General features: G+C 66.9%; 151 protein-coding genes, 2 tRNA genes and 2 pseudogenes. 84 read left to right on the top strand and 71 right to left on the bottom strand.

What is annotated here, in order from left to right:
- From HWY37_RS30255 to HWY37_RS30230, 6 genes are all read right to left on the bottom strand, one after another.
- A partial coding sequence (locus HWY37_RS30255; RefSeq protein ID WP_176090513.1) for a retention module-containing protein occupies nt 1-2904 on the bottom strand: 2904 nt, incomplete at its 3' end.
- Between the two features lie 84 nt (nt 2905-2988).
- Complete coding sequence (locus tag HWY37_RS30250) at nt 2989-3645, bottom strand: helix-turn-helix transcriptional regulator (protein ID WP_175209421.1); 657 nt, start codon at nt 3643-3645, stop codon at nt 2989-2991.
- A 19-nt stretch (nt 3646-3664) separates the two neighbouring features.
- On the bottom strand, nt 3665-5086 hold the full coding sequence (locus HWY37_RS30245) for an HlyD family type I secretion periplasmic adaptor subunit (protein ID WP_175209422.1): 1422 nt from the start codon (nt 5084-5086) through the stop codon (nt 3665-3667).
- A 7-nt stretch (nt 5087-5093) separates the two neighbouring features.
- Nucleotides 5094-7259 (bottom strand): type I secretion system permease/ATPase, encoded by a 2166-nt coding sequence (locus HWY37_RS30240; RefSeq protein WP_420872171.1) that lies wholly within the window; start codon nt 7257-7259, stop codon nt 5094-5096.
- Complete coding sequence (locus tag HWY37_RS30235) at nt 7243-7455, bottom strand: hypothetical protein (RefSeq protein WP_175209424.1); 213 nt, start codon at nt 7453-7455, stop codon at nt 7243-7245. Before HWY37_RS30235 ends, HWY37_RS30240 begins: the two co-directional genes overlap by 17 nt.
- Nucleotides 7456-7478: 23 nt before the next feature.
- Nucleotides 7479-8972 carry a TolC family outer membrane protein gene (locus HWY37_RS30230; RefSeq protein WP_175209425.1) on the bottom strand — a complete coding sequence of 498 codons (1494 nt, stop codon included), beginning with the start codon at nt 8970-8972 and terminating at the stop codon, nt 7479-7481.
- Between the two features lie 549 nt (nt 8973-9521).
- Between HWY37_RS30230 and leuC the strand changes: the two genes are divergently transcribed.
- From leuC to HWY37_RS30180, 10 genes and pseudogenes are all read left to right on the top strand, one after another.
- On the top strand, nt 9522-10925 hold the full coding sequence (leuC, locus tag HWY37_RS30225; RefSeq protein ID WP_175209426.1) for a 3-isopropylmalate dehydratase large subunit: 1404 nt from the start codon (nt 9522-9524) through the stop codon (nt 10923-10925).
- A gap of 25 nt (nt 10926-10950) precedes the next feature.
- Nucleotides 10951-11601 carry a 3-isopropylmalate dehydratase small subunit gene (gene leuD, locus HWY37_RS30220; RefSeq protein ID WP_175209427.1) on the top strand — a complete coding sequence of 217 codons (651 nt, stop codon included), beginning with the start codon at nt 10951-10953 and terminating at the stop codon, nt 11599-11601.
- Between the two features lie 35 nt (nt 11602-11636).
- Entirely contained in the window at nt 11637-12713 is a 1077-nt protein-coding gene (gene leuB / locus HWY37_RS30215) for a 3-isopropylmalate dehydrogenase (RefSeq protein ID WP_175209428.1), read from the top strand.
- Between the two features lie 247 nt (nt 12714-12960).
- Entirely contained in the window at nt 12961-14091 is a 1131-nt protein-coding gene (gene asd / locus HWY37_RS30210; protein WP_176090512.1) for an aspartate-semialdehyde dehydrogenase, read from the top strand.
- Nucleotides 14092-14348: 257 nt separating this feature from the next.
- Nucleotides 14349-16217 (top strand): FimV/HubP family polar landmark protein, encoded by a 1869-nt coding sequence (locus tag HWY37_RS30205; RefSeq protein WP_176090511.1) that lies wholly within the window; start codon nt 14349-14351, stop codon nt 16215-16217.
- A gap of 3 nt (nt 16218-16220) precedes the next feature.
- Nucleotides 16221-17030: a tRNA pseudouridine(38-40) synthase TruA gene (truA, locus tag HWY37_RS30200; protein WP_176090510.1), complete on the top strand. Its 810-nt coding sequence runs from the start codon at nt 16221-16223 to the stop codon at nt 17028-17030.
- Nucleotides 17031-17082: 52 nt separating this feature from the next.
- Entirely contained in the window at nt 17083-18318 is a 1236-nt protein-coding gene (locus tag HWY37_RS30195) for a TRAP transporter substrate-binding protein (RefSeq protein WP_176090509.1), read from the top strand.
- Between the two features lie 56 nt (nt 18319-18374).
- Nucleotides 18375-19049 (top strand): annotated as a pseudogene (locus HWY37_RS30190) (phosphoribosylanthranilate isomerase); the annotation flags it as partial.
- Between the two features lie 213 nt (nt 19050-19262).
- A tRNA-Val gene (locus HWY37_RS30185) sits at nt 19263-19339 on the top strand.
- 532 nt (nt 19340-19871) lie between these two features.
- Nucleotides 19872-21467: a sensor domain-containing diguanylate cyclase gene (locus HWY37_RS30180; RefSeq protein ID WP_175209434.1), complete on the top strand. Its 1596-nt coding sequence runs from the start codon at nt 19872-19874 to the stop codon at nt 21465-21467.
- Nucleotide 21468: 1 nt separating this feature from the next.
- Here the strand turns inward: HWY37_RS30180 and HWY37_RS30175 are convergent, their stop codons facing one another.
- On the bottom strand, nt 21469-22107 hold the full coding sequence (locus HWY37_RS30175) for a LysE family translocator (protein WP_175209435.1): 639 nt from the start codon (nt 22105-22107) through the stop codon (nt 21469-21471).
- A 111-nt stretch (nt 22108-22218) separates the two neighbouring features.
- On the bottom strand, nt 22219-23715 hold the full coding sequence (locus tag HWY37_RS30170; RefSeq protein ID WP_175209436.1) for a methyl-accepting chemotaxis protein: 1497 nt from the start codon (nt 23713-23715) through the stop codon (nt 22219-22221).
- A gap of 209 nt (nt 23716-23924) precedes the next feature.
- Between HWY37_RS30170 and HWY37_RS30165 the strand changes: the two genes are divergently transcribed.
- On the top strand, nt 23925-24323 hold the full coding sequence (locus tag HWY37_RS30165; RefSeq protein WP_176090508.1) for a YbaN family protein: 399 nt from the start codon (nt 23925-23927) through the stop codon (nt 24321-24323).
- Between the two features lie 16 nt (nt 24324-24339).
- Here the strand turns inward: HWY37_RS30165 and HWY37_RS30160 are convergent, their stop codons facing one another.
- Genes HWY37_RS30160 through HWY37_RS30145 form a run of 4 tightly spaced genes read right to left on the bottom strand, consistent with a single transcriptional unit; the run spans nt 24340 to nt 29089 of the window.
- Nucleotides 24340-26121 (bottom strand): IlvD/Edd family dehydratase, encoded by a 1782-nt coding sequence (locus tag HWY37_RS30160; RefSeq protein ID WP_175209438.1) that lies wholly within the window; start codon nt 26119-26121, stop codon nt 24340-24342.
- 58 nt (nt 26122-26179) lie between these two features.
- Complete coding sequence (locus HWY37_RS30155) at nt 26180-27196, bottom strand: TRAP transporter substrate-binding protein (protein WP_176090507.1); 1017 nt, start codon at nt 27194-27196, stop codon at nt 26180-26182.
- Between the two features lie 29 nt (nt 27197-27225).
- Nucleotides 27226-28506: a TRAP transporter large permease gene (locus tag HWY37_RS30150; protein WP_175209440.1), complete on the bottom strand. Its 1281-nt coding sequence runs from the start codon at nt 28504-28506 to the stop codon at nt 27226-27228.
- Nucleotides 28507-28546: 40 nt separating this feature from the next.
- Entirely contained in the window at nt 28547-29089 is a 543-nt protein-coding gene (locus tag HWY37_RS30145; protein WP_175209441.1) for a TRAP transporter small permease, read from the bottom strand.
- 130 nt (nt 29090-29219) lie between these two features.
- Between HWY37_RS30145 and gntR the strand changes: the two genes are divergently transcribed.
- Nucleotides 29220-30245 carry an HTH-type transcriptional regulator GntR gene (gene gntR, locus HWY37_RS30140; protein ID WP_175209442.1) on the top strand — a complete coding sequence of 342 codons (1026 nt, stop codon included), beginning with the start codon at nt 29220-29222 and terminating at the stop codon, nt 30243-30245.
- A gap of 9 nt (nt 30246-30254) precedes the next feature.
- Here the strand turns inward: gntR and HWY37_RS30135 are convergent, their stop codons facing one another.
- The 9 genes from HWY37_RS30135 to HWY37_RS30095 form a co-directional block, all read right to left on the bottom strand.
- Nucleotides 30255-31142 carry a DMT family transporter gene (locus tag HWY37_RS30135; RefSeq protein WP_175209443.1) on the bottom strand — a complete coding sequence of 296 codons (888 nt, stop codon included), beginning with the start codon at nt 31140-31142 and terminating at the stop codon, nt 30255-30257.
- Nucleotides 31143-31154: 12 nt separating this feature from the next.
- Nucleotides 31155-32219 (bottom strand): histone deacetylase family protein, encoded by a 1065-nt coding sequence (locus HWY37_RS30130; protein ID WP_175209444.1) that lies wholly within the window; start codon nt 32217-32219, stop codon nt 31155-31157.
- Nucleotides 32220-32236: 17 nt separating this feature from the next.
- Nucleotides 32237-32527 carry a cupin domain-containing protein gene (locus HWY37_RS30125; protein ID WP_175209445.1) on the bottom strand — a complete coding sequence of 97 codons (291 nt, stop codon included), beginning with the start codon at nt 32525-32527 and terminating at the stop codon, nt 32237-32239.
- A 38-nt stretch (nt 32528-32565) separates the two neighbouring features.
- Nucleotides 32566-34197, bottom strand: a complete 1632-nt coding sequence (locus tag HWY37_RS30120; protein ID WP_176090506.1) for an ABC transporter ATP-binding protein — start codon at nt 34195-34197, stop codon at nt 32566-32568.
- Between the two features lie 9 nt (nt 34198-34206).
- Entirely contained in the window at nt 34207-35046 is an 840-nt protein-coding gene (locus HWY37_RS30115) for an ABC transporter permease (RefSeq protein ID WP_176090505.1), read from the bottom strand.
- Nucleotides 35043-36050, bottom strand: a complete 1008-nt coding sequence (locus HWY37_RS30110) for an ABC transporter permease (RefSeq protein ID WP_176090504.1) — start codon at nt 36048-36050, stop codon at nt 35043-35045. The genes HWY37_RS30115 and HWY37_RS30110 overlap by 4 nt, the downstream gene beginning before the upstream one ends.
- A 99-nt stretch (nt 36051-36149) precedes the next feature.
- Nucleotides 36150-37724: an ABC transporter substrate-binding protein gene (locus tag HWY37_RS30105; RefSeq protein ID WP_176090503.1), complete on the bottom strand. Its 1575-nt coding sequence runs from the start codon at nt 37722-37724 to the stop codon at nt 36150-36152.
- 140 nt (nt 37725-37864) lie between these two features.
- Nucleotides 37865-38599, bottom strand: coding sequence for a FadR/GntR family transcriptional regulator (locus tag HWY37_RS30100; protein ID WP_175209450.1), 735 nt, complete (start codon nt 38597-38599; stop codon nt 37865-37867).
- Between the two features lie 472 nt (nt 38600-39071).
- Nucleotides 39072-39338 carry a hypothetical protein gene (locus HWY37_RS30095; RefSeq protein WP_175209451.1) on the bottom strand — a complete coding sequence of 89 codons (267 nt, stop codon included), beginning with the start codon at nt 39336-39338 and terminating at the stop codon, nt 39072-39074.
- A 146-nt stretch (nt 39339-39484) separates the two neighbouring features.
- Here HWY37_RS30095 and hemN point away from each other — a divergent pair, with 146 nt between their 5' ends.
- The gene (hemN, locus tag HWY37_RS30090) at nt 39485-40912 is read left to right on the top strand and encodes an oxygen-independent coproporphyrinogen III oxidase (RefSeq protein ID WP_176090502.1); all 1428 of its coding nucleotides are present in this window, start codon (nt 39485-39487) and stop codon (nt 40910-40912) included.
- Between the two features lie 20 nt (nt 40913-40932).
- On the opposite strand, the gene HWY37_RS30085 is transcribed toward hemN, so the two are convergent.
- Nucleotides 40933-41673 carry a response regulator transcription factor gene (locus HWY37_RS30085; RefSeq protein WP_175209453.1) on the bottom strand — a complete coding sequence of 247 codons (741 nt, stop codon included), beginning with the start codon at nt 41671-41673 and terminating at the stop codon, nt 40933-40935.
- 557 nt (nt 41674-42230) lie between these two features.
- On the opposite strand from HWY37_RS30085, the gene thrS reads away from it, so the two are divergent.
- The 6 genes from thrS (at nt 42231) to ptsP (ending at nt 48499) form a co-directional block, all read left to right on the top strand.
- Entirely contained in the window at nt 42231-44183 is a 1953-nt protein-coding gene (gene thrS, locus HWY37_RS30080) for a threonine--tRNA ligase (RefSeq protein WP_175209454.1), read from the top strand.
- 20 nt (nt 44184-44203) lie between these two features.
- Complete coding sequence (gene infC, locus HWY37_RS30075; RefSeq protein WP_175209462.1) at nt 44204-44755, top strand: translation initiation factor IF-3; 552 nt, start codon at nt 44204-44206, stop codon at nt 44753-44755.
- A gap of 154 nt (nt 44756-44909) precedes the next feature.
- Nucleotides 44910-45887 carry a glutathione synthase gene (gshB, locus tag HWY37_RS30070; protein ID WP_176090501.1) on the top strand — a complete coding sequence of 326 codons (978 nt, stop codon included), beginning with the start codon at nt 44910-44912 and terminating at the stop codon, nt 45885-45887.
- 18 nt (nt 45888-45905) lie between these two features.
- Nucleotides 45906-46307: a PTS sugar transporter subunit IIA gene (locus HWY37_RS30065; protein WP_175209456.1), complete on the top strand. Its 402-nt coding sequence runs from the start codon at nt 45906-45908 to the stop codon at nt 46305-46307.
- A 109-nt stretch (nt 46308-46416) separates the two neighbouring features.
- Nucleotides 46417-46686, top strand: a complete 270-nt coding sequence (locus HWY37_RS30060) for an HPr family phosphocarrier protein (protein WP_175209457.1) — start codon at nt 46417-46419, stop codon at nt 46684-46686.
- 103 nt (nt 46687-46789) lie between these two features.
- Nucleotides 46790-48499, top strand: a complete 1710-nt coding sequence (ptsP, locus tag HWY37_RS30055; protein ID WP_175209463.1) for a phosphoenolpyruvate--protein phosphotransferase — start codon at nt 46790-46792, stop codon at nt 48497-48499.
- Nucleotides 48500-48599: 100 nt separating this feature from the next.
- On the opposite strand, the gene amt is transcribed toward ptsP, so the two are convergent.
- Together amt and HWY37_RS30045 are read right to left on the bottom strand one after the other, a co-directional pair.
- Nucleotides 48600-49838: an ammonium transporter gene (amt, locus tag HWY37_RS30050; protein WP_175209458.1), complete on the bottom strand. Its 1239-nt coding sequence runs from the start codon at nt 49836-49838 to the stop codon at nt 48600-48602.
- A gap of 28 nt (nt 49839-49866) precedes the next feature.
- Entirely contained in the window at nt 49867-50205 is a 339-nt protein-coding gene (locus tag HWY37_RS30045) for a P-II family nitrogen regulator (protein WP_175209459.1), read from the bottom strand.
- Nucleotides 50206-50746: 541 nt separating this feature from the next.
- Here HWY37_RS30045 and HWY37_RS30040 point away from each other — a divergent pair.
- From HWY37_RS30040 to HWY37_RS29985, 12 genes are all read left to right on the top strand, one after another.
- A complete protein-coding gene (locus tag HWY37_RS30040; RefSeq protein WP_176090500.1) occupies nt 50747-51160 on the top strand; it encodes a DUF5339 family protein in 414 nt (137 codons plus the stop codon).
- A 180-nt stretch (nt 51161-51340) separates the two neighbouring features.
- The gene (locus tag HWY37_RS30035; RefSeq protein WP_175209461.1) at nt 51341-51592 is read left to right on the top strand and encodes an accessory factor UbiK family protein; all 252 of its coding nucleotides are present in this window, start codon (nt 51341-51343) and stop codon (nt 51590-51592) included.
- Nucleotides 51593-51754: 162 nt separating this feature from the next.
- Nucleotides 51755-53284, top strand: a complete 1530-nt coding sequence (locus HWY37_RS30030; protein WP_176090499.1) for a YifB family Mg chelatase-like AAA ATPase — start codon at nt 51755-51757, stop codon at nt 53282-53284.
- A gap of 377 nt (nt 53285-53661) precedes the next feature.
- The gene (gene rpmI / locus HWY37_RS30025) at nt 53662-53859 is read left to right on the top strand and encodes a 50S ribosomal protein L35 (RefSeq protein ID WP_006218740.1); all 198 of its coding nucleotides are present in this window, start codon (nt 53662-53664) and stop codon (nt 53857-53859) included.
- A 17-nt stretch (nt 53860-53876) separates the two neighbouring features.
- The gene (rplT, locus tag HWY37_RS30020) at nt 53877-54236 is read left to right on the top strand and encodes a 50S ribosomal protein L20 (protein ID WP_006218741.1); all 360 of its coding nucleotides are present in this window, start codon (nt 53877-53879) and stop codon (nt 54234-54236) included.
- 74 nt (nt 54237-54310) lie between these two features.
- Entirely contained in the window at nt 54311-55333 is a 1023-nt protein-coding gene (pheS, locus tag HWY37_RS30015; protein ID WP_175207177.1) for a phenylalanine--tRNA ligase subunit alpha, read from the top strand.
- A gap of 13 nt (nt 55334-55346) precedes the next feature.
- Nucleotides 55347-57764, top strand: coding sequence for a phenylalanine--tRNA ligase subunit beta (gene pheT, locus HWY37_RS30010; RefSeq protein WP_175207178.1), 2418 nt, complete (start codon nt 55347-55349; stop codon nt 57762-57764).
- A gap of 3 nt (nt 57765-57767) precedes the next feature.
- Nucleotides 57768-58112 (top strand): integration host factor subunit alpha, encoded by a 345-nt coding sequence (locus HWY37_RS30005; RefSeq protein ID WP_175207179.1) that lies wholly within the window; start codon nt 57768-57770, stop codon nt 58110-58112.
- Between the two features lie 57 nt (nt 58113-58169).
- Nucleotides 58170-58601: a MerR family transcriptional regulator gene (locus HWY37_RS30000; RefSeq protein ID WP_176090498.1), complete on the top strand. Its 432-nt coding sequence runs from the start codon at nt 58170-58172 to the stop codon at nt 58599-58601.
- A 219-nt stretch (nt 58602-58820) separates the two neighbouring features.
- Nucleotides 58821-58897 (top strand) — tRNA-Pro (locus HWY37_RS29995).
- A 263-nt stretch (nt 58898-59160) separates the two neighbouring features.
- Nucleotides 59161-59619 carry a hypothetical protein gene (locus HWY37_RS29990; RefSeq protein ID WP_176090497.1) on the top strand — a complete coding sequence of 153 codons (459 nt, stop codon included), beginning with the start codon at nt 59161-59163 and terminating at the stop codon, nt 59617-59619.
- Nucleotides 59620-59720: 101 nt separating this feature from the next.
- Nucleotides 59721-60992, top strand: a complete 1272-nt coding sequence (locus HWY37_RS29985) for a rhomboid family intramembrane serine protease (protein ID WP_176090496.1) — start codon at nt 59721-59723, stop codon at nt 60990-60992.
- A 5-nt stretch (nt 60993-60997) separates the two neighbouring features.
- Here the strand turns inward: HWY37_RS29985 and HWY37_RS29980 are convergent, their stop codons facing one another.
- Nucleotides 60998-61864, bottom strand: a complete 867-nt coding sequence (locus HWY37_RS29980) for a spermidine synthase (RefSeq protein WP_176090495.1) — start codon at nt 61862-61864, stop codon at nt 60998-61000.
- A 248-nt stretch (nt 61865-62112) separates the two neighbouring features.
- On the opposite strand from HWY37_RS29980, the gene HWY37_RS29975 reads away from it, so the two are divergent.
- From HWY37_RS29975 to HWY37_RS29960, 4 genes are all read left to right on the top strand, one after another.
- Nucleotides 62113-63051: an SMP-30/gluconolactonase/LRE family protein gene (locus HWY37_RS29975; RefSeq protein WP_176090494.1), complete on the top strand. Its 939-nt coding sequence runs from the start codon at nt 62113-62115 to the stop codon at nt 63049-63051.
- A gap of 39 nt (nt 63052-63090) precedes the next feature.
- Nucleotides 63091-64017 carry a 3-hydroxyacyl-CoA dehydrogenase family protein gene (locus tag HWY37_RS29970; RefSeq protein WP_176090493.1) on the top strand — a complete coding sequence of 309 codons (927 nt, stop codon included), beginning with the start codon at nt 63091-63093 and terminating at the stop codon, nt 64015-64017.
- A gap of 159 nt (nt 64018-64176) precedes the next feature.
- Nucleotides 64177-65187: a Bug family tripartite tricarboxylate transporter substrate binding protein gene (locus tag HWY37_RS29965; protein WP_175207247.1), complete on the top strand. Its 1011-nt coding sequence runs from the start codon at nt 64177-64179 to the stop codon at nt 65185-65187.
- Between the two features lie 20 nt (nt 65188-65207).
- On the top strand, nt 65208-66944 hold the full coding sequence (locus HWY37_RS29960; protein ID WP_176090492.1) for an IlvD/Edd family dehydratase: 1737 nt from the start codon (nt 65208-65210) through the stop codon (nt 66942-66944).
- A 2-nt stretch (nt 66945-66946) separates the two neighbouring features.
- On the opposite strand, the gene HWY37_RS29955 is transcribed toward HWY37_RS29960, so the two are convergent.
- Complete coding sequence (locus HWY37_RS29955) at nt 66947-67840, bottom strand: LysR family transcriptional regulator (protein ID WP_175207249.1); 894 nt, start codon at nt 67838-67840, stop codon at nt 66947-66949.
- Between the two features lie 56 nt (nt 67841-67896).
- Here HWY37_RS29955 and HWY37_RS29950 point away from each other — a divergent pair, with 56 nt between their 5' ends.
- The gene (locus tag HWY37_RS29950; protein ID WP_343061108.1) at nt 67897-68880 is read left to right on the top strand and encodes a 2-hydroxyacid dehydrogenase; all 984 of its coding nucleotides are present in this window, start codon (nt 67897-67899) and stop codon (nt 68878-68880) included.
- 12 nt (nt 68881-68892) lie between these two features.
- On the opposite strand, the gene HWY37_RS29945 is transcribed toward HWY37_RS29950, so the two are convergent.
- Together HWY37_RS29945 and HWY37_RS29940 are read right to left on the bottom strand one after the other, a co-directional pair.
- Nucleotides 68893-69531, bottom strand: coding sequence for a hypothetical protein (locus HWY37_RS29945; protein WP_176090491.1), 639 nt, complete (start codon nt 69529-69531; stop codon nt 68893-68895).
- A 77-nt stretch (nt 69532-69608) separates the two neighbouring features.
- Nucleotides 69609-69980: a hypothetical protein gene (locus HWY37_RS29940; RefSeq protein ID WP_175207252.1), complete on the bottom strand. Its 372-nt coding sequence runs from the start codon at nt 69978-69980 to the stop codon at nt 69609-69611.
- A gap of 178 nt (nt 69981-70158) precedes the next feature.
- Between HWY37_RS29940 and HWY37_RS29935 the strand changes: the two genes are divergently transcribed.
- On the top strand, nt 70159-71058 hold the full coding sequence (locus HWY37_RS29935; RefSeq protein ID WP_176090490.1) for a PhzF family phenazine biosynthesis protein: 900 nt from the start codon (nt 70159-70161) through the stop codon (nt 71056-71058).
- 265 nt (nt 71059-71323) lie between these two features.
- Entirely contained in the window at nt 71324-71758 is a 435-nt protein-coding gene (locus HWY37_RS29930; RefSeq protein WP_175207254.1) for a GNAT family acetyltransferase, read from the top strand.
- A gap of 31 nt (nt 71759-71789) precedes the next feature.
- On the opposite strand, the gene HWY37_RS29925 is transcribed toward HWY37_RS29930, so the two are convergent.
- Complete coding sequence (locus HWY37_RS29925) at nt 71790-72743, bottom strand: M14 family metallopeptidase (protein ID WP_175207255.1); 954 nt, start codon at nt 72741-72743, stop codon at nt 71790-71792.
- A gap of 11 nt (nt 72744-72754) precedes the next feature.
- On the bottom strand, nt 72755-73753 hold the full coding sequence (locus tag HWY37_RS29920; protein ID WP_176090489.1) for a Bug family tripartite tricarboxylate transporter substrate binding protein: 999 nt from the start codon (nt 73751-73753) through the stop codon (nt 72755-72757).
- A gap of 118 nt (nt 73754-73871) precedes the next feature.
- Here HWY37_RS29920 and HWY37_RS29915 point away from each other — a divergent pair, with 118 nt between their 5' ends.
- The 3 genes from HWY37_RS29915 (at nt 73872) to HWY37_RS29905 (ending at nt 75920) form a co-directional block, all read left to right on the top strand.
- Entirely contained in the window at nt 73872-74738 is an 867-nt protein-coding gene (locus HWY37_RS29915) for a MurR/RpiR family transcriptional regulator (protein ID WP_176090488.1), read from the top strand.
- Between the two features lie 127 nt (nt 74739-74865).
- On the top strand, nt 74866-75195 hold the full coding sequence (locus HWY37_RS29910) for a hypothetical protein (RefSeq protein ID WP_246302444.1): 330 nt from the start codon (nt 74866-74868) through the stop codon (nt 75193-75195).
- Nucleotides 75196-75326: 131 nt separating this feature from the next.
- Nucleotides 75327-75920, top strand: a complete 594-nt coding sequence (locus HWY37_RS29905; RefSeq protein ID WP_175207258.1) for a BPSL1445 family SYLF domain-containing lipoprotein — start codon at nt 75327-75329, stop codon at nt 75918-75920.
- 87 nt (nt 75921-76007) lie between these two features.
- On the opposite strand, the gene HWY37_RS29900 is transcribed toward HWY37_RS29905, so the two are convergent.
- A complete protein-coding gene (locus HWY37_RS29900) occupies nt 76008-76241 on the bottom strand; it encodes a hypothetical protein (protein WP_176090487.1) in 234 nt (77 codons plus the stop codon).
- Between the two features lie 121 nt (nt 76242-76362).
- Nucleotides 76363-76833 (bottom strand): Lrp/AsnC family transcriptional regulator, encoded by a 471-nt coding sequence (locus HWY37_RS29895; protein ID WP_006226939.1) that lies wholly within the window; start codon nt 76831-76833, stop codon nt 76363-76365.
- Between the two features lie 160 nt (nt 76834-76993).
- Between HWY37_RS29895 and HWY37_RS29890 the strand changes: the two genes are divergently transcribed.
- The 6 genes from HWY37_RS29890 (at nt 76994) to HWY37_RS29865 (ending at nt 81150) form a co-directional block, all read left to right on the top strand.
- Nucleotides 76994-77905, top strand: a complete 912-nt coding sequence (locus HWY37_RS29890) for a DMT family transporter (RefSeq protein ID WP_176090486.1) — start codon at nt 76994-76996, stop codon at nt 77903-77905.
- Nucleotides 77906-78003: 98 nt separating this feature from the next.
- The gene (locus HWY37_RS29885; protein WP_175207261.1) at nt 78004-78750 is read left to right on the top strand and encodes a sulfite exporter TauE/SafE family protein; all 747 of its coding nucleotides are present in this window, start codon (nt 78004-78006) and stop codon (nt 78748-78750) included.
- A 37-nt stretch (nt 78751-78787) separates the two neighbouring features.
- Entirely contained in the window at nt 78788-79012 is a 225-nt protein-coding gene (locus tag HWY37_RS29880) for a hypothetical protein (protein WP_175207262.1), read from the top strand.
- A gap of 352 nt (nt 79013-79364) precedes the next feature.
- Complete coding sequence (locus HWY37_RS29875) at nt 79365-79577, top strand: hypothetical protein (RefSeq protein WP_008159938.1); 213 nt, start codon at nt 79365-79367, stop codon at nt 79575-79577.
- A gap of 147 nt (nt 79578-79724) precedes the next feature.
- A complete protein-coding gene (locus tag HWY37_RS29870; RefSeq protein WP_176090485.1) occupies nt 79725-80831 on the top strand; it encodes an AGE family epimerase/isomerase in 1107 nt (368 codons plus the stop codon).
- A 103-nt stretch (nt 80832-80934) separates the two neighbouring features.
- Nucleotides 80935-81150 (top strand): hypothetical protein, encoded by a 216-nt coding sequence (locus HWY37_RS29865; protein ID WP_042792993.1) that lies wholly within the window; start codon nt 80935-80937, stop codon nt 81148-81150.
- Between the two features lie 126 nt (nt 81151-81276).
- On the opposite strand, the gene HWY37_RS29860 is transcribed toward HWY37_RS29865, so the two are convergent.
- Nucleotides 81277-82209: a LysR substrate-binding domain-containing protein gene (locus HWY37_RS29860; protein WP_176090484.1), complete on the bottom strand. Its 933-nt coding sequence runs from the start codon at nt 82207-82209 to the stop codon at nt 81277-81279.
- A 112-nt stretch (nt 82210-82321) separates the two neighbouring features.
- Between HWY37_RS29860 and HWY37_RS29855 the strand changes: the two genes are divergently transcribed.
- From HWY37_RS29855 to HWY37_RS29845, 3 genes are all read left to right on the top strand, one after another.
- Nucleotides 82322-83311, top strand: coding sequence for a Bug family tripartite tricarboxylate transporter substrate binding protein (locus HWY37_RS29855; protein ID WP_176090483.1), 990 nt, complete (start codon nt 82322-82324; stop codon nt 83309-83311).
- Nucleotides 83312-83313: 2 nt separating this feature from the next.
- Nucleotides 83314-84183: an N-formylglutamate amidohydrolase gene (locus tag HWY37_RS29850; RefSeq protein WP_176090482.1), complete on the top strand. Its 870-nt coding sequence runs from the start codon at nt 83314-83316 to the stop codon at nt 84181-84183.
- Between the two features lie 72 nt (nt 84184-84255).
- Complete coding sequence (locus HWY37_RS29845) at nt 84256-84585, top strand: hypothetical protein (RefSeq protein WP_176090481.1); 330 nt, start codon at nt 84256-84258, stop codon at nt 84583-84585.
- 12 nt (nt 84586-84597) lie between these two features.
- Here the strand turns inward: HWY37_RS29845 and HWY37_RS29840 are convergent, their stop codons facing one another.
- Nucleotides 84598-85440, bottom strand: coding sequence for a LysR family transcriptional regulator (locus HWY37_RS29840; protein ID WP_175207268.1), 843 nt, complete (start codon nt 85438-85440; stop codon nt 84598-84600).
- A 147-nt stretch (nt 85441-85587) separates the two neighbouring features.
- On the opposite strand from HWY37_RS29840, the gene HWY37_RS29835 reads away from it, so the two are divergent.
- The gene (locus HWY37_RS29835) at nt 85588-86571 is read left to right on the top strand and encodes a bile acid:sodium symporter family protein (protein WP_175207269.1); all 984 of its coding nucleotides are present in this window, start codon (nt 85588-85590) and stop codon (nt 86569-86571) included.
- An 81-nt stretch (nt 86572-86652) separates the two neighbouring features.
- Here HWY37_RS29835 and HWY37_RS29830 read toward each other — a convergent pair whose 3' ends face one another.
- Together HWY37_RS29830 and HWY37_RS29825 are read right to left on the bottom strand one after the other, a co-directional pair.
- The gene (locus HWY37_RS29830; RefSeq protein ID WP_175207270.1) at nt 86653-87051 is read right to left on the bottom strand and encodes a Rieske (2Fe-2S) protein; all 399 of its coding nucleotides are present in this window, start codon (nt 87049-87051) and stop codon (nt 86653-86655) included.
- A gap of 52 nt (nt 87052-87103) precedes the next feature.
- A complete protein-coding gene (locus HWY37_RS29825) occupies nt 87104-88909 on the bottom strand; it encodes an ABCB family ABC transporter ATP-binding protein/permease (protein ID WP_176090480.1) in 1806 nt (601 codons plus the stop codon).
- Between the two features lie 340 nt (nt 88910-89249).
- Here HWY37_RS29825 and HWY37_RS29820 point away from each other — a divergent pair, with 340 nt between their 5' ends.
- Nucleotides 89250-90077, top strand: a complete 828-nt coding sequence (locus HWY37_RS29820; RefSeq protein ID WP_175207272.1) for an aldo/keto reductase — start codon at nt 89250-89252, stop codon at nt 90075-90077.
- 18 nt (nt 90078-90095) lie between these two features.
- On the opposite strand, the gene HWY37_RS29815 is transcribed toward HWY37_RS29820, so the two are convergent.
- Nucleotides 90096-90281, bottom strand: a complete 186-nt coding sequence (locus HWY37_RS29815) for a hypothetical protein (protein ID WP_175207273.1) — start codon at nt 90279-90281, stop codon at nt 90096-90098.
- Nucleotides 90278-91453, bottom strand: coding sequence for a PepSY-associated TM helix domain-containing protein (locus tag HWY37_RS29810; protein WP_176090479.1), 1176 nt, complete (start codon nt 91451-91453; stop codon nt 90278-90280). The genes HWY37_RS29815 and HWY37_RS29810 overlap by 4 nt, the downstream gene beginning before the upstream one ends.
- A 191-nt stretch (nt 91454-91644) precedes the next feature.
- On the opposite strand from HWY37_RS29810, the gene HWY37_RS29805 reads away from it, so the two are divergent.
- Nucleotides 91645-92358, top strand: coding sequence for a metallophosphoesterase (locus tag HWY37_RS29805; RefSeq protein WP_176090478.1), 714 nt, complete (start codon nt 91645-91647; stop codon nt 92356-92358).
- 80 nt (nt 92359-92438) lie between these two features.
- On the opposite strand, the gene HWY37_RS29800 is transcribed toward HWY37_RS29805, so the two are convergent.
- Both HWY37_RS29800 and HWY37_RS29795 read right to left on the bottom strand, forming a co-directional pair.
- Nucleotides 92439-95033: a penicillin-binding protein 1A gene (locus HWY37_RS29800; protein WP_176090477.1), complete on the bottom strand. Its 2595-nt coding sequence runs from the start codon at nt 95031-95033 to the stop codon at nt 92439-92441.
- Between the two features lie 216 nt (nt 95034-95249).
- Nucleotides 95250-96050: pseudogene (locus tag HWY37_RS29795) on the bottom strand (AraC family transcriptional regulator).
- A 164-nt stretch (nt 96051-96214) separates the two neighbouring features.
- Here HWY37_RS29795 and HWY37_RS29790 point away from each other — a divergent pair.
- The gene (locus HWY37_RS29790) at nt 96215-97459 is read left to right on the top strand and encodes an MFS transporter (protein ID WP_176090476.1); all 1245 of its coding nucleotides are present in this window, start codon (nt 96215-96217) and stop codon (nt 97457-97459) included.
- 56 nt (nt 97460-97515) lie between these two features.
- Here HWY37_RS29790 and pgaD read toward each other — a convergent pair whose 3' ends face one another.
- Genes pgaD through pgaA form a run of 4 tightly spaced genes read right to left on the bottom strand, consistent with a single transcriptional unit; the run spans nt 97516 to nt 103822 of the window.
- On the bottom strand, nt 97516-97962 hold the full coding sequence (pgaD, locus tag HWY37_RS29785; protein ID WP_175207279.1) for a poly-beta-1,6-N-acetyl-D-glucosamine biosynthesis protein PgaD: 447 nt from the start codon (nt 97960-97962) through the stop codon (nt 97516-97518).
- Nucleotides 97959-99299, bottom strand: a complete 1341-nt coding sequence (pgaC, locus tag HWY37_RS29780; RefSeq protein ID WP_176090475.1) for a poly-beta-1,6-N-acetyl-D-glucosamine synthase — start codon at nt 99297-99299, stop codon at nt 97959-97961. Before pgaC ends, pgaD begins: the two co-directional genes overlap by 4 nt.
- Nucleotides 99296-101329 carry a poly-beta-1,6-N-acetyl-D-glucosamine N-deacetylase PgaB gene (gene pgaB / locus HWY37_RS29775; protein ID WP_176090474.1) on the bottom strand — a complete coding sequence of 678 codons (2034 nt, stop codon included), beginning with the start codon at nt 101327-101329 and terminating at the stop codon, nt 99296-99298. The genes pgaC and pgaB overlap by 4 nt, the downstream gene beginning before the upstream one ends.
- Nucleotides 101330-101350: 21 nt before the next feature.
- Nucleotides 101351-103822 (bottom strand): poly-beta-1,6 N-acetyl-D-glucosamine export porin PgaA, encoded by a 2472-nt coding sequence (gene pgaA / locus HWY37_RS29770; RefSeq protein ID WP_176090473.1) that lies wholly within the window; start codon nt 103820-103822, stop codon nt 101351-101353.
- A 548-nt stretch (nt 103823-104370) separates the two neighbouring features.
- Between pgaA and HWY37_RS29765 the strand changes: the two genes are divergently transcribed.
- On the top strand, nt 104371-105582 hold the full coding sequence (locus HWY37_RS29765) for a GGDEF domain-containing protein (RefSeq protein WP_176090472.1): 1212 nt from the start codon (nt 104371-104373) through the stop codon (nt 105580-105582).
- Here the strand turns inward: HWY37_RS29765 and HWY37_RS29760 are convergent.
- The 3 genes from HWY37_RS29760 to HWY37_RS29750 form a co-directional block, all read right to left on the bottom strand.
- Entirely contained in the window at nt 105572-107488 is a 1917-nt protein-coding gene (locus HWY37_RS29760) for a S9 family peptidase (protein ID WP_175207284.1), read from the bottom strand. The two genes, HWY37_RS29765 and HWY37_RS29760, sit on opposite strands and share 11 nt — an antisense overlap.
- A gap of 106 nt (nt 107489-107594) precedes the next feature.
- Nucleotides 107595-108560, bottom strand: coding sequence for a Bug family tripartite tricarboxylate transporter substrate binding protein (locus HWY37_RS29755; RefSeq protein WP_176090471.1), 966 nt, complete (start codon nt 108558-108560; stop codon nt 107595-107597).
- Between the two features lie 26 nt (nt 108561-108586).
- Nucleotides 108587-110659 (bottom strand): metallophosphoesterase, encoded by a 2073-nt coding sequence (locus HWY37_RS29750; RefSeq protein WP_176090470.1) that lies wholly within the window; start codon nt 110657-110659, stop codon nt 108587-108589.
- 108 nt (nt 110660-110767) lie between these two features.
- Here HWY37_RS29750 and HWY37_RS29745 point away from each other — a divergent pair, with 108 nt between their 5' ends.
- Both HWY37_RS29745 and HWY37_RS29740 read left to right on the top strand, forming a co-directional pair.
- Nucleotides 110768-111583 carry an IclR family transcriptional regulator gene (locus HWY37_RS29745; protein WP_176090469.1) on the top strand — a complete coding sequence of 272 codons (816 nt, stop codon included), beginning with the start codon at nt 110768-110770 and terminating at the stop codon, nt 111581-111583.
- A gap of 67 nt (nt 111584-111650) precedes the next feature.
- The gene (locus HWY37_RS29740) at nt 111651-112106 is read left to right on the top strand and encodes a BPTD_2524 family lipoprotein (RefSeq protein ID WP_175207288.1); all 456 of its coding nucleotides are present in this window, start codon (nt 111651-111653) and stop codon (nt 112104-112106) included.
- A gap of 32 nt (nt 112107-112138) precedes the next feature.
- Here HWY37_RS29740 and HWY37_RS29735 read toward each other — a convergent pair whose 3' ends face one another.
- Complete coding sequence (locus HWY37_RS29735; RefSeq protein WP_175207289.1) at nt 112139-112561, bottom strand: PaaI family thioesterase; 423 nt, start codon at nt 112559-112561, stop codon at nt 112139-112141.
- 105 nt (nt 112562-112666) lie between these two features.
- Between HWY37_RS29735 and dinB the strand changes: the two genes are divergently transcribed.
- Nucleotides 112667-113746, top strand: coding sequence for a DNA polymerase IV (gene dinB / locus HWY37_RS29730; protein ID WP_175207290.1), 1080 nt, complete (start codon nt 112667-112669; stop codon nt 113744-113746).
- A 162-nt stretch (nt 113747-113908) separates the two neighbouring features.
- Here the strand turns inward: dinB and HWY37_RS29725 are convergent, their stop codons facing one another.
- Nucleotides 113909-114370 (bottom strand): GatB/YqeY domain-containing protein, encoded by a 462-nt coding sequence (locus HWY37_RS29725; protein ID WP_176090468.1) that lies wholly within the window; start codon nt 114368-114370, stop codon nt 113909-113911.
- Nucleotides 114371-114523: 153 nt separating this feature from the next.
- On the opposite strand from HWY37_RS29725, the gene hmpA reads away from it, so the two are divergent.
- From hmpA to HWY37_RS29695, 6 genes are all read left to right on the top strand, one after another.
- Nucleotides 114524-115741: an NO-inducible flavohemoprotein gene (hmpA, locus tag HWY37_RS29720; protein ID WP_176090467.1), complete on the top strand. Its 1218-nt coding sequence runs from the start codon at nt 114524-114526 to the stop codon at nt 115739-115741.
- A 62-nt stretch (nt 115742-115803) separates the two neighbouring features.
- Nucleotides 115804-116241 (top strand): Rrf2 family transcriptional regulator, encoded by a 438-nt coding sequence (locus HWY37_RS29715; RefSeq protein WP_176090466.1) that lies wholly within the window; start codon nt 115804-115806, stop codon nt 116239-116241.
- A gap of 106 nt (nt 116242-116347) precedes the next feature.
- The gene (locus HWY37_RS29710) at nt 116348-117598 is read left to right on the top strand and encodes a D-amino acid dehydrogenase (RefSeq protein ID WP_176090465.1); all 1251 of its coding nucleotides are present in this window, start codon (nt 116348-116350) and stop codon (nt 117596-117598) included.
- 144 nt (nt 117599-117742) lie between these two features.
- On the top strand, nt 117743-118645 hold the full coding sequence (locus HWY37_RS29705) for a DMT family transporter (protein ID WP_176090464.1): 903 nt from the start codon (nt 117743-117745) through the stop codon (nt 118643-118645).
- An 86-nt stretch (nt 118646-118731) separates the two neighbouring features.
- A complete protein-coding gene (locus HWY37_RS29700) occupies nt 118732-119691 on the top strand; it encodes a proline dehydrogenase family protein (RefSeq protein WP_176090463.1) in 960 nt (319 codons plus the stop codon).
- 41 nt (nt 119692-119732) lie between these two features.
- Nucleotides 119733-120569 (top strand): helix-turn-helix transcriptional regulator, encoded by an 837-nt coding sequence (locus tag HWY37_RS29695; protein ID WP_176090462.1) that lies wholly within the window; start codon nt 119733-119735, stop codon nt 120567-120569.
- On the opposite strand, the gene HWY37_RS29690 is transcribed toward HWY37_RS29695, so the two are convergent.
- Nucleotides 120485-121159 (bottom strand): flavodoxin family protein, encoded by a 675-nt coding sequence (locus HWY37_RS29690; protein ID WP_176090461.1) that lies wholly within the window; start codon nt 121157-121159, stop codon nt 120485-120487. The two genes, HWY37_RS29695 and HWY37_RS29690, sit on opposite strands and share 85 nt — an antisense overlap.
- A gap of 129 nt (nt 121160-121288) precedes the next feature.
- On the opposite strand from HWY37_RS29690, the gene HWY37_RS29685 reads away from it, so the two are divergent.
- The 4 genes from HWY37_RS29685 (at nt 121289) to HWY37_RS29670 (ending at nt 124972) form a co-directional block, all read left to right on the top strand.
- Nucleotides 121289-122179, top strand: coding sequence for a LysR substrate-binding domain-containing protein (locus HWY37_RS29685; protein WP_176090460.1), 891 nt, complete (start codon nt 121289-121291; stop codon nt 122177-122179).
- 118 nt (nt 122180-122297) lie between these two features.
- Nucleotides 122298-123185, top strand: a complete 888-nt coding sequence (locus HWY37_RS29680; protein ID WP_425485056.1) for a LysR family transcriptional regulator — start codon at nt 122298-122300, stop codon at nt 123183-123185.
- 161 nt (nt 123186-123346) lie between these two features.
- A complete protein-coding gene (locus tag HWY37_RS29675; RefSeq protein ID WP_176090458.1) occupies nt 123347-123985 on the top strand; it encodes a glutathione S-transferase family protein in 639 nt (212 codons plus the stop codon).
- 21 nt (nt 123986-124006) lie between these two features.
- Nucleotides 124007-124972 carry a pyridoxamine 5'-phosphate oxidase family protein gene (locus HWY37_RS29670; RefSeq protein WP_176090457.1) on the top strand — a complete coding sequence of 322 codons (966 nt, stop codon included), beginning with the start codon at nt 124007-124009 and terminating at the stop codon, nt 124970-124972.
- Nucleotides 124973-124984: 12 nt separating this feature from the next.
- Here the strand turns inward: HWY37_RS29670 and HWY37_RS29665 are convergent, their stop codons facing one another.
- The gene (locus HWY37_RS29665) at nt 124985-125440 is read right to left on the bottom strand and encodes a winged helix-turn-helix transcriptional regulator (protein WP_176090456.1); all 456 of its coding nucleotides are present in this window, start codon (nt 125438-125440) and stop codon (nt 124985-124987) included.
- Nucleotides 125441-125549: 109 nt separating this feature from the next.
- Here HWY37_RS29665 and HWY37_RS29660 point away from each other — a divergent pair, with 109 nt between their 5' ends.
- Complete coding sequence (locus HWY37_RS29660; protein WP_176090455.1) at nt 125550-126773, top strand: MFS transporter; 1224 nt, start codon at nt 125550-125552, stop codon at nt 126771-126773.
- An 812-nt stretch (nt 126774-127585) separates the two neighbouring features.
- On the opposite strand, the gene HWY37_RS29655 is transcribed toward HWY37_RS29660, so the two are convergent.
- Together HWY37_RS29655 and HWY37_RS29650 are read right to left on the bottom strand one after the other, a co-directional pair.
- Entirely contained in the window at nt 127586-129355 is a 1770-nt protein-coding gene (locus tag HWY37_RS29655; RefSeq protein ID WP_176090454.1) for an acyl-CoA dehydrogenase, read from the bottom strand.
- 39 nt (nt 129356-129394) lie between these two features.
- Complete coding sequence (locus HWY37_RS29650) at nt 129395-131053, bottom strand: acyl-CoA synthetase (RefSeq protein ID WP_175210256.1); 1659 nt, start codon at nt 131051-131053, stop codon at nt 129395-129397.
- Nucleotides 131054-131215: 162 nt separating this feature from the next.
- Between HWY37_RS29650 and HWY37_RS29645 the strand changes: the two genes are divergently transcribed.
- Nucleotides 131216-131926: a Crp/Fnr family transcriptional regulator gene (locus tag HWY37_RS29645; protein ID WP_176090453.1), complete on the top strand. Its 711-nt coding sequence runs from the start codon at nt 131216-131218 to the stop codon at nt 131924-131926.
- Nucleotides 131927-131995: 69 nt separating this feature from the next.
- Here HWY37_RS29645 and HWY37_RS29640 read toward each other — a convergent pair whose 3' ends face one another.
- Nucleotides 131996-132700 carry an aspartate/glutamate racemase family protein gene (locus HWY37_RS29640; protein WP_176090452.1) on the bottom strand — a complete coding sequence of 235 codons (705 nt, stop codon included), beginning with the start codon at nt 132698-132700 and terminating at the stop codon, nt 131996-131998.
- The gene (locus HWY37_RS29635; protein ID WP_175210262.1) at nt 132697-133155 is read right to left on the bottom strand and encodes a MarR family winged helix-turn-helix transcriptional regulator; all 459 of its coding nucleotides are present in this window, start codon (nt 133153-133155) and stop codon (nt 132697-132699) included. The genes HWY37_RS29640 and HWY37_RS29635 overlap by 4 nt, the downstream gene beginning before the upstream one ends.
- A gap of 239 nt (nt 133156-133394) precedes the next feature.
- On the opposite strand from HWY37_RS29635, the gene HWY37_RS29630 reads away from it, so the two are divergent.
- Both HWY37_RS29630 and HWY37_RS29625 read left to right on the top strand, forming a co-directional pair.
- Nucleotides 133395-135680 carry a nitric-oxide reductase large subunit gene (locus HWY37_RS29630; protein ID WP_175210264.1) on the top strand — a complete coding sequence of 762 codons (2286 nt, stop codon included), beginning with the start codon at nt 133395-133397 and terminating at the stop codon, nt 135678-135680.
- Between the two features lie 155 nt (nt 135681-135835).
- Nucleotides 135836-136660, top strand: coding sequence for a formylglycine-generating enzyme family protein (locus HWY37_RS29625; RefSeq protein WP_175210273.1), 825 nt, complete (start codon nt 135836-135838; stop codon nt 136658-136660).
- 13 nt (nt 136661-136673) lie between these two features.
- Here HWY37_RS29625 and HWY37_RS29620 read toward each other — a convergent pair whose 3' ends face one another.
- Nucleotides 136674-137501 (bottom strand): Crp/Fnr family transcriptional regulator, encoded by an 828-nt coding sequence (locus HWY37_RS29620; protein ID WP_175210275.1) that lies wholly within the window; start codon nt 137499-137501, stop codon nt 136674-136676.
- Nucleotides 137502-137657: 156 nt separating this feature from the next.
- On the opposite strand from HWY37_RS29620, the gene nirK reads away from it, so the two are divergent.
- The 3 genes from nirK (at nt 137658) to aceE (ending at nt 141904) form a co-directional block, all read left to right on the top strand.
- Complete coding sequence (gene nirK / locus HWY37_RS29615) at nt 137658-138740, top strand: copper-containing nitrite reductase (RefSeq protein WP_176090451.1); 1083 nt, start codon at nt 137658-137660, stop codon at nt 138738-138740.
- Nucleotides 138741-138753: 13 nt separating this feature from the next.
- Entirely contained in the window at nt 138754-139080 is a 327-nt protein-coding gene (locus tag HWY37_RS29610) for a c-type cytochrome (RefSeq protein WP_175210279.1), read from the top strand.
- A 160-nt stretch (nt 139081-139240) separates the two neighbouring features.
- Nucleotides 139241-141904: a pyruvate dehydrogenase (acetyl-transferring), homodimeric type gene (gene aceE / locus HWY37_RS29605; protein WP_176090450.1), complete on the top strand. Its 2664-nt coding sequence runs from the start codon at nt 139241-139243 to the stop codon at nt 141902-141904.
- Nucleotides 141905-141973: 69 nt separating this feature from the next.
- Here aceE and HWY37_RS29600 read toward each other — a convergent pair whose 3' ends face one another.
- Complete coding sequence (locus tag HWY37_RS29600) at nt 141974-142594, bottom strand: LysE family translocator (protein WP_175210283.1); 621 nt, start codon at nt 142592-142594, stop codon at nt 141974-141976.
- 171 nt (nt 142595-142765) lie between these two features.
- Here HWY37_RS29600 and gorA point away from each other — a divergent pair, with 171 nt between their 5' ends.
- Nucleotides 142766-144124, top strand: coding sequence for a glutathione-disulfide reductase (gene gorA / locus HWY37_RS29595; RefSeq protein WP_175210285.1), 1359 nt, complete (start codon nt 142766-142768; stop codon nt 144122-144124).
- Nucleotides 144125-144134: 10 nt separating this feature from the next.
- Here gorA and HWY37_RS29590 read toward each other — a convergent pair whose 3' ends face one another.
- Nucleotides 144135-144953: a DUF72 domain-containing protein gene (locus HWY37_RS29590; RefSeq protein WP_176090449.1), complete on the bottom strand. Its 819-nt coding sequence runs from the start codon at nt 144951-144953 to the stop codon at nt 144135-144137.
- Between the two features lie 152 nt (nt 144954-145105).
- On the opposite strand from HWY37_RS29590, the gene HWY37_RS29585 reads away from it, so the two are divergent.
- Entirely contained in the window at nt 145106-145738 is a 633-nt protein-coding gene (locus tag HWY37_RS29585; RefSeq protein WP_175210289.1) for a LysE family translocator, read from the top strand.
- Nucleotides 145738-146034: a hypothetical protein gene (locus HWY37_RS29580; protein WP_176090448.1), complete on the top strand. Its 297-nt coding sequence runs from the start codon at nt 145738-145740 to the stop codon at nt 146032-146034. Before HWY37_RS29585 ends, HWY37_RS29580 begins: the two co-directional genes overlap by 1 nt.
- Before the next feature lie 646 nt (nt 146035-146680).
- On the opposite strand, the gene pdxR is transcribed toward HWY37_RS29580, so the two are convergent.
- Entirely contained in the window at nt 146681-148150 is a 1470-nt protein-coding gene (gene pdxR / locus HWY37_RS29575; protein ID WP_176090447.1) for a MocR-like pyridoxine biosynthesis transcription factor PdxR, read from the bottom strand.
- 126 nt (nt 148151-148276) lie between these two features.
- On the opposite strand from pdxR, the gene HWY37_RS29570 reads away from it, so the two are divergent.
- Nucleotides 148277-149005 carry a GNAT family N-acetyltransferase gene (locus tag HWY37_RS29570; protein ID WP_176090446.1) on the top strand — a complete coding sequence of 243 codons (729 nt, stop codon included), beginning with the start codon at nt 148277-148279 and terminating at the stop codon, nt 149003-149005.
- Nucleotides 148996-149889: a DMT family transporter gene (locus HWY37_RS29565; protein WP_176090445.1), complete on the top strand. Its 894-nt coding sequence runs from the start codon at nt 148996-148998 to the stop codon at nt 149887-149889. Before HWY37_RS29570 ends, HWY37_RS29565 begins: the two co-directional genes overlap by 10 nt.
- A 16-nt stretch (nt 149890-149905) precedes the next feature.
- Here the strand turns inward: HWY37_RS29565 and HWY37_RS29560 are convergent, their stop codons facing one another.
- The 4 genes from HWY37_RS29560 to HWY37_RS29545 all read right to left on the bottom strand — a co-directional run bounded on the left by HWY37_RS29560 (nt 149906) and on the right by HWY37_RS29545 (nt 153428).
- Entirely contained in the window at nt 149906-150844 is a 939-nt protein-coding gene (locus HWY37_RS29560; RefSeq protein WP_176090444.1) for a DMT family transporter, read from the bottom strand.
- Entirely contained in the window at nt 150841-151176 is a 336-nt protein-coding gene (locus HWY37_RS29555) for a thioredoxin family protein (RefSeq protein WP_042793046.1), read from the bottom strand. The genes HWY37_RS29560 and HWY37_RS29555 overlap by 4 nt, the downstream gene beginning before the upstream one ends.
- Nucleotides 151177-151284: 108 nt before the next feature.
- On the bottom strand, nt 151285-152562 hold the full coding sequence (locus tag HWY37_RS29550; protein ID WP_176090443.1) for a Zn-dependent hydrolase: 1278 nt from the start codon (nt 152560-152562) through the stop codon (nt 151285-151287).
- Nucleotides 152563-152633: 71 nt separating this feature from the next.
- Entirely contained in the window at nt 152634-153428 is a 795-nt protein-coding gene (locus tag HWY37_RS29545) for an enoyl-CoA hydratase/isomerase family protein (RefSeq protein ID WP_176090442.1), read from the bottom strand.
- A 139-nt stretch (nt 153429-153567) separates the two neighbouring features.
- Here HWY37_RS29545 and HWY37_RS29540 point away from each other — a divergent pair, with 139 nt between their 5' ends.
- The gene (locus HWY37_RS29540; RefSeq protein ID WP_175211377.1) at nt 153568-154479 is read left to right on the top strand and encodes an SDR family oxidoreductase; all 912 of its coding nucleotides are present in this window, start codon (nt 153568-153570) and stop codon (nt 154477-154479) included.
- Here the strand turns inward: HWY37_RS29540 and HWY37_RS29535 are convergent.
- Nucleotides 154443-155168, bottom strand: a complete 726-nt coding sequence (locus tag HWY37_RS29535) for a TetR/AcrR family transcriptional regulator (protein WP_175211378.1) — start codon at nt 155166-155168, stop codon at nt 154443-154445. The genes HWY37_RS29540 and HWY37_RS29535 overlap by 37 nt on opposite strands.
- 123 nt (nt 155169-155291) lie before the next feature.
- On the opposite strand from HWY37_RS29535, the gene HWY37_RS29530 reads away from it, so the two are divergent.
- The 3 genes from HWY37_RS29530 (at nt 155292) to HWY37_RS29520 (ending at nt 159715) form a co-directional block, all read left to right on the top strand.
- On the top strand, nt 155292-156914 hold the full coding sequence (locus HWY37_RS29530) for an acyl-CoA synthetase (protein ID WP_176090441.1): 1623 nt from the start codon (nt 155292-155294) through the stop codon (nt 156912-156914).
- A 147-nt stretch (nt 156915-157061) separates the two neighbouring features.
- On the top strand, nt 157062-158918 hold the full coding sequence (locus HWY37_RS29525) for a phosphoenolpyruvate carboxykinase (GTP) (protein ID WP_175211380.1): 1857 nt from the start codon (nt 157062-157064) through the stop codon (nt 158916-158918).
- A gap of 167 nt (nt 158919-159085) precedes the next feature.
- Nucleotides 159086-159715, top strand: a complete 630-nt coding sequence (locus HWY37_RS29520; protein ID WP_175211381.1) for a class I SAM-dependent DNA methyltransferase — start codon at nt 159086-159088, stop codon at nt 159713-159715.
- Between the two features lie 46 nt (nt 159716-159761).
- Here the strand turns inward: HWY37_RS29520 and HWY37_RS29515 are convergent, their stop codons facing one another.
- The 7 genes from HWY37_RS29515 to HWY37_RS29485 all read right to left on the bottom strand — a co-directional run.
- On the bottom strand, nt 159762-160259 hold the full coding sequence (locus tag HWY37_RS29515) for an ureidoglycolate lyase (protein WP_175211382.1): 498 nt from the start codon (nt 160257-160259) through the stop codon (nt 159762-159764).
- Entirely contained in the window at nt 160259-160993 is a 735-nt protein-coding gene (locus HWY37_RS29510) for an ABC transporter ATP-binding protein (RefSeq protein ID WP_175211383.1), read from the bottom strand. The genes HWY37_RS29515 and HWY37_RS29510 overlap by 1 nt, the downstream gene beginning before the upstream one ends.
- Nucleotides 160986-161723, bottom strand: coding sequence for an ABC transporter ATP-binding protein (locus tag HWY37_RS29505; RefSeq protein ID WP_175211384.1), 738 nt, complete (start codon nt 161721-161723; stop codon nt 160986-160988). The genes HWY37_RS29510 and HWY37_RS29505 overlap by 8 nt, the downstream gene beginning before the upstream one ends.
- The gene (locus tag HWY37_RS29500; protein ID WP_175211385.1) at nt 161723-162703 is read right to left on the bottom strand and encodes a branched-chain amino acid ABC transporter permease; all 981 of its coding nucleotides are present in this window, start codon (nt 162701-162703) and stop codon (nt 161723-161725) included. The genes HWY37_RS29505 and HWY37_RS29500 overlap by 1 nt, the downstream gene beginning before the upstream one ends.
- A 2-nt stretch (nt 162704-162705) precedes the next feature.
- Complete coding sequence (locus HWY37_RS29495; protein ID WP_176090440.1) at nt 162706-163596, bottom strand: branched-chain amino acid ABC transporter permease; 891 nt, start codon at nt 163594-163596, stop codon at nt 162706-162708.
- Between the two features lie 226 nt (nt 163597-163822).
- Nucleotides 163823-165031 carry an ABC transporter substrate-binding protein gene (locus tag HWY37_RS29490; protein WP_176090439.1) on the bottom strand — a complete coding sequence of 403 codons (1209 nt, stop codon included), beginning with the start codon at nt 165029-165031 and terminating at the stop codon, nt 163823-163825.
- Nucleotides 165032-165290: 259 nt separating this feature from the next.
- Nucleotides 165291-166643: amidase (locus HWY37_RS29485; RefSeq protein ID WP_176090438.1), on the bottom strand; the 1353-nt coding region annotated here is incomplete at its 5' end.

The following is a 166643-nucleotide window of genomic DNA, read 5'->3' as shown; positions in this document are numbered from 1 at the left end:
GACGTCCTGGAACTGCTTGGAGATGTCGACCGGGGTGATGGTGTCGCTGTCGTTGCTGTTCTGGTTGTCCAGCGTGACGCCCGGGGTCAGGATCGGGGCGTCGTTGGTGCCAGTGACGGTGACCGTCAGGGTGGCGGTGTCGGTCGCGCCTTGCGCGTCGGTCACGGTGTAGGTGATCGACGTGGTCGCCGTTTGGCCTGAGCCCAGATACTGGAAGGCAGTGCCCGGGTTGAAGGTGTAGGTGCCGTCGGCGTTGAGCGTGAAGGTGCCGCCGTGCGTGCCGGCGACCTGCTGGCCCACGCCAGCCGCGTTGCCATTGACTTCGGAGACGCGGATGGCGTCGCCGTCCGGGTCGGAGTCGTTGCCCAGCACGCCTTCGGTACGGTGGTCGACCACCAGCGTATTGTCTTGCGTGGTGGCGCCGTCATCATCGGTTGCGACCGGAGCCGGGTTGCCGACCGTCCAGACGAAAGTCTGCGAAACGGTCGCGCCCGACTTGTCGGTGGCGGTCACGGTGATGAGGTATTCGCCCTTGACGCCCGTGTTGGTGTGGTCGGACGCCCAGTTGGCGAACTGGCCGGTGAAGGTGCCGGTGGTCGGGTCGAACTTCAGGCCGCCGGGCACGTGGTCCACCGAGTAGACCAGGGTGTCGCCGTCGTCGATGTCGCTGAAGAAGCCGGACAGGTTGTAGTTGACGACATCCCCATCCATGTTGTCCTGGTTCTGCAGGGCAACCGCGGTGGGCGCGTCATTGGTGCCGGTGATTTCGACCGTCAGCGTGGCGGTGCTGGTGCCGCCTTCACCGTCCGAAACAGTGTAGGTAATCGAGCTGGTAGCCGTCTGGCCCGCGGCCAGGTGTTGGAAGGCGCTGCCTGGTTCGAACGAATAGGTGCCGTCGGCGTTCAGCGTGAACGTGCCGCCGCCGGTGCCGGCTATCGGTTTGCCCACGTCGCCAGCAACGCCGTTGACCTGCGAAACCGAGAGCGTATCACCGTCGGGGTCGTGGTCGTTGGCCAGGACGCCTGCGTTCGGGTCGGTGACATGAAGAGCGGTGTCTTCATCGGTGGCGCCGGAGTCATTGGCGGCGGTCGGCGCGGGATTGGTGACATCCCACGAGAATTCCTGCGAAACCGTAGCGCCGCTCTTGTCGGTGGCGGTGATGGTGACTGTGTAGACGCCGTCATTGCCGCCTTGCGAGGCGGAGTGGTCCAGGGTGCCGGAAATGATGCCGGTGACCGGGTCGAGGGTCAGGCCGGGCGGCAGGCCGGTGGCGGTGTAGGTCAGGACATCGCCGTTGTCGACGTCGGTGAATTGGCGCGAGATGTCGACCGGGGTGATGGCCTGGCCGTCGGCGCCGCTCTGGTTGTCCAGGATGACGTCGGGGGTCAGGATCGGGGCGTCGTTGGTGCCCGTGACCGTGACGGTCAGCGTGGCGGAGCTGGTGCCGCCTTCGCCGTCCGAAACGGTGTAGGTGATCGAGCTGGTGGCCGTTTGGCCCGCGCCCAGGTGTTGGAAGGCATTGCCCGGGTTGAACGTGTAGGAGCCGTCGGCGTTCACGGTGAACGTGCCGCCGTTGCTGCCGGTGATTGCCGAGCCGACGTTGCCGGTTGCGCCATTGACCTGCGAGACGGTCAGCTTGTCGCCGTCCGGGTCGGTGTCGTTGGCCAGCACGCCATTCTGGGCGCTGACATTGAGAGAGGTCTTCTCGTCCGTGGCGCCGGTGTCGTTGGCCGCGGTGGGCGCGGGGTTGCTGACGTCCCAGTTGAATTCCTGCGAGGTCGTTGCGCCGGACGGGTCGGTCGCGGTGACGGTAACCGTGTAGACGCCGTTATTGCCGCCCTGCGAGGCCGAGTGGTCGATGTTGCCGGTGATGATGCCGGTGTTCGGGTCGATGGTCAGGCCGGGAGGCAGGCCGGTGGCGGTATAGGTCAGCTTGTCGCTGGTGTCCGGATCCGAGAAATGGCTGGAAACGTTGTAGTTGACGCCGGTCTGGGCGTCGATGCCCGAGGTGTCGGAGATGCTGGTGGAGACCGGGCCGTCGTTGGTGCCGGTGACGGTGACGACCACGGTCGCCGTGGAGGTGGCGCCACTCGGATCCGTGATGGTGTACGAAATGGTGCTGGTGGCCGTTTCGCCGACGCCCAGGTGGACAAACTCCTTGCCCGGCGTGAACACGTAGCTGCCGTCGGGCAGGACCGTGAAGGTGCCGCCGTTGCTGCCGTTGACCGTGACGCCGGCCGGGGTCATCGGACGGCCGCTGACGGACGCGATCGCCAGCGGGTCGCCGTCGGGATCGGAGTCATTGAGGAGCAGATTGCCGCGCACCTGGCTGTTCTGGTCGCCGCTGGCCGTGTCGTCAAGCGCGCTGGGCGCATTGTTGACGGTGACCGGGGTGGTCGTGGTGTCGTCGCCGCCGCCAGCGCCAGTGCCGGACACGCGCGGCAGGATGTCTTCGCCGCGCGACGGGTTCGGATAGGCCAGGTCCAGAGGGGTCGTGGTTTCAAGAATGCGGGCCAGGCGGACAAAGCTGCTGCCGCCGGCATCGCCGCCGCCGCCGACGACGGCCGCAGTGGGATCCAGCTCGTCGAACGGGTCGCGGCCATCGCGCAGGGCGGCCAGCAGGCGGTCGGAGTCGGGCCCGCTGGGAGGAGCTACCGCGGCTTCGGACGGGTCGGCCAGGGTGCCGGTGACGTCGCCGGTGACGGCGACCTCGCGGCCTTCGCCGATGACGATCGGCATGCCGTTCTCGACCTGAAGGGAAACCGTGGCGCCCGAGGCAGTGACGACGTCGCTGCCGGCGGGGACCTTGCTGCCTTGATGCAGTTCAGTCAGGGAGCCGTCGCTATTGCGTATCCACGCGCGACCGGAGATTTCATTGACGACTGCGGGAGAGGTGTTGGCCATGTTGGTTCCGTTTCAGGGAGTTATCCAAGATGGCCAGATACTAGATTGCGCCGCCGGCGCGGGATATTGTCCTCAAGGACAGTATCAGGAAGTAATTTTGATTTTGGCGTCGGCGGGAGCGGAAATGCCGTGCACGAGCAGGGCGAGTTGCAGGCGGTCGGTGACCCCCAGCTTTTCGAAGACGGCGGACAGATGGGCCTTGACCGTGCGTTCGGTAATGCCCAACGCTTCGGCGATCTGCGCGTTGGCTTCGCCGCTGGAGGCGTAGCGGGCGACGGTGATCTCGCGGTCGGTCAGGACGCCGCCATCCCAGGGCTGCGCGTCCTGGGCGCGTTCGGCGACCAGTTTGAGCAGCCGCGACACCAGGGAGCGGCCCATCCAGATGCCGCCGGAGGAGACCACTTCCAGGGCCTGCGACAGCGCGGCCGCCGTGGCATAGCCATGGCAGTATCCGTGAGCGCCGGCGCCCAGCACCCGGGTGCCTTGTTCGTCATTCGGACTGGGGCTGGCGACAACCATCTGCATGTCGGCCAGGGTCGCGGCCCAGATGGGGTCCTGCCAGGACGGCAGCCGCGGCAGGTCTGCATCGAGTACCGCCAGCTTGCGGCCCTGCTCGCGCCAGCGCTGCAGGTCGGCCAGGCTGCGCCCGCGCGCGGCAAGCCAGCGCGCCGGGTCCAGGCCGCGCCAATGCTGCCACAACAGGTCGTCGTGCGTAATCAACAGGACAGGAACGGGTTTCATAAAGCCTTGCAGCCCTCCTTTATCGTTCGGTAAAGGCATTCGCCTTGGCGCGCAGTATGGGCTTGAGCAGGTACTGCAGCACCGTGCGCTTGCCAGTCAGGATATGAACCTCCGCCACCATCCCGGGGATGATGGGCAACAGTTTGTCGCCTACGGTGCTGCGGTCCGTGCGGACCCGCACCACATAGTAGGAATTGCCTTTTTCGTCGGTCACGGTGTCCGCGCCGATCTGTTCCACCTTGCCTTCCAGCCCGCCGTAGATGGCGAAGTCGTAGGCCGTGAATTTCACTTCCGCCTTCTGGTCGGCGTGCAGGAAGCCGATGTCGCGCGGCTGGATGCGGACTTCGAGCAGCAGCGTGTCGTCCTTGGGCACGATCTCGATGATGTCCTTGCCCGGCTGCACCACGCCGCCGACGGTGTTGTTGAACAGCGTCTTGACGGTGCCGCGCACGGGCGCGCGGACCTCGGCCAGCTTCACACGGTCGGCCAGCGCCAGCTTGCCCTGGCGCAGGGTCGCCAGCTTGGTGTTGGTTTCCGAGAGTTCGCTGCGGGCCTGGTTGCGGATGTTCAGCTCGGCTTCCTGGAGCTTGCTCTCGGCTTCCTTGATGGAGGCCTGGAAGCGGTCGATCTGGGCTTCGGCGCCTTTCTGTTCGCCGCAATAGCGGGCCACGTCTCGCTGCAGGCGCAGCAGGTCGACCTCGGACACGGCGCCGCTCTTGAGCAGCGGACGGGTCACCTGCAGCTCGCGCGAGGTCAGGCTGCAGCTGGCCGCAGCCTGGTCGCGCTTGGCGATGGTTTCGCGCAGGTCTTCCTGGCGTTGCTTGAGCTGTTCGCGGGCGACGTTGACCGTGGCGTTCAATTCGGTGGTACGCGCCTGCCAGGCATTGCGTTCCATTTCCGCCAGGCCCGGGGCCTGCGACAGCACTTCTTCCGGCGCGACGAAGGGCTCGCCGGTGGCCAGCGCCTGCAGGCGGGCCGCCTTGGCGAGCAGGGACAGATATTCGGCGTTGTTTTCGCCCAGGGAGGAGGCGAAGCGGGTGGAGTCGATCTTCAGCAGGACTTCACCGGCTTCGACTTCCTGTCCCGGCCGCACCAGGATTTCCTCCACGATGCCGCCGTCCAGGCTCTGGATGATCTGCACCTGCCGCGACGGCACGACCTTGCCTTCGCCCCGCACGACTTCGTCGATGCTGCCGGTGCCCGCCCAGAAGAGCAGTCCGCCGACGGCCAGCAGGCTGACCCACAGCAGGATGCGCGAGCCGCGCGCCTGGGATTCGTGTATGACCCATTCGGCGTTGCCGACGTAGTCGGAGCGCTGCTGCGGCTTGCCCTTTTCGGCGCCGTCGAGCAGGCGGTCGAAGAAGAATACGAAGACGCCGCGCAGCTTGCGCCACAGGGTTCCAAACAGGCCGTGCCTGGTTTCGCCGGGATTGTTCAGCATGCTTTTCTCAGCTTCCGCGTCCGACGCGTCCTTGACGCAGTGCTTCGACCACTTGTTCCTTGGGACCGTCGGCCACGATGTGGCCGTTGTCGATCACGATCAGCCGGTCGACCAGGTCGAGCAGGGCGGTGCGGTGCGTGACCAGCAGAATGGTCTTGGTGGCGCTGGCTTCTCCCAGGCGCTTGCGCAGCTGCGCTTCGCTTTGGTGGTCCATGTTGCTGCTGGGTTCGTCCAGCAGCAGGATGGGCGGATCGTTGATCAGGGCGCGGGCTACCGCCACCGACTGGCGTTGCCCGCCTGACAGCGATTCGCCGCGCTCGCCGATCACCATGTCGAACCCGTCAGGGTGGAGATTGGCGAAATCGGTGACGCCGGCCATGTTGGCGGCAGCCAGGATGCTGGCATCGTCGGCGTAGGGCGCGCCCATCGCCAGGTTGTGCTTCAGGCTGCCATAGAACAGCAGCGGATCCTGGGGCACGTGGCCGATGGCGCGGCGCACGTCGGCCGGATCGATCTGGCGCACGTCGACGCCATCCAGCAGGACGGCGCCTTCGGTGGGCTGATACAGCGCCAGCGCCAGCTTTTCCAGCGTGGTCTTGCCAGAGCCGATGCGGCCGATGATGCCGACCTTTTCGCCGGGCTTCAGCTTGAACGACACCTTTTTCAGCACGGGTTGGCTGCTGCCGGGGTAGGCGAAAGTCACATCGCGGAATTCGATGCCGCCATGGAAGACAGGGCGATGCAGGAACTCGGCTTCGGCCGGCCGTTCGACCGGCAGCTTCATGTAGTTGTCGATCGAGCCCAGCGAGGTGCGCGCGTTCTGGTACTGCATCAGCAGGCCGGCGACCTGTCCGAGAGGGGCCAGGCAGCGGCCCGCGATCATGGACGCGGCAATGATGCCGCCCATGGAAATGGCGGATTCCTGCGCCTGGTAGACGCCGATGACCACGACCGAGATCGACACCAGCTGCTGGATGGCCTGCACGAAGCCGACCGTCGACGACGAGATCAGCTTCAGCTTGCCGCCGGTCATGGCGATGTATTCGGTGGCGCGTTCCCAGTTGCGCTGGATCGACCCCTGGGCGTTGAGGGTCTTGACGGATTCCAGGCCGGTCAGCGCTTCGACCAGGGTCGCGTTGCGTTGCGATGCCGCCTGGAACGAAGCCATCGTCAGCGATTCCATGCGAGCCTGCGCGGCAAGCGACGCCAGCAGGATCAGCACGATCGCGACCAGCGGCGGCAGGATCATCCAGGGCGAGATCCAGGCCAGGGCCAGCAGGAAAAGAACGATGAAGGGCAGGTCGACCAATGTGGTGATGGTGGCCGACGCGATGAAGTCGCGGATGGATTCGAACGAGCGCAGGTTGGCGGCGAAGGATCCCACCGAAACCGGCCGGCCTTCGAGGCGCAGGTCCAGCACGCGTTCCATGATCTGCGCCGACAGGCGCACGTCGACCCGCTTGCTGGCGCTGTCCACCACGTGGGACCGCGCAGTGCTGAGGATCGTGTTGAAGATCACGACCAGGGTAATGCCGATGGCCAGCACCCAGAGCGTTTCGATCGCGTTGTTCGGCACGACGCGGTCATACACGTTCATGGTGAACAGCGGCATCGCCATTGCGAAGAGATTGATCAGCAGGGCGGCGATCAGCGCATCGCGGTACAGGCGCCGGTTTTCCATGATGGCGGCCCAGAACCAATGGCGCTCGCGCACCTTGGCGACTTCGGGCGCGCGCGCGTCGAAGCGGAACTGCGGGCGCACGAAGCACACCAGCCCGGTGTACTGCGCCGACAGCTCCGCGGCGCTCATGTCCATCGAGCTGCCGCCGAGTTCGGGGTGACTGACAACGTAGGTGTCGCCGTCCTTCTTCAGCAGCAGGCAGGCGCGTTCGCCGTTGAGCAGCAGGATCGCGGGCAGCAGGTCCTGCGAGATGCTGTCCAGCGAGCGCTTGACCACGCGCGCGGACAGTTGCGCGCGAGCGGCGGCTCGCGGCAGCAGGGCCGGGGTCAGCCTGTGTTCTTCCAGCGGCAAGCCTGCGGACAGCGCCTGGGCCGTTGCGGTTACGCCATGCAGCCGGGTGATTTCAACCAGGCAGTCCAGCAGCGGATCGTCGTGCGCGGCGCGCGCATCCGCGCGCCACTCCCGGGCCGCCATTTCAGATAACTTGTCCATCTTCGTCATCCAGCAGGTCCAGGTGTTCAGAGAGGCGCGCGCGCTGCTGCTTGCGCTGGGTCAGCTTTTGTTGAGCCTGTATAGGCAGGTCGGTCATACGCAAGGTGCCATTGGCTATCAGCGCGTCGATCAAGTCTTCCAGGACGCGGACAAAGTCCGCGTCCAGTTGTGAGAAGTCGTTGCCCTGGTTCTTCATCTGGTCTCCTTGCGTTTCGGCACCTAGGGTTTGGCCTTGGGCGAGTTTACCGGGATGAACGTGGGCGGCAGATTGCCTTCGTTGTATTGCACGCGCACGGGCGCCAGGCGGGCCGAGTCGGGGACCGTCGAATTGCACAGCTTGATCACTTCGTCGGAGACTTCCAGCTTGCCGTTTTCCTCGGGCATTTCGTTGCGCGCGGGCTGCAGCGACAGCGCCGGCAGCAGCGCGTGCGACAGGGCCAGCCAGCGGTATTGCGCGAGTTGCAGGTCATACAGCGCGTTGGTCAGGGCGCGGCGCGATTCGAACAATTCGTTTTCGGTGTCCAGCAGGTCCAGCAGCGAACGCTGGCCGATCTGGAACTGCTGGCGATAGGCTTCGCGCACCTTGGTGGTGGCGACTTCGTGGTCGCGCAGGAACGGCAGCTTCTGGCTCAGGCTGGCGACGTTGTTCCAGGCCACGGCCAGGTCCTGCTGCACGTTGCGGCAGGTGTAGTCGCGGATGTCGCGCGCGGCATAGGACTGCGCGGAGGTCTGGCGCACGCGGGCGGAATCGGAGCCGCCGCGGTACAGGTTGTAGCTCATGACGACCTGGACGCTGGAGCTCTGGATGTCGCGGTTCTGCGGCGTGGGGTCGTTCTGGTCGCGACCGGTGGACGCGACGAACTCGAACTTGGGCGAGAACGCGCCCTTGGACGAGGCGACGCCGGCTTGCGCGGCCTGCAGGCCAGCCTGCTTGGACAGGAAGCTGGGGTTGCGGCGCAGCGATTCGTTGAAGTCGGCCGGCTTGGCGGGCAGCTTGCTGGTGATATCCGGCGTCGGCTGCATCGATTCGGGAGGCAGGGCGCCCGTGACGCGCTGGAAGCGCTGCTGCACGTCCAGCAGGTTGGCGGTCTCGGTCATCAGGTTGGTCTGGGCCAGCGCCAGGCGCCCGCCGGCCTGTTCCAGGTCGACGCGGCGGCCCACGCCGGAATCGGCGCGTTCGCCAATCTGCTTGAGCGTTTCTTCGTGCAGGGAGTAATTCTGGCGGGCCAGCAATTCCATGTCGCGATAGCGCTGCAGGTCGATGTAGGCCTGCACGGCGGAAAGGGCCGTGTTGTCGCTGGTTGCCAACAGGTCATAGAAACGGGCCAGCTTGTCGAAGCCTGCTTGCTTGACGTCGTTGCTCGTGCGGAAGCCGTCGAAAATCAGCTGGCGCAGCTCGACGCTATAGCCAGGGCGGCTCCAGCTCTGCGAACCCACGCCGGGCACATTGTTGCGGTACTCGCGACCCACATAGCCTTGCGCGTTGATTTGCGGGAAGAACGCTCCGCGGGCAACAGCCTGGCCTTCCAGCGAAGCCTGGAAGTCATGGTATTTCGCCTGGATTTCCGGGTTGCTGAGCAAGGTCTGTTCGACGATCTGGTTCAGCGTAACCCCAGGTTGTCCGGCGGCGGGAGCCGCTGACTGTGCAAATGCCGCAGGAACGAATGCCAGGGCAAGAACCGAAGTCGTGCTTTTGAGCAAAAACGAAGCCATAGTGATTATTCGCGAGTCGAGTTAGGAATTTGTGGCCGCCATATTGTGTGGAAATGTCAGATTTGACGAGTCAATATTTGTTAATTCTTGACGAAGTTTTCTGACCGGCAGTTGAAGGTTCTTCGCGCATCATCTTTCAATTAGCTTTAATTTTGACTAATTTCGCTTTATTTTGGAACTTCGGTCCAGTTTAATGCTAGATAAATGCGGTTTATTACGGTTTATTTCTAATATCTGGCGGATATGCCGAGCGGTGATTATATCGGTTTGCTAATTTTGTATCCGTTTTAAATACCTGAATTTGTATCTGTAACTGTTTTCCAACGGTTTGATAAACGGCAAATGTCGGACGACGCGAACCTGGTTACGGCTTCTCGGGGGCATGATTAGCAGTCCAACATGGTAGTGCTAGTACTGGTATATAAGGTGCGGTTGTACTAGGTTGAGACCCTGTGCATAATTCGCTCATGCCGCAGTGGCCGGCGTGGGGAAGACTCTTTGCAATCCTCGCGCGGCACGAGCCGGATTGTCTTTTTGCAGAGCGCATCCATGGCCCAAACTCTTTACGACAAACTCTGGGACGCCCACGTCGTCCACCAGGAATCAGACGGCACCTGTCTGCTCTATATCGACCGCCATCTGGTGCATGAAGTCACCAGCCCGCAGGCGTTCGAAGGCCTGGCGATCGCCGGCCGCAAGCCGTGGCGCACGGGCGCCAACCTGGCGGTCGCCGACCACAACGTGCCGACGCTTAACCGCGCCCAGGGCATCGACGATCCGATTTCCCGCCTGCAGGTGGATACGCTGGACGCCAACTGCGACAAGTACGGCATCACGGAATTCCGCATGAATGACCTGCGCCAGGGCATCGTGCACGTGATCGGCCCGGAACAGGGCGCGACCTTACCCGGCATGACCGTGGTTTGCGGCGACTCGCACACCAGCACGCACGGCGCGCTGGGCGCGCTGGCCTTCGGCATCGGCACCTCCGAAGTCGAGCACGTGCTGGCGACCCAGACGCTGCTCATGAAGAAAGCCAAGAGCATGCTGATCAAGGTCGACGGCGAATTGCCCTTCGGCTGTACCGCCAAGGACGTCGTCCTGCACATCATCGGCATCATCGGCACGGCCGGCGGCACGGGCTACGCCATCGAGTTCGCCGGCAGCACGATCCGCGCCTTGTCGGTGGAGGGCCGCATGACGGTCTGCAACATGGCCATCGAAGCCGGCGCCCGCTCGGGCATGGTGGCGGTGGATGACAAGACCATCGAATACTTCCGCGGTCGTCCCTTCGCGCCCACGGGCGTGCTGTGGGACCAGGCGGTCGGCTACTGGCGCACCCTGCGCACCGACGAGGGCGCCAAGTTCGACGCGGTGGTGGAAGTCAATGCCCGCGACATCAAGCCGCAAGTCACCTGGGGCACGTCGCCGGAAATGGTGTTGCCGGTGGATTCCCGCGTGCCGGACCCGGATCGCGAAAAGGATGACGTGCGCCGCAGCGGCATGGAGCGCGCCCTGCAGTACATGGGCTTGAAGCCCAATACGCCGCTGACCGACATCCGCGTGGACCGCGTGTTCATCGGCTCGTGCACCAATTCGCGCATTGAAGACCTGCGCGCGGCCGCCGCCGTGGCGCGCGGCAAGCATGTGGCGTCCAACGTGCGCCAGGCCATGGTGGTGCCGGGTTCGGGCCTGGTCAAGCAGCAGGCCGAGCGCGAAGGACTGGACAAGATCTTCATCGAGGCTGGCTTTGAATGGCGCGAGCCGGGCTGTTCCATGTGCCTGGCCATGAACGCCGACCGCCTCGAACCCGGCGAGCGCTGCGCGTCCACCTCGAACCGCAACTTCGAGGGCCGGCAAGGGCAGGGCGGCCGCACGCACCTGGTCAGCCCGGCCATGGCCGCAGCCGCCGCCGTCGCCGGCCATTTCGTCGACGTCCGCACCTTCCGTTAAGCGTCACGCACCGAGTACCGACATCATGCAAGCATTTACCACTCACGAAGGCCTGGTGGCTCCGCTCGATCGCGAAAACGTCGACACGGACCTCATCATCCCCAAGCAATTCCTCAAGTCCATCAAGCGCACCGGCTTCGGCCCGAACCTGTTCGACGAGCTGCGCTATCTGGACCACGGCGAACCCGGCATGGACAACAGCAAGCGTCCGTTGAATCCGGATTTCGTGCTGAACCAGCCGCGCTACCAGGGCGCCTCGGTGCTGCTGGCGCGCAAGAACTTCGGCTGCGGCTCCAGCCGCGAACACGCGCCCTGGGCGCTGACGCAGTTCGGTTTCCGCGCCATCATCGCCCCGTCCTACGCCGACATCTTCTTCAACAACAGCTTCAAGAACGGCCTGCTGCCCATCGTCCTGTCCGAGCTGGAAGTGGCGCGCCTGTTCGACGAAGTGAAGGCCTTCCCGGGCTACAAGCTGCGCGTCGATCTCGACCGCCAGGTAGTGGTGGCGGCTGACGGGCGCGAGATGGGCTTCGACATCGAACCCTTCCGCAAGTACTGTCTGATCAACGGCTTTGACGATATCGGGCTGACCCTGCGCCAGTCGGACAAGATCCGCGCCTTCGAGGCCGAGCGCCTGGCCCGCCATCCGTGGCTGGAAAGCCGTCCCATCGCCTGACGCCACCCTTCTTCTGATTACAGGATCGTTTTTGTATGACTCACAACATCGCAGTCTTGCCGGGTGACGGCATCGGCCCGGAAATCGTCGAACAGGCCGTGCGCGTCCTGAAGGCGCTGGACGTTTCCTTCGACATCAAGGAAGCGCCGGTGGGCGGCGCCGCCTTCGATGCCTTCGAGCATCCGCTGCCGCCGGCCACGCTGAAGCTGGCCAAGGAGTCGGACGCCGTGCTGTTCGGCGCCGTGGGCGACTGGAAGTACGACAGCCTGCCGCGCGAGTTCCGTCCCGAACAGGCCATCCTGGGCCTGCGCAAGGCGCTCGGACTGTTCGCCAACCTGCGTCCGGCCATTCTGTATCCGGAACTGGCCAGCGCTTCGTCGTTGAAACCGGAGATCGTGTCCGGCCTGGATATCCTGATCATCCGCGAACTGACTGGCGACATCTATTTCGGCACGCCGCGCGGCGTGCGTTCGTCGCCCGACGGTGCCTTTGCCGGCGAGCGCGAAGGCTACGACACCATGCGCTACGCGGAATCCGAAGTGCGCCGCATCGCGCGCATCGGTTTCGAATCGGCCCGCAAGCGCAACAAGAAGCTGTGCAGCGTGGACAAGGCCAACGTGCTGGAGACCTCGCAGTTCTGGCGCGACATCGTCATCGAAGTGGCGCGTGAGTACCCGGACGTGGAGCTGTCGCACATGTATGTCGACAACGCCGCCATGCAGCTGGTGCGCAACCCGCGCCAATTCGATGTCATCGTGACCGGCAACCTGTTCGGCGACATCCTGTCCGACGAAGCGGCCATGCTGACCGGCTCCATCGGCATGCTGCCCTCGGCTTCGCTGAACGCCGGCGGGCAGGGCCTGTACGAGCCCAGCCACGGCTCCGCGCCCGATATCGCCGGCCAGGGCATCGCCAATCCGCTGGCGACCATCCTGTCTGCCGCCATGCTGCTGCGCTATTCGCTGAACCTGGCGCCGCAGGCTGATCGCATCGAGGCCGCCGTGCGCCGTGTGCTGGCCGACGGCCTGCGCACGGCCGATATCTTCGAGCCGGGCACGACCAAGGTCGGCACGGCTCAGATGGGCGATGCGGTGCTGAAGGCCTTGGCCTGATCCATTCCGGACCCGGCTGCCAGGCGCGTGTGCGCGGGCGGCCTGACTGGAAAGCGCAAGGGGCGGTCCGGGCGGACCGCCCCTTGTTTTGCTGTTGTCGCGGCGCCTCGAAAGCGCCTCGCGCTCATTGCGGCCCCTATTATTTCTAGCTGCGCCGCAACATCCGGCCGTGCATTCTGATAAATTGTTGAATTGCACGGCTTTTTCCCCTGGACCCTTGTCTCCACACCTTTAAAGAGCGATTGAAATGAATCAAGCAGTAGGCCTTGTCGGCTGGCGCGGTATGGTCGGCTCGGTGCTCATGCAACGCATGCGCGACGAGAACGACTTCGCACTGATCGAACCGGTGTTTTTCTCCACCAGCAACGCTGGCGGCGCCGCGCCCACTTGGGCCACTGGCGCAGGTCCGCTGCAAGACGCCTACAACATTGACGCTCTGAAAAAACTGCCGATCATCGTGACGGCGCAAGGCGGCGACTACACCTCCGAGGTCTACCCGAAGCTGCGCGGCGCGGGCTGGAACGGCATCTGGATCGATGCCGCCAGCACCCTGCGCATGGCCGATGACGCCATCATCGTGCTGGATCCGGTCAACCGCCCGGTCATCGACGCAGCGCTCAAGCGCGGCGTGCGCAATTTCATCGGCGGCAATTGCACCGTCAGCTGCATGCTGATGGGCCTGGCCGGCCTGTTCAACAACGACCTGGTCGAATGGATGACCTCCATGACCTACCAGGCTGCTTCCGGCGGCGGCGCGCAGCACATGCGCGAACTGCTGACCCAGTTCGGCGAGATCAACGGGTCGGTCAAGTCGCTGCTGGACGACCCCGCGTCGGCCATTCTGGAAATCGACCGCGGCGTGCTGGCCAAGCAGAAGGATCCGGCGTTGCCCCACGAGCACTTCGGCGTGCCGCTGGGCGGCAACCTGATTCCCTGGATCGACAAGGATCTGGGCGACGGCATGTCCAAGGAAGAGTGGAAGGGCGAAGTCGAAACCAACAAGATCCTGGGCCGCGGCGCCGCCTTCGGCACGCCCGCCACGCCGATCGACGGGCTGTGCGTGCGCATTGGCGCAATGCGCTGCCACAGCCAGGCGCTGACCATCAAGCTCAAGCGCGATGTGCCGCTGGACGAGATCGAAGCGCTGATCGCCGAAGGCACGCAGTGGGCCAAGGTCGTGCCCAACACCAAGGAAGCCACGGTGTCCGCGCTGACTCCGGTCGCCGTCACCGGCACGCTGGACATCCCGGTGGGCCGCCTGCGCAAGCTGTCGATGGGGTCGCAGTACCTGGGCGCCTTCACCGTGGGCGACCAGCTGCTGTGGGGCGCCGCCGAGCCGCTGCGCCGCATGCTGCGCATCGCGCTGGCCGAAGCCTGACGCCGTTGCGGGCGGCGCATGGCGCCGCCTGATTACGCGTGCAGGGCACTCAAGGGCACCTCAGGGTGCCCTTGCCGTTTGCGCAGCGTCTGGGGCATGTCGGCGGACAGGCCCGCCAGCAAACGCGGCCGGGCCTTTCAGGTTTGTGAAATGCGCATGATCCATTACACTTTTCCCGTGAATTGATGCCTGTTCTCACCTATATGGCGTGAGCCGGCTCCAGCCCGCAAGTCGACTACAAGACGGAATTCCAGCTTATGACCCAGCGTTCGCGCCAAGTGAAGCATGCCCGCCGTTTAAAAGCCCTGCAGTGGGCGATTGCGCTGGCGATTGGCACAAGCGTGTGTAGCACCGCCATGGCCATGCGCGTGGGACATTCGCGGGTGGTGTCGGTGCCGGGCGCGCCGTTGCAGGCGGTGGTGGGATTGCAGGAGCTGACGCCCGACGAGATTGCCACGCTGAAAGTCTCGGTGGCCGATGAGGCTTCCTGGCAACGCGCAGGCTTGAAGCCGCCCGTGCCCTTGGCCAGCATGGTGGTCCGGATCGAGGACGGCATGGACGCGACGCGCAAGAACCTGCGCGTGCGGGCCACTCAGCCCCCGACCAGCGGCGCGGTGGACCTGTTGCTCGACATCAGTTCCAGCTCGGGCCAGCGCCAGGTGCAGGTCAGCATCCTGGTGCCGCTGCGCGGCACCAGCGCGGACGTGACGCCGGCCGCGGTCGGCACGCCGGCCCGCTCGGCCGCGACGCGATCGGTCAACGTGAAGTCTGGCGACAATCTTTTCGCCATCGCCCAGCGCAATGCGGTGCCCAATGCCTCGGTCTACCAGATGCTGGTGGCCTTGTGGCGCGCCAACCCCGAAGCGTTCATCCAGAACAACATGAATCTGGTGAAGGCCGGGCAGAAACTGGTGATACCCGATGCGGCCACCGTGCGCGCCGTGGATCCGGCCGAGGCGCGCCGTATCTTCAACGAGCATGCCGAGGCGTTCGCGAAGTACCGCGCGCGCATCGGGGCGGCTGCCGGAGCGAACCCGTCCGTGGTCCAGGGCCAGGGCGGCGCTTCGGGCAGCGTCGCGCCTCCCGCCGACGCCGGCGTGGCGAGCGCTTCGCAGCCGCAGGACCGCGTGCGCTTGTCCTCCGGGGAGTCGGGCGGCGCGTCGGCGCAGGCCGAAGCGCAGGCGGATGCCCGCACGTCGACCGAGCGCGCCATGGCGGACGTCGAAGGGCGCGTGAACCAGCTGCAAAGTAACGTCGATGATTTGAACAAGGCAGTGGCCCAGCAGGGCGCTGCGGGTGGCGCTGGAGCCGCTTCGGGTGCCGGCGGATCGTCGGGCGCCACGGGCGCTGCCGGTGCTGCTGGTGCGACGGGCCCATCGGGTGCGGCAGGTAGCGCTGGCGGTGCAGCGGGCGGTGCTGGGGCAACAGGCGCTGCGGGCGCGACTGGTGGCGCAGGCGCAACCGGTGCCGCTGGGGCCGCAGGTGAGAAAGGCGCTGCCGGTGGTTCGGGCGCAACTGGCGCCACGGGGACCGCCGGATCTGCGGGAGCAACAGGCGGAGCCGGGGCTGCCGGCGCAGCAGGTGCCGCTGGCGGGACCGGTGCGGCGGGCACGCAAGGTGCCGCAGGTGCTACCGGCGCGTCTGGTGCTGCCGGTACTCCGGGAGCTTCGGGGACTCCGGGCGCCGCGGGTGCTCCGGGAGTTTCTGGCACTTCGGGAGCTTCAGGTACTCCGGGCACGCCTGGTGCTGCAGGCACTCCTGGTACGTCGAACGCGACAGGCGCCGCTGCCGGGACTTCCAGCACCACGCCCGCGGCCAGCACGTCGTCGTCTGACCAGACCGCTGGAACGCCGCCGAACAAGGACGCCACGTCGGACATGCCCGCATGGCTGGCCGACAATCTGCTCGTCATCGTCACCGCCGTGTTGGCGCTGATCGCATTTGCCATCGCATGGCTGCTGCGCCGCGCCGGCGCCCGGCGCGGGGACGACGATGAGGAGACCTACGAATTCAACGAGCCAGCGCTGGATACGGCAGCGCTGAACCGCAAGCTCGGCAGCATCAACCTCGACCTGGACGAACCGCCCACGGACGAACCGCGCCGTGTCAGCGGGCCACGGGTTTGATACATGTCTAGAGTTGCATTGGGGCTGGCGTATGACGGCTCCGCCTGGCAGGGTTGGCAGACACAGCCGCATCGGCAGACGGTGCAGGACACGCTGGAAGCCGCCCTGGGCAGTTTTTGTGGTGTTGCAGGACCGGTGCCGACCATATGCGCTGGACGCACGGATACTGGCGTGCACGGAGCGATGCAGGTGGTCCATCTGGATACCGGGCTGGACCGGAGGATGGAATCCTGGGTGCGCGGCGTGAATGCCTTTCTTCCGCCCAGCATTTCGGTCCAGTGGGCGCAACCGGTGTCGGACGAGTTCCATGCGCGGTTTTCGGCGCGCGCCCGGACTTACGTCTATCTGCTGTGGCGCGGCCGGGTGCGGCCCGCGTTGTGGGCGGGCCGGGCGGGCTGGTGTTTCCAGCCGCTGGATGTCGATGCCATGCGGACGGCCGCAAGCGCCTTGCTGGGCGAGCACGACTTCTCCAGCTTCCGCTCTTCGCAATGCCAGGCCAAGCATCCGGTGCGCCATCTGTACCGGCTGGACATCGACGAGCGCGGGCCGTTCCTGGTTTTCACATTGAAGGCCAATGCGTTCCTGCACCATATGGTGCGCAATATCATGGGCGCGCTGTTGCAGATCGGGCAGGGCAGGGAAACCGTGGACTGGATGGCGCAGTTGCTGTCCTGGCGCGACCGCAAGCGCGGCGCGCCGACGTTCGCGCCCGATGGGCTCTACCTGTCCGCCATCGATTATCCGGAAGCGTTCGGACTGGACGAGCTCGACGGAGGATCGCTGTTGCTGTCGCCGTTCACTCAAACCTATTAAGGAAACCGCCGGCCACGGCGATGTCTTCCTGCATTCGATGGAGGCTCTTGCCATGCAACGCCGCGCGTTTTTGAAGCAGACTGCCCTGGGCGGCGCCGTCTTGGTCGCGCCGGCTTTCGCGCAGGAAACGCCGGCAGTCGGGCAGGGCGGCGAACCTGCGGTTCCGCCAGAGACGCCCGTTGCGCCACTCGAGGCACCCGCTGCCGTCCCGCCGTCGCCCGCCGTCGCCCCGGAGCAGCCCGCTGCGGCGCCCGAAGCGCCGGCGGTGGTGACTGCGCCTCCCAAGATCGCATGGCGCCTCGCCTCCAGCTTTCCCAACGAATCTCCCACCTTGTTCGCGGGCGCGGAAGACGTGGCGCGCTACGTCAATGAGGTGACCGACGGACGTTTCAGCATCGAGATCTTTCCGGCCGGCGACCTGGTGCAGCCGGGCCAGGTGCTGGAGGCCGTGCAGCATCGTGTCGTCGATTGCGGCCATACCGCGTCGACTCGCTACTTCGACATCGATCCCGCGCTGTGCTTCGACGCCGGCGTGCCGTTCGGATTGAACACGCGGCAGATGAACGCGTGGATGACCCAGGGCGAAGGCTTGGCGCTCACGCGGGTGCTGTTCGACAAATACAACATCCTGAACTTTCCCTGCGGCTACACCGGCGCGCAGATGGGCGGCTGGTTCCGCGGCGAAATCAAGACCGTCGACGACTTGCGCGGCCTGAAGGTGAAGGCCGGCGGCTTTGCCCGCCATGTGCTGGCGCGGATGGGCGCGACGCCCGTGGAGGTGCCGGTGGCCGAAACCTATGCCGCGCTGGAGCAGGGCACCGTCGACGCCGTCGCGTGGATAGGGCCATATGACGATGAAAACCTGGCGCTCTACAAAGTGGCCAGGAACTACTATTTCCCGGGCTGGTGGGCCGGAACCTTGCAGTTGTCCTTGTACGTGAACCAGGACGCGCATGACGAACTGCCCAAGCCGTACCAGTCCGCGCTGGCGCTGGCGTGCCGCATGGCCACGGGCAACATGATCGCCAAGTACGATGCCGGGAATCCGGATGCGTTGCGTCGTCTCGTGTCCCGCGGCGCGCAGTTGAAGGCGTTTCCCAAGCCGGTCCTGCAGGCGAGCTACGAGGCCTCGCTTGCCGCATATAACGAGATGAGCGCCAAGGATCCAATGTTCCAGAAACTCTACGAGAGCATGGCGGCGTTCCGCGACAAGGAGACCCCGTGGTTCCGCCTGGCCGAAGGCAGCTTCGACAACCTTGTCGCGACCCTGGGCCAGCCCGCCGGCTAGCGGAGCCGGCACGGCGGATATACTGACTCGATACGCCGCGCAGGGCGGCGAAGCAAGCGAAGAATTCCATGCGCACACGCATCAAGATCTGTGGTTTGACCCGTGAACAGGACATCGAGGCCGCGGTCGCAGCTGGCGTGGATGCGATCGGGTTCGTGTTCTACGCGAAGAGCAAGCGTTGCCTGACACCCATGCGCGCCGCGCAGTTGCGGCGCGCGGTGCCGGCTTTTGTCGACGTGGTGGCTCTGTTCGTGAATCCGGAGCATGAGGAAGTGCAGGCCGTGCTGGATCAGGTAGGACCGGAGTTGCTGCAGTTCCATGGCGATGAAACGCCGCAGGACTGTGCGCGCTACGGCCATCGCTTCCTGCGCGCGTTCCGGGCTGGGGCGCCGGGGCTGGAAACCGCGGAAAACCTGGCTTCCACCTGCCGCGCCTACGGCGAAGCCGCAGGCTGGCTGTTCGACAGCTATAGCGCAGGCTATGGTGGCAGCGGCCACGGATTCGACTACGCCTTGCTCGACGAGGTAAGGGCCGACCCGATGTCGCGCCCCTTGATCCTGTCCGGCGGCTTGAACGCCGAAAACGTCGGCCAGGCGGTGCAGTTGATCCGGCCCTGGGCGGTCGATGTGAGCAGCGGCGTCGAGCTTGAGCAAGGAATTAAAAGTTCTGATAGAATCTCGTTCTTCGTTGCTGCAGCGCAAGCGGCAGACGCGAAACAGAAGGGAAATTAGTAGTGCAGTGCAGGCGGTTTGAAGTTGTGCGGCAAAGCTGAAAAGCTGCGCACGGGACGCTTCAAAGCGCATTGCGCAAGAAAGCTTGATGGCAGGTGCGAAGGTAAGTGTCGCAACCAGGCCGCAAACTTCAAGGCGCAATAAATAATGCAAAAAATCTTCCAAGACGATTTGCATAGTTTAAAAAAGCACTATATAATTCTTCTTCTTTGCAGGCGGTTAGCTCAGCTGGTTAGAGCGCCACGTTGACATCGTGGAGGTCGTTGGTTCGATTCCAATACCGCCTACCAAATTCCTGCAAAGTGCTGTCAAGCACGGCAAAAAGAAAACCGCCAAGTCGATGACTTGGCGGTTTTTTTTATTTGTTTTCTTCCCGACGTCTTGCTCATCATTTTTGTGGCGTGGCCGTGGGTATGAAAATCCAGGCAGACGGGTTTGCGGCAAGCAAATCACCGCATATTCCTCGCTACGCCATTTTCTGACGCGGAAAAAACCAAGATCGCTTGCGGATAAAGCCGGCCAGTGAATGATGGCACCTGCCACCGAGGCATATCCGGATTGGCTGCCTCAAGCCGGGCTGATAACAACTACATAGTCAAGCTTGGTAAAGCTCCTGCGGCAAGCGGCCAGAAGTATGTTGAAATAAAACGCACCGAAAGGACACGTAGCAGTTCACATTCGTGGCAGTTCACACGTAGCAGTTCACACTTTACGTGGCGGAATCCGTTCAGCCACATTCCGTTGACCAGCCGGCCTGCCTCAAATCGATAAATGGTCGGGCCGACGATTGCCAAAGGAAGTTGATTTGGACCAGGGGGCGGTGTGAACAGCGAACCACCACGGCAAGACAGCCGCGGACGGCGGGAACGATCCGTCGTGCGCCGCGTGACGCTTGGGCTTGTGGTGGCGTGGATTGCGTCGGTGGCGGTTCTTGCGCGCTGGATGTCTCAGGAGATCGAGGCATCGCGGCTCGATAGCCTGACCGCCAGCGCTGAATATGAGTCCAGAATCACCGCGCGCGTCATGGACCGGTTGTTCACGGAAATGATCAGCGTCGCGAACATGGTGGCGCGCCAGGGCCAGGTGATCGAACTGGCTACACGATACCGTACTGATCCCCCCGGCGCGGCCGAGCTGACGCGAGAGCAGCGGGCCGCCCTGTTTACGCGCGATCCCTTGGTGCGCCGGGTGGGCGACTTCATGAATGCACTGGCTGGCGATCTGCAATATGCGCGCATTTATATGAACAATATGTCGGACGATACGGTGACCGCGAGCAATTGGGCGGAACCGGACAGCATTGTCGGCATGATTTACTCGGGCCGGGCGTATCTGACGGATGCATTGCGCAATGGCAATGGCAGTTACTTCGGTATTGCGCGGCTGAATAAGAGCCCATCCTATTTTGTCGCGAGCCGTATCGAAGATACAAATGACGTGCCGCAGGGCTCGGTGACCGTAAAGTTCGATGCGCCCGACGTCGCGCTTTACCTGGCTGGCCGGCATATTGCATTGATCGTGAATCGCCAGGGCAGGGTAACCACGACCTCGTCCGCGCCTTTCATGCTGCGCAACATTGCGGCGTTATTGCCCCCTGGCCTGGCACTGCCGTCCGACGGCGATGAGGATCCGGGAGAACCCATTGAAATACAAGCAATTTCCGGGGCTCAACATGCCGATCAATGGCTGATTGATGGCAAACCGTATTTGGCGAGGTTTCAGCCGCTGGCGAATACCCAATACCAACTGATTACGCTGGCTTCGCTCGATTATCTGGCGCCCATGCGCACGCGGCACATCTGGGCGGCGGCGCTGGTGGCGATGTTCGGCTTGGTCCTGATCCTGCTGTCCAGCCGGATGGCCGGGCAAATGGTGAGGCGCAGGCAGGATGAACGGCATGCCGCCAACCACGATGCGCTTACCGGTTTGCCTAACCGGCGGGCAGTCATGGCCGAACTTGACCGGTACTTCTCTCTGGCGAAACGGACGCAGCGCTCAGTGCTGGTGGCGTTCATTGATCTGGACGGGTTCAAGACGATCAACGATACCTATGGCCACGACATTGGCGACCAATTCCTGATCGAGATCGGGCGGCGCCTGTCGGCGGGCCTTCGTACCGGGGACACTTTGGGCCGCTGGGGAGGCGATGAGTTTGTCGTAGTCGGGCTGGGCGCGAGGCCGGGATCCGATACTGGCAATGCCGTCGAATTAATGCGGGAGCGGTTGGCCCCGTTGCTCAACGGCACCTATACCTTCGAGGGTTGCAGTTTCCACTACACGGGCGCAAGCTTTGGCATCGTGAGCGCGGATCCTTCGGTCAGCACGTTGCCCGTCGTGCTCAAGGAGGCCGATCAGTTGATGTACGTGGACAAACAGGCACGGCGGGAAATGCAGATGGCCAGCGCCTTATCGGACTGACTCAAAGCCCGCTCTTGGGCGCATTAAGAATGAGCCGCAAGCCCAACGCCGAAATAACCCCCGCAGCCGCCCGATCTATCCATTTCTTCGCCCGCAGATAAACCTCGCGCGGGCCCTTGGTGGAAAAACACAGCGCCACGATCGCATACCAGCCGAATTCGACCAGAAATACCAGCGGCGGCAGCGCGAAATAGGTCCATGCCGGCGGATGCTGGGGCAAGAGCGCGGCGAAGATGCTGCCATACCAGATGGCGGTCTTGGGATTGCTCAATTGGGTAGTGAGACCGATCCAGAAGGAACGGCGTCCATTGCGCGAGACCGGCGCGCCGCTGCCGGGCATGGCAAAAGGTTGCCTGGCGTTGCGCCAGATACCGGCAGCCACGTAAAGCAGGTAGGCGCCGCCGGCGATTTTCAGCGCGACGTACAGCCATTCCACGCTTTGCAACAGCGAATACAGGCCCGCCAGCGCCAGGCCGGCGAACAGCATGCCGCCGGCGCCCATGCCGAAGGCCGAGGCCAGGCCGTCCCAGCGGGACTGGCCAATGGCCTTGCGCGCGACGATGATGAAACTGGGGCCCGGCAGCATGGCTCCGAGCCACAGCGCGCCAAGGATTGCGAGTATGGAGGCAAAGGGAGTCATGATGGCAGTGGGGCAGGAGCCGTAGGAGGCTCTGATTCTTCCACGAAAGCGGGGCCCTGCAAAGGACGGCGGAACGCATGCCTGCGGCGGGCGTTCCGCGCGCTTTCCGGGTCAGCCGGCCGCCAGCGCCAGCGGCGTGGCGCGCCCTTGAGGCGGCAGCCGCGATGAGGCCGGCGTTTCCGCCTGCTGTCCGTCCTGCAGGCGAAACACGCCCACGGCTTGCAGCAGTTCGGCCGCCTGCGATTGCAGGGCCGCCGAGGCGTCGGCGGCCTGGGCCACCCGGGCCGCGTTCTGCCGGGTCAGTTCGTCCATCTGGGTCACGGCCTGGTTGACCTCGTCGATGTCCGTGCTCTGGGCCCGGCCCGCATCGCCGATCTGGCCGACGATGGCGGCAACGCGTTCGATGCTGGCCACCACTTCGCGGATCACGCCGGCGGCATGGTCGGCCTGGCGGAAACCGTTGCTGGTTTTTTCCAGCGAGCCGTCGATCAGGGTGCGGATCTCGCGCGCGGCGCTGGCGCTGCGTTGCGCCAGGGCGCGGACTTCGGTGGCGACGACCGCGAAGCCGCGTCCGCTTTCGCCTGCGCGGGCCGCTTCCACCGCCGCGTTCAAGGCGAGGATATTGGTCTGGAACGCGATGCTGTCGATCAAGCCGGTGATCTCGGAGATCTTGTTGGCTTCCTGCTGGATCTCTCCCATCACGGTCGCGACGCCCGCGACCGCGGCGCTGCCCGTGTCTACGATGCGCCGCGCTTCGTCGCTCAGCTGCTGGGCCTGCAAGGCATTGCTGGCGTTGTCGTGGACATTGGCGGCCAGGTCGCGCATCGACGCCACGGTGCGTTCCAGGGAGTCGGCCTGGGTGCGGGTGCGTTCCTCGAGTTGCTGGTTGTCCTGCATGATGTCGCGCGAGGCCGCCGACAGGGCGGTGGCGGTGTTCCTGACGCCGCTCAGGGTCCGGTGCACGGCGTCCATGGTGGCCTTGAAGCTGCGGCCCAGGCTGCTTTCCATGCTCATGCCGCCGAAGCGCAGGTCGAACACGCCCGCCTCGCGGCCGATGTGCGCGCTCAGGCGGGCCAATTCCTCGGCCGCCACTGCCGCCCGTTCCATCTTCCAGGCCAGCCAGCCCAGCGCGGCGGCTTGCACCACGACGTAGGCCGCGTGCAGCAGCACCATGGGCAGGCTGGGCTCCGAGAAGCAGATCGTCCCGTAACCCCATTGCTGCAGAAAATTGAAGGACAGGTGATGCAGCGCGATGACCACGGCCGCGCACAGGATGGTGCGCCAGTCGCGGTACGCCAGCAGCAGCGACAGCAGCACGAAGATGCCGAAATGGATTTCGGCCATGCCGGACATCAGGTGAATATGGAGCGCGGCCAGCACCATCAGGCCACAGGCCACGGCCAGGCGCGTGCTCAGCTTGCCGGGGCGCCACAGTATCAGCAAAGTGGGGATGCCCGCGCCCAGCAGGCCGACTTCGATGGCGGCGTTCCAGCGGCCGTATTGGGGCGCCAGGCCCAGGCCGACGGCGAACAGCAGCCAGAGCAGGGGCAGCATTGCCCGGTCGGTGCGGCGGTACGAGTCTTCCAGTAAATCGCTTGCGTTGCGCATGGCATGTCCTCGCGACGGGAAGCGCGGAGCCCCCGCGCACGCTCGATTTTTATTCAATAATTCCAGTTTGTGAATATATATTCCAAACTATTTTTCAGTGTTTCATCGAGGCGACGCCGGCTAAATGGCGTTTGCCGGCGCGCGTCCGGCAAGAGGCGCCGCCCTGCGTTTGTCGCGACCGGAATCCCTGGGATATCCTGCTGCCCATCATGATGAGAGTACTGTGGCTCTGCCTGGGTTGCCTGATGCTGGCGTTGGGCGTGATCGGCGCGTTTCTGCCTGTCATGCCTACGACCATATTCCTGATCCTGGCCGTGGCCTGCTTTTCGCGGTCGTCGCCGCGGCTGGAAAAATGGCTGCTGGACAGCCCGACCTACGGCCCCTCGCTGCGCGCCTGGCGGGACCAGGGCGCCGTGTCGCGCAAGGGCAAGACTTATGCCTGCCTGGGCATGGCCGCCGGATATGTGCTGTTCTGGTGGGGCGCGCATCCGTCCTGGAAGCTGGCCGCCGCAGTCGCCGTCTTTTTCCTGGCCAGCGCCGCCTACGTGGTCACGCGGCCAGCCCCGCTGGGGCCGCAAGCCGAGAGCGGCGCGCAACCGCCGCCATAAGCGGCCGCGCGGGCGTTCAATGCGAATGCCGGGGATCGCCGCGCGTTTCCACCACCTTCAGGTACAAGGTCGCGGGTTCCAGGCAGCCCCCGGTCGAAAGCTGGCCGACCAGCTGCCGGTACAACTCCTGCCAGGGCGTTTGCGCTTCAGGCGTCTGGTATGGAGGATCCTGCCTGCGCCGTTCCATTTCGGCCTCGTCCACCAGTGCGATGACCGAGCGCTGGTTCAGGTCGATGCGGATGCGGTCGTTGGTGCGCAGCAACGCCAGGCCGCCGCCGACCGCGGCCTCGGGCGACATGTTCAGGATCGACGGGCTGGCCGAGGTGCCGCTCTGGCGGCCGTCGCCCAGGCAGGGCAGGGAATCGATGCCGCGCTTGAGCAGGTGCGAGGGCGGGGCCATGTTGACCACTTCAGCGCTGCCCGGATAGCCGACGGTGCCGGCGCCGCGGATCACCAGGATGCAGTGCTCGTCGATGTTCAACGCGGGGTCTTCGATGCGCGCGTGGTAGTCCTCGGGACCGTCGAACACGATGGCGCGCGCCTCGAAGGCGTTCTCCGAACCAGGTTCCGACAGATAGGCGCGGCGGAAGGCTTCGCCCACGACCGACATCTTGATGATGGCGCTGTCGAAGAAGTTGCCCGACAGGACGATGAAGCCCGCGCGATGCTTGAGCGGCGCGGCGCAGCTGCGGATGACGTCGGCGTTGTGGGTCTTGGCCGCGGCCGCGATCTCGCCGATGGTCTTGCCGGACACGGTGGCGCAGCTGGTGTGCAGGCGGCCGGCGGCGGCCAGCTCGTGCAGCACGGCCGGCACACCGCCGGCCCGGTGGAAGCCTTCGCCCAGGTGCTCGCCCGCAGGCACGCAGTTGACCAGCAGGGGCACGTCCTCGCCCAGCCGCTGCCAGTCGTCCAGGCTCAGGTCGATGCCGGCGTGGCGCGCCATGGCGATGAGATGCGGCGGGCAGTTGCTGGAGGCGCCCAGCGCCGACGCCACGACGATCGCGTTCTCGAAGGCCTGCCGCGTCAGGATGTGTGACGGCCTCAGGTCCTCGCGCACCATGTCGCAGATGCGCAGGCCCGTGGCGTAGGCCATCTGTCCGCGTTCGCGGTAGGGCGCGGGGATGCTGGCGCAGGTGGGCAGCGACATGCCCAGCGCTTCGGCCAGCGAGTTCATGGACAGCGCGGTGCCCATGGTGTTGCAGTGTCCGACGGACGGGGACGAGGCGGTGGCCAGGGTCATGAAGCCTTCGTAGTCCAGCTTGCCCGCGGCCATCAGGTTGCGCGCATGCCAGATGACGGTGCCGGAGCCGACCCGCTGGCCGTCGTGCCAGCCGTCCAGCATCGGTCCGCCGGACAGCACGATGGCGGGGATGTCGACGGTGGCCGCGGCCATGAGGCAGGCCGGCGTGGTCTTGTCGCAACCGGTGGTCAGCACCACGCCGTCCAGCGGATAGCCGTGCAGGATCTCCACCAGGCCCAGGTAGGCCAGGTTGCGGTCCAGCGCGGCAGTCGGCCGCCGGCCCTGTTCGGCCAGCGGATGCACGGGAAACTCCATCGGGATGCCGCCCGCGTCGCGGATGCCGGCCTTGATCCGCTCGGCCAGCGCCAGGTGATGGCGGTTGCACGGCGCCAGGTCGCTGCCGGTCTGGGCGATGCCGATGATCGGCCGCCCCGATTGCAGTTCCTGGCGCGTCAGGCCGTAGTTGAGATAACGCTCCACGTAGATGGCCGTCATGTCGGCATGAGCCGGATCATCGAACCATTTCTGGCTGCGTAGCTTGCGGGGAGTCTGGGACATGGGATTCTCGTTTACAGCGGTTGCATGGCGGCCCGGCTCGCGTCCGGGCCGCTGAGGCCTAGTTGCGCGCCTTCAGGATTTCGTCGTTGAGCTGTTTGACCAGCTCGGGGCCCAGTTCCTGGGTGTACTTGTCGACCACCGGCTGCACCTTCTGGCGCATGCGCGCCACCTCTTCGGGCGAGACGGTGTTGATCTTCATGCCGGCTTTCTCCAGCGTGGCCATGGCCTTCTGCGAGTCGGCGCGGCTGTCCTGGCGTTCAAAGTCGCGCGACGAGGCGGCCGCCTGGCGGATCAGCTTCTGCTCTTCCGGCGACAGGGTGTCCCACCATTTCTTGGATGCCAGCACCACCCACGGCGTATAGACGTGGCGGGTGATGGTCAGGAAGGGCTGGACCTCGTAGAACTTGCTGCTCTGGATGGTGGTGATGGGGTTTTCCTGGCCGTCCACGGTGCGAGTTTCCAAGGCCGTGAACAGCTCCGAGAACGGCATGGGCACGGCGTTGGCGCCCAGCGTGTTGAACACGCCCAGCGCGATCTGGTTCTGCATCACGCGCAGCTTGATGCCTTGCAGGTCTTCCGCGCGCGCGATGGGGCGCTTGGAATTGGTCATGTTGCGAAAGCCGTTTTCCCAATAGACCAGGCCGATGATGCCCTTGGCTTCCAGCTTCTTGAGCATGTCCTGGCCCACCGGGCCGTCCAGCACGGCGTCCGCTTCCTTCTCGCTGTTGAACAGGAAGGGCAGGTCGAACACGCCGAACTCCTTGACCATGCCGGCCAGCGGCGCGGTGGAGCCCACCATCATTTCCTGCACGCCGCCGGCCAGGGCGCTCTGCATCTGTTCGTCCGAGCCCAGGTTGGCCGAACCGAAGGTCTTCATCCTGAGCTTGCCGCCGCTGATCTTTTCCAGCTCCTGCGCCAGGTGGCGCGCGGCGCGGCCCTGCACGCTTTCCTCGTTCAGGCCGTAGCCGAAACGGATCAGGCGCGGTTTGACGTCGGCGGCCGAGGCGACGCCGGCGATGGCGCAGGACAGCGTCGTCGCCAGGACGAGAATGCGGGTCTTGAATCGGGTCATCATGGTGCTCCTCCTTGGGTTTTTCTATTGCTTCAATGCATCCAGCTTGCGGGGACGGTGATCAGCTCGGGGAAGATCACCAGCAGGACCAGCAGCAGCGTGTAGGCGGCGACATAGCGCCACACGCCCCTGATGATGGTTTCCATATTGATGCGGGCGACGCCGCAGACCACGTTGAGCACGGTGCCCACGGGCGGAGTCAGCAGGCCGACGCAGCCCACCATGACGAACATCACGCCGAAATAGACGGGGTCGATGCCGGCCTTGGTGACCACCGGCATCAGCACCGGCGCCAGGATCAGGATGGTGGGCGTCAGGTCCATCACTGTGCCCACCAGCGTCAGCAGGACCAGCAGGGCGAACATCAGCAGCTTGGGCTGGTCCAGCACGGGTTCGAGCAGCGCGATCAGGTCCTGCGGCATGTCGGCCAGGGTGATCATGTAGGACGAGACCATGGCGGCGGCCACCAGGAACATGACGATGGCGGTGGTGCTGGCCGCGTTGATGAAGAGCGGCGCCAGGTCGCGCACGCTGATCTCGCGGTAGACGAACAGGCTGACCAGCAACGCGTAGACCGCGGCCACCACGGCCGCCTCGGTCGGCGTGAAGATGCCGCCGCGCAGCCCGCCGATGATGATGACCGGCAGCATCAGGGCCCACAGGGATTCGCGCAGCGCTTTCCAGCGCTTGCTCCAGGGCTCGCGCGGCGAGGGCTTGATGCTGCCGTGCTTGCGCGCCACCCAGGTCCACACCGCGACCAGCGTCAGGCCCATCAGCAGGCCCGGCGCTATGCCCGCGAAGAACAGCTTGGTGATCGACACGTTGGTGGCGACGCCGAAGATGATGAACGAGATCGATGGCGGGATGATGGGCGCGATGATGCCGCCCGCGGCGATCAGTCCCGAGGCCTGGCCCGCGTCGTAGCCTTTTTCGCGCAGCATGGGTATGAGCAGGGAGCCCAGCGCGGCGGCGTCGGCCACGGCCGAGCCGGACAGCGCGGCCAGCAGCACGCTGGCGAAGATGGCGACGTAGCCCAGGCCGCCCTGGATGTGCCCCACGAACATGGTGGCCAGGTTGACGATGCGGCGCGAGATGCCGCCGGCGTTCATCAGTTCGCCGGCCAGCATGAAGAGCGGCACCGCCATGAGAGTAAAGCTGTTGGCGCCCGACAGCATGTTCTGCGCCAGGATCTGGGTATCGAAAAAGTCCAGTTGGAACATCATGGCGATCGCGCTGAGCAGCAGCGCGAAGGCGATGGGCATGCCCAGGGCGATCAGCCCCAGCAGCACGAGCAGGAATACGGTCAGGATCATCGTGAGGTCCGGGCGGAAAGGGGGATTGGAGGCGGAGCCGTCAGACCAGCGGGTCTTCGGGGCTGGATTCCGCCGGCAAGGGCCCGCCCGCAAGGACGCGCACCAGATCGATCAAGGTCAGGATTCCCATGGCGGCCGCGGCATACAGCGCAGCCGCGTTGAACACGGCCAGGGACATGCCGGTGACGGGGAGCACGGTGTCCAGACCGATGATGGTCTGGGTCCAGCTGCCTTCGGCCATCAGCCACAGCACCCACAGGATGAGCAGCTGGCAGAACACATGGGAGACGCGGCGGGCGGCCGGGCCAAAGCGTTCGACCAGCATGGTGACGCCGATGTGCTGGTGCGAGCGCAGCGCGATCACCGAGCCCAGGAAGATCATCCAGACGAACGCCAGGCGGGAGATCTCGTCGGAGACGTTGATGCCGGAATTGAACAGGTAGCGCAGCGTGACGTTGCCGAAAAGCAGCACCACCATGACCGCCAGACAGGTCACCATCAGCCAGGTCTGTAGCGCGAAGCACCAATCGGCGGCGCGGGCCAGCGGCGAACCGCCGGGCCGCCGCGGCGGGGAAGCTTGCATGTTTGTCTCCTATCCGTTTCCCGGATTTTTAGGTTTATGCTGCGATGAATGTTAGCGCTAACATTTTGCGTTTGGCAACCCCCTGTTTTTTGCGTCAGACTACGCGCTAACCAATCGATGCCGAGGGCAAATGTCCATCCGTAAACCCCGCAGTTCGCGCGCCGGCCGCGTCACCATGCAGGAGGTCGCGCGCCGCGTGGGCGTGAGCGCGATCACGGTATCGCGCGCGCTGCGCACGCCGGACAAGGTGGCGGAGGAACTGCGCCAGCGCATCGCGCGGGTGTGCCAGGAACTGGGCTATGTGCCCAACCATGCGGCCAGCGTGCTGGCGTCGGCGCGCTCGCAGACCATCGTGGCGCTGATCCCGTCGCTCAGCAACGTGGTGTTCGTCGACATCATCGCGGGGATCAAGGAAGAGCTGGACCGTCACGGCTATCACATGCTGATCGGCGTCACCGGCTATTCGCCGGATGAGGAAGAGGCCTTGCTGCGCAAGTACATGCAGCACGCGCCGGACGGGCTGATCCTGACCGGCATTGACCACAATCCGGGCGTCTGGGAGCTGCTGGATGCGCAGCGCATTCCCACCGTGCATACGATCGAGACGCTGGACGGCGGCGAGCACATGAGCGTGGGCTTTTCGCAGTTCGACTCCGGCTACGCGGCGGGCCGCCACCTGGTGGAGCGCGGCTACCGGCGCATCGGCGTCGTCGGCGCGCAGCTGGATCCGCGTTCGCTGCGCCGTTGCGAAGGCTGCCGCCAGGCCCTGCGGGACGCGGGCCTGTATGACCCGGCCCTGGAGATCATGACGCCTGAGAAGTCATCCATCAGCCTGGGCGCAAGCTTGCTGGAAGACCTGCGCGCCGCGCATCCCGACTGCGACGCGGTGTTCTTCTGCAACGACGACCTGGCCCAGGGCGCGGTGTTCCAGTGCGGGCGGCTGGGGGTGCCTGTGCCTGAAAAGATGGCCATCGTCGGTTTCCACGACGTGGCGGGCACCGCCTGGACCACGCCGCCCCTGTCGACGATCGCCACGCCGCGCTACCAGATCGGCGTGTCGGCGGCCCGCTTGCTGATGCGCCATCTGTCGGGCCAGCCCGTGGAGGAACGCCACGTGGACCTGGGCTTCAAGCTGGTGCAGCGTGAAACCAGCTGAACGCCGGGCTCAGGCCCGGCGCAGCGCCAGGAACACGCCCGAGGCGATGATCAGCGCCATGCCCGCCAGGGCCAGGCCGTCCGGCGGGCGCTGGAACCATAGGGTGCTGAACACCACGGCCAGCAACAGCTGGAAGTAATTGAGCGGGGCCAGCGTTGCCGCGGACACGCGCTGGAACGCCGAGATCAGGAAAATCTGCGCCAGCCCGCTGCAGGCGCCCAGGCCGACGATGAAGAGCGTATCGGCCAGGTCCGGCCAGGGATCCGGCAGGAAGAATGGCGCCGGCAGTCCCGTCACGATCAGGCAGATGAAGGCGGTGTAGGCATACTGGACCGGCCCCGGCACCTTGCCCGAGAGCTTGCGCGTCAGAACCTGGAACACGGCGTAGCTGACCGCCGACACTGCCATCAACAGGGTGCCCAACCAGGGCAGGTTGGAGCCGGGCCGCACGATCAGCAGCATGCCGCCGAAACCGGCGGCCACCGCCGTCCATTGCGCGGGCCGCACCCGTTCCCCCAGCAGCCAGGGCGACAACGCCACCATGATCAGGGGCGAGGTGAAGTAGATGGCCGTGGCTTCCGACAGCGGCATCCAGATCAGCGCGGTCATGAAGCAGGTGCCCACGGTCGCCAGCAGCAGGCCGCGCAGCACCAGCAGAGGCTTCTCGGGCGCGTCGCGCAGCCGCGGGCCGCCGCGGTGCCGCCACAGCAGGACCACCGCAAGCACGGCCACCGCCGAATAGCGCATGATGTTCAGGAAGGGCGCGGGGTAGCGCGCCAGCATGTGCTTGGACCCCGCGTCGAAGGTGGCAAAGACCGCCAACGCCGCAAAGAACAGCAGGATGCCGGTCTGGCGCGAGGCGGCCGCGGAGGGCAAGGCGATAGGGATGGAGCTCATGTCGGCGCCGGCTCAAGCCGCTGCCCGGGCCGCGCCCTCAAGGAATGCGTCCAGCGCCGGGCCGATGGCTTCAACCATGTAGCCGCCTTCCTGCACGATCACGGTGGGCAGGCCCAGGCTGGCGACGCGCGCGCCGATGTCGCGATAGGCGTCGATGTCGAGCTTGAGCACGCTGATGGGATCGTCCTTGTAGGTGTCGAAGCCCAGGGCCAGCACCAGGGCTTGCGGCGCGTAGCCGGTCAGGGCCGTGAGCGCGGCGTCCAGCGCCCGCAGGAACTCGTCGTTACCCGAGCCGTGCGGCAGCGGCAGGTTGAGGTTGCAGCCTTCGCCCGCGCCGTGCCCGCGTTCGTGGGCGTAGCCGGTATAGAAGGGGTAGTAGCCGGCCGGATCCGCATGCAGGGACAGCGTCATGACGTCGGCGCGCTGGTAGAAGATGTTCTGCGTGCCGTCGCCATGGTGCGCGTCCACGTCCAGCACCGCTACCTTGGACCAGGTCTGCAGCAGCCGGCTGGCGGCGGCCGCGCTGCTGTTCAGGTAGCAGAAGCCGCCCGCGCGGTCGCGGTGGGCGTGGTGGCCGGACGGCCGGCACAGGGCGTAGGCCATGCCCGCCGTGTTGGCGACGTGGTCCGCGGCGGCCACCGCGCTGTGGGTGGACCGCAGCGCCGAACGCCAGGTCTGCGGCCCGATGGGACAGGACAGGTCGCTCAGGTAGTAGCCCGTCTGGGCCACGATGGAGGGCGATGGGCAGGGGCCGCGGCCGGTCAGTTCGACCCGGCCGTTGTAGTAGGGGGAAAGATTGGGCAGCACTTCCGGGCCGGGATCCGCGGTCGGCGATTTCAGGGCCTGCCAGCGCGTGTAGGCGGTTTCCAGGTAGTCCAGGTAGTCCTGGCTGTGGATGTCCACCAGCGGCTTGCGGCCGTAGTCGGCCGGCGCTTCGACCTTGATGCCGCGCGCGGCCAGCGCCCCTTGCAGGCTTTCCGCGCGCGACGGCAGATCGGTCGGGGCGCTGATGCGTCCCAGCCGCATGAATTGCCGCGGCGAATGCAGCAGCTGTTCCTCGGAGAAAAACGCCTTCATGGCTGCCCTCGCTGGCGTCAAGCGCGCTTGAGTTCGATTTCGACGAACACGAATTCGGTATCGCTGGGGTTGATCACGTTGTGCTCCACGCCGACGGGGCGGTAGTAGGCGACGCCGGTGGTGAGCTGGCTGGTGATCTCGCCGTCGGGGGTGTCCAGCAACAGCGGGCCGGTGGTCTGCGGCACGACCACGTAGTTCATGCCGTGGCGGTGCCAGCCCGTTTCGCCTCCGGGCGGAAAACGCCATTCGGTGACGGTGACCATGTCGTTGTCGATCTGCACGGTCGGTATGGCGGCGGGGCGTTGCATGGTTTTCTCCTTGATTGATATGGATATTCTTGTGCGCTTCAGGCCGCTTGCGCCTTGGTCGGGTCCCAATGCTGGCCGGGGACCGCGGCGATCAACTGCCGCGTATAGGCGTGTTGCGGGTTGTCGAAGATCTGCGCGGGCGAGCCGTACTCGACCACCTTGCCGCGATGCATGACCAGCACGGAATTGCAGATCTGGGCCGCCACGCGCAAATCGTGGGTAATGAAGACCAGCGCAATCTTCAGCCGTTGCTGCAAATCATGCAAGAGCTGCAGGACCTGGGCCTGGACCGACACGTCCAGCGCCGACACCGATTCGTCGGCCACCAGCACCTTGGGTTCCAACGCCAGCGCGCGCGCGATGCCGATGCGCTGGCGCTGGCCGCCCGAGAACTGGTTGGGATAGCGGTCGAAGGCGGACGGGTCCAGCCCGACCAGCGACAGCAGTTCCCGCACCCGGGCCTCGGCCTGGGCCCGCGGCACGCCGTTGGCGACGGGGCCGTCGCTGATGATGCGGCCCACGGTATGACGCGGATTGAGCGACGCGAAAGGATCCTGGAAGATCATCTGGATGTCGTGGCGCAGGGGGCGGAAGCGCGATTCCGGCATGGCGGCGATATCCTGGCCGTTGAAGATCAGTTGGCCGCCGTTGATGCCGACCAGCTTGAGCAGGCACTTGCCGATGGTGGATTTGCCGGAGCCCGACTCGCCCACGATGCCCAGGGTTTCGCCGCGCCGCACGCTGAAGCTGACGCCGTCCACGGCGCGCACTTCGCGCTTGCCGCCCAGCCAGCCGCGCCCGACCACATAGGTCTTCCTTAGATCCCGCACGTCCAGCACCGGCGCGTCGTCGGCGGCAGGCGCGCGCTCTTCGCCGCGGCGGTGCGGCACGGCGGCGATCAGGCGTTGCGTGTAGGGGTGGCGGGGGCGGTTCAGCACCTCGTCGGCCGGTCCTTGCTCCACCAGGATGCCTTTTTCCATGACGGCGACCCGGTGGGCGATTTCGGCCACCACGCCGAAGTCATGGGTGACGAACATCACGCCCATGCCTTTCTCTTTCTGGATGCGGGCGATCAGCGCCAGGATCTGCGCCTGGGTGGTGACGTCCAGCGCCGTGGTGGGTTCGTCGGCGATCAGCAGCGCGGGTTCGAGCGCCAGGGCCATGGCGATCATCACGCGCTGGCGCTGGCCGCCGGACAGCCGGAACGGGTAGACGTGGTAGAGCGTTGCGGGATCCGGCAGGCCCACGAAAGCCAGCAGTTCCAGCACGCGCGCCAGGCGCTGGGCGCCGGGATAGGCGTTGTGCACGCGCATGACTTCGCTGATCTGCTCGCCCACCGTCATCAGCGGATTCAGCGCCGACAGCGGTTCTTGGAAGATCATCGCCATGTCCTTGCCGCGCATGGCTTGCAGGGCGGCTTCGTCCTGACGCAGCAGGTCCTGGCCGCGGAACAGGATGCGGCCCTGCTGCGGCGTCAGGTAGTCGGGTAGCAGGCCCATGATGGCGTTGGCGCTCATGGACTTGCCCGAGCCCGATTCGCCGACGATGCAGAGGATCTCGCCTGCGCGGATCTCGTAGGACACGTCTTGCACGGCATAGGGGCGATCGCCGCCCTTGGGCAGGGCGATGCTCAGGTTCTGGATGGACAGCAAAGGCGTGGATGGTTGCATGTCGTCCTCCTATTCGCCGCGCTTGCGCAGCTGCGGGTTGAGGGCGTCGTTCAGGCCTTCGCCGATCAGGTTGATGGCCAGCACGGTCAGCAGGATGGCCACGCCGGGCCAGACGCTCATCCACCAGGCTTCGCGGATCATGGTGCGCGCCGCGCCGATCATGAAGCCCCAGCTCATCAGGTTGCGGTCGCCCAGCCCCAGGAAGGACAGCGACGATTCCGTCAGAATGGCGGTGGCGACCATGAAGGACGCCGACACGATGATGGGCGACATGGCGTTGGGCAGGATCTGGGTGCTGACGATGCGGGCCGGCGTCTGCCCGATGACGATGGCGGCCTGCACGAATTCGCGCTGCTTGAGCGTCATGAACTCGGACCGCACCAGCCGCGCGGCCGGCGGCCACGACACCACCGCGATGGCGCCCATGATGGAGTAGACGGAGGGGCTCAGGATGGCCACCAGCACCACCGCCATCGCCAGTTGCGGGATGGTCTGGAAGAACTCGGTGAAACGCATCAGGGCGTCGTCCACCCGGCCGCCGCAGTAGCCGGCCACCGAGCCGACCACGATGCCGAAGACCAGCGCCACCGTGGTCGACAGCAGGCCCACCATCAGCGAGACCCGGGCGCCCCAGACCAGCCCGGCCGTGATGTCACGGCCCAGCATGTCGGTGCCGAAGGGGTAGTCGGCATTGGTGAAGGGCGGAATCAGCGGGTCGGCCACCATCATCCAGGGAGATTCCTCGTACAGCAGCGGCGCGGCCAGGGCGACGACGACCACGATCAGCATGATGGCCAGTCCGGCCACCGCTCCGTAGTTGCGCATGTAGCGGCGGGCAAATGATTTCATGCGGCGGCTCCTTGCTGGCCACCCGCGCCGATGCGCGGATCGATCAGGCGGTACAACACGTCGGTCAGCAGGTTGAACACCACCACCATGATGGATGTGACCAGGAAGATGCCCAGCAGCAGCTGGTAGTCGCGCTGCAGCAAGGCGTCGAACATCAGCCGGCCTATGCCGGGCCAGGCGAACACGGTTTCGGTCAGCACGGCGCCGCCGGCCATCTGGCCCAGCTGGATGCCGGCGAAGGTGATGACCGGCAGCAGCGCATTGCGCAGCACGTGGGCGCGGATCACGCGGCTGGGGCTCACGCCCTTGGCGCGCGCCGTCTTCACGAAGTCCATGCCTATCACCTCCAGCATGGACGCGCGGGTCAGCCGCACATACACCGCCATGAAGAAGCAGCCCAGCGTCACGGTGGGCAGGACCAGGTGCTGGGCGATGTCGGCCGCGCGCGCCCAGCCGCTGAGGCTGGCGCCCACGGTCTCCATGCCGAAGGCGGGCAGCCAGCCCAGTACCACCGAGAACAGCAGGATGCCCATCAGCGACAGCCAGAACAGCGGCGTGGCATAGAGCACCAGGGCGCCGGTCATGACCGAGCTGTCGATCCAGCGGCGCTTGTTGCGGTAGCGGGCCTTGGCCGCCACCACGCCGAGGAAGACGCCCAGCACGATGGAGAACACGAAGGCGCAGGACATCAGCAGGAAGGTGGCGGGCAGGCGTTCCAGGATCAGGTCCAGCACCGGCACGTGGTTGCGGTAGGAGAAGCCCAGGTCCAGCTGGACCACGCCCTTCAGGTACAGCAGCAGCTGGGTCATGATGGGCTTGTCCAGGCCGAAGGCCACGCGCAGCTGTTCGACGTAGGCGGCGTCGCCCGCGCCGGCCTGGCCCGCCAGCACGGCCGCGGGGTCGCCGGGCGCCAGGCGGATCAGGAAGAAATTGATGATCACCACGCCCAGCACGACCACCAGGGCCTTGCCGATGCGCGAGACGAGGAAAGACAGGAATTTCATGCTCGGGGTCCTTTCAGGTCGGGCGCGGTCCGCCATGCGCGGCCGCCGTCCGGCCGGGATCCGCCGCCGCGCAGGGTCCGCGCGGCGGCGTCCTGCCGCTTACTTCTCGATGTACACGTCGTCGAAGCTCTCGTTCAGGCCGATGGCGGTCTTCACCAGGTTCTTCACGTTGCCGCGGTAAAGCGTGGGGAACTCCATGTCGACCAGGTAACCGTTGGCGATCTCATTGACCAGAGTGGTCTGCAACTTGCTGTAGATCTCCTGGCGCTTGGCGGGGTCCACCTCGGAAGCGGCGGCCTCCCATTGCTTGTCGGTCTCGGGGTTGCTGTAGCCCTGCACGTTGGCGAAAGGCGAACCCTTGACGATGTTCGACGAGACATAGAGCCGCTGCACGCCCAGCGCGGGATCGCCGTACTGGTAGGTGAAGGTGGTCGTCATGTCGAAGTCCCAGTTGCCGGTGCGGCTGGCCCAGCCGCCCGCGTCGGTGGCTTCCAGGTTGACCTTGAAGCCCAGCTGCTCCAGCGCTTGTTTGGTGTATTCGCCCAGGCGGTCCCAGGTCGAGCCGTAGGGGAAGCTCAGCTGGCGGATGGTGTAGTCCTCGGGCTTGATGCCCGATTCCTTGATCAACGCGCGCGCCTTCTTCATGTCGAACGCCAGTGGCGGCATGTTCTTGTCGTAGAACATCTCGGTGGTGACGAAGGGGCTGGTGGACACCTTGCCCAGGCCGAAGAAGATGTTGTTGACCACCATGTTGCGGTTGATGGCCGCCATGACGGCCTGGCGCACCTTCAGGTTGTCGAAGGGCGGCTTGCGCATGTTGAAGATCAGGTAGGCCTGGGGCGAGAACATTTCCCAGCCGGCCGTGGTGTATTCGACCTTGGGCAGGGCGCGCAGGCGCTTGATGTCGACGTTGTCCACGTCGCCGCCGCGCAGCACGTCCACGCTGCCACGCTCGAAGGCCACCGCGCGCGAGGCCGAATCGGGGATGACGTTGAACACCAGCTCGTCCAGATAGGGCTTGCCGGGTTTCCAGTAGTCGGGGTTGCGGGTCAGCTTGATGTATTCGCCGCGCTTCCATTCCTTGAACATGAACGGGCCGGTGCCGACCGGCTTCTGGTTGGCGGGGTTGGTCATGTAGTCGGTGCCCGCATAGATGTGCTTGGGCATCATGGGCGCGAAGCCCGGCTCGAACATGAGCATGAAGGCGGGGAAGGGCGTCTTCAGCTTGATGACCACCGTCTTGGCATCCGGCGCCTGCACGGATTCCACGAACTTGTTCAGGATCACGCGGGCGCGGGCATGGGTCTTGGGTAGCATCTCCGCCAGCGAGAACACCACGTCCTCGGAGGTGAAGGGCTTGCCGTCATGCCATTTGACGTTGTCCTGCAGGTGGAAGGTGTAGCTCAGGCCGTCGGCCGAGGCGTCCCAGGATTTCGCCAGGCCGGGTTGCGGCTTCAGGTCGGTGGAGTAGGTCAGCAGGCTTTCGTAGATCTTGCCGGCGACGAATTGCGTCGGGCCCTGCTGGTTGATGGCCGTGACGATCACCGGCGGTTCGGGCTGGACGATCATGTTCAGCGTTCCGCCCTTGGTCTGGGCCAGGGCTTGCGTGGCAGGCAGCGCGGCCGCGAGGACCAGGGCGCCGATGCTGAGGGAGAACCATTTCTTCGATTTCACTGCGAGCCTCCGGGCTGGAAAGGGTCTGACAGGTGTCCGCGTCGCGGATGCGGTGCTCTGGCAAGCAATCCTCATGCCACCTGTGTTTTCAGGGGTACTGCGAGTGGAGCCGCTACAACAATGCTTCGTACAAGTGCTCTTCAGCGCGCCGCGCACCATTGCGGCGCACCGTTGTCGTCTCCAAAGTCCTCCCGCAGGCGTGCCAGGATGCCCAGCAGATGGGCATGCATCGCATGCCGCGCGCGGATCGGATCGCGCGCCTGGATGGCGGTCAGGATGCGCTGATGCTCGGCATGGGCGATGGCCCAGACCTTGGTGTCGACGAAGTAATCCTCCATGCGGCTGTACACGGGGCTCGTCTGCGTCAACTCCCACAGATGTGCCACCGACGCCGCCACCGCGGCGTTGCCGCAAGCGGCAGCGATGGCGTTGTGGAATTCGCGGTCGTGGCGGCCGGGAGAATTGCCCAGCGACATGCCTTCATGGGCGTCGCGGATGGCTGCGATCTGCGCCGGCGAGCCGTGCTGCGCGGCCATGCCGGCGCATTCGGGTTCGATCAGCATGCGCGCCTCGAGCAGGTCGAAGGGGCCGATGCCGTCCTGTCCCGGTGCGGGGTAGGCGGCGGGGGCGGCGGTTTCCCGGGCGGCGGTGACGAACACGCCGGTGCCCACGCGCACCTCGACATAGCCCTCGATTTCCAGCGCGATCAGGGCTTCGCGGATCGACGCGCGGCTGACCTGCAGTTGTTCGGCCAGCTCCCGCTCGGAGGGCAAGCGTCCGCCGCGGGGGAATTCTCCGGCCCGGATCCGGCCGGCGATCTGGTCGGCGATGACGCGGTACAGGCGGGTGACGGCGGCGGCTTGGAAGGTGTTCATCGATGGATGAGGCGAGAACTCGGGGCCAAGTGGTCAGGCCACCAATATAGGCATCCCATCGTTGAATATGAAGGGGAATTTGCTATTTCAAGGGAAAACGATCACAGGGATTCCACCTCTTTCTAGGAGGTGGTCAGGCCAGCTAGGAAAGGCTTGTGGAGGTCGCGGCAGCTACTGACCTGGTTGGCGTGGCCGGCAGCGCGGTTGCTGGGCTGGACGGTCTGGACGACTCGTGCCGCCGGTGCTGGCCGTCCGTCAGTCCCGTAAGTCACTGGTGCAGACGGACAGGGAGGCAGCGTCGCCATGGTCCCTGGCGACCGGTGGCCTGGTGGCGGCTTGCGGCGCATAGGAGCTGGGCGTGAAGACGCCGGGACCGGGATTCGCCCCGGTCGGGAAGGACCTTCCAAACTTGTACTGGCGGGTGACGCCGCCAGATTCGGCCTGCGGCGAAATGCCGTGGGGCGGGATGGCGCTACTGCGCCTCGTCGTCAGGTTCGGGCGTCTGCGTGAAGGCGCGGACCAGGCGCGCGATGCCGTCCAGTTCGTCGTGCGCGCCCACCACCCATTCCGGTTTTTCGAAAGGACTGTCCGAGGGCGCGTTGTCCATGTTTGCCTTCAGGTCGTCGAGCAGCTCCAGCGCCATGTCGGTGGCCTGGGGGCTGCTGCGGGTGGAAAGGGCGATGGCGATCGCCAGTGCCTGGCGCATGGCGAGCAGGCGGCCGTCCAGTTCAGTGCCCATGGTGGTTTCCTTGTTGTGCATCTTGGATATGCGCATTTTACGGGGACGCGGCTGCCGTGGCGTCCACTGCGGGGCACGGGCGGGAAGAGGCCCGGGTTTGCGCAAGATCAAGCCATGGTGGCCGGCACAGGCGAATAATTCCAGGTATGCAAGCCGCCCTACGCCCATCACAGACCGAATCCCAGGCGCATGCCGCCAGCCCCTTGTTTCCGCCGCAATTGCTGGCGAGACTGGACAAGAATGGACCCCGCTATACCTCGTATCCCACGGCCGACCGGTATCACGGCGGCTTTGGCGAACAAGACTACCGCCAGGCCCTGCAGCAGCGCCGCGCGGGGGCCCCAGCCGAGCCTTTGTCGCTGTACGTGCACATTCCCTTCTGCGAGTCGGTCTGCTACTACTGCGCCTGTAACAAGGTGGTGACTCGCCACCATGACCGCGCCGCCCGCTATCTGGACGCCCTGGCTGCCGAGATCGAGTTGCATGTGCGGGAACTGGGCGAGGGCGTGCCCGTGTCGCAGCTGCATTTCGGCGGCGGCACGCCGACCTTCCTGTCCGACGAGGAACTGTCCCGCCTGATGGCGAATCTGCGCCGCGCGTTCCGCTTCGAAGCCGACGCGGAAATCTCCATCGAGGTGGATCCGCGCACGGCGACGCCGGAACGGCTGGCCTACATGCGGGAGCTGGGCTTCAACCGCCTGAGCTTCGGTGTCCAGGATTTCGACCCGCGGGTGCAGGCGGCCGTGCACCGCCAGCAGTCCTTTGAGGATGTGCGGGCGCTGATGCAGAGCGCCCGCGCGCTGGGCTACGCGTCGGTCAACATGGACCTGATCTATGGGCTGCCGCTGCAGACGACGGAGTCCTTTGCCCGCACGATCGAACAGGTCATCTCGCTGCGGCCCGACCGCATCGCGCTTTATGCCTACGCCCATTTGCCCACGCGCTTCAAGCCGCAACGCCGCATCAACGAAGCGGACCTGCCCGATAGGGAAACCCGGGTCGGCCTGCTCAGCGCGGCCATCGACGGTTTCTTGAAGCAGGGCTATGCCTATATAGGCATGGACCATTTCGCGCTGGAAACCGATGCGCTGGCGATCGCCAAGCGGCGCGGCGAGCTGCATCGCAATTTCCAGGGCTACAGCACGCAGCCGGACCGCGATCTGGTGGCCCTGGGGGTATCGGCCATAGGCCGCATCGGCAGTACTTACAGCCAGAATGCCAAGGTGCTGGATGAGTACTACGCGGCGATCGAGGCCGGACGCTTTGCCGTGGAAAGAGGGCTTGCGCTGAGCGCGGATGACCTGGTCCGGCGCGAGGTCATCATGGACATCATGTGCCAGGGCCGCGTGGATTTTGGCCGGATCGAGGCGCGCCACGGACTGCGCTTTGCCGACCACTTCGACCGCGAACTGCTGCAAATGGCCAACCTGGCCGAATTGGGCCTGGTCAATCTGCGACCTGGCGAACTGCAGGTGACCGGCCTGGGCTGGTACTTCGTGCGGGCCGTCGCCATGGCGTTCGACGGCTACCTGCACGCGCCGGGCAGCGCCGCCAGCTATTCCCGGATCATCTGAGGCAGTGCCGGGGCCGCGGTTCATTCGGCGAACTTCTCGCGCAGATAGAGCGCCAGCGACAGGTCGTCGGACAGCTGCAGCTTGCGCATAGCGCGGCGCTTGTGCGTGCTGATGGTCTTCTTGCTGCGCATCAGCCGCGCCGAAATCTGCGTGACGGACAGGCCCTGGCTGATGTGCCGCAATATCTCCACTTCCGAGGTGGTCAGCGCCGAGTGCGGATGCGTGGGTTGTTGAGGGCGGATCTTGCCGTCCTGCACCATGAGGAAATCATCCTTGCCTGCCAGGACGCCCCGGATCATCTCCGGCAGCAGGACCATGCCGCATTCCTTGGAGAAATAGCCATTCGCGCCGGCGCGAAAGGCGGCGTACTGGGTTTCCTGGCGGTTGCCCGCCGAAAACGTGATGAGCGCCATTCCCGGGTGGTAGCGGCGCAGGCGTCGCAGATAGTTCACGCCGTCCCAGGGTTCCAACGGCAGATAGAAATCGACGAGCGCGACCTCGCAGGGCGAATGGGACAGTTTTTCCAGTAGGGAGCGCGCCGAGGTTTCCCGATGCACGACCCGGAAGCCGGGCCGGCTTTCCAGGTAGGCACCCACGCCAACGGCCACCACGGGGTGGTCGTCCAGGATGGCTACCTTGATGAGGGGAGGCGGCCGGGACAGGAGCAGGTGCCGGCGCGTGCCCGGGCGGTCGCCGGACTCGGAGGGCGCGATGTTGCGGGGAGGGGGCGCCTTGATGTTGGGCGCTGAGACAGATTTCATCGATGCTCCACAAGCAGGATGGGGGAACGCCGGCGGTCGGATGCGCAGGTCGCGTGTTTCCTCAATTTGCGAAGGCAGATTACGTTTTCACGTGGCGGGCCGGACGTGAAACGTGCCAATATCAGACTGTTGCACCATCGCCCTGTCATATAAGCGAGAAGCAGGCCGGGAAATATCCCGGTTTTAGGCCGTGATGACGCTCCGGGTTTGAGCCAGCCGCCCGGAGCCTCACTTTGGGTTGTGGCGCTTTTGCCACGGAAAAGGCGTAAGTAGTGCTACAATCGTGGACGATAAGCGCAGCTTCTGATGCGTTGCTTTTGATCCATGCCGCTTCGGCGCGCGCCGACAGGTCCAGAAACCATGTTTTTCCCGCTGGCACGAACTACGACCCGGAACTTTCGCCCTATGTCGCGTTAATTTTTCGTGCGTCGGGTTTCACCGTGTCAGGTCAGCGGTAGGACTCAGCAAGACAATCCAGGAAACGCGGCTCCAAGGCCGCGTTTTTCGTTTCCGCATTTTGTTTTTTCGTTCCAAGAACCCCCCAGGAAGCACTCCCGATGGTACAGATCACATTGCCCGATGGTTCGCAGCGCCAATATCCGGGGCCGGTAACGGTTGCCGAAGTGGCGCAATCGATCGGTACGGGCCTGGCGAAGGCCGCCTTGGGCGGCCGCGTGACGTTTGAGGGCTCGGATTCCAAGCTGGTCGACACCAGCTTCCGCATCGAGGACGACGCTCGCCTGGCGATCGTGACCGCCAAGGACGCCGACGGCCTGGACCTGATCCGCCACTCCACGGCGCACTTGCTGGCCTATGCCGTCAAGGAGCTGTTTCCGGACGCGCAGGTCACCATCGGTCCCGTGATCGACAACGGCTTTTACTACGACTTCTCGTACAAGCGCCCGTTCACGCCCGAAGACCTGGCCGCCATCGAGAAAAAGATGGCCGAGCTGGCCAAGAAGGACGAAATCGTCACGCGCGAGGAATGGTCGCGCGACGACGCCGTCGAATTCTTCAAGGGCATCGGCGAAAAGTACAAGGCCGAGATCATTGCCTCGATTCCGTCGAACGAGCCGCTCAGCCTGTACCGCGAAGGCGACTTCATCGACCTGTGCCGCGGCCCCCACGTGCCGTCCACGGGCAAGCTGAAGGTCTTCAAGCTGATGAAGGTGGCCGGCGCCTACTGGCGCGGCGACAGCAAGAACGAGATGCTCCAGCGCATCTACGGCACTGCCTGGGCGACCAAGGAAGAGCAGGAAGCCTATCTGCATATGCTGGAAGAGGCCGAACGCCGCGACCACCGCAAGATCGGCCGCGAGCTGGACCTGTTCCATTTCCAGGACGAGGCCCCGGGCCTGATCTTCTGGCACCCCAAGGGTTGGGCGCTGTGGCAGCAGGTGGAGCAGTACATGCGCTCCGTCTACCGCGACAACGGCTACCAGGAAGTGAAGGCGCCGCAGATTCTCGATATTTCGCTCTGGAAAAAGACGGGCCACTGGGACAACTACCGTGAAAACATGTTCACGACGGAGTCCGAGAACCGCGTCTACGGACTGAAGCCGATGAACTGCCCGGGCCACGTGCAGATCTTCAACGCCGGCCTGCATTCCTATCGCGAGCTGCCCCTGCGCTACGGCGAATTCGGCCAATGCCACCGCAACGAGCCTTCGGGTTCGCTGCACGGCATGATGCGCGTGCGCGGCTTCACGCAGGACGACGGCCACATTTTCTGTACCGAGGAACAGCTCCAGGACGAGTGCGCCGACTTTACGGCGCTGCTGCAGAAGGTCTACCGCGACTTCGGCTTCACGGAAGTGCTGTACAAGGTCGCGACGCGTCCCGAGAAGCGCATCGGCACGGACGAAGTCTGGGATACGGCCGAGGCCGCCCTGATGGAAAGCCTGCGCCGCACGGGTTGCGAATTCGAGATCTCGCCGGGAGAGGGCGCTTTCTACGGTCCCAAGGTGGAATACACCTTGAAGGACGCCATCGGCCGCCACTGGCAGTGCGGCACGATCCAGGTCGACTTTTCCATGCCCGTGCGCCTGGGCGCCGAGTACGTGGATCAGAACGACCAGCGCCGCCCGCCGGTCATGCTGCACCGTGCGATCCTCGGTTCGCTGGAGCGTTTCATCGGCATGCTGATCGAAAACCACGCTGGCGCGATGCCTCCTTGGCTCGCTCCGGTGCAGGCCGTCGTATGCTGCATTTCCGAACCTTCGGCCGATTATGCGGCTGAAATCACGCAAAGCCTGAAAAAACAAGGCTTTAGAGTAGAGTCCGATTTGCGCGGTGAAAAAATCACTCGTAAAATTCGGGAGCACAGCCTGCAAAAGGTGCCGTATATCCTCGTCGTCGGCGACAAGGAAAAGCAAAACGGCACCGTAGCCGTACGCGGACTGGGCGGATTGGACCTCGGAGCCATCGCATACGACGAATTCGTCGCGCGCTTGTCCGAGGACGTTTCCACCCGTCGCGACGTCGTTCATCCTGATAGCAGCGCTGCTTAACATTTCTAGGAGCTTTCAACATCGCCACTGAAAAAGCCAATCGCATCAACGGTGAAATCCGCGTCCCCGAGGTGCGCCTGATAGGTCTGGACGGAGAACAGCTCGGCATCGTCAAGATTGCCGACGCCTTCCGTCTTTCCGAGCAAAGCGACGTGGATCTGGTGGAAATCGCGCCGAACGCCGAACCGCCGGTCTGCCGTTTGATGGACTACGGCAAATTCAAGTACCAGGAGCAGAAGCGCCAAGCCGAAGCTCGTTCCAAGCAGAAGGTCATCCAGGTCAAGGAAGTCAAATTCCGTCCGGCCACCGACGAGGGCGACTACCAGGTCAAGCTGCGCAACCTGCGCCGCTTCCTCGAAGAAGGCGACAAGGCCAAGGTGACGCTGCGTTTCCGTGGCCGCGAAATGGCCCACCAGGAACTTGGTATGCGGGTGCTTGAACGTGTGCGCGACGATCTGGTGGAACTTGCCCAGGTCGAAGCCATGCCGAAGCTCGAAGGCCGTCAGATGGTCATGGTGCTGGCGCCGAAGAAGAAGGCTGTGCCCGCGGGCAAGCCTGAATCGGCGGCCTGAGCTCCTGCCGCGGCCTCCCCAGGGAGGCTGCGCCGCTCTTCCGACCCGCCGCTCGCCGTTGCGCCGGCGGGTTCGCTTATTGGGCGGCTCTGCGCTACGATGTCATAAAGCCGCCTTCCCGCCAGGGAAGGCGGCGTCCGTTCAGGGTGTCGCGATGCATGTTTTGTTCGTTTTGGATCCCTTGCCGCTGCTCAAGGCGTACAAGGACAGTTCTGTCGCCATGATGCGCGCCCTGGTGGCGCGCGGTCACACGCTCAGCGTGGCCATGCAGGGCGATCTCTATATCGAGGCGGGCACGGTCAAGGCCACCGCCACGCCCATCGAACTGGTCGCGGATGCAGATCTGCACGGCCACGACTGGTGGCGCGAGTCTTCCGCCCAGGATCTGCCGCTGGCGGATTTTGGAGCGGTGGTCATGCGCAAGGATCCGCCGTTCGACATGGAATACGTGTATTCCACGCATTTGCTCGAATACGCCGAGACACAGGGCGCGCGCGTGTTCAACGGCGGCGCGGCGATCCGCAACCACCCCGAAAAGCTGGCCATCACCGAGATCAGCGAGTTCACCGCGCCCACGCTGGTGACCCGCAGCATGGCTCGCCTGAAGGCATTCCACGATGCGCATCACGACGTCATCGTGAAGCCGCTGGACGGCATGGGCGGCACGGGCGTGTTCCGCCTGCAGCCCAAGGATCCCAACCTCAACGCCATCCTGGAAACGCTGACGGACAATGGCGCGCGCACCATCATGGCGCAGCGCTACATTCCCGACATCGTCAAGGGCGACAAGCGCATCCTGCTGATCGGCGGCGTGCCGGTGCCGTATTCCCTGGCCCGCATTCCGCTGGCCGGCGAAACGCGCGGCAACCTGGCGGCCGGCGGCCGCGGCGTGGCGCAGGAACTGTCCGCGCGCGACCGCGAGATCGCCGAGGCGGTGGCGCCCAAGTTCGCCGCCCGCGGCCTGCTGCTGGTCGGCCTGGACGTCATCGGCGACTACGTCACGGAAGTCAACGTCACCAGCCCCACCTGTTTCGTGGAAATCGCGGAGCAGACCGGCTTCGACGTGGCGGGCATGTTCGTCCAGGCGCTGGAAAAGGCGGTGGCGACCTCCGCCACCGCTGCCGCCGCCTGACCTGCCAGGATCCCCGCCATGACCACAGGTATTGTCATCGTCGTGCACGCGCCCCTGGGCGCGGCGATACGCGATTGCGCCAGCCACGTCATGGGCAACCTTGACGGCATGCTGGCCATCCACGACATCCTGCCTGAAGACCGGCCGGACGACCTGGCCCCGCTTGTCCTCAAGGACATCCTCGAACAGGATCACGGCGCGGGCGTGCTGGTGCTGACCGACCTGATCGGCGCCACCCCCGCCAATATCTCCAAGCGCGCCGTCTCCGATGCCCAGGCCCAGGGCATCCAATGCTGCGTGCTGGCAGGATTGAATACCCCCATGCTGCTGCGGGCCCTGACCTATCGCAATCTGCCATTGGCTGAAACCCGTGAAAAGGCGCTGGCTGGCGGGCTGCAGGGTGTCTTGCGTGTAGACTGACGGGCAGAGGTTTGCCCTATCATGTCGGCTATCGTTTCAGGTCGATGGACGGTTCGACGTTTTGCTGCAATCAACACTGCGGCGTTAAGCCGCGGTCACCACATTTCCTATGCCTAATACAGACATCGTCATCAGCAATAAACTGGGCTTGCATGCCCGGGCGGCTGCCAAGCTGACGCAGCTGGCAAGCAAGTTTTCCAGCGAGATCTTCATCTCGCGCGGCGCGCAGCGCGTGAACGCCAAGAGCATCATGGGCGTCATGATGCTGGCGGCCGGGCTGGGCGTGACGGTAAAGCTGGAGGCCTCGGGCAACGATGCCGAGCAGGCCCTTTCTGAAATTCAATCATTGTTCGATAGCAAATTCGGTGAGCAGGAATAGAATTTCTTCCGAATCCGCCGGCCTGAGCGCTGCTCGGGCCGGCTCGTCTACGACCCTCAATGACGCACACAACGGGGCTGGCTCTGCCAGCCCCGTTGTGTGTCTGTACGGCAAAGGCGTCGCCAAAGGATATGCCATCGGACGCGCCGTGGTCATGGGCGCGGCGGCGCTGGAAGTCGCGCACTACCGCATTTCGGCCGAGGACGTGCCCGCCGAAAGCAGCCGGCTGACCGACGCCCTGGCTTCCGCACAGCAGGAACTGCTGCAACTGGCCGATACCTTGCCGGCCGATGCGCCGCGCGAGCTTGGCGCCATGCTCAACGTGCATAGTCTGCTGCTGGGCGATCCGCTGCTGGCCGAACAGACCCTGGCTCTCATCGCCGAACGCCACTACAACGCCGAATGGGCTCTGACGACGCAAGGCCAGATCCTGGGGCAGCAGTTCGACGCCATGGAAGACGAGTACCTGCGCGAGCGCGGCGCCGACGTGCGCCAGGTGATCGAGCGCGTGCTGCACGTCCTGGCCGGCACCTCGGCGATCCTGCCTGACATGTCCCACATGGGCGGCGACGAAGCGCTGGTGGTCGTGGCGCACGACATCTCGCCCGCCGACATGCTGCGCCTGCGCGGCGGCCGTTTTGCTGCTTTCGTGACGGACCTGGGCGGCCCGACCTCGCATACCGCCATCGTGGCGCGCAGCATGGGCGTGCCCGCCGTCGTGGCCATGGGCAACGTGCGTGAACTGGTGCGCGACGGCGACATGCTGATCATCGACGGCGCGGCCGGCGCGGTGATCGTGAACCCGTCCGAACGCATCCTCGCGGAATACCGCGGCCGCCAGTCGGCCTATGCCGACGAGCGGGCCGAACTGAGCCTGCTGCGCGACGAACCCTCGGTCACCCTGGACGGCATCGACATCGTCCTGCATGCCAACATCGAACTACCGGAAGAGGCCGCGCTGGCGCTCGCTTCAGGCGCGCATGGCATCGGCCTGTTCCGCAGCGAATTCCTCTTCATGGGGCGTCCGGACCTGCCAGGCGAGGAAGAGCAGTACGAAGCCTATTCCTCCGTGGTGAAGGTGATGGCCGGCAGGCCCGTCACGATCCGCACGCTGGACATCGGCTCGGACAAGACGCTGGACGGAGAGGCCACGGTGGCCACCAATCCGGCCCTGGGGCAACGTGCCATCCGCTATTGCCTGGCGCGTCCCGAGATGTTCGCGACGCAATTGCGCGCCATCCTGCGGGCCTCGGCCCATGGCCCGGTGCGCCTGCTGATCCCGATGATCGCCCACATGCACGAGGTGGTGGCGACCAAGGCGGCCATCGAGGCCGCCCGCCGCGAGCTCGATGCCCGCGGCCAGGCCTACGCGCCCCACATGGAGGTCGGCGCCATGGTCGAGGTGCCAGCCATCGCCATCGCCATCGAACCCTTCGCGCAGGCGCTGGATTTCCTGTCTATCGGCACCAACGATCTGATCCAGTACACGCTGGCAATCGACCGCGGCGACCACGACGTGGCGTCCCTGTACGATCCGTTGCATCCTGCGGTGCTGCGCCTGGTCGCGCACACGATCAACGCGGGCGAGCGTGCCGGCAAGCCGGTAGCCGTGTGCGGGGAAATGGCGGGGGATTCGCGCATGACCCGCTTGCTGCTGGGGCTGGGCCTGACCGAATTCTCCATGCACCCGCAGCAGCTGCTGGACGTGAAGCGCGAAGTCCGTCGCGCCCACTCCAACGCCTTGCGCGTGAAGGTGGCCAGCGCCCTGAACCGGGCCTTGCCGGTGGACCTGGATACGCTGGGCCTGGCCTGACGCGCTGCGCCAGGGCATGAAAAAGGCGCCGGGGTGAAAACCCCGGCGCCTCTTTTTGCGTCCAGGCCCGCCGCCATGCGGCGGGCCGAAGCTGCTTGCCTTAGCTGTGATAGGCCGATTCGCCGTGGCTGGTGACGTCCAGGCCTTCGCGCTCCTGGTCTTCCGGCACGCGCATGCCGCACAGGGCGTTGGCGATCTTGTAGGCGATCCACGCCACTACGCCGGACCAGACGATGGTCAGCAGCACGCCTTCCAACTGGACCCAAAGCTGATGGCCGATCATGCCGGGCTCGGCCAAGCCGGGGCCGCCGAGGATCTGCGCATTGAACACGCCGGTCAGCAGGGCGCCGACGATGCCGCCCACGCCGTGGACGCCGAATACGTCCAGCGCGTCATCGGCGCGCAGCAGCCGCTTCAGGCCGTTCACGCCCCAGACGCAGACGATGCCGGCGATCACGCCGATGACCAGTGCGCCCACCGGGCCTACAAGGCCGGCGGCCGGGGTGATGCCGACCAGGCCGGCGACGGCGCCCGACGCGGCGCCCAGCATCGAGGGCTTGCCCTTGATGGCCCATTCCGTGAACAGCCAGGACAGTACGGCGCCCGCGGTCGCGATCATCGTGTTGAAGAAGGCCAGGGTGGCGTTTTCATTGGCGGCCAGTGCGGAGCCGGCGTTGAACCCGAACCAGCCCACCCACAGCAGCGCGGCGCCGACGAAGGTCATCGGCAGGTTGTGCGGCTGCATGGCTTCGCGGCCATAGCCCACGCGCTTGCCCACCACGTAGGCGCCCACCAGGCCAGCCACGCCGGCATTGATGTGCACCACGGTGCCGCCGGCGAAGTCCAGCGCGCCCTTGGCGTTGAGCAGGCCCGGCGCCGTTTCGGACGCGAACCAGACCATGTGGGCGATCGGTACATAGGCGAACGTGAACCAGATCACCGTGAACACCAGCACGCCGGAGAAGCGGGCGCGCTCGGCGAAGCTGCCGACGATCAGCGCGCACGTGATACCGGCGAACGTGGCCTGGAACGAGGCGAACAGCAGCTCGGTCAGCGAGTTCGACATGGCGTACTTGCCGTCGGCTGGCGTGAACATGCCGGAGAAGAAGGCGCGAGACAGGCCGCCGAAGAAGGCGTTGCCCTCGGTGAATGCGAGGGAATAGCCATAGATGAACCAGAGCACCAGGCCCAGCACAAACGTGCACAGCACTTGCAGCAGCACCGACAGCACATTCTTGCTGCGCACCAGGCCGCCATAGAACATTGCCAGGCCAGGCACGGCCATCATCAATACAAGCAGGGTAGAGACGAGCAACCAGGAGATATCCGCTTTATCCATTTTCAGGCTCCATTGAGTCTTTATTTATTTACAGCGCGGCTTCGCCGGCTTCACCCGTCCTGATGCGGATCACTTGTTCCAGCGGGGCGGCGAAGATCTTGCCGTCGCCGATCTTGCCCGTGCGGGCAGCCAGTTCGATCGCTTCGATGACCTGGTCGACCAGGTGGTCGGGCACGGCGGCCTCGACTCGCAGCTTGGGCAGGAAATCGACGGCGTATTCGGCGCCGCGATAGAGCTCGGTATGGCCTTTCTGGCGGCCAAAGCCTTTTACTTCGGTAACGGTCAGGCCCTGGACGCCGATTCCGGATAGAGCCACCCGCACTTCGTCGAGCTTGAAGGGCTTGATGATGGCGATGATGAGTTTCATGGCATTTCCTCTCATGGTTGCACGTTGGCTCCCGGTATCAAGCAAATTCCATGCCATGCCGTGAACCGCCCGCCAGGCTTCACGAGAGCCCGCAAGTTGTGCCTGTATGCACCGATATGGTGCTTCATGCACTGGTAGATGGCTTCAATGTGGTGCGTGCTGCAGGCTTGTGAGGCGTGCAACCAAATATGTTTCCCGTCCGATATTTGTAGCAAAGTGATGCCGATTTTGTTGCGGTTTATGTTGGCATATCAGCCAATCTGATGGGATCGAGCAGAAGCGGCGGCAGCCCGCTCAGCGTTGCTGGCCGCGCTTCCGGGGACAAATGAGGGTGTGGGCGGAGCGCCGCCGGCTGGCGCGGGAAGGGGCGAGGCGGGGTGGGGCGCGTGATACGGCGGTTTACATGCGCTGGCTTGTTGGCAAGTGCCGGCTGCAGAAGAATCGATACCAGTTCAAGCCTGTCCGCGAACAGGCCAGGGGGCAGGCGGAGTTCCGATGTCGAGGATCTCCCGATGGAAAGCAGGTACGGGAAGGGGATGTCATGAAGCACCACCGCAAGGCTTTCTGTATTTTGGCCCTGGCCGCGTCGCTCGCCGCTTTGGCCGGTTGCAACAAAAGCGAAGACAAGGCCGCCGCGCCGGCCGCCTCCACCCCTGCGCCAGCCGCTCCCGCTCCGGTAACGCCGGCGCCATCTTCGACCCCGCCATCCTCCGCCGCTCCGGCGGCGGGCGCCACCGCGTCCGTACCGGCCGAGTGCGAGGCCTATCTGGCCAAGGTCAATGCCTGCATGGACAAATTGGGTAGCGCCAATCCGGCCGCGGCTGCGATCAAGGAGCAGCTCGACGCCGCCAGGGCGCAATGGGGGGCGATCAGCGACAAGACTCAGTTGGCGGCGCAATGCAAGCAGTCGTCGGATTCGTTCGCGCAGTCGGCAAGCCAGATGGGTTGCCCGTAACGATGTTGGTAGGGGGTTGCCGCCATGGCAGCCCGGTTTTCTCCTGTGCTTTGAAGGGCGGTCACCGCATGCGGCCCGCCCTCTTTTTTTGCGCGGAGGCGACCCTTTTTTTTTCTTCGCCTCAGGAAACGGCGGTTCGAGGAACTACACTTGAACCATCAAGAACAAAGTGAGGCCGTCATGAACAATCGCACCCAGTGGATGGAAGACATCCAGAAGAACATCTCCGATCTGATCGCGCGCAGTCCGGCCGCGGATGTGGAACGCAATGTGCGCGCGATGATGACGCAGGCATTCTCGAAGCTCGATCTCGTGACGCGCGAAGAATTCGACGTCCAGGCCGATCTGCTGGCGCGCACTCGCGCCCGCGTGGACCAACTGGCCGCGCAGGTGCAGCAGCTGGAAACGCGGCTGTCCGCGCTGGAAAAGTAAGTCTGCCGCCGGCCGCGTGGCGGCTGGCAGGGTTTTTCCGGTAACGGCCGCCAGCAGCGGCCGTTTTTCATTGCGCGCGGGGGATGGTTTTGTCACGGACGCCGCCGCATCGCTCTCCCGTTTGGGGATACTGGCGGATCCTGCTCATTCCTGGAGACCGCCTTGACGCTAGCCGTTCTAGCCAGCCGCGCCCTGTGCGGCCTGGATGCCCATGCGGTACGCGTGGAGACCCATCTGGGGCCGGGGCTGCCCAGCTTCAATGTGGTCGGCCTGCCGGATACCGAGGTGCGCGAAAGCCGCGAACGGGTGCGCGCGGCCATACTCAACAGCGGCTTCGACTTTCCGTCCGGCCGCATCACCGTCAATCTCTCGCCCGCGGACATTCCCAAGGAGTCCGGACGTTTCGATTTGCCCATTGCCCTGGGCCTGCTGCTGGCGTCCGGCCAGCTGGCCGCGCCAACCGATGGCCGCGATCCCGAGTCCCCGTTGCGGGATCCGACCCTGGCGGACCTGGTGCTGGCGGGCGAGCTGTCCTTGACCGGGGCGCTGGTGCCGGTCGCCGCTCCGCTGGTGATCGCGCTGAGCGTGGCGCGGGAGGAACCTGGCGCCACGCTCATCCTGCCCGCGGGCAGCGCTGAGCAGGCCGCCTGGGTGCCGGGGCTGCGGGTGCTGTCGGCGCGCAGCCTGGCCGACGTGGCTGCGCACGCCGCGGGCGCCTGCCTGCTGCCTGGCGCCGTGCCCAGGCCCTGGCCTGAGGCCGCGCCGGCGCCTTGCCTGTCGGACGTGCGGGGCCAGCCTGGAGCCCGGCGGGCGCTGGAGGTTGCCGCGGCCGGTGGGCACAGCCTGTTGATGGTCGGGCCGCCCGGCGCGGGCAAGAGCATGCTGGCGACGCGGCTGCCGGGCCTGTTGCCGCCGCTGGAACGGGGCCAGGCCCTGGAAGTCGCCGCCGTGGCCGCGCTGGCGGGCCTGTCCGATGAGCCCGCCGGCCAGCCGCCGTTCCGGGCGCCGCACCATTCGGCCACGGCTGCCGCCCTGGTGGGGGGCGGCAGCCGTCCCCGTCCGGGCGAGATCAGCCTGGCGCATCATGGCGTGCTCTTTCTGGACGAGCTGCCGGAATTCAGCAGGCGCACGCTGGAGGCCCTGCGCGAACCGCTGGAGACGGGCAGGGTGGTCATCGCCCGCGCCTTGCGGTCAGCGCAGTTTCCCGCCCGTTTCCAGCTGGTGGCGGCCATGAATCCTTGCCCTTGCGGCTGGCGCGGACATCCTGGACGGACTTGCGGCTGCACGCCGGATCAGGTGGCGCGCTACGCGGGCAAGATATCGGGGCCCTTGCTGGACCGCATCGACCTGCATGTGGCCCTGCCGCCATCCGACCCCGAATGGATGGGCAAGCCGCCGGGCGAGCCCTCCGGGCCGGTGCGGGAGCGTGTGGCGCGCTGCCGCCTGCGTCAGTTGGCCCGGCAGGGCAAGCCGAACGCGGCACTGGCGGGCGCTGAACTCGACGAGCACTGCCGACTGGACGGCGAGGCCCAGGCCCTGCTGTTGCAGGCCATGCGCCGCCTGGCCGGTTCGGCGCGCGCCATGCATCGGGCCCTGCGGGTGGCGCGTACGATCGCTGACCTGGAAGGGGAGGATGCCCTGGCGGCCCGGCACGTCGCCCAGGCCGTGCAGTACCGGCGGCCGGGTGCATGAGGGCCGGATCGCGTGATCTCGTGGCGCCGGCCCTGGGCGCGTTACGCCGGCCGACTCGACAAAATCAGGGAAATCACCATATAATCAAAGGCTTTCCCGGATCTGGGTTGTCTTTTTGGCCAACCCGGGGCCGTAGCCGGTGCCCGACAGGGCGCACAGCGCGGCACATGAACCGGGGAAAAACTGCCGGGCATCTGTGTGGGAGCAATCCCTGCAATGCTTGTGAGCAAGTAGTCAGTAGTACCCCCAGCAGTACCCCCAGAAGTGGCAACAGGTACATCAAGTTTTGCCGCCATGGAAGGCTTCATCGGCCGTCCATGCGTCAAGCACCTGACGTCATGTAAATCAACAATGAGTGTTTAGTTTAGGGAATCAACATGCCCAAGATGAAAACCAAGAAAAGCGCCTCCAAGCGCTTTAAGGTTCGCGGCAGCGGCTCCATCAAGCGCGGTCAGGCGTTCAAGCGCCACATTCTGACCAAGAAGACCACCAAGGCCAAGCGTCAACTGCGCGGCTCGACGGCGGTCCATGAATCCAACGTGGCCTCCGTCAAGGCCATGATGCCTTTCGCTTGATCTAAGGGAGATCTACTATGCCTCGCGTCAAACGCGGCGTAACCGCCCGCGCACGTCACAAAAAAGTCATTGCCGCCGCCAAGGGTTACCGTGGCCGCCGCGGTAATGTGTTCCGTATTGCCAAGCAAGCAGTCATGCGCGCTGGCCAATACGCCTACCGCGACCGTCGTAACAAGAAGCGCACGTTCCGTGCCCTGTGGATCACGCGTATCAACGCCGCTGTCCGCGAACACGGCGTCAGCTACAGCGTGTTCATCGCTGGTCTGAAGAAGGCTTCGATCGAACTCGACCGCAAGGTCCTGGCCGACCTGGCCGTGCGCGACAAGGCTGGCTTTGCCGCCATCGTGCAGCAAGCCAAGGCTGCCTTGGCTGCCTGATCGCGCTTAACTCATCGCGCATCGCTGCAAACGGGGCTGTAATGGCCCCGTTTGCGTTTTGAAGGCTGGATTTCATGACTCTAATGGTTGACGACCTGGTCTCCCAGGCGCAAGAACGTTTCGCCGCGGCTACCGATGCCGCCGCGCTGGAAAACGCAAAGGCTCGGTTCCTGGGCAAGGAAGGCGCGCTGACAGTGCTGCTGAAAGCGCTGGGCAAGCTCGATCCCGAGCAGAAGCGCGAGATGGGCGCCCGGATCAATCAGGCCAAGCAAAAGGTCGAAGAGCTCCTGAACGCACGCCGCGCCGCGCTGGCGCAGGCTGAACTGGATGCCCGTCTGGCATCCGAAACCATAGACGTCACCCTCCCGGGCCGCGGTCGCGCGCCGGGCGGCATCCATCCGGTGATCCGGACCTGGGAACGCGTGGAAGAGATCTTCCGTTCCATAGGCTTCGACGTGGCCGACGGCCCCGAAGTGGAAAACGACTGGACCAATTTCACCGCTTTGAACAACCCGCTGGACCATCCGGCGCGTTCCATGCAGGACACGTTCTACGTCGACATGAACGATGCCGACGGTCTGCCGCTGCTGCTGCGCACGCACACCAGCCCCATGCAGGTGCGCTATGCCCGCATGCACAAGCCGCCCATCAAGGTTATTGCGCCGGGCCGCACCTATCGCGTCGACAGCGACGCCACGCACTCGCCCATGTTCCACCAGGTGGAAGGGCTCTGGATCGCCGAGGACATTTCGTTCGCCGACCTGAAGGGCGTGTACACCGATTTCCTGCGCTGCTTCTTTGAAACCGACGACCTGGCCGTGCGTTTCCGCCCGTCGTTCTTCCCGTTCACGGAACCGTCCGCCGAAATCGACATGATGTTCACCTCGGGTCCGAACCGCGGCCGCTGGCTGGAGATTTCCGGCTCGGGCCAGGTGCATCCGCAAGTGGTGCGCAACTTCGGTCTCGACCCCGAACGCTACATCGGTTTTGCCTTCGGTTCCGGACTCGAGCGCCTGACCATGTTGCGCTACGGCGTCAACGATCTGCGCCAGTTCTACGAAGGCGATTTGCGCTTCCTGCGCCAGTTCAACGAATAACAGACGGCTGATCATGCAATTTCCCGAATCCTGGCTGCGTACGCTGGTCAATCCCGCGATCGCCACCGAAGAACTCGCGCACCGGCTCACCATGGCCGGCCTGGAAGTCGAAGACACCGTGCCCGCCGCGCCTGCCTTTAGCGGCGTGGTCGTGGGCCACATCGTCGAGATCGCGCCGCACCCCGATGCCGACAAGCTGCGCGTCTGCAAAGTGGACGACGGCTCCGGCGAGCTGCTGCAGATCGTGTGCGGTGCGCCTAATGCCGCTGCCGGCCTGAAGGTGCCGCTGGCGCGCGTCGGCGCCGAACTGCCTGGCGGCATGAAGATCGGCGTGGCCAAGATGCGCGGCGTGCAGTCGTCGGGCATGCTGTGCTCGGCCCGCGAACTGGGCCTGTCGCAAGACCACGCAGGCCTCTTGGAGCTGCCGGCCGACATGACGCCGGGCCAGTCGATCCGCGAAGCGCTGGACCTGGACGACACGCTCTTCACGCTGAAGATGACGCCCAACCGCGCCGACTGCCTGTCGATTCTGGGCGTGGCTCGCGAAGTCGCCGCCCTGACCGGTGCACCCCTGTCGGTGCCCACCGCCGTCGCCGTGCCCGTCACGCTGGACGAGCGCCTGCCCGTCAAGGTCGAAGCGCCCGACCTGTGCGGCCGTTTCGGCGGCCGCGTGATCCGCGGCGTCAACGCCCGCGCAGCGACGCCTGAATGGATGAGGACGCGCCTGGAACGCGCCGGCCAACGCTCGGTGTCGGCGCTGGTCGATATCTCCAACTACGTCATGCTCGAACTGGGCCGTCCGTCGCACGTGTTCGACCTGGACAAGATCCGTGGCGACCTCAGCGTGCGCTGGGCCCGCGAAGGCGAGACGCTCGAACTGCTGAACGGCCAGACCGTCGCGCTGGACCCGAAGGTCGGCGTGGTCGTTGCTGGCGATCAGGTGGAAAGCCTGGCCGGCATCATGGGCGGCGAAGCCACCTCGGTCACGCTCGACACCCGCAACATCTACCTGGAAGCCGCGTTCTGGTGGCCGCAGTCACTGGCCGGCCGCGCGCGCCGCTACAAGTTCAGCTCGGAAGCCAGCCACCGCGGCGAGCGTGGCGTGGACTACGCCACCATCCCCGAGCACATTGAATTCATCACGCGCCTGATCGTCGACATCTGCGGCGGCGAAGCCGGCCCGCTGGATGACCAGATCGTCAACCTGCCCAAGCGCGAACCCGTGCGCATGCGCCTGGCGCGTTGCCACCGCGTGCTGGGCGTGCCGGTCACGCAAGCCGAGGTCGCCAAGATCTTCGGCAGCCTGGGCCTGGATTTCAAGGTCGAAGGCGACGACTTCATCGTCACGCCGCCGTCCTACCGCTTCGACCTGGAACTTGAAGAAGACCTGATCGAGGAAGTGGCCCGCATCTACGGTTTCGAGAACATTCCCGCTGTGCCGCCGATGGCGCGCGCCAAAATGTTCTCGCAGCCCGAGATCCGCCGCGGCGCCCACGCGTTGCGTCGTCTGGCCGCGGCGCAGGACTACCAGGAAGTCGTGAACTACAGCTTCGTCGAAGCGGACTGGGAACGCGACTATGCTGGCAACGAAACGCCTGTGCGTTTGGTCAATCCCATCGCCAGCCATCTGTCGGTCATGCGTTCCAGCCTGATCGGCAGCCTGGTCGCCAACATCCGCCACAACGCCAACCGCAAGCAGTCGCGCGTGCGCGTGTTCGAACTGGGCCGCGTGTTCCTGCGCGACGCGTCCGCCCAGGACGGTCCGCTGGAAGTGGCAGGCGTGCGCCAGCCCATGAAGTTGGCGGGCGCTGCCTGGGGGCCTGCCGCGGAAGAGCAGTGGGGCGTCGCGACGCGCCAGGTGGACTTCTATGACGTGAAGATGGATGTCGAGGCGCTGTTCGGCGCGCGCGGCAGCCGCCTGCGTTTCGAAGCCGCCGCGCATCCCGCGCTGCACCCGGGCCGCAGCGCCCGCATCGAACTGGACGGCAAGCAGGTCGGCTGGATCGGCGAACTGCATCCGCGTTGGGCTCAGCAGGCGGACCTGGCGCATGCGCCGGTGGTGTTCGAACTGGACGTCGCTGTCCTCTCCGAAGGCGAGCTGCCGCAAGTGCGCGAGCTGTCGCGCCAGCCCGTGGTGGTGCGCGACCTGGCGCTGTGGGTCGATGCCCATGTGTCGGTGCAGTCCATGCTCGATACCGTCGCCGCGGCCGTCAAGGCGGACCCGCAGCTGTCGGTGGTGCAGGACGCGCGCCTGTTCGACGTGTGGCGCGAGAAGGCCCAGGGCAGCGAGCCCGTCACCGAGAAAAGCCTTGCTTTCCGTTTCTGGCTACAGGACACTGAGGTCACGCTGGACGAGGCCAGGGTGGCGGATTGCCTGGCGCGTATCAAGGAAGCCTTGGTGGCTGCGCATGGCGCGCGCCAACGCGCTTGAACCATGGGGAACAGTATGCTTGCTGCCGAGCCGCGCACTTTGACCAAGGCCGAGCTGGCCGAACTGCTCTTTGAGCGGGTCGGCCTGAACAAGCGCGAAGCCAAGGACATCGTCGATACCTTCTTCGAGGAAATCCGCGACGCCCTGGCGCGCGGAGACTCCGTCAAGCTCTCGGGCTTCGGCAACTTCCAGGTGCGCGACAAGCCGCCGCGCCCTGGCCGCAACCCCAAGACCGGCGAAACCATTCCCATCGCTGCGCGCCGCGTGGTCACCTTCCACGCGAGCCAGAAACTCAAGAGCGTGGTGGAGCAGGCGGCGCCCGCTGAATCCGACGACGCCGAGGAGTGATACGCTTTGTCGGCAATTGTTATCGGCACCTGACGCATCGCGGCATAAAATCCCCTTATGACACGTACCGAATCCACCGTTACCCTACCGCCCATTCCCGCCAAGCGTTACTTCACCATCGGTGAAGTCAGCGACCTGTGTGGCGTCAAGCCTCATGTGTTGCGGTATTGGGAACAGGAATTCACGCAGCTCAAGCCGGTAAAGCGGCGCGGCAATCGCCGCTATTACCAGCATCATGAAGTGCTGCTGATCCGTCGCATCCGTTCCCTGCTGTATGAACAAGGCTTCACGATCAGCGGCGCGCGCAATCGCCTGGGCGATGCGCGCGAAGTGCCGCACGATCAGGACGCGGCAGTGCGCCTGTCGGGCGCAGAGATGCAATCCTTGCGCAACGAGCTCGGCAACGTTTCGACGATGCTGGCCGAAGCGCTGGGCACCGCGGCGAACACCGCTGGCGCAAGCGCCGGCGCTGCCAGCCCGTCGGTCTGAACGCGGCGCATCGTCTTTCCCTTTCTGTTCGAACGCAGTACCTGCAATGCGCGGCGCAAGCCGCGCGTTGCATTGAGCAGTACCTCGCGCCGCGCGCATCGATGCGCATGCGGTTGATGCAATCGATGAACGCAGCGCGAAAATTTTTTTGAGTATTCAGCACTTTTTTTGCACGAATGCGTGCAAACAATTTTTTGTTCTGCTATACTCTTTTTCTTTCGGGGCGTAGCGCAGCCTGGTAGCGCACTTGCATGGGGTGCAAGGGGTCGCGAGTTCGAATCCCGCCGTCCCGACCAGTAGTTCCAAAGGCCGTCAGTGAGAAATCACTGACGGCCTTTTCATTTTCCGGTGCTGAGTCGACGTGTGCGCGGTTGCCTGGCGACGGCATGTCGAAGGGCTTATGCGTAGTGTTGTCGGCCTTGGCCGCGTTCTGGCGCTGATCGTTGCCGTGACCGAATGAAGCCGCAACGTCTGGCGCGTGGATGGTATAAGTGCTCGGCATCGCAAGCGCGCAAGAGAGAAGCGGCGCGCTTGATTGTCGTTGACGGACTCCAAGCATATGAAAACCACGAGAACTCTTGCGCTGAGCCTTCTGTTGGCGTTTCAGGCCGCAGATGCGATGGCCCAAACGGAAGCGGACGCGTCGCTTGTGCGCGTGCTTGATGCGGGGCGCTGGACCGAGGGTTCGGCCAAAGGCACTTATCGCATCGTCGTGGAGGAGGTCGGCTTCGAGCACGTCAGCTGCCGCGTGCGGATCCAATGGCTGGCTTCCTCGGCTGCGGGCCGCAACGGGAAGCTGGTGGCGGAGCAGGCCTTTGCCGAAGTCTCGTCGGGATTCTGGAGCTGCGGGACCAGCAAGCAGAGCATTACGGTGTCAGCAGGAAACGTGCTGCAGGTGCAAGCCACGCACGCTTATTCCGGAGAGCCCTGCACGTTCACCGCGAAGCTGGGGACGCCGGGTCAATATCAATACAAGGCTTGCAGCAGCCGGAAGCCTGCATCAAAGACAGTGGACTGAGCGATGCCGGGCCCGCGCATCGAGGCGGGCTCGCAGAGCGTCCCTGCAGCGCTGCGCGAGGCTGGTTAAGATAAAGCCCATTTCATTGATCCGCCATCCTGATGCCTTCATTCCAACGCACGTCGCTCATCGGAAGAATCGCCGCCAGCAAGATCACGCTCTTGTTGATCCTCTCAAATATCGCGGTGTACCTCGTGATCGCCTATCTCGATTCGCGAGCGTTCGAGAGCCTGAGCCAGACTTCCTTCCTGATCGACTGGGGCGGCAATGTGCCTGCCTTGACCTTGTCGGGCGAGTACTGGCGCCTGTTCACCAGCATGTTCCTGCACATCGGCTGGCTGCACCTGGCGATCAACATGCTGGCGCTCTGGTCGTTGGGGCTGATACTGGAAGCCCGCATGCGCCCCTTGGTGTTCCTGGGCGTGTACCTGTTGTCGGGCCTGTGCGGCAGCCTGGTCACGGCGCTGTGGCATCGCGACGAGTTCTTCCTGAGCTGCGGCGCGTCGGGCGCGATCCTGGGCATCTTCGGCGCGGCAGTCGTCTATGGCTTGTATGACCGGAGCAAGGGGCGTCCGCACGTGCCGCCGGGCAATCTGCTGTTGAGCCTGGTGCTGACGTTTGGCGCGGGCTTCGCCTTCGATGTCGATAACGCCGCGCACCTGGGCGGCTTGCTGGCGGGCGCGCTGCTGGCGGGTATCGCGCTGTACGCTGAAAGGCTGCGGCCTCTGGCGGCGGCTGTGCTGCTGGGCATGACGGGCGCGGCCGGCGCCGCGGCGCTTGCCGCGGTGGCTCTCGCTCACCATGACTTGAACATGCAATCGCAGCTTACGGTCGCGCGGTTTGAGCGCACGTTGGGGAACATGGGACTGCTGGGATCGGGCCGGGAATTGTGGAAGGCGTCGACGATCGACGAGTGCATCCAGGATGCGCTGACGGATGCCGCGTCCAAGGGATCGCAAGAGCCGGACCTGCGGCATTGCGCGAAGTCCGGCGACCGCGACCTGGCCTTGCTTGGGACATTCATGCCACCGCGCTATCAGCTCTGCCGCGCCCAGGCCGCCGACTTGCGGAAATTCTTCCCGGGCGCCGCGGCGCAACAGGCCTTGACCGCGGCGGACCAGTACTGCGCGATCCAGTCGCAGCTCTATGCGGCAATCTTCCAGGGAGGTTCCGCCCAGCTCGACGTGGACAAGGCGCGCGAGGCGCGTCTGACGATGCGGTTCCTGCTGGACCAGCAGAGGCAGTACCGGACGGATTCGAAAGCGCTGCAAGCGCAGGCGGCGGCGATGCAGGGCATGCTGCGGCAGGTGGGCGAACTGCCCGCGGCAATCGTGGCGCGCTCAGGCTGCCCGTACTGGAGTTGCGAGCGCTAGCGCGTTCAGTCCCGCAGCAGCGGCGTCTGGCTGTTGATTGCGCCCATGCGGGCAAACCTGTCCAAGGCTTCCCGCATATCGACTCCCAAAGGCCCGAGGCGCGCGTCGAAGGCCCGGGCGTTGCGGGATAGCTGCTCGGCATCGGGCAGCTCGCCGTTGATCGCCATGATGACCCGGTTCCCCGTGCGCAGATTGAAGAACTCGCCGAATACGGCGGCATAGGTTGCCGACTCGCGCTCGTAAAGCTGGCTGTTGGTGAAGGTGTTGGCCACGGCCACGCCGCCCGGCGCGAGGATGCCGCGCACGTGCTGCAGGAACTCCAGCGTCATCAGGTGTTCGGGTATGTAGTCGACATCGAACGCGTCCAGCATCACCATGTCGTATCGCTGGCCGTCGCGGTGGGCGCGTTCGATATAGGCGCGGCCATCCTCCACGAAGAGGCGTTGCCTGGGCCCTTCCCGGTAGCCAAAGTAGCGCGAGGCGACGCGGCCCACGGCGGGATCGATCTCCACGGTATCGATCACCGTATCGGGCAAGAGCGCAGCCAGGGTCTTTTGCAGCGTTGCGCCTCCCAATCCGACGATCAGGATGTTCTTCGGCTGCGGCTTGATGTAGAGCGACGTCAGCATCATGCGGGTGTATGAGAACACCAGCCGTTCGGGATGGTCCAGGTTCATGCAGGTCTGGCGGCCGACGTCTTGCATGGAGTTGAAGTTCATGCAGCGCTCGCCGTTTTCCTCGAACACGAGCAGCTTGCCGAATTGCGAGTCTTCGCTGTGCATCAGCCTGGCGGCGCCGGTGTCCCGCAGCAGGAGGAACGCGGCGGCGGCAAGGACAAACACGAGGATGGAGCGGATCGCGATACGAAGCATATAGCGGCAGACCACAAGCAAAGGACGCGTCATCGTATCTTGACTTGATGGCGGTCGCGTCGGACCTCGGCGCAGACTGCGGCCGTGGCTGGCGGGAGAACCCGCCATGGAGCGGGGTGGGTCAATAATCGTTTTTTTTGAAAATCTCGTTCAATATATTTTATTTCCTTAAATAGTTGGCTCTCCTTAGAATTTCGGGCGAAACGGAACGCGAAGATTTCCGTCCTGAAAATCCGAGGAGACCCTCCATGTTCTACGACCCCGTTCCCAAGATCCAGGCGAGCGTATTCGCGCGGCTGCCCGATGAACTGAAATGGCAGGGCCAGGACCTGAACGAGTGGGTGGCCAGCCAGCCTTACGGCAATCCCCCGCGTTCGCTGCTGGAAGGACCGTCCTTCGGACCGGACGGCCTCCTGTATTGCGTGGACGTGGTCAACGGCCGCATCCTGCGCGTCGATGCGAAGGGCGAGTTCGAACCGCTGGTCCAGTACGACGGCTGGCCCAACGGGCTCAAGTTCCACCGCGACGGCCGCATCTTCGTTGCCGACTACAAGCACGGCATCATGCAGTTCGACCTGGAACGCCGCGAGGTGCGCCCCGTGCTCGAACGCTACAACATCGAACGCTTCAAGGGCGTGAACGACCTGTTCTTCTCGGAGGCCGGCGATCTCTACTTCACCGACCAGGGCATGACCGGCTGGCAGGATCCGACCGGACGCCTGTTCCGCCTGCGGCCCGACGGGCGGCTGGATTGCCTGCTCGACTGCATCCCCAGTCCCAACGGCCTGGTGATGGACCTGGACGAACACGCAATGTATGTCGCGGCGACGCGGGCCAACGCCATCTGGAAGGTGCCCTTGCTGCGCAACGGGCAGGTCGGCAAGGTCGGCACGTTCATCCAGATGTCGGGCGGCGGCGGTCCCGACGGGCTGGCGCTGGACGCACGTGGAGGCCTCTGCATTGCCCACGTGGGCCTGGGCGCCGTCTGGTGCATGGACGCCCTGGGCCAGCCGGTCGCCCGCATCCAGTCTCCCGAAGGGTTGCACACCACCAATCTGGCCTTTGGCGGGCCGGCGGGCCGCACGCTTTACATCACCGAGTCCAGTTCCGCGAGCATCCTGCGCGTCGAGCTCGACGTGGCGGGCAAGCCCATGTATCTGCCGGCGCCGGCGGCGCAGGCTCTCTGAACCCGGAATTCTCCAACCACCAAGAAAGGATCAGACAAGATGGATCAGGCAATCGTATTGGGCGCGGGCACCATGGGGGCCGATGTCGCCGCCGGCTTTCACGCGGCGGGATGGCGCGTGTGGCTGGTGGAGCCCGATGCCGCCGCGCGCGCCGCGGCCACGCAGCGCGTGAACGCCTCCAGCGAAATGATCGGCGGTCAGGCTGACGCCGGCCGCATCGTCACCAGCGCAACCATGGAGGAAATCGATTGGAGCGACACGCGCATCGTGGTCGAGTGCGTGCCGGAGCTGCTGGAAACCAAGCGCGCGGTCTTTGTCCGCCTTGAGCAGCTGGCGCCAGCGTCCATTCCGCTGACCAGCAATTCGTCGAGCTTCCCCATCAGCGCGATAGGCGCAGGGCTGCAGACTCGCGAGCGCATGGTCGGCCTGCACTACTTCATGCCGGCCCACCTGGTGCCGGCGGTGGAAGTGGTGCGCGGCGAGGCGACCGACGAAGCCGTGGCGCAAGAAGTCAGCCGCATCATGCGCGACACCGGCAAGAAGCCGGTGCAGGTCAAGCGCGACGTGCCGGGCTTCCTGGCCAACCGCATCCAGCATGCGCTCATGCGCGAGGCGATCGCGCTGGTCGAGGAGGGGTTCGCCTCGGCCGAGGACGTGGACACGGCCGTGCGCTACGGCTTCGGATTCCGCTATATCGCGGCCGGCCCGCTGCTGCAGAAGGACCTGGCCGGCATCGACATCCATTGCGCGGCGGCGGCCACCATGTATCCGCACCTGCGCACCGATGAAACGCCGAGCCGGCTCATGCTGGATCTGGTGGAGCAGGGCAACATCGGCGTCAAGTCGCCTGCGCTCAAGGGCTTCTACCAATGGACGCCGGACCAGGTCGCCAAGGAGCAGCGGCGCTACCAGATCGCCCTGGGCAAGGCCATGCAGATCCTCAAGGACGAGGAAGCGGCGGGCTGAGTTTCCACGCGCCGCGGGGCGTATTTCCCTCGCCGGAACGCCTCGCGGCACGCATGGATTTTTTTGACTGAACATAAAATTTTTTCTCTTTCCGCGGGCGAGAGTTTGCGAACATGCGTCGATAGCTTCCAAGCCATAAGAACCCATCGGGAGACGCATATGTTCTGTAGACGCGCAGCACAGAAGCACGTTCATTCCACCCTGGCCGCCCTCATCGCGGCGGCCGCGTTCGCCATTCCCGGCCTCGCGCATTCGCAAGCGGCCGACAACTATCCCAGCAAGCCCATCCGGCTGATCATTCCGTACCCGCCGGGAGGCGCGACCGACGTCATCGGCCGCATCGTGGGCCAACGGCTGAGCGAGCAGATCGGCGGCCAGGTCGTCATCGAGAACCGGGGCGGGGCCGGGGGCAACATCGGCGCGGCCGAAGTCGCGCGCGCGCAGCCGGACGGCTATACGCTGCTGATGGGGGCGTTGACCTCGCACTCGGTCATGGCGACGCTGGAGAAGGACACCATCCCGTACGACCTGCGCAAGGATTTCGCGCCGGCGGGCGTGGTCGGCTTCGTGCCGCTGGTGGCGGTGGTCAATCCCAAGCTGCCGATCAAGTCGCTGGCGGATCTGGTGAGCTACGCGAAGGCAAATCCAGGAAAACTCAATTTCGCGTCGTCGGGCGCCGGCGCTCCGCAGCGCATGGCGATGGAGCTGTTCAAGCAGATCGCAGGCGTCAACATCGTGCACGTGGCCTATCGCGGCAGCGGTCCGGCCATGACCGACCTGGTCGGCGGACAGGTGGAAACCATGACGGAGACGGTGCCCGCCGCGATTTCGTTCATCAAATCCGGGCAGCTGCGTCCGTTGGCCGTGCTGACGCCGCAACGGGTGTCGATGCTGCCGGACATCCCCACCGCCGAAGAGCAGGGCTTCAGCGGCTTCAACGTCAGTTCGCTCTTCGGGGTGATGGCGCCGGCGGGTACCCCCGCGCCCATCGTCGCCAAGATCAACAAGGCCTTGACGACGGCGCTTGCCAAGGACGACGCCAAGGCTCAGCTGCTGCAGCAAGGCGTCTACGCCGACGCGCTCGACGTGGAAGCATCCAAGGCGCGGCTGAACGCTGAAATCGAGCAGTGGGCCAAGGTCATCCGCGACGGCGGCATCACTGCAAACTAACTGGAAGCGGCTTGAACAAGATGAGCAAGAAAACCACCGGACCCTCGCAGGACGAAGCCAGCGGCCTGCGCAAGGGCCTGACCAGCTACGGCGACAGCGGATTCTCGCTGTTCCTGAGAAAGGCCTTCATCAAGGGCGCAGGCTACACGGATGGCGCGCTGGACCGTCCCGTGATCGGCATCGCCAACACGGGCAGCGCCTACAACCCTTGCCACGGCAATGCGCCGCAGCTGCTGGAGGCCGTCAAGCGCGGCATCATGTTCGCCGGTGGACTGCCGATGGATTTTCCGACCATCTCCATCCACGAGAGCTTCTCGTATCCCACCAGCATGTACCTGCGCAACCTCATGTCCATGGACACCGAGGAGCTGATACGCGCGCAGCCCATGGACGCCGTGGTGCTGATAGGCGGATGCGACAAGACGGTTCCGGCCCAGCTCATGGGCGCCGCGTCCGCGGACATTCCGGCGATCCAGCTGGTGACGGGATCGATGCTGACGGGCTCGCACCGTTCCGAGCGGGTAGGCGCGTGCACGGACTGCCGCAGATACTGGGGCAAGTTCCGGGCCGGGGAGATCGACGGCGAGGAGATCGCCGACGTCAACAACCAGCTGGTGGCCAGCGTGGGCACCTGTTCGGTCATGGGCACGGCCAGCACCATGGCCTGCATTGCCGAAGCGCTGGGCATGACGGTGCCTGGCGGCGCGACGCCGCCGGCGGTCACGGCCGACCGGATGCGCATCGCCGAACTCACGGGCGCGCAGGCGGTCGAGATTGCCAGGCAGCGCCTGTCCGTCTCGAAGATCCTCACTGCGGACGCTTTCGAGAACGCCATGCGCGTCCTGCTGGCCATCGGCGGTTCCACCAACGGCATCATCCACCTTACCGCCATCGCCGGCCGGCTCGGTCTGGACCTGGATCTGCAGGCGCTGGACCGCATGGGGCGCGAGACGCCCGTGCTGGTGGACCTCAAGCCGTCCGGCCAGCACTACATGGAGGACTTCCACAAGGCGGGCGGCATGGCCACGCTGCTGCGAGAACTCAAGCCCTTGCTGAAGCTCGACGCGCTGACCGTGACGGGCAAGACGCTGGGCGAGGAAATCGAGCGCGCGGGGCCGGGATTCGCGCAGAGCGTGGTCAGGACGCGGCAGAACCCGATCTATCCGCAGGGCGGCATCGCCGTGCTGTCCGGCAATCTGGCTCCCGAGGGCGCCATCATCAAGCAGTCGTCCGCCGACGCCGGGCTGATGGAGCATGAAGGGCGCGCCGTGGTGTTCGAGAATGCCGAGGATCTGGCCGGCCGCATCGACGCGCCCGACCTGGACGTCACGCCGCAGGACATCCTGGTCCTGAAGAACATCGGGCCCAAGGGCGCGCCGGGCATGCCGGAGGCGGGCTATATCCCCATCCCGAAAAAACTGGCGGCGCAGGGCGTGAAGGACATCATCCGGATCTCGGATGGCCGCATGAGCGGCACCGCCTTCGGCACCATCGTGCTGCACGTCACGCCGGAAGCGGCCATAGGCGGCCCGCTGGCCTATGTCAGGAACGGCGACCGCATACGCCTGAGCGTAAGCCGGCGCGAGATCGCGTTGCTGGTCCCGGACGAAGAGCTTGAACGCCGCCGCCGCGAGCAGCCGGTCACGCCGCCCACGGCCGAGCGCGGCTACAAGAAGCTCTTCCTGGATACCGTGACCCAGGCCGACAAGGGCGTCGATTTCGATTTCCTGCGCGCAGCGCCGGGCAAATCGAAGTAGGGCTACTCGTCTGCCTGGCGCGCTTGCGCGCCGCCGAAGATGGCCTTGGCGTCCTGGGATATGGACGCGGCCATCTTGGCGTGGTGGCCGCGCGTGTTCCAGATCAGGCCGTTCCTGCGCACGGGCGCGCGGTTGGGCAGCGGGATGCGCGCCACGTCCAGCGACTTCCACATGGAGGACCAGTCCGGAATCAGCGCGACGCCCAGCCCTTCGTGCACCAGCGCGACGATGGCGAGCAGGCCGTCTATCTCCAGGCGCTGCTTGGGCCAGATCTGGTGGTCGCGCAGGTAGCGGTCGGCCAGCTGGCCGCCGTAGATGTTCCGGTCATAGCGTATGAAAGGTTGTGTCGACAGCAGGGTATGGGCGTCCATGTCCGCCAGATGGGCCGGAGCCACCACCACCAGGGGCTCTTCCATGAACGGCTGCCAGAGACAGCTCTTGGGCACGGCAAACTGGGGTTCCACCACGATGGCGGCATCGAGCTCGCCGCTGACCACCTTGCCGCACAGGTCTATGGACCCGCCTGGGGTGACGAACACCGAGGCGTCCGGATGCCGGCGGTACAGGGACTTGAGTATGGGCGGCAGGACGTTGGTCAGCGCCGAGACAAAGCAGCCGACGCGGAATTCGCCGGGCTGGTCGCCGTCGATGGCCATCGCGCGCAGATCGCGCAGGTTCCGGATGGCCGCCTTGGTGCCCTCCAGTATCCGCATGCCGCTCTCGGTGGGCCGCACGGAACGTCCCGAGCGCTTCACCAGCGCCACGCCCAGGTCCATTTCCAGCGCCTTGATGCGCGCGGCAATGGCGGCCGAGGTCAGGTCCAGCTTGCGCGCCGCTTCGGCGTACGAACCCGCCTCGACGACCGCGACGAAACTCTGCATGCACTTGATGTCCATGATGCGATGGGCGTTTGCTCTGAATTCCCAATGTTATAGCCCTGAGGCGCAAATCCATGAAGATGAATGAAACGGCCGTGGCTGGCCAAGAACCGGCGGAACAGCCCGTAGGTGGCGAGTTTCCGAAGCTGCTGAAGATCGGGGTTTTTCCCGCCTCGGTGGAAGCGCAGTTCCGTTCGCTGTTCACGTTGCTCGATGAGGATGATCTGCGCAACGATCCCGCTCAGGTGGCCTCGGTCGCGGGCATCGTCACGCGTTCGAACTACCGGATTCCGGCCGAACTCATCGACCGCCTGCCGGGCTTGCGCATCATCACGACCAACGGGGTGGGCTACGACGGGATCGCGCTGGATCACGCGCGGCAAAAGAACATCGTCGTGACCAACACCCCCGACGTGTTGAACAAGGCCGTGGCCGAACTGGCGGTGGGGATGCTGCTTGCCTTGTTGCGCAAGCTGCCCGAGGCCGATGGCTTCGTGCGCGCAGGCGCCTGGGAAGAATCCCCATTTCCTTTGGGGACGAGTCTCGCGGGCAAGAGGGTGGGAATCGTCGGCCTCGGACGTATTGGCAAGGAGATCGCGCAGCGCCTGGTCCCGTTCGAGGTGGACCTCAGCTACTTCGGCCGCGCCCGCCAGGCGGTGCCGTGGCGGCATTTCGATTCCTTGCCGGCCATGGCGCGCCACGTCGACGTGCTTGTCCTGTCATGCCCCGGCGGCGCGGCCACGCGCCATATCGTCGACGCCACCGTATTGCAGGAGCTGGGTCCGGACGGCGTCATCGTCAACGTCGCCCGCGGCTCGGTCGTCAACGAGTCGGACCTGTGCCACGCGCTGGCCAACGGCATCATCCAGGGAGCGGCGCTCGACGTGTTCGAGAGCGAGCCGCTGGGCCCGAGCCCGCTGCGCCAGCTGCCGAACGTGATTCTGGCGCCGCATATTGGCAGCGCTACGCACGAGACGCGGCGTCAGATGGCGGAGCTGGCGATCCGGAATCTGGTGTCGTTCTTCAGGACGGGAAGGGCGGTTACGCCGGTGGCGTAGACCGGCTGGCAGCTAGAACCACACCGTCGCGATCAGCAACGCGCAGCCCGCCGTGGCGGTGGCGGCCATGGTGGCGGCCAGGCGCAGCGCGATTTTCCGTTCACGGCGGCCGACGTTGGGGTTGCCGTCGTTGGCCGAGCGCAATTGTTCCCAGGTCGATGCGGAGCGCGCTTCGCGGCTTTGCGCGGCCGAGGCGGCATTGGCGGTGGCGCGGGAAATGTTGGTGAGCCTGAGCGCGGGATAAGCCAGGAGCAGTCCGGCCAGGAACAGGCCGCAGGCGCTGGCCGCTCCCACCGTGAAGGCCGAGCTGTCGCGTGCGGCGAACAGGATGATCGAGGCGGCGAGGCCGATGAAATTCAATCCAGCCAAGGCTTTCAGCGCCTGGACGCCCCAGGCGCCCGTGGCTTCCTCGGTGAAGTCGCCGACCGAGCGCCAGTAGGCGGCATCATTGGAGGCGGCTTGGAAGAAGAAGGCGAGATCCCGCAGCAGCGCGTCGCCTTGCCTGTTCTGGGGGCTGTTGTCCCGATGCCATTGAAGAGCGAACTTCCTGCTGCGATCGGCGTCCGCGTGATGGGCGCGAGCCCAGTTTTCCGCCAGGTTTACCGCCGCTTCGACAGTGAGTCCTTCCGCAAGCCTTGCACTGTTTTTCATCTTTTCATCCCCATATATGGGACATTGTACTAGGCATGATGCGGTGGCGCGTTGACCGGAGACAGGCTGGACGCAAGTCAGGGCAGGGCGTTGCCGCGCTTGGGCGCAGGCCGGGAAAAACACACTTCCAGCAGGCTGTTGCTGCGCAATTTGATGATGACGTCCGCCTGTTGTCCGCGCGGGGTGCTGGCGGAAAACAGCGTCATCGCAATGGCGCCGATCCAACTCGGCAGCAACATGGTCAGGTCCCAGCGGCTGGGGCCGGCGTTATAGGGTTGCTTGCGCACCAGAGTGGTCAAGCCCAGCGCGTGGCAGTGCGACTGAATGGCTGCCACGGCGCTGTCGAGGTCGACGATGTTCTCCAGGAAGAAGCGTTCCCGGGCCGGCACGAGCCGCGCCAGTTGGTCCGGCGGCAGCCGGTCCTGGAAGTATGTGCGCACTGTGGACATGATGTTCCCTCTGGGCCGTGGGACGCCGCGAGCCGGTCGCGGATCCTGGCGCCTAGTCTACCCGGCTTCGTCAGCTGTTATGGCCTGAATTGGCCCGCACTGTGACTGGCGGATCGGATGCAGGACCCGCACACTTCCCGGGTCGCCGCGCATTCCGCGCGGTTCGAGAGGAAGTTCCATGCGCTACCGCTACGTCACCGCCGATGTGTTCACCAGCCAGCCCTATTGTGGCAATCCTTTGGCGGTCGTGTTCGATGCCCAGGGCCTGAGCACGGCGCAGATGCAGCGCATCGCGCGCGAGTTCAATTATTCCGAGACCAGCTTTGTGCTGCCGCCTCGGGATCCCGTCCACACCGCCCAAGTGCGCATCTTCACGCCGGACCGCGAAGTGCCGTTTGCCGGCCATCCAAACGTGGGCACGGCCGTGGCGCTGGCGCGCGAGATGGCCGCGTCGGGGCGGCAGGCGCCCGATGCCTTCGTGTTCGAAGAGGAGGCGGGATTGGTCCGGATTGCGCTGCGGAAAGGCGCGCAGGACGTGGACGGAGCGGAGCTGCAGGCGCCGCAACCTTTGTCGCGCGCGGGTGTGGCGCCGGCAGCTGCGGTGGCGCGAGCCTTGAGGCTGGACCCGGCGGACATCGACATGACGGAACATGAGCCGCAAGTGGTGTCGGTGGGCCTGGAGTTCCTGGTCGTGCAACTGGCGAGCCGCGAGGCCTTGCGCCGGGCCGTGCCCGACCCCGCGGGCTACGCGGCCTTGCTGCCGCTGGATGGCGCAAAGTCCATCTATGCCTATACCACCGACACCGGAGGCGGCGCGGATATCCAGGCCCGCATGTTTACCGGACGCATGACCGAGGATCCCGCCACGGGCAGCGCGACGGCCGCCGCCACGGCGTTGCGGGCGGTCCTGCGAGGCCAGGGCGCATTGCGCCTGCGGGTCGAGCAGGGCGTGGACATGGGGCGCGCCAGCGTGCTGCTGGCCCACGCCGAACCGTGTGCGGATGGCGTGTGGGCGGGGGTGGCGGGCCAAGCCGTGGTGGTCATGGAGGGCACCCTGGCAGCGCCGGAAATCGATTGAATGGAAGGTCCGTGGCTTGTCCATGCTGCGGGGCCTCGTGTATGCTTGCCCGCATGAACGCAGCCCATTTCGCGCCGATGTCCGGCGCAGCCTATCGACGAATCACTCGACGTCTACGTTGAGTGGCCAGTCACGTTCGGGCGTTGATCCATCGGCGCCATTCCCTGAAAGCCACGATACTCCTCGTGGCTTTTCTGTTTTCTGGCTGGTCCCGCTGTCGAGGCGTATTGCAAGGCTTTCGTTGCCCTCCTTGAAGGAACGAAGCATGAGTGTCCAAGCCCTCGCCATCCGGCCCTACCATTCGACCGACGAAGCCGCGATCATCCAGTTGTGGCGCGACTGCGGCCTGACCCGCCCGTGGAACGACCCGCGCAAGGACATTGCGCGCAAGCTCACGGTGCAGTCGGACCTGTTCCTGGTGGGAGTAGCGGACGGGGAAATCGTCGCGACGCTGATGGGCGGCTATGACGGCCATCGCGCATGGATCAACTATCTGGCGGTATCGCCCGCGCATCAGCGCCGCGGCCATGCGACGACGCTGATGCGCGCCGTCGAGCGCAAGCTGCTGGAAATGGGCTGCCCCAAGATCAACCTGCTGATACGGTCGGGCAATGCCGCGGTGCAGGGCTTCTATGAAAGCCTGGGCTTCCAGCAAGACGAAGTCATCAGCATGGGCAAGCGCCTGATCCCGGATCTTTGAGGGAGCCCGGACCGGCGCTTGCGCGGCGTCGTCAGATTGCGACGGTCAGGTACACCGCTTCGCGGCCCACGATGGGCATGCGCGTGGGCATGAAGATGGTGCAGTCGTCGCAGGGCGAGCGGATTTCCTCGGTGCCGTTCATGGCGATCAATTCATTCTTGGCGAACGTTTCGAAGCCGATGACCGGCCGGGTGAAGGCGAAGTCCTCGGACTTCACCATGTGCACCTGGAGCAGGCGGTAGCGCCGCGGCACGGGCGGCGGCGCCATGCCGGCGGGCGCGTCGATCAGGCCCGTGTGCACCAGGAAGCGCAGCGTGACGTCGGTAGCCAGGTCGGCGGCCGACTGCGCGAAGTGCTGGCCGCATTCGACCACCAGCGAGCCGCCGCTGTCGGAGTCCGGGTCGCCGTGGCGGCCGTAGCCCATGACGCCCGTGCCCGGAAAGAGCTCGGGCGGCATCACCAGATGCACCTGCGGCGCGCCCACGGCGCTGGCCAGCGCGGTGTTGCGGTCCAATTCGTTGTAGACCCAGAAAGGCTGCACCGGCGCGCGCGTGGAGTGGATGTCCAGCACGAAGTCGGCGGCGTCGAGCACGGGGCGCATTTCGCGCGCGCGGCGCAGTTCCGGGCTGTCTTCCGGGCCGTCCAGCATGGCGGCCGACCAGATGCGGTTCAGGTTGTGGACCAGCTGGCGGTTTTCGTAGGGGTTCTCGATGTCGAAGGCTTCATAGGCTTCGACGTGCGCGAAACTGACGGTGAGCGTGCCGATCTTGGGCCGCACGCCGGTGTCCAGCAGATGGGTCGCGGCCACCATGCCGCAGATTTCGTTGCCGTGCGTGATGGCGTTGATCAGCACGTGCGGGCCGGGGCGGCCCGACTCGAAACGGTGCACGTAGGGAATGCCGACGTTGCCCTCGCGGTAGGCGGAGAGGTCGCGCGGCAGGACTTCCAGCGGCGCGGTGTCGGGTTCGAAAGCGGGGTTTTTCATGGGATTCTGGCCTATTCAGGACGGATGCCGGCACGGTCGATCAGGTCTTTGTACAACGCCAGGCGCTCGGACATCATGGCGGTGAACTGTTGCGGCGTCTGCTCTTCGGGCGGCAGCGCGCCGGCCTTTTCCAGGGACTGCGGCATGCCGTCATCCTTGGCGGCGGCGCGCACGGCGGCCAGCAGCTTCTGGACGATGTCGGGCGGCGTGCCGGCGGGCGCGGCCAGACCGATCCACGACATGGAATTGAGCACGGGATAGCCCAGTTCCTCGAAGGTCGGCACGTCGGGCAGGGAGTCCAGCCGCTTGGGCGCGGCGACTGCCAGCGCGCGCATCTTGCCGACCTGGATGTGGGGCAGGAAGGGCGCCAGGTTGTCCAGGGAGAACTGCGCCTGGTTGGAGAGCAGGGCATTGATCAGCGGAGCGCCGCCGCGGTAGGGCACGTGCACCGCCTGCAGCTGCAAGGTGTTCTTGAACAGCTCGGCGTTGAGCTGGCCCATGCTGCCGATGCCGGCGGTGGCGTAGTGCAGTTCATCGGGGCGCGCCTTCAGCAGGGCGACGAACTCCGCGAAATTGCGGGCGGGCACGGCGGCATTGGTCACCAGCACATTGGGCGTGCGCGACAGCTGCGAAATCGAAATGAAGTCCTTGATCGGGTCATAGCCGATGTCGCCGCGCATCAGCGGATTGGCCAGATGCGAGCTTTGCGAGGAAGCGACCAGCGTGTAGCCGTCAGGCGTGGCGCGCGCGACGCGCTTGCTGCCGATGGCGCCGCCCGCGCCGTCGCGGTTCTCGATGATGACGCTCGTGCCCAGCGCCTTGCCCAGCGCGTCCGCATAAAGCCGGCCGATCAGGTCGACGGAGCCGCCGGCGGGGAAGGGAACGACCAGCGTGATGGGGCGAGACGGATAGGCGTTGGCGCGCGCTGCCAGCGGCAGCAGGGACGCGCCCAGGCCGGCCAGGAGCAGGCTGCGGCGGGCCAGGGACGGACCCTGGGGGTGATGCTTCATGGAATTCTCTTGTGGTGACGGCGGGTTTGCTCTAATTTGCAATGAATATTGCAGACAGCAATATAAGATGCAATGCACATTGTGAAATTTGGGGTTATCACCTAGGACCTGTGCAAGGATGAACCTGAACCAACGGATCGCCGGCTACGGCCGCAAGCTCAGCAAGTCGGAACGGCTGCTGGTCGAGGAAATGCAGGCGCGCTATCCACAAAGCCTGCTGGAATCGGCGACGGCGCTGGCCAGGCAAGTTGGCACCAGCGCATCTACCGTGGTGCGCCTGCTGGCCAAGCTGGGTTATGAGAGCTATGCGCAGGCCCAGATGGAGGCCCGCTCCGAAGTGACGGCGCGCCTGGCCTCGCCCGGCGAACGCGCGGACGCGGTGAGCGCCGACAAGCCGTCGCCGCGAGCCTGCCTGCACAACGCTTTGCTGCATGACCAGCACAACCTGAAGGAGACCTATGCGTCGATCGACGTGGCCGCCTTCGAGGCGGCGGTGCGGCTGTTGACGCAGCGCAAGGGGCGGGTACACGTGCTCGGGCTACGACAGGCCGCGCCGCTGGCCAGCCATGTGGCGCTCTACCTGAATCTGTGCCTGCCGTCGGTCAAGCCCATGGTCGCGACAGGCCCCTTGTTCCTGGAAGACCAGTTGCTCTGGGTCGACGAGGCCGACGTGCTGCTTGTGTTTACGTTCAGGCGCTATTCAGTCGCGGCCGCGAACGCGGTGAGGTACTTCCGGCAGCGTGGCGGCCAGGTGATCCTGATCACGGATTCCGCTTCGGCGCCTGCCGCCGCCTCGGCACACCACGTGCTGGTGGCACGCAGCTCCAGCGCTTCGCCCTTCGATTCCTACACGGCCGCATTCTCCGTCTGCAATGCCTTGCTAGCGGCCGTGGCGCAGCGCCGCAAGCAGGCCTTGGCGGCGGCGCTCGAGCGCGGCGAGGGCTTGTGGGACGCGCAATGGATACGCCCGGCGGACGAACAATAGCCTTTGCTCAGCGCTTCGTTCCGTTGCGCGGCCCGGGTGCGCGGGCTACGGAAATGGACCGATTCGAGCCCATTTTCGCGGGCTGCAAGATGCGTTCGCACTACCTGCTCTAGTACGTCATAACTTCTTGAAAACATTGCTTTTCAAGCGGATTTATTTTTGGCATATTGCGGCCGGAAAGAGCTATTTCAGGAGCAAAGGCATGGGCGCGTGGCCGCAGCGTCATATCGATGGTTTCCAGGTGGAGTGCCAGGTCGTCGACCTGGACGCCGGCGTGCTGGCGATAGAGGTGATGGTGCAGCGCGCGACTGGCGCGGACTTCCAGCGGCGCTGGCCGCTGCCGCGCTTCGTGACCTTTGCCGACGCGGGAATTGCGCGCCGACATGCGGAGCTCGTGCTGTCGGGCATCGTGGCGGTGGACGAGTCCACGGGCGAGCCGCGCTATGGTATTTTGTAGAGGCGGGTGCCGCCAGTAATGGGATGTTCGGGCCGCAGGCAGGTTTTGTTTCCTTTCGCACAATCGTGTGCCTTGCGCTGGCGGATTTGCCCGGTACATTGGTAGAAGGTGACAACAAAAAGGAGAGTTCCATGTTTGATACTTTTCCTGTCTTGCGTCGCGTTGGCCTGGCTGCCGCGGCAATCGGTGTGGCTGGCCTGTTGTTCACGGGCTGCACCACCACCAGTCCCAAATCCTCCGCAACCGCCACTGAACAGCGCCAGTCGCTGAACAGCGCGGCCGATGCCACGCTAGGCAAGCTCTACCAAGCCTCGCCCCAGTCCAAGGAACTGGTGGCGCGCGCGCGTGGCGTGCTGATTTTTCCGGATGTGCTGAGCGGCAGCTTCATCATCGGTGCTGAGCACGGCAAGGGCGTGCTGCGAGTTGGCGGCGCCACCGCCGGGTACTACAGCACCACGGCGGGCTCGATCGGCTTCCAGGCCGGCGCGCAATCCAAGGCGATGGTCCTGCTGTTCATGACGGATGATGCGCTGAACAAGTTCCGCGCCAGCAGCGGCTGGACCGTGGGCGCCGATGCGACGGTCGCGGTGGTCAACGTTGGCGCGAACGGACGTGTCGATACCAACACGGCGCAGCAACCCATCGTCGGCTTCGTGATGAACAACGGCGGCCTGATGGCGGGCGTATCGCTGGAAGGCACCAAGATCTCGAAGCTGGATCTTTGATCGCTTGCGCAAAGCAGAACGCCGCGGAGGAATCCGCGGCGTTTTTGTTTTTGAGCGGCGCGCAAGGCGCGCCGCGGCGCATGGGGTTCAGCCGATCAGGGAGTCGCCGTTGTTGCGCACGGCGCTTTCGCGCTGCATCTCGGCGGCTTCGATGACGGGGTCCAGGCCGCGCCAGCGCTTGATGCGGCCGCGGTCCTGCTCGGGCTCCCAGCCCAGCAGGCCGTAGCGCGTGATTTCGATTTCACCCGTGTCGAATTCCACTTCGAAATAGCCCTGACGATCGGGTAGCGTGCCGCCGGGGAACCAGTCGGTTTCAGGCATGGTGTTCTCCTTGCTAGGCGATGGGAGGGATGCCGGCGCGCGCTCGTGGCCCGCGCGGCGCTTTCATTGTGGGCTGAGGCCGGAGATCCCGCAAGTTGCCATCGCGGCGGCCGGCGCCGTTTCAGGCCAGGGGGACGGCGGTGGTGTAGAGCACCTGCTTCAGCGCGAAGCTGGAACGGATGCTGGCCACGCCCGGAATGCGGGTGATGTGTTCGACGATCAGCCTTTCCAGGGCATCGACATCGGGCACGAGGGCGCGGATCAGGTAGTCCGCATCGCCGGACATCAGATAGCACTCCATGATTTCGGGCAGCACGGCGATCTCGCGCTCGAATACGTCCAGCGCGGCCTTGCGCTGCTTGTCCAGCGAGATCTGGATGAACACATTGACCTTCAGGCCCAGCTTGCGCGCGTTCAGCAGCGTGACGCGGCGGTCTATCAATCCCTCGGTTTCAAGGCGCCGGACGCGGGCCAGGCAGGGCGAGGCCGACAGGTTCACGCGTGCGGCGAGCTCCACATTGGTCAGCCGCGCATCGCGTTGGAGTTCGTTGAGGATACGGATGTCGGTGGCATCCAGGTTGATTTCCGGCATAAGTCACCTGGTTATGGTTCGAAGGCAGTTCAGATGTGCCGAGTATGACTGCTAATGCGTAATAATGCGGTGAAATATGCTGGGGTTTACCCTATAGACTATTCCGCTCTTTGGCAATTTGGCCAGAAAGCAGAATATTCAAGCGGTAGATTGGGTAGTAATGAGTCAGCAGAGCACATTGGGCAGGTTTTTGCCGCTGGTCGGCGCGGTAGCCATCTGGGGCGGGAACTGGCCCATCATGAAACTGGGGCTGACTCACATGAGCCCGCTGTGGCTGGCCGCCAGCCGGTTCGGTTCGGCCGCGCTGATCAGCGCGCTGGTGCTGGGCATGCTGGGCCGCCTGCGCCTGCCCACGCGGCAGGAAATGCCGCTGGTGGCGGGCGTGGCGCTGCTGCAGATGGGCGCGTTCACTGCGCTGGCCCTTTGGGCGTTGCAGTATGTGGCGCCCGGACGTGCGTCCGTGATCGCATACGCCACTTCCATCTGGGTTATTCCGCTGTCCTCGCTGATCCTGAAGGAGCGCCTGTCGCTGGCGCAATGGCTGGCCACGGCGTTGAGCTACGCGGGCATCGTCGTCATCGTGGCGCCCGCGTTCAGCCCCTGGCAGGCGCACACGGTGATCGGACTGGCGATGCTGCTGGGCGCGTCGTTCGCGTGGGCCTGCAACATCATCCAGCTGCGCGGCAACCGCCATATCCGCCTGGGCGCGGACATGATTCCATGGCAAACCGCCATCGCCGCGGTGCCGCTGGCCGCGCTGGCATGGCTGCGCGATGGCGCGCCCGTGTTCCTGGCGGAGCCGCAGGCCTGGCCCGTGATCCTGTACACCGGTCCGTTGGCCACGGCGCTGACCTTCATCGTGGTGCTGGGCATGACGCAGAAGATGCCGCCGGTGGCGACCTCGATTGCGATGCTCTGCGTGCCGGTGATCGGCCTGATCGTGTCGTCGCTGGTCTTCCGGGAACGGATCTCGGCTGATCTGGCGCTGGGCCTGGCCCTGATCGCCGCGAGCGTCGCGGCCTCGGCGCTCGCGACCCGCCTGAAGCGGCCGCTGGCATTGCGTCCGTTGTAGCGCGCGGGCTGGCGCGCCGGGACGGAGCAGGGCGCGGCGCGTTCTAGAATGTCGTGCGCCGGGAGTCATCCGGCATCTCTTGCGGGCGTGCGGCGGATATGGATTCCTTATATGTGCTGGTCGCGGCGGGCGCCATGGCCGCCGGTTTCGTGCAGGGCCTGTCGGGCTTCGGCTTCGGCATGGTGGCCATGTCGTTCTGGGCCTGGACGATAGACCCGAAGCTGGCTGCCGCCATGGTGGTGTTCGGCTCGCTGACCGGCCAGTTGCTGGCGGCGTTCACGGTGCGCCGGGGATTCGCCACGGCGCAGCTGCTGCCGTTCATCGCGGGCGGATTGCTGGGCATACCGCTGGGAGTCAAGCTGCTGCCGTATCTGGATCCGCTGCTGTTCAAGGCGCTGATCGGCGGACTGCTGGCGATCTGGTGTCCGGTCATGCTGTTCGCGGCACGCTTGCCGCGCATCACCGCGGGCGGCAGATTCGCCGATGGCGTGGCGGGCGCGATGGGCGGGGTCATGGGCGGCATCGGCGGATTCACCGGCGTCATTCCCACGCTGTGGTGCACCCTGCGCCGTTTCGACCGCGACGTGCAGCGCGCGGTGATCCAGAACTTCAATCTGTCCATGCTGATCGTGACAATGGCGAGCTATGTATATACCGGCGTCGTCACCCGCGACATGCTGCCGCTGTTCGCGGTGATCGTGCCCGCGATGCTGGTGCCCACCTTATGGGGCACGCGGGTGTACGTGGGCATCAGCGACGTGGCGTTCCGCCGCATCGTGCTGGGCCTGCTGACCGCGTCGGGCGTGGCGCTGCTGGCGTCGTCGCTGCCCAGGCTGTTGGCCTAGCCCATGCTATCGTTGGGTATTCAAGAGAGAACACCGCATGGCATTGCATCGTTTCGAGAAAGGTGAACTGGGTCATTGGCTGCGCATCGTGGCCGACAACTGCGAGCCCGGCGCCACCCAGACTGAAGTGCCCGCGCATGTGGCGCAGGCGCTGGAGACGCTGCGTTGCATCGAGGCCGGCGCCGACGGCCGTTGGCTCATCACCGACAAGGGCAAGCTTTCGCTGCGCATGGAAGAGCCTGGCGCCATCCATCTGAGATAGGCGCATTCGCGCAACTCGCGGCAGTTGCGGATCCGACAATGTCGACAAGCGAACGGGAGCGGAGCCGCACCCCGCGTTTGGCCGCGTCTTGATCGTTTTGCCTGCGATATTCCCCCACATTTTGCGAATGTTTTCGCAGTATTTCTCAGCTTCGCGACTATTCGTGTCTGACTACGGGAATTTCCTGAGACAGAATGCGCGCTTTGACTGCTTTTCCGCATATCGCGGTCATCGAGTCACCAGTAAGATGAACTTGCGTGACGTTTGCAGGTCTATTCATTTGCGCGGGATTTCTGCTCCCGCAACGTCACGCGTGGTTCACGCGTTTAAGTAACCGACTGGGAGGTAGCACATGCAGCATCGTGACCAGGAAGTACTGATCGACGTTTCCACAGCGGCCATGGATACCGGCGGATATGGCGTATTGCTGACGGTTACGGCCGAGGGCGGCACCGAAGTGGATGCCGCGTTTTCCCACTTGGGCAACTGCGCTTCGTTGGACGAAGCACGTGATCGCGCGGAAGTATTCGCGCAAAACTGGGTAGAGGAAAACATCTTCCGATAGGGCGCTGGCCCTGGACGGAGCTGATTGGCGGGACCGGTCTGTGTGAGCATGACGCTTCGGAGCATACTCAAGGAATTGCGGCGAAAATTTCGGTTATCGTTGCTGCTCCAAAATCTGGAGCCCTTAGCGGGTATGCGCCGTTCCAAGATGACTGCCGCACAGACCAACTCTTCTCTCGCGGAACTCATCCGCGCATTTCGCGACCATTACGATTCCATCGTCCTGCCCATGTGGATGGGGCAGGGCTTCAATGGCGCGCTGGGTCTGCCTTTTGAATCGCTGGATTCCGCCACCGGAGCGCCGCTGCCTGCCGAGCGCTACCGCGCGATGGCCTGCGCGCGCCAGCTCTATGTGTTCTCGGAAGCTCCGGGCGCCGCTGCGGGCGCGCATGCTGGCGTGCTGTTCGAGTCGCTGCGGCGCGTGTTCCGCGACGAGGCCAGCGGCGGCTGGCGCTATAGCGTGGACGCCGCCGCGCGCCCGCTGGACGAAACCCAGGACCTGTACACCCACGCGTTCATCGTGCTGGCTTGCGCCGCCTATTTCCGCCGCAGCCGCAACGCGGATGCGCGCAAGCTCATGCTGGCCACGTCCTCGACCATCGAGGCGCGCTTCAAAACGGCGGATTCGCTGTATCACGCGGCGCTCAGCCCAGACCTGAGCCAGCCGTTGCGCGCGCCCGCGCAGAATCCCATGATGCATCTGACCGAGGCCTACCTGGCCGCCGCGCAGGTCGCGGAGCCGGCGCTATATGCGCAGCGTCTGCGCAGCCTGGCCCAGGGCATCAGCCACTTCTTCGTGCACGCGCCCACGCAGTGCATTTCGGAAGAACGCCAGGGGGGGGCGGGCAACCGGCTGGAACCCGGACATCAGTTCGAATGGCTGTCGCTGGTGCATGGTTCGGCGGAAGTCTTCGACGGCCTGGAATTGGCGGAATCGCTACCGCGCGCCGTGCAGTGGTCACGGCGGCATGGCGTGGACGAGGGCGGCGTGATCGCGTCCCTGAGCGAGGCGGGCGCCGTCATCGACGACACGCGCCGGATCTGGGCGCAGACCGAATACCTGCGGGTGCTGGCGGTGCTGGGCGACCTGCCCGCGCTGGAGTCCGGCCTGGCCGCATTCCGGAACCGTTTCCTGCACGCGGGCGGCTGGTTCGAATGCCTGGACGCGGGCGCAGCGGTGGTGCGCAAGGACATGCCGTCGACCTCGCCGTACCACCTGGCGACCTGCCTGGCGGCCTTGCCGACTGTTGTTTAATTGTGGCGTTAACAATTATTTTTGGATTTATCGTCATAGAACGATAGAAAAGTATTGGTGGAATCCCTTACAATTTAGTAACTATGTTTGTAGGGAAGCACCAATGAGCGTTATGTGCCTGGCTTGCCAACGCATTAACCCCGGGCTTGCTGGCGTCGCGCCGCATGCTCATCTGGGTCACCAGGGATTCACCAATCCGACGCAGAAAGGCCGCGAAGAAAGCCGCGAAGACCACTTCCGTTGCCTGAATTGCGGCGCAAAGTGGCTGCGCGAGACCGACAAGTGGGGCGTGGACCTGGGCTTCAAGCTCGCACCCTGAGCCTCCCAGGCCGCGCCGACGGCGTGGTGCAGCACCCGTAACGGGCTCCCGATCAGGAGCCCGTTTTCATTTTGTAGTGTTTTTCCGGCCGATTCCCGCAACCGCCTGTATCCGCGCGCCCGGGATTCAGGCCGGGTTGGCGGCCAGCACGTCGGGATCCTGTCCGGCGGTTTCCAGCAGCCACTGGCGGAAGCAGGCCAGAGCGTAATGGTCGCGGCGCTGGGCCGGGGAGCACAGGTGGTAGCCGCGGGCAATGCGGACGGGCAGGTCGGGAAAAGGCGCCGCGACGCGTCCGGCCTGCAGGTCGTCGTGGACCAGGCAGCGTTGCAGCACGGCGATGCCCATGTCGGCCATGACGGCCCGCACCAGGATGGAAACCTGGTCGAATCCATTGGACAGCTGGGCGGCCGGGCGCGGCACGCCAGCCGCGGCCAGCCATTGCGCCCAGTTGTCCATTCCGTTCGAGTGATAGAGCAGCGGTTCGCCCAGCAGGCCGGCCGGGGTGTCCCAGAGACCCTGGGCGCGCCGCGTCGCCAGTCGGCCAGGGTGGCAGATCACGACCATCTCGCGCCCGATCACGTAGTCCACCTGCCAGCCCGGCCATTGCTCGGGCATGCCGGACAGAATGCTGGCGTCGGGCGTCGCGCCCGAGAAATCCTCGTTGCGGCGATAGGCGGCGAAGCCCAGCTGGATGTCGGGATGACGCGCGTGGAAGTCGGGCAGGCGCGGCACCAGCCAGGCGCTGGCCAGCGTCGGGACGGTGGACAGTGTCAGGCGCAGGCGGCGGTCGTCGGCGCGCAATCCGGCGCTGAGCGTTTCGATCGCCTGCAGCGGCGCCTGCGCGCCCTCGTATAGACGGCGGCCGGTCTCGGTCAGGGTCAGCCCGTGGGCATTGCGATACATCAGCGGCTGGCCGAAATGCGCTTCCAGGCGCGAGATGGCGCGGCTGACGGCCCCTTGGGTCACGCACAGGATGTCGGCGGCGCGGGTGAAGCTGCCCAGGCGCGCCGCCGTGACGAAGGCATGCAGCTCGGACATGGAGGGCGAGTGCAGTCGCATCTAGCATGATCAACGGTAATGAACGCGTGCAATATAGTCGTTTGAAAGGGGATCGTAAAGTTCGGACACTGGCGGCCTTGTCGACTGACCTTCAACTTTCGGAGCCATCCCCATGTCCCGCCGCCTTCTGGGCCGGTCCGCGCGCTGCGCGCTCGCCGGCATGTTCGCCACGCTGACCTTTGCCGGCATCGCCCAAGCCGCCGACTACCCCGTCCGTCCCATCAAGCTGGTGGTGCCGTTTGCCGCCGGCGGTTCGACCGACATCGTGGCGCGCCTGGTGGCGGAGTACGCCGGCCGCGACCTGAAGCAGACCATCGTGGTCGAGAACAAGGCCGGCGCCGGCGGTTCGCTGGGCATGGAACAGGTGGCGCGCGCCACGCCGGATGGCTACACCCTGGGCATGGCCACGATGAGCACCCACGGCTCGAACCCGGCCGTGTTCCGCAAGATGAACTACGACCCGGTGAAGGACTTCGTGCCGGTGGCCAATGTGGTGGCCGTGCCCAGCATCTTTGCCATCAACCCCAATATCCCCGCCAAGAACATGGCCGAATTCGTGGCCCTGGCGAAGCAGCAGCCGGAACGCTACAGCTTCGCCTCGCCGGGCGTGGGTTCGCTGGGCCACGTGAACATCGAGAACTTCATGATGCTGTCCGGCATCAAGCTGCTGCACGTGCCGTACCGCGGCGCGGGCCCGGCGCTCAATGACGTGATGGGCGGACAGGTGGACGCGATCACCGACAACCTGTCCTCGACCTTGCCGCAGGTGCTGGGCGGCAAGCTGCGCGCGCTGGCGGTGCTGGGCTCGGAACGCTCGCCGCTCCTGCCCGAGGTGCCGACCTACATCGAACTGGGCTACCCCGACATGGGCACGGGCGGCTGGTTCGGCCTGGTGGCGCCGGCTGGCACGCCGCCCGCCGTGGTCGAACGCCTGAACAAGGCAGTGCGCGCCGCGCAGGAGGATCCGGAGTTCCGCAAGAAGGCCGAGGAGGTGGGTGGTACTCTGGTGCGCACCACTCCCCAGGAATTCCAGGTGCAGATCGAGCAAGCCCTGGCCCGCTACGCCAAGGTTGCCAAGACTGCGAACATCCAGGCTGACTGACGATGACCCACGCCGACTTCAACGCTGTTTCCGTACACGAGCCCACGGGCCTGGCCCTGCCGCTGGTTTGCGATTCGCCGCATAGCGGCGAGCGCTACCCCGACGATTTCGGCGCCGCGGCGACCCTGGCGCAGTTGCGCCAGGGCGAGGACACGCACGTGGACGCGTTGTGGTCGGCTGCGCCCGCCCTGGGCGCCACGCTGATCGCCGCCAATTTTCCGCGCGTCTACATCGACCCCAACCGCACGCTGCAGGATCTGGATCCCGAGCTGCTGGCGCAGCCCTGGCCCGAACCGCTGGACCCGGGCGAGAAGACCCGCCTGGGCAAGGGCCTGATCTGGCGCAGGATGGACCGGGCCACGCCGATCTACGATCGCAAGCTGACGCTGGCCGAAGTGCGCCATCGCATCGAGGCGTATTACCAGCCCTACCATGCGGCCCTGTCGCAGGCGATCCAGCAGGTGCGCGAGCGCTTTGGCGCGGTCTGGCACCTGAACCTGCATTCCATGTCCAACGACGCCTATGAGCGCCTGGGCCGCAAGAGCGAGCATCCGCTGGCGGACTTCGTGCTGGGCGACCGCGACGGCACGACCTGTGAACCCGAGTTCATCGCCCTGATCGAAACGGCGCTGCGCGGCAAGGGCTATACCGTCGCTCGCAACGACCCCTACAAGGGCGTGCAGCTGATCGCGCAGATCGGCCAGCCGGCCCTGAACCGCCATAGCCTGCAGGTGGAAATCCGCCGTCCGCTGTACATGGACGAGGCCACGCGCGAACGCAACGCGGGCTTCGCGCCGCTGCAGGCCGACCTGTCCGACGTGCTGCGCCAGGTGACGGCGTACGTGCGAGTGCGCCAGGCCGCGCTGGCTTAAGTTTTCTGGCGGCGGGCCGTAGTCGGTAATAAGAAATCGCGCCTTTCTTGGGCGCGGCCACACGGAACCGCAATGGCTGAGAAGATCATCAACGGATTTTCGGTGCTCGCGTACGCGACCCAACCCGAGGGGCGCGTGCCGCCGCGCGCTTTCATCGAAACGCGGCGGCTGCCGAAGAAAAAGACCCAGGCCGAGCGCGACGCCGAGGCCGCGGCCCAGGCGGACGCGCCGCCCCAGGCGCCGGAAGAGGCCAAGGAAGACGAGCCGGACAGCCAGGCCTTCGAGATCTTCATCAGCCGGCGCTTCCGCAGCACGGTGGAAGCCATGTCGGCCGCGCGCAACGCGCTGGACCGCATCAAGCAGGTCGACGAAGACGGCGTGCCGGACCACCTGCCCGAGTAGCGCGTTCCGCGCTCAGGTCAGCGTGCTGCGCATCAGGATCTCCGTCAGCGCGCGGGTGGGCTTGTTGGGCGCGGGCGCCGAGATCACGATGAATTCCACCTGCGGCAGCGCGGGCAGATGCGCGGCGCCCGCCGGCGCGGCCAGCCCGGCGGTGGACAGGTGCGAGGGTTGCACCGTGATGCCCAGGCCCGCGCGCGCGGCCGCCTGGCAGCCCGCGTAACTGGTGCTGGTGCAGACGATCTGCCAGCTGCGGCCGGCGCGCGCCAGCGCATCCAGCGCCAGGCCGCGCGTGACGCTGGGTTCGCGCAGCAGGATCAGTGGCAGCGGCTCGCCGGGCGCCACGCGCAGGCCCTCCTTGGCCTGCCACAGCAGGGCTTCCTTGTGCAGGGTCTGGCCGCGGCGGTCGCCCTTGCGGCGCTTGCCTATCATGACGTCCAGGCCGTTGTCGTCGAGCAGCTTGTAGAGCTCGCTGGTGACGCCGATGGTCAGGTCCAGCTCCACCTCGGGATGCGCCAGCCGGAAGGCGGCGAGCACGTCGGGCAGGGGGCCCATCGCCAGGTCGTCGGAAGTGCCCAGGCGCACCCGTCCGCGCAGGCGGGGCGCGTCGAACAGGCGCTCGGCCCGTTCATGGGCGTCCAGGATGATCTGCGCGTGCACCAGCAGGCTGCGGCCGTCGCTGGTAAGCGCCAGCGAGTGCGTGTCGCGCTGGAACAGGCGGCGGTTCAGCGCCAGCTCCAGCTGGCGGATGTGCTCGCTGACCGTGGGCTGGGCCAGGCCCAGTCGCCGGGCGGTCTCGGTGAAGCTGGGAGCGGCCGCGGCGGCGGCGAAGGTCTTGAGCCACAAGGGATTGAGCATGGCGGCCTGGTAATAGGAAAGTCCGATGACAGTTAAAGTACCTAGCGGTCTTCACGATGGCAAGGGGCGCGCCTATAGTTTTCGGCATGCCTTAGGGAAACCCGGGAGCCTGCGCAAGGCTTCCATTCTTGTGTACACGCCCCCGCCATGCGCCGCTTCCTGCCCGACCAATTCACGCTGATCCTGATCGCCACGGTGGTCTTCGCCAGTTTCTTCCCCGCCGTGGGCAAGGGCGCGGCGTTCATGACCGTGGCCAGCAACATCGCCATTTCGCTGCTGTTCTTCCTGCACGGCGCCCGCCTTTCCACCGACGCGATCGTGGCCGGCGTGAAGGACGTGCGCCTGCATGCGCTGATCCTGGCCTGCACCTTCCTGCTCTTTCCCGCGCTGGGCCTGGGGCTGCGGGCGCTGTTTCCCGGCCTCCTGACGCCGTCGCTGTGGCTGGGCGTGCTGTTCGTCTGCACGCTGTCTTCCACCGTGCAGTCGTCGATCGCCTTCACCTCCATGGCGCGCGGCAATGTGCCGGGGGCGATCTGCGCCGCCACCGCGTCCAACCTGCTGGGCACCGTGCTGACGCCGCTGCTGGTGGCGGTGCTGCTGCACCGTCAGGGCGGCGGGCATGGCTTGGCCGACGCCGGCCGCATCCTGCTGCAACTGTTGCTGCCGTTCGCGGTGGGCAGCCTGCTGCGGCCCTGGATCGGCGCCTGGGCGCAACGCAACAGCCGCACCCTGTCCAAGGTGGACCGCAGTTCGATCCTGCTGGCCGTCTATACCGCGTTCAGCGAGGCGGTGGCGCAGGGCATCTGGCACGCCTTCCCGCCGCTGGACCTGGCCACCATGGTGCTGGTCAACGGTCTGTTGCTGGGTGCGGTGCTGCTGATCACGACCTGGGGCAGCCGCAAGCTGGGACTGTCCAAGGAGAACGAGATCACGCTGGTGTTCTGCGGCTCGAAGAAGTCGCTGGCCTCGGGCATTCCGCTGGCCACGGTGCTGTTCGGCACCTCGCAGATGGGCGTGGTGGTGCTGCCGCTGATGATCTTCCACCAGATGCAGCTGATGGTCTGCGCCGTGCTGGCCCGCCGCTACGCGGAAAGGCAGCTGGCTGCGGAAGTGGCGGTGGCCGGCGCCTAGCGCGGCCACCAGCCTGATGCCCGCGCGGATCGGGGCAGGGTGTGGGGCTGGACTGGGCCAGCGAAGCCAGCGCCTCCCGAATCAGGCCTGGCCGGCGTCCGCGTCCGCCAGCGGACGGATCTTGCCGGCGGGCTGCCAGTAGACGGCGCCGTCGCGTTCCTCGACCGCCAGCGCGGTCAGGCGGCCGTTCTTGCAGGGGCCGCCCACGCACAGGCCGGTGTCCGGCTGGTAGGTCGCGCCGTGGCGCGCGCACATGATCAGGTCGCCGGCCCGGGTGAAGAAGCTGCCTTCCCAGTCCAGTTCCACGCCCACGTGGGCGCAGCGGTTGAGATAGCCGTGCACGCGGTCCTGGTAGCGCACGAAGAAGGCCGTGGTCCGGCCTGCGGCGTCGGACACGGGGATTTTCACGCCCAGGCCGCCGTTGGCGAGCTCGGCCGACGCGCAGACGCGAATGGCGGGGGCGGGGTTCTGATCCTGCATGGGAGGCCTGGAATGCAAAAGGGTGCGATGTTCGGGCAGGGCGCCGGGCTTGTCAATCCGGCGCGCCGGCCTGGGCGCCTTCCTGCTGCCGCGCCCACATGCCGGCATAGACGCCGCCATGCGCCAGCAGCTGCGGATGGCGGCCGCGTTCGATGATGCGGCCATCGGCCAGCACGATGATCTCGTCCGCGTCGGCCACGGTGGACAGGCGGTGGGCGATGATCAGGGTGCTGCGGCCCTGGCTGACTTCGCGCAGATTGGTTTGGATTTCGCGTTCCGTATGGGTGTCCAGCGCGCTGGTGGCCTCGTCGAACAGGAAGATGGCCGGGTCCTTCAGGATGGTGCGGGCGATCGCCACGCGCTGTTTTTCGCCGCCGGACAGTTTCAGCCCGCGTTCGCCCACCATGGTCTGGTAGCCGTCGGGCATGGCCATGATCAGGTCGTGGATGTGCGCCAGGCGCGCCGCGGCCTGGATTTCGCCGTCCGTGGCGCCCGGGCGTCCGTAGCCGATGTTGTAGAGGATGGTGTCGTTGAACAGCACCGTGTCCTGCGGCACGACGCCGATCGCGGCCCGCAGGCTGGCCTGGGTGACATTGCGCACGTCCTGGCCGTCGATCAGGATCGCGCCGCCGTCCGCGTCGTAGAAGCGGAACAGCAGGCGCGCGATCGTCGATTTGCCCGCGCCGGAGGTGCCGACCACGGCCACGGTCCGGCCGGCCGGGATGGTGAAGCTGACGCCCTTCAGGATGGGCCGGCGCGGATCGTAGCCGAAATGCACGTCGCGGAATTCCACCTCGCCGCCCGCCACGCGCAGGGGTTGGGCGTCCGGGCTGTCGGCCACTTCGCGGTCCTGGCCCAGCAGTTCGAACATGCGTTCCATGTCGATGATGGCCTGCTTGATTTCGCGGTAGACGAAGCCGAAGAAGCTCAGCGGCTGGTACAGCTGCAGCAGGTAGGTGTTGACCAGCACGAAGTCCCCCAGCGTGTAGCGGCCCTCGGCGATGCCGGTGGCGGCCATCCACATGACCAGGGTGAGGCCCACCGAGATGATGGCGGCCTGGCCGATGTTGAGGATCGACAGGCTGACCTGGCTGCGAACGGCGGCGCGCTCGTAGCGGGTCAGCGACGCGTCGTAGCGGCGCGCCTCGTGCTCCTCGTTGCCGAAGTACTTGACTGTCTCGTAGTTCAGCAGGCTCTCGATGGCCTTAGTGTTGGCCTCGGAGTCGGTCTCGTTCATCTGGCGCCGGAACTTGGCGCGCCACTCCGTGACGAGCAGCGTGTACGCCATGTACAGCGTGACGGTGGCGCCGGTGGCCAGCGCCAGCCAGATGTCGAACATCTTCCAGAGCACGATGCAGACCAGCCCGATCTCGAAGAAGGTCGGCAGGATGCTGAAGAGCAGGAACGACAGCAGCGTCTGGATGCCCTTGGTGCCGCGTTCGATGGCGCGGTTCAGGCCGCCGGTCTGGCGCGTCAGGTGAAAGCGCAGCGCCAGCGCGTGCAGGTGGCGGAAGACCTGCAGGCCCACCGCGCGGATGGCGTGCTGGCCGACCCGCGCGAAGATGGCGTCGCGCAGCTCCGAGAACAGCAGCGATAGCACCCGGGCCGTGCCGTAGGCCAGGATCAGGCCCAGCGGCACCGTGACGGCGCCGGGCGAGCCCTGGCCCAGTTCGTCGATGGCCTGTTTGTACAGCAGGGGAACGTAGACCGTGGCGCCCTTGGCCGCGAACAGGCACAGCAGGGCTGCGACCACGCGGACCTTCAGGCCGGTTTCGCCGGGGGGCCAGAGATAGGGAAACAGGGTCCGCAGGGTGGAGAAACCGCCGCGGGGCTTGGACCGCGTTTCAGGAGCATTCATGGTCAGGGCCGGGTGGGTTATGCATGGCCGGCAGGCCGTCGGAAGCGCATTATCGGATACAGCCGGTATTGTCCGCCGAAGGGCCCTGGCAGGGGCGGATTGCCTGCTTCGTGGAAGGACATTCAAGCAATACGCGGCCTTGGAGGTAATATCGGCCTCATGACCCCTGGGATGCGTGGACCTCTCCCGGGGGTTTTCAATCCGGCATGGCGTTACGGGCGCAGCCTGGCGGGCCCGTTTTTTACTGTCCAACCAAGGATCGAGCCTGGCTGCCCCTTGGTTGCGCGACCCGGCGCATATTCGCCGCGCGGACGTCGCGTTGCAAGCTACGGAGGGTCTTATGGCGAAAGTACCCGCAGTGAAGTTGAACGACGGCGGCAAGATCCCGCAGCTGGGCCTGGGCGTCTGGCAGGTGCCGGACGATCAGGCGGCCGCCAGTGTGAAAGAGGCGTTGGCGGCGGGCTACCGCTCGGTGGACACCGCCGCCATCTACGGCAACGAGGCTGGCGTCGGCGCGGGCCTGCGAGCGGCCGGCGTGGCGCGCAAGGACCTGTACATCACGACCAAGCTCTGGAACGACCGGCACGGCTACGACGACGCCCACAAGGCCATGGACGAAAGCCTGGAGAAGCTGGGCCTGGCATATGTGGACCTCTACCTGATCCACTGGCCCGTCGCGGGCAGCGCCAAGTTCCTGGACGCCTGGAAGGCCATGATCGAAATGAAGGAAGACGGCCGCGCGCGCTCCATCGGGGTGTCCAACTTCACCCAGGCCAACCTGGAGCAACTGATCGACGCGTCGGGCGTGACGCCTGCGGTCAACCAGATCGAGCTGCATCCCGGCTTCACCCAGCGCGCGCTGAGGGCCTTCCATGCCAAGCATGGCATTGCCACGGAATCGTGGAGCCCGCTGGCCCAGGGCGGCGTCGCCAAGGAAAAGGTCATCGTGGATCTGGCGCGGAAATACGGTAAATCGCCCGCCCAGGTGACCTTGCGCTGGCATCTGCAGAGCGATCTGATCGTGATCCCGAAGTCGGTGACGCCGGCCCGCATCCGCGAGAACATCGACGTCTTCGACTTTGAACTGTCAGCGGCGGACATGGCCGCCATCGACGGCATCAAGGAAGGCGCGCGCCTGGGGCCGGACCCGGAAAAGTTCGGCAAATAAGGCGCTGCACGCCGCGCGCTACGGCTTCAGCGGGAACAGCCAGTAGCGCGCGATGACGCCCAGCAGGATGGCCAGGGCCGTCCAGGACGCCCAGTGCCAGGCGCCGGTGCCGAGCAGGGCGGCCATCAGGCCGAACACGCTGAGTACTCCCAGCAGCAGCGGGGCGCCCCAGACAAACATGAAACCGCGGGTCGTCTTGCTCATGCGGGAGTCCTTTTCGGAAGGGCGGCTGCCTCGTGCTTGCGCACCAGCTCGGCGATGCGCGCCTCGGTGGCGCGGCGCCGGGCGAGCCAGAGATAGAGGCCGCTGATCAGGACAATGATGGTGATGACGTCCAGCAGCGCCCAGATGATCTTCAGCGGCATGCCGGCGTAGTCGCCGAAATGCAGCGGACGGGACAGTTCCAGCGCGGTCAGGTACCAGGGCATCCGGGCCACGGTGGTCAGGTCGCCGGTCTTGGCGTCCACCAGGACTGGCGTGTTCAGGCGCGAGGTCAGCGGCGAGTCGCCCCGCATCCAGACGATGTAATGGTGGGGGCTGCCGAAGGCGTTGCCGGGGAAGGCGATGAACGAGACCTCGCTGTCGGGCATGGCCTTGCGGGCCGTGTCGGCGGCGCCCTGGGCAGAGGCCAGTTGGGTGGGCACGTCCTGGCCCTTGTAGGGCTCCAGGATGCGCACCAGTTCGGTGGACTGCCACAGGCGGAACAGCGGCGTGGACAGCTCGTTGATGACGCCGGTGACGCCCACCACGAAGGCCCAGACCAGCGTCACGATGCCCAGCAGGTTGTGCAGGTCCAGCCATTTCAGGCGGGTGGAGCGGGCGACGCGCACGGTGCCGAATTCCAGCTTCTTCATGAAAGGGCCGTAGAGCACCACGCCGGACACGATCGCGACGCAGAACAGCAGCCCCATGAAGCCCAGGAACAGTTCGCCGGGCAGGCCCGCGAACAGGTCCACGTGCAGCGCCAGCATGATGCCCATGAAGGAAAACTTGTCCTGCGTGTAGAGCGGGCCGTCCAGCAGCACGTCGCCGGTGCGCCCGTCCATGCGCACGGCGTGGCCGGACACCAGGGCGTCGCCGGGTTTCTTCGCCATGCCCACGTAGACCTGCGGCTCGTCAGGGTCGAAGAACAGGTAGTCGACGACTTCCTCCGGGTACATGGCCCGGGCGCCGGTGACCAGCTGATCCATGTTGGCGCGCGGCGTCGAGGCGGGCACGTCCGACAGCGGCTTGGCGTCGTCGAGCCAGTGCTCGATTTCGTGGTGGAACACCAGCGGCAGGCCGGTAAGGCAGATGATGAGCAGGAAGATCGTGCAGACCAGGCTGGTCCACTTGTGGACCAGGTACCAGGTTTTGATGGTGGACGCGGCAGTCATGGGGAGGGCGGTGGCGGTTGACGCGGCCCTTGCAGGCACGGGTTGGGGCAAAGCTGAATATTATCGCGAATAATTTCGATTCGCGTCATCAAATTTTTGACCTCGGTAGCGCCGGGGATGAAAGCTGGGGTGGGGGTAAAGCGGGTTAAAAAGAGGGATCAAGCATCAACCAGAGTCAGTTCCGGATCATCATGGAGCAGCGTTTTCTGAAGGTTCCGCGCAATGAGCTAGGCCGCGATTTCGCGGTGGGCGACCTGCATGGACATTTTTCCCGCCTGCAGGCGAGCCTGGACCAGTTGGGCTTCGATCCTTCCAGGGACCGCCTGTTTTCCGTGGGGGACCTGGTCGACAGGGGCCCGGAAAACGAGGCCGTGCTCGACTGGCTGGAGCGGCCCTGGTTCTACGCGGTCCAGGGCAATCACGAGGATTACGCCATCCGCCACGTGCGCACGGGCCGGGTGGACGTGGACAATTGGCGCGGCTATGGCGGCGGCTGGTTCCTGGACCTGCCCGCGGAGCGCCAGAAGGTCTATGCGGAAGCCTTCGCCCAATTGCCCATCGCCATCGAGGTCGAGACCCGGGACGGGGCCGTGGGGCTGCTGCATGCCGATTGCCCGGTGCTGTTCTGGCCGCGGCTGGAATCCGCGCTGCAGGACCGCTACCAGCGCACCAGCGCCGCCTGCCAGTGGTCGCGCGACCGCCTGCGGCAGATGGACCGCACCGGCATCCGCGGGGTGCGGGCGGTGGTGGCCGGGCATACGCCGGTCGCCGCGCCGCTGCTGCTGGGCAACGTCTACCACATCGATACCGAGGGCTGGAAAGCCGGCTACTTCACTTTCCTGGACCTGGAGTCCCTGCAGGCCTGGCCGCGCGAGGTCGTGACCGAACTCGCGGAGCTGGAATAGGGGAAAGGGCGCCTGGTTGGGAGGCGAAGCAGGAGTAAGGGAAAGGGCGCCTGGCCTCCCCGGCCAGGCGCAAAGCGGGACTAGAGCGGGCGCGCGGCCAGGGCGCCGACGCCGCTGACGGCGCTGGCGCGGGCGGGCGCATCGCCTTCCACGCGCGGTACCGGAATGGGCGGGATCGCCGGCGGGTTGGCGGCGGGCGTGCCGCCGGCGGACGGCACAGGCACGGGCAGCGCCACGGGCGGCTGGACGGAGCCGTCCTGCGGCACGGCGCCACCGGGCTGTTGCAGAGGCTTCACCGAGGTATCCACGCCGTCGGTCGAGCGATTGTTGTTCAGGAAATCGGTCAGCGCGTCGCCCGAGGACAGGTCCAGCGAGGCCACGGCCTGGCCCGGCGGGAATTCCGAGAAATAGTATTCGCCGTTGTCCACGATCAGGCCGTCCGGCCGCGGCGCGGGCTTGGCTTCGGGGATGCCCTTGAGCGCAGGCTGCATGTAGTCCAGCCAGGTGCTCAGGGCCAGGCCGCTGCCGAATTCGTTGGTGCCCAGCGACTTGGGCTGGTCGAAGCCCATCCAGACGGTGGTCGCCAGACTGGGCGTGAAGCCCGAGAACCAGACGTCCACGGCATCGTTGGTGGTGCCGGTCTTGCCGCCGATATCGTTGCGCTTGAGCACCTGGTGCGCGCGCGCGGCGGTGCCGCTGACCGTGACGCCGCGCAGGATGTCGTCCATGACCCAGGCGGTGCGGGGATCGATGGCGCGCGCCTGCTCGTCGCCCGCGACGACCGGCTGCGCCTGCATCAGCACCTTGCCGGAACGGTCGGTGACGCGGTCCACCAGATAGGGCGTGACGCGGTAGCCGCCGTTGGCGAACACGCTGTAGCCGTTGACCACCTGCAGCGGCGTGGCGCCGCCCGCGCCCAGCGCCAGCGGCAGCACGGCCGGCCAGCGCGACTTGTCGAAGCCGAAGCGGGTCAGGTAGTCCTGGGCGTACTGCGGCGAGATGGCCTGCAGGATGCGGATCGACACCATGTTCTTCGAACGCATGAGGCCCTGGCGCAGGGTCAGCATGGGCTCGTACTTGTTGCCGTCGTTCTTGGGCTGCCAAGCCTTGGAGCCGGTCTGCTCGGCGGTCAGCATGAAGGGCTGGTCCGAGATCTGCGTGGCCGGCGTCAGGCCGCGCTCCAGCGCCGCGGCGTAGACGAAGGGCTTGATGTTGGAGCCGGGCTGGCGCCAGGCCTGCGTCACGCGGTTGAAGCCGCCGCGGTTGTAGTCGAAGCCGCCGACCATGGCGCGGATGGCGCCGTCCTGGGGCACCATCGAGACCAGCGCGGCTTGCAGGGCCGGCATGTTGATGATTTCCCAGCCGTCGCCGTTCTTGTGGATGTACACCACCGAACCGCGGCGCAGGCGCTGGCTGTCGCTGGCCTTGGGATTCAAGGCGCGGGCCACGACCGCCAGCGCCTTCTTGTCGGAGATGGTGATGATGTCGCGCGCGCTGCGGGCCAGCGTCACTTCGGTGGGGCTGGCGGCCAGCACCACGGCGGTCAGCAGGTCTTCGCTGTCCGGCGTTTTTTCCTGCACGCCGTCCAGGATCTCGTCCAGCGCGGTCGCGTCCTTCTCGACGCCGTCGGGCAGTTCGATCTGGTCTTCCGGCCCGGGGTAGACGGCGCGGCGGGTGTAGTCCATGACGCCGTCGCGCACGGCGCGATAGGCGGCTTCCTGGTCCTTGGAATCGATGGTGGTGTAGACGTCGATGCCCTTGGAGTAGGTCTCTTCCTGGAACACGCCGTACATCAGCTGGCGGGCCAGTTCGGCCGGATAGTCGCCATGGATGGCGAAGCCGCGCGCGCTGGAACCGTCCGCCCCGCGGATGGTCAGGCGCTGCTTGAGAGCTTCATCGGCCTGCTCGGGAGTCAGATAGCCCAGCGTCTTCATGCGGCCCAGCACGTAGTGCTGGCGGATTTCGGCGCGCGGGAAATTGGTGATGGGATTGAAGCGCGACGGCGCCTTGGGGATACCGGCGAGCATGGCGGCTTCCGCCGGCGTGACGTCGGCCAGGGGCTTGCCCAGGTAGGTGCGCGAGGCGGCGGCGAACCCATAGGCACGGTGGCCCAGGTAGATCTGGTTCATGTAGAGCTCCAGGATCTGGTCCTTGGTGAGCTCGGATTCGATCTTGAAGGTCAGCAGCAGCTCGTAGAACTTGCGCGAATAGGTCTTTTCCGACGACAGGTAGAAGTTGCGCGCCACTTGCATGGTGATCGTGCTGCCGCCCTGGCTCTTGGAGCCCTTGACGACGTTGGTCAGCACCGCGCGCGCCACGCCCATCCAGTCCACGCCGCCGTGGCTGTAGAAGCGGTCGTCCTCGGCCGCCAGCACCGCCTGCCGCATCACGGGCGGGATTTCGTCGAAGCGCAGCACGTTGCGGTGCTCTTCGCCGTATTCGCCGATCAGGACCTTGTCCGCCGTGTAGATGCGCAGCGGCACCCGCGGCCGGTAGTCGGTCATGGCGTGCAGGTCGGGCAGGCTGGGCCAGGCCAGGGCCAGCGCAAGGCCGAGCAGGACGGCGCCGCACACGGCGGCGCCGGCGGCGGCCACGCCGGCCTTGACCAGGATTCGTTTCCAGGGGAAGCCCGGTTTGCCGCCCGGGTTGGCGGAGGATTGCTGGGGGGTGCTCATTGCTGGCGATTCTAGGGCAGAACGCTATAGACCGCCCGTGGAGCAATAAGGTTTCGGTAACCAAACTTGCCCGGGGGGCGGAGGCAGCGCGGACGCCGGGAAAATACAGGGACAGGTTCTAGCATACGCCGGGCGCGGGTTTGTTGCGGCAGCGCAGCGCGGGGGCGCCCTGAAATGTATTGCGCGCCGTGACAAACGGCAAGTCCGGTTGCAGAGTCAGTGGGCGGTCAGGTAGCGCTGGGGAGGCACGCCCAGGGCGCGGTGGAACATGGCCGAGAAGGCGCTGGCGCTGCGATAGCCCAGATCCGAGGCGATGCGCGCGACCGGCACGCCCTGCGACAGCCGGCACACCGCGTCCGCCAGCCGAACCTGCTGCACCCATTGCCGGTAGTTCAGCCCCAGCTCCGCCTGGAACAGCCGGATCAGCGTGCGGGCGCTGGCGCCGACCTCGTCGCCCCAGTCCTCGATGCCGCGCTGCAGCCCGGGATCGTCCAGGATAGCCGTGCAGATGGTCTGCAGGCGGCGGTCGCGCGGTCAGGGAATCTGCAGCGGCGCGACGCGGGCGGCGGCCAGCTCGGACAGCAGCAGGGCGGCGATCTGCTCGGCCCGGCCGCCGAGCGGGTAGTCGATGGGTTCGGCGGTCAGCGCCAGGATCAGTTCGCGCAGCAGGCCACTCACTTCCACCACCTGGCATTGCGGCCAGTAGTCGCGGGCCGCCTGGGCCTGCAGGTAGAGCGAGCGCATCGACACGGCGCCCACCATGTCCACGCCATGCGGCACGCCCGCCGGCACCCACAGCGCGCGCAGCGGCGGCAGGGCCCACAGGCCGCTGGGCGTGGTGACGCGCATGACGCCTTCGACCGCGTACACCAGTTGCGCGCGCGGATGGGAATGGGTGCCGGTCCGGGAGCCCGCCGGAAACTCCTTGGCCATGGCCGTCACCGCGCGCGGGCGGTCCTGGTAGTCCTGCGCGTCGATGCTGCGGGCGGGGTCGGGCAAAGGCAGTCGGGCGGGCATGCTTGTCACTTCCGGCTTAAGGATGAGGAGGGCGTCTCAAGCGCCATGCTTCTATTTTGTCACTTTGGCGATGGAAATTGGCAGATCGGTCCCGGCCCGGATTCCTACACTGTCCACAGCTCCCGGCGCGGTGCCGGGTCCGTCCATTTCCGCGTCCGCCATCCATGACTTCCGCCCAGAACCCAGCCGCCGGCATCGCCGACGCGAACCCGGCTCCACCCGCCGCCGCCTCCTCGGATCCGTCCACCGCCTTCAAGGTGCTGGGCGCGATCAGCGTGGCGCACCTGATGAACGACATGATCCAGTCGATCCTGCTGGCCATCTATCCCATGCTGCGGGAGTCGTTCAGCCTGTCGTTCGCGCAGATCGGCCTGATCACGCTGGTGTACCAGCTGGCGGCCTCGTTGCTGCAACCGTTCATCGGCTTCTACACGGACCGCAACCCCAAGCCGTACTCGCTGCCGGTGGGCATGGGCTTCACCCTGGTGGGCCTGCTGATCCTGTCGATGGCGCCGTCCTTCGGTTGGCTGCTGGTGGCCGCCGTGCTGGTGGGCACGGGTTCGTCGGTGTTCCACCCCGAATCATCGCGCGTGGCGCGCATGGCGTCCGGCGGGCGCCACGGCCTGGCGCAGTCGCTGTTCCAGGTGGGCGGCAACGTCGGCTCGGCCCTGGGGCCGCTGTTGGCCGCGTTGTTCATCATTCCGCACGGCCAGCGCAGCGTGGCGTGGTTTTCGCTGGCGGCGCTGTTCGGCATCGTGGTGCTGACCGGCATCGGCCGCTGGTACAGCGCAAACCGCGTCCGCCTCAAGCCGCGCGCGCGGCGCGAGGGGGCCGGCAACGGGCTGTCGCGCAACCAGGTGCTGGGCGCGCTGGCGGTGCTGGGCGTGCTGGTGTTCTCCAAGTATTTCTACCTGGCCAGCCTGAACAGCTACTTCACGTTCTACCTGATCGACAAGTTCGCGCTGTCGGTGCGCGAGGCCCAGCTCTACCTGTTCCTGTTCCTGGCCGCCGTGGCGGTGGGCACGGTGGTGGGCGGTCCGATAGGCGACCGAGTCGGACGCAAGATCGTCATCTGGGTGTCGATCCTGGGCGTGGCGCCGTTCACGCTGCTGCTGCCCTACGCCAACCTGCTCTGGACCGGCGTGCTGGTGGTGATCATCGGCATGGTGCTGGCCTCCGCATTCTCGGCCATCGTGGTCTATGCGCAGGAGCTGGTGCCGGGCAAGGTGGGGATGATTGCCGGGCTGTTCTTCGGCTTCGCCTTCGGCATGGGCGGCGTGGGCGCCGCTGCGCTCGGCAAGCTGGCGGACGCCACCAGCATCGGCTACGTGTACCAGGTCTGCGCCTACCTGCCCCTGCTGGGCGTGGTGGCTATCCTGCTGCCGAACGTGGAGAAGGCGCGCCGCTGAGCGCGGCGCCAGGCCGGCGACCCCACGCGGGTCCCGGCCTTTCCGCCCTGCGGGCGTCAGCCCGCCTGCACCGCGCTCAGCAGCGGGCGGCCCATCTCGATGCCGGTGATTTCACCGGCCGCGCCGTGATGGATGACGCAGGTGCGGGCCGATCTCACCTGCGCCAGCTGCGCCGGCGTGATCGCGAAGCTCGCCGCCACGCGGCGGTCGCCCACTGGCTTGATCGGCTTGCGGCGGTCCTTGCCGCCGAAGCGGCGGTGGTTGTAGATAGCCCAGGCCACCAGCACGCCGGCGTTGACCAGCGCCAGCAGGGCGTAGCCCCACAGCGTGTGCACGGTGGGCAGGAACACGGGTAGCAGCGAGGCTTCCGGCCCGCCCGCCGCGGCGCGCAGGATGGCCAGGATGCCCGCGCCAAACAGGTAGACGAAGGCGAACCAGCCGATGGCGGTCAGGATGAGGTCGAACAGATAGCCTGCGCGGGAACGTTGCGTGGTGATGATCATGACGATGCCTCCGGCGATTTGATGCCCCGGTCCGGGCTGGTCCAGCGCGCGCGCCGGGCCTGCTTGCGGAGCATGACCTTGGGGAAGCTGACCAGGGTGGTGAACAGGCTCACCATCCAGAAGGCCAGCGGATACCAGATGACCCAGTACAAGGCGCGCGCCAGGCCCGGCTCGTAGCGGCGGTCGATCAGGATGCTGACGACGAATTGCAGCAGGCAGACCACCGCCAGCATCATGCCGGTGAAGGCCGGCGGCATCAGGCTGGCGATCTGCATGTTGTTGGGCAGGGCGACGACCTGGCTGATCGCCCAGAGCAGCACCGACACGCCGAAGGCGAAGGCCCAGGCGGTGGACAGGCAGAACTCCGCCATCAGCGGCCACAGCCGGCGGTGGCGCCAGATCCAGATCGAACGCAGGTTCTTCAGGAAGACTTCGGCGCCCCCCTGGGCCCAGCGCAGGCGCTGCTTCCACAGCCCGCGCAGGGTTTCGGGCATCAGGATCCAGCACAGGCCGCGCGGCTCGTAGAAGATCGACCAGTGGTCGCGCTGCAGCTTCCAGCTGATGTCGATGTCCTCGGTGATCATGTCCAGGCTCCAGTAGCCCACGCGGTCCAGCGCCACGCGCCGGAACGCGGCGACGACGCCGGACACCGTGAACACCTGGCCGTAGACGCGCTGGGTGCGCTTGATCAGGCCGATGATGGAAGAGAACTCGCCGACCTGGATCCGTCCGATCATGGTGGAGCGGGTGCGGATGCGCGGGTTGCCGGTAACGGCGCCCACGCGCGGGTTGTCGATCAGCGGAGCCACCAGGTAGGCGGCCGCGTTCGGATCCAGCATCGCGTCGCCGTCGATGCAGACCAGGTACTCGCTGCGCGCCGCCATGGCGCCCATGCGCAGCGCCATGGCCTTGCCCTGGTTCTGCGCCAGGTGCACCACGCGCAGCCGCGGATGGGCGGCGGCCATGCGGTCCAGCATGTCGGCGGTGCCGTCGCTGGAGCCGTCGTTGATGGCGATGACCTCGATATGCGGATAGTTCTGGCCCAGCGCGGCCAGCAGGGTCTCTTCGCCGTTGTCGGCCTCGTTGTAGCAGGGCACCAGGATGGATACCAGCGGATTGCCGGCCAGGACCGGCGGCTGGCTGTCCTTGCCCCATTTCCAGTGCCGTTCCCAATGCCACCAGAAATAGATGCCGCCGGCCATCCACATGCCGGACATGAACAGGGGGTAGAAGAACACGAAGCCCAGGAGCGCCTCGCCAGTCAGCATCAGGGTGAAGCCGAAGGGCGCGCCAAGCACCGCGCAGAGAATCAGCAGGGCAATCAGTCGGTCTATCATTTGATCGGGTACCAGGCTTCGGAGATGGCGGGCCGGATGCCTTGCAACCGGGGCTGGTCTTGCGAGAAATCGTCGGGGTAGTAGCCGAAGCTGCGCGAGCCGCGCAGTTGCAGCCGCTTCATCCAGCCGGCCAGCACGGCGGTGTCGACGGGCGTGACCTCTGGGCGGCCGGGGCCGGTGCGCCAGTCGCGGGCCTGCAGTTCGAAGACGGTCTTGTCCAGCGCCCCGGGGCGCTTGGCGACGGCGTCGACCAGCCTGTCCAGCCAGGCGTTTTCGCGGCCGGCCGGCACGTTCTCCATCAGCGGCATCGCCATCGGCGCGGTCCAGTCATAGGCGCCGAGGAAGTCGTCCAGGTTCTGCGCGAACCAGGTCTCGCTGCCGGGATTCAGGATCGGCTCGGCAAAGATGTTGCGGGCCGTCTTGATCTGCGGGCCGCGCACCGCCCGCACCCGCTGCGTGAGTTCGGCGGTGAAGTCCACCAGGGCGCGGCTCTTGTAGCGGGTCCAGCGCTGCAGGGTGTCGGGATCCGCGCGCAGCTCGGCGATGCTGCCGGGCAGGCCCGCGGCCCGGTAGGCGGCCAGCGCGCCGGGGCTGGCGTCCTCGAAGTCCGACAGCAGCGCGTCGTCATGGAACAGGATGCCGTCGAAAATCGCGTAGCGCGACAGGTCTTCGTACAGGTCGCCGATGCGCGCGCGCACCGTGGCGTCGAACGGCGACAGGCGGAGGTACTGGTCGGGATCCGGCGCCGGCTGCGCCTGGCCTTCCTGCCAGCGCGTGACGCGCGGCAGGGCAGGGTCCAGGTCGAACGACAAGACCGGCATCCAGGCGTAGACCATCACGTTGGCGCGGTTGTGCAACTGCCAGGCCGCGCGGTTGAACAGGTCGGCGCGCATGGGCAGCCAGCGGTTGGGAAAGTAGACCGACTTCACCAGCCCATCGCCCACGGGGTCCGAATAGGCCTGCAGGAACACGGTGTTGATCTGCATGTCCAGGATGCGCTGCACCAGCGCGCCCAGGTTGCGGTCGGTCTGCGCCGGGTCCGGGTCGTAGACGTAGTCCAGGTCCACGTGCGCCACGCGCATGAAAGGCTGGGTCTCCATGCCGACCACGCTGTTGGCGAAGGGCTTGAGCGCCGGGTCGCTGGACAGCAGCAGGCGCGGCGTGGACATCAGGCGGCCGACGCGGCCGGGGCCGTCCTCCAGCGTCAGGGCGAGCTTGTAGCCATGCTCGGCGGTGATGCGCAGGGTGGAGCCGCCTTCCGCGCCATACGGCCAGACCCACACGCGTGGCTTCTTGCCGGTGACGCGCTGGATCTTTTCGGTGATGGCGGCGACGTCGCGGCCCATGCGCGCGTTGAACTCCGCCTCGGTCTCGTAGCTGCGGGTCTGCGCGTTGTAGGCGCGGATGGCGGCGGCAGGCTCGGTATTGCCTTGCGGGTTGGCCAGCGCGCCGTAGTGGGATGCGTCGGTGTGGGCGGCGATCTCCACCAGCCCGGAGCGCGAGATCTCGCGGATCTCGTCCCAGTTCAGGAAGCGCTTGCGGTCCTCGGGGCTGCCGCCGAAGTCCACGCGCTGGTTGGCTGGCGTGTCCATCCAGGTGCCGACCGGCGCCAGCAGCGCGGGCCATTGATAGGCTTTGAGGATCGGCAGCACGCGGGTGTAGAAGCTGCGGTAGCCGTCGTCGAAGGACAGCAGCACGGCGCGTTCGGGCAGCGGCTTGCCGCCCTGGCGCGCGGCCAGGATCTGGTCCACGGTCACGGCCTGGTAGCCGTTGGCGCGCAGCCAGGCCAGCTGTTCGGCCAAGCGGTCGGTGCGCACGCTGAGAAAGCCCTGGTCGGGGTCCTCGTCTTCCACGTCGTGGTAGGCCAGGGCCAGGAAATTGCCGGGAACCCAGGGTTGCTCGGCGGGAGCGACGGGGCGTTGCTGCGGCGGCACATAGACCGGGATGTCCTTGGCGCAGGCGGTCAGCGCCAGGATCGCAAGCAGCAGCAGGCCGGCAAGAATCAAGCGGGTATGAGTTTTAAGCATCATGACGGTTACTCGGTGCCGGGGTCAGAAGCGGTAGGTCAGGTCGAACACGATGCGCAGTTCGCGCTCGCGTTCGCCGTCGTACGGGCGGCTGGTGCCGGTGATCATGGCGCCCATGTCCAGGACGTCGTTGGCGCGGTAGCGCTGGCCGTAGCCCAGGGCGATGACGCCGCCGGTGCCATAGCCCTGCTGGCTGTACGTGCCCGCGCCCAGGGTGCCGATCTGCTCCCAGGCGGTTTCGTAGCGGCGGTACAGGGTGTGCGTCAGGCGCACGCCGGGCAGCAGCATCAGGTCCGAGCGCGGATTGAAGTAGGGCACGTTGCTGTCGTGGCTGTTGCGCTGTGTCGACGCTTCGAACTGCAGGTCGGCCAGCAGATGCGGCGCGGTATAGACGCGCTCGCGTCCGGCCAGGCCCAGCTCCCAGCGGTTGTTGCCGTCGCTGAAATGCGAGGGCGACAACGACAGCGTCCATTCGCGCCGCTCGTCGGCGCGCCAGCGCACGTAGGCCGACATGCTGTTGGAGTAGATGCCGCTGGCCAGGGCGCGCAGCGGGGTTTCGCGCGACATGATTTCGCCCGAGCCGCCCACCTGCCAGTGGTCGTCCAGGTCGTAGGCGGCTGACAGACGGGCGCCGGGCTTCACGCCGTGGCCATAGTCGTGGGTGGAGACTTCGCCCTCGACGGTGAGGTCGCGGCCGCGCCATTCCACGCCCGTGCGCACCCAGCGGTAGTTGCCCCGGCCTTCCTGGAAATCGCCGGAGGCGTAGCCGCCGCCGCCGAAGACCCGCCAGTTGTAGTCCAGTGGCGCGGAGTAGAGCACCGCGTCGATGCCGAAGTCGCCGCTGCCGTTGACCGGGCTGTCGGAAGCCAGTCCGCGGTAGCCGTTGATGCGCAGCTCGGCCTTGTTGTGCACTTCCCATTCGCGCGCCAGGCGACGGGTGGTCAGGTTCTCGGGCGAGCGCGCCAGGGTGTCCTGCGACAGCGCCTCGGCCTGGCGCCACTCCTGCAGGTCCAGGGCGGTGAAGCCCTGGCCGTTCTCCACGCCCAAGCTGCGCGGGGCCAGCGTTTCGGCCATCTTCAGCTCGGTTTCGGAGGCGCGGGGCTGGGAGCGGGCGCGGTAGACGGTCGCCAGGTCGCTGCGCAGGCCCGAGTTGTTGGGCGCGTTGGCCACCATTTCCTCCAGGCGCTGCTGGGCGACGACGGTGTCGTTCGCCTGCAGGCTGGCGGCGGCCAGGGTCTGGCGGCTTTCCAGGTGCAGGTCGTTGGGCATGCGCACGGCCTGACCCTTGTAGTAGAGCCAGGGGGCGTAGCCTGCCTGGACCTCGTCGGTGACGGCGCCGGTCTCGTTGAACTGCTCGCCTTCCGCCAGGGAGTAGTACAGGCCGGTTTCGGTCGCCAGGCGCTGGTCGGCATCGTCGCCGCGCAGCGCATCGTTGGCCGCGACCTGGCGATAGATGTCGCGGGCGCGCTCGGGCTGGCGCATGTACAGATAGGCCGAGGCCACGTCGTTCAGCGCATAGCGCGGCACCGTCACGCCTTCGGCCTGCAGGGCTTCGTATTCGCGCACCAGGTCAGCCATGCGCACCCGCGCGTGCAGGGCGTGCAGGCGGTCGATGCGAGCGCGCAGCGCGTCGGCGCGGGCATCTTCCTGCTGTTGCCAGGCGGGGATCAGCTCGTCGTAGCGGGCGAGCGCGCGGTCGGCCAGCACGAATCGCTCGGCCTCCGAACGCGTGGGCATGGCCGCCAGCCGCACCTGCTGGGCCAGCGCGTCGGCCTCGAAGCCTCGCATCTGGCCGGCGCTGAACAGGTCCTGGTGACGCCGCGCCAGCTCCAGCGCCACGTCGGCCATGCGCGCGCGTTGCAGCGCGTAGATGTATTCGCGCATCACGTAGGCCGTGTCGGGCGCAGCGGCCAGGGCCAGGTCGGCCTGATGCAGCGCTTCGTAGGGCTCGCCCTGGCGCGCATGGACGTAGCTCAGGGCCAGCAGGGCGTCGACATCGCGCGGCTGCCGCTTGAGCCACTGCGCGGCCGCCTCGCGGGCCTGCGGATAGCGGCCGGCATCGGCCAGCGTCATGATCTCGCCGGCGCGGAAGGCGGATTGCGCCGGATAGCGGCGCGCCCTGGCCTGGTAGGCGGCCAGGGCCTCGGGCCAGCGCTGCAGGTCGCGGTAAGCGCGCGCCACGGACAGCTGGATGTCGGCCGGCAGCGCCGCGCCGCGAGGCAGCTGCTCGTAGGCGGCGACGGCCTCGTCGGGCTTGCCCGCCCAACCGGCAATGATGATGTGGTCGTAGACGGCGCGGTTGCCGCCGGCGGCTCCCTTCTGACGCAGCATGGCCAGCGCGGGCTCATAGTCGCCCGCGCGCGCTCGCTGGATCAGGGCGTCGTAGTCGTCGCCGGGGCCGGCCAGGGCCAGGGCGGGAGCCAGGACGGCACAGGCCGCCAGCAGGCTCAGTCTTGTTCCAATGACGCCCGGGGGCGTCGATCCTCTGTTTTGCATCTGTATGACTTCCGCAGTTGCGACTCGGGGGCGTTCCTGCTCCGGCCGCCAGCAGACGCGCCTTTTCTCGAGGCGAGCCGAAGCGGGACGCGCGACGCAAAGGCGTCGGCGACAGGGGAAGGAACATTTGGTTAGGACTGCGCGGCGCCCGCTGCGGGGACCTTCGCACTCGCGCTATGGGAGTGCATGGCTAGTACGCGCCACGCCCGTGGGGCGTGATTGCGGCGCTCTTACGGCGTCGTCAACGGTCGCAATTATAAGTGTGTTAACTATCAGTTAACTGTCAATTAGTGCAAAGGGGTGTGGCGAAAGGCCAGCCTTGGCGTATTCTTCGTCGCTTGCCGCGCAATCGTCTTGGCGCGGGCAGTAAAGGTTCAGGGCGAAACGGCGTGCGGCGATGGACGGGCGCTAGCTATGCGGGTCTGTCGCCTGACGAGTAACAAAAAACGTCAGGAATGCTGAGATGTAACGCCTCCGGGCGTGTGAACCCAGTGCAACGGCAATGACAAGCGACGGCACGGCGCCTGCGGGGCGCGAGCCGAAATACCATGACGACTTCTCTTTTCTTTCTGATGTGGGGTCTGGCGACGGCTCTGGCGCTGCCATTGCTGGCGCCATTCCGCGCCCGCGACGTGGGCGGCATCCGGGCGTTCACCGCGGGCAACGCGCTGGCCGTGTTGTCGCTGCTGTCCTATGCGGCCGCGCAGGCGCTACCGCCCGGCGTCTACGTGATGGTGTCCAACGCCGCCTGGGTCTGCGCGGTCAGCCTGGTCTATATCGGCGTGCGGCAATTCTTTGGCCTGCGCCCGCTGGCGCGGCGCACGGCGGCCTTCGGCGCGCTCTGCATCGCCGCGTTCGCGCTGATGCTGTACGTGACGGACGACCTGCTGGGGCGGATGCTGCTGTTTTCCGCCTATACCGTCGCGGCCATGGTGGCGACGGGCCTGGTGTTCCACCGCGAGCGCAAGCGGATCCAGACGCGCGGCGTGATGCTGTACCTGATGCTGGCAAGCTTCGGCCTGGCCGCGCTGCACGCCCTGCGTCTGATCGTCTACACCGCGGGCGGGCAGGCGCCTTCGTCGCTGTTGGATCCGACCCCGTGGGGACTGTTCTTCATCGTCTGTGGGACCGTGACCGTGCCGGGGCTGTTCCTGGCGCTGCTGCTGCTGATCCAGACCAGCCTCTCCGAACGGATGGAGGCCGCTCTGACCTTCGACGGTCTGACGCGCGCCTATTCGCGCCGCAGCATCCTGGACGAACTCGAGCGCGAGCTGCAGCGCTGCAAGCGTGCCGGCGGCAAGCTGGCGGTGCTGGTGCTGGACATCGACCATTTCAAGTCCATCAACGACCGCTATGGCCATGCCGCGGGCGACGCCGCGTTGCGCCATTTCTCCGACGTGGTGCAACGGGCGGTGAGGGCCAGCGACCGCTTCGGCCGGCTGGGCGGCGAGGAGTTCGTGCTGCTGATGTACGACTGCGATCCGGCCCGCGCGCTGGTGCAGGCGCAGCGCGTCTGCGATGCCCTGCGCGATACGCCGTTCCACCTGCAGGGCCGTGAAGTGCGGATGACCACCAGCGGCGGCCTGGCGTCGTATCAGTCGGGAGACAGCGCGGACGGCATCCTGGCCCGCGCCGACGATGCCCTGTACCGCGCCAAGGAACACGGGCGCGACCGCGTGGAGATGGCCTGGATCGGGCGCGCCGCGGGCCGCGCGCAGGAGCGCGGCCCGGTGCTGGCGGAGGAGAAGGCTAGGGCTTGAGGTGTTCCTTCAGGAACTTCTCCATGGCTTCGTAGAACTCGAACTTGTTCTCGTCGTTGTGGAAGCCGTGGCCCTCGTTGTCCTTGACCATGTATTCGACCTCGACGCCGCGCGCGCGCAGCGCCTTGACCATCTGGTCGCTCTCGTCCTTGTTGACGCGCGGATCCTTGGCGCCCTGGGCCACGAACAGCGGCGTCTTGATCTTGTCCGCATGCAGCGCGGGCGAGGTCGCGGCCAGGCGTTCGCGGTCGCGCACGGGGTCGCCGACCATGTCCTGCATCTTGTCCAGCATGGGCTTCCAGTAGGGCGGAATCGACTTCATGAAGGTGAACAGGTTGGACACCCCCACGTAGTCCACCGCGGCCGCGTAGAGGTCGGGCGTGAACGTCACGCCGGCCAGCGTGGCATAGCCGCCGTAGCTGGCGCCGTAGATGCCGATGCGCTTGGGGTCGGCGATGCCCTGGCCGATCAGCCACTGGACGCCGTCGGTGATGTCGTCCTGCATCTTCAGGCCCCACTGGCCGAAGCTGGCTTCCCAGAAGGCGCGGCCGTAGCCGGTGGAGCCGCGGAAGTTCATCTGCAGCACGCAGTAGCCGCGGTTGGCCAGGAACTGCACCTCGGGGTTGTAGCCCCAGCCGTCGCGCGCCCAGGGGCCGCCGTGCGGATTGACAATGCAAGGCAGGTTCTTGGGATCGCGGCCGGCGGGCAGCGTCAGGTAGCCATGCACGGTCAGGCCGTCGCGCGTCTGGTAGCTGATGGGCTGCACGCGCGACATGTCGGCTTCGGGAATGGCCGGGTTGATGTCGGCCAGCTTGCTCAGCGTGTCGGCAGTGGCGTCGTAGATGTAGCGCGAGCCCGGCGTGCGGTCGTTGTAGGCGGCGACGATGAACTTGTCTTCATTGCGGTTGGAGCCCTGGATGGCGAAGTCGTAGCCGGCGAGCTTGGCCGACAGCTTCTTGAAGAGGGTCTCGGTCTGCGCGTCGAAGAACTTGTACTGCGGCCTGTCGGTCTGGTAGGCGGCCACCGTCAGCACGCGGCGCTTGCGCGAATATCCCGCCGAGTCCAGGTCGACCGTGTCGGGAGTGAAGATCTCTTCCTCGGCCTCGGGCTTGGCGGGGTCGATGACCACCAGCGACAGCTTGTCGCGTCCGCGGTTGGACAGGGCGTAGAACTTCTTGTCGTCGAAGGTGAAGAACGCCGGGCTCACGCTGGTGCGGTAGTCGGTGGTGACCAGCGGGCGGAACTCGGACGATTCGTCGTCGCGGTAGAGCAGGGTGGTGTTCAGGCCGTCGCTGGCGACGGCGGCGCGCACCTTGCCGGCGTGGTCGGTCTGCCAGCCGACGATATTGCCCGGGTTCTGCGCCACCAGCACCGCGTCGCCCGTATGGACGTTGACGCGGTAGACGTCGAAGACCTCGGGGTTGCGCTGGTTGTGGCTGATGAGAACGTGGTCGGGATCGTCTTCCAGGTCGTCCTCGATGCCGGCGCGCACGCCTTCATAGGGCGTCAGGTCGGTGATCTTGCCGGTCTTGGCGTTCACGGCCAGCACGTGGAAGTTCTCGTCGCCGCCGAAGTCTTTCTGATAGAGCACCACGTCGGCGCCCTTCCAGAAGAAGTTGCTGATGTCGCGGGCGCTCTCGCTGGTCAGCTGGCGCGGCGCGCCCACCGGCGTGCTGCCTTGCAGCGGCTGCACATAGATGTTCATGCGGGCCGGCTTGCCGTCCACGCTGGTGGGCTGCATGAAACCCAGGGTCTGGCCGTCGTCGGCCAGGCGGAAAAAGCCCCGTTCGGGGTTGCGGAAGAAATCCTTGAGGGGGTAGGCGCGCGGCGGTTGCGCGGCGCTGGCGCCTAGCGATGCGCCGACGATGCCGGCGGCCAGGACGGTGCGCGTGAGGAATGAGAACAAGGGAGGACCTCCGAGGTTGCCGCGGCCGCCGCTTGGGGCGGGCCGCCAGGTGGTCCGTCGATAATGCCATAGCGGCGCTGGCGGTGTCGAACCGCCCGCGCCGCGCCTACTGGGGCTCCAGTCCGGTGGCTTTGACGATGGCGGCGTACTTGGCCATTTCCGCGCCGATGTAGGCCTTGAATTCCTGCGGCGGCTTGTAGGCGACGGCCAGGCCCTGGCCCTGCAGCTTGTCTTTCACTTCGGCGCTTTGCAGCGCCTGGGCCGTGTCCCTGGAAATGCGGTCCACCAGCGCGGGCGGCATGCCGGCGGGGCCGAACAGGCCGAACCAGTTGGAAATGTCGAAGTCGTCCAGTCCCACCTCCTGCGCCGTCGGCGTCGATGGCAGGATGTCCTGACGCCGCGGCCCGGCGATGAACAGCGGGTGCAGCTTGCCGGCGCCGATCTGGCCGATGATGGCCGGCGCGGTGGCGAAGAAGATGTCGATCTGTCCGCCCACCAGGTCGGCCACGGCCAGGCCCGTGCCGCGATAGGGCACGTGCGTCAGGTTCATGCCGGAGCGCACGCGCAGCAGTTCGCCCGCCAGGTGCTGCTGGCCGCCCGTGCCAGGCGAGCCGTAGACCAGCGGGGCCTGCGCGCCCAGGCGCTTGAGGTCGGCATAGGTGGTGGCGGGCAGCTTGGGGCCGCTGACCAGCACCAGCGGCGCGTCGGCGACCAGGGCAATGGGCTGCAGGTCCTTCAAGGGGTCGTAGCGCATCTGCTTGTAGACCAGCTTGTTGATGGAGACCTCCGGCGTATAGGCCAGCAGCAGGGTGTAGCCGTCGGGCTTGGCGTTGACGACCTGCTCGGCGCCTATCATGCCGCCGGCCCCGGACTTGTTCTCCACGATGACCTGCTGCCCCCAATTGGCCGTCAGCTTGGCCGCCAGGATGCGCGCGATGACGTCGGTGGCGCCGCCCGGCGTATAGGCGACGATGAGGCGCACGGGCTTGTCGGGATAGGTCTGCGCCTGGGCGTGGAAGGGCAGGCAGGCGGCGGCCAGCAGGCCCGCGAGTTTCATGGCGTATCGAAGCATGGAGGACTCCTGTGCAGTGGCTGGGGTCAGCCGCGGTGGATGAGCAGCAGCGCCTGTTCGGGCAGATGCTGGCGGGCGTAGTCCGTCCAGCCGTCGCGTCCCTCCAGGACGCGCTGGGCGGGCAAATCAATGACCCGTTTGAAGGCGCCGGCCTCGACCTGGCGCCGCAGCGCCGCGGCGGGTCCGTAGGCGAGTTCGTAGGTCTGGCCGCCAGACTGGTAGCGGCTCAGGCGCGCGCCGGCTTCGCCTGCGATGCGCTCGATCGATCCGGAGCCCGTCTCGCGGCCTTCGAACAGCGCGTTCAGCGCCGCCAGCGCCAGCCCCGCCGGCCGCGGGTCGTAACGGCGGTCGATCAGACCGTTGCGCGGGAAGTAGCCGCGGTCCACGTCCATGTAGGTGTCGAAGGAATAGCTGACCGCGTTGGTGGTCCGGGCCGCCAGGCAGGCTTCGGCGACCAGCGCAGCGATCGCGGTGTCGTCGCTGTTCGCCGCGGCCAGGCGGTCGGCCAGCTTCACGCCCACGTTCACGCTCACGCCCCAATCCCGCGCCCGCATGGCCAGCAGCTGGTGCGTGGCGACGAGGTCCGCGCCCCAGTCCAGGCGCACCGTGATGCCGTCCAGGTTTTTCTGCGCGAAGTGCGGCAGCAAGGCGGATTGCGCCGTCTCCAGTTCGGCGGCGCGCAGCCCGGTGTTGACGAAGTGGCTGTAGTGCTTGCCGTCGTAATGGGCGTCGTCGTCGCCGGTGCGGATCTTGCAATAGATGAGCCGGGCGTCCGTGTGTTCGCGCAGGCCCCGCAGCGCCGCGCCCGCTTCCTGCAGGGCCTGCGCATTCAGGTTGATCTCGATGGCGGCGATGTTCACGCCATGTTGGCGCGCCTGCGCCAGCATCTGCGCACCGGGCAGGCCCAGCGAGGTCAGCACGAAACGATGGCCGACGTCCGACATCAGGCGGGCGCGGCGCAGCGTCTGCTCGTCGCGCAGGTCCTGGACCGGGATCTTGAGGGTGCGCAGCCCCATCTCCCACATGGACATCAGCGGGTAGTCGTTGCGCGCGAGCTTGCGGCCGAACTCCTGCACGCCGCCGGTGCAGGGGATCTCGACGATCTCGGCCCAGGGGTGGCGCATTTCCACCGCGATCCCGTCGCAGGCGGAGGTCTTGGTGTGGACGGTGGGCAGCGTGCGCGCCGCCGGCTCGCCGCTTTCGGCTTCGCGGCGCATGGCGCCGTGCGTGCGGATCAGCTTGGCCACGTGTCCCTGTTCATGGACGTCGACGATGAAGTAGCCGAATTTCTCGACGTCGCCGCGGCCGAACTCGTCGGCCGGCGGCACGCGGTAGAACTCGGAAAAGTCGTGCCGCAGGAACGCGGTCGACGGCAGCATGTAGATCTCCGCCTGGCCGATGACGTCGTACCAGAAGTTGTGGACGTGGCCGGCGAACACGGCCTCCACGCGGGGATCGGCCAGGCGCGACAGCAGCCAGCCGCGGCCGGGTTCGTCGATGTTGTCGTAGGAGCCGCGTTCCCCGGCGTCATGCAGATAGGGCGGGTAGTGCAGCGACACGAACACGCGGCCGGGGGCGCCGGCCAGCTGTTCGTCGATCCAGGCGCGTTGCGCGGCATCGGCTGCCAGGCCCGAATTGAACAGCAGCGAGTTCAGGAACAGGAAGCGGGCGCCGCCATGGTCCACCGCGTAATAGTCCGGGCCGAATACCTGGCGGTACTTGTCCAGGTAGTCGTCGCAGACGATGTCCGCCGGCATCCAGTCGATGCGCTTGTCGCCGACGTCATGGTTGCCGGGCACCAGATGCAACGGCATGTCGATCTGGCCGGCGATGGCCTTGAAGCGGTCGGCGGCCTCGTCGAACGACGGCATGCTCGGCACCGGGTGGACGATGTCGCCCAGGTGGATGGCGAAGGCGGGGGCCGGATCGAGCCGGGCGATGTCGGCGAAGACGTGGCGCGCCCGGGCGTTGGCGCGGGCGTTGGTGGCGAAGGGCGAGGCGCAGCTGTCTTCGGATTCATTGACATGCGTGTCGGCCACGACCGCGAAGCTGAAAAGGCGGGCGCCGAGAGGCTGGCGCGAAAAGCGTTGATTCGTCATGGGAGGTTCTTTTAATTTCAATAAATGGAATTCATATGTTTATAGTGAACGGAATGTTTGTATTTCGGGCGGCGATATACTGTCAATGCTCCGAATCCTTAGGCCGCCATGCACTCAAAAACGCCGCTTCACTACGAACTCGAATCCCGCGCCTCGCTGGAAGCGCACCCGCGATTCGCCTCCACGCTTTCCAACGGGCTGGACGTGCTCAAGTGTTTTTCCGCCGCCGAACCGCAGCTGGGCAACAAGGAAATCTCCGAAATGCTCGGCCTGACGCGCCCGACGGTGTCGCGGCTGACGTTTACGCTGGTGGGGCTGGGTTATCTGCGGCGCGACGAACGCACCGGCAAGTACTCGCTGGGGCCGGCCGTGCTGACGCTGGGCTACCCCCTGCTGGTGCACCTGACGCTGCGGCAGCTGGCGGCGCATGACATGGTCGAACTGGCCCGTTACGCCAAGGGACCGGTATCCATGGCCATCCGCGACCGGCTGCAGGTGGTCTACGTGGAAACGGTGCACGACGGCGCGTCGAACGCGTCGCGCCCGGACATCGGCTCAGCCCGTCCTCTGCTGCGCACCGCCACCGGGCGCGCGCTGCTGTATGCGCAGACGCCGGACGAACGCGAGCTGATCTGCGGCCGCCTGGCCGAGGAACTGCCTGAGGAATGGGAGCGTTTCGGCCCGTCGCTGCAGCCGGCGTTCGACGCCATCGCCGAGCACGGCTTCTGCGTGGTCAGCAAGGATTGGCGCGCCGAACTGTGCGGCATCGCCGTGCCGATGCGCTACCGCTCCAATGACCTGCCGCTGGCTTTCAACGTGACGATCCCGGCGGACAACCTGGATGAAAAGCACGTCTACGAGACGCTGGGCCCGCGCCTGCGTACCCTGGTCAAGAACCTGGAATACCGCATCGGAATCATGTGAGCGTCCAGGCGCTTATCGCGCGCCACGGATATGCGGGATAATCGCGGGCATTGATCTGGAGATACACATGTACAGCAAACTGGTTGCGGCTTCGGCGCTGGCCCTGGGGTTGGCGGGCTGCTCGCTGGGCATTTCGTCCGGCAGCTCGTCGCCGCACAGCGAATTCAAGGCCCCGGTGAGCTTCAAGGATGCCTACGACACGGCGATCCGGCAGGCCAATTACTGCCTGCGCAGCACCGACAACGCCTACCGCGTGGTGGCCAACCTGAATGAAAGCGCCCAGTCCGGCGTGGTGCAGGTGCTGGCGCCCTATAGCGACAACGAAATGACGCGCGTCGATCTGAAGGCGAACGGACCCAAATCCACCGATGTGCGCATCGTGGTGTGGGGCAAGGGCACCTGGGACGCGGCCGCGATGCGCGCGATGCAGGATGCCGTCTATTACGGCCTGGTGTCGTGCAGCAGCTACATGCCGCTGGATCCGCGTCCGCCGGTCAAGCCGTCGCGCGACCTGCCCAACTGAGGCGCGGGCGCCGGACTGGCGCCCTGGCCGGATCAGTCGCTGCCCGGACGGCGGCGGATGATCTTGAACGTGGCGGTGGCGCGCGCCACCAGCTCGCCGTCGGCGCGCCGGACTTCGCCCTCGCAGAAGGCGATGGAAGCGCCGCGGCGCAGGCAGCGCGCCTCGATCACCAGGTCGCCCGTGCCGGGCGACAGGAACGACGTGTTCATGTCGATGGTGGCCATGCCCTCCTGGCCGTCGGCCGAGCCGCGGGCGGCGGCGCTGAGCGTGAAGTCCAGCACGCTCATCAGCGTGCCGCCATGCACGTCGCCGCGGCTGTTGGTCAGGTCGGCGCGCCAGGGCAGGGTGGTGCGGGCATAGGCCGGCGCGATGCTTTCGGGCACCAGGCCGATGAAATGCATGAAGGGAATGGTCAGGCCGAAGTAGTCGGTTTGGGCGGGAGCGGAGGCAGTCATGGACCGTTGCGGGCAGGAATGAAAAGTCGGTTGTCGGCGGTCATAATATAGGTTTTGCCACGGGGCTTCTTACCGTGAATGGCCGCAGGATGATCTTTCCCCGCCATGATTGAATTACGCAAGATCGTGCATGTGGACATGGACGCGTTCTACGCGTCCGTCGAACAGCGCGACAACCCGGATTTGCGCGGCAAACCGGTAGTCGTGGCCTGGACCGGGCCGCGCTCCGTGGTGTGCGCCGCCTCCTACGAGGCGCGGCGCTTCGGCATCCATTCGGCCATGTCCGCGGCCCGGGCCGAACGCCTGTGCCCGCACGCGATCTACATTCCGCCGGATTTCAACCGCTACCGCGAGGTCTCGCGCCAGGTCAGGCAGATCTTCGCCCGCCACACGGACATGATCGAGCCCTTGTCGCTGGACGAGGCCTATCTCGACGTCACCGTCAACAAGCTGGGCTTGCCGTCGGCCACCGAGGTCGCGCAGGTGATCCGGCAGCAGATCCGCGAGGAAACCGGGCTGACGGCGTCGGCCGGCGTCGCGCCCAACAAGTTCCTGGCCAAGATCGCGTCCGACTGGAACAAGCCGGACGGCCTGTTCGTGGTCCGGCCCGCCAAGGTGCTGGCCTTTCTTGAGCCCCTGCCGGTGCGCAAGGTGCCGGGCGTGGGCAAGGTGACGCAGGCGCGCCTGGAGCAGCTGGGCATCCACACCGTGGGCGACCTGGCCACGCACAGCGCCCAGGAGCTGGAGCACTACTTCGGCCGTTACGGCCGGCGGCTGTACGAGCTGGCGCGCGGCATCGACGAGCGCGAGGTGCAGACCGACCAGCCCTTGCAGCAGGTGTCGTCCGAAACCACGTTCTCGCGCGACGTCCGCCTGGACTCGGTAGGAGAGGCGCTGGACCGCATGGCGGAAAAGGTGTGGGACCAGGCGTTGAAAAAAGGCGCGCTGGGCCGCACCGTCGTGCTCAAGCTGAAAACAGACCGTTTCCGCATCCTGACCCGCAGCCAGACCAGCCTGAATCCGCCCGGATCGGCGGCGGAACTGGCCGCCGTCGCCCGCCTGTTGTGCGAGCGCGTGGACCTGCCGACGGAGACCTTGTACCGGTTGGCGGGGGTGGGGATGAGCAACTTCGCCGACCCGCAGGAACAGACGCGCCAGCCCGATCTGTTCGGGGGAGCATTCTGAGCGGAATGGGAGGGCTGGGGGCTGCGCCGGCCCCCGGCCGGGAAAGCGGCAGGGGCGGGCTGGGGCCGGATGCGGCCTGGACTCAGGTCCGGCCGTAGGTAGGCCCGGTCAAGAACAGGCCCGGCCAGGAGTCGACCCGGCCCGGATCAGGCCTGAATCAGATCAGGCCAAGCGCGACTTCACTTGCTGGGACAGCGCCGTCATGTCGGCGCGGCCGGCCAAGGCCTGCTTGAGCAGGGCCATGACCTTGCCCATGGCGGGCGCGCCGGTCACGCCCTGGGCGGCCACTTCGGCCAGCGCGGCGTCGATGGCGGCCGAGACTTCCTCGGGCGTCGCGGCCTGCGGCAGGAACTCCTGCAGCACGACCAGTTCGGCCTTTTCCTGTGCGGCGGTTTCGGTGCGGCCGGCCTGTTCAAACGCGGCGATGGACTCGCGGCGCTGTTTGACCTGCTTTTCGATGATGGCCGTGATCTCGGCGTCGCTCAGGTCGCGGCGTTCGTCGACTTCCTTCTGCTTGACGGCGGCCAGCAGGAAGCGCAGCGTGGCCAGGCGCTCGGCGGCCTTGGCGCGCATCGCGTCCTTGACGGAATCGGAGAGACGGGTCTTGAGCGTAGCAGTGCTCATCGGTAAACCTTTGTGGTGGGTGTTGCGGCAAACAAGCAGTTTAAACCGGCGGCGCGCAGGCGCGCGCCATCTCGTTTTGTAGGGCCGCTTTAAAGATGTATTATAAATGCATGTTTAATCGCGGCCCCCAGGTCGCGCCACAAGGAGCAGTAGATGTTGAGTCCCCAAATCCGCACCCTGGTCAAGGGCACGGCCCCCGTTCTCAAGACGCATGGCGTCGCGCTGACCAAGCATTTCTATGCCCGCATGTTCCAGCACAACCCCGAGCTCAAGCATGTCTTCAATCAGGGCCACCAGGCGGGCGGCGAGCAGCAGCAGGCGCTGGCCGGCGCGGTGGCGGCCTATGCCGAGCACATCGACGATCCCTCGGTGCTGATGCCGGTCGTGACGCGCATCGTGCACAAGCACGTCAGCCTGGGCATCCGGCCCGAGCATTACCAGATCGTGGGCAAGCATCTGCTGGCTTCCATCAAGGAAGTGCTGGGTGAGGCCGCCACCGACGAGCTGGTGGACGCCTGGGCCGCGGCCTATGGCCAGCTGGCCGATCTGCTGATTGCGGAAGAGGCGCGCCTGTACGCCGAGTCGGCCGCCAAGCCGGGCGGCTGGACGGGCTGGCGCGCGTTCCGCGTGGTCGGCAAGCAGCGCGAAAGCGCCGAGATCACGTCGTTCTACCTGGCGCCGGCCGACGGCGGCGCGGTGCCGGCCTACCGGCCCGGCCAGTACGTGTCGGTGCGCGTGTTCGTGCCCGAGTTGGGCCTGATGCAGCCGCGCCAATACAGCTTGTCCGACGCGCCGGGCCAGGACCGCCTGCGCATCTCCGTCAAGCGCGAGGCGGGCGGCGCCGATACGCCGGCCGGCCGCGTGTCCAACGCGCTTCACGACCGCCTGGAAGAGGGCGGGGTGATCGACGTGGCGCCGCCCCAGGGCGACTTCCATCTGCGCGAGGAAGGCAATGCGCCGGTGGTGTTGCTGAGCGGCGGCGTGGGCCTGACGCCCATGGTGTCCATCCTGAACCATCTGGTGGGCCTGAACGACGAACGCCAGATCCGCTTCGTGCACGGCTGCCGCAACAGCTCGGTCCATGCCATGAAGGAGCACGTCAACAGCATCGCCGCTGAACGCGGGAACGTGCGCAAGGCGGTGTTCTACGAGGAGATCGGCCATGCCGACCAGCCCGGGCGCGACTACGACCATGCCGGCCGGGTCGACCTGCTGGCCATCCGCGACCAGGTCATCGTGCCCGACGCGGATTACTACCTGTGCGGCCCGGCGGGCTTCATGCGCGCGCAGCGCGCCGCGCTGACCGGCCTGGGCGTGCCGGACGAGCGCATCCACGCCGAGGCGTTCGGCAGCGGCGGCGCGCCCGCCTGAGCGGTGTATCCTGGCGGCCTGAGCTCTCGGGCCGCCAGCCGCCCATCCCTTTCGTCCCCGCCATGCAACTGACCCGATTCACCGATTTCGGCCTGCGCGTGCTGATGTACCTGACGCAATGCCGCGACCGGCCCGCCGCCGTCACCATCCCGGAGATCGCCGACCGCTTCAGCGTGTCGCGCAATCATCTGGTGAAAGTGGTGCACTTCATGGCGCAGCAGGGCTGGGTCAGCACCACGCGGGGCAAAGGGGGCGGCCTGCGCCTGTCGAAGCCTGCCGCCAGCTACAAGCTGGGCGACCTGATCCGGGAACTGGAGCAGCAAGGGCCCCTGATCGATTGCCGTGAGCCGCCCTGTGCGCTGGACGGCTCGTGCCGGCTGTCCGGCGTGCTGGCGCAGACCCTGCAGGCCTTCTACGAGGCGCTCAACGGCTATACGCTGGCCGATCTGGTGCGCGATCCCACGGCCGCCGCCATCATCAAGCTGCACCGCGCCGCCTGAGGCGGGGCATGATGTTTTGTTATGGATCCTGCGGAGTTTGGCATTTGCCGGACCGCCCGGGCGCGTCCCAGAATAGTGCGAATTCCCTGTCTTTCTGGATCTAAGTATGCGGGTTTGCGTAATCGGCGCCGGTGTCGTGGGCGTCACGTCGGCCTATTTCCTGGCGCGCCAGGGTCACGACGTGGTGCTGGTGGACAGCCAGGCGCGTCCAGCCGAAGTGTCCAGCTATGCCAACGGCGGCCAACTCAGCTATAGCTATGTGGCGCCGCTGGCCGGCCCCGGCGTGCTGCCCAGCGTGCCGGGCTGGCTGCTGCGCGAGGATTCCCCGCTGCGCTTCCGGCCCCGGCTGGATCCGCACCAATGGCGCTGGTGCCTGCAATTCGCGCTGGCCTGCCGGGCCTCGGTGGCCAAGGCTTCCACTGCTGAACTGTCCAGCCTGTCCTATCTCAGCCGCGACGTGATGCACTCGCTGCTGGAACAGGAAGACCTGGATTTTGGCCACCTGAAGAACGGCAAGCTCATCGCCTACCGTAGTCCCGCGTTGCTGGACAAGGCGCGCGAACTGGTGGCATACCAGGCCTCCCACGGCGCCGAGCAGCAGGTGCTGGACGCGGCGCAGACCCTGGCGCTGGAGCCCGCGCTGGCGGGCATGGGCGGCAGCCTGGCGGGCGCCATCTACACCCCCAGCGAAGAGGCGGGCGATTGCCGCCAGTTCACCGAGGCGCTGTTCGACCGCCTGCAGACCATGGCCAATGTGCAGTGCGCCATGTCCAATCCGGTCTCGGGCCTGCAGCGCGAAGGCCGCCGCGTCGTCGCCGTGAATACGCGCGACGGCGACATCGGCGCCGACGCCATCGTGCTGGCGACCGGCATCGGCACCCGCGCGCTGCTCAAGCCGCTGGGCCATGACGTGCCGCTATATCCCTTGAAGGGCTACAGCCTGAGCGTGCCGCTGGAGGAAGACGACGATTCGGTGGCGCCGCGCATCAGCGTGACGGATTACGAGCGGCGCATTGTTTATGCCCGCGTGGGTGGCGTGCTGCGGATCGCGGCCATGGTTGACATCGGCAGCGCCGACGCCGAGATCGACACCGCGCGCATCGGGCTGCTCAAGCGCCAGGTGCACGAAGCCTTCCCGGCGCTGGACCTGCGCCAGGCCATCCCGTGGGCCGGCCTGCGTCCGGCCACGCCTACCGGCAAGCCTCTGATCGGCCGCAGCCATGCCGCCGACAATCTGTGGCTCAACATCGGGCAGGGCGCGCTGGGCTTCACCATGGCCTGCGGCAGCGCCGCGCTGCTGACGGCCCAGATGGGCGGGCTGGAATTGCCGCTGGATCCCGCGCCGTTCCGGCCCTGACGCCGGAATGTCCATTTCGCGATAGTGCCTGTCTTTCCGTCGGCAGACGGACTGAAAAGGGCTCAATAGGATAGCGAGACTCCCGCCGCGCCGCCCCAAGGGCGCGGCGCGGCGGGAGGCCCCTTCATCCTCCGAGCGCAAATCATGTCCTACCTGTTCCCGTTGTTCGCCATCCTGTTCTGGGCGGGCAACGTCATCGTGTCCAAGATGGCCGCCAGCGCCATCTCACCCACCGCCATCACCTTTTACCGGCTGGTGCTGGCGCTGTTCCTGATGGGCCTGTTCACCGCCGGCCCCGCCTGGCGCAACCGCAAGACTATCCTGCGCCACTGGCCCAAGCTGGCGTTGTACGGCGCCTTGTCGTCGGCGGTGTTCCAGGCGTTGTCGTACCGCGCCGCCGAAACCACCACGGCCACCAACATGGCCATCCTGACCGCGCTGATTCCCTTGCTGAGCATGCTGCTCAGCGTGGTCATCCTGCGCGATCCCCTGACCCTGGGCATGGCCGCCGGCGGCGCGCTGTCGTTCCTGGGCCTGCTGTACCTGGTGGGCCAGGGCGACATGCTGAGCGTGTTCCAGCAGGGCATCCACGTCGGCGACGGCCTGATGCTGCTGGCCGCCTTGTCGTATGCGCTGTACGGCGTGCTGCTGCGTCACTGGAAGGTGCCGCTGCCGGCCTGGCAGTCCACCTTCGTGCAATCGATCTTCGCGCTGCTTTACATGCTGCCGCTGTACCTGCGCGTGCCGGCGGCGCAGGCCGCGCTGGACATGAAGACGGTGCCGCTGATCCTGTACGCGGGCATCTTCTCGTCGGTGCTGCTGTCGTTCCTGTGGATCGAAGGCGTGCAGCGCCTGGGGCCGAACCGCTGCAGCATCTTCATCAACCTGCTGCCGCTGTTCACCGCGCTGGCCGCCTTCGTCATGCTGCGCGAGCAACTGCACCTGTACCACCTGCTGGGCGGCGCGGTGACGCTGGCCGGCGTGCTGTTGGCGCAGACGGTACAGCGCCCGCTGTTCAACCGCGCCCGCGGTCTGGCGCTGGACTGAGGCCGGCGCCCCGGCCGCGTTCACTGGCGTTCAAGACGGGCGTCGGCCGCGACGGCACAGTGGCTCTCTTTGCAAGGGAGAGAGCCATGAGCATGTTCCAGAGAACCGCCATCGCGTTGGCGCGCAGCCCGGGCGTGGGCCGGGCGATGCGGGCCATGGCGGCCCGCACTTCGTTGGCGGCCCGCTTCGTCGGCGGCGCCGACGTGGACGCGGCGGTCCGCACCGCGGCCAGGCTGCGCGAGGCGCACGGCATCCGCGCATCCCTGTTCTACCTGGGCGAATACGTGGACGACCCAGAGGCCATCGAACTCAACGTGGCCCAGGCGCTCGGCGCCTGCCGGGCGCTGGAGCATGCCGGGCTGGACGTGCACGTCTCGGTCGATCCCACCGCCATCGGCTATATGCGCGACGACGCGCTGGGCCGCGACAATGCCCGGCGCATCGCCCTGGCGGCGCGCCGGACGGTCGGGCTGGGGCGCGACTGGATGGTGCTGGACATGGAGGATTCCTCCATCTGCGACCGCACCTGCGCCTTGCTCCGCGAGCTGCTGCAAGCCGGCTTGCCGGCGGGCCTGACCTTGCAGGCGCAGCGGCGCCGCACGCCGCAGGACCTGGTCTGGGCAATCTGCCAGCGCACCTCGCTGCGGCTGGTCAAGGGCGCGTTCCCGGAGCGTGCGCTGGATCATGCCGGCCGCGCGCGCATCGACCAGGCCTACCTGGACGCGGCCTCCATCATGCTGTCGCGCGAGGCCCTGGAGTCCGGATTTCAGCCCGTCTTTGGCACCCATGACGACCGCCTGGCGGGCGCCATCCTGGAGCTGGCGCGGGAGCGCGGCTGGCCGCCGGAGGCCTTCGAATTCGAAATGCTCTATGGCGTGCGTCCCGACTGGCAGCTGGCGTTGCGGCGTTTGGGCTATAACGTCAGGGTCTATCTGCCCTTCGGTGGCGACTGGTGGCCTTACGCCGTCCGCCGCGTGGGCGAGAATCCCCGCAACGCGTGGCTGCTGGCGCGCACGCTGACATCGGACGAAAGCTACTTCGGCTAGGGCCTTTCCGTACGTCCTGGCCATGACCTGCAAGCGCACACATGGCGGTATCCCAACACATCTGGCATTGCGGCGCGGGCTTGCCCGGCGACGTGCTCATCGCGGACCTGCGCGCCTACCGCTATGCGCCGCATTTCCATGACGCCTGGTCCATCGGCGCCATCGCGCAGGGGCGCTGCACGTTCACCGTGCATGGCGAGCCGCAGGCCGCGGGCGAGGGCGAACTGGTCGTGATCGGGCCCGGGCAGGTCCATACCGGCGGCACCGCGAACGCGCCGCTGGCGTACCGCATGGCCTACATCGACCCGGCCTGGTTCAGCGACCACGAGTCCGCCCTGTACGCGGACGGCGCGGCGCTGGCCGGTCCGGTCATCCGCGACCCCGCGCTATGCCAGGCGTGGCTGGAGGCGCTCACGCCTGATGCCATCGATGACGCCGCGCGCCGCGCGCGCATCTCCGCCGCCTTGTTCGGACTGCTGGCGACGCATGCGCGGGCGCGCCCGGCGGCAGCCGACGACACGCCGGATGTATGCGCGCTACTGCGCGCGCGCATGGCCTCGGATCCGGCGTGCGCGCCGGACCTGGAGACCCTGGCGCGGGCGCAGGACCGCCACCGCACCACCCTGGTCAAGCAGTTCGCGCGGCGCTACGGCCTGCCGCCGCTGGCCTGGCTGCGCAACTGGCGGGTGGCGCGGGCCCGCGTGCTGCTGCGCGATGGCCTGCCGCTGGCGGACGCCGCGCAGGCGGTGGGCTTTGCCGACCAGGCCCATCTGACCCGCGTCTTCAAGCAGGTCTACGGCAGCACGCCGGGCGTGCTGCGCAAGGCGGGCGCGGCAGGTTCCCAGACATTGCGGGAGCGCGGCGTTTCCACGCGGTAGTCCGAGTACTTCCTGGTGAAGAACGACGCGCCCAGTTCCTCCGCGGCCTGTAGCGGCCGGCGCGGATCGTTTGCGATCTCGCCGCGCAGATTGCCGGCGCCGTGCACATGGCCGATGAACTCCGAATGGGTGTAGCGGGAGTACTCCTGGACCTGGTGCACGATGCCCAGCGCCGCGCCTGGGTAGGTTTCCTCGGACGCCACCGCCAGCCCCAGGCGCTTGCCGGTCATGCGTTGCCTGACCCGTTCCGGCTCCGGGCCCGAGCCGGCGTAGTGGCTGAACGAGCGGTCGAAGAAAGCCTTGGATTGCGCCGACATGCCGTACCAGTAGATGGGCGTGCTGAGCAGGACGCCATCGGCTGGCAGGAAGTGTTCCAGGAACAGTTCGGCATAGCGGTCGGTGGGGACGGGCGAGTGGCGCAGGTCGGGCAGGAACGACTGGATGTAGTCGTCCAGGAACAGCAGCGTGGCGTTGGCGCCCGCCGCCTCGGCCCCGCGCTGCGCGGCCGCGCCCAGCGCCGCGCTATTGCCGTCGCGCCGCGGGCTGCCGACCAGGATCAGCAGGCGTTTTTCGGGATGATCTGAATTCATGCTTGATTCCTTGTGTGGACATGGTTTGTTCCATGCAGTACGGAAAATTTAGTGTCCATGCCATTCCGGCGACAAATGATGAATCCTTGAGTAAGATGAATTGATTTCATCTGAATAGGGCCGGATCCCATGTTCGCCACGCTACCCGTGACAGCGCTGCGCACGTTCGAGGCGGCCGCCAGGCTGCGCAGCTTCAAGCTGGCCGCGGCCGAGCTGGCCGTGACGGCCACGGCGGTGTCCCATCAGGTCAAGGCGCTGGAGCGGCATGTGGGGTTCGCGCTGTTCGAGCGCGTGCCGCGCGGGGTGCGCCTGACGGACAAGGGCGCGCGCCTGTTCGCCGGCGTGCACGGCGCCTTGCTGGACGTCACGCAGACCCTGGACGCGCTGCGCGCCGCGCCGGCGTCCGGCGCATTGACGCTGACCACCACGCACTCGTTCGCGGCGTTGTGGCTGGTGCCGCGCCTGGGACGTTTTCACCAGGCGTTCCCGCAGTACCAGCTGAACTTGAACACCAGTCCCGAACCCGTGGACCTGCTGCGCGACGCCAGCATGGACCTGGCCATCCGCTATAGCCGGGCGCAATGGCCCGGGCTTTACGCCGCCTGCGCGTTGCAGGAATGGTTCGGCGTTTATGGCGCGCCCGCGCTGGTCGCGCGGCAGGGCAAGCGCGCGCCGGCGCTGGTGACCGTGCGCTGGCGCGATTCGTCGCTGTACGACCAGGGCTGGCAGGATTGGTGCGAGGCGGCCGGGCTGCCGGCCTGGCGCCTGCCGGCAGCGGTGCACGCCTACGAGGAAGAGCACTACGCCCTGCAGGCCGCCATCGCCGGGCAAGGCCTGGTGCTGGCCAGTTCCGTCATGGTGTCGGACAGCGTGGCTGCGGGCACGCTGGTGGCGTACCGGCCCGAGGTGAGAGTGGCGGGGGCGGCCTATACCGCGCTGTGTGCGCCGGGACGTGAGCGGCATCCGCCGCTGCGGGCGTTCCTGGGCTGGCTGCGCAAGGAATTCGGGGCCCAGGCATGAAGTGGCGGGTGTTTGGCCCGCGGCCCCGGGCAACGGGATTGACGCGGCTGGCCGCGCGCTTCTACTCTTTGCCCGAAAATCAGCGCGGAGACCCGCAGGCGTGAATCGATTCCATGAAATGACCGTGTTCCTGGCGGTGGCCGAGGCGCAGAGTTTCGCCGCGGCGGCGCGCCGCCTGGAAATGTCCGCGCCCACCGTCACGCGCAGCGTGTCGGCGCTGGAGCGGCGGCTGGGCGCCTTGCTGCTGGTCCGCACCACGCGCAGCCTGCGCCTGACCGAGGCCGGCCAGCGCTATGCCGAGGACTGCCGCCGCATCCTTGAAGAGGTGGAGCAGGCCGACGATGCCGCCGCGGGCGTCATGGCCGCGCCGCGCGGCGCGCTCAGCATCACCGCGCCGGCGTTCTTCGGCGAACTGCATGTGATGCCCGCCGTGCTGGCCTATCTGCGCGCGCACCGCGAGGTCTCGGTGCGCACGCTGCTGGTGGACCGCGTGGTGAATCTGCTGGACGAGCGCGTGGACGTGGCGGTGCGCATCGGCGCCTTGCCGGACTCCACGCTGACGGCGGTGCCGGTGGGGCAGGTGCGCCGCGTGGTCTGCGCCGCGCCGGCCTTTCTGCGCGAGCATGGCGTGCCCCAGGACCTCGATTCCTTGCCGCGCTATTGCACCGTCACCGCGGCCATGGAGGGCCGGACGCCACACTGGCGCTTCCAGCAGGATGGCCAGCCGCGCAGCCTGCGCATCGAATCGCAGCTGACCGTCACGTCCTTCCAGGCCGCGGTGCTGGCGGCCTGCGAGGGCTGGGGCCTGACGCAGGTGGTGTCCTATCAGGTGGCGCGGCATCTGGCCAGCGGCGCCCTGCAAGTGGTGTTGCGCGACTTCGAATTGCCGCCGCTGCCCGTGCACCTGGTCTATCCGGAAGGCCGCAAAAGCTCGGCCAAGGTGCGCAGCTTCGTCGAATTCTGCGTCGAGTCCCTGCGCCGCGATCTGGCGGCGCTGCCGGCATAGATTCCGGTTCCGCGGATACGCGCGCCGCAGCGCATCGGCTGGGGCAGGGCCACCCGTCGTCTTTCTTTCACGCAGCGTAATAGTGTCTTGCGGGCGCTGGCCGTTCACGCGCGGCTGGCATCGGCCCAAGATGGAGCTTGTATCCGACTTGGAGCCCAACCATGCAAACCGCCCAGACCCCCGCGCTGACCTTCTACAGTTTTCCCTTGTCCGGCCACGCCCATCGCGTTGCCCTGATGCTGTCCCTGCTGGACGTGCCGCACCGCAAGGTGGATGTGGACCTGCGCGGCGGGGAGCACAAGCGCGCGCCGTTCCTGGCGCTGAACGCTTTCGGCCAGGTGCCGGTGATCGACGACGATGGCGTGGTGATCGCGGATTCGACCGCGATCCTGGTCTATCTGGCCAAGCGCTACGGCGGCCAGGCCTGGCTGCCGGAGGATCCCGTGGGCGCGGCGGCGGTGCAGCGCTGGCTGTCGGCGGCGTCCGGCCCGCTGACGATAGGACCGGCCGCGGCGCGCCTGATCACGCTGTTCGGCGCGCCCTATGACGTCGACGCCACCTTGACCCGCGCGCACGCCCTGTTGCAGGTCATGGACGGCGAGCTGGCCGGGCGCGATTTCCTGGCGGGCGCGGAGCCCACGATCGCGGACGTGGCCTGCTACACCTATGTGGCCCATGCGCCGGAAGGCAATGTGGCGCTTGAGGCCTATCCGCACGTGCGCGCCTGGCTGGCCCGGATCGAGCGCCTGCCGCGGTTCGTGCCCATGGTCTCGTCGCGCGTGGGCCTGCTGGCCGCCTGAGCACAGGGCAAGGAGCACGTCATGGAATCCGCAGAACCTCTTGCCGCGCCCTGGCATGCAGGCGAGCGCCTGCTGCAACGCCACTTGGGCGTCGCCGAGCGCATGGAAGTGGCCGGGCGCAAAGTCATCCGCGACTACATGCCGGACCAGCACCGCATTTTTTTCGAGCAGCTGCCTTTTCTGGTGGCGGGGGCGGTGGACGGGCAGGGCGATCCCTGGGCGGGCGTGCTGGAAGGCCTGCCGGGTTTCGTGTCCTCGCCCGATCCGCGCAGCTTGCGGGTGGCGGCCGTGCCGGACGCCGATGATCCGCTGCTGGCTGGCCTGGGCCCGGACCGCCAGGTGGGCCTGCTGGGAATCGAACTGCACACGCGCCGCCGCAACCGCGCCAACGGCCGCATCTTGGCCTGGGACGGCAAGCGGTTCGAGGTGGACGTGACGCAGTCCTTTGGCAACTGTCCGCAGTACATCCAGGCGCGCGAGTTCCATTTCTCGCGTTCGCCCGCGCTGCGTTTCCCGGGCGCGCCACGGGAGCGCGCCGGGCTGGACGAGGCCGCGCGCGCGCTGATCGCCCGCGCCGACACGTTCTTCGTCTCCACCTACGCGGACGAGGGCGGCCGCAAGGTCGATGTCTCGCATCGGGGCGGCAAGCCGGGATTCGTCCGGGTGGATGGCGACGTGCTGACCATTCCCGATTTCTCCGGCAATCGCTTCTTCAACACCTTGGGCAACATGGTGCTGAACCCGCGCGCCGGCCTGGTGTTCATCGACTTCGAACGCGGCGACGTGCTGCAGCTGACCGGGGCCGCCGAAGTGATCCTGGACAGCCCGGAGACCGCGCTGTTCGACGGTGCGGAACGCCTGTGGCGCGTGCATGCGAGGCGGGTGGTCTGGCGGCCCGGCGCGCTGGCCTTGCGCTGGCGCTTCGACAGTTACTCGCCAACGGCGCTGGCCACCGGGCAGTGGCCGCGGGCGGCAGCGGCGTCATAGCGGGAGCCAGGCCTAATTGGCCGTGGCGGTCTTTTGCACGACCGCGTCGTCCGGGCCGAGCAGGCGGCCGTCCTGAGCCCGGATTTCCAACTTGCGCACCGGCTGGCCGCGCTTGCGGTCGATCAGCGTCGAATGCGGCTCGGCGGGACCGTAGTAGTGGTCCTCGCCCCATTGGCGCAGGCCGACGATCACAGGAAACAAGGCGCGGCCCTTGTCCGTCAGCACGTATTCCTGGTAGGCGCTGCCGTCCGAGGCCGGCGCCACCGCCAGGATGCCGTGCGCCACCAGCGTGCGCAGCCGGTCGCTGAGGATGTTCTTGGCCACGCCCAGGCTTTTCTGCAGTTCGCCAAAACGCCGCAAGCCATCGAAAGCGTCGCGCACGATCAACAGCGACCACCAGTCGCCGATGGCGTCCAGGGAACGTGCCACCGGGCAGGCGGCGCCTTCGAGACTCGTGCGTTTGACCATGTCGTTTCCTTGCGGATGAGGGAGACCGGGCTTTCAAATTTTCGGTTGCATTATAAAACCTTGAAAACTACTATTCTGGTTTTATAACGAAACTAAAATGGAGCAAAGCATGTCAGCCCGAACAGAACCTGCCAACCCCGGATCCCAGGGGCCGATGCCTGGATCGCTAGTGATGCTGCTGGCGGTGGCCTGTGGCCTGAGCGTGGCCAACGTGTATTACGCTCAGCCACTGCTCGATGCCATCGGCCGCGAATTCGGCATCGCCGAAAGCGCGGTGGGCATCGTGGTCACCGCGACGCAACTGGGCTGCGCGCTGGCGCTGCTGTTCGTGGTGCCGCTGGGCGACCTGCTGGACCGGCGGCGCCTGATGCTGGGGCAACTGGCGCTGCTGGTGCTGGCGTTGGCCGCGGTCGCGTTGTCGGCTGGCACGCCCTGGCTGCTGCTGGGCATGGTGGCCCTGGGCCTGCTGGGGACGGCGATGACGCAAGGCCTGCTGGCCCTGTCCGCGGCGCTGGCCGCGCCTGGCGAACGCGGCCGCGTGGTCGGCGCGGCGCAGGGCGGGGTGGTGATCGGCCTGCTGCTGGCGCGCACCTTGGCGGGGGCAGTGGCGGACCTGTGGGGCTGGCGCGCGGTCTACGTGGTGTCGGCGGCGCTGTCGGCCGTATTGGCCGTGGTGCTGGTGCGGCGCTTGCCGCAACGCCGGCTGCCTTCCGTGAACCTGGGCTATTGGGCCCTGCTGCGCTCGCTTTACGGCCTGCTGGCCACCGAGCGCGTGCTGCGCGTGCGCGGCATGATCGCGCTGCTGATGTTCGCCGCCTTCAGCGCTTTCTGGACCGCGCTGGTGCTACCCCTGAGCGCGCCGCCTTACTCCCTTACGCATAGCGCGGTGGGCGCTTTCGGATTGGTGGGCGTCGCCGGGGTGCTGATGGCGGCGCGCGCCGGACGCCTGGCCGACAGCGGGCAGGGCGAGCGCACCACCGCGGTGGGGCTGGCGCTGCTATGCCTGGCCTGGGTGCCTATTGCGTTCCTGGAACACAGCCTGTGGCTGCTGGCCTTGGGCGTGCTGATCCTGGACATTGCCTTGCAGGCGCTGCATGTGACCAATCAGACGATGATCTTCAGCGTGAATCCGCGGGCGCATAGCCGGCTGGTGGGGGGGTACATGATGTTTTATGCGGTGGGGAGTGGGGTGGGGTCGATTGCTTCTACTGTGGTTTATGGGGTGGCGGGGTGGGTGGGGGTTTGCTTGTTGGGGGCGGGGATTAGTGTTGTTGCGTTGGTGTTTTGGGTGGTGACGGTGCCGAGGGGGGAGCGTTTGTTGGTTGGTTCTTGATCTGGCTGTTGCTTGGTTCTTGAGACGTCTGTCGCGTCGGGGGCTCGCGATGCGCGGGGCAACGATTGCGGTCCGGAGCCTTCGCTCCGGACTTCCCCTGCGTCATCCTCGTTGTCGCCTCCGGCGACTGCCTTCGGATTCCCTCGGGCTTATCGACGCCCCGCGCATCGCGAGCCCCCGACGCGACAGGCTCCGTCGGTTGAAACTTCACGGGCGCTGGGACGGGAGGTGTGCTTGGCGTTCTGGCCACGAACGAGGGGGGCGGAGAGTCTTGCGGGGCCCGCCCCAGGCCGGCCGCGCGGGCGGCCTTTTGGGGCTTACGCAGTGTCTTGCGTCACGCGATGACGCTGCGCGCCACCCATCACCGCCCACCCCCGATGAGCCGGGCATCATTAGCAAACCACTCACCGCATTCGCGCAAGCGAACGCAATAGAAATCAAAGAAATCACGTATGTAATTGTCGGCCGCCCGCGCGGCCGAGAATTACGGGCAGCCCAAGACTCGTCCCCGACCACGGCTCCAGCAGCGCATCAGGCCAAGACTTAAGTAGCCCGTCGGCGCGGGCGGCTGAGTGGCGGGCAACCTCGATGCGCCCGAGGGAATCCGAAGGGAAGGCCGTAGGCCTGGACGAGGATGACAAGGGGGAAGTCCGGAGCGAAGGCTCCGGACCGCAATCGTGGGCGCCCGCCACTCAGCCGCCCGCGCCGACGGGCGGCCTACGAAGCACTGGAACGCGACCAAGAAACTACGGACCAGCGAGACCTCTGACGGAACGAACCCCACGCAAGGACCCGCAGCACACCATAGATAGCTACGGCTGCACCTCATACTCCCCCGACCCGAGCACCACCGCCGCCAACCCCGCAGCCTGGCTCAACTTATGCAACGCGTAGCACTGCGCCGTGGCGATCTTGGCGTCATGGAAGGCCGGGTCTTCCTGGCGCAGGTCCAGGCTGGCCAGCAGCGCGCGGGCCATCTGCCAGCCGGCCAGGGTGGTGCCCGCCAGCAGCAGATAGGGAACTGCCGCGGCGAACACCGCGTTGGGGCGCTTGGCGGCGTTGGCCAGGACGAAATCGACCGCGTCCGCCAGGGCCGCGCGGGCCTGGCGCAGCGGCGTCAGCATCAGGCGGGCGGCGGGCTCGCTGCGGGCTTCCAGCGCGGCTTCGGTCTTGCCGACCTCGGCCAGCAGGGCGCGGGCGACGGCGCCGCCGTCGCGCAGGGTCTTGCGGCCCACCAGGTCATTCGCCTGGATCGCCGTGGTGCCTTCGTAAATGGTGAGAATGCGCGCGTCGCGGTAGTACTGCGCCGCGCCGGTCTCCTCGATGAAGCCCATGCCGCCGTGCACCTGCACGCCCAGGCTGGCCACGTCGATGGACATCTCGGTGCACCAGCCCTTGACGATGGGCACCAGGTATTCCTGCACGGCCAGATGGCGCCGGCGGGCTTCGGCGTCGGGGCTGGCGTGCGCCAGGTCGGCGTGGCCCGCGGTGTAGTAGGCCAGCGCGCGGCCGGCCTCGGTCAGCGCGCGCATCGTGCCCAGCATGCGGCGCACATCGGGGTGCTGGATGATGGGCACCGCGTCCTTGGACGAGCCGTCCACCGGGCGGCTCTGCACGCGTTCGGCAGCATAGGCCAGCGCGTGCTGGTGGGCGCGGTCGGCGATGGCCACGCCCTGCACGCCGACCGCGTAGCGGGCGGCGTTCATCATGATGAACATGGCGTCCAGGCCGCGGTTTTCCTGGCCGACCAGGTAGCCCAGCGCGCCGCCCGCGTCGCCGAATTGCAGGGTGCTGGTGGGGCTGGCCTTGATGCCCAGCTTGTGTTCGATGGACACGCAATGCACGTCGTTGCGCGCGCCCAGCGTGCCGTCCCCATTGACCAGGAACTTGGGCACCAGGAACAGCGAAATGCCTTTGACGCCTTCGGGCGCGTCGGGCAGGCGCGCCAGCACCAGGTGCAGGATGTTCTCGGCCAGATCGTGTTCGCCGTAGGTGATGAAGATCTTGGTGCCGGAGATCCGGTAGGTGCCGTCGCCCGCGGGCTGCGCGCGCGAGCGGATCATGGCCAGGTCGGAGCCCGCCTGCGGCTCGGTCAGGTTCATGGTGCCGGTCCATTGCCCGGAGATCATGGGGCCGATGTAGCGTTCCTTCAGCTCGGCCGAGCCGGCCGTCAGCAGCGCCTCGATCGCGCCATTGGTCAGCAGCGGGCACAGCGCGAACGACAGGTTGGCGGCGTTCAGCATTTCGGAGCAGGGCGAGCCGATCAGGCCCGGCAGGCCCTGGCCGCCGTATTCGACGGGATGCGTCATGCCTTGCCAGCCGGCTTCGGCGTACAGGCGGAAGGCGTCCTTGAAGCCCGGCGAGGTGGTCACGGCGCCGTCGCGCCAGGCGCTGGGCTCGCGGTCGGCGGGATGGTTCAGCGGGGCCAGCACGTCGCCGGCGTAGCGCGCGGATTCCTCCAGCACGGCCTGGGTGGTGTCGGGCGTGGCTTCCTCGAAACCCGGCAGCGTGGCGACTTGCGGCAGGCCGGCAAGATGGTTCAACACGAACAGCATGTCTTTCACGGGGGCTTGGTACGTCATGGCGTCGGAGCTCCTGGATGGGATTGGGGGACGTGGGATTCAGCCGGTCTTCTTGCCGGAACCGGCCACGTCGATGGCCTTGGTCGCGCCGACGGCGGCGCGCAGTTCGAATTTCTGGATCTTGCCGGTGGAGGTCTTGGGCAGTTCGCCGAAGCGCACCGCGCGCGGCACCTTGAAGCCGGGCAACAGCAGCTTGCAGTGCGCGATGATTTCTTCTTCGGTGGCGCTGCAGCCTGGCTTTAGCTCGACGAAGGCGCAGGGCGTCTCGCCCCATTTGGGATCGGGCATGGCCACCACGGCCACCGCCGCCACGGCGGGGTGGCGGTAGAGCGCGTCCTCCACCTCGATGCTGGAGATGTTCTCGCCGCCGGAAATGATGATGTCCTTGCTGCGGTCCTTGATGCGCACATAGCCGTCGGCCGTCATCACGCCCAGGTCGCCGGTGTGGAACCAGCCGCCGGCGAAAGCCTGTTCGGTGGCGCGCTCGTTCTTCAGATAGCCCTTCATGCAGATGTTGCCGCGGAACATGACCTCGCCGATGGTCTGCTCGTCGGGCGGCACTTCCTCCATGGTCTCGGGATTGCGCACGGACACGCCGGCCTGCAGGTGATAGCGCACGCCCTGGCGCGCGTTGCGCAATGCGCGCTCTTCCTCGTCCAGCGCGTCCCAGGCTTCCTGGCGGGCGCAGACGGCGGCCGGTCCGTAGACTTCGGTCAGGCCGTACACGTGGGTCAGCTCGAAGCCGATGTCGCGCATCTTGGCGATGACGGCCGGCGCGGGCGCGGCGCCCGCCACCATGGTGCGCACGGTATGGTCGATGCCGGCGCGCATTTCGGCCGGCGCGTTGGCCAGCGCGCTTTGCACGATGGGCGCGCCGCAATAGTGGGTGACGCCTTCGGCGCGGATCAGGTCGAACACGGTCTGCGGGTCGAACTTGCGCAGGCACACGTTGACCCCGGCGCGCGCCGCCACCGTCCAGGCGAAGCACCAGCCGTTGCAGTGGAACAGCGGCAGGGTCCACAGATAGACCGCATGCTTGGGCATGTCCCATTCCAGGATGTTGCTGATGGCGTTCAGGTAGGCGCCGCGGTAGTGGTAGACCACGCCCTTGGGGTCGCCGGTGGTGCCGGACGTGTAGTTCAGCGCGATGGCGTCCCATTCGTCGGCGGGCGGCTTCCAGTCGTAGCTGGCTGGCGCGCCGGCCAGGAAGGCTTCGTAGTCGACCGCGCCGGGCAGCTCGGCCGGGGCGCTGTCCAGGTCGTGCACCGAGATCAGCTTCAGATGCGGAAACTCGGCCCGGGCGCGTTGCGCGAGCTCGGCGTATTCGGTGTCCACGATCAGCGCCTGCGCTTCGCCGTGGCCCAGCATGAACAGCACGCTGGGCGTGTCCAGGCGGGTGTTCAGGGTATTGAGCACGGCGCCCAGCATGGGCACGCCGAAGTGCGCCTCGACCATGGCGGGAATGTTGGGCAGCATCACGGCGACGGTGTCGCCGTGCTTGATGCCGGCCTGCGCCAGGGCGCCGGCCAGGCGCTGGGCGCGCTCGTAGGTCTGGGCCCAGTTGCGCCGCACCTTGCCGTGGACGATGGCCAGCCGCTGCCCGTAGACCTGCGCCGCGCGGGCGATGAAGTCCACCGGGGTCAGGGCTTCGTAGTTGGCGTCGCGGCGCGCAAGGCCGCTATCGAACATACCGCTCATGCTTGTCTCCTGTCGGGACGCGCCGGCGTCCCTTATCCGTATGCGGGGCGTTTGATCCCCGTCGCTTGCCCTAGCTTACGGTGGGGCCGAAAATGCTGTCTGTCGCCTGCATGACAGACGCCCGGCAAGCCTAGTATCCCCCAGTTTTACACGGTAATTTCCATGTCCGACGTTTCAAACACCGTTTCCGCCGCGGAGCTGGCCGGCCTGTTCGAGGCCTGCGCCTGGTACGCCGCGCTGGAGGCCCGCCACCAGGACCTGGTGCTGGCCACTGCGCGCGCCGACCACGCCGCCAACGGCGCCTGGATCGCGCGGCGCAACGCGCCCTCGGACCATTGGCTGGGCGTGCATTCGGGCCTGCTGAAGCTGGCCATCTATAACGAGTCGGGCCGCAGCTGCACGTTTTCGGGAGTGCCGCCAGGAGGCTGGTTCGGCGAGGGCAGCGTCATCAAGCGCGAGCTGCGCAAGTACGACGTGGTGGCGATCCAGCCGTCCCTGGTGTTGCAGGTGCCCACGGCCACCTTTCATGCGCTGCTGGCGGCCAGCCTGCCGTTCTCGCATTTCGTCATCGGCCAGTTGAACAACCGCATGGGCGAGTTCATCGCCTCCATCCAGAACCACCGTTTGCTGGACGCGGACGCGCGAGTGGCGCAATCCCTGGCGCAGCTGTTCAACCCGCAGCTGTACCCGTCCACCGACCTGACGCTGGCGATATCGCAGGAAGAACTAGGCTATTTGACGGGCCTGTCGCGCCAGCGGGTCAACCAGGCCTTGCAGGCGCTGGCTGACCTGGGGATCCTGGCGCTGGCCTACAACCAGATCAAGGTGCTGGATCTGGAGCGCCTGCGCCAGTACGGCCTGGATCAGATCTGAAGGGCGGGGGCAGGCGAACCCGGGGCAGGCGAACCTGGCTCAGGCGGACCCGGCTGAGGCGAGCCCGGCTCAGACAGACCGCAGGGCGCGCCCGAGCGCCGCGCGCGCGAGAATGCGGGTCGAATCCAGCGTCGGCAAGGCGGAATTGCGGTCGTCCAGCACCAGCGGCAATTCGGTGCATCCCAGCACCACGGCGTCGCAGCCGGCCTCGCGCAGGCGGGCGATCACGGCCTGCAGCCGGGCCACCGATTCGGGCTTGAATACGCCGTACACCAGCTCGTCCATGATGACGCGGGCCAGCGTGTCGCGGTCTTCCTCGGACGGCCGCAGCCATTGCAGGCCCTGCGCTTCCAGCTTGTCCGGATAGACGCTGCTGTCCACCAGCCAGCGCGTGCCCAGGATGCCGATGCGGCGATAGCCGCGGGCGCGGGCCTCGGCCGCGACTTCCTCGGCGATGTGCAGCCAGGGCAGGGGCGATTGCGGCAATACATGGCCCAGCGCCTGGTGGATGGTGTTGTCGGGGCAGATCAGGAAATCCGCGCCCGCGCGCGCCAGCTTGTCCGCCGAGGACAGCATCAGCGCGCCCACGCCGGCCAGGTCGGCGCGGTCCAGGCAGGCCACGTAGTCCGCCAGCGAATGCGTGTGCAGTGAAATCTCGGGGTGGGCATGCGGCCCGAGGCGAGCCGCGCCTTCCGCGCACAGGGTGCGGTAGCACAGCGCCGCGCCTTCGGAGGAGCAGGCGACGATGCCGACGTGCAGCGGGGCGGCGCTCATTCAACGGACTCCTTGTTGGAGGCGCGCACGTGGCGGGCGATGTCCAGGAAGCTGGCCGCCATGGCGTCCTGCTGCGCCTGCGGCAGCCGCGACAGGAACAGCTCGTCCACGGCGGGGCCGTAGACCTTCCACATCTCGCGCCGCAGCGCGCGCCCCTTGGGCGTGAGACGGGCGTAGGTGGCGCGGCGGTCCTCGTCCGAGCGGAAGCGCTCGACCAGGCCCTCGGCCTCGATGCGGTCCATCAGGCGCGTCAGGTTGTAGCGCGCGATCACCATGCGCTCGGCGATCTCGAACATGCGGGCGCTGCCGCCCGGCGCGCGTTCCAGCGCCCACAGCGCGTCATACCAGGCCAGCGGCGGCAGGCCGGCGGCCGCCAGGCGTTTTTCGATTTCTTCCACCACCAGCGCATGCGCGGTCAGGAAGAGGCTCCACGCATCGGGCTTGCCCGTGGCCATGCGGTCGGTTCCTTTGAAAAAGTGCGGGAATGCAGCCAGGGATTGTAAGAGGCTGGCGCCGCCTTCGGCGCCTGTTTGATGGTCCAAACAACCCTGCTCAAGTCATTTATACCCTGGCCGGCTGCGGTCAAATCCACCCCGGTGATTTCAAGCTCATGATTTGAATCGCTTTTTTCCTGGCACGGAATTCGCATCTGGGTACGTACCCCAAAACCGCAACACTGGAGGGCGTTCCCATCATGGGTCCGTATCGGAAATTATGGTTCACCTTGATCGCCGTACTGGCGGTCACGTTCGCATTGCTGGGCTTCTATGGCGGCGAGGTCTACCGCCAGGCGCCGCCCATTCCCGGGCAGGTCGTGACGACCGACGGCAAACCCCTGTTCGGGCGCGACGACATCCTGGACGGCCAGACGGCCTGGCAATCGGTCGGCGGCATGCAGCTGGGATCGGTCTGGGGCCACGGCGCCTACCAGGCTCCGGACTGGACGGCCGACTGGCTGCACCGCGAACTGGCGGCGTGGCTGGACCTGGCCGCGCGCGAGCAGTACGGCAAGGACTATGCGCAGCTGGACGCGCGCGCCCAGGCCGGGCTGCGCGCCGACCTGAAGGCGGAATACCGCGCCAACCGCAGCGACGAGGCGACCGACACGCTGGCGGTGAGTCCGCGGCGCGCGCTCGCCATGGCGCAGACCGCCGCCTATTACGACCAGCTGTTTTCCGACGCGCCCGCGCTGCACGGCAGCCGCGAGAGTTTCGCGATGAAGGAAAACACCTTGCCCGACGCCGCGCGCCGCACCCAGCTCACGCGCTTCTTCTTCTGGACGGCGTGGGCGGCGGCAACCGAGCGTCCGGGCAAGGCCGTCACCTACACCAACAATTGGCCGCATGAACCGCTGATCGACAACGTGCCCAGCGCCGAGAACGTCATGTGGTCCATCATCAGCGTGGTGGTGCTGCTGGCGGGCGTCGGCCTCTTGGTCTGGGCCTGGGCCTTCCTGCGCGGCAAGGAAGACGACGAGCCGCAGGCGCCCGCCAAGGATCCGCTCACCACCTTCGCCCTGACGCCGTCGCAGCGCGCCCTGGGCAAGTACCTGTTCCTGGTCGTGGCGCTGTTCGGCTTCCAGGTGCTGCTGGGCGCCTTCACGGCGCACTACACCGTCGAAGGACAGAAGTTCTACGGTATCGACGTGTCGCAGTGGTTCCCGTATTCGCTGGTGCGCACCTGGCACATCCAGAGCGCGCTGTTCTGGATCGCCACGGGCTTCCTGGCCGCGGGCCTGTTCCTGGCGCCGCTGATCAATGGCGGACGCGACCCGAAATTCCAGAAGGCCGGCGTCGATATCCTGTTCTGGGCCCTGGTGCTGGTGGTGGTCGGCTCGTTCACCGGCAACTATCTGGCGATCGCGCAGATCATGCCGCCGGACCTGAACTTCTGGCTGGGCCACCAGGGCTATGAATACGTCGACCTGGGCCGTTTGTGGCAGATCGGCAAGTTCGCGGGCATCTGCTTCTGGCTGGTGCTGATGCTGCGCGGCATCGTGCCGGCGCTGCGCACGCCGGGCGGCGACAAGAACCTGCTGGCGCTCCTGACGGCCTCGGTGGGCGCCATCGGCCTGTTCTACGGCGCGGGCTTCTTCTACGGCGAACGCACCCACCTGACGGTGATGGAGTACTGGCGCTGGTGGATCGTGCACCTGTGGGTGGAAGGCTTCTTCGAAGTCTTCGCGACCACGGCGCTGGCCTTCATCTTTTCCACGCTGGGCCTGGTGTCGCGCCGCATGGCCACCACCGCCAGCCTGGCCTCGGCCTCGCTGTTCATGCTGGGCGGCATACCGGGCACCTTCCATCACCTGTACTTTGCCGGCACCACCACGCCCGTCATGGCGGTCGGCGCCAGCTTCTCGGCGCTGGAAGTGGTGCCTCTGATCGTGCTGGGGCACGAGGCCTGGGAGAACTGGCGCTTGAAGACCCGCGCGCCCTGGATGGAAAAGCTGAGGTGGCCGCTGATGTGCTTCGTGGCCGTGGCCTTCTGGAACATGCTGGGCGCGGGCGTCTTCGGCTTCATGATCAACCCGCCTGTCTCGCTGTACTACATCCAGGGCTTGAACACGACGCCGGTGCACGCGCATGCGGCCCTGTTCGGCGTGTACGGCTTCCTGGCGCTGGGCTTCACCCTGCTGGTGCTGCGCTACATCCGGCCGCAGTACGCGCTGAGCCCGGGCCTGATGAAGCTGGCGTTCTGGGGCATGAACCTGGGGCTGGCGCTGATGATCTTCACCAGCCTGCTGCCGGTGGGCCTGATCCAGTTCCACGCCAGCATCAGCGAAGGCATGTGGTACGCCCGCAGCGAAGGCTTCATGCAGCAGGAGCTGCTGCGGAACCTGCGCTGGGGCCGCACCTTCGGCGACGTGGTGTTCCTGCTGGGCGCGTTGGCCATCGTGATGCAGGTGATCCTGGGCCTCCTGAGCGGCAAGCCCGCGCAGGCCGAGCCGAGGCTGCAGGCCAAGGCGGCGCGCGGCTAGCGCTGGGTCCGCGAATGCGCGGCCACGTTGCCGCGCCGCGGGACGCCAGGCAAGCGCCTGGCTCTTTGTTTCAGCGCAAAGAGCCAGACCGCCGCAGCCGGTCCAATGGAATCGAGCCCGCGCCGACCGGCGCGGGCATTCCGGAGCACCGTCGCATGCGCATCCTGCCGACCGCCATCATTGCATTGCTGTTGACTGCTTGCGGGCCCCAGGATGGGGCCCGTCCTGCCTTGCCGGACGTCACGCGCCTGCCGCCGGGCGCGGTGAGCTACGTGCCGCCGGGCGAGGTCCTGCGCAACGGCTATCCCGCCACGCCCGCGGCCCGCATCGCGCGCTATCCGGATGGTCTGGCCATCATGACGCGGCAGGTCAGCCAGGCCGAGTATGCGGCCTGCGTGCGTGCGGGCGGCTGCAAGGCGCTGGACCCGGCGCAACGGAGCGCGGCGGCGCCTGACCTGCCAGCGGTCGGGATCAGCTGGTCCGACGCTTCAGCCTATGCCGCATGGATCTCCGAGCGCACCGGCCGGCGCTTGCGCCTGCCCAGCTATGCCGAATGGATCTACGCGGCGGGCGAAGCCTATCGCGAAGACGCCTTGCCGGCCTTGCCCGACGACGGCGACCCCGCGCAGCGCTGGCTGGCCGAATACGAACAGCAGAGCCGCCGCGGCGCGCAGGGCGACGCCACGGTGCGCGCGTTCGGCGCCCATGGCCGCAACCGCGCCGGCCTGATGGACATGGCGGGCAGCGTGTGGGACTGGACCGAGGATTGCCATGCGCGGCGCGTGCTGGACGGGCTGCGGGAAGGCGCTGGCGCCCGCGCGGCGCAAGAGCAGGAAAGCCGCAACTGCGGCATACGCGTCGCGGCTGGCAGGCACATCGCCTACCTGCCGGACTTCATTCGCGATCCAAAGGGCGGGGCCTGTTCGGTGGGCGTGCCGCCCGCGAACCTGGGCTTGCGGCTGGTGCTGGAACCCGGTTAGGGCGCGCCTGCCGCTACGCGCTGGCCTCCATGGGCGTCTGCTCGGGGGGCGCATCGTCCGCGGCCGGCGAGCCGTGGCGACAGGACAGGCAGGCCGAGCAGTCCATGGCGGGCGCGGCGTGTTCGCCCAGGCGCTCCAGGGCGGCGGGCGTACGCAGCACTACGCGCTTGCGTCCCGCCGACACGATGCCGCGCTGCTTCCAGTCGCTGAGCAGCCGGCTGACCGTGTGCAAGGTGGTGCCGGTCATTTCGGCGATGTCCTGGCGGGTGATGGGAAAACCTATGCCTATGCCGTCCTGCATGGGTTGGCCCGCTTGCCGCACCAGCCTCAGGATGGCGCGCGCGACCCGCTGTTCGACTTCGTCGGTGGACAGCTCCTGGATGCGGACGTGGGCGTCCTGCAGGCGCTGTCCCATGGTTTGCAGCGCGGCTGCGCCCAGTTGGGGATGACAGGCGATGAAGCGTTCCCAGGCCGCTGCCGGCCACGCCAGGCAGACGCTTTCCTGCACGGCCTGGACCGTGGCGGGATAGCGCGGCTGGCGCATGGCGCAAGCCAGTCCGAACAGGTCACCGGGATGCACGTAGCGCACCACCACCTGTTCGCCTTCCGGCGTCAGCTGCGCCACTTTCAGGCAGCCGTGCAGCAACACGAAGAAGTGCGCGGCCGCGGCGCCCTGGCGGTAGGCCAGCGCGCCGGCTTCCAGGCGGCAAGGGGTGGCGCCGCGCAGCGCGGCGTCCAGCTGTGCATCGGACAAGGGCCTGAAGAGATCCTGGTTGCGCAGCAGGGCGTGGCACAGCGGCGACGAGGCGGCGGTCCGCTCGGAAGCATGGGGAGGGTCCATGTCCCGATGGTGACACCGCGGCCGCGCGGCGGCAATGCGCGCCGGCCTGCAGGCTGGTCCGAAGTTTGCGCTACAGCAAAGAACGCAAGGGATGGCCGGCCTTCAATGGAACTGCCGACAGACTCGGCTCAGCAGAAACCGGAAGAGGAGTTGCACATGAACGCTTTGCGCCCCACCTTGCTTGCCATGGCCTTGATCGCCGCGATGGCGGGCGGCCCAGCCGCCGCCCAGAATGCCGATCAGCTGGAACGCGCCAAGGTCGCGCTGGTCGCCCCGCCCATGGTCCACCCGCATGAGCAGGTGGCCCGTTCCGGCCCGAAGGTGATCGAATTCACGATGATCATCGAGGAAAAGAAGATGGTCATCGACGACAAGGGCACGACCCTGCAGGCGATGACCTTCAACGGTTCCATGCCCGGTCCGACCCTGGTGGTGCACGAGGGCGACTACGTCGAGCTGACCCTGGTCAATCCGGCGACCAACGCCATGCCGCACAACGTGGACTTCCACGCGGCCACTGGCGCGCTGGGCGGGGCCAAGCTCACCAACGTGAACCCGGGCGAGCAGGCCACGCTGCGCTTCAAGGCAGACCGCAGCGGCACCTTCGTCTACCACTGTGCGCCCGAGGGCATGGTGCCCTGGCACGTGGTGGCGGGCATGAGCGGCACGTTGATGGTGTTGCCGCGGGACGGCCTGAAGGATCCCCAGGGCAAGCCGCTGCGCTACGACCGCGCCTATACGATCGGGGAGTTCGACCTGTACATCCCCAAGGACCAGAACGGCAAATACAAGGATTACGCCACCCTGGCGGAAAGCTATGGCGACACGGTGGAAGTCATGCGCACGCTGACGCCGTCGCACATCGTCTTCAACGGCAAGGTCGGGGCCCTGACGGGCGATAACGCGCTCAAGGCCAAGGTGGGCGAGACGGTGCTGCTGATCCATTCGCAGGCCAATCGCGACACCCGTCCGCACCTGATCGGGGGCCACGGCGACTGGGTCTGGGAGACCGGCAAGTTCGCCAATCCGCCGCAAAGAGACCTGGAAACCTGGTTCATCCGCGGCGGCTCCGCGGGCGCGGCGCTCTACACCTTCAAGCAGCCCGGCGTCTATGCCTACCTGAACCACAACCTGATCGAGGCCTTCGAGCTGGGCGCGGCCGGGCATATCAAGGTCGAAGGCAAATGGAACGACGACTTGATGAAGCAGATCAAGGCGCCGGGTCCGATCCCGCGCTGAAGAGGTCTTGGCCATGTCCCAACTTCATCGATATGCATTCGCCGCCGTGCTGGCGAGCCTGCCCCTCGCGCAAGCGGGCGCGCAGACGCTGGCCGCCGTCAACCCGGCGGGCGAAAAGCTCTACAAGTCCGCCTGTGTCGTGTGCCACGCCAGCGGAGTCGCCAATGCGCCCAGGCTGGGTGACCGGCAGGCCTGGTCGCCCTTCATCGCGCAGGGCGCGGACGCCTTGCTGGCAACCGTGCTCAAGGGCAAGGGCGCCATGCCGCCGCGCGGCGGTTCGTCCGCGGACGAACCCACGCTGCGGGCCGCGGTGGAATACATGATGGCTGCGTCGCGCTAGCGCGGAAGGCCGGCGTCCAAGGCGTTAATAGTTGCACTTGCAATTATTAAAATTCCTCCATACGATTGCAATTGCACATGATGCAATTGCAATTCACAATGCGAAATGACGGCGGCCGAACCTACCGGGACGCCGCCTTCGCGCCCACCAGGAGGACGCCATGGATACCCCGATAGAACCGACCGACGCCGACCCTCAGGAAACCCTGGAATGGCTGGAAGCCATGCAGGCCGTGCTTTCCCACGAGGGCCGCCCGCGCACGCACTACCTGCTGGATCAGCTGATCGGCCAGGACCGCTCCGGCAATGGCGGCTATGCGGCGCCCAAGGCCACGCCCTACGTGAACACCATCAGTCCTGCACAGCAGTACGTGTTTCCGGGCGACCTGGGCATCGAGCTGCGGCTGGACGCCTATCTGCGCTGGAACGCCATGGCCATGGTGCTGCGCGCGGGCAAGACCTCGGGCGTGGGCGGGCACATCGCCACCTACGCCTCGGCCACCACGCTGTACGAAACCGGCTACCGGCATTTCTTCCGCGCGGCCAGGCCGGACTTCCTGGGCGACATGCTGTACATCCAGGGGCACTCCGCGCCCGGCATCTACGCGCGCGCCTATCTGGAAGGCCGCATCTCCGAGGCCGAACTCGACCGCTTCCGTCGCGAGACGGACGGCGGCGGCCTGGCGTCCTATCCCCATCCGCGCACCATGCCCGGCTTCTGGCAGTTCCCGACGGTGTCGATGGGGCTGGGGCCGCTGATGGCCGCCTACCAGGCGCGCTACATGCGCTACCTGGAGGACCGCGAACTGATCCCCGCGCAGGGCCGCAAGGTCTGGGGCTTTCTGGGCGACGGCGAACAGGACCAGCCCGAGACGCTGGCGGCGGTGGCGATGGCCGGCCGTGAAAAGCTGGACAACCTGATCTTCGTGGTGAACTGCAATCTGCAGCGTCTGGACGGACCGGTGCGCGGCAACGCCAAGATCATCCAGGAACTGGAAAGCGTGTATCGCGGCGCCGGCTGGAACGTCATCAAGGTGATCTGGGGTGCGGGCTGGGACGCGCTGTTGGCGCAGGACCATGACGGCCGCCTGCGGCGCCGCATGATGCAATGCGTGGATGGCGAGTACCAGGTGTTCAAGGCGCGCGGCGGCGCCTATGTGCGCGAGCATTTCTTCGGCGCCGATCCGGTGCTGCTGGAGCGCGTGGCGCACCTGAGCGACGAGGAGATCGGCGCGCTGAACCGCGGCGGCCATGACCCGGCCAAGGTCTACGCCGCCTACGCCGCGGCGCTGGCCCATCGCGGCCAGCCCACCGTCATCCTGGCCAAGACGGTCAAGGGCTATGGCATGGGCGCGGCGGGCGAGGCGGCCAATACCAACCACCAGCAGAAGAAGATGGCGGATCCGGCCGTGCGCGCCTTCCGCGACCGCTTCGCCATCCCGGTGCCCGACGATCAGCTGGAGCAGATTCCCTACATCAAGCCCGCGTCCGGCAGTGCCGAGCAGGCTTATTTCGACGCCGCGATCGCGCGCGCCGGCGGCCATCTGCCGCAGCGGCCGGCCGGTCCCGGCCCGCTGGCCACGCCGCCGCTGGAGGCTTTCGCCGCGCATCTGAAGGGCAGCGACGGGCGCGAATTCTCGACCACCATGGCCTTCGTGCGGGTGCTGGCGCAATTGCTCAAGGACCCGGCCATCGGCCAGCGCGTGGTGCCCATCGTGCCCGACGAGTCGCGTACCTTCGGCATGGACGGCATGTTCCGGCAGGTGGGCATCTATTCGCACGTGGGGCAGCTGTACACGCCGCAGGACGCCGACCAGCTCAGCGTCTACCGCGAGGACCGCCGAGGCCAGATCCTGCAGGAAGGCATCAATGAATCGGGCGCGATGGCCTCGTGGATCGCGGCCGCCACCGCCCACAGCACGCACGGCGTGGCCACCATTCCGTTCTACATCTTCTATTCCATGTTCGGCTTCCAGCGCGTGGGCGACCTGGCCTGGGCGGCGGGTGACATCCGCGCGCGCGGCTTCCTGCTGGGCGCGACGTCCGGGCGCACCACGCTGGAAGGCGAGGGCCTGCAGCATGACGACGGCCATAGCCACGTGCTGGCCTCGGTCATCCCTTCATGCGTGGCCTACGACCCAGCCTATGCCTATGAAATCGCGGTGATCGTGCAGGACGGCATGCGGCGCATGTACCAGGAGGAGGAAGACGTCTTCTACTACCTGACGCTGATCAACGAGAAGACCGCGCATCCGCCCATGCCCGCGGGCGCGGAGGAAGGCATCCTGCGCGGCATGTACCGCCTGCGCGACGGTGGCGACGGCGCGCTGCGGGTGCAATTGCTGGGCAGTGGCGCGATCCTGGGCGAAGTCCTGGCCGCGGCCGAGATGCTGCGGCAGGATTTCGGCGTGGCGGCCGACGTCTGGAGCGTGACCAGCTATTCGGAACTGGGCCGCGACGGCCAGGAAGCGGAGCGCTGGAACCGTCTCCATCCGCTTGAGGAGCCGCGCAGCGGCTACGCCGAAACGGCGCTGGCGGATAGCGAGGGCCCGGTGGTGGCGGCCACCGACTACATGAAGACGGTGCCCGAACAGATACGTCCGTTCATGGCGGGCCGCCGCTACATCACATTGGGCACCGATGGCTTCGGCAGGTCCGACACGCGGGCGGCCCTGCGCGCCTATTTCGAGGTGGACCGGCGCCATATCGCGCAGGCGGCGTTGAAGGCGCTGGCGGACGAGGGCCTGATGCCGCGCGAGCGCGCGGCCGAGGCTATTGCCCGCTACGGCATCGATCCGGAGGCGGTGTCCGCGGCGCTGCCCTAGCCGGTGCCGGGCAGCGGCCTGGATGTTGCGGCCCGGGCATCCCCGCCCGGACGCAGCGGCTGTTCCGGCCTAGACCCGGCGCGCCAGCAAGGCCCAGATCCCGGCGGCGGACAGCAGGGCGCCGCCGCCCAGGTTGAAGCCGCGCTGGGCGCGGGGCGACGCCAGCAGGCGCCGGGCCGACCCCGCGAAAATGGCGTAGGCCGTGGCGTTGATGCCGGCGCAGGCGACGAAGGTGGCCGACAGGATCCAGAGCTGGCGCGTCACGTCGCCCGCCGGATCGATGAACTGCGGCAGGAAGGCCACGAAGAAGATGATGCCCTTGGGGTTCAGCGCGGTCACCAGGTAGGTGTTGGCGAACAGCTTCCAGCGCGAGCCCGACGCCGTGGCCGGCAAGGTGGCGGGCGAGACGCCGGCGCGCAGCAGCTTGAAGCCCAGGTACAGCAGGTACAGGCCGCCCACCGTCTTGACCACGGTGAACCAGAAGGCCGACGCCGCCAGCAGGGCGCCCAGGCCCAGCAGTGATAGCAGCAGGGCGGTGGAGTCGCCCAGCGCCACGGCCAGCACCAGAGGCAGGCGGGCGCGCCGGCCCTGCGCGATGGAGTAGCTGATGACGGTGAGTATGGTGGGGCCGGGCAGCATCACGAGGAGGGCGGAAGCGCCCAGGAAGGCCAGCCAGGTTTCAAGCGACATGGGATCTGCTCCAGGGGTAGGGCGGCGCGGGGCGGCCGGCCTGCGGGAAACTGTATAGCAATTGCCGCCCTGTGCAAACGACGCCCGGCCGGCCGCCGGCGCCGGGTGGTGTTAAATACGGTTTTCCCGGACAGTGAACGCGGACCCGCAAGGGCACGCGAAGGAAACACCATGGCATTCGATTTTGATCTGTTTGTGATCGGCGCGGGCTCTGGCGGCGTGCGCGCCGCGCGTTTCGCGGCGGGCTTCGGCGCGCGCGTGGCGGTGGCCGAAAGCCGCTATTTGGGCGGCACCTGCGTCAATGTGGGCTGCGTGCCCAAGAAGCTGCTGGTCTACGGCGCGCACTACAGCGAGGACTTCGAGCAGGCGCGCGGTTTTGGCTGGAGCGCCGGCGAGCCCAGCTTCGACTGGCCCGCGCTGATCGCGAACAAGAATCGGGAGATCGAGCGTCTTAACGGCATTTACCGCAATTTGCTGGTCAATAGCGGCGTGACCCTGCTGGAAGGCCACGCCCGTATCCTGGATCCCCACACGGTCGAGATCAACGGCAAGTCCTATAGCGCCGCCCATATCCTGGTGGCGACCGGCGGCTGGCCCCAGGTGCCGGACATCCCGGGCAAGGAACACGCGATCACCTCGAACGAGGCCTTTTTCCTGAAGCAACTGCCGCGCCGCGTGCTGGTGGTGGGCGGCGGCTACATCGCGGTCGAATTCGCCTCGATTTTCAACGGCATGGGCGCGCAGACCACGCAGGTCTATCGCGGTCCGCTGTTCCTGCGCGGCTTCGACCAGGGCGTGCGCGAGCACCTGCGCGACGAGCTGGTGAAAAAGGGCATCGACCTGCGCTTCAACGCCGAGGTCGTGCGTATCGACAAGCAGGCCGACGGCACGCTGGCCGCGACCCTGAAGGACGGCTCCGTGGTCGAGGCCGACTGCGTGTTCTACGCCACCGGCCGCCGGCCCATGCTGGACAACCTGGGGCTGGAGAACACCGCCGTCAAGCTGGGCAAGGGCGGCTTCATCGAGGTCGACGAGGAGTACCGCACGGCCGAGCCTTCCATCCTGGCCATCGGCGACGTGATCGGCCGGGTGCCGCTGACGCCCGTGGCCCTGGCCGAAGGCATGGCCGTGGCGCGGCGCCTGTTCCGTCCCGAGGAATACCGCAAGGTCGACTACCAGCTGATTCCGACCGCGGTGTTCAGCCTGCCGAACATCGGCACGGTGGGCATGACCACGGAAGAGGCGCGCGCGGCCGGCCACGAGGTCAAGCTGTTCGAGAGCCGCTTCCGGCCCATGAAGCTGACCCTGACCGAGTCGCAGGAAAAGACCCTGATGAAGCTGATCGTGGACGCCAAGACCGACCGCGTGCTGGGCGTGCACATGGTGGGCCCGGACGCCGGCGAAATCGTGCAGGGCATCGCCATTGCGCTGAAGGCCGGCGCGACCAAGCAGGTGTTTGACGAAACCATCGGCATCCATCCGACCGCCGCCGAAGAGTTCGTGACCCTGCGCACCCCGGTCGCCCAATAGGGCCGGGGCGCTACAAGCGTTCGATCATGGCGCGCGCCGCCATCGGCGCGCGTTCCTTCGCGCCATTGATGAAGAAGGCAAACACCTCCGCCGGCCGTGCCGCCTTCTTTTCCGGGGCGCCGGCGAGCGGCAGGTCGGCCGGATGGGCGCCTCGCGCCCAGGCGCGCAGGCGGTCCGCCCAGGCGTCCAGCGCCTTGGGCGCGTAGCCCGCCTTGTAGGCCGTGCTGGCGCGCATCAGCCGCGCATACGCGAAACCGGCGGTACGGTCGGCGATGGACGGATAGTCCTCGCTGTCCGTGTAGACCGTGGCCGCGCCGTGGCGCCGCGCCAGTTCCAGGTACTCCTCGCAGGCGAAGCTGGCATGGCGCACGTCCAGCACGTGCCGCAGCGGCAGGCCGTCGATCTGGTCCGGCAGCAGCGCTAGGAAGGCGCCGAAGTCGTCCGCGTCGAAGGCCTTGGTGGGCGCGAACTGCCAGACGATGGGGCCCAGTTTGGGGCCCAGCTCCGCGATGCCGCTGTGCACGAAGCGATGGACGGAGTCCCCGGCGCCCGCCAGCTCGCGGCGGTTGGTGGCGTAGCGCGAGGCCTTCAGCGAGAACACGAAACCCTCGGGCGTTTCGTCGCGCCATTTGGCGAAGGTGGCCGGCTTCTGGGTGCTGTAGTAGGTGCCGTTGATTTCGATGGCGCTGAGCTGGCGGCTGGCGTATTCCAGCTCCCGCGCATGCGGCAGGTTTTCGGGGTAGAAGGCGCCGCGCCAGGGGGCGTAGGTCCAGCCCCCGATGCCGATGCGGATGGCGCCGTCTTTCGGATGAGGATGCGCTTGCGGCATGTCCGGGCTCTCCAGGGACGGGAACCGGTCCACTGTATCGCCGGCGCCACTGCCATGTAAACCCGGCCTGGAAAGTCCCTGTTCCGATACAGTTTTGGGCTACTGTGTCAGTTCACGCTTCCACTTCCTGCACGGCCTTGCGCCGGCCCATCATGCCCGACCTTACCCATCTGATGACGTTCGCCCTGGTTGCCCTGGGCATGGTGCTCACGCCCGGGCCCAACATGATCTACCTGGTCTCCCGTTCCATTTCACAAGGCGCGCAGGCGGGCCTGATTTCGCTGGGGGGCGTGGCGGTCGGCTTCGTCTTCTACGTGCTTTGCGCGGCCTTCGGCATTACGGCGCTGCTGATGGCGGTGCCTTACGCCTATGACGCGCTGCGCATCGGCGGCGCGCTGTACCTGCTGTACATGGCCTGGCAGGCGCTGCGTCCGGGCGGGCGTTCGCCGTTCCAGGTGCGCGAGCTGCCCAAGAGCAGCCCGCGCACGCTGTTCACGATGGGGCTGGTGACCAATCTGCTCAATCCCAAGATCGCGATCATGTACGTGTCGCTGCTGCCGCAGTTCATCCAGCCCGAGCGCGGCAGCGTGTTCACGCAGTCGCTGGCGCTGGGCATGACGCAGGTGGCGATCAGCCTCACGGTCAATGCGCTGATCGCCATCATGGCCGGCTCCATCGCCGGCTTCCTGGCGGGCCGGCCCGTGTGGATGGTGGTGCAGCGCTGGCTGATGGGCACGGTGCTGGCCGGGCTGGCGGTGCGCATGCTCATGGACAGCCGCCGCTGATGCAGACCGATGACGGCTTCTTCGCATCGCTGGGCGGCATGCTCGGCGAGGCGCTGCGCAGCGTCGTCGCGGGCCTGAAGTGGCTGTTGGGCGGGATCGGCGGTGCGCTGGGCGATTTCTATTCGGGCCTGTCGGGCGCGATGGGGATGAGTCCGTCGGTGTTCAATCTGGCGGTGTTGGCTATCGGGTTGATGTTGCTTTGGGCGGCGGTTAAGGCGTTGTTGCGGCGGAGTTTGCTGGGGGCGTTGGTTTGGGGGTTTTTGGCGGTGTTGGTGTTGGGTGGGTTGATTAATTGATGGGCTTTGTTGTGCCGCGTTTTGCGGGTGGTGGTGTTCTTTAGGCGCCAGCCGCGCCGCGGGCCTGGGGCGAGCAGGGCAACGATTGCGGCCCGGAGCCTTCGCTCCGGGCTTCCCCGTCGTCATCGTCGTTGCCGCCTACGGCGGCTGCCTTCCGATTCCCTCGGGCTTATCGACGCCCCGCTCGCCCCAGGCCCACGGCGCGGCTGGCTCCGGCGGTTGAAACTTCACGGGCGCTGGGGCGGGTGGTGTGCTTGGCGTGTTTACCATCGGCGGGGCGGGGCGAAAGGTCTTGCGGGGCCCGCTCCCGGCCGGCCGCGCGGGCGGCCTTTGGGAGCTTACGCGGTGTCTTGCGGCGAGTGATGGCGCTGCGCGCTGTTTGTCACCGGTTCCTTAAAAGAGTCGGTGCATGGGTGGACGATTCGCCGTATTCGCGCAGCGAACACGATAGAAATTTTGTGAATCGCGTATGTATCAATCGGCCGCCCGGGCGGCCGATTGATACGGGCAGCTCACGAGTCGCCCCTGACCACGGCTCCAGCAGCGCAACAAGCCAAGACAGCGGCAGCTCACCGCCCGCGCCGATGGGCGACCTACGAAGTCTGCCCTCTGCACTGCCTGCAACCGTTCGTACTGACGGCCGGACCTACGAAGCCTGACGCGCCGCCAACGCCACCTTTCTCAACCTCTGCACCAACGCTGGAAACCGCTCGGCCCCCGTATTCCCGTACCCGATCACCAGTCCGTTGTCCTCGGCCCGCGGCGCCACCGCGAACGATGACAGCGCGCCCGGGTTCATGCCGATCTTGCGCGCCTGCTGCACGATCTCCCTGTCTGGAAACTGCGCGGGTAGCCGCACCGTCAGGTGCAGGCCGCAATGGCCGCCCAGCACCTCGTGTTCGATCCCCAGATGCCCGGCCAGGGCCTCACGCAGCGCGGCCTGGCGTTCGCGGTACAGGCGGCGCATGCGGCCCAGGTGGCGCGAGTACTGGCCGTTTTCCATGAAGGCGGCCATGGTCAGTTGTTCCAGCCGATGGCCGCCGCGCATCATTTCGATGATGGACGGCATGGCCTGCGCCGCGATGGCTTCGGGCAGCACCAGGAAGCCCAGGCGCAGCGCCGGGAACATGGTCTTGCTGAAGGTGCCCACGTAGAGCACCGGCGCATCCTCGACCAGGCCCTGCATCGCGGCTATCGGTTCGCCCTGATGGCGGAATTCGCTGTCGTAGTCGTCCTCGATGATCCAGGCGCCGGCCTGGCGGGCCCGTTCGATCAGCCCCAGGCGGCGCGGCAGGGACAGCACCGCGCCGGTGGGGTACTGGTGCGATGGCGTAGTCTGGATGAGACGCGGCGGGCGTTCCCGCCAGGCGTTTTCGGGGATCACGATGCCATCCGCGTCCACGCGCATCGCCACCACGTCCAGGTCGCCGCCGTGGAAGGCGGACTTGGCGCCGCGGTAGCCCGGGTCTTCCAGCCAGGCGGTGTCGCCGGGGTTGGTCAAAAGCTGCACGCACAGCGCCAGCGCGCCTTGGGCGCCTTCGGTGATGACGATGCGCGAGGCGTCGCAGCGCACGCCGCGCGACACGCGCAGGTATTGGGCGATGGCTTCGCGCAGCGCCGGCTCGCCCACGGGATGACCGTAGCCCAGGGTGGTGGCCGGGGCCGCTTGCAGCGCGCGGTCCTGCGCGCGGCGCCAGGCGCTGATGGGGAATTGCGTCAGCGCCGGGGTGCCGGGCGTCATGGGCAGCGAACTGTCGTGGGCGTAGCGCGTGGAGACGATGCGCGTCAGCCGCTGAGCCGTGAGCGCGGGCTGGGGCGGGGGCGGCGCGGTGCGCTTGGCGGCGATGGCGGCAGCGGCCGACAGAGGGGCCACCCGCGTGCCTTGGCGGTCGGCGATCACATAGCCTTCGGCCGTCAGCTGTTCATAGGCGATCAGGACCGTGTTGCGCGAGATGTCCAGTTCCTCGGACAGGGCGCGCGACGAGGGCAGCCTGCCGCCTGCGGGCAACTGCCCGGCCAGGATGGCCTGCTTGAGGCGCTGGATCAGCTGGCGCTGCCGCGGCTGGGTGCCGGGACCGCGCGCGAGCGGGCTGGAGAGCAGGGCGGGGGTGTCCATCTTGGCCCTATTAAATATATGGATCGTGGTGCTTTTTATGATGCCACGATTTCGATATCGTGAGGACATGCGCATTGTGTCCGCCGCTGCCGGCGGCGCGCGCCAACCCAGATGAGGCCTCGCAGCATGCAACCCCGCGTCAACGCTTTCCAGCAACCCATAGGCCCGGAAGTGCCGGGCTGGACCCCGCGCCCGCGTCCGCCCCTGGATCCCATCGTCGGCCGCTATTGCCGGCTGGAGCCGCTATCGGCCGAGCGCCATGCCGAGGACCTGTACCAGGCGTTCAGCCTGGCCCCGGACGACAGCGACTGGACCTATATGTCGGTGGGGCCGTTCGCTGATCTGGCGGCCTATCGCGAGTTCGCGGAAAAGGCGCAGGCCGGCAACGATCCCCTGCATCACGCCATCATTGACCTGGAAACGGGCCGTGCCGTCGGCACGCTGGCGCTGATGCGCATCGACCCGGCCAATGGGGCGATCGAAGTGGGCTTCGTGTCGTTTTCGCGCCAGCTCAAGCGCACGCGCATCGCCACCGAGGCCCAGTTCCTGCTGATGCGCCGCGCCTTCGACGAACTGGGCTACCGCCGCTACGAATGGAAGTGCGACAGCCTGAACGCGCCGTCGCGCAGCGCCGCCGCCCGGCTGGGTTTCGAGTTCGAAGGCATCTTCCGCCAGGCCACGGTGTACAAGGGCCGCAGCCGCGACACGGCCTGGTTCGCCATCGTCGACGGCGACTGGCCCGCCTTGCGCGCCGCCTATGAACGCTGGCTGAGCCCGGACAATTTCGATGCCCAGGGCCGACAGCTTCGTGGCCTGTCCGAACTGACCGAGCAGGCTCGCGCCGCGTGCGCCTGATCCCGGTTGCGCTGGCCCTGTTCTGGGGCCTGAACTGGCCGGCGGTGAAGATCATCCTGTCGATCTTTCCGCCGTTCACCTTGCGCCTGCTCGGCCTGGGCAGCGGCGCGGTGCTGCTGTTGCTGCTGGCGCGCGCCAAGCGGCTGCCCCTGCTGCCGCCGCGCGAGTCGTGGCGCGGCATCATCGTGGGCGGGCTGCTTGCCGTCGCGGCCTTCAATCTGCTGGTGGCCTGGGCGCAGCTCAGCACCAGCACCTCGCGCGCGGCGGTGCTGACCTTCACCATGCCCATGATGTCGGCCGTGCTGGCCTGGGCGGTGCTGGGCGAACGCCTGGACGGGCGCCGGGCGCTGGCGCTGCTGCTGGGCGCGGCCGGGGTGTCCATCCTGGCCTGGCCGGTGTTGCGCGCCGTGTTCGGCGAACACGATATGGCCGCGGCCAAGGGGCTCGCCTTTCCGCTGGTGGCGGCCTTCTGCTGGGCCGCCGGTTCCGTCTACCTGAAGGGCTGGCCCGTGGCCGGGAGCCGCATCGTCGTCACCGCCTGGCAGTTGGCGGTGGGTGCGGCCTGCGCCCTGGGCGGCGTGCTGATCGCGGGTGAATCGTTTCCCACGCAGGGCTGGAACGGCCGCGTGGCAGGGGCCTTGTCGTTCCACATCATCCTGGGCACCGCCGTCGCGTACTGGCTCTGGTTCGTGCTGAGCGAGCGCGTCAGCGCCACGGTGGCGGCGCTGACCACGCTGATGGTGCCGGTGGTGGGGGTGCTGGGCGCGATGGCGCTGGTGGGCGACCGGCCCGCGGCCATGGATTGGTGGGGCTTTGGCCTGGTGCTGGGCGGGGCGGCGCTGATCGTGCTGAACCTGGGCGCGGCGCCGCGGCGGAGCCGTTGAGCGGCGCGGCGGCGGTTCAGCGCGCGCGCCGCAGTTTCTCGCGCAGCAGTTCCGCGCCGCTGACCAGGGTGATGCCCGCCAGCACCAGCAGCGCGCCCAGCACGAAGCCGGCGTCCAGCGGTTCGTCCAGGATCAGCACGCCGAAGCTCACGCCGAACAGCGGCGTCATGAACGACAGCACGGACAGGCGCGACGCGAGGTAGCGGCGCAGCAGCCAGAACCACGCCAGGTAGCTGGACAAGGCCACCACCACGGACTGGAAGGCGACGCTGAGCACTGCGGCCTGCGTGTAGCGGAAACCGGCGTTGCCGGTGGCCGCGGCATAGGCCAGCAAGGCGATCGCGGCCACCGCCATCTGATAGAACAGGGTCTTGGCGGGCGCGGCTTCGGACAGCGAGGTCTTGCGGATCGCCACCGTGGTGGCGCCCCAGAACAGGCCGGCCAGAAGGCCCATGGCATCGCCCAGCAGCATGTTGGGCGCGCCGGCGGAGCCGGCCGGCTGGCCTTTGCCGAGGAAGGCCACGGCGATGCCGCAGAACGCCACGGCCACGCCCACCCATTGCAGCGGCTTCAGGCGTTCCTCGGGCAGCAGCCAGTGCAGGCCCAGCGCGGCGAAGATGGGCGCGGTGTACAGGAACACCGACATGTGCGAGGCCGTGGTGTGGACCAGGCCCTGCGCCACGAACAGGAATTCGCCCGCGAACAGCAGGCCCACGATCAGGCCGGGCAGCAAGGTGCCGTCGCCGAACGCGCGCAGGCCCTCGCGCCGCGCCACGGCGCAAGCCAGCACCAGCGCCGCGAACGCCGAGCGCAAACCGATCTGCATGATGGGGGAAACATCCGCGGCCACCAGCTTGATGGCGATCTGCTGGAAGCCCCAGCAGACGCACAAGAGCAGCATGGCGCCGGTCGCCAGCCCGTCCAGCGGCTGGCGCAGGGGCTTGGCGGCGCTCACGGCAGTTCGGCGGGGTAGCTGTCCAGAGCCAGCCCGATCTGCTGGCGCAGGTCCCATTCCGCCAAGGTCGACTGGACCGGGCCGAAGAAGGCGCCGTCGCGCGTCACGAACATGGCGGGCAGGTGGAAGACCTCGTAGCGTTCGACCAGGCCGCGGTTGTCGCCGGCGTCGACCCAGCACACGCGTTCCACCGGCAGCTCCAGCTGCGGCAACTGTTCGCGCGCGATGCGGCAGGTGCCGCAGGTGCGGCTGTGGAAGACCAGCAGGGACAGGCCGGGCGCGTCCAGCAGGTAGCGGTCGGCGGTGCTGTCGTTGAGTTCTATCTGTTCCATGGGGGCAGGGCCGTGCAGGGGCGCCGGTGGCGGCGCGAGGCGCTCATTATGGCAGCGCGCGGCCCGCGGGCGGGCGATACCCGCGGGCGCGGCAGGGCCGCCCCGGCGTCAGGCGCCGCGCAGCCGCTGGTCCAGTTGCAGCACGGTCTGGTACAGCACGCGGGTGCCGTCCAGCAGCTGCGGGGGCTCGATCCACTCTTCCGGGCAGTGGCTGCGGCCGTTCAGGCAGGGGATGAAGATCATGCCGATGGGGCCGGTGGGCGCCATGTACACCGCGTCGTGGCCCGCGCCGCTGGGCAGGCGCATGGAGGCATAGCCCAGCTGGTCGGCGGCGGCCTGTACCGCGTCCATCACCAGCGGCGTGCAGTCCGTGGGCCGGGCGCGGCTCAGCTGCGTGAAGCTGGTCGAGAGCCGCAGCGCCGTCAGGTCGGCGGCCACGCCGGCCATCAGGGTTTCCGGGAAGGCGTCCAGCACGGCGTCGCTGTCGCTGCGCATTTCCAGCGTCAGTTCGACGCGGCCGGGCACGGCGTTGGCGGCGTTGGGCGTCATCGACAGCCGGCCCACGGTGGCGACCACGTAATGGGGATTGCCGCTGGCGGCGCTGGCCTGGCGGTTGGCGGCGTCGATGATGCGGGCCGCGCCCACCAGGGCGTCGCGGCGGATGTCCATGGGCGTGGTGCCGGCGTGGTCGGGCTGGCCTTCGACCGTGATCAGCACGCGGCGGATGCCGACGATGTTGGTGACCACGCCGATGGGCAGGCCGCGGCTTTCCAGCACCGGTCCCTGTTCGATATGCAGTTCGACGAAGGCGGCGGTGCCGCCCGGGCCGCGCAGCGGCGCGCCCAAGGCTGAGGGGTCGCCACCGATGCGGGCGATGCCGGCGGCCAGCGTCTCGCCTTCGGGGTTGCGGGCCTGCAGCATGTCGGGCGTCAGCTGGCCGCAAAGCGCGCGGCTGCCGACGCAGGAAATGCCGTAGTCGCTGGGTTCCTCGGACAGGAAGTCGATGACCTCGAAGGGGTGTTCCAGCTGGATGCCGTGTTCGCGCAGGGTGTGGGCGACTTCGATGCCGGCCAGCACGCCGATGATGCCGTCGAAGCGGCCGCCGGCCATCACGGTGTCGCAATGCGAGCCGGTGGCGATGGGCTTGCGCGCCGGATCGCGCCCGGCCAGCGTGCCCACCAGGTTGCCGCCGGCGTCCAGTCGCGTCGCCAGGCCCGCGGCTTCGAATTCACCGCGCAGCCAGGCGCGGGCCTCGTCGAACAGCGGCGAGAACGCGCGGCGCGTCCAGGGGACGTCGGGCAGGGTGTATCGGGAAAGGGCTTCGACGCGGGCCCAGAGGCGCTCGGCGTTCAGGGGAGGGAATGCGGGGGGCGTGGCTTGCGGCATGGTGCTTCCTGGAAATCCGCCAGCGATTATGGCATGTCGCGGGGCCGATGCCGGGCCGCGCCGCGCCGGCGCTACGAGGCGCGCCGCCAGGAAGGCTCGCGCTTCTCCAGGAACGCGCTGACGCCTTCGCGCGCCTCGTCCGTGCTGCGCACGGCCGCGATGCGTTCCACCGTGTCGGCGATGAGCGCCGCGTCGATGTCCTGGCCGGCGAAGTCGCGCACCAGCCGCTTGCTGGCCTGCACCGCGCCGGGGCCGTTGTCGCACAGCGCCAGGCACAGCGCTTCGGCGCGCTGCGGCAGTTCGGCCTGGGGCGCGACGTCATGCACCAGGCCCAGCCGGAAGGCGGTCGCGGCGTCGAAGCGTTCGGCGGTCAGGAAGTAGCGGTTGGCGGCGCGCTCGCCCATGGCGCGCAGCACATAGGGACTGATGGTGGCGGGCAGCAGGCCCAGCCGCGTTTCCGACAGGCAGAAGTGCGCGCTGCCCGCGGCGATGGCGATGTCGCAGGCCGACACCAGTCCCATGCCGCCGGCATAGGCGTCGCCGTTGACGCAGGCCACCACCGGCTTGGGGCAGGACCAGATCGCGTGCAGCATGCCGGCCAGCCTGGCGGCGTCGGCGCGGTTCTCGGCGTCGCTGAGCGTGGCCATCTTGCGCATCCAGTTCAGGTCGCCGCCGGCGCAGAAGGCCTTGCCCGCGCCCGTCAGCAGCAGCACGCGCACGGCCGGGTCGTCCACCGCCGCCTGGACCGCGCCGGTGAGGGCGGCGATCAGGGCATCGTCGAATGCGTTGCGCATCTCGGGGCGGTTCAAGGTCAGGCGGGCGATGGGGCCGTCGTAGGCGACGTCCAGCGGGGCGGGCGCGGTCATTCCTGGTCTCCAGTTTTCTTGATAGAGGCTCAATAAATGCGGCAAAGCGTTCCAGCGATTCCAGGCTGGAATTTACCTGCTTGCGATCCAATCTGGGTAAATATTGAGTTATCCTCAACAAAAATAAATGGAGCGAGACATGAACCAGCATCCAGGCGGCGCGGCCGCCGGCCAGCGCTACGCGTCGGTCTTCCGGCCGGGCCTCTACGAAGGCAAGACCATCGTCGTGACGGGCGGAGGCAGCGGCCTGGGCCGCTGCACCGCGCATGAGCTGGCGTCGCTGGGCGCAAGCCTGGCGCTGGTGGGACGCAAGCCGGACAAGCTGCAGGCCGCGCACGATGAAATCCTGCGGATCTACCCGGAGGCCGCCGGCCGCATCAGCCTGCACGTCTGCGACATCCGCGACGAGGCCGGCGTGCGCGCGACGGTCGCCGAGGCGCTGGCGCGGCACGGCGCCATCGACGGCCTGTTCAATTGCGCCGGCGGGCAGTTTCCCGCGCCGCTGGACCGCATCAGCTACAACGGCTGGAATGCCGTGGTCCAGAACAATCTGCACGGCACCTTCCTGGTGTCGCGCGAGGTCTATACCCAGCACATGCGCCAGCACGGCGGCGCCATCGTCAATATGCTGGCGGACATCTGGGGCGGCATGCCGGGCATGGGGCATTCGGGCGCGGCGCGCGCCGGCGTCTGGAACCTGACCGAGACCGCCGCCTGCGAATGGGCCCACGCGGGCGTGCGGGTCAACGCCGTGGCACCGGGCTGGATCGCCTCCAGCGGCATGGACAGCTACGACGAGGACTATCGCGCGGTGCTGCGCGAACTGAAGACCAAGGTGCCGCTGCAGCGCTTCGGCACCGAGGCCGAACTGGCGGCGGCGGTGGTGTTCCTGCTGTCGCCGGCCGCGGCCTTCATCAACGGCAGCGTCATCCGGGTGGATGGCGGCGTGCCCAACGCGCGCCATTCGTGGACCCTGGCTCCCGCGGAACGGGGAGAGGCCTACAACGGCTTTCCTCAGTACGAGCCGCCTTCGCTGTTCTCCGACGACTGAAGCCGATGCAGGGCGTCGCGCACCTCGCCGCGGAATTGCGCCAGCGCCAGGGCGTCCTGGGCGGGCGGCTGCAGCGCCTGCCACAGAAAGCCGACCAGCTGGTCGGCGGTGGCGGCCACGTTGACCCGCGCGCCACGCAGGATGGCATCCCACAACACGTGCTCCATCGGCCCGTACACCGCCGAGCGCAGCAGCCGCAGCGGCATGTCGCGGCGGATGTCGCCGTCGGCCTGGCCCTGGGCCAGGATGCGCATCAGCGGCGCGGTGTAGCGGCGCTGCAGCTCGGCGTAGACCTCGCCGAAGTCGTCGTTGCGGGCGCGGCCCTCGGACAGGATGAAGGCGCACAGCCCGGTGCCCTCGGCCAGCAGGTGGCGCAGATGCGCGTGCACCAGGTAGTGCAGCTGGGCGCGCGCGCCGTGCACGTGCGGCAGGCTGTCCTCGACCTTGGCGATGATCTCGTCGTACCAGTCGCTGATCACGCGCACGCAGAGTTCGCGCTTGCCGCCGAAATAGGTGAACACGGTGGCCTCGGACACGCCCAGGCGCTGCGCGATCTCGGTGGTGGTGGCGGCCTGGAAGCCCGCTTCGGAAAAGACCTGGCGGGCGACGCGCAGGATGTCGCGGATGCGCTGTTCGGACTTGGCGCTGGCCGGCGGGCGGCGCATCGGGACGGTGGCGGCTTTTTCCATGCGGCGTGGGGTGGGCTGGGGGTGGGCGGGGCTTAATATTGAGCCAGGGTCAAGTTTGAGGCAAGACGTTACATCGCCGGCGCCAGCCGCCGGCGCGTTCGACAACAACACCAGAGACAAATCATGCTGACCAGAGCCGATTCCTACACGCAGCTCGCGTCCCAGTTCCAATGGCAGGTGCCGGCGGCCTACAACATCGGCGTCGACGCCTGCGACAAGTGGGCCGACGGCAGCGGCCGCCTGGCGCTGATCTACGAAAAGAGCGACGGCGCGCAGTCGCGCTACACCTTCGACCAGATCAAGGCTTTGTCCAACCAGCTGGCGCGCAGCCTGGAGCGCCATGGCGTCAAGCGCGGCGACCGCGTGGCCGTCTACCTGCCGCAGGCGCCGGAAACGGCGGTGACCCACATCGCCGTCTACAAGATGGGCGCGGTGGCGGTGCCGCTGTTCACGCTGTTCGGGGTCGACGCGATCCAGTACCGCCTGGCCAATAGCGGCGCGGCCGCATTGGTGACCGACGCTGAGGGCTGCCGCAAGCTGCGCGAGATCCGCGCCAGCCTGCCCGACCTGAAGGTGGTGTACTGCATCGACGAGGACTGCCCTGACGGCGCGCTGCCTTTCCATGCCGAGCTGGCGGCCGAGTCCGAGGACTACACGCCGGCGGCGACCGCGGCCGACGATCCGGCCGTCATCATCTATACCTCGGGCACCACCGGCAAGCCCAAGGGCGCGCTGCACGCGCACCGCGTCCTGCTGGGCCACCTGCCGGGCGTGGAGATGTCGCACGAGTTCTTCCCGGAGAATGCGGCGCTGATGTGGACGCCGGCCGACTGGGCCTGGATCGGCGGCCTGCTGGACGTGCTGCTGCCGTCCTGGCACCACGGCGTGCCGGTGCTGGCGCGCCGCTTCGAGAAGTTCGACGGCGCCAGCGCCTTCGAGCTGATGGCGCGCCATGGCGTGACCCACACCTTCCTGCCGCCCACCGCGCTGAAGATGATGCGCGGCACCGAACTGCCGGCCGGGGCGGGTGCCTTGGCGCTGCGCTCGGTCGCCAGCGGCGGCGAGTCGCTGGGCGCGGAACTCATAGACTGGGGCCGGCGCGTGCTGGGCGTGACCATCAACGAGTTCTACGGCCAGACCGAATGCAACATGCTGGTGTCGTCCTGCTCGTCCCTGTTCGACCCCTGCATCGGCGCCATCGGCCGCGCAGCGCCAGGGCACCGCGTCGCTATTGTGGATGACCAGGGCGCCGAAGTGGCCGATGGACAGGAGGGCAACATCGGCGTATTGCGGCTGGATCCGGTCATGTTCCTGGGCTACTGGAACAACCCCGAGGCCACCGCCGAGAAATTCGCCGGCGACTATCTGCTGACCGGCGACCAGGGCGTGCGCGACGCCCAGGGCTTCATCCGCTTCGTCGGCCGCAACGACGACGTCATCACCAGTGCCGGCTACCGCATCGGCCCGGGACCCATCGAGGACTGCCTGATCGGCCACCCCGCCGTGCGCATGGCGGCGGTGGTGGGCGTGCCCGACGCCCAGCGCACCGAGATCGTGATGGCCTATGTGGTGCTGAACGAGGGTTATGCAGGCAGCGACGCGCTGGTGAAGGACTTGCAGGCCCACGTGCGCAAGCGCCTGGCGGCGCATGAGTATCCGCGCGCGATCCGTTTTGTAACCAGTTTGCCCACCACCGCCACCGGCAAGATCATCCGGCGCGAGTTGCGCGACGGCAGCTACGCCTGACCCGTCTCAACCGGTGACAATGTCGTCCAAGAGGATGGGTTGACGGGCAACCCGCCGCTGCAAGTATGATGGCGCAAATTGATACGGCCCCATGCCAATTGGGGCCGTATCACCATTAGCTTTACTTATAGTATGGAGATAACCCCGATGAATAAGCCTTTGGATGGGGGACTGGCCGCCTTGAACGTGCCTGACTATGTGAAACACCGCGGCCTGATCGACTGGGTCGCCAGTTTCGCCGCGCTGGCCAAGCCGGACCACATCGTGTGGTGCGACGGCTCCCAGGAAGAATACGACCGGCTGTGCGAACAGATGGTCCAGTCGGGCACGATGCGCAGGCTGAACCCCGCCAAGCGGCCTAATTCCTTCCTGGCCTGCTCGGATCCGTCCGACGTCGCCCGCGTGGAAGACCGCACCTTCATCTGTTCCGACCGTGCCGAAGACGCCGGCCCCACCAACAACTGGGCCGAGCCCGCCGCCATGCGCGAGACGCTCAACGGCCTGTTCGACGGCGCCATGCGCGGCCGCACGCTGTACGTCGTGCCGTTCTCGATGGGCCCGCTGGGCTCCGACATCGCCCACATCGGCGTGGAACTGTCCGACAGCCCCTACGTGGCCGTGAACATGCGCATCATGACGCGCATGGGCAAGCAGGTCTATGACGTGCTGGGCGCCGACGGCGACTTCGTGCCCTGTGTGCATTCCGTGGGCAAGCCGCTGGCTGCCGGCGAGGCCGATGTGGCCTGGCCGTGCAACCCCACCAAGTACATCGTCCATTTTCCCAAGACCCGCGAGATCTGGAGCTTCGGCTCGGGCTACGGCGGCAACGCGCTGCTGGGCAAGAAGTGCTTCGCGCTGCGCATCGCGTCCACCATGGGCCGCGACCAGGGCTGGCTGGCCGAGCACATGCTGATCCTGGGCGTGACCTCGCCCAAGGGCCGCAAGTACCACGTGGCCGCGGCATTCCCGTCGGCCTGCGGCAAGACCAACTTCGCCATGCTGATCCCGCCCCAGGGCATGGACGGCTGGAAGGTCACCACCATCGGCGACGACATCGCCTGGATCAAGCCGGGCAAGGACGGCCGCCTGCACGCCATCAACCCGGAAGCCGGCTACTTCGGCGTGGCCCCGGGCACCAGCGAGCAGACCAACTTCAACGCCATGGCCACGCTCAAGGCCAACGTCATCTTCACCAACGTGGCGCTCACCGATGACGGCGACGTCTGGTGGGAAGGCATGACGGACGAGCCGCCGGCGCACCTGATCGACTGGCAGGGCCAGGACTGGACCCCCGCCATCGCGCGCGAAACCGGCCGCAAGGCGGCGCACCCGAACGCGCGCTTCACCGCGCCGGCCGCTCAGTGCCCGTCCATCGACCCCGAATGGGAAAACCCCGAAGGCGTGGTCATCGACGCCTTCATCTTCGGCGGCCGCCGCTCCACCACCGTGCCGCTGGTGACCGAGGCCCGCAACTGGGTCGAAGGCGTCTACATGGCTGCCACCATGGGTTCGGAAACCACCGCCGCGGCCGCCGGCCAGCAGGGCGTGGTGCGCCGCGATCCCTTCGCCATGCTGCCGTTCTGCGGCTACAACATGAGCGACTACTTCAGCCACTGGCTGAAGCTGGGCAAGCAGCTGGAAGCCGCCGGCGCCACCCTGCCGCGCATCTACTGCGTCAACTGGTTCCGCAAGGGTCCGGACGGCAAGTTCGTCTGGCCCGGCTTCGGCGACAACATGCGCGTGCTGCGCTGGATGCTGGGCCGCATCGACGGCCAGTCCAAGGGCGTGGACCAGGTGTTCGGCATTTCGCCGAGCTACCAGGACATCGACTGGACCGGCCTGGAGTTCAGCCCGGACAAGTTCGAGCAGGTCATGTCGGTCGACGCCGGCGCATGGCGCGACGAACTGGCGCTGCACCAGGAGCTGTTCGCCCAGCTGGAGCAGGGCCTGCCCGAGGATCTGCCGGCCACCAAGGCCCGGATCGAAGGGCGGCTGGCGGCCTGAGGCCCGCCTGGCGTCGTGAGGGTGTCTGGCGCTGGCGCGCGTCTGGCGTCTGACACCCCCTTGGGAAGCTTGCGCAGATCAAGGCGGCTCCGCCCGGTTGCCAGACGGCCGGCCGGAGCCGGCTTCCGGCGACGGCCGCATGCGGTTTTTTGCGGCACAATCACCCCATGAAACTCGACGCCGAAGACCTCGCCAAGATCAGTTCCCTGACCCTGGCGCACTACCAAGAGAACGCGGAATCGTTCGAGACCGGCACGCGGGACCACGACGTCAGCCAGAACATCGCGGCGCTCCTGCGCCACATCGAAGGCGATCCTCCGTACGACATCCTGGATTTCGGTTGCGGCCCAGGCCGTGACCTGAAGACGTTTGTCGCCCTGGGCCACCGGCCGGTGGGCCTGGACGGCACGCCGCGCTTTGTCGAGATGGCGCGGGTGGCTAGCGGCTGCGAGGTCTGGCAGCAGGATTTCCTGCGCCTGGCGCTGCCGCCGGGCCGCTTCGACGGCATCTTCGCCAACGCCGTGCTGTTCCACGTGCCCGGCCAGGAGCTGCCGCAGGTGCTGCGGGCGCTGCGCGACACGCTCAAGCCACGCGGCGTGCTGTTCAGCTCCAATCCGCGCGGCGGCAACCAGGAAGGCTGGAACCGCGGACGCTATGGCGCCTACCACGACCTGGAAGGTTGGCGCGGCCTGCTGACGGCCGCGGGTTTCGAGGAACTGGAACACTACTACCGACCGCAGGGCCTGCCGCGCGAGCAGCAGCCCTGGCTGGCCAGCGTCTGGCGGCGGGCCGGTTAGGGCCGGCCAAGACGCAAGCGAGCCGCGGACAGCGTCTGGCGCGGACTCAGGCGGCCTGGATCGTCCAGGGCGCGTCCGGCAAATCCACTATCTCGCAATCCACGCTGGGGCCGGCGCGTTCCAGCACGGCGAATTCGCCGTCGGCCAGCGCCATCAGCGGGTGATGCCAGACGTCACGGCGCAGCGTGATGCCCACGCCTGCGCTAGCCATGAAGGCGCGCAACGTGGCCGTGTCCGGCGCGTCCGCGCCCAGCGCCACCAGCACCACGTAGGGCGTGCCCGCCAGCGGCAGGAAGGTCTGGCTGCCCAGGCGGTGCCGCTCCAGCAGGCGCGCGGCAAAGGGCAGGGCGATCGCCCGCGCCCGGAATACCGACAGCGAGGGCCGGCCGCCGGCGTCCAGCAGGTCGGGTTCGTTCATGTCCACGCGCAGCGAGGTGCCGGCGTTGATGCTGCGGCCGGCGCGGTCCCGGCTGCTGACGACTTCGCCGTAGGGCGCGAAGGCCGCGGCGTCGAGCGGTTGGGCGATCAGGGTCCGGATAGCCATCAGAAATTGATCCCCAGCCATTCGCGCACCTGCTCGTGCAGGTCGCCGGCGAAGTCCTCGGGCGAGCCCGAGGCGGTGATTTCGCCCAGGCTCAGCACGTAGATGTGGTTGGACATGGCCACGACCCGGCGCACGTTGTGGTCCACCAGCAGGATGCCCATGCCCGCGTCGGCGAAGGCGCGGATCCACTGGAACACCTCGGCCGCCACGCGCGGCGCCAGCCCGATGCTGGGCTCGTCGATCAGGCAGACCTGCGGCTGCACCATATAGGCCTTGGCGAATTCCAGCGACTTCTGCTGGCCGCCGGACAGGTTGCCGGCCTGGTCCTTGAGTTTCTGCTTGAGCACCGGAAAGCGCTCCAGCGTATCGGCGTAGCGCGCTTCCAGCACGTCGCCGTAGCGCTTGCGCCGGCCTTCCAGCGGCAGGCGCAGGTTCTCTTCCACCGTCAGGTAGGGGAACAGGCTGGATTCCTGCGGGATGTACCAGAGGCCATCATCGATCATGCGGTGCGGCGGCTGGCCCGAGATGTCGCGTCCGGCGCGCGTGACGCGGCCGGACTTGGGCCGCAGGAAGCCGCAGATGGCTTTCATCAGCGTGGACTTGCCCGCGCCGTTCAGGCCGATCAGGCCGCTGATGCGGCCGGCCTGCACCGTGAGCGAGACGTTGCGCAGCACGTCGATGTCGCCCATATAGCCCGCGGTCACGCCTTCCATGGCGAGCAGCGTGTCAGGCATGGTCCTGCTCCTCTTGTCCCTGTTCGCCCAGATAGGCCTCGATCACCGCGGGCTCGCGCAGCACCTGCTGCGTGGGGCCGTCAGCCAGCACGCGGCCGGCGTTCATGCATACCGAACGCGGGCACAGATCCACCACCACCGGCATGTCATGGCTGACCAGGATGAAGGTCTGGCCGCTCTGGTTGCGGCGGCGGATGAACTCCGACATGGTTTCCTTCATGACCGGGTGGACGGCGGCGAAGGGCTCGTCCAGCAGCGCGATGCGCGGCCGCGCCATGAAGCAGGCGCCGAATTCCAGCAGCTTCTTCTGTCCGCCCGACAGTTGCCCGGCGTCCAGATGCATGACGTGGTTCAGCTTGAGCTCGTCCAGCAGTTCCAGCGCGCGGCGGCTGGCGGCCGCTTCGTCCAGGCCCATGGCCAGGCCGCACACGATCAGGTTGTCGTAGGCGCTGACCCGGTTGAAGACGCGGGTCATCTGGAACATGCGTAGCACGCCCAGCCGCGTCAGCCGCGTGGGATTCAGGCCCATCACGCTGCGGCCGTCCAGCTTCACCTCGCCCGCGTCCGCCGCCAGGTGGCCGGACAGCACGTTGAGCAGGGTGGTCTTGCCCGAGCCGTTGGGGCCGATCAGTCCCAACAGCTCGCCGTCGGCGACGTCCATGCCCGCGCCGTTCACGGCCAGCAGCCCGCCGAAGCGCTTCTGTATTCCGGAGATTTGCAGCAGTGCCATCAGGCCCCCCTGGCGCTGGCGTTGGCGGCCGCCGAACGGCGCAGGACGGCGCGGCGCGCCAGGCCCCACAGCCCTTCGCGGAAGAAGCGCGCGAAGACGATGACCAGCAGCGCGAACACGATCATCTGGATGTTGCCCACGTCGCGCAGCAACTCCGACGCGACATAGACCAGCACCGCGCCCAGCAGCGGCCCGACCAGCGTGCCCATGCCGCCGATCACCACCATGGCGATCACCATGCCGGTCTGCGTCACGATGCCCAGTTCCGGGCTGACCAGCTGCGCGAAGGTGCCATACAAGCCGCCGGCGAAACCGCAGATGGCGCAGCTGATCAGGAAGGCCAGCGTCTTGTAGCGCACGACGTCGATGCCGCGGCTGGCCGCGCCGATCTCGTCGTCGCGGATGGCCTGCAGGAATCGTCCCGGTCGCGCCCGCAGCAGCAGGAAGATCAGCAGCGTGACCGCCGCCAGCGCGGCCAGGAACAGGTAGTAGTTGCCCACCCGGCTTTCCAGCAGCGCGGGCACGTGCAGGCCCTGGTCGCCGCGGGTGAAGTCGATGGAGTTGTAGATCACCAGGCGCACGATCTCGGCGAAGGACAGGGTGGTCAGCGCCAGGTAGGGCCCCGACAGCCGCAGCACGATGCGGCCCAGCACCAGGCCCACCAGCCCCGGCAGCACCGCGGACAGCGGCAGTCCCAGCCACAGCGGCACGCCCCAGTGGTAGGCCAGCAGGCCCGTGGTGTAGCCGCCCAGCATGGCGAAGGCGGCCGGCGCCAGCGAGAACTGGCCAGCGTAGCCCGCCAGCAGGTTCCAGCCGCTGGCCAGCATCGCGAAGTACATGCTGACGATCAGCACGCCCAGCCAGTACGGCGAGGACACGCCCAGCGGCAGGAGCGCCAGCACGGCCAGGAACGCCAGCGACAGCCGCAATTCCTGGCTCAGCTTGTTGCGCAGCAGATTGGGATGGGCAAGGGTTTGCATGGTCAGACCTCCCGCGCGCGTTCGCCGAACAGGCCCTTGGGCCGGAACAGCAGGATCAGGATCAGGAGCGCCAGCCCGAAGGTGTCGCGGTAGTCATAGGACAGGTAGACCGCGCCGAAGCTTTCCAGCACGCCCAGCGCCAGCGCCGCGACGATGCTGCCGGGGATCGAGCCCATGCCGCCTATCACCACGATCACATAGGACTTGATGGCCGGAAACGCGCCCACGTCCGGCGCGGGATTGATGACCGGCGCCAGCAACGCGCCGGCCAGCGCGGCCAGCACGCCGGACGCCATGAAGATGATGCTGCTGGCGCGCGCCGTGTCGATGCCGGCGATCGATGCGCCCAGGCGGTTCTGCGCCACCGCCTGCACCTGCCGGCCCCACAGCGAACGCTTGATGAACAGCGCCAGCCCCACCAGCAGCACGATGGACATGCCGGCGGTGATCAGCTTCTGGCCGCTCATCATGAAGGGGCCAATTGCCATGCGCGTCACGTCCGACAGCGCCGGGCCGCGCATGGGGTAGGGGCCGACGACCTTGTCGACCAGGTTGATCAGCAGCAGCGACAGGCCGAAGGTCACCACCACCGCATACTCGTCCTTCATCAGCCCCCAGGAACCGTAGCCGGCGTACAGCGGCCGCATCAGCCAGCGTTCCGTGGCCCAGCCCAGCAGCGCGCCGGCCGCCGCGGCCACCGGCAGCGCCAGCCAGGGCGGCACGCCCAGGGCCAGCGACACCAGGGTGTAGGTGTAGGCGCCGATCATGTAGAACTCGCCATGGGCGAAGTTCACGACCTTCAGGATGCCGAAGATCATGGTCAGGCCGACCGCCATCAGCGCGTAGTACAGGCCGATGATCAGGCCGTTGACGAACAGGTCCAATGCCAGCACTCGATTCTCCCTGGCGCCGGGGCGGGGCCCCGGCCTGTGTTGCGGTCATGCTGTGGAGACGATCCGGTTCTTTTTGCTGCCGAGCCGCCCCAAGGCAAAAAGGCGTCCCCTCGGGGGCCGGCAAGCTGAAGGCGCGGCGTGGGGGCACCTTTTGCCGCCGGGCCGCCCCAAGGCAAAAGCGCCCCCTCGGGGGGCAGCAAGCCGAAGGCGCGGCGTGGGGGCACCATTATTTGGCGGGCTTGACCAGCTTGTCGACCTGCAGCGGTTGGCCGGTGGCCTGGATCAGCGTGGTCTTGCTCAGCGGCTGGTCGACCTCGGTCAGCTGGTAGGTGACGTAGGGGATGTCGACCCATTGCTGGTAGGTGTAGCCCGGCTCCTGCGAGAAGCTGAACTTGCCGCGCACGCCTTCGAACTGCATGCCTTGCAGGGCCTTGATGATGGCGGCGCTGTCGGTGGACTTGGCTTCCTCGATGGCGCGGGCGATCAGCAGCACCGAGTCCGCGGCCTGGAAGATCAGGCGGTTGGGTTCGGTCTTGGCCTGCTTCTGGTAGGCGGCGCCCACGTCCAGGCCCAGTTGCGGCATGGGCATCTGCGGGTGGTACAGGCCGAAGGCCAGCATGTACTTGCCGGCTTCCTTCACGTTCTTCCAGAAGTCGGGATAGTCGGCGATGCCGGCGCCGTCGTAGAACCAGGTCTTGGCGCTGGGCGCCACGCCCTGTTCATACAGCTGGTTCATCAGGATGTACGCGGCCGGCGGCAGCATGATGTTGACCACCAGGTCCGGCGGGCTGGCGCGCAGCGGCAGCACGGCCGGCGTGAAGTCCTTGCCGGCGCGGTCCAGCGCCACGTACTTGTACTGGGTCTGCGGCGCGGCCTTCTTGAGGAATTCGCCCAGCAGCTTGGCCTGGCCGATGCCGTAGTCGGTGTTCTCGGCGAAGGCGACCACGCTCTTGACCTTCAGCGCGGCGATGGTGTCGGCCATGGCGCTGGAGACGCGGGTGTTGTAGTTGGCCGGATTGAAGACTTCCGGGTAGCCCTTGGCGCGCACGTCGTCGGACCAGCAATTGGTGTTGACGTAGGGCACCTTGTAGCGGTGCGTGACCTCGATCTCGGCCAGGCAGACCGAGCTCTGGTGGCCGCCCGTAATCGCCACGACCTTGTCGCGCGAGATCAGTTTTTCGGCCGCCGCGCGGCCCTTTTCCGGAATGCCCTGATCGTCCTCGTAGACGATCTTCAGGGGGCGGCCCAGCACGCCGCCCTTGTCGTTGATCATCTTGGCGATGATTTCCACGCCGTCCTTGACCTGCGTGCCTTGGACCACGGAGCCGGGCGGGGATTGCGCGATGCTCACGCCGATGACGACAGGATCGGCGCCGTGGGCGGAGGAGGCGAGAACGACCGCGGATACGGCTGCGGCAAGGCGAAGCAGTTTCATCGTGGTTTCCTTTTGGAAAGGATGTGCGGCGATGCCGCCGCTCGCGCAGGCGAGGCGTCGGCGGGCGGGAACTCTGCTCGTTTTTTAATCCTGTAGTACCGGTCTGACCAGTTAGGGCTTACCAGCATGCGGGCCGGGCCGGCGTCCGGGGCTGGACTCGGGGCTGGACGCGGGGCTGGATTCGGGGGCTGAACTCGGGGGCTGAATTCGGGGGCTGAATTCGGGGCCGGCCCGGACACCGGCCCCGGCGCAGCCGGCCTCAGCCCGCCAGCAGGTTTTCGATCCGGGCGGCGGTGTTCAGCACCCGCCAGTCGGCGCCGCGCGCGCCGGCGATCTGCAGCCCCAGCGGCAGGCCGTTGCGGCCGACGCCGCAGGGCAGCGTCAGCGCCGGCATGCCGGTCAGGTTGAAGGGCATGGTCAGGCCGGTGACGGCGGTGTGCAGCGGCACTTCGCGGCCCGCGATGGTGACCGCGCCGGCGCCGGAGCGCGGCGGCTCAATGCGCAGGGTGGGGGTGACCAGCACGTCCACCGACTGCATGGCCTGGTCGAACATGCGCGCCAGCGCGGCGCGGCCGCGCTGCGCCCGCGTGTACCAGGCGGCGGGAAAGAACTGGCCGATCTCCAGGCGCACGCGCACGTCGTCGCCCAGGGTCTCGGGCTGGTCGATCAGCCGGCGCCAGTGGATGTCGGTGGCCTCGCTGCACAGGGTCGCGAACTGCAGCGCCGCGCTGTGCTCCACGCCGGGCAGATCCAGCGGCACCAGCGTGGCGCCGTCGGCCTGCATCAGCGCCAGCGCCTGGTTGACGGCCTGCGCCACGTCCTCGGCCAGCGGGTCGTAGAAGTAGTTGCGCGGCACGCCCACGCGCAGGCCGGCGAGCGCGCCCGCGCTGACGGTGCGTTCCGCCTGACCCGACATGATGGAGTAGGCCAGCGCGGCGTCGGCCACGCTGGCGGCGATGGGGCCCAGGTGGTCCAGGCTGGCGCCCAGCGCCTGCGCGCCGTCGCGCGAAATGGCGTCGAAGGTGGGCTTGAAGCCGACCACGCCGCAGCAGGCGGCGGGGATGCGGATCGAGCCTGCGGTGTCGGTGCCGATGGCCAGACGCACGATGCCGGCGGCCACCGCCGCGGCCGAGCCGCCGCTGGATCCGCCTGCGGTGTAGCCCGCCGCGCGGGGGTTGCCGACCCAGCCGTAGTGGGGGTTTTCGCTGGTGATGCCGTAGGCCAGTTCATGCAGGTTGGTGGTGCCCACCACCAGCGCGCCGGCTTCGCGCAGGCGCGCCACCGCCAGCGCGTCGCGCAGCGCCGGCGGCGGCTTCAGGCCGCCGCTGCCGTTGGTCTGGGGAAAGCCGGCGACCTGCATCAGGTCCTTCACGGCTATCGGCACGCCCATCAGCGGCATGGCGGCGCCTTCGCGCAGCTTGCGCGCGGCCGCGGCGGCCGCGCCGTCCAGCGCCGGCGTGTCGGACAGGCTGATGAAGGCGTTCAGGCCGGCCTGTTGGCGGGCCGCGGCCAGCGCCGCCTTGGCGGCTTCGGCCGCGCGCGCGGGATCCTCGCGGCATTCGCGGGCAATGGCGGCGATGCCGCGCGCGTGGCGCGACACCGCGACGCCGCG

This window comes from Achromobacter anxifer, assembly GCF_903652925.1.
GTDB lineage: Bacteria > Pseudomonadota > Gammaproteobacteria > Burkholderiales > Burkholderiaceae_B > Achromobacter > Achromobacter anxifer.
The sequence above is the reverse complement of the archived record's forward strand: the minus strand, read 5'-3'. Positions and strand labels throughout refer to the sequence as shown.

Excerpts from the sequence above, each read along its gene's own strand:
- HWY37_RS29765 (WP_176090472.1), top strand. The coding sequence starts at position 104,371 with ATGACGACTTCTCTTTTCTTTCTGATGTGGGGTCTGGCGACGGCTCTG.
- HWY37_RS29930 (WP_175207254.1), top strand. The coding sequence starts at position 71,324 with ATGAGTGTCCAAGCCCTCGCCATCCGGCCCTACCATTCGACCGACGAA.
- pgaA (WP_176090473.1), bottom strand. The coding sequence starts at position 103,822 with ATGCAAAACAGAGGATCGACGCCCCCGGGCGTCATTGGAACAAGACTG.
- HWY37_RS29700 (WP_176090463.1), top strand. The coding sequence starts at position 118,732 with ATGAGCATGTTCCAGAGAACCGCCATCGCGTTGGCGCGCAGCCCGGGC.
- HWY37_RS29845 (WP_176090481.1), top strand. The coding sequence starts at position 84,256 with ATGGCTGAGAAGATCATCAACGGATTTTCGGTGCTCGCGTACGCGACC.
- HWY37_RS30130 (WP_175209444.1), bottom strand. The coding sequence starts at position 32,219 with ATGAAGGCGTTTTTCTCCGAGGAACAGCTGCTGCATTCGCCGCGGCAA.
- HWY37_RS29965 (WP_175207247.1), top strand. The coding sequence starts at position 64,177 with ATGTTCTGTAGACGCGCAGCACAGAAGCACGTTCATTCCACCCTGGCC.
- HWY37_RS29570 (WP_176090446.1), top strand. The coding sequence starts at position 148,277 with ATGCAACCCCGCGTCAACGCTTTCCAGCAACCCATAGGCCCGGAAGTG.
- HWY37_RS29870 (WP_176090485.1), top strand. The coding sequence starts at position 79,725 with ATGACTGCCGCACAGACCAACTCTTCTCTCGCGGAACTCATCCGCGCA.
- HWY37_RS29755 (WP_176090471.1), bottom strand. The coding sequence starts at position 108,560 with ATGCTTCGATACGCCATGAAACTCGCGGGCCTGCTGGCCGCCGCCTGC.
- HWY37_RS29915 (WP_176090488.1), top strand. The coding sequence starts at position 73,872 with ATGAACCTGAACCAACGGATCGCCGGCTACGGCCGCAAGCTCAGCAAG.
- HWY37_RS29525 (WP_175211380.1), top strand. The coding sequence starts at position 157,062 with ATGAATAAGCCTTTGGATGGGGGACTGGCCGCCTTGAACGTGCCTGAC.
- HWY37_RS29580 (WP_176090448.1), top strand. The coding sequence starts at position 145,738 with ATGCAGACCGATGACGGCTTCTTCGCATCGCTGGGCGGCATGCTCGGC.
- HWY37_RS29900 (WP_176090487.1), bottom strand. The coding sequence starts at position 76,241 with ATGCCTGAAACCGACTGGTTCCCCGGCGGCACGCTACCCGATCGTCAG.
- HWY37_RS29860 (WP_176090484.1), bottom strand. The coding sequence starts at position 82,209 with ATGCGACTGCACTCGCCCTCCATGTCCGAGCTGCATGCCTTCGTCACG.
- HWY37_RS29850 (WP_176090482.1), top strand. The coding sequence starts at position 83,314 with ATGACCCACGCCGACTTCAACGCTGTTTCCGTACACGAGCCCACGGGC.
- HWY37_RS29985 (WP_176090496.1), top strand. The coding sequence starts at position 59,721 with ATGCCTTCATTCCAACGCACGTCGCTCATCGGAAGAATCGCCGCCAGC.
- HWY37_RS29680 (WP_425485056.1), top strand. The coding sequence starts at position 122,298 with ATGACCGTGTTCCTGGCGGTGGCCGAGGCGCAGAGTTTCGCCGCGGCG.
- HWY37_RS29800 (WP_176090477.1), bottom strand. The coding sequence starts at position 95,033 with ATGAGCACCCCCCAGCAATCCTCCGCCAACCCGGGCGGCAAACCGGGC.
- HWY37_RS29830 (WP_175207270.1), bottom strand. The coding sequence starts at position 87,051 with ATGCAGGATCAGAACCCCGCCCCCGCCATTCGCGTCTGCGCGTCGGCC.
- HWY37_RS30000 (WP_176090498.1), top strand. The coding sequence starts at position 58,170 with ATGACACGTACCGAATCCACCGTTACCCTACCGCCCATTCCCGCCAAG.
- HWY37_RS29585 (WP_175210289.1), top strand. The coding sequence starts at position 145,106 with ATGCCCGACCTTACCCATCTGATGACGTTCGCCCTGGTTGCCCTGGGC.
- HWY37_RS29650 (WP_175210256.1), bottom strand. The coding sequence starts at position 131,053 with ATGAGCGGTATGTTCGATAGCGGCCTTGCGCGCCGCGACGCCAACTAC.
- HWY37_RS30170 (WP_175209436.1), bottom strand. The coding sequence starts at position 23,715 with ATGCGCAACGCAAGCGATTTACTGGAAGACTCGTACCGCCGCACCGAC.
- HWY37_RS30250 (WP_175209421.1), bottom strand. The coding sequence starts at position 3,645 with ATGAAACCCGTTCCTGTCCTGTTGATTACGCACGACGACCTGTTGTGG.
- HWY37_RS29970 (WP_176090493.1), top strand. The coding sequence starts at position 63,091 with ATGGATCAGGCAATCGTATTGGGCGCGGGCACCATGGGGGCCGATGTC.
- HWY37_RS29980 (WP_176090495.1), bottom strand. The coding sequence starts at position 61,864 with ATGCTTCGTATCGCGATCCGCTCCATCCTCGTGTTTGTCCTTGCCGCC.
- HWY37_RS29810 (WP_176090479.1), bottom strand. The coding sequence starts at position 91,453 with ATGACTGCCGCGTCCACCATCAAAACCTGGTACCTGGTCCACAAGTGG.
- HWY37_RS29895 (WP_006226939.1), bottom strand. The coding sequence starts at position 76,833 with ATGCCGGAAATCAACCTGGATGCCACCGACATCCGTATCCTCAACGAA.
- pgaB (WP_176090474.1), bottom strand. The coding sequence starts at position 101,329 with ATGATGCTTAAAACTCATACCCGCTTGATTCTTGCCGGCCTGCTGCTG.
- HWY37_RS29815 (WP_175207273.1), bottom strand. The coding sequence starts at position 90,281 with ATGAGCAAGACGACCCGCGGTTTCATGTTTGTCTGGGGCGCCCCGCTG.
- HWY37_RS30160 (WP_175209438.1), bottom strand. The coding sequence starts at position 26,121 with ATGTCCCAGACTCCCCGCAAGCTACGCAGCCAGAAATGGTTCGATGAT.
- HWY37_RS29825 (WP_176090480.1), bottom strand. The coding sequence starts at position 88,909 with ATGAATGCTCCTGAAACGCGGTCCAAGCCCCGCGGCGGTTTCTCCACC.
- HWY37_RS29945 (WP_176090491.1), bottom strand. The coding sequence starts at position 69,531 with ATGAAAAACAGTGCAAGGCTTGCGGAAGGACTCACTGTCGAAGCGGCG.
- HWY37_RS29865 (WP_042792993.1), top strand. The coding sequence starts at position 80,935 with ATGAGCGTTATGTGCCTGGCTTGCCAACGCATTAACCCCGGGCTTGCT.
- HWY37_RS29740 (WP_175207288.1), top strand. The coding sequence starts at position 111,651 with ATGTACAGCAAACTGGTTGCGGCTTCGGCGCTGGCCCTGGGGTTGGCG.
- HWY37_RS29885 (WP_175207261.1), top strand. The coding sequence starts at position 78,004 with ATGGATTCCTTATATGTGCTGGTCGCGGCGGGCGCCATGGCCGCCGGT.
- leuC (WP_175209426.1), top strand. The coding sequence starts at position 9,522 with ATGGCCCAAACTCTTTACGACAAACTCTGGGACGCCCACGTCGTCCAC.
- HWY37_RS29515 (WP_175211382.1), bottom strand. The coding sequence starts at position 160,259 with ATGGCTATCCGGACCCTGATCGCCCAACCGCTCGACGCCGCGGCCTTC.
- HWY37_RS29640 (WP_176090452.1), bottom strand. The coding sequence starts at position 132,700 with ATGAGCGCCGCCCCGCTGCACGTCGGCATCGTCGCCTGCTCCTCCGAA.
- HWY37_RS29875 (WP_008159938.1), top strand. The coding sequence starts at position 79,365 with ATGCAGCATCGTGACCAGGAAGTACTGATCGACGTTTCCACAGCGGCC.
- HWY37_RS29750 (WP_176090470.1), bottom strand. The coding sequence starts at position 110,659 with ATGACGAATCAACGCTTTTCGCGCCAGCCTCTCGGCGCCCGCCTTTTC.
- HWY37_RS29600 (WP_175210283.1), bottom strand. The coding sequence starts at position 142,594 with ATGTCGCTTGAAACCTGGCTGGCCTTCCTGGGCGCTTCCGCCCTCCTC.
- HWY37_RS30085 (WP_175209453.1), bottom strand. The coding sequence starts at position 41,673 with ATGAAATCTGTCTCAGCGCCCAACATCAAGGCGCCCCCTCCCCGCAAC.
- HWY37_RS30120 (WP_176090506.1), bottom strand. The coding sequence starts at position 34,197 with ATGCAACCATCCACGCCTTTGCTGTCCATCCAGAACCTGAGCATCGCC.
- HWY37_RS30150 (WP_175209440.1), bottom strand. The coding sequence starts at position 28,506 with ATGATCCTGACCGTATTCCTGCTCGTGCTGCTGGGGCTGATCGCCCTG.
- HWY37_RS29510 (WP_175211383.1), bottom strand. The coding sequence starts at position 160,993 with ATGCCTGACACGCTGCTCGCCATGGAAGGCGTGACCGCGGGCTATATG.
- HWY37_RS30135 (WP_175209443.1), bottom strand. The coding sequence starts at position 31,142 with ATGAGCTCCATCCCTATCGCCTTGCCCTCCGCGGCCGCCTCGCGCCAG.
- HWY37_RS30095 (WP_175209451.1), bottom strand. The coding sequence starts at position 39,338 with ATGGGCACTGAACTGGACGGCCGCCTGCTCGCCATGCGCCAGGCACTG.
- aceE (WP_176090450.1), top strand. The coding sequence starts at position 139,241 with ATGGATACCCCGATAGAACCGACCGACGCCGACCCTCAGGAAACCCTG.
- HWY37_RS29735 (WP_175207289.1), bottom strand. The coding sequence starts at position 112,561 with ATGACTGCCTCCGCTCCCGCCCAAACCGACTACTTCGGCCTGACCATT.
- HWY37_RS29855 (WP_176090483.1), top strand. The coding sequence starts at position 82,322 with ATGTCCCGCCGCCTTCTGGGCCGGTCCGCGCGCTGCGCGCTCGCCGGC.
- HWY37_RS29835 (WP_175207269.1), top strand. The coding sequence starts at position 85,588 with ATGCGCCGCTTCCTGCCCGACCAATTCACGCTGATCCTGATCGCCACG.
- HWY37_RS29690 (WP_176090461.1), bottom strand. The coding sequence starts at position 121,159 with ATGAATTCAGATCATCCCGAAAAACGCCTGCTGATCCTGGTCGGCAGC.
- HWY37_RS29950 (WP_343061108.1), top strand. The coding sequence starts at position 67,897 with ATGAAGATGAATGAAACGGCCGTGGCTGGCCAAGAACCGGCGGAACAG.
- HWY37_RS29975 (WP_176090494.1), top strand. The coding sequence starts at position 62,113 with ATGTTCTACGACCCCGTTCCCAAGATCCAGGCGAGCGTATTCGCGCGG.
- HWY37_RS29725 (WP_176090468.1), bottom strand. The coding sequence starts at position 114,370 with ATGAGCACTGCTACGCTCAAGACCCGTCTCTCCGATTCCGTCAAGGAC.
- HWY37_RS29745 (WP_176090469.1), top strand. The coding sequence starts at position 110,768 with ATGCACTCAAAAACGCCGCTTCACTACGAACTCGAATCCCGCGCCTCG.
- HWY37_RS29520 (WP_175211381.1), top strand. The coding sequence starts at position 159,086 with ATGAAACTCGACGCCGAAGACCTCGCCAAGATCAGTTCCCTGACCCTG.
- hmpA (WP_176090467.1), top strand. The coding sequence starts at position 114,524 with ATGTTGAGTCCCCAAATCCGCACCCTGGTCAAGGGCACGGCCCCCGTT.
- HWY37_RS30040 (WP_176090500.1), top strand. The coding sequence starts at position 50,747 with ATGAAGCACCACCGCAAGGCTTTCTGTATTTTGGCCCTGGCCGCGTCG.
- HWY37_RS29705 (WP_176090464.1), top strand. The coding sequence starts at position 117,743 with ATGTCCTACCTGTTCCCGTTGTTCGCCATCCTGTTCTGGGCGGGCAAC.
- hemN (WP_176090502.1), top strand. The coding sequence starts at position 39,485 with ATGCAAGCCGCCCTACGCCCATCACAGACCGAATCCCAGGCGCATGCC.
- HWY37_RS29660 (WP_176090455.1), top strand. The coding sequence starts at position 125,550 with ATGTCAGCCCGAACAGAACCTGCCAACCCCGGATCCCAGGGGCCGATG.
- HWY37_RS30240 (WP_420872171.1), bottom strand. The coding sequence starts at position 7,259 with ATGGACAAGTTATCTGAAATGGCGGCCCGGGAGTGGCGCGCGGATGCG.
- gntR (WP_175209442.1), top strand. The coding sequence starts at position 29,220 with ATGTCCATCCGTAAACCCCGCAGTTCGCGCGCCGGCCGCGTCACCATG.
- HWY37_RS29880 (WP_175207262.1), top strand. The coding sequence starts at position 78,788 with ATGGCATTGCATCGTTTCGAGAAAGGTGAACTGGGTCATTGGCTGCGC.
- HWY37_RS29935 (WP_176090490.1), top strand. The coding sequence starts at position 70,159 with ATGCGCTACCGCTACGTCACCGCCGATGTGTTCACCAGCCAGCCCTAT.
- HWY37_RS29715 (WP_176090466.1), top strand. The coding sequence starts at position 115,804 with ATGCAACTGACCCGATTCACCGATTTCGGCCTGCGCGTGCTGATGTAC.
- HWY37_RS29630 (WP_175210264.1), top strand. The coding sequence starts at position 133,395 with ATGGGTCCGTATCGGAAATTATGGTTCACCTTGATCGCCGTACTGGCG.
- HWY37_RS29550 (WP_176090443.1), bottom strand. The coding sequence starts at position 152,562 with ATGCCGCAAGCCACGCCCCCCGCATTCCCTCCCCTGAACGCCGAGCGC.
- HWY37_RS30155 (WP_176090507.1), bottom strand. The coding sequence starts at position 27,196 with ATGATGACCCGATTCAAGACCCGCATTCTCGTCCTGGCGACGACGCTG.
- HWY37_RS30125 (WP_175209445.1), bottom strand. The coding sequence starts at position 32,527 with ATGCAACGCCCCGCCGCCATACCGACCGTGCAGATCGACAACGACATG.
- HWY37_RS30205 (WP_176090511.1), top strand. The coding sequence starts at position 14,349 with ATGACCCAGCGTTCGCGCCAAGTGAAGCATGCCCGCCGTTTAAAAGCC.
- HWY37_RS29505 (WP_175211384.1), bottom strand. The coding sequence starts at position 161,723 with ATGGCACTGCTGCAAATCTCCGGAATACAGAAGCGCTTCGGCGGGCTG.
- HWY37_RS29960 (WP_176090492.1), top strand. The coding sequence starts at position 65,208 with ATGAGCAAGAAAACCACCGGACCCTCGCAGGACGAAGCCAGCGGCCTG.
- thrS (WP_175209454.1), top strand. The coding sequence starts at position 42,231 with ATGGTACAGATCACATTGCCCGATGGTTCGCAGCGCCAATATCCGGGG.
- HWY37_RS29665 (WP_176090456.1), bottom strand. The coding sequence starts at position 125,440 with ATGGTCAAACGCACGAGTCTCGAAGGCGCCGCCTGCCCGGTGGCACGT.
- HWY37_RS30245 (WP_175209422.1), bottom strand. The coding sequence starts at position 5,086 with ATGCTGAACAATCCCGGCGAAACCAGGCACGGCCTGTTTGGAACCCTG.
- HWY37_RS30035 (WP_175209461.1), top strand. The coding sequence starts at position 51,341 with ATGAACAATCGCACCCAGTGGATGGAAGACATCCAGAAGAACATCTCC.
- HWY37_RS30235 (WP_175209424.1), bottom strand. The coding sequence starts at position 7,455 with ATGAAGAACCAGGGCAACGACTTCTCACAACTGGACGCGGACTTTGTC.
- HWY37_RS30045 (WP_175209459.1), bottom strand. The coding sequence starts at position 50,205 with ATGAAACTCATCATCGCCATCATCAAGCCCTTCAAGCTCGACGAAGTG.
- HWY37_RS29655 (WP_176090454.1), bottom strand. The coding sequence starts at position 129,355 with ATGACGTACCAAGCCCCCGTGAAAGACATGCTGTTCGTGTTGAACCAT.
- HWY37_RS29905 (WP_175207258.1), top strand. The coding sequence starts at position 75,327 with ATGTTTGATACTTTTCCTGTCTTGCGTCGCGTTGGCCTGGCTGCCGCG.
- HWY37_RS30065 (WP_175209456.1), top strand. The coding sequence starts at position 45,906 with ATGACCACAGGTATTGTCATCGTCGTGCACGCGCCCCTGGGCGCGGCG.
- HWY37_RS30195 (WP_176090509.1), top strand. The coding sequence starts at position 17,083 with ATGCAACGCCGCGCGTTTTTGAAGCAGACTGCCCTGGGCGGCGCCGTC.
- HWY37_RS30230 (WP_175209425.1), bottom strand. The coding sequence starts at position 8,972 with ATGGCTTCGTTTTTGCTCAAAAGCACGACTTCGGTTCTTGCCCTGGCA.
- HWY37_RS29925 (WP_175207255.1), bottom strand. The coding sequence starts at position 72,743 with ATGAAAAACCCCGCTTTCGAACCCGACACCGCGCCGCTGGAAGTCCTG.
- pheT (WP_175207178.1), top strand. The coding sequence starts at position 55,347 with ATGCAATTTCCCGAATCCTGGCTGCGTACGCTGGTCAATCCCGCGATC.
- HWY37_RS30110 (WP_176090504.1), bottom strand. The coding sequence starts at position 36,050 with ATGAAATTCCTGTCTTTCCTCGTCTCGCGCATCGGCAAGGCCCTGGTG.
- HWY37_RS30145 (WP_175209441.1), bottom strand. The coding sequence starts at position 29,089 with ATGCAAGCTTCCCCGCCGCGGCGGCCCGGCGGTTCGCCGCTGGCCCGC.
- rpmI (WP_006218740.1), top strand. The coding sequence starts at position 53,662 with ATGCCCAAGATGAAAACCAAGAAAAGCGCCTCCAAGCGCTTTAAGGTT.
- HWY37_RS29530 (WP_176090441.1), top strand. The coding sequence starts at position 155,292 with ATGCTGACCAGAGCCGATTCCTACACGCAGCTCGCGTCCCAGTTCCAA.
- pheS (WP_175207177.1), top strand. The coding sequence starts at position 54,311 with ATGACTCTAATGGTTGACGACCTGGTCTCCCAGGCGCAAGAACGTTTC.
- HWY37_RS29625 (WP_175210273.1), top strand. The coding sequence starts at position 135,836 with ATGCGCATCCTGCCGACCGCCATCATTGCATTGCTGTTGACTGCTTGC.
- HWY37_RS29610 (WP_175210279.1), top strand. The coding sequence starts at position 138,754 with ATGTCCCAACTTCATCGATATGCATTCGCCGCCGTGCTGGCGAGCCTG.
- HWY37_RS29645 (WP_176090453.1), top strand. The coding sequence starts at position 131,216 with ATGTCCGACGTTTCAAACACCGTTTCCGCCGCGGAGCTGGCCGGCCTG.
- pgaD (WP_175207279.1), bottom strand. The coding sequence starts at position 97,962 with ATGATCATCACCACGCAACGTTCCCGCGCAGGCTATCTGTTCGACCTC.
- HWY37_RS29620 (WP_175210275.1), bottom strand. The coding sequence starts at position 137,501 with ATGGACCCTCCCCATGCTTCCGAGCGGACCGCCGCCTCGTCGCCGCTG.
- pdxR (WP_176090447.1), bottom strand. The coding sequence starts at position 148,150 with ATGGACACCCCCGCCCTGCTCTCCAGCCCGCTCGCGCGCGGTCCCGGC.
- HWY37_RS29805 (WP_176090478.1), top strand. The coding sequence starts at position 91,645 with ATGGAGCAGCGTTTTCTGAAGGTTCCGCGCAATGAGCTAGGCCGCGAT.
- HWY37_RS30175 (WP_175209435.1), bottom strand. The coding sequence starts at position 22,107 with ATGACTCCCTTTGCCTCCATACTCGCAATCCTTGGCGCGCTGTGGCTC.
- gshB (WP_176090501.1), top strand. The coding sequence starts at position 44,910 with ATGCATGTTTTGTTCGTTTTGGATCCCTTGCCGCTGCTCAAGGCGTAC.
- HWY37_RS29675 (WP_176090458.1), top strand. The coding sequence starts at position 123,347 with ATGCAAACCGCCCAGACCCCCGCGCTGACCTTCTACAGTTTTCCCTTG.
- HWY37_RS29670 (WP_176090457.1), top strand. The coding sequence starts at position 124,007 with ATGGAATCCGCAGAACCTCTTGCCGCGCCCTGGCATGCAGGCGAGCGC.
- HWY37_RS29840 (WP_175207268.1), bottom strand. The coding sequence starts at position 85,440 with ATGCTCAATCCCTTGTGGCTCAAGACCTTCGCCGCCGCCGCGGCCGCT.
- HWY37_RS29500 (WP_175211385.1), bottom strand. The coding sequence starts at position 162,703 with ATGCAAACCCTTGCCCATCCCAATCTGCTGCGCAACAAGCTGAGCCAG.
- HWY37_RS29940 (WP_175207252.1), bottom strand. The coding sequence starts at position 69,980 with ATGTCCACAGTGCGCACATACTTCCAGGACCGGCTGCCGCCGGACCAA.
- asd (WP_176090512.1), top strand. The coding sequence starts at position 12,961 with ATGAATCAAGCAGTAGGCCTTGTCGGCTGGCGCGGTATGGTCGGCTCG.
- HWY37_RS29790 (WP_176090476.1), top strand. The coding sequence starts at position 96,215 with ATGACTTCCGCCCAGAACCCAGCCGCCGGCATCGCCGACGCGAACCCG.
- HWY37_RS29890 (WP_176090486.1), top strand. The coding sequence starts at position 76,994 with ATGAGTCAGCAGAGCACATTGGGCAGGTTTTTGCCGCTGGTCGGCGCG.
- HWY37_RS29635 (WP_175210262.1), bottom strand. The coding sequence starts at position 133,155 with ATGGCCACGGGCAAGCCCGATGCGTGGAGCCTCTTCCTGACCGCGCAT.
- truA (WP_176090510.1), top strand. The coding sequence starts at position 16,221 with ATGTCTAGAGTTGCATTGGGGCTGGCGTATGACGGCTCCGCCTGGCAG.
- HWY37_RS29685 (WP_176090460.1), top strand. The coding sequence starts at position 121,289 with ATGTTCGCCACGCTACCCGTGACAGCGCTGCGCACGTTCGAGGCGGCC.
- dinB (WP_175207290.1), top strand. The coding sequence starts at position 112,667 with ATGATTGAATTACGCAAGATCGTGCATGTGGACATGGACGCGTTCTAC.
- pgaC (WP_176090475.1), bottom strand. The coding sequence starts at position 99,299 with ATGATAGACCGACTGATTGCCCTGCTGATTCTCTGCGCGGTGCTTGGC.
- leuB (WP_175209428.1), top strand. The coding sequence starts at position 11,637 with ATGACTCACAACATCGCAGTCTTGCCGGGTGACGGCATCGGCCCGGAA.
- HWY37_RS29555 (WP_042793046.1), bottom strand. The coding sequence starts at position 151,176 with ATGGAACAGATAGAACTCAACGACAGCACCGCCGACCGCTACCTGCTG.
- HWY37_RS29990 (WP_176090497.1), top strand. The coding sequence starts at position 59,161 with ATGAAAACCACGAGAACTCTTGCGCTGAGCCTTCTGTTGGCGTTTCAG.
- HWY37_RS29590 (WP_176090449.1), bottom strand. The coding sequence starts at position 144,953 with ATGCCGCAAGCGCATCCTCATCCGAAAGACGGCGCCATCCGCATCGGC.
- leuD (WP_175209427.1), top strand. The coding sequence starts at position 10,951 with ATGCAAGCATTTACCACTCACGAAGGCCTGGTGGCTCCGCTCGATCGC.
- rplT (WP_006218741.1), top strand. The coding sequence starts at position 53,877 with ATGCCTCGCGTCAAACGCGGCGTAACCGCCCGCGCACGTCACAAAAAA.
- HWY37_RS30060 (WP_175209457.1), top strand. The coding sequence starts at position 46,417 with ATGCCTAATACAGACATCGTCATCAGCAATAAACTGGGCTTGCATGCC.
- HWY37_RS30165 (WP_176090508.1), top strand. The coding sequence starts at position 23,925 with ATGATGAGAGTACTGTGGCTCTGCCTGGGTTGCCTGATGCTGGCGTTG.
- HWY37_RS29545 (WP_176090442.1), bottom strand. The coding sequence starts at position 153,428 with ATGACCGCGCCCGCCCCGCTGGACGTCGCCTACGACGGCCCCATCGCC.
- HWY37_RS29920 (WP_176090489.1), bottom strand. The coding sequence starts at position 73,753 with ATGAAGCATCACCCCCAGGGTCCGTCCCTGGCCCGCCGCAGCCTGCTC.
- HWY37_RS30115 (WP_176090505.1), bottom strand. The coding sequence starts at position 35,046 with ATGAAATCATTTGCCCGCCGCTACATGCGCAACTACGGAGCGGTGGCC.
- HWY37_RS29710 (WP_176090465.1), top strand. The coding sequence starts at position 116,348 with ATGCGGGTTTGCGTAATCGGCGCCGGTGTCGTGGGCGTCACGTCGGCC.
- HWY37_RS29490 (WP_176090439.1), bottom strand. The coding sequence starts at position 165,031 with ATGAAACTGCTTCGCCTTGCCGCAGCCGTATCCGCGGTCGTTCTCGCC.
- HWY37_RS29820 (WP_175207272.1), top strand. The coding sequence starts at position 89,250 with ATGGCGAAAGTACCCGCAGTGAAGTTGAACGACGGCGGCAAGATCCCG.
- HWY37_RS29540 (WP_175211377.1), top strand. The coding sequence starts at position 153,568 with ATGAACCAGCATCCAGGCGGCGCGGCCGCCGGCCAGCGCTACGCGTCG.
- amt (WP_175209458.1), bottom strand. The coding sequence starts at position 49,838 with ATGGATAAAGCGGATATCTCCTGGTTGCTCGTCTCTACCCTGCTTGTA.
- HWY37_RS29695 (WP_176090462.1), top strand. The coding sequence starts at position 119,733 with ATGGCGGTATCCCAACACATCTGGCATTGCGGCGCGGGCTTGCCCGGC.
- HWY37_RS30100 (WP_175209450.1), bottom strand. The coding sequence starts at position 38,599 with ATGAACACCTTCCAAGCCGCCGCCGTCACCCGCCTGTACCGCGTCATC.
- HWY37_RS29535 (WP_175211378.1), bottom strand. The coding sequence starts at position 155,168 with ATGGAAAAAGCCGCCACCGTCCCGATGCGCCGCCCGCCGGCCAGCGCC.
- HWY37_RS30005 (WP_175207179.1), top strand. The coding sequence starts at position 57,768 with ATGGGGAACAGTATGCTTGCTGCCGAGCCGCGCACTTTGACCAAGGCC.
- gorA (WP_175210285.1), top strand. The coding sequence starts at position 142,766 with ATGGCATTCGATTTTGATCTGTTTGTGATCGGCGCGGGCTCTGGCGGC.
- HWY37_RS29955 (WP_175207249.1), bottom strand. The coding sequence starts at position 67,840 with ATGGACATCAAGTGCATGCAGAGTTTCGTCGCGGTCGTCGAGGCGGGT.
- nirK (WP_176090451.1), top strand. The coding sequence starts at position 137,658 with ATGAACGCTTTGCGCCCCACCTTGCTTGCCATGGCCTTGATCGCCGCG.